The organism is Streptomyces sp. NPDC031426 (genome assembly GCF_055581585.1).
The window spans coordinates 1-224,676 of sequence record NZ_JBVIJE010000008.1; the positions used below are offsets into that span (position 1 = coordinate 1).

Here is a 224,676-nt window from a genome sequence, read left to right on the forward strand (position 1 = left end):
AAGAGCTATATCGGCCTGCGGAACAGCCCCGATCATGCCCGTCGGTCATGTCGCTGCACCGGGAAACTCCAAGATCCCCGACAGAGTCAAGCTAGGGTCTGTCTTCAAATGATCTTGAGTAGTGGATCATGGTCGAGTGATACGTCGCCATGACGTAGTCGCGGCAGGCCACTGCGTACTTCCGGGCGTACGGCAACTGCTCCCGCCAGCGCGCGAAGAACTCCTTCATCGCCGTCTGCGAGGGCGGGATCCGCAGCCCGAAGTCCCCACGGTGGACGGGCCTGTTGAACGGGTCGACCGGTGACTCCACCGCTGCCCCGAACCGCATCATGATCTCGTGGGCGTAGCGCTGTTCGAGGAAGGCGAAGAACGCGTCGATGTGGTTGAGCTTCTGCCGGTGCGTGTTGTGTGCGCGCTTCCCCGGACCGGCGAAGTACTTGTCGACCTCGCGCGGGGTCAGATGCCACGGCACGGTGCCGTAGAAGTCGCAGACCTCGATGACCGGCTTGATCAGCTGGTCGATCGTCGACGGGGCCAGTCCGGCCGAGTCCCGAGCCCACTGGTACTCGGTGAGCGCATCGACGAAGAAGCTCTCTACGTCCTCGGCAGACATCCGGGCTTGGCGGCGCCGTTGAAGAGTGACGACATCCGCCAAACCGGTCTCGATCGGACCTGAGCCCTCCTCCGCGGCACGTGGCGGCGGCACGAGACTGAGGGTGCGACCTTCGGAATCTGATACAGGCACAGAGATTACTGGAGTCTCAGCGAACTTCTCCCAGTTACTCGCAAATTCCTGCAGATCGAAAGACGAGAGCTACGTACGCCGCTGACCTGCTGACGAGCACCTTCACCGCTCTCGACGGCCCTCGGGGAACCCGCACGTCATCCACTAGCGTGTTCTGGTGGAGACCCGCCTGCCGGACGGTCGAGCCGGGGGATGGCTATGGCGGAGCGGAGTTCGAGAAGAACAGGGTCATGCCGGATGACCGGCCTGAGGCGTCCACGGGAGGGGCAGGGAAGGCGGGCGATGGAAGCTCAGACCCGGCAATGCCGCCGTCGCACGAACAGTTGGTGCACACTCGGCCTCTTCGGGCAGGCCCACTATGTCCCCTGACGCGCAGCGGCAGCACCGTTTGGCCAGGCCCGCCGCGGCCGCGGACTCTCGCTTTCGCCGCCGGCGGCACGTCAGACCACGCGCTCCTTGGCGTTGGTCCTCACCGTCGGAGTCTCGGCCGGTGTCGGGTGGATTCCGGCGAAGCCGAGGAACGCACCGAAGGCCGTCATGCCGGCGGCGATGGTGAAGCTGAAGGCGTAACCGTGCGCGGCGGCGGTCACCTGGTCGGCGCCCGCACGCTGCAGCACGGCGGCGTGGCCGGTGCCCAGTGAGACCAGGGCCGCCAGACCGATGGCGCTGCCGATCTGCATGGACGCATTGTTCATGCTGGTGGCGATGCCCGCGTCCTCACCGGTGGCGCCGTCCACTCCGGCGACAGTGGATCCGACGAGGACGAGGCCGCCTCCCAGCGGCACGAGGATCAGTCCGGGCAGTACGTCGGCCACATAGGTGCCGTGGCTGCTGAGGCCGGCAAGGAGAACGTAGCCGACCGTGGTGACCGCAAGCCCTCCTCCGTTCAGGGCCCGCAGGCCGAACCGGGGAAGGAGGCGTGGTGCCATCACGGTGGCGCTGAAGAGAATGACCAACCCGAAGGGTACAAAGGCGAATCCGGTCGCCAGCGCGGAAAAGTGCAGTATGCGCTGGACATACAGGCTCAGTGAGAAGAAAAGGGTGGCGAACCCGACGTAGTAGCAGATGCGCACGATGTTGGCGATGCTCCGGTTACGTGAGCGCAGGAATGCGAGGGGCACCAGGGGCTGGGCCACGCGAGCCTCCACCAGCACGAAGCCGATCAGGCAGAGCACACCGATCCCGACGCAACCCAGGACGGGGACCGAGAACCATACGTGACTGTCCTTTTCCAGGAGGCCGAACACGACCAGGAGCAGACCGAGGGTGACCGTGACGGCGCCGAGGACGTCAGGCCGACCGCGCTTGGTGGCCCGGCTTTCGGAGACGAGCTTGAAAGTGGCGAAAAACGCGAACGCGGCGATGGGCAGATTGATGAAGAATATCCAACGCCAGGAGGCGATGGTGGTCAGGACGCCCGAGAGCACGACTCCCAGGGCTACCCCAACTCCGGCCAGGCCGCTCCAGATGGCCATGGCCCGTGCCCTTTCCTGCCGCTGTGTGAACAGCAGCGTCACCAGGGACAGGGCTGCCGGGCTGACGAGTGCCGCACCGACGCCCTGTACGAAGCGGCCGGCGATCAGTACACCGGCTTGCTGGGCCACTCCCGCGCTCGCCGACGCCAGCGCGAAGATCGCCAAGCCGGTCAGGAAGAGGCGTCTGCGGCCGAGCAGATCACCCAGGCGTCCGCCAAGCATCAGCAGCCCACCGTAGGTGACGGTGTAGCCGTTGACGACCCATGCCAGGCCCGTGGTCGTGAAGCCGAGATCGTGCTGGATGGGGGGAAGCGCGACATTGACCACGGTCACATCGAGGAGCAGCATCACCTGCACGAGGCAGATGATCCCGAGCGCGCGCCACCTGCGCGGATCCGGTTCGGGAGTGGGACTGATCGGAGTCATCACTGATCGCCTTCTATACGTTCGGGCCGCCGCCGTCCCCGCGGACGCCGTCTCAGGAGGAGAGGCAGCAAGCGGGCCCGGCCCAACGGACATTTCCTGAGGTTTTCAACTCGCAGGCGCCAGGTGTGCGTGGCCGCGGATAAGGACAGCGAAGGCGCACATTCGGTCTTCGCTGCGGGTTCGTCGCAGACCCCGGCGCCGGTACCGGAGCGAGGCTGAAGCACCTCCGGGTGCCGCCGCCTCCGGGGAGCGGCGCCGGCACTCGTGATGTCCCAGGCCGGCGGGAGGGTCAGCCCTTCGCCCTCCTCGGTTGGCGGGACCCCGGGTGCGCCCGATAGGCGCTGACGCTCGACTCACCCAGCATCCAGAAGCGCCAGGGGTACAAAGCAGCAGGACCGCCCACCCCCGTCCGCGGCCCTCGACCGACCCGCGCGGACGAGACGCTCCCGGCGGGTTCCGCGAGGAACAACTCCGCTGCCCCGTCGCATGCTGACTGCCCGTCATGATGCAGATCGGCGATGCCCAACGCTCGCGCGAGGTTGGCCGGGCCGCGCGCCAGATCGCGCGCCCGTACCCCGGGCCCCCGGCGTTCTTGCGCGACGTCTGCTCCCTCCACGACGGTGCCGGCGCGGAGCAGCACCGAAGCGGGACGCCGCCCGGGTCCGCAGACGGCGTTCAGGCACCGGTGCACCGCGTGCGTCCGGTACACATAGAAGGTCCCCGGGGCCCCGAACTCCGCTCGATTGGTCCGGTTCGGGCCCCGGAACGCGTGCGAGGCCGGGTCATCGGGCCCCTCGTACGCCTCCACCTCGGTGATGCGCACCGCCGTCACGCCGCGCTGCGAGCGCGAGACCACGAGAACCCCCAGGAGTTCGGGAGCCACCTCGAGGGCGGGCCGGTCGAAGAAGTGCTCGCGCAAGGCGGACCGCCCTGCCGACGCAGCGCCCGGCTCATCGAACGCCCGCAACTGCTCGTGATCGGTCCCGGCCACGCCCGGGACCGTCCGGTTCTCTGCCAAGCCGCTGCCTCCTGTCGAGATTCCGGGACGCCGGATCCGACGCCCCACCGTCCCAGCGCTCTCCTTGCGTCGCCCCATGGCCCGAGAAACTGCCGTGAGGCACTCGGATACGGACCTTCGAGCCGAACGCCCACCAGGCCGTTGGAGGAAGGAACACGCTTCCGGACGAGGTGACATCGAGGCCGAGCACGCGATCCAGGCTGCGGACGCGATGCTGGACTATCCGCAGTCGGGCGAACGTTTCCGGGGCCGCGAGACAACGCGGCGGGCATCCGGCCGACCGGCGCTTCACCCTCCTGCGCGTCACCGGCCACGCGCATGTATGGGTGAGCGAATGCGCCACCATCTACGACGGTGCGCCTTCGTACTCGGCGAGCGTCATGGAATTCGCCGACCAGCAGGTCGTGCACGAGACGCAGTACTTCGCCGGTCCTTTCAGCGCGCCCACGTGGCGGGCCGCGCTCGCAGAGCCGGTGCTTGGGACAGACTGTCGAGGAGGCCTGACTGGCCTCGTCCGGCACGGCCGGCCTGTCGGATTTCGGCGATTGTCTGTGCTCGCCGACCTCCAGGGCTCAGGCGCCCTTGCCGTCGACTCCGGTGTGCGTGGTGCGGAAGCGTGCCCGGTAGGCCCCCGGGGTGATCCCGAGGTTGCGAGTGAAGGCCCGACGCAGGGACTCCGGTGACCCGAAGCCGGTGCGCCGGGCCACCGTGGCCATGGGGTCGTCGCTGTCTTCCAGCATCGCCTGGGCGGCCTCCATGCGGACCTGCTCGACGTAGCGGGCCGGGGTCGTGTGCATCTCGTCGTGGAACAGACGTGTCATGTGGCGGGTGCTCACACCTGCCCGGCGCGCCATGGCGGCAAGGGTGTGCGGGGCGGACGGGTCCTCGGCGACCGCGTCCAGGACCCGGCGCAGCATCTGCTGTCTCGCGCGCGGGGTGTGGGTGCGGACACTGAACTGGGACTGGCCGCCCGGCCGCTGCATGAACACGACCATGTCCTTGGCCACGGCGCGGGCGACGTCGGCGCCGAGGTGCTCCTCGACCAGGGCGAGCGAGAGATCGATGCCCGAGGTGACGCCTGCGGAGGTCATGATGTGACCGTCGCGTACGAACAGGGCGTCCGCTTCCACGGTCACCTTCGGGTAGCGCAGGGCGAGCTGGTCGGCGAAGCGCCAGTGCGTTGTCGCCTTGCGTCCGTCGAGCAGTCCGGCCGCGGCGAGGAGGAAGGCGCCGGTGCAGATGGACGCCGTGCGGCAGCCGCGTGCGTCGAGCCCTCTCATGGCGTCCAGCAGCGCGTCGTCCTTGATGAGGGAGGGCCACTCCGGGCCGCCGGGGATGACGACCACATCACTGGCCGCCTGTACCTGCGTGGCAGCGAGGTCGACGCGCAATCCGGTGCCGGCTGCGGTGACCACGTCGGCGCCGTCAGGGGAGACCGTGCGTACGCGGTAGCGGCCGCCGAATTCGTTGGCTGTCGTGAACACCTCGATCGGGCCGGTGACGTCGAGGAGCCGTACGCCGGGGAAGACCAGCACGGTCACCAGGAGCGGCTTCCTGCCTGACGGCCTGTCCTTCATCGTGCGCCTCCCGGACGGACTGGGGCCCACATCGGAGGACACCATCATCCGCCCGGCGATGCTCTGCCGCTCCTGTGCCGATTGTCGTCCGCGTCCCTGCGGCATGCTGCTGCCTTCCGTGGTGTGGAACGAGGCATCGGGCTTCGGCGCCTCGCCCGTGTTCAGCGGTCGCTTGCCGTCTCGTCATGGCCACAGGTGTGGCCACAACACGCTCGGACAAGGACATCGGGGCATCGGGCCGGCACCCGGCAACGGGCCTGCACGGTGCTCGATGTCCTGGTGTGAGGGCGTCATGGCGCGTGCTGTTCTGTGGCGGGAGCCGCGCTTCGCCATAGCGTCGAGTGCGCCAACGGGCCGACGGTCTCGGCCGCGTCCCTGAGCTGCTGGGTGTGGCCCGGCCAGTCGGCCGGCCCGTCACCGTGGCTGGTCGTGGACGGTGACGAATCCGACACCCCGAGAGAAGGCACTCCGCGCCGTGACACCCCACCCCAGTACCAGCCGAGCGGTCCCGTCCCAGGTCGGCCCGGCCCCGAGAGCGTCCGCGGTCGGCTCGGCCCCGAGATCATCCGTGCTTGTACGTGACCAGCCGGACGAGGCGAACGGCAGGGAGCGTGGCCGGCTCGGTCCCGGCTGGTTCGCCGCCGTCATGGGCAGCGGGATCGTCGCCGTCGCGGCCGCCACCCTGCCGCGCGGTTTCCCCGGGCTCGGCGGGGCCGCCACGGTGGTCTGGGCGGGGACCGCGCTGCTGCTGATCGTGCTTGCCGTCAGCTATACCGGGCAGCGGGCGCTGCGGGTGCATGCCGGTGATCCGGTACTGGCCCAGTTCTTCGGGGCGCCGCCGATGGCTCTGCTCACCGTCGGGGCCGGGACGCTGCTGCTCGGCCGGCGGCTGATCGGGGAGCGTGCGGCGGTGGATGCGGACTGGGTGCTGTGGTCGGCCGGTACGGTGCTGGGTCTTGCCACCGCCTGCACGGTGCCGTATCTCATGGTCACGCGGCACCGTTTCACGCCGGACGCGGCGTTCGGCGGCTGGCTGCTACCGGTGGTGCCGCCGCTGGTCTCCGCCGCGACGGGCGCGCTGCTCATCCCGCGGGCGCCGGCCGGGCAGGTGCGGCTGGCCCTGCTGCTGTGCTGCTACTCGATGCTCGGGCTCGGGTTGGTCGCGGTCCTGCTGGTGCTGGCCATGGTCTACAGCCGCCTGGTGCATCATGACGCGCCCGGCGGTGCGGTGGTGCCCACGATGTGGATCGGCGTGGGGGCGCTGGATCAGGCGGTGACGGCGCTGGGGACGCTGGCCACGGCGTCGCCGAGCGCGCTGCCCGCCCCGTACGCGCGCGGGAGTGGTGTCGTAGCGCTCCTGGGTGGGCTCGGGATCTGGGGCTTCGCCCTGCTGTGGCTGGTACTGGCCACGGCGCTGACCGTACGGGAAATCCGCAGAGGGCTGCCCTTCGCAGCCACCTGGTGGTCCTTCATCTTCCCCCTCGGTGCGTGCGTCACCGGCACGAGCGCGCTCGCTGCTCGTACCGGCTCGCAGCTGTTCGTCTGGATCGCCGTCGTCCTGTACGCCCTGCTCGTCGCCGCCTGGGCGGTGGTCGCCTGGCACTCCCTGCGCCATGCTGTCCGGCAGCGTGAGCGCGCCCGCCGCTGACAGAGCCCGTGTAACGCTCCGCATGACACGGACGCGTCGCGCGAACCCGGCTGTCTGCCGACGGGCGGCCGGGTTCGCGCCGCACCGCAACGTGTGCCTATGGCAGCTCCCCGATTGCCGTCGAGGCCGTGCTCTGCGGGCGGGCCGTCTGCCCCGCACCGACGGATCCGTGCGCGGTCGTGGGGCGGGCCCGGAGTCTGGCTGCCACCATGGAGGCGAACACGACAGCCCAGAACACCACGGCGATCCAGACCTCCCAGCGGCCCGCGCTCGTCATCCACGAGGTTGCGGTCGCGCGTCCCAGCTCATGCGTGGTGACCGCATACATGCCGACCGGGAAGACGAGGTTCCACCAGCCGAGCTCGTAGCGCAGCGGGATACGGCGCAGCGCGTGCCGCCAAACGCCCAGAGCCAGCAGGAGCGGAATCAGCCAGCTTGAGAACGCCCACAGGACGACGGACGTCCCGATGACGAGCGGGCGCGACAACATCGTGGGATGGAGAGCGACCAGCCGGACTCCGGCGAGTACGGCGATCGCCGCCGCCCCCATGAAGATCCATACGGGCGTCATGAGGCCCTCCGGCTGCACCGGCCGGGCCAGCAGCCGGGCCAGGACCAGCGCGGCGGTCAGCAGGTACTGCATCAGGCCGACGGCCGGCCCAGCACACCACTGCCAGGACGGCCAGTGCGTGTCCCGGGGCCACCCGGGCCAGCGATGCCGCCGCGACCGCCACCGACTCCGATCCCACCGACCACAGGAACCAGGTGCCGTTCACCTGGTCGAGCGAGGGGCCCCGCTTCAGCGTGGTGATGAGCGCGAGCGGGATGCCGTAGTCCAGCACCACCCACCCCAGCGTCCCGAACGCCAGGAACGCCCCGGCGACCGCGGTGTGTCCGGCCGGCACAAAGCGAGCAGCCAGCACGTTCGAGGAGATCGCGAGGGTGAGGAACGCGAAGGCACGCGGCCCGAGGAGATCCGCGACGAACCGCTCGCGCCGGCGCAGCAGCCGCCAGCCGTAGGCGGGCACCAGTACGGCATAACCGGCCAGGGCCACCCACAGCAGTACGGCGGAGGCGGTGTCGGCGCCGTTGACGTACAGGCCGTGGAGACGATGCCGGTGCCCATCACGAACGCGAGTGCGCCCGCGTTGAGATTGGCCACCGCGGCGGAGACGGCCGCGCGGTGGCCGGGCGGCCGGGAACCGGGAGCGGTACGTCCGTGCTCGGGAAGGGCGGCATCCGGGCGCCGCTCATCGTGAGAGCCGGGTTCGGTGAGCCATTCGGCCAGGACCGCGGTATGGCTGTGGTCCATGTCCTGGGTTCAGGTCAGCAGGGTGAGGCTGCGGTATTGGGCCAGGTCCCGAAGCCGGGCAGCTGCGTATTTGTGCCGTTGATCGCCCAGTTCGGTGAGATAGCGGCGGCGGAACTCACCGAGCCGCTGGGGGTGGTGGCCGTACCAGCGCTGCAGCTCGATGGATGGTGCGACCTCCCGCAGCCACTCGTCGAGCGGTGCGCCTTGCCGGCGCAGACCTTCCGGTCAGACCCGGTCGACCAGCACGCGCTCGCCGACCTCGCCGTCCTCGCTTGGCGTCTGCTCGTCGATTCTGCGGCAGATGATCTCGGACATGAGCATCCTCCGGCCGCTTTCGCAGTAGAAGCATTTTACTGGTATGCGAAATTCATTGCCTTTTGCGTGCGGGGACGGTGCGGGGACCGGTGGGTACCGCGGTGACGGCCGCGCGGGCCAGGGTCTGGGTGACGGTGTGTGCGATCGCCTGAGCGGTCAGGCCTGCTGCCGCGAGGATCTCGGCCCGGGTGGCCTGCCGGAGAAACCCGTCCGCCACGCCCACGGCACGTACCGGGGTGCGGATGCCGGCTTCCTGCAGGCCCTGGGCCACGTGGGTCTTGGCCCGTTCCAGGGCTGCTTCCAGGGCGGTGATGTCGTGGCCGTCGACGGGCCCGAGGTAGTGCAGTCCCAGCTCGCAGAAGAGTGAGTGCGGCATCACGGCCTCCGCGCTGCCCCCTGCGAGGCCCGCTTTCAGGCCCTCCTTGATGCCTTCCTTGGCCGCGTGCAGGGTGCGGTGCGGCGCCCGGGCCGGCGCTCCGGCACCGTGGAGCGCCTGTCTGCCCCAGCCGGCCAGACGCTCGTAGCCGGCGTGGGTGCGCAGGGCCGCCAGGTGCCGGGCGAGTCCGCCCACGGTCAGTGCGTACGAGCGTCCGTTGTCGTTGACGACGATCCCACCGGCCGGTCAGGTGCCGCCGCGATGTTGTTGAGGGCCTCCCAGGCCAGCCCTCCGGTGAGTGCTCCGTCGCCGACGACGGCGACGATGTGCCGGTCCGACTCTCCTGCGAGCTGTGCGGCCTTGGCCATGCCATCGGCGTACGACAGGGCTACCGATGCGTGGGAGTGCTCGATGTGGTCGTGCGTGGACTCCTCCCGGCTCGGGCATCCGGAAAGCCCGCCACGCTGCCGCAGGCCGGAGAACTCACCGGCCCGCCCCGTCACGATCTTGTGGACGTACGCCTGGTGCCCGACGTCCCACAGCAGCCGGTCGCGCGGGGAGTCGAAGACCCGGTGCAGCGCCAGGGTCAGTTCCACGACGCCGAGGTTGGGCCCCAGATGGCCTCCCGTGGCCGCGACATGGCGGACCAGGAAGTCGCGGATCTCCCCGGCCAGCCGGACCAGCTCTGGATGGCTCAGACCCCTCAAGTCCGCGGGCTGGTTGATGCGCGCCAGCAGGCTCATGCCGCTGCTCCTCCTCGATGCTGCCGTGGTGTCGACGGATACGCGCGGTGGGCAGCCGACGCGCACCGCGCGAGCCGCTGATCACTGGAAGGCCGATGTCACGAGAGCCTTCTGCTCCACGCCGTGCCGGCGGGCCGAGCCGGCCGCGGGCGCGGGCGCCTCGCGCCGGCTCACGCACTCCACCGCGCGCCGGGTCAGCCGGTGCAGACGCGGCGCGACGAACGACCACGCACCCTGGTTCTCCGGCTCCTCCTGCACCCACCGCACGTCCGCGGCCGCGGGGAAGCGGGCGAGTTCCGCCGCGAGTTCCTCGTCGGGGAGCGGGTAGAGGCGCTCCACGCGGACGATCGCCGTGTCGGTCGAGCCCGCGGCGTGCCGGTGGGCGTCGAGGTCGTAGAAGACCTTGCCCGAGCACAGCAGCACGCGCGAGACACGGGCCGGGTCCGTCGTGTCGTCCGGCAGGACCGGGCGGAAGCCGCCCTGGGTGAACTCGGCCAGGGCGGAGACGGCCGCCTTCGACCGCAGCATCGACTTCGGGGTGAAGATCACCAGTGGCCTGCGGCCGTCCAGCGCCTGCTGCCTGAGCAGATGGAAGTAGTTGCCCGGCAGGGAGGGCATGGCCACGGTCATGTTGTCCTGCGCGCACAATTGCAGGAAGCGTTCGATCCGGGCGGAGGAGTGGTCGGGGCCCTGGCCCTCCAGGCCGTGGGGCAGCAGCATGGTCACTGCGGAGCGCTGGCCCCACTTCTGCTCGGACGAGGCGATGTACTCGTCGACGACCGTCTGCGCGCCGTTGGCGAAGTCACCGAACTGGGCCTCCCACAGCACCAGGGCCTCCGGACGGGCCTGCGCATAGCCGTACTCGAAGGCCAGCGCTGCCAGTTCGGACAGCATCGAGTCGTACGGTGCGAAGCTCGCGGCCTGCGGGCTGAGGGAGTCCAGCGGCGTGTGCTCCGCGCCGGTGCGCCGGTCGGTCAGTACGGCGTGGCGCTGGCCGAAGGTGCCGCGCCGGGAGTCCTGTCCGGCCAGCCGTACCGGGACGCCGTCCAGCAGCAGCGAACCGATCGCCAGTGTCTCCGCGGTGGCCCAGTCGACGGTGCCGGTGTCGAGCGTCGCCGTGCGCCGGTGGAGCTGCGGCAGGACACGCGGGTGCACGGTGAAGCCCTGCGGCAGGTCGGTCTGCGATGCGATGACCTGACGGGCCCTCGCCTCGTCGACCGCGGTCGCCGTGCGCTGGGTGGCCGCCTGTCCGGCGTCGGCGCAAGGAAGGTCTTCGGCCGGTGCGGGAGCGGGCAGCGCCCGGGTCTCGGCGAAGGCCCGTTCGAGGTGATCCTGGTAGTTGCGGCGGGCACTGTCCACCTGCCGCTCGCCGATGTCCCCGCGGCGTATGAGGGCCGCGGCGTACAGCGTGCGCACCGAAGCCTTGGCGTCGATGCGTTCGTACATCATCGGCTGCGTGATGGACGGGTCGTCGACCTCGCTGTGCCCGTGGCGCCGGTAGCAGACCAGATCGACCACGACGTCCTTGTGGAACGTCTGGCGGTAGTCGAAGGCCATCCGTGCGACGCGGTCGACGGCTTCCGGGGCGTCGCCGTTGACGTGGAGGATCGGGGCCTCCACCATCCGTGCCACATGGGTGGCGTACGTGCTCGAACGGCCGTTGGCGGGCAGGGTGGTGAAGCCGACCTGGTTGTTGACGACCACGTGGACCGTCCCGCCCGTGCGGTAGCCCGGCAGTTGCGACATGTTCAGGGTCTCGGCGACCACGCCCTGGCCGGCGAAGGCAGCGTCGCCGTGGAGGACGACCGGCAGTACGGGGAAGGGCTCGCCCTGGTCCCCGGCCAGGTCCTGCTTGGCGCGCACCACGCCCTGGGCCACCGGCCCCACGATCTCCAGGTGCGAGGGGTTCGCCACGACCGAGACGGCGATGGTGCCGCCGTCCAGGGCACGGTAGGTGCCCTCCGCGCCGAGGTGGTACTTCACGTCCCCCGAGCCCTGGACCGACCGGATGTCCACCGCGTCCTCGAACTCGTCGAAGATCTGGCCGTAGGACTTGCCGATGATGTTGGCCAGGACGTTGAGCCGGCCGCGGTGCGCCATCCCGATGACGGCTTCTTGGACACCGTCTTCGATGGCGCGGAGCAACAGGGCGTCGAGCAGCACGATGGCCGACTCGCCGCCTTCGAGCGAGTACCGCTTCTGGCCCACGTACTTGGTCTGCAGGAACGTCTCGAAGGCCTCCGCGGCCCCCAACCGGTAGAGGATCCGCAGCTGTCCGGCACGGTCCGGGCGGCGCTGCGGCCCCTCGACGCGTTGCTGGATCCAGCGGCGTTCCCGGGCGTCCTGGATGTGCATGTACTCGAACCCGGCGGTGCAGCAGTAGAACTCCCGCAATGCGCCCAGCACTTCGTCGAGTGTCATCGTGGCGCGCCCGGCGAACCCGTCCACGGCGAAGTCCTCCGCCCGGTCCGCGTCGTTGAGTCCGAACGCGGCGATGTCGAGTTCCGGATGTGCGAAGGCGGGCCGCGCCATGAGCGGGTCCGTGCCTGCCATCAGGTGCCCGCGCACACGATAGGCGTGGATGAGCGCGGCGACCCGTACCGCCTTGAGCGCCGCCTCGTCGGTGGCCTTGTGGTGTTGGGCTGAGGCGGTCAGGGAGGCCGCGGCGGCCGGGGACACCAGGGTGGCGAAGAAGTCCCTCCACGTCTGGTCGACCGAGCCGGGGTCCTGGAGGTAACGCCGCCGCTGCTCGTCCACGACCCATTCGTTGAGCCCGAAGTCCAGCCCGTGAGACGCTGCTCGAGCGGTGTCTGATTGCGACGCCATGGCGCGAACGCCTTCTTTCCTCTGCGGAGCCTTGGGATGGCGGACGCGGCTACGGCGGTCGTCCGCCTGCGTGTCAGGTGTTCGAGGACTTCGCAAAGGTTGCGGAGACCGACCCGTTCGACCGCGTCGCACTGACGACGCTAGGACGCCGGGAGTGCGGAGACGGAGGGTCGGGCGTGCCACGACGGCCTCACATCAGGACATCGGCCGGGTGACGGCCTGCTGCCTGCCGTCGTCGCACAGTCGGAGTGCGGGCGGGTGACGCCGTCCTGATCCGAGGGCTTCGTGTCCGTCCGGCCCGGGATCGACGTCGTATGGAATCTGGTTGTGATGCTGCGGCCGCGGGCTTGCGGCCGGAGAACCGACCCCTGGGAAGGAATATGATCGACTACGATTTGTCGGACACCACGCGGTGGCAGTTTCCAGGGGTCCTGCGGACCTTGGGTCTCGTGCACGGTGAGTTGCGGGTGCGGCACGGTCTGTCGCTCCATGACTACCTCATTCTCGGCGCGCTCGCCGAGGCCGCGAGCGGATCTGTGCCCGTTGCCAAGCTGGCGGCGTCCCTCCAGGAATCCGGGGACCGGATGTCCTACCTCCTCAGGGGTCTGCAGGCTGCCGGACTGATTGATCGCCATCGTCGTGCCGGAGACCGCAGGACGGTCGAGGCCACCCTGACCGACGCAGGACGCTCCAGGTTCGCCGCCGCCGAGACGACCGCGCGGTCGCTGATGCGCCAGCACCTCGGTCCGGGACTGGACACCCAGGAGCCGTCCGGCCGATCGTGTGACGTCACTTGATCTGCTCGTTTTCCACGCCACCGGCTGTGGTCGGCGGACGGCACCTGGGCGCGGCTTCTGCGGCGAATCCAGCCCGTGGCCTACAGCGGGCGAGATCGACTGCGACGTCCTTGATCAGCGTTTCCCATTCCGGACCCCCGGGATCAGCAGGACGTCGCATGGCTTCTGTACATCATCGACCCGCACATCGGCGCCGAGGCGGGTCCCGGCGGAGGTGATCACGTCCGTACCTCTCGGACGCGATCCGCACCTGACACTGACCGCGAACTCGTTGGCCGCAGCGAACACCTCGATGGGACCGGTCACATCGAAGAGCCGCACCTCGGGTGAAGACGAATACCGTCACGGTGGTCGGGCCCCGTCCGGGGCGTTTGTGGTTCATCGGGTGGCTCCGGGCCGTGCGCGGCGCAGACGTCAGTACCCCGTTGAGCGCTGGTCGGTGAATGCTCCGAAGCGGTCGGCGCGCCGGTCGTTGCAGGGGTCGGGCCGCGAACCGTCGGATTTGCCCGGGCTCATCGTGCGCCTTCGAGTCGTACCGGGACTACGACCTGTTTACTCCCTGCTGGGAGGCAAGGGCTCCCAGCCCGCCACTTGGACGGGCGTCAGGCGCGATTGAGCGTTCGCAGGGCGAGCCGCATGCATTGACGCGGAGTGACAGGTCCGCCTTCTGACGGCCTGCCGTCAGAAGGCACGCATACGATGGGACTGATGTGCGGCTGAGCGCGCTTCTCTGCGAGGCACAGCGTCATGAGAGGGGGGCTGTCCCGGCTACCATCGCGCAGGAGGTCCACCATGGCGACGCTGTTGTCCGTCAACGTAGGACTGCCCAAGGATGTGCCCTGGCAGGGAAGGACCGTGCACACCGGAGCCTGGAAGGCCCCTGTCCAGGGCTGCCGCATGGTCCGGCGGCTGAACGTCGACGGAGACGGTCAAGGAGATCTGGCCGGGCACGGCGGAGAAATGCGAGCCGTCCTCGTCTACCAGCTGCAGTCCTACCAGTACTGGCAAAAACAGCTCGGACGCGACGACCTGACCTTCGGGATCTTCGGGGAGAACTTCACGGTCGACGGCCTGCCCGACGACGAAGTATGCATCGGTGACCGGTACCGCATCGGCGAAGCGGAATTCGAAGTCTCCCAGCCCCGCGTCACCTGCTACCGGGTCGGCATGCGCCTGGGCGAACCCACCATGGCTTCCTTGCTCGTCGCCCACGACCGGCCGGGTTTCTACCTCCGAGTGATCACCGAAGGCCGCGTGCAGGCCGGTGACGCCGTCACCCTCACCCGCAAGGGACCGGAACAACTCAGCGTCGCCGACGCCGACGCGCTGCTCTACCTCCCGGACCGCGACCCCGCGAAGCTGCGCAAAGCACTGAACATCCCCGCCCTCAGTCCCGGATGGCAGCAGTCCTTCCGCGAACTCGCCGCGCCCGAGCAGCCTGCACAGAAGCCGGGACAGCCGGGCGAGCGGCCTGGCAAAGAACCGGGATGGCCGGGCTTCAAGCCCATGCGCGTCACCCGCATCGTCCCCGAGACCCCCACCGTCTCGTCCCTCTACCTCACCACCACCGACGGCACACCCCTGCCCGAGGCCCGCCCCGGCCAGTACCTCTCCATCCGCCTGGCCATCGACCATGCCGCCCCCGAAGTGCGCAGCTACTCCCTGTCCTGCACGCCCACAGCCGACACCTACCGCATCAGCGTCAAGCGCGAACCCCATGGGAAAGCCAGCGGCTACATTCATGCGAGGCTCCACCCCGGCGACCTCGTGGACATCGCCAGCCCCCGCGGAACCTTCGTACTGGAAGAACACCCCGGCCCGATCGTGCTGATCTCCGCGGGGATCGGTGCCACACCCGTGCTCGCCATGCTCCACCAAGTCGCCGCCACGCGAGACCCGCGCGCCGTCTGGTGGATCCACACCGCCCACGACCGCGCCCACCACGCTTTCGCGGACGAGACTCATACCCTTCTGACCCAACTTCCGGGCGCCCGCGAGTACATCTACTACACCGGCGAAACCCCACGTCCCGACGAGCCCCACATCACTCACGGCCGCCCGACCGCTGCATCCCTCATGGCCATGGGCATCCCCGCCGAGGCCAACGCCTACCTGTGCGGCCCGCCCGCCTTCATGGACGACCTCGCCGGCTTCCTGCGCGATCTGGGTCTGCGCCCCCAGCAGATCCATACGGAACAGTTCACCGCTCTCCCCGCCATCAACCCAGGCGTGACCGCCACCGCTGGGATCCGGCCGCACCAGCCACCCGGTCCCACCGCAACCGGGCCCCTCGTCACCTTCGCCCGTAGCGGCATATCCACTCCATGGTCACCCGCTCACGCGACCCTCCTCGATCTTGCCGAAGCCTGCGACATCCCCACCCGCTGGTCCTGCCGCACCGGCGTGTGCCACACCTGCATCACCCACCTCGTCGCAGGCGACATCACCTACACCACCCCACCCCTCGAACTCCCCGAGCCCGGGACCGTCCTGGTCTGCTGCAGCAGGCCGACCACCGAGGTCGTCCTCGATCTGTGATCGGCCGACAAAGCGGGTGAGGAGCCGGCTGACCAGCCACGTAGCCGTGGTGGATCGCACGCCGGACGCAGACCCTCGATACCCATGGCGGCCGTCGGCCCGCCGAGCACCGAAACCGCGCAGGGCCGGCGTCCAGGACTGCATGAGCCTCGACCGCACCCCTCTGATGAGTTCCGCCGTTGAAGCGCGGGCGGCGCGGAGCCGACACCCGGCCAACGTCAGACGATGTCGACCTGGTGCCGCACAGGCGACGTGTCGCCCCCGTCTTGCCGCCGCCCCGCAAGCGGTGTCAGCGCAGTGCGGCGACCGCCGTGCGATAGAGGACGTCCTCGGCACGGTCCCAGGACCAGCCGCTCTCGACCAGCAGGGTGCGCCAGCCGGTGGGGCCGAACCAGTGCCAGAGCAGGTCGGCTGTCTCCTCCACCGGGTAGGAGGGCATTCGCTCGCTGCAGATAGCCGACCGGTCGGTTATTTCGTACGCTGAAGTCGTGGGACGTACCTCTGACGCCAGGCGAAAGATCCTGGACGCCGCCCGCTCGCTGATCGAGGAGCGCGGGTACTCGGCGCTCGGCGTGGCCGAGGTTTGCAAGGCCGCCGGGGTGCCCAAGGGGAGTTTCTACTACTTCTTCGAGTCCAAGGAGGCCCTCGCACTCGCGGTCGTCGACGAACACTGGGCGGCCCAGAAGTGCGACTGGACACAAGCCCTGACCGGTGACGCGGAGCCACTGTGGCGGTTGCGGCGGCTGTTCGAGGAGACGGAGGCCGGCCAGCGTGCCGTCCAGCTGGGCTGCGGCACCGTGGCGGGCTGTCTGTTCGGGAACCTCACTCTGGAGCTGAGCAACCAGACCGAGGCGGTCCGCGAGCGGCTGCAGGAGATCTTCGACGCACAGGTCGACATGGTGGAGTCCGTCATCGCCGAGGCCCGTGAGCGCGGCGAGGTCGGCGTGGCCGACACCCGTGAGGCGGCGCGCGCCGTCGTGGCCCAGCTGGAAGGCCAGGTGATGTTCGCCAAGCTGTACAACAACACGGACCGGCTCGGCCCCCTGTGGCCCAACTGCCTGGCCCTCCTCGGCGGACGGCCGACGCAGGAGGCCGTGGCCGGCGTCTGAGGCCCGATCTTCGCCTGCGCGACTGCTCCCGGCGGCTGCGGCGGCCCGGGAGGGCCCGGTCTCCTCAGGCCTCGTCCTCGTCCGGCACGGGGCAGGCGTACACCGGTGCGCACTGCCCCACCCGCCCGGCAGATCGTGCCGCAGGGCTCTGGTCCACGACGGGCATCGCGTGGGGGAAGCCGACGCGGAGCACGGCGGCGGCGACCGCGCCGGCCAGGACCACCGCCGAGGCCAGGATCAGAGCCTGGTGGTAGCCGTGGTGGAGCAAGGGGGTGACGGCCAGCGGGCCGAGGATCTGGCCGACCGAGTAGCCGGCGGTCAGCAGCGCGACCGACCGCGGGAACCGCAGATGAGCGCCCGCGGCAAGGGTGAGGGTGCTGATGCCGATGAACGTCGCGCCGAACAGGATCGCGGAGACCAGTGCGGCCGGCACCCCGCCGACGACGGCGGGCAGGGCGATGCCGACGGCCTGGATGACCAGCGCGGTGAGCAGCAGGCCGGGGCGGGACCAGCGATGCCCGAACCATGCCCACAGCGCCGAGGACGGCACGGCGGCCAGTCCGGCCAGCACCCAGGCGCCACTGCCGACCCAGCCCGGGGAGCCTTGTCCGATCGCGGCGACGAGGAAGGTGCCGGCGACGATGTACCCGATGCCCTCCAGCGTGTAGCTGACGAACAGAGCGCTGAACCAGCGGTGTACCCGTGTCCTGGGATGCGAGCCCGCCCCGCCGCCGGAGGGTGCGGGCGTTTCCTCCGGACGCAAGGTCCAGCAGGCGACGGTCATGAGCGCGCAGAGCACGGCCGAGGCCCACCAGGCGGCGCGCCAGTCGCCGAACGCGCGCAGGAAGAGGACGACCAGACCGGACAGGGCGATCCCGGCGCCGACGCCTCCGAAGGCCCAGCCGGTGAGGTGGGCGGGGTGCTGCCTGAGGTGGCCGAGGAGGGAGTTGACCGCGATGACGAAGATCAGGGCGCTGGTGATCCCGGCGAGCAGCCGGAGCGCAAGCCACGCGCCGGTGCTGTGGACGGTGGGCATCCCCGCCAGAGTGGCGGTCAGTACCACCAGGGAGACGCGAAGGAGCAGACGGGAGCGGACCAGTGCCGGGACGAGGATGCCCGCCAGCGCGCCGATCAGATAGCCGACATAGTTGGCGGTGGCCAGGTTCGCACCGGCACTCGCGGACAGCCCCGCCTGCGCGTGCATCAGCGGCAGGATCGGGGTGTAGACGAAGCGGCCGACGCCCATGCCTGCCGCCAGTGCCGCGGCGGCCTGGGCCGCGTGGCCGCGCGGCGAGTGCAGCGTGCGGTGCGGACGAACGGACGACAGGTCCAGGTCCGGCGAACTCATGTGGATATCCCTCTGACGCGGTGCAGATCTTGGTTGATGAAGGCCTCGGTGCCGCAGCCATGGGTGACGGCGATGGCCCCGGCACAGGCGCCGGTCACTGCGCCGCGCCGACCGTGCCCGGGTCGTTGGGGTGGGGCACCAGTGCGGTGACGGTGAAGGTCATCCAGGACCGGAGCGGCAGTGTGCCGAGTATCTTCTCGTGCAGCTCGGCTTCGTCGGCGGCCCGCCAGATGCCGATGCTGCGCAGCTCGCCGACCGGACGCCACAGCCGGTACAGATGGCCGGAAGCGGCCAGTTCCGCCGCGCGGACGGCCTCGGCGGCTCGGCGGCGCCCGACCTCGTCCGCACCGACGCCCTCGGGGACGGTGGTGGTGATCTGCACCAGGAACTCTGGCATCTCCTCGCTCCTCTCGGATCCACGCCGGAGTCACTGGATCCGCGTCGTAGGGCCGTTCGGTGCCCCGTCCTCGCCTTCGTGCCTCCATCCTGGCCCTGCCACCAGGGACGTTGCCACGACCGGCTCCCTCCTTGCTGATAGGTGACACCTCCCAGCGCGCGTAGCATGACGGGCGTGGAGCTGCGCCAACTGAGGTATTTCATCGCGGTGGCCGAGGAGCTGAACTTCGGCCGGGCCGCCGCGCGGCTTCTGATCGCGGGCCCTTCCCTCTCCCAGCAGATCAAGGCCCTCGAACGCGACCTCGGGGTGCGCCTCTTCGAGCGCGATCGCCGCTCGGTGTCCCTCACTCCGGCCGGTGCGGAACTGCTCCCGCACACCCGCGCTCTGCTGGAACGGGCGGATGACCTCCAGCGCCGCGCCGGCCGGCTGTCCGGCTCCGAACCGGTCCGGCTCGGCTACGTCAACTGGCTGCCCGGAGATCTGACCGTTCGTACCTCCGCGGTGGCTCAGATCCACATGGACGCCTGGGTCGCCCCCTCCCACACCCAGGCAGCCCGGGTGGCCGACGGCAGCCTCGATCTCGCGGTGTGCTGGGTACGGGCCGAGGACGTGGAACGGCACCGCCTGAACGCCCGGATCCTCGGCGCCGATCGGCTCTATGCCGTCGCCAAGGGAGACGACACCAGCCCCGTGCGGGCCCGGGACACCGCGGTTCTCCTCGACGACGACATCACGTCCTGGTCGTCCTGGAACGTCTACGCCGAAGAACTCGCCCGTGACACCGGAGCCCGAGCCGTGCCCATATCGGACGGCGGCATCACCGGCCCGGCCTTCTTCGACCACGTCCGCCGCAGCGACCGTCCGATCATCAACTCGCCCAAGGGTCAGACCTGCGCGCTCCCGGCCGACCTGGTGCGACGCCCCGTCGTCGCCCCCGAGGTCTACTGGACCTGGTCCCTCGTCCGACGCGAGGACGAGGCACGCGCGGCGGTCATCGCTGCCATGGACGCCCTGTGTGACGGCGTCGTAGACCTCGGCATACACGCCGCCGACGCCTGGCTGCCCGCCGGTGACCCGTACCGGCAGTAGAGACCGAGTCCCCGCCGACGGAAGCCGCCGTTCCCCGGCACCGACGCAACCCGTCGGTCCCGACGCGATCCGTCGGGTGCCGACGCAATCCGTGGTCCTCTACCTGCAACGTCCTCACCTGCACTGAGAGCCACGGCCTCCCAGACGGGAGGAATCGAGTCCCAGCGGAGGGGCCGCCAACCGTTGCCTCGCGGGCGCACGGCCGCCTATCGTCGAATAGTCGACCGGTCGGCTAGTAATTCTTCCACCGGTCCGGAACAGTCCTCCCACCTCGAAAGTGAAGATCACCGTGAGTATTGCGCAGCAGAAGGTCGCCGTCATCACCGGCGCGTCACAGGGCATCGGCGCCGGACTGGTGGACGGCTACCGCGCACTCGGGTACGCGGTCGTCGCCACCTCCCGCACCATCGCACCCTCGGACGACGCGGAGGTCGTCACCGTCCAGGGGGACGTCGCGGATCACTCCACCGCCGGCCGTGTCATCTCCGCCGCGGTGGAGCGGTTCGGCCGGGTCGACACCCTGGTGAACAACGCGGGCGTCTTCGTCGCCAAGCCCTTCACCGACTACACCCTCGACGACTATGCGGCCGTGATCGGCGTGAACCTGAACGGTTTCTTCCGTATCACTCAGCTGGCGGTCGAGCAGATGCTCGCCCAGGGCGGCGGTCACATCGTCAACATCACCACCAGCCTGGTGGACAGCGCTGACTCCAGGGTGCCCTCGGTGCTTGCCTCTCTGACCAAGGGCGGCCTGCAGTCCGCGACCAAGTCCCTCGCCATCGAGTACGCCCGCCGTGGCATCCGCACCAACGCGGTGTCGCCGGGCACCATCAAGACCCCCATGCACCCCGAGGAGACCCATGAGTTCCTCGCCGCCCTGCACCCGGTCGGCCGGATGGGTGAAGTGAGCGACATCGTCGACGCCGTGCTCTACCTGGAGAAGGCGCCCTTCGTCACCGGCGAGATCCTGCACGTCGACGGCGGCATGAGCGCCGGACACTGACCGTACACCGAGTCTTGGACCAAGGAGTGGACATGACCGCCACGACCGACGACGCGGAGATCCTGAGCGGAGTGCTCGACCAGTGGAAGGCCGCGGTCGACGCGCACCAGCCCGACCGCGTCGCCGCCCTCTTCACCGAGGACGCCGTCTTCCAGGGGCTGCACCCCTACAGCGTCGGACGCCAGGGCGTCGCCGACTACTACGACTCCCAGCCCCTCGGCATGAAGGCGGCATACCGGATCCTCGAGACCAGGCGGCACGCCGACGACCTCGTCCTCGGCTACCTCGCCGTCGAGTTCTCGTTCACAGACCGGCCCCCGCTGGACGTGAAACTCTCCGTCCTCGTTGTCCGCACAGGGGACGACTGGTCCATCGGCCACTATCAGGTATCCCGCCTGGATTAGCCTGCTCGGCCAGATCAACCTACCTCGTTTCTGGCGCATGTTGACGCCCGCTCAACGGGCGCTTCGCACCCGGGTTGCGCCGCACCGGGCCCCCTGAGCGGGGTGACCGGTGTGGCGTACCTGCGCTGTCAGTGACGCCTTCCACTACGGCGCGGAGGTCGCTCGGGCGGTCGCCAAAGACATGGTCGTCTTCATGCAACGACCGGGTGGCCCGTCCCAGTTCAGCGTCCGCTCCCGTGCCCCGCACAGCCGCCAAGAGATACTCCGCCGGGTCCTGGACGCGGTCGCCGAGAGCCCGAAGCCCAGGCACTGCTGGAGACCTGCGATGACCCCATGGCTGTGCTGGCCCGGCGCACGGGGTTCGGCTCACCGGAGTCGCTTCGCAGAGCGTTTCTACGGCAGCTGGGTGTGACACCTGGTGCGTTCCGGGCCAGTTTCCGCACGACCGGCGTGGGCACTGCCGAGGCGGGCTCGGCGTAGTCCGTGACCGTTGTGCTGGTCGCCGGTGGAAGACCGCGGAGGCGGGAGGGCCCTGATCGACGGCGGCCCGGAAGGAGGAAGCCCATACCTGAGAAGAACCACGCCGCGGTCGCGGTCACCGGAGTGACACCATCGGCCCGCGGGCCCAGGGCTTCGCACCCTACGACTCGACTCCTGATGCCTAGGCTGTGGCCGCGGTGCGGTAGAACTCGGCCGCGGTGACGGTGGCAGGGACGCCGAGTTCGGCGGCGACCGCGGTGATCGCCTTGTCGCCGACAGCGAGGTCGGCCTGGCCGTCCGTGGTGAAGTACGGTGCGATGAACGTGTCGTAGTGGGCTCGGGCCTCTTCCGCGGTCTGTCCGCCGAGGAACGTCTGCATGTGGCGCACCGTGGTGTCGGGGTCGTCGTGGATCACCTGAAGGGCGCGCCGGTGGGCTCGTACGACGGCCTGGACCGCGGGGTCGTCCGGTGAGATGTAGGTGGGGTCGACGGCCACGCCCACGGTGGGGATCTGGAAGTGGTCGCCGACCCAGGCCAGCACCTGCCAGCCGTGCTCGGCGGCCACCGCCTCCGGTGCCATGGTGCTGCCGACGTAGGCGGCGTCGATGCTGCCGTCGTTGAGCCGGCGCAGATCCATGCCGTAGTCGCCGGGCGAGCGGACGATGGTCTTCACGTCACGGTCCGGGTCAAGGCCGGCCTTTCGCAGCACGATCCGGGCGAATGCGCCGGGCGGGGTGTGCGGGGCGTGGACCGCCAGCCGTCGCCCGGCCAGGTCGGCCAGGGAGGTCAGGCCGGGGCGGGCGAGGAACCAGAACAGCGGGCGGTGGGTGTTGACACTGAGTGCGACCCAGGGGGTGCCGTCAGTCAGTCGTGACAGCAGTGCCCGGCCGAGCCCGATGGTGGCGCAGCGGCGCAGCCGTTCCACGTCCCAGGTGCAGCCGTCGCGCAGCGCGACGTGGACACCCTCCTCGGCGTAGTAGTCCTGCTGGTCGGCGATGTAGGCGGCCAGCTCCTCGTGCAGGCCTCGTCCGACGTAGGCCAGGTCGATCGTGTGCATGAACGTCTTTCCTTGATCGTTTAAGGGTTCGGCCGTGTGCGCGGAGGTCAGCGGGGCGTCAGTACATGGCCATGCCGCCGTTGACCGCGGCCGTGGTACCGGTCATGAAGGAGTTGTCCTCGGCGGCGTAGAAGGCGACCGCCTGGGCGACGTCGGCCGGGTAGGCCAGGCGGCCCAAGGGGGTGGCGGCCACCTGCCGCTGCCTCGTCGCGTCGTCGAGCACGGCATCGGCGGTGCGGGACTCCACCGGGCCGGGCGAGACGACGTTGACCGTGATGCCCTGCGGGCCGAGTTCCTGGGCGAGATACCGGGCGAACTGCTCGAGTGCGGCCTTGGAAACGCCCAGCGCGATCATGCCCGCCCGAGGCAGGCGGCTGAGTCCGGTGCCGATGTAGATGAGGCGTCCCCAGCCCTGCTCGGTCATGGCGGGCAGTACGGCTTTGGTGACCGCGAACGCCGCGTGCATCTCGGCGTCGATCTTGCCGCCCAGTTCTTCCCACGTCATGTCCTGGAACGGCTTGACCGCATACGGGATGAGCGCGTTGTGCACGAGCACGTCGATGCCGCCCCAAGCCGCCTGGACCTGTCCGACCATGCTCTCGACGGCCGCCTCCTCGCGTACGTCGGCCTGCACGGCCATGGCCTGGCCGCCCGCGGCCTCGATGTCGGCCACGACCTCCTCGGCCGCCTTGGTGTTGCGGAGGTAGTTGACCACCACGCGCATCCCTCGCGCGGCCAGAAGTCGGGCCGTGGCAGCACCGATTCCGCTGCTGGCCCCCGTCACCAATGCCACCCTGCCGGCCGTCCCGGTCATGGGCCCACCTCCTGATCGTCGTCGAGGGCCGTCGGGATGACCGCCCGGGGTTGTTCGTCGTCGATGCCCCGGCCTGTCGGGCGGATCGCCCCGTAGAGCACGGTGTCGACGGTCGCCCGCAGCAGATCGGCCGCGGTCCAGTCCAGATCGCGCGGCAACTCCGACATGAGTAGCCGCTCCAACGCGCCGCGGGTGATCTCACTCAGCAGCTCGGGCGGCGCGGGCAGCAAGCCCTGCCGGTGTCCCTCCCGGAACAGCTCGTCGAGCCGCCGGTAGACCACCGCGTCCACACGCTGCTCCACGTACTGGCGCAGCATCGCGTCGCCCCGCCCTGTGGCGAGCTGAGGCGCGCCGATCCGCCCGAGCTCACTGCCCGCCGCGATCAGGAACCGCTGCACCCGCACACCGAACGGTTGCCCTTCCGCGTCCTCGGTCGCCGCCACCAGCGTGCGCTCCACCGCGGCGAACTGGCGGTCCAGCACCGCGGCCAGCAGGCTGCGCTTGTCCGGGAAATGACGGTAGATCGTCTTCTTGCTCATCCCGAGCTCACGAGCGAGATTGTCCATGCTCACCCGCGCGAAACCCGCCCCGAAGAACAGCCGGCCGGCCGCCTCCACGATCACGTCCGCACGCCGCTCGTCACTGGTGGAAACTCGGGAAACTGGATTAGTTTCCATAGTTCCCATCGTTGCCCTCCGTCTCTTCGCTGTCAAGGCATGCCGTACGTCCCAAGTGCCTGCCGGCGAGGTCTGGCCGGGGGCGCGCTACCCGGCGGTGGCGAGCCCGATGAGCAGCAGGGCGATGTCGTCCGTCCGGGGCGCGGTCTTCCGTGCATGGTCGATCAGGGTCGTGGCGAGCCGGTCCATGGGCTGGGTCGAGGCCCGGGCGAGCTGGGTGGCGAGCCCGGACATGGCGTCGTCCATGTCGACCCCGGGAGTCTCGACGAGGCCGTCGGTGTACAGGGCGAGGAGGGTGCCGGGGGTCAGCGGGATCTCGGTGGGAGGGTAGTCCGCGTCGGGGTCGATGCCGAGTAGCACGCCGGGTCGGAGCGGAAGGACCTCGGCGTGGCCGTCCGGGTGACGCAGAACGGGCGGGGGATGGCCGGCGGTGGCGAGGACGGCTCGGTGGTGTGCGAGGTCGAGGTGGGCGTAGAGGCAACTGACGAAGCGGCCCGGGTCCATGGCGACCAGCTGGCGGTTGGCCTGCGCGAGGGCCTGTGACGGCGTGGCCCCCGAGGCGGCGTGGGAGCGGATGGCGGGGCGCACCCGGCCCATGAGCGCGGCGGCGGTGACGTTGTGGCCCTGGACGTCGCCGATGACCGCGGCTGCGGTGGTGTCGTCGACCCGGACCAGGTCGTAGAAGTCGCCGCCGATGTCCATGCCGCGGACGCTGGGCAGATAGCGGGCCGCCACATCCAGTCCAGGAAGGTTGGGCAGCGAGTCGGGGAGCAGGGCCGCCTGCAGGGTCTTGGCGAGTTCGTTGCTGGTGTCGTACAGGCGGGCCCGTTCCAGCGCCTGCGCGATCAGTCCCGCGAGCGCGATGAAGACGACCCGCTGCTGGTCGGGAAAGGGGTGGGGCCGGTCGAAGGCGAACACGCACGAGCCCACCGGACGCCCGGAGGCGATCAGCGGCAGAAACGCCCAGGCATGCAGACCCTTCTGATGCGGGGCGGGCGGGTAGGCCCGGGACAGCTCGTCGAAGGAGGCGAAGAAGCTGGGCACGCCGGTGGCGAGGACCCGGACCGCGGGTGCCGGGTGGGTCAGCGGCACGCCGTCGAAGTGTTCGAGCAGCGAGGGGTTGTAGCCGCTGCGGCCGATGACCCGCATTCTGCCGTCCTCGGCCGCGAGCAGGGCGACGGTCCGGGCTCCGAACGCCGGCAGCATCTCCTCGGTGACCAGATCGACCACGTCTGAGACGCCCACGGTTTCCGACAGGGCGGCGGCCAGGTGCAGCACCCGGTAGATCTCGCCCAAGCGGATCGGCTCGCCCCGGAACGTCTCCGTCATGGTGGGCCCCGGCTGCGAGCCCCCGCCCGGACCGGTCGGCGATATGCGGACGCTCACCCCCGAGCCGTCGGGATAGAGCTCGAACGCGAGCCACTGGTCCGGCGGGTGCATGGCGGTGTAGTAGCCGGGCTTCCGGCTGACCACGGTGGCGCGGAAGTGGTCCTCGAAGGCCGGGTCGGTGCACCAGGGCAAGGACTGCCAGGGACGCGTGCCGATCAGATCGTCGGGGCTGCTCGCGCCCAGTAGGGCGGCGGCGGTGGCGCTGACGTAGGTGAACCTGCCCTGGAGGTCGAGGGAGCAACTGCCCCAGGGCAGCCGCTCGACGAGGTCGGCCGCGGCGAGCGCCTCGGCCGGCCCCCGCTTGCCGGCGGGCGGCTGCACCAGGGTGCGGGGTGTGGGTCCCGGGCCGACGGCGTGGCCGGTGCCGGCGGCGTCGCGCAGGAACCGCGCAAGACGCCGACCGGCGGCACGGACCCGTTCAGGGCTCGGGCCGTCGGTACTGGTGGCGCCGGCGCCGGGCCAGAACAGCAGCAGTGCGCCCCAGACCGTGGTTCCGGTGAGGAGCGGTGCCGCGACCACCGCATGGTGGTAGGGCAGGGCGATCGCCGTGCGGGGATAGCGACGGGCGAGGTCCTCCGGGTCGCCGAGCCAGACGAGCCGCCGCTCGCGCACCGCATCGGTCACGGGAAAGCGGCTCGACAGCGGGACCCCGAACCAGGGCGCGAGATACTCCGCCGGCATGCCTGCGGCCACCTCCAGCCGCAGGGTCTGGCCGTCGGACGCCAGCAGGAAGACCGCTCCCGCGTGCACGCCGGTGTCGCGCACGGCGAGCTCCAGCAGCCGGTCCAGCTCGGCCCGGCGCAGTGACCCGGCGGTGGGTGAAGGGGAGCGGAGCCCGTGGGGCTGCGCCGCGCCGCCTTCCCGCATGGCGCACATATCAGTACCGTACGTCCGCACCCGCCGACCCCGCGCGGAGGCCGCTGCCGATTCCCGTCCCGGACGCTGTTCCCCACGACGGTCTGCTCGCCCCGTTCGTGTCAGCGTTCGAGGACGAGGGCGAGGCCCTGGCCCACGCCGATGCAGAGGGTGGCGACGCCCGTGCCGGAGCCGCGTCTGGCGAGCTGGTGGGCGACGGTGCCGGCAAGGCGGGCGCCGGAGGCGCCGAGGGGGTGGCCGAGCGCGATGGCGCCGCCCTGCGGGTTGAGGATCGCCGGGTCGAACTCTGGCCATTCGGCGAGGCAGCCGAGGACCTGGGCGGCGAAGGCCTCGTTCAGCTCCAGTACGTCGAGATCGGCGAAGGTCCGGGCGGCCTTGGCCAGGGCCCGGTCGACGGCCTCGACGGGGGCGAGGCCGAAGTAGTCGGGGTCGATCGCGGAGACTCCGGTCGCGCAGACGCGTGCCAGCGGCTCGCGGCCGATGGCCTTCACACCCTCCTCGTCGGCCAGCAGCAGGGCGGCGGCGCCGTCGTTGAGGGGGGAGGCGTTGCCCGCGGTGACCGTGCCCTGCTTGGTACGGAAGGACGGCTTGAGCCTTGCCATCGCCGCGAGGGAGGCGTTCGGGCGTACGCACTCGTCGGCCGCGAACAGCTGGAGGTCGCCGTTGCGCTGCGGGACCGGGACGGGCACCAACTCGGCGTCGAACAGGCCCTGTTCCTGGGCGGCTGCGGCCTTCTGGTGGCTGTGCAGGGCGAACTCGTCCTGCTGCTCACGGACGATCTTGTGCTTCTCGGCGATCAGCTCGGCTGACTCCCCGAGAGGGATGGTCCATTGCGGGTTCATCGCCGGGTTCACCATGCGCCAGCCCAGCGTGGTGGAGTACAGCTCGGCGTGGGCGGCCGGGAACGGTCCGTCGTTCTTGGGCAGGACGTAGGGGGCGCGGGTCATGGACTCCACGCCGCCGGCGATGGCGACGGAGGCGTCGCCGACAGCGATGGCGCGGGCGGCCTGGATGACGGCTTCGAGTCCGGAGGCGCACAGCCGGTTGACCGTCGCCCCGGGCACGCTGGTGGGCAGGCCGGCGAGCAGGGCGGCCATGCGGGCCACGTTGCGGTTCTCCTCGCCGGCGCCGTTGGCGTTGCCGAGGTACACGTCCTCGATGCGCGCAGGGTCCAACTGGGGTATGCGGGAGAGGAGTTCGCGGATGGCGTGGGCAGCCAGGTCGTCGGGGCGCACCGAGGCCAGGCCGCCGTTGTAGCGCCCGATCGGCGTGCGCACGGCGTCGACGATGTAGACGGGGTTCACAGCAGGCCCTCCGTGACGGTCAGCTTGGCGTCGGTCTTGGCGATGATCTCCTCGACGTCGACGGAAGGTGCGCACTCGACCAGCACAAGCCCCTCGTCGGTGACGTCGAGGACACCGAGATCGGTGATGATCCGGTTCACGCAGTGCTTCCCGGTCAGCGGCAGCGTGCACTCGGTGCGGATCTTCGGCGAGCCGTCCTTGGCTGTGTGCGTCATGACGACGATGACCGTGCGGGCGCCGTGGACCAGGTCCATCGCACCGCCGATCCCCGTGATCATCTTTCCGGGGATTGCCCAGTTCGCCAGGTCCCCCTGCTCGGAGACCTGCATGGCACCCAGCACCGCGACGTCGATGTGCCCGCCGCGGATCATCGCGAAGGACAGTGCGGAGTCGAAGAAGGAGGCGCCGGGCAGGACCGTGACGGTCTCCTTGCCGGCGTTGATCAGGTCCGGGTCGACCTCGTCCGCACCCGGGTAGGGGCCGGTGCCCAGGATGCCGTTCTCCGACTCGAGGATCACCTCCACCCCTGGCGGCAGGTAGGTGGGGATCAGCGTGGGCAGGCCGATGCCGAGATTGACGTACTGGCCGTCGCGCAGCTCACGCGCGGAGCGGGCGGCCATCTCCTCACGAGTCCAGGCCATCAGCTGGTCACCGTCCGCCGCTCGATCTTCTTGTCCGCCGCCTGCTGCGGGGTGAGGGCCAACACCCGCTGGACGAAGATGCCGGGCAGGTGCACCGCGTCCGGATCGATCTCGCCGGGCTCGACCAGCTCCTCCACCTCCGCGATCGTGAGCCTGCCGGCCATGGCCGCGAGGGGGTTGAAGTTGCGGGCGGACTTGCTGAACACCAGGTTTCCGTGCCGGTCGCCCTGCGCCGCCCGCACCAGCGCGAAGTCGGTGCGGATGCCGCGTTCGAGCACGTACTCGGTGCCGTCGAAGACCCGCACCTCCTTGGCCGGCGAGGCCAGTGCGACCCCGCCGGAGCCGTCGTAGCGCCAGGGCAGACCGCCCTCGGCCACCTGCGTGCCCACCCCCGCCGGGGTGTAAAAGGCGGGGATGCCCGCGCCGCCGGCGCGCAGCCGTTCGGCGAGCGTGCCCTGCGGGATCAGCTCCACCTCCAGCTCACCGGACAGGTACTGCCGCGCGAACTCCTTGTTCGCCCCGACATACGATCCTGTCACCCGTCCGATCCGGCCCGCCGAGAGCAGTACCGCCAGGCCCGAATCCATTGCCCCGCAGTTGTTCGAGACGACCGACAGCCCGCCGACGCCTCGCTCGAACAGGGCCTGGATCAGCACGTTCGGCACACCACTCAATCCGAACCCGCCCACGGCCAACGACGCTCCATCCGGCACATCCGCCACGGCCTCCAGGGCCGTATTGACCAATTTCCCCATATTTTTCGGATCTCCAGATGCTCGCGTGAATTCTGTGTCCATCACGGAGTGTTTTACGCCGCCGACATGTCCGCCCGATGTGCATTCAGCCTGCCGGGGCCGTCCGCTGAGAGCTGGTTCCACGGTCCGATGCCACGGCGCGCTTGGCCATCCCGCAGATCGGCGATATTGGCTGCGATTCAAGGGTTGTGCCGTCGGCCGCTCTCGCACGAATCGGGTATTTCACATTCCTGCGGGAACGAGATGCTGACGTGACAGGCGGGCGACCCCGTACGCCACCAGCGCGAGCCCGAGCACCTGGAGGGTCAGCCACCAGCCACCACGCAGTCTTTCCCCGTAGAGGGTGACGCCGAGCGCCAGGCTCACCAGGGTGTCCCCGAGGGTCAGGGCAGGCTGGGAGGCGACCAGCGGTCCGGACTGCATGGCGTTCTCCAGCAGGAACAGCGCGCACACGCCGAGGGCTGCGAACGCATAGGTCTGCCATGTGGTGAAGAAGGCACCCATACCCCGGCGGCCGAGGGCGGCGGTCGAGGACTTCATGAGCGCGGCAGTGAGGGAGTAGGAGACGGCGGCGGCCAGGCCCATGCACGCGGCGCGCGCCGCGCCGTTGGGCAGCCTGACCGCGACGCTGCACAGCACCACCACGGCGAGCAGGCAGCAGGTCAGTACCGCTGTCCACCGGGCCGCGGGGATCCCGAGAGTGCCACCGGTCGGCGCGGCCGCGAACAACGCCAGGCCCAGGCCGCCCCCGATACTGCCGACGGGCACCCAGCCGGCCCGGGGCAACGGGCGCCCGAAGACGATGCTCGCGAGCAGCAGCACGAACGGCAACTCCAGCATGAAGAGCGGCTGTACGACCGCCAGGGCGCCGGTGGCCAGCGCGGCGCCCTGGAAGATCGCCGAGAGGGCGACCCCACCTATGCCGAGCAGCCAGACCGGTGTGCGCAGCAGGTCCCACATCAGGCCGATGCGCAGACCGCTGGACTGCGGGACGACGGTGGCGGCCCGGCGCTGCATCACGGTTCCCAGTGCGTTGGTTGCCGCTGCGAGCAGAGCGAAGATCGGCGACAGCACGGTCATCATCGTGCTCTCCTGTCCCGATCGCTGTGATCGATGATCGATCGATCGTGGGTGTGGGTCAGTGCTCTGCGAGAAGATGCATCAGTTGGGTGTCCAGGTCGACATGCACGTGCTCGGTGCCGGGTGACACCACCGCATCGGTGCGTTGCAGGAACTCCGTCACCACCGGCCAGGGGAACATGAGGTCCGCCCGTCCTGCGGGCGGCGTGAGGACGATCTGCACCATGTGCTGTCCCTGGTGCCAAGCAGGGCGCAGGCGGACGTCGCCGATACCGACTGGCTGGAGCAGCCCCTCTCTCAGGAGCTCACGGGCGAAGAACCACTCGACCGCCCGGTCACCGCCGAGGCGGAAGGTCGCACGGACCGCGTAGGGATCGTCGGGACGATAGCCCAGTCGCGTGGACACGGGCACCGCCGAGCCGTCCGGCATGACGAGGAGTGCACATAGCTCGGCATCGACGGCACCGGTGCTGGGTCTCGGCATCTCTTCCTCACTCACTCGGTACGGGAGTCGAGCCCTCCGGCCCGGGGCTGTCCCGGACACCGGGCCGGAGGGCTGTCAACGGGTGTTCCATGCGCTGTTGGAACACCGCTGCCCCCTGCGTGCATCCCGCCTTCCGCCGCCGTCCCGGGTGACCTCGCTCACCAGCCCGTGGTGCGGACCCACTGCCTCGAACGTGGCCCGCCGGGACGAGACGGTGCTCCTGGGCATAGTCCTCCAGCAGCGAGCGCAGCCGTCGGTGACCTCGGTGCAGTCGGGACAGCACGGTGCCGACGGGAGTCTGCATGATGTCGGCGATCTCACGGGTGGTGAAGCCCTCGACGTCGAAGAGGTACACCGCCGTCCGGAAGTATTCCGGGACGGCTTGCAGCGCCGCCTTGACGTCCGAGTCGGGCAGGTGGTCGAGCGCCTCGGCCTCGGCGGAGCGCAGTCCCGACGAGGTGTGCGAGGCCGCGCGGGCGATCTGCCAGTCCTCGATCGCCGTCGTGTCGTCGCGTTGCGGCCGCCTGCGTTGACTGCGGCGGTGGTTGAGGAACGTGGTGGTGAGGATGCGGTACAGCCAGGCCCTGAGATTCGTGCCCTCGCGGAACTGGTGGAACGAGGCGTAGGCCCGGGCGTACGTCTCCTGGAGCAGGTCCTCGGCGTCGGTCGGACTGCCGGTCATCCGCACGGCGGCCGCGAAAAGCCGGTCACGGTGTACCAGTGCCGGTTCGAAGCGGGCCTGCATGTCGTGGTCCGCCAGAGCCTTCGCGTCCTCATCGGTCTTCCCCGTCGCCGCCGGACTCAGCGGGATGTCGGGGTCGGCCTCGCAGTCGGTTCCGGTCATGGTGCCTCCTGGGGTGGGGACGACGGCCGGATCTCAGCCGTCGATCAGGTGCGCGCCGGACCGGTCCGCACCTGGTCCGGGAGACGCACGGACAGCGGCCGTATTCCTGGGTTCGGCACCCCCCGACCTGAACCCTCGCCGCTCGTGAATGCGGACCCCTCGGACGCCGTTCCGGTGACCTCGACCGGCATCTCCGCCTGACAGAGGTCCGGATCCACGATCCAGCCCATGGACACCCACCGCATCGCGCAGACGAGTGATGTCCGTCGACAGCCGGAGGCCCCGGGCGCGGAGCCTGTCGCACGAACAAGGTATTTCAACGCCGGTGCCCGTTATCCCTCGCGGATTACGTTGACCCCCGTCAATCAGGCATCGAAAGTCTTGGTTCCAAGCAGACGGCGGGACTGGGGAATTCTCATGAAGACATTCGTGCATCGGGGACAGATCACCAAGGTGGTCTTCGGCAGCGGTACGCGCAGCCGTATCCCTGAAGAGGCTGATGCCCTCGGATGCCGTCGCGTGCTCATCCTGTGCACACCTGGTCAAGCGGGCCAGGCAGTGGAGGTACACGACGTACTGGGTACGGCGGCGGTGGGAACCTTCACGGAAGCGGCTCCGCACACCCCCGTCGAGGTCACGGAGAAGGCGGTCGCGTATGCCAGAACCGTGGGAGCGGACTCGGTGCTCGCCATCGGCGGTGGCTCGACCATCGGCCTCGGCAAGGCGATCGCCCTGCGGACCGGGCTGCCACAGCTGGCGCTGCCCACCACGTACGCCGGCTCGGAGATGACGCCGATCCTCGGAGAGACCGAAGGGCGCCGGAAGACGACCCGCCGGCTGCCGGAAGTGCTGCCGAAGACCGTGGTGTACGACGTCGACCTGACGTTCACGTTTCCCGCGGCGGCATCGGTGATCAGCGGCATCAACGCGATGGCGCACGCGGTGGAGGCCCTCTACGCACAGGACCGGGACCCGCTCGCCTTCCTGATGGCCGGTGAAGCGCTCGAATCCCTCATCCGCTCCCTCCCGGTCGTCGCACAACGTCCGGACGACGGCGAGGCGCGGGCCGACGCCCTGTACGGGGCGTGGCTGGCCGGCACGTGCCTGGGCACGGTGGGCATGGCCCTGCATCACAAGGTGTGCCATGTGCTGGGGGGCACGTTCGGGCTTCCGCACGCCGAAACCCACACGGTCGTGCTGCCGCACGTGGTCGCCTACAACGCACCGGCGGCGCCCGAGGCCATGGCACGCATCGCAAGGGCGCTGTCGGCGGCCGACGCCGCGAAGGGACTCTTCGACTTCGCGGGACGGCTCGCCGCCCCCAGGGCACTGCGGGACCTCGGCATGCCGGAATCGGGCATCGAGCAGGCGGCCGAACTCATCGTGCGCGACGGCTACTGGAACCCGCGACCAGTCGAACGGACGGCGGTACGCGCCCTCTTGGCCCGCGCCTGGGCCGGACAGCCGCCGTGCACATCATCCGGCGACGGACATCCCCGGACCGAGTCCGCGGTCCACCACCCAACCACCACGGGAGCGCGTCATGCGTGATCTGACCAGCGACACCATCACCGAGGCCGTGATCTCGACCATGCGGGACACCAAGAACTCCCGCGTCGCCGAGATCCTGGAATCACTGGTGCGGCACCTGCACGCGTTCGTCCGCGACGTCGAACTGACGGAGGACGAATGGGCCCGGGGAGTGGACTTCCTGACGCGCACCGGGCAGACGTGCACCCCGACGCGTCAGGAGTTCATCCTGCTGTCCGACGTGCTCGGCGTCACCATGCTGGTCGACGCCCTGAGCAACCGACGCCCCAGCCAGGCCACGCAGAACAGCGTGCTGGGCCCGTACTTCAGGGCGGACAGGCCGCAGCAGGCCGACGCCGCCGACATCTCCGGGGGTCTGTCCGGTACCCCGCTGTTCTTCGAGGGACGGGTCGTGGACCACGAGGGAGCGCCGGTGGCCGATGCGGCGGTGGACGTCTGGCACAGCGACGCGGACGGCCACTACGACATGGAGGTGCCCGGCCTGGACGAGCCGGCCATGCGCGCGCTGTTCCGCACCGACGGGACAGGGCACTTCGGTTTCCGTTCCATTCGCCCGTCCAGCTACCCGATCCCCGGTGACGGCCCGGTCGGCGAACTCATGAGCGCGACCAGCAGGTCGCTCATGCGTCCCGCCCATGTGCACCTGCTGATCGAAGCGCCGGGATTCCAGCGCGTGACCACCATGCTGTTCCCCTCGGACGACCCGCACCTGGACACCGATCCGGTGTTCGGCGTCAAGGAGTCGCTGGTCGACCGCTACGACACCTACCCGGCCGACGCCGGGCCCTGCCGGGGCATGACCGACGTGCCGTACACCCTGCTGCGCCACACCTTCGTCCTCGAACCCCTCGTCACGGACTGATCCCCACGGCGCCACCACGACACGAGCCGATCATCCACGAGGACGGCCGACGTCGAACACTTCATCACACCGCGGGGTTCAGCCCCGAATTCACGGAGGTCCTCAAATGAGTGAAACCCTTGATGTCGTCTTCGGGTTCCGAGCCACGATGAGCCGGCTCGCCACGGGTGTCAGCGTGATCACCACATGCTCGGGCAGCACGCCCATCGGCATGACGGCGAGCGCCGTCTCCGCGCTGTCGCTGGAGCCGCTCCAACTGCTCGTGTGCATCGGCAACCAGCTGTACACGCGGACCGCGATCGCGGAGCACGGTCGCTTCGCCGTCAACGTCCTCGGCGAGGACAGCGAGCACCTCGCGCGGAACTTCGCCGTTTCCAAGCCCGACAAGTTCGCGGGTGTGGAGACCATCGACGACCACGGCGTGCCGGTGCTGAAGGACGCCATCGCGGCTGTCGTGTGCGACGTCGCCGCGGCGCTGCCCGGCGGCGATCACACCATATTCGTGGGCGACGTCCGTCACTTCGAACACCGGATGGAAGGCCGGCCGCTGCTCCACTTCGGCGGAGACTTCGGCACGCTCAGGCCCCCCTGCTAGCGCGGGTGACAGCGGCCCGGCGAAGGCTGCCGTATCCCTGCCCCGGTCCGCTACGGCCCCCGGCGTCCGGCTCCTGCAGGCGAGCCACGGACGCCGGGGGCTCCACCAGTCCTGACGACTCCACCGAAGGTGCCATGACCAGTTCCGTGCCGACCTTCAAGCTGCGTCCTGGGGACCAGCCCCCGCACCAGCTGACCCGCCCCCGGCTGCTGCGCCGGCTGGACGCGTCGACCGAGCCCGTGGTGGTGGTCTCCGCGCCCGCCGGTGCCGGAAAGACGGTGCTCCTGACCGAGTGGTCGCGAAGCCTCGCAACTCGTGGCGCGTGCGCCTGGCTCAGCCTGGACGCGTACGACAACGCCCCGGGCCGGCTCTGGGCCGGCATCCTGCGGGCGTTGCAGCACGTACGGCCGGAACTGCCCGTCCGCCCCCACAGCGGCGAGTGGACACTCGACGCATGGCTCGAGGAGATCCTGCCGAGCCTCGTGAGCGGACTGGACGGACAGGGACCGCTCGCGCTGATCCTCGACGGAGTGGAATCGATCACGGACGTCGATGCGGTCCGCAGCCTTTCGGATTTCCTGACAAGGCTTCCGCAGGGCTTTCGCGTCGTTCTGTCGACCCGTCACATTCCGGGTGGACCCGTACCGACCCTGCGCGCCCGGGGCGCGATCGCCGAACTCGACCGGCACGACCTGGCCTTCACCCCCGAGGAGGCACAGGCCTTGCTCATCGATCTGCTCGGGTCCGCTCCGGCCCCGGACACGTCGAGCGCGGTGTACGAGGCCACCGAGGGGTGGGCGGCGGCGCTGTGCATCATGGGCCGTACCCTCGCCCGCTCGTCGGACGACGCCGACACGGTGGCCAACCTGGCCCGCGGCAGGCGAGCGGTCACCGAGTACCTGGCCACCGAGGTGCTCCACCGGCTCACCACCGAACAGCGCGAGTTCCTGCTCCGCACCAGTGTGCTCGACGAGTTGAGTGCCGGGCCGTGCCGGGCCCTCGCCGGGGACCGGGCGGGCGTACTGCTGCGCGAGCTCGCACGGACCGTCCAGCTGCTCGTCCCGGTAGCCGCCGATCCCTCGGCATACCGGCGTCACCGCGCACTGTCCGCGCTGCTCTGCGACCTCCTCGGATCCGAAGGGCCGGAGACCGCCGTACCGTTGCACCGATCGGCGGCTCGGTGGTACTCACGGCAGGGCGAGACGACCGCGGCCGTACGGCACTGGGTGCGGGGCGGTGACGAGGCCGCCGCCGTCGCGTCGATACTCCACGACTGGGAACAGGCGATCTCGGCAGGCCGCGGTCGGGAGGTCAGACAATGGCTGGAGCTCTTGCCGCTCCGCACGGTCGCCGCCGACGCAAGACTGTGCGTCGTGGCGGCGATGGCCGCCCTGTCGGGGGGTGCTCCGGACACGGCCCGGCGCTGGCTGGACGTGGTCCGGCTCAGGGGGCCGGGAGCGGAGAAGGTCGGCGAAGGCAGCACGGTGTCCGATGCGGCGGCCGTCGCCCGGGCCGTGGCCTGCTGGCTGCAGGGGGAGGTCCTGACCGGCGACCGTCTCGCCGAAACCGTCTTCGCCGGCACCGTCCCGTTGACTTCCTGGCGTGCCCTGGCCTGTACGGCCCGCGGTACCGCTCTGCTGTGGACCTCCCGGTACGAGGAGGCCGAGGCGCTGCTCGGCGAGGCGACCCGTGACGCGCATGCCGCGGGGCACGGCCTGACGCTCGTCCGCGCGCTGGGGCTGCGGGCGCTGTGCGCCCTGCTGGCCGGACGCCATGAGCCGGCGCGCATGCTGAGCGACGAAGCCCTGGACGCGGCCGGGACGGCCGGGCTGGAGCGGCACTTCGTCGCGGCGCCCGCCTACATCGGCAGGGCCGGCCTGCTCCTCGATGAGGGACGGGCCGACGAGGCCGAACGGACCCTGGCCGATGCGGAAGCGGCGCTGGCGGACTCGTCCAGGACAGGAAGCGAACCCCAGATGCACGCCTTGTATCACGGCACACGGGCACGACTTGCCACTGCGCGACGCAACGCGGACGCCGCGCGGGAAGCCCGTGAGGCGGCCGAGCGGGCAGCGGCCCGGTGCGAGTCACCAGGAGTGCTCACGGATCTGCTCGGGGGAGTCGGGGAGGACACCGTCGTGCCGCTCGTCGTGTCCGGCCCCCAGGAGCTGTCGCTCGGCGAGCGCCGGGTGCTCCGCGCCCTGTGCGGTCCGCTGACACTGCGGGAGATCGCCGCCGAGTTCTATGTGTCCCACAACACCGTCAAGACACAGGTACGGGCGGTCTTCCGCAAACTCGGTGCGCACGACCGGAGCGCAGCGGTCGCCAGGGCCCGGGAGTGCGGCATGCTCTGACCCGGGCCCCGGCATCCTGCTACGAGGCGTTCTGACGAGAGGCGTCCTGGCGTCGGGCGTAGTCCGCCTGGGCCAGGTACGCGGTCTCCTGCTCCCCGTCGTTGCTCACGCTCTCGATGCCGCAGACCTTGCGCGCGAGGTCCGCCATGCTGCCGGTGGGGGACATCTCGGCACGTTTCATCGTGAGGCTTCGGATGGCCAGCAGGGGCGTGCCGTTGAAGTTCTCGAAGGTGCTGATGCGGTCGCCCCAGTCGGACAGGAACATGTCGCGGATCACCCGGCTGATCTTCAGCCGGTCGTGCGGCCTGCCGACCGGTCCGGTCTGCAGCGCCGTCAGCCACGGCCGCAGTTCGGGCCGCTCCCACTGCCCCTCGGTGGGATAGATGAGCGCGGCACGACCGGACAGGTCGATGAGCTCGTGGGTCAGGTCGGTGATGTGCTCGATGTAGTACGCCCGCCCGAAGTCGAACATCAGGACGTTCGGCTTGTAGATGCCGCCGGGAGTGAAGAAGCCTTCGTCCTCCGAGGCGATCACATGCGCCTTGAGCGTCTGGAGGAAGCCGGCGAACCGGGCGATCCGCGCCTGGACGGGCGGCAGTTGGTAGGTGCCGATGTGCTCGGTGATCAGCAGGGCCAGACCGAGCATCAGCTCGGCCTTGACCATGGCACGCACCAGCGAGTGGTAGTGCAACCAGTCGAAGACGCGCTGCGGGTACAGCGAGGCGTGCTGGGGGTTGCCGACGTGGAAGACCCGGTTCCAGGGGATGAGCACGTCCTCGAACACGATGATGCTGTCCAGCTCGTCACCCTGCGAGGCGAGCGGGTGCTCCACCTCCTCGCCGTCGCGGACGTTGCTCTCGCGGCAGATGATGGTGACCCCGGGGGTGTTGGGCTTCACCGCCCCGTAGATGATCTGCTCCGACACGATGCCGGGGCGGTAGAAGACGCCGATGTGGATCCAGTCCCCGAAGGCCGCGCCGGTGCTGATCGACTTCACACCCCGCACGGTGATGCCCTCGTCCGAGGTGGCGACCACCCGCAGTGCGGGGGAGATGGCCTGTGCCGAATCGCGCGAACGGTCCGCCTGCGGGTCGACGAAGGCCGGCGTCGCGTTGAGGTCGCCGTCCCGCATCACGTTCCAGAAGTCGAGGATCCCACCGGTGAGGTCCCGCCCGTCGGTCCCGACGGACTGGCTGCTCCAGGGCTCGGGGTCGTCGACGTAGGTCAGCAGGACGTAGTTGTTGACGTCCGGCGTGCGCGGGATCGCACCGCCGCCCAGTTCCCGCTGCACCGTCTCCAGGTAGCGCCGCTTGCGCAGCAGGTCCTCCTTGGAGCGGTGCTGGAACCACGTCATGGACCGCCGGACACCGTCCTCGTCCAGGAACGTCATGACGTCCTGGAGGTCGGGACGGTGGTGCAGGTCGTAGAAGTCCGCGAGGCTCCGGGCGTACGCCCTGGTCTTGGGGTGCGTGGACACGTCGTCGACGAGTTCGTCACCCACCCACACCGTGCGGCCGTCGTTCAGTGCCGCGAGGTATTCCTTGCCTGTACGCACATCGTGCTCCTCTCGGGGGGCAAGAGATCTGGACGTCCCGAAGGATGTGTCGTGGCGGGGTGAGCGGACGGCACGGAACCGGCAATCACCCGGGTGAAAGCGCCGGGCACACACGAACCGGCGTTGAGGGCGATGTGGCCGTGCGGCATGCTGGCCCCATGCGCAGCACAGACCCCGTGGGCGACCGGCCCGGTGGGCGTGGGCACCGGGCCGTGAACGGCCTGCGCCTCAGGGGACGGGGCCGCGAAATGGCGGCTGTCCGTGAGGCCCTGGACGCGGTGCGTGCCGGGCGGGGTGCCTGCGTCGTCGTGGAAGGCGCACCCGGCGTCGGCAAGAGCCGGCTGCTCGCGGAGCTGGACGAGATGGCACGGCGGTCCGGGTTCGACGTGGTGTCCGTACGGGCCGACGAACTCGACCAGTACGCCGCCGGAGCCGCCCTGCAGTCCGCCCTGCAGTTCTCCGACGGTTCCGAACGAGCGGCCGCGGCCACCGACGATCAGCGGCTGTGGCTGCTGGACAGGATCACGGACGCTCTGGAGGACCGTGCCCAGCGCGCCCCGGTGGCCGTGCTGGTGGACGATGCGCAGTGGGCGGATCCGGCCACGCTCCTGTTGCTCCGCACCCTGCCCCGGCGACTGGCGGCTTCGCGGATCCTGTGGGTGCTGGCGGTACGGTCGGAGACCGAGCGGCCGACCGTCGCCAGGGTGCGGGAGGACCTCGAACACCTCGGAGCCCGGTGGCTGACCCTCGGCCCCCTGCCGCAGCAGGAGCTGCAGCACATCGCGGCCGACGTCCTCGGGGCGAAACCGTCACCCGCGCTGGCCCGGCTCCTGGGGGGCGTCGCGGGCAATCCGTTCCTGGCGATCGAACTGGTGCGCGCCTTCGTCGACACGGACGCCGTCAAAGTGGAGGCGGGCGTGGCGAGCCTGCTGCACGACGGCATCCCCGTCGGTTTCCGGCGGAGCGTCGCCGCGCGTCTGGACCGGCTCCCGGAGGATGCCGTGCGCCTCCTCCAGATCGGGTCCGTCCTCGGCCGGGAGTTCGACCTCGGTACGGCCGCCCGCATGCTCGGCAGGCAGGTCGGCAGCCTGCTGTCGGGCGTCGAGGCGGCCCTGAACGCCGGTCTGCTCTCCGGCGACGGGCCGCGACTGGCGTTCCGCCACGACCTCATGCGGCAGGCCGTCCACGAGAATCTGGCGCCGGCCGTGCGGACCGCTCTGCACCGGGAGGCCGCCGACATTCTGCGGGGCATCGGGGCACGATCGGCCGAGGTGGCCTGGCACGTCGTCCTGTCGGGCGGCCCGGTCGACGACGACGCCGTAACCACATTGACCACCGCGGTACGGGAACTGTCCTCGTCGGCCCCTGACGCGGCTGCGGACCTGGCCCAGCAGATCGCCGGACTGCTGCCCCTGCACGACCGGCGGCGCATCGCCCTGCTGACCGACGCCGCGGAGTACCTCGGCCGGACCCGCCGGGTGCACCAGGCGCTCGACCTGGTCGACGCGACCCTGTCGGACCGGCTGGAGCCGGTGCAGGAGGCGCGTCTGCGCCTGGTGGCTGCCGAGATCCACCAGGCCGCGGGCGACGATGCCGCAGCGATGACACACCTCCAGCAGGCTCTGGTCCTTCCCGGGCTGCCGACTGACCTGCGCATCAGGCTGCTGAAGACCAAGGCGACGGGCCACGTGTACCTCGGGGACATCACCGCTGCCGAGCAGACCGACATCGGACTGGTCGAGGCCTCCTACCGCAGCGAGGACCCGGCCGTCGTCGTCAGCGCCATGGTGTTCCAGTCGCAGACGTTCTTCTACCGTGGGCGCCTGGCCCGCGCCCTTGAGCTCGCCGAGGAGGCCACGGCACGCGCCGCCGGCACGGAGTCCGGCGTACTCTACCTGCGGCCTCCGCGGATTCCCGCGCTGTGGCTGGCCACGGTGCTGACCGCCACCGACCGGCTCGCGGACACCGAGCGGGTGCTGCGGGAGGGGCAGCGCGAAGCGGAGACGCTGGGCCTGGGCTGGTCGCTTCCCCACTGGCATGCGAGCCGTGCCTGCGCGCTGTTCGAACAGGGGGCGCTGGACGACGCGGCCGTGGAGGCCGAGTCCAGTCTGATGGTGGCCGACGAACTCGAGATCACCCAGCCGAATCCGCAGGCCCGCTCCGTCCTGGCATTGGTGGAGATCAGACGCGGTGACCTCGCCAAAGCCAGGGACCATCTCCGCGCCGCCGAAGCCGGATCCGGCACGAGCACCCAGCGGTTCGGCCTGTGGGTGTCGCTCGCACGCGCCTGCCTGGCCGACGCGGAGGGCCGGGACACCGCAGCGGCAGCGGCGATGGGCGGCAGCTTCACGGACGCCGAGCCGGCACGCCTGCTTGCGGTGCCGCCGTCCCACTGGCCCGGGATCGTGCGCATGGCGCTCCGCGGCGAGGACCCCTCGCTCGCGCAGGCCGTGTCCGGCGCATTGCGCACCCTGGCCGCACAGGACGGCGGCCAGCAGATCGTCGGGACGGTCCGTGCCCATGTGGACGGCCTGCTCCACCACGACCGGGGCGCACTGGCGTCCGCCGTCACCGGTTACCGGAGTACCGGCAGGCGGCTGGCCCTGGCCGCGGTCTGCGAGGACCTCGGGGACCGCGTGGCCGCGTCGGGCGACAGCACGTCGGCGATCCCGTATTTCGAAGAGGCGGGTGAGCTGGCGTCGGCATGCGGAGCCCTGCGCGATCACGAACGGATCATGCGGCGCCTCAGACAGTTCGGCGTGCGCACAGCTGCCCCACGGCACCACACGACCGGCGCAGCGGGATGGGAGAGCCTGACCGAATCCGAGCGGAAGCTCATCCCGCTCGTCGTGGAGGGCCTCACCAACCGGGCCATCGCCGACCAGCTCTACGTGTCCGTGCACACCGTCAACACGCATATGAAGCACATCTTCACCAAGCTCGGCATCAACACACGAGTCGAACTGACCCGGCTGGCGATCGAACGGGGCGGCATCGCCGACGGGGCGGACTGAGTGACGCCTGCGGCGGCGGGGCGCGGCGGCGAGGATCCCGTGAATGGGCGATGCAGGCGGCTGACGTACGGGTGATCCTGGCCGCGACGGCGCCACAGGCACGGTGCCGTCAGCGATCCGATCACATGCGGACGGCTGAGCCCGGAGACCGACCGGGTCGTTCCCCTGGCGCAGACCGGGCCGCGTACCAGGCGCTCGAGAAGGAGTACCGGCGTGGGAGGACTTCCCCCCGTGTCGCGGACGGATGGTCAACCGCGGCCCGGGTCGGTCGGCACCGGCGCGGTCACCGGACGCGGATACCGCGGCCAGCTCCGTGCAGCTGTGGCCGCGAGCGCGGCCCCGCACGGATACACCCTGGCGCTGTGGACCGCCACCGCCGTGACGTCGTCCGATCGGGGCGCCCCAGGGACGGCCGAAGTCCTGGCACTCCTCGCCGGTGCGACGCTCGCCTTCGTCGGGCTGGGTGCCGTCGCGTACGGCGGCTCCCCCATGAAGCCGGAGAGGTCCGCCCCGGCCGGCACGTGGATATGGGGCGCCTTCCATCTGCCCATGGCGGCTCTCGCTGCGCTGGTCAGCCTGTTGCTCGCATGGTGCTGTTCCGGTCCCCTCCTGTGGGGGCTCGTCGGGACGACCACGACGGCTGTCTATCTGCTTGCTGTCAGCGCCCAGTTCCTCTGTTTCTCAGTTCGCCGAATCACCTAGATGCCAAAGCCGCACACGCAGTAAGAGGTTCACCATGTCACTCGCACTCGACCCCGCAGCCCAGGACCTTCTGTTCCGGGAGGCTCGTACCGCCAACACCTTCACCGACGACCCGGTGACGGACGACCAGGTGAAGGCCATCTACGAACTGGTCAAGTACGGTCCCACCAGCATGAACCAGCAGCCGCTGCGGATCGTGCTGGTTCGTTCCGCCGAGGCGCGTGAACGCCTGACCGGACACCTGTCCGAGGGAAACCGTAAGAAGACCGCGGCCGCCCCTCTCGTCGCCGTCCTCGCCGCGGACAATGAGTTCCACGAGGAACTGCCGAGCCAGTTCCCCCACTTCCCGCAGGCAAGGGATCTCTTCGCCGAGCGTGCGGTGCGTGAGCGTTCCGCAAGGCTCAATGCGCTCCTCCAGGTCGGCTACTTCATCATCGGCGTCCGCGCCGCCGGCCTGGCCGCGGGACCGATGACCGGGTTCGACGCCGAGGGCATCGACAAGGAGTTCTTCAGCGACGGCGAGCATTCGGTTCTCGCCGTCGTCAACATCGGCAGGCCGGGCGAGAATGCCTGGTTCCCGCGCTCCCCACGCCTGACGTACGCCCAAGTGGTCACGACCGTCTGATCCACTGCCAGGCATCTGAGCTCCGGAACCCCTCCGGTCATCCACGCGTCCGCAGGCCCGGGGGGAGGGTCTCCCCCTCCGGGACCGGTTCCGTCCGGCTCCCGGCGGTGTCGCCGATGGCGGTGTGCGCGGGCGGCCATGGCAGCAGGGCGATCAGGGAGTGTGCCCGGTGGATGAGGAAGGCGGCGAGCGGCAGTTCGGTGGCCAGGGCAAGGCCCCCCGCCATCCAGACGTCCTCAGTTCCGACATCGAGCGAGATGTCGAACCAGGTGTCGCAGATCAGCAGGACTGCTGTGGCGTGCGCGTACAGAATGACCGAACGGCTGCGCCGCCAGGCCAGGAACGCCGTGGACGCCAACGCCATGATGAGCAGCACGTCGAATCCGACCCAGGTCAGGCGCCACTCGTGCACGTGGTGGGACGACGGCAGCGTCAGCCCCAGCATCACGGTCCAGGGTATGAGACAGGCGGCGCACGTGGCGAGCAGCTCAGCGGTGTGCCTCCTGCGGCGGTCCGGCGCGAGGCCTCGGTGGCCGGTATGTTCCTTGGTCACTTGCGGTCCGTCCTCGCGCACTTCCTCCGACACCGGCAGGTTTCCCGGATTCCACATGGGCACAGCCGTATACGTCGTTCCGGATATTCCCGCGGTGTGCCACCGAACCTCTCGGGCCGCGGGCGATGCCGGTGTCACCCACTACGGGCGTGCCAACCCGAACGTCTTCAGCTGCTCCCAGATCCACGGGTAGAAGCGGTCGTAACTGGAACAGTCCCAGACGTGTGCGCGATGTCCGTCGTGGTGCCCACCGACGGTTCCCGTCTCGGCCACCGCACCCGCTCGCGCAGGGACGCGCGCGTCGGCCGGAAGAGCAGCCGCGTTCGCGGAACCCCCGGCGACGAGGAGGGTGCCTCCGGCGAATGCCAGAGCGGCGGCGGTGGTCGCTATACGCCGTACGACCTTGTTCTTGGTGCGCAAAACAATCACTCCCTGGTTTCCGGAGAGTAGAAACTGCCAACGCGGACAGTTTCGATCAGGAAGGTGCGTAGTGCATCGCATGATCTGGTGATTGACTGCCGCCCAGGTGGGGCCGTGCCGCAGGTATGTATTGCGAGCTTGAGTCGAGACTTGGTAGTCATATGAATCGCTAGATTGTGTGATGTTCTCAGTTCCTTTCCGGTCCACTCTGGCCAGAGAGCTGATACCGCTCGAGTTTTCTTGACTCGGCGGTCGTCTGCCGAAGAAAAGTGGCACACGAAACCAGATCGGGGTCGGGGGCGTGGAGGGCCGGGATGTCCAGGCGCAGTAGCAAAATCGAGTTCGTAGGCTCGCAGGGCGTCCCGCTCGTGGCGCGCCTGGATCTGCCGGAGGGGACGCCTTGGGCGTACGCCGTATTCGCCCCCTGCTTCACATGCGGCAAGGACTGGTTGGCGGCCGCTCGGATCTGCCGGGCGTTGGCCGAACGCGGAATCGCGGTCCTCAGTGTGGACTTCACCGGCATCGGTGAGTCCGGGGGTGACCTCGCCGACAGTACATTCAGCTCCGATGTGGACGATCTCGTGCGCGCCGCCGACCACTTGCGTGAGAACTTCACGGCACCGTCGCTCCTCATCGGGCATTCGCTGGGCGGCGCAGCCGTGCTGGCCGCCGCGCACCGGATACCCGAGACGGCGGCGGTGGCCACGATCGGTGCGCCTGCGGAGCCGGAGCACGTCGTGCACGCTTTCGGCGGCAGGCGGGAGGAGATCGAGCGGAACGGGGAGGCCGAGGTGAGTCTCGGAGGCCGCGTATTCCACATCCGTCGGGAGTTCCTCGACGACATCTCCGCGCAGCCTCAGGCCGAGCGCATCCGCCGACTGCGTCACGCGCTCCTGGTGCTGCACTCGCCGATCGACGAGACGGTAGGTGTGGAGAACGCCCAGCGGATCCTCGACGCAGCACGGCACCCCAAGTCCTTTGTCGCGATCGATGGCGCCGACCATCTGCTCACCGATCGTGCCGACGCCCGCTATGTCGCGACGCTGCTGGCCGCATGGGCCGGCCGTTACGCGCGCGGTTCGGTCCAGGCCGGGCCGGCGTGACGGAATTCGCATACCCCGAGCCGATAGGACTTCCGTGCGCCGAATGTGCCGTATATCGCATCATGCAGACATTGTGACGCTACTGGGACAGGAGTAGGTTTCGCACGTGATTAGAATTGCATCGATCGCATTTATTGGAGTCCTCGCAGTCGCATTCGGATCCTTCGCGGCGACCGTATCTCCCTGGTGGTGGCCAGCCGCCGTGCTGTGCGCGGCGTTGGCGGGCGTGGGTACCTACGATCTCCTCCAAAAGCGCCACTCGGTGCTGCGCAACTACCCTGTGCTGGGACATGTGCGCTTCATGCTGGAGTCGATCCGGCCGGAGTTGCAGCAGTATTTCATTGAGCGCAATTACGACGGCCGTCCCTACGACCGGGATGTGCGCAGTCTCGTCTATCAGCGCGCCAAGGGCTTGGAAGCGGAGCAAGCGTTCGGGACCGAACGGAACGTCTATGCCGAAGGCTACGAGTACTTCGAGTCGTCGATGAGGCCACGCCCGGTGCCGGCGGAGCAGCCGAGGGTCCGCATCGGTGGTCCGGACTGCACCAAGCCCTACGACATGGCCCTGTTCAATGTCTCGGCGATGAGTTTCGGCTCGCTGTCCGCCAACGCCATCCTCGCCCTGAACCAGGGCGCCGCCCTCGGGGGCTTCGCACACGACACGGGTGAGGGCGGCCTGTCGGAATACCATCTGCGGCACGGTGGCGACCTGGTGTGGGAGATCGGTACCGGATACTTCGGCTGCCGCACCGAGGACGGCCGTTTCGACCGGGCGCGGTTCGCGGAAAAGGCTGCTCACGACAGCGTGAAGTGCGTGTCGCTGAAGCTGTCCCAGGGAGCCAAACCCGGCATCGGAGGAGTGCTGCCCGGGGAGAAGGTCACCGCCGAGATAGCCCGGGTACGCGAAGTCCCCGAGGGGCGGACCGTCATCTCGCCCCCGTACCACGAGGTTTTCAGTACCCCACGGGAACTGATCCGGTTCATCGCCGAGATGCGCGAGCTGTCCGGGGGCAAGCCCGTCGGCTTCAAGCTCTGCGTGGGCTCCCGGCGTGAGTTCCTGGCGGTGTGCAAGGCCATGATCGAGGAGGGCACCGCGCCCGATTTCATCATCGTCGACGGAGCGGAGGGCGGCACCGGAGCCGCCCCGCTGGAGTTCGCCGACCATCTGGGCAGCCCCCTCACCGAGGGCCTCATCACGGTCCACAACGCTCTGGTCGGCGCCGGCCTGCGGGACCGGATCAGGATCGGCGCCAGCGGCAAGGTGGCCACCGGAGCCGACATCGTCAAGCGCATGGTGCAGGGCGCCGACTTCACCAATGCGGCTCGCGCCATGATGTTCGCGATCGGCTGCATCCAGGCGCAGAGCTGCCACACCAACACCTGCCCCGCCGGAGTCGCCACACAAGACCCGCGCCGCGCCCGCGCGTTGCACGTCGACGACAAGTCGGTCCGGGTCCAGCGCTTCCAGTCCGCCACGGTGAACAGCTCCCTGAAGATCATCGCCTCGCTGGGCGTGAACGGACCGGCCGAGCTGCGCCCGCACATGCTGCGCCGGCGCGTGGATCCGGTCACGGTCCGCTCCTACGCGGAGCTCTATGAATGGCTGGACCCGGGGCAGTTGCTGATCGAGCCGCCGGAGTCCTGGGCGGTGGACTGGAAGGCCGCCGATCCTGATCGTTTCGCCGCTTGACTGGTCTCGTCGAGGTGAGCGGGCGGGGTGCGCCATCGACGCCGGCACCCCGCCGCTCTTCGCCGTGCCCAAGTCGCGGCCCGTGCACGGCCCGCGCATCGACCACGTCCTCGCCCAGGCCCCGCCCGAGGCATGGCAGCATCTGTCGGCGGGTGCGGGAGCCAAGGGCGAACGGTTCTACGACTGGGCAGCCGCCCGCTTGCCCGCAGTGTGGGAGTTCGACGGCGACGAGCCGACCTGGCAGCGGCGGATGCTGGGCCGCCGCAGCATGAGCAAGCCCGACGAAATCGCGTACTACCTCGCCTGCACCCCGCTGGCGGCCACTGTCGTAGAAGCACGAGGTCCGCCGCTGCGTGGGATGGTGCCGGCACATCACGCTCACCATGCTCGCCCACGCGTTCCTCACGGTGAGGGCCGTCGAGAAGTGAGAAAATGGGGTGACCCGGCCGACGCACCCGACCTCGTGGACCTCACACCAGCTGAAATCCGTCGTCTGCTGGCAGCTGAAGTCCGCCACCCTCCTGCATGCCGCGACCACACGGTGAACTGGTCCGGATGGCGGTGTCGCCACCAAGTACGCGCCCGCCGCTGTCACTGGATGCGGCGCGGACACACGTTGGTGGGACAGCCCGTCCAAGACCGTCCCACCTATGCCAGACCCTCGCTACGCTCCCCAGCTCTGACTGACTCACCGCTACTACGCCATGCCCGGTTTGGCGCTGCCATGCTGGGCCGTGGCGGACGACGTTCAGCGGGAATCCTCCGCGAGCTCGAATTTCCATCTGCCGATGGAGTCACAGTGCAGGCACCGTATTTCGGTCCAAGCCTGGTCAAGTATGAGGTGCTTGCGTCGTCCACGTTCGGCGGGTGTCTCTGCCCGTTCGGCGGCGATCCGCCGAGCCTGTTGCTGGTCCCTGGCGTTGTCGACCAGGTAGAAGCACCGAATTATACGATCGGGGGCAACGTGGTAGCGGAATCCGATCAACCAGATGGCGGTGTCAATCATTGTCGGCTCATCAGCTTCAACGAGGGGATGGGTGAATGGCATTTCATGTCAGTGATTCTCCTGGCCGACTGCCAGCCATGCTGAAAGCCAGGGCTCCAGTCCGTCTGTGAATGTTTGGCCTGGCTCATACTTCGGAGAGTCGAGATCGGTGGTGGGGCACTCCGGGATGCGCGTGTGGCAAGACGAGGAAGGTTGGGACTCGGCTGGCGTAGAGCTCAGGGCACTGTCAATACCGCTCATCGTGCAAAACACCCCCGGCTTCTATCAGGAACTAAATACCAACACCATCAGTGTTCGCTGTGCATCGCATAATCTAGTGAGCGGTCCTTGCGCAGTCAGCACTCCTGGCGTGGAGCTCCTTGTGGGCATGGCGACAGATCTAATGACGCAGGGTGATGCTCTCGCTAATTAGTCGTCAAGTCCGTGTGCCGAGGGTCATCAAGTCGTGAGCTGGGCTTTCTCCCTGGTGTGCCGCGTCGAGTTCGCGCAGCACGCGGTAGGCGTGGATGAGGAGCTTGCGGCCTCACCGCAAGCTGGTGGCGCTCCTCCAGCCGTCAATGACGGGGGCGTGGTTCTGGTCACGATGAGACTCCCTCTGCTCCGCATGGGACTGGGCAGTGACCAGGTCTACACGCCGGCGCAGCGTGCGCTGGCACAATCAGCGGGTTCACATGCGGCCGGCGAAGCGATGATCTTGCGCCGTGGCGGACTGGAAGCGGTGGACTCGAGCCGATGTTTCGTGGACGTTCGATGCGCTGGCGCGGCGCGGGCCCTGGGTGGCGAGGCCGACGGGGCAGGTGTTGGTGTGGCAGATATGCGCTGGATGCGTTCGACGGCGAGGGGTGGAGGGCTGGGCGGCTTTTGGCGCTACCGGTTGCTCGGGCTGTGATGCTGGTGCGGGGAGTTCGCGTTGACGGACACCCTGGGTCAGTTGACGTGTCCGAGCTCCGTGAGCTGGTCCCAGACCCAGGGGTAGAAGCGGTCAGCGGTCGTAGGCGTAGCGGCCGCAGTGCCCGTCCGAGGGCTTCCCGTGGTGGCGGTAGCCCTCACTCCTGACTCCGCCGTGCCCGCCGTGGTTCCAGCCGGTGGCTCCCGTCCCCGCAACCACACCTGATTGGGCGGGGGGTGGGCGTGTCCGCCGGGAAAGCGGCCGCACTCGCCGTTACTCGCGACAGGGGAGGGAACGGTCGGACCGATCACCAGATCATGTGATGCGCCTCAGTTCCTTGCCGTGCCATTCTGACCAGGCAGAAAACCAGTAGCCACGTTCCCCTCGCCCGCGCGGATGTCGGGTGTGTCCGGCAGCTCTTGCGGGCCTGCAGTGCGGGCGACGGCCGGCTCGCTGTCCGGGCCGTCAAGGACTTCGAGTCGCCGGTAGGAACGAGCCCTCCGCACGAATGAACGGCCGCAGATGAGCGATCAGACGAAAGTGATGGTCCTGGGAGTGATCGCACTCGTCCTCGGTGTCAGCCTTGTTCTCGTACTGCAGCATGCCTGCACGCACTGATGGACAGCGCTCCCGAGGCTCGCCTGGGCCTTCCTGAGGGGACGCCTTGGGCGTACGCCGTATTCGCCCCTGCTTTATACGTGCGGCAGGGATGGTTGGCGGTCGCCCGGATCCGCCGGGAGCTGGCCGGACACGGAATCGCGGTCCTCAATGCGAATCTCGCCGGCATCGGGGAGCCCGGGGCGACTTCGCCGGCAGCAGGTTCAGCTCCGACGATCTCGTGCGCGCCGCCGACCACCTGCGTGAGCACTTCGCGGCACCGTCGATTCTCGTGCGTCCCGCCACCCTGAGGCCGCACCTTCGACCGCGGGATCAGCGGCTTTGCGATCCTCAATAGACCGTCCGGCACAACCCAACTCACCGCGCTCCATGCACAGCCCAACGACCGCCTCACCACACAGGGCTTGGCTTCGCTTCCGCCTCAACTCAGCGGTACCCCGGGCGGTGTTCGGCGCGGGCCACCAGGCTGCGTTCGAGATCGGGGTCGTCGGTGAGCCGGTGAGCCGGTGAGTCGAGGAACCACGTCGGTGACCACGGAAACCTCGCCCCGCTCGATCGCCTGATACCACGAGATCCAGGTCTCGATCTGTTCCCCGCTCATGCCCAGTCGCCATCGCCGTGCGAAGGCTTCCTCGAGGGTCTCGGGTTCGTAGCGGTAGGGCCGACCGGTGGCTGCGGCGATCCGGGTGACAGCTTCGTCGAGAGTCAGGGCCTCGGGCCCGGTGATCTCCAGGGTCGCGCCGTCGTGCTCGGAGCGGGGACCGTCCTCGATGGCGACGGCCGTGATCACGTCGGCGATGTCCTCGTGGGTGACGAAGGCGGCCCGGCCTGTCGGCGCAGGGCCGCTTACGACAAGTTCCTCGTTGGCGAGGGCGGCAGGCGTCGCCGCGTAGAAGCCCGCCCGGAGCACTGTGTGGCGGATCCCGGTCTCTGCCAGGAACTGTTCGGTCAGCCACTGGTCACGGGCGTTGAGGTAGGTGGCGGTGGGCGCCGCGCTGACGAGGGGCACATACAGGACCCGGCCCACGCCGACCGCGATCGCGGCCTCGACCGCGGTGGCGTGTTCTTCCAGCCGGCGACCCGTACGGTGTCCGGAGGCCAGGATGAGGGTCGACGCGCCCTCGAGCGCCCTGCGCATGTCTGCGGCGTCGGCGTAGGCGGCCGGACCGCGTCGCTGGGCGCCTGGCAGTTCGGGCATGCGGTCGGGACTACGTCCGACGAGGAGTTGCCGGGTCTGGATCGTGGTACTGCTCAGACTCGCGGCCTAGGGGTAACGGCACCCGCGTACCCGACCTCGGCTACCCGGGCTTGGTCGAGGATCTTCTTACCTTGCGTGTTTCGTGGGTGGCCTGGAAGCGGGAAACGGCGACGGCTGTAAGGGACAAGATCGTGAGACAGAACCCGTGTCCCCTGCATGAGACAGCCCAGAGACGCACAGGTCGTCACGCCGGAATGGGGCATTCCGATTGAGGGCCTGCACCGGCTGTGGGTCGTGATTCCACAGCATCGGAACTCAGGACTCGGCTCGTACGCCGGATACGTCAGGCCCGCCTGAACGGCGGGTCACCGGCCGGGCAGCGGAGCCCGAGGGAAAAGCAGCGGAGACCAAGGGAAGAAAGAAGCGGGGTAGGGCGTCAGCGGCCGCGGCGACACGCGGCGGAGGCCACCCGCAGCAGGTCGATATGACCGTGCGTGGTGAGCAGGGCTGAACGCAACGCGCAGCAGAACGCAGCGAGATGGCCGCGCCACGGTCAACGGCGTCTGGTTCTGTGGACCGTCTGTCTCTGGACCCCCTTGTGCCCCTGGGTGCGAAACCCTGCGTATGGGCCAGGATGGGGGCATGCCATATGCCTTCACCACCCGAATGCTGCACGTTTCCACCGGCTCTCGGGAACGCGTCGTCGACCTCACCGCCGACTGCGAGGACTTCCTGCGTGAGGCGGCGGCCGGCCGCGACGGTCTGCTCAGTATTTTCGTCCCGCACGCCACCGCCGGAATCGCCATCATCGAGACGGGTGCCGGCAGCGACGACGACCTCCTCGCCGCCCTGCATACCCTGCTCCCCGCCGACGACCGCTGGCAGCACCGCCATGGCAGCCCCGGCCACGGCCGCGACCACGTCCTCCCGGCCATCGTCCCGCCCCACGCGACCCTCCCGGTGATCGCCGGCCACCTGGAGTTGGGCACCTGGCAGTCGGTCTGCCTGGTCGATACGAACAAGGACAATGCGAACCGTCAGGTGCGGCTGAGCTTCCTGGGCTGATGCATGTGCCGGAACTGTAGCGCCGAATTCCGGCCGCACCGAATGCCCCTCGGCCCGTGCGGGATCAGCTCGGAGCGTCAGGTTTCCCGGCGCCGGTCGGGTGGCGGGATGTGAACCCAGCACTCCGGTGGAGGCCTGGCCGCCGTGGCAAGAACGCCATGGCCAGCATGGTGCCCGGGCCTCGGCTCAGCGGCGTCCGTCCCACAGGGTGCGCGACCAGGACCGGGGGTCGTGCTGTATCCGCGGGGGAAGGCCGAACTGCATGGTGGTGCGCAGCTCCTCGTCGTACGCGGGCCAGCCGGGATCGCCAGTGGTGGCGAACGAGACCCAGGCCGCGTGCATGGCGTCGGCGAGTTGCTGCGGGGGCTCGGTGCCGATGAGGGGCGTGAAGGCCTTGTCGTGCAGGTTGTCGAAGACGAAGGGGAGTTCGGCGGCGTGGCAGGCGCCGAGCCGTCCGTCGAAGGTCGGGGGCTGCCACGCGAACTCGTACAGGAACACGCCGTCCGGTCGGTGCGCGACCTGGGCCTCGGCGAGGCGGATAGCGGGTATCCGGTAGAACCAGTCCGTCGCGATTGCGGCCAGCAGCTCTCCGGGCGTGGCGTCCGGGCGGTGCTCGCGATACGTGCGGATCGCGTTCTGCGCGTCGAGTCCGTAGCCGTCCGCAGCCTGTTGAAGCAGTGGTTCGGTGACCTGGCCGCTGACGTCGTTCGGCACCAGGAACAGGCGGAATTCGTCGCTGTTGCTACCGATCAGCAGGTCTGTCTCGCCGGCGGCTCCGTCGGTGATGGCGTCGATCGCCGGCCGGGTCAGGGTGACCCCGTCGACGACCGGCTCGAAGGGCATCAGGTTGCGGGCCACCTCGCCCCAACGCGCCGGGTCGGGGTGGGCCGAGATGTCCGCGCGCAGCTGCTGCTGGGCCAGGACCAGGCGGTTCAGGGGCACGGCGGCGAGGGCCTCGCGGGTTGCCGCGACGCCGAGCATGTCGGCGAGGCGACGGCCGATCAGCCGGGCGGTCGACGGGGTGAGGGTGTGGTGCGCGGCGCCGCTCTGCAACACCGCGCGCCGGAACAGGCCGGCGGCGGTCCTCATGGCCAGCAGGGCCCCGATGCTCATGGCGCCCGCAGACTCGCCGAAGAGGGTCACCTGGTCCGGATCACCGCCGAAGGCGCGGATGTTGTCGCGCACCCACTGCAGGGCAGCGATCTGATCGAGCAGACCCAGGTTGGCGGCGTCCCCTGCCCCCAGGTGGAGGAAACCGTCAGCGCCCAGTCGGTAGTTGAGGGTCACGCAGACGATGCCGTCGCGGGCGAAGCGGCCGCCGTCGTACCCGGGGACGGATCCGGAGCCGTTGGCGAAGGCGCCGCCGTGCAGCCACACCATGACGGGCAGCTGTCCGGCTGGGTCGGGCGTCCAGACGTTGAGGTTGAGGCAGTCCTCGCCAGGGATGTCCACCTCGGGGACGAGGCGGTCGTAGGGGGCGGGGTAGGGGGCTTTGGGGGCGGTCGGGCCGTAGCCGGAGGCGTCGCGAACCCCGGCCCAGGACTCGGGCGGCCGCGGTGGCCGGAAACGGTTCACGCCGAAGGGCGGCGCGGCGTACGGGATGCCCTTGAAGGCGGCCACCCCGCCGCCGTCGAGCAGCCCTCGTACCGCGCCCTGTCGGGTGTGGACAACCGGTTGCATCACTTCTCCTGGAGCTGGCCGGCGGTGTCGTGCACGCGCCGGTTCGAGCCCTGGCCGGTTCAGCGTGCGCCGGCCAGGCGCAGGGCGAATTCCGCGTAGGCGTCGGCGACCTGCTCGCGGGTGTACGGCTGGTCCGGGCCGAACCAGTAGGCCACCCGCAGGCCCATCGCCCCGATTGCACCGGCGGCCATGAGAATGTCCGGCAGGGCGAAGTCCCCGTCCTTGACTCCGCGTTCCAGTACGTCGAGCAGCATCTGGCGGCACGCTGCCCGCAGTTTCAGTGCCGGAGCCGCGAGCTCAGGGGAGAGCCCGTGCAGTTCGTCGTTGGTCACCACGGCCAGCAGCGGATAGTCCGCATGGACCAGCACCTGCACCCGGACCAGGGCCGCAAGCTGTGCGGGCGCCCGATCCTCGGTCCCGGCGAGCGCCTCGGCGAGGCGGGAGTGCAGTTCCTGATGGCCGATCCGCACCAGTTCCGCCAGGACATGCCCCTTGGACGGGTAATGCGTGTACAGGGTGGCGGAGTTGATGCCGACGAGGGTGGCGATCTGCCGGATGGATCCCCCGGCGAACCCGGCTTCGGCGAACACGGACAGGCCGGCCTCCAGGATCTTGCCCCGGGTGCCCGGTGGTGTGACGCCTTCCGGCAGCACGACGGAGACGGCGGCCAGCCGCCGCGGCTCCCAACCCGGATCCTGCACGTCCTTGCTCCCCACGTCCCGCCACCATGGCAACCAATCGATTGGTTGCCCGGTGGTGAGACGGTACGACGGTCATGCCGCCAAAGCAACCGTCACACGATCACTCCACGTGCTCGCCGGTCGTGGCCGGGCGCCGAAGGGCATGGGCGAGTCCGGTAGGCCGTACCACGAGGCGAAATTGCAACCAATCGATTGGTTGACACGTGAACGGCGGCGGTCCGATGGTGTCTCGCAAACACGGAAGCAACCAATCGATTGGTTGGTGCCCGTTCGGTGGGCGCTGCCGCCCGTCCTGTCCCGCTGCGTCGAAGGAGCCCTCTGCCGTGACCAGCCCGGAGGCAATCTCGCACTTCCGGATCGTGGACCGCAAGAAGGACATGATCATTCGGGGTGGCTACAACGTCTATCCCCGAGAGATCGAGGAAGTGCTCTATGAACACCCGGCCGTCGCGGAGGCCGCGGTGATCGGCATCCCGCACGTGACCCACGGCGAGGAGGTCACGGCCGTGGTGGGGCTCAGGCCGGTGGCGTCGGCCTCCTCCGAGGAGTTGCGGGACTTCGTCAAGGACCGCGTCGCCGCCTACAAGTACCCCCGGCAGGTCTGGATCGTCGACGCCCTGCCCAAGGGCCCCACCGGAAAGATCCTCAAGCGGGAGATCAAGCCCCCGGCCGACGACGCCACACCGGCCACGGAGAACTGACCCCGGCCCCAGGCTCCCGCACCGGGCCCCCCGCCGGGCCCGGGCGCCGCGGGACGAGGAACAGCGGACGACCTGTTCCCCGGCCGCACTCGCGGCCTCCACCCACCCCCGACTGGAGTGTGTTCAATGAGGTACCGCTCCCTACCGAGGACGGTCAGAGCCGCGGCCGTCCTGTTCACCGCCGCAGCTCTGACCGCGATCGGCCCGACCACGCCCGCCCAGGCATCCACACCGCCGCTCCCCCACCTGAACATCACCGGCGACTACGTCACCGGCGTCTCCTCCGGCGGCTTCATGGCCACACAGCTCCAGGTGGCCTACTCCGCCACCTTCCAGGGGGCCGGCATCATCGCCGCCGGACCGTACTACTGCGGCCAGGGCACCGTCATCGGCTTCGAGGCCTGCGACCTGGGCATCGGCGTCACCACCCTGGAAGACCAGGCCGTCACCTGGGCCGACCAGGGCAGGATCGACCCGGTCTCCGACCTCCGGAACAAGCCCGTCTACACCTACCACGGCACCCTCGACCCCGTGGTCGACGACGAACTGTCCGACGCCGGCGTGGAGTTCTACCAGCACTTCGGCGCCCGCACCAGCTACCACGACTGGGACGGCGCCGGGCACTCCTGGGTCACCCCCTACGGCCCGGTCGCCTGCCCGCTGACCACGGCGCCGTTCATGAACGACTGCGGCGACGACCCCGAGGGCGAGATGCTCACCCACTGGCTCGGCGGCGTCAACGCCCCCAACACCGGTGCACCGCAAGGCACGTTGACCCACTTCAACCAGAACGCGTACGTCCCCGGGGGCTACGGTCCCCGTTACGGCATGGACGTCACGGGCCAGGTCTACACCCCGCCCGCCTGCGCGGCGGGCGCGGCCTGCAAGCTGGTCGTGGCCCTGCACGGCTGTCTGTCCGGCCAGTACCTGCTCGGCGACGAGTTCGCCGAGCGGGGCAACCTCGACACCTACGCCGACACCAACAACCTGGTCGTCCTCTACCCCCAGGCCATCGCGAGCACCCTGCCCTACAACCCCCAGGGCTGCTGGGACTGGTGGGGCTATGACGGCTCCGACTTCGCCGTCAGGAGTGGCCCCCAGATGAGGGCCATTACTGCCATGGTCCACGCACTGGGCGGCTGACCCCGCCCTCCTCGACTGCCGCAGGGCGGGAGTGCAACGTCGTCTCCCGCCCTGCGGCCCCACCGCCGCGCTCTCGCGCGGTATCGCTTCGCCCTGGGCGGCGAGTGGGGCGGCGCCGTCCTGCTGATCTCCGAGCGCGGCGACGCCAAGCGGCGCGGCTATTGGTCCTCCTGGCCCCAAGGTGGCGCCGCGCTCGGCTTCGTCCTGGCCGCCGGTGCCCTGACCTCCCGCGCCCACACCCAGGCTCCCGCCGCCTTCCTCGCCTGGGGCTGGCGCATCCCCTTCCTCGCCTCCGCGCTGCTGGTTGCCGTCGGCCTCTGGATGCGCCTGTCGGTCGAGGAGTCCGAGGTCTTCCAGCAGGCCCTCGCCGCGGACAGGGCCGCGCAGGACCAAGGGACCAAGGAACCCTCGCCGCTGCTCACGGTGATGCGCCGGCATCGGCCCACCTTCTACACCAACCAGACCCTCACGCCGTGGCAGAACGGCCTGGCCATCACCGTGGACTATCCCTCCGCCGCCACCGTGCTGGGCACTACGGGCCTCATCGCCGTGTCCGGCTTCGACGCCGTCCTCCTGGCCTGCAGCACAGTGGTCGGCCTCGCCGTCCTGATGCTGCTCATCGCCGAGCCGCTGCGCAAAGCCGGCCGCTACACCGCCGCCGACGCCCTGGCGCGCCGCTTCCCCGCCCGATCGCTGCGCTTGGCCATGAGCACCGTCACCCTGGCGGTGTGCCTGCCCTACCTCGTCCTGCAACTGTCACGCCGCTGATCGGGTCCGCACCCCCGCAGGAGATCGCCGACGCCATGCACGGTGCCTGGGTCTCCTTCGTCACCACAGGTGCCCCGGGGTGGCCTGTGGGACGGTCGGTGCTGACGTGGACCTGGCACCGCGCCTGGCCCGGTCATGCCGTCAGTTGCCGGCGCGCGTTCCGGCGAGGACCAGGTCAACGGCCTGCTCGGCCCACTGCGGGTGGCCGGCACGTCCGGCCATGTAGTCGGCGTAGAACGGGCCGAGCAGTGCCGACACGGCCGCTTCGAGATCAGCGTCCTCGCGGATCTGGCCGGTCTGCTGCGCCTGCTCCAGGGCCTCTCGCAGAAGGGTTCGGCGGGGGAGCACGGTGCGTTCGCGCAGGAGGGCGAGGAGTTCGGGGGTGTGGGCCTCTTCGGCGAGGCAGGTGCCGATGAGTGCCATGCCGTTGACCCGCTCGATGGTGGCGGCGAAGTCCTCGAGGATGTACACCAGGTTCGTGCGGAGGTCTCCGCCGGGAGGCGGAGCGTCCGCCATGCGGACGGCGGCGAGGGCCGCTGTCAGGAGGTCGGCCTTGGTCTTCCAGCGCAGGTGGATGGTGGACTTGCTGACCTGCGCCGCGGCGGCGACCTGGCTGAGGCTCATCCGTGTGTAACCCTGGGACGCCAGCAGTTCCAGGGCGGCCTGCAGGATGGCGGCGTCCTTCTCGGCAGAGCGCGGTCGCCCCGCGGCTTTGGTTTCCGTTCCACTCACCTGGTCAGGATAGTTGGCCTTCCGTACCGAGCGGTTCGGTACGGAAGTGGTTCGGGGTGGTTGGCCGGCGGCTCGGGTGTGTCAGCCGTACAGGAGCCCGCGGTAGTGCTTGGCGTGCAGGGCGAGGTCCTCGTCGGAGACGGTGCGTGCGCCGTGCAGGACGAGCGGGTCGGCCAGGTGCATGCCGGTGAGACGGGCGGTGGCACGGAACGGGGCCATGAGTTCCGTCATGGTGAAGAGATTGAAGCCCTCGGCCGTGTACGAGGCGGCGGGGCCGCCGGTGGACGTGACGATCCGCAGCGTCTTTCCCCGCAGCGCGATGCCGCCGGTGCCGTAGGCGAACCCGTGGGTGAGGACCTGGTCGATCCAGGACTTGAGCACGCCGGGCACGGAGTACCAGTGCCAGGGGAACTGCCAGACGATCACGTCGTGGTCGCGCAGCAGTTGCTGCTCGCGCGGGACGTCGATGCGGCCGTCGGGGTAGGCGGCGACGATGTCGTGGACGGTGACGTGGTCCAGGTCGCGTATGGCCTCGGCCAGGCGGGCGGTGACGCGGGAGGCGTCCGGGTCGGGGTGGGCGACGACGATCAGGGTGGGGGCGGGGGACATCGGGTGCGGTGCTCCGGTGGTGCGGGCGGTCGGGGTGTGGCTGCTGGGCTCCCAGCCGGTGACGAGGTTCTCGTCGAGGGCGTCGCGACCTGGGACGCGCGGCCGGGAGCAGTACGGGCGTCGACGGCGGCCGTCTGGTGGTCCACCGGGTCGAGGCCGCATGTCTCCACCCGCACCTGGCCGGGCCGGGGACGGGGACCGGCAGACCGGCCGTGCTTGGGGTGCCGGATGCCCGGCCACCACGAACGTGGGTCAGGCGCTCGTGCGGGCGCCCGCGATGTGGAAGTTGAAGTCGGCGTGGCCGAGCGCGCCCCACAGACGCAGCCAGATGGGCAGCAGCATCTCGGTCCCGCGGGCGGTGGTGATGTCGCCCAGGTCGATGACGCTCGCGGCGGGCCAGCCGAAGGACACCAGCAGTTCGGTGACCTGCTTCTTCGCGTCGGTGTCGTCTCCGGAGACGAATACGTCGTGCTCGCCCGCCACGCGGGACGGGTCGACCATGACCTGGCAGTTCATGGTGTTGAGGGTCTTGACGACACGCGTGTCGGGGAAGGCGCGCTGGATCTGCTCGCCGAGGCTGTCGGTGTTGACCGGGTTCAGCGACGGCGGCATCCCCGCGGAGAAGTCCAGCGGGTTGGCGATGTCGAGGAGCACCTTGCCGGCCAGGTTGTCGGCGCCCGCGGCGGTCAGGGCCTCCAGGCTCGCGCCGCCCGCGGTCGTGTTGACCACGGCCTCCGCCCAGGCGGCTGCCTCGGCAAAGGTGACGAGCCGCACGGCGGAGTGGTCGGCCTGCCACTGGGCGAACGGGGGGTTGCCGTAGCCGTCGGGCTCGGAGCGGGCCAGGGTGCCCTCCGGGTCGCGGGTGCCGATGACGGTCTCGTGGCCCAGGGCGGTGAGCTTGGCGGCGATGGTCCGGCCGACGATGCCGGTGCCGAGAACGGCGTAACGCATGAGGGGTTCCTTTCGAGAGGGCGGACGCGACGATCGGCCCGCCTTCAAAAACTAAACCGAGTGGTTCGGTATTGCAAGTAGGATCGGCGCATGGAGAAGACCGACATGGCCGAGGCGTGCCGTGGAATCGCGGGGCGTCCGCGCTGCCCGGGCAAGGGGGCCGACATTCTGGAAGCGGCGCTGTCCCTGCTCGCCGACCAGGGCTTCACACGTATGACCCTGGACGCCGTCGCTCGGGCCGCCGGCGTGAGCAAGGCCACCATCCATCTGCGCTTTCGCACCAAGGCGGAGCTGGCCGCAGCCGCGTTGAAGACGCTGCGCCCCTGTCCGGCGCTGCCCGTGACCGGCGATCTGTGCACCGACCTGGCCGCCGTCCTCGACGACTTCGCCGGCACCCTCGTCCACACCCGCGGCATGGCGCTCACGGGCACCTGCCTGGCGGAGGAGGATCACACGCCGGAGCTTCTGGAGCTGCTGCGCGAGTACGCCGTCCTGCCGCGCCGCAGGTCGGTACTGCGCCTCCTCGATGCGGCACGCAGCCAGGGCCGCCTCGCCCCTGACGCCGACCTCGAGGCACTCACGTCGGCTCTGCTGGGCGCCTGCTATGCCGATCACCTGGCCGGACGTGCCATCACCGGGGACTGGGCCGAGCGCACCGTGGCGAGCGTCCTGTCCGCGCCGGGCCGGTCCTGAGGCGGGACAGGAGCGTCACGGCGCGGACAGGACGCTGTGCTACGCCGCTCAATTCGCTGCTCATCCTGGCCCGGCTGCTCGCCGACAACCCCGACAAGCACCCGAGCAGTCTTCTGTGCCGGCCCGGGACGGAGAATCGGCCCGGTGAAGAGCCGGCAGGTGCGACAGACATGCTCTTCGCGCGGGCAGACCTTGGGGCGTAGCCGGGGCCGGGTGGGATGGCGCTGGTGTGGCCGTGGCGACTCCGGCAGCCGGGACGGTGACGGGTCCAGGGGGTTCCAATGCGTCGGCGGCGGTACAGCAGCCCTGCCTTGATTCCCAGCTCAAGCAGTTCGCCGTGCACGCACCTGTACCTGGGCCCGGCGGCCCGCGACGCCGAGCACGCTCCGTGCATGGGCGAGCCGATCGACGTGGCGACCGGCGCGATGCTGATGACGCAGACCGATCTGAGCCTGTCAGGCGGCCTGCCTCGGCCCGACCTGGATCTCCACCCTGGACGAGTGCCTGCAGATCGAGGGCGAGGAGGTCGTCTTCGCCGCGGCCGACGGCATGCGCCTGGTGTACCCGGTGCAGGAATCCGGCGTTCCCACGATGCCGTCCAAGGGCGCCCGCTGGGCCCTGGAGTGTGACGGCAAACAGGACGGCGCGATGACGGTCACCGACCCGTCGACTGGCGTGACCTGGACGGTCACCGCCCCCGTTCCGTCCCCATCCTTCGGCGTCTTCCACTCGGCCCTGGACTCCTGGACCGACCGCAACGGCAACCGCATCGGGGTCGAACGCGACGACGAAGGCATCTCGTTCGGCATTCGCCACTCCGGCGGCTACCACATACCCCGAGACAGCCTGCTACCTCAGCCAAGTCCCTGAAAGCCGGCTCCCAACCCCTCGGCGTACGTCCGTCATCCCGACACGTGGTCGGACCCGCTGGGCCTGTACGGCTGTGAGCTGGAGGACCTCGGGGGGCGGCTGGTATCGCTCACCCGAAGGATTGGACTACGGTCCGGGTTCGGCTGAGGGCCACCGCTTCACCCACGCCATGCAGCACACCTGGGAGAACCCTGCGAAGCCCGCTCACGGAGTGTTCGATACAGGCGACCAGGGCGTGCTGGAAACGGTCGACGAGGCATGGGGGCGACGCGCCATGGCGGTGTCGGTCCACCAACAGGGCGCTCGTACCACCTACATCATCCCCATGGCCCGGCAGGTGGGTTACAACCCCGGGGAGGAATATGTTTCGATCACCGTCGAACACGGCAACGAAGCGATCACGGCCTTCCCGAGGAGCTGGAATTGACGGACAAGGTCGCCTGCGCGCAATGTGGCCAGGACTGGGTTCGTTGTTATGAGCGCAAGGACACGGGACAGAGGTTCTTTCTCTGCCCAGAGTGCGAGTCCGTCTGGGACTTGGAGGACGACCTCCATGAGGGCACGGACATGTACCTGAGCGAGTACCTGCTGACCGGGGACCCCGCAAAGGACTGGGAAATCATCACTCCGTGCAGCTGAGAAGGCCCGCGGTAGTCAGCCGTCCGCGGATCGGGGTGCGAAACCGGATCGGCCACCTGCTTCCCGGTAGGTAATGCTGCACACCTCACTGCCGCTTCAGCCGCCGTGGTCAACCCGAGGGGCTACGACCAGGGCACCGGTGCTGGGCAGGCGTCGCGATCCGGTTAGCCTGGGGTTGCCTTTGCGGAGGTTGGCGGACACCAATAAGGACAATGCCAACCGTCAGGTGCGTCTCTCGTTCCTCGGGTAGTTCCGAGGCGGCCACGACTGCAGCTTCTTCACGTGTGACAAATCGTCCGACAAGGCTCGCGCGGGCATCTGGGCGCCGAGGACAACGGCGGTTCGCTGGTGCGGGCTTCGCGGACTCGCTGGTGGAATGCCAAGAGGCGAACAAATGCCCAATAACGTACGGTGTGATGGACGCAGCAAGCCGGGCTCGCCGTGATGGAAGTCTGCGCAGCGCGCGGTAGCCCCGGCTCGTCCAAGCCGGGAGAAGAAGCATGACAATACGCGTCCGGCAGCAGGCCAGGAGCCACCGCTGCACAGCCCTGCGTACCGGGATCCCGCTGGTCACTCTGGCGCTTGCCGTCACAGGGTGCGGTGCATCTGTCACACCTGGGACAGCCGACTCCACCGGATCCCTCACTGCAAGCAGATCCCTCCCCGCAAGCCATGGCACACGAGCCTCGGGTACCGCCAGTGCCGTGCCGAGCCATACCGGCACTGAAGCTGTCCCCGCCACCGAGAGTGCCGCCCGGTCGGCATCTGCCGCCACCTGCACCGACCGATACCTGTCCGGCATGACCACTGCTCAACGGGTAGGGCAGCTTTTCATGGGGGGAATCGCCGCGGCCAACCCCGACCAGGCCCAGCTGCGCACTCTGCGCGCCAACCATGTGGGGTCCGTCATGCTGACCGGCCGCAGCACCGCCGGTACGACGGCGACCAGAAAGCTCGTCGACGGTTTCCAAGGCCAAGCGGACCAGGTCGCAGGCCGACGGGTCGGCCTCCTGGTCGCGACCGACCAGGAGGGCGGCCGGGTGCAGGTGCTCCACGGCCCCGGCTTCTCGACCATGCCCAGCGGCCTGACCCAGGGCAGCTGGTCGACCGCGACGTTGCGTACCCAGGCCGCCGGATGGGCCAAGCAGCTCAAGGCTGCAGGGGTCAACCTGAACCTGGCGCCGGTCGCCGACGTGGTCCCCGCCGCTCTGGGCACCCGCAACATCCCCATCGGTTCCTTCCAGCGGGAGTACGGCCATACCGCGGCCACCGTCACCTCCCACACCAGCGCGTTCGCCGCCGGCTTCGCGCAGTCGGGCGTGATGACCACGCTCAAGCACTTCCCCGGGCTGGGCCAGGTGATCGGCAACACCGACACCACCGCCAACGTCGTGGACTCGGTGACAACCGCCGGCAGTTCGAGCCTCACGCCGTTCCGGGCCGGGATCCGGGCCGGGTCACCGTTCGTGATGGTCTCGTCGGCCACCTACACCAAGATCGACCCCAAGCACCTGGCGGCCTTCTCACCGACGGTCATCGATCACCTGCTGCGCAGCCAACTCGGCTTCAAGGGCGTGGTCATCTCGGACGACCTCGGGAACGCGGTCGCCGTGCGCTCCTTCACCCCTGCCCAGCGGGCCGTGAACTTCATCGCGGCGGGCGGAGACATGATCCTCACGGTGCGGCCGAGCACCGTACCCGCGATGACACAGGCCGTCCAGACCCGGATGCGGCAGGACGCTTCGTTCCGGACCAAGGTCAACGACAGCGTGCGTCGGATACTCGACGCCAAGCACAACGCGGGCCAGCTCGACTGCCGCTGAGGTCTTGAAGTGCGTGTGTCGACGGTCTTCGGCCTCGATGGGGCCACGTCACCGTCGATCTCGGCAACCGCCGTGGCAGCGATGCCACCGGCGGTTCAATCGCACAGCCACCACCGAGGGTCGGCCAGAGGTCGGCGCCGAGGCCCCGTACCGTGCCGGCCTGCTCAGGGGCGTGGCCAGTGGTGACGCCGTGGGTGCCGCGTGTGCTCCCGGCGCTCGGCATCATCAGCATCATCAGTGTGGGACAGGACTGACGATCAAGATGACAAGGAGCAAGCACCAGCAGTCCTGTGGCGGTCGTCGGATGCCGGCGGGCGACGTCCCCGGCAAGGTGAGCACGGCCCCATCGGCCGCGGGGTTCCGTCACCGTCCGTGTTCACCGCGCGTTCCGATGGTGTGGGCGAAGCACCCCCCGGTGTTATTCAATGAGGTGTGCGGTCAGGGATCTCGGGGCCCCGTCGCACGGGTCCGAGTACGGCCTCGGCGCTGCGCCGGGGATTGCTGAGAGAGCCGCATGGACTCCACACCCTCCCCCTCGTCATCGTCGCCGTTCGACCTGGTCAGCAGTGCCCTGGGGCGCTACATCCCGCGCGGTGGAGCGGCAGCGGGCGCCGGTCCTGACGACGCGCAGGGCGACCGCACCGTCCGCCGTCGCGTACCCGACAACCCGGCGGGCAATGGTCAGGAGCAGATTCTCGGCGTGGTCAACCTGGACAGGGATCTGAGAATCACTCGCTGCAATCTGGCCGCACCCGTGTTCGCGGGTCTGGACGCCGTGGCCGGGAGTCCCTTCGTCGATCTCCTGCCCCCCGGCGACGTACCGACCGTCACCCGGCGGTTGCGGCAGGTCCTGGAGACCGGTGAGGCGCACGTCGCCCGGATCCAGCGCCTGCGGCGCGCCGACGGGTCGGAGCTGGTGGTCTCGATGAGCATCCTGCCCGCCGCGGTGCCTCAGGAGGGGCTGACCGTCTCCCTGATCGCCATGGCCAGGAGGCTGCATCTGTACGCCGCCGAGACCGCGATCGGTACCTCGCTGGACATCGGCGAGACCGCGCAGTCGCTGGCGCAGTCCCTGCTGGCCTGGGGAGACGTGGCCGCCGTCGACCTCGACTTCGCCGTGTGGACGGGCGAGGGAGTCACCGGGCAGTCGCAGGGGCGCATCCGGCTGCGGCGGGCGGCCCTGGTGCCGGACCGGGCGTGGCCCGAGGGCTATGTGACTCCGGGCGACGATCTTCCCAGCGACGCGAGTCGCCTGCTGGCGCAGGCGGTACGGCGGGACGACGCCCCACAGGCCATCGTCATACCCGACCGGGAGGCGGTCGAGCGGGTGCTCGGCAGTGCCCGGTTGACGCGTGCCCTGGTGCCCAGTGACCGGTCGGCGGGTGTGGCGTGCATACCGCTGGTCCTGGACGGCGCGCCGCCCGTCGTGCTGGGCGTGGCGGAGGTATGGCGGCGGGCGGACTGCCCCTTCCGCGACAGCGAGCTGTTCGACCTGCAGGAACTGGTGGCGAGGACCGCCCACCACGTCGACCTGGCCCGTCAGCACCAGCGCGAGCACACGCAGGTGCTGGCGTTGCAGCGCCGGCTGCTGCCCCGGACCGGCGGCGACACCATCGAGATCGCCAGCATCTACCAGCCCGCCACGCCCGACAGCGCGGGCGTCGGCGGCGACTGGGTGAACAGCTTTCCGCTGCCGGACGGCCGTACGGCGCTGGTGGTCGGTGACGTCGTCGGGCACGGCCTCGGAGCCGCGGCGACCATGGGCCAGCTGAGCATGGAGGCCCGCGCGCTGCTGTCCGCGGGGCTCGGGCCCGACGAAGTGCTGGAGCATCTGGACAAGACCGTGACACTGCTGGACGACGCGGAGTCCGGGCTGGCGGCCGGCTACAGCGCCCTCGGGTCGACCTGCTGCATCGCCCTCTACGACCCGGTCAGCCACCATGTGGCGCTCGCCAGCGCCGGCCATCTCCCCCCGGTCCTGGTCTCCCCGGACGGGCGCGCGAGCCCGCTCGCGGTCCGCCCTCACCCCGGCCTGGGCGCCGAGTTCGCGCTGCGGGAGCCGTTCGACGTGCACACGTTCCGGGCGCCCCCGGGCTCTCTGCTGGCCCTCTACACCGACGGCCTGGTGGAGGATCCGGCCCTGTCGATCGACGAGGGCATCGGCAGGCTGGCGGACGCCGTGTCCACGGTGCACCCCTGGGACGCCCTGCAGCAGGCCGCACGGCACGTCGTCTCCACGCTGGCACCGGCGCGCCAGCGCGACGATGTGACCCTGCTGCTCGCGCGCATGATCGGCTACCGCAAGGAGGACACCGCGACCTGGCGGCTGCCCGCCCGCGACGACGCGCCCGCCCGTGCCCGCGCGCAGGTCTGCGCGCTGCTGCGGCAATGGCGCACCAGGGACGACACCAGGGACAAGGTGTCGCTGCTGGTCAGCGAGCTGGTCACGAACGCGGTGCGCTTCGCCACCGGTCCCATCACGGTACGGCTGATCAGGGCCGGTCACGGCTTGCTCTGCGAGGTGGGCGACACCGGCAACGGCAGGCCCCGTCTGAGGCGGGGCGGCCTCCTCGACGACGGCGGTCGTGGCCTGCGCATCGTGCACGGGCTCACCACCCGGTGGGGGGTGCGGTGGACGGACACCGGCAAGGTGGTCTGGGCGGAAGTCGCGAGGTGACGCGGCCGCAGGTCGGGGGAGCGGCCGGCGCATGGGAGCGCGGCAGGGGCGCGGCCGCAATAGGGGAGCGCGGCGAGCGTACGGGCGCCGTACGTGTCACCCGGCGCCACCGATGCCACGGACGGTGCCCCCAGCGGTACCGGTGGCGTGACCGGTGATGCCGAGGGCCCGTTCGCTGGTCCGGGTGGCGCGGGCTCGCACTACAGCCACTGGCCTTCCAGGGCGGTGGCGGTCAGGCCCGGTGCCGCCGCGTACAGGACGGCGCGGTCGCCGGACTTCTGCCCGGCGTCGTGTGCCCGCCGCATGATGTCGAACACGGCGGCGCCTCCGCGGTTGCCGGTGGTGTAGCTGTCCCGGCTGTAGTCCAGCAGCCCCGACGGCCACGCGTCGGGCATCGTCTGCTCCATGTACTCCAGCACCCGGGTCCCGCCGGGGTGCGCCAGCAGCACGTCGGGGTGCCAGGCGTCGGGGTCGTCCTCGTAACGGACGCGCAGCCACTCCCACATCGCGGTGACCGTCTCCTGCACGGCGCGCGGCCCGCGCCGGTCCATCACGAAGTGGGTGCCGTCCGCCCTCGTCTCCAGGCGGTGCAGGTCTTGGGTGCCGGGCAGGGTGTGGTGCCAGGCGGAGTCCAGTCGCAGCACCGACTCGGGCCTCGGGCGGCCCGTGACCACCGCGGCGACCGCGGTGTCCGCGAACAGCAACCGGACGATCAGGGACTCGAGAGTGTCGTCCGCGGGCTGGTAGGTCGTGCTCAGCGCCTCCGCGATCACGACCAGGACCACCCGGTCGGGGTCCGCGGCCACGAGATCCGCCGCCAGCGCCAGGGAGCGGGTCCCCGCGATACAGGCCCACTGCGTGGCCGGCAGCAGCATCACGTCGCTGCGGAGCGGAAGCTTGTTGGCCAGGGCGATGTCCAGGCCAGGCAGCGCCGGGGTGGTGGAGTGGCTGGTGATCAGGCAGTCGACGTCCGCGGCGTCCAGCCCGGCGATCTGCAGGGCCCCGCGCGCCGCACGCTCCCCGTAGGACTGCACGGCCTCCCAGGCCGGCGCGGTGCGCTCCTGGACCGTCTGCGGCCCGGGTATCGCCTCAAGTGCGGCGATCGCGCGGTCCACGTCCTGCTGGCTGAACCCGCCGCGCGCCAGCGCCTCTTGGGCCGAACCGATGCCGACAGCCCGCAGGCCACCGCCGTTGCCGGGTGCGACGGCGGTCTCCAGCGGCAGCATCCACCCGCGGGTCTTGATGCCCGTGCTGGCCGCGATGCCGTCGATCCGCGGCGCCCACGGCGCATGCGGATGCCGGTCGCGCACCTCCGCCACGATCTCGCTGGTCTTCACGGCGTGCTCGCCATGTATCACGGCAGGAGGACAGACGTAAGCGGACATAGTGGGGCACCTTTCCGAGGGAACAGGGGGGAATGTCACGAGTGCTGTGGCATGGGTCACTTTGTAACTTCGCGCCCAAGGGGTTGCCGATACGCCCGACTTCGGGAGCCGGTGTCTGTTTCGAGCATGGGCGCTAAATGGACATTTCCGCTGTGATGCAGACAACTTAGGCGGCACTTGGAATACGTGACACGGCACACACCGCGGAAGCGGGGGCCCTCGGAGGGTCCTGCCCAATTTGCCTGACTTGTCGTCAGCCGCGACAGCCGGGAATCGCTCGTGCTCTCGCTCCCGGAACGGTGTCGGCGTGATGCTTCCGCTTGCCTCCTCGGCCGACCCCGGCGCCGCCGGCTCCGGGCGCGATGCCGGCCTCCGGCGTGATGACGTCGGCTCTCCGGCGATGCCGACTGGGAATCCGGCGAAGATCCTTCTACCGTGGGGTCCGCCTGTCCCGGTGCCGCTGGACGACGTAAGGGGGCTTGGTGGAAGCCGAGTTGGGAACGCTCGCCGCCCAGGGGGCCACGGCTCTGGTCGGGCTCATGGTCACGGACGCCTGGCTGAAGATGAAGCACGGCGGCCGGCGGTTCACCCGCTGGCTCTCCCGGCGCGGGGAGGACGGCGAACTGGACGCCGTGCGCGAGGAGTTGGCGGCGGCCAGGCAGGGCGGCGACGAGGAGGACGCGGCGAACCGGCTCGCCGCCGACTGGGAGCGGCGCCTGCTCCGCATCCTCCAGGACGACCCCGAGGCGGCGGAGGAACTGCGCCGGCTACTGGCCGAGGTACTGCCGGGAACCTCGTACGACATCGCCTTCGACGTCCGCCCGGCCGCACCTGCGCCCAGCGTCCAGCCCGACCATCTCCCCGCGCTGACCGGCACGTTCAGCAACCGGATCGCCGAACTCGACCGGATGAACAACCTGTGCGGCGAGCCCGGCAGGGTGAGGCTCGCGGTCCTCGCCGGGCTGCCCGGGGTGGGCAAGACGGCGCTCGCCTGCCGCTGGGCGGACACCCGGCGCGAGGACTTCCCCGACGGCCTCTTCTACGTCGACTACGCCGCCCTGCGCGACGAGTCCGCCGTGGGCGCGGCCATGGGTCCCGCCGCGACCTCACAGGCCCTCGCCTCGATCCTGCGGGCGCTGCTGGGCAGCGACGCCCATGTCTCGGAGCGGTTCGAGGAGCTGAGGCGGCAGTACGAAACCCACTCCCGCGACCGGCGCATGCTCGTCCTCATCGACAACGTCACCATGGCCGCCCAGGTGCGAGCGCTGATCCCCACCGGTCCCGGCAGCACCGTCATGGTCACCAGCCACAGCAAACTCGGCGAACTCGTCGCGCAGGACGGCGCCGAACTCATCGAAGTGAAACCCCTCGACGCACCCGGCGGCCTGAAGCTGCTGAGCGACCAGTGCGGAGAGGACGTGGTCGCGGTCGAACCCGGTGCGGCCGGACGTCTCGTGGAGCTGTGCGGCGGACTGCCGGTGGCGCTGCGCATCGTGGCGACCCGGCTGACCACCGGCGACGCCCCCAGCCTGACGTACCTCGCCCAGGAGCTGGCGGACGAGGCCGAACGGCTGGAGGGCATCTCCCTGCCCGGCGGCGACTACTCGCTGTCGGCCGTCCTCGGCCCCTCCTACCGGCTGCTGCCGCCGGGCCCGGCCCGCATGTTCCGGCTGCTGGGCTGGCTGCCCACGGGACTCTTCGACGAGTCGGTCGCGGCCGCCGCCGCGGGCGTCGACCGCCGCACGGCCAGACGGCTGCTGCGCGAACTGGCCGCCGCGAGCCTGCTGGAGATCGACCGCGACGGCCGCTACCGCGTCCACGACCTCGTCCGCCTCTACGCCCGCGAGCGTGCCGTGGCGGAGGAGCGGCCCGCCGAGGAGAGGGCCCTCATCGAGCGGGTGACCAGGCACTACCTCGTCCTCGCGGCCCTCGCCGACCGGGCACTGCGCGCCGACCGGCTGCGCGTCGCCGAGCTGACCGAGCTGCTGACACGGGCCACGGACCCCTTCTCCGCACCCGGCGGCCCCGCCCCGCTGCCCTGGCTCGACGCCGAGTGCCCCGCGATCCTCGCCGTCCTGCGCGCGGCCGTACGCCACCGCCTGAACGCCCTGGCCTGGCCGCTGGCCGAGGCGTTCACCGTGCTGTTCCTGCACCACCGCCACCTCGGCGCGTGGAAGGAGTCCCTGATTCTGGGCAGCGAGGCCGCTGCCGCGCTCGCCGCCGACCCGGCCACCCCCGCCGACGTCGTGGCCGAGGCTCTCGCCGGCGAGGCCCGGCTGCGCAGCCTGCTCTCGCGCCCGCTCACGGACCTCGGCGAACACGACCGCGCCCGCACCGAACTGGAGCGCGCCGTCGCCCTCGCCGAGCCCACCGACCGACTGCTGCTGCGCGCCTCCGTCCAGGAGTTCCACGGCCGCCACCTCGAACTCTCCGACCCCGCCCGGGCCGTGGCGACGTACCGCTACTGCCTCGACCTCAACCGCCGCGCCCAGGACCGGCGCGGCGAGGCCCTGGCCCTGCTCTTCCTGGGCTCGGCCCTGGACGCCCAGGGAGAGCACGAGCAGGCCCTCACCCTGCTCGGCCAGGCACGCACGGACCTGCTGAACCTCCCCGAACCAGACGAGCGGATGGCGGCCCGCGCCCTCCTCGCCCTCGGCCGGGCCCAGGCCCACCGCGCCGAGTTCGACGCAGCCTTCCACGCCCTGGAAACGGCGGCCGACACCCTGAAGGCGCGGCACGCGTACAGCTACGAGGCCGACGCACGGGAGGAACTCGCCGACCTCGCGCAGCGGACGGGCCGCCACCCGGACCGGGTGCGCGCGTGGCTGAACCGCGCCCTCGAGATCCACGAGACGAACGGCAACCGGCGCGCGGACGACGTCCGCCGCCGGCTGAGGGACCTCAGCTGAGACGCGCAGACGCGGGGCGCGGTCGGAGTACGACGTCCTCGTCCCGCACCCCGGCGATCCGCAGGGTCAGCAGCGCCTCGCCCGGCGGTAGCCCTTGCCGCAGCTGGGAGTAGACGATCGCCGCCACGAGTCCGGGCGCCGCCGTCGGCCCGGTCACCGCCGCCTCGACCACCCGGCCGTCGCGCAGCCCCACCAGATGGCCACCGTCCCGCACCGTGCAGGCGGCCAGCAGACTGCCGGGCAGCCGCGCCAGGGTGTCACGGATCCAGCGCAGCGCCTCGGCGACCGATCCGGCGCGGTCGGCCCGCTCGATCACCGAGGCGCTCTCCAGTAGCCGACGGTCGCGTTCCGTGTCCGAGCAGGCAAGATGCGCGCAGCGGTACGCGGCTGCGCCGGCGCCGTCCTCCTCGGCCTTGGGTCCGCCGTGTGCGTACGCCCGCGCCTCGGCCGGATACCGGCGCACCGACACGACCGGACCGGCCGGCTCCTCGCCCACCTCGGTGACGACCAGCCAGGAGGTGACGGGTTCGGCGGCCCGCTCCGGCACGGGCAGCAACAGGTCCGGCGGGGGTGCCGAGGTGGGCTCCGGAAGATCCAGCAGTTCGTAGACGGCCGCGCGGAGCCGCGCCGCGGCCCGGCCCGAGCCGGCGAAGGCCCGCCGTGTCACAGAGGCGTACCGCCCGCTCGTGTGGTCGCGTATGACGTCCTCGATCCGAGCCGCCAGATCGCCGCCGGGATCCAGCCGCGGGGCCGCGGCGGCCAGATCGTGCGCCGCCGTCTCCGGCACCGCGTCGGCGCCGAACGCGGCGAGCAGCAGCGGGTGGCCGAGGGCGGCACCGTACAGGGTCACCGAACCGTGGTCGCCGATCACGACGTCCGCCGCGACGAGCGCCGCCCGCCAGGCGTGCACGGGTGGCATCAGCAGCAGGCCCGCGTCGAGGGCCGAGGCCTGGAGCGCGCGGATCTGCCAGGTCCCGTGCGCCGACCAGACGTTGGGGTGGACGACGGCCGCGACCCGGTAGGCGTCGTACGGCAGCGCCCCCAGCAGACGGACCGGCAGATCGGGATGCCGGCCGAGCAGCGAGGTCGGCCCCCAGGTGGAGCTGATCACGACGAGCCGCCGGTCCTCATCGACACCGAGGGCCTGCCGGTACGCGTCCCTGCGGGCCCGGGCGGCGAGCAACTCGTCGTAGCAGGGGTCGCCGAGCAGCAGGGTGCGGCCGGCGGTCTTCGGGTGGGCGGCGAGGAGCTGTCGTTCCTGGTCCGGGTGCGATACGGCGAGCCAGGCCCGGCCGGACTCCAGGAGCGCGTCGGGGACGAGGCCGGAGAGCCGGTCGTGCGCCCCACGTGCGTCCGGGACCCGCTTCTGGAAGCCCACGCCGTGCGGCAGCACCAGGACCGGGCAGTCGCCCTCCGGTATGTCCACGTTCTCGCTGGCCGTGAGGATGAGATCGGGGCTGATGTGCGCCAGCTGGTCCCAGGGCATGACCCGGCATCCGGAGTCCCGGAGGAGCTCTCGCACCCCGTCGGCGAAGGCGGAGGTGGGGTCGTGGGCGAAGACGACGCTCACCCGCGGGTCGTCACGCAGCAGCCCGGGCAGCACCTCCAGCACGCGCACGGTGGAGGTGACGGTACGCGCGGCGACCACGAGCGTCCGCTCGTCGGGGAAGGTGCGCCAGCGGTGGGCGTCGGGGCCTACCGGTACGCGCAGAAAGCCCTCAGCCGGCTCCCGGCTCCCGGCTCCCGGCTCCCGGCTCCCGGCTCCCGGCTCCCGGCTCCCGGTGCGGTCGCCCTATCACGTGACAAATTGGCTGACAACCCTTCAGGAAAGCTCGGCTCCGGCGGACCGCTCCACGGTAACGAATCACGCAGGCCGAGCCCAGGCTCAGGGTGGGCCGGGTGCCGGTACCAGGCCGAGTCGCTGAGCGCGCAGCACGGTGCCCAGACGGTCGCGGGTGCCCAGCTTGCGGTAGATGTTCTCGATGTGCTTGTGCACCGTGCGGACGGAGATGCCGAGGCGACGGCCGATGGCGTCGGCGGTGAGCACGTCGGTGAGCAGCAGCAGGACGGTCGTCTCGCGCGGGGTCAGCGCGCAGTCCGCCGCCCGTTCGTCCGGCGCTCCGCCCGGTCCGAGCCCGCGCCGCCACTCCTCCAGCAGCTGCCGCTGCCGCTCCACGGCCGCCAGCAGCGGCTGTGCGCGCTCCGCCATGACGAGATGGTCGTCGGTGAAGTCCGCACCGGCGCGGTAGACCAGGCAGCCGGTGACCGGGGTGGTGCTCCCGGGCAGTGGCACGCCGAGCACATGGTCGACGTCGAGCGCCTCGCCGAGCAGATGTGCCGTGGGACTGTCCGGCCAGCGCCGCCCCGCCGTCCGGCGGGCGGTGACGGGCATCCGGTCGGTTCTGTTCGCGTAGTGGCGGGCGAAGGGATAGCCCGCGCGGAGCAGCGCCAGGTCCGCTTCCCCGAGCAGCTCCAGCTCGGCGGCGGCAGCGGCGGGTGCCGCCCCGATCGTGCCCCCGTGCTCGCTCCACTCGTCGAGCTTGCGGATGACCGCCTCGCCGCCGCACAGGTCCGCCAGGGCAGCGGCGAGCAACGGCCACAGGCGCGCGGGCTCCCGTTCGCGCAGCGCCCCCACGGCCACCGCCGTCATGCGTTCATAGGCCTTGTCCAGCCCCACTTGTTCCTCTCCGGTTGGCCTCGGCGGCGCGTCCTGCCCGTCGCGTACGTACTTCTACGCATACCCCTACGGCCCCCGGCTGTCGCACACTGCAACCCGGCGGCACCGGCCTGAGCGGACGGACGTCCGGCGGGCCGCCGGCACGGGGGAACGGCGGCCCGTCCGGTGTCGTATCACTTCGCCCCCTCACTCCGGGACCTCCGACCGGGGCCTTCTCGCGCTATCCCGACCAGGCCGCCACACAGAGCGCGCGGTCCACCTCCTCGGTGTAGCGGGCCGCCGCCGGCCAGGCGCGGGCGAAGCGGTCCGGGTCCGCGGGGAGCAGGCGGCCGAACACATCGCGGGAGCGCTCCGCTGCCGCCGCGTGCAGCTCCTCCAGCAGACCACCCGCCGTGGCCAGCCCGGACCGGTTGAGCCGCCGGACGTCGGCGGCCGTGTCGCCGGGGAAGGCCAGCACCCGCCGCCCGCCCGAGACCGCCTGCTGGACGCGGCGGCGCAGCACATGGACCGGAGCCTCCTCGGCGCTGGGCGCCGCCTGCAGGGCCCAGCTCCTCGCCACCGAGCATCCGGCGCAGGCCGGTACTCGGACCGACGTGGGTCTGGACCGGCTGCAGCGCGCGGACCTGCCCGCCGCGCCCGCGTCCCCGGGGGTGCGGGGCCGGGGTGAGCCGGGCGACGACCCGGAGCCGGGCGCCCCGGGCGGCCGCCAGCAGACCCAGGTTGTCCCGATGCGCGAGCGCGGGGTGGTCGTGGGCGGCGGTCCGCCGCAGTACGACGCCCTCGCAACCGGCGAGCAGACAGTCGCCCGCCGCCTCCACCGCCGTACCGAGCAGAGTGACCTCCAGGAGAGCAGGTCATGGCGGCCGTTCAGGGCATGGGTGAGCTGCTCGGCCACGGGGACCGCCCAGAGCCTCGTCCCGCAGGAAGCCGGCGACCTGCCCGTCCGCACCGGTGACCACGAGGTCGCGCAGCGCTGCCTGCCAGGCCGGGTCGGGCCACACGCGCGTGAGGACGGGGAGCGGCACCGGCAGCGAGCGGACCATCCACCGCTCGGCGGTGGCCAGGCACTGGCGTTCGTGCCGCTCCAGCCACTCGACGAGCTGCCTGAGGCCCACGACCGCAGGATCGTCGGCGATCTTCGGCGGTACCGACTTCAGCCGCCGCCCGGACGTGTTGCGGCACACCACCCTGCCGCCGTCGAGGGCGACTTCGTAGTCACCTGCCGACACCCACCCCATACGTGCCTCCCGCACCCCTGTTGATCAAGTGTCGGGAACTGTAGGGCAGGCCACCGACAACGCCCTCCGGGGCCGGAGGGCGTTGTGGAAAAACGGTTCTGGGGAGAACGAGGGAAGCTCAGTCGCGCCCGGCGGCGCGCTCCTGCTTCTCCTTCTTCTGCTGCTTGATCCGCGCCGCCTCCTTGCGGACCTCGGCCTGGGTGGCGCGCTCCTTCTCCAGCCACTCGGGCCGCTCCTGCTTGAGCGTCTCGATCTGCTCGGTGGTCAGTGGCTCGGTGACCCTGCCGCGCGCGAGGCCGGCGATGGACACGCCGAGCTTCGCGGCGACCACCGGACGCGGGTGGGGACCGTTGCGCCGCAGCTCGCTCAGCCACTCCGGCGGGTTCGCCTGCAGCTCGTTCAGCTCGGCGCGCGTGACGACGCCCTCCTGGAACGAGGCGGGGGTGGCGGGGAGGTACACACCCAGCTTCTTCGCCGCGGTCGCGGGCTTCATCGTCTGGGTGCTCTGCTGCGAACTCATGGGCCAAGGGTATCGGCCGTGTGCCGGGCCGCCGACCACGGCCGGTAACCTGGCCTGGTGACAGGCTCGGAGGAATCACCGTCGTTCCGGCTCGCGTACGTACCCGGAGTGACGCCCGCCAAATGGGTGAGGATCTGGAACGAGCGCCGGCCGGACATCCCGCTCACCCTGGTCCAGGTCCCCGCAGCCGAGGCGCCCGATCTCCTGCGCGCGGGCGAGGCCGACGCGGGCCTCGTACGGCTCCCGGTGGACCGTACGTTCTTCAGCGCGATCCCCCTGTACACCGAGACCACGGTGGTCGTCGTACCGAAGGACCATCTGATCACGGCCGCGGACGAGGTGACCGTGGCCGACCTCGCCGACGAGGTGCTCTTCCACCCTCTGGACGACGTCTTCGACTGGGAAAGACCGCCCGGCGAACCCGCCTTCGAGCGCCCCGCGACGACAGAGGACGCGATCGAGCTGGTGGCCGCGAACGTCGGCCTGCTGGTCGTCCCGCAGTCCCTGGCCCGCCTCCACCACCGCAAGGACCTCACCTACCGCCCGGTCACCGACGCCCCCCAGTCGAGCGTCGCCCTGTCCTGGCCGGAGGAGGCAACCACCGATTTGGTGGAGGACTTCATCGGCATCGTCCGCGGCCGCACCGTCAACAGCACGCGTGGCCGTACCAAGCCGCCTGCCGAGCAGCAACGGAAGCGCTCCGAGGCGAGCGGCACCCGGCAGAAGCCGGCGCCGAAGCCGACGGGCCGCAACCCGCGCGCCCGCACGGCGGGGGGCAAGCAGACCCCCAAGCGGGGCAAGCCGCGCCGGAGGTCGTGAGGGCCGGCGCGGCGGCTTCGGCCGCGCCGGTTCCGGGCGCCGACAGCGCAGTGCAGCGCGGGGTGGGCGTGTGGCGGAGCGGACGCGCCCCGGGGAGCGGTTCCGGGCCCAGCCGAGCCCGCCGGCACCGGCTGCGGCGGCACCGGCTGCGCGACACCGAATGCGGCTGCCCGGCAGTCACGCACGGCGCGGATCCATTCCGCTCGTGCCGGTAGCCGCGCCGGTACGCCGCCCACAGGTCGCCGGGACCCGCCACCGCGCCCCGTGCCCCGCCCGGCCACCGTTCCCTACACCGTCTCCCGCGTCGCCTCCCTCTCCTGCGCCGGCTGCTGATGGAGCCGGCGTTCCCGCAGGTCGGCGAAGGCCAGGCAGAGGGCCAGCAGGATGATGCCGACCGAGGTGAGCAGTCCGTACTGGAGTGCGGTGGCGGGGTCGGCGTGGTCGGCCAGGTGGGCGAAATACACCGCGCCCACGACGGCGACACCGGCCGCCGCGCCGATGCGCTGCGCGGTCTGGAGCACCCCGCCCGCGGCCCCGCCCCGCCGGACCGGCACGAGGGACAGGGTGAGCGTGGTGTTGGGGGAGATGGTCAGGCCCGAGCCGATGCCGGCCACGAGCAGCGGGAACGCGGCCGCCCAGGCCACGCCCCGCCCCGGTACCCAGTGCACGGCCGCGATGGCGCCGCACATGCCCGCCGCCACCGTGCACAGCCCGGCGATGACCAGCTTGCGCCCGAAACGCACCACCAGGCGGCCGCCCGCGGCGGCACCGGCCGCCGAGCCCGCAGCGAACGGCATGGACGACAGGCCCGCCGCCAGCGCGCCGTAACCCATGCCGTTCTGCAGGAACAGCGTGTAGACGAAGAACAGGGTCGTGAAGCCGCCGAAGTACACCAGACTCAGCAGCGCGCCCAGCGAGAAGGAGCGCAGGGAGAAGAGCCGCAGGTCGACCAGGGGCGCCAGGCCGCGCTGCCCCTGGCGCCGTTCCCACGACCAGAACGCGGCCAGCAGCCCGGCGCCCAACGGGAGCAGGGCCCACTTCAGCCGTCCGTGCCACTGCTGTTCCTGCACCAGGGGCAGCATCAGGGCGAGCACACCGGAGCCGAGGAGCAGGACCCCCGGCACGTCGAAGCACTCGCGCTTGCCCGGTGAGCCGGGGGAGCGGGGCAGCAGCCGCAGCGCCGCGCAGAAGGCGGCCACCCCGATCGGCAGGTTGACGTAGAACACCCAGCGCCAGCCGTCGGGGCCACCGGCCGCCTGGATCAGCAGGCCGCCCGCGAGCGGGCCGACCGCCGTGGAGATGCCGATGGTGCTGCCCATCATGCCGAACGCGCGCGCCCGCTCCGCGCCCTGGAACATCTGCTGGATCAGCGCCGAGGTCTGCGGCGCGATCAGACCCGCCGAAGCCCCCTGGACCAGCCGGAACAGCACCAGCCAGGCGGCGCCGGTGGACAGCCCGCAGGCCGCCGAGGCGAGAGTGAACAGCGCGAGCCCGGTCAGGAAGGTCTGGCGCCGTCCGCGCATGTCACCGAGCCGCCCCGCCGGGACCAGGGCCAGACCGAGGGTGAGGGCATAGCCGGACATCACCCACGACAGCTCGGCCGTGCTGGCGTCCAGTCCGCGCTCCACCGAGGGCAGCGCCACGTTCACGATCGAGGTGTCCAGCAAGGTCATGAAGGCCGCGGTCAGGCAGACGGCGAGCGCCTTCCACCGTCGGTCGTGCGGGGCCGGCCCGCCCCGGTCTGTGGTCATGGGATCACGCTAGGCAGCCACGGCCGCCCGCGCACGGCAGGAACGCCCAAAGCAGGACGGGGCCGGCCCGGCGTGCTGTTCAGCGGGACCGCGCCATGGCCCGGAGCCACGCGTACGCCGACTGCGCCGTGAACTCCGTCTGACCCCCGCGCAGCAGAAGGGCCGCCGTGGCGAATTCGGGCAGGCCGGCCTGGGCGGCCATGTACGGGACGGCGATGCAGCGCATGCCGGCCGCGTGGGCGGCGGCCGCGCCCGGTGCCGCGTCCTCCAGGACCACGCAGTCACCGGGGTCCGCGCCGAGTCGCCGGGCCGCCTCCAGCAGCACATCGGGGGCGGGCTTGCCGCGCGGCACCTCCTCGGCGGACACCACCGTGCGCAGGTAGGTGCCCAGTCCCGTGCCCGAGAGGATCGCCTCGATCGCCTCCGGGGAGGAGCCGGACGCGACCGCCATCGGTACTCCGTCGGCGGCCAGGAGCTCCACGAACTTGCGCATCTCCGGGTACACCGGCGTACGGGTGCGGGCGATCTCCAGGTAGCGCCGGTTCAGCTCGGCGAGCAGGTCCTCGGCCGGCGCGCTCAGGCCGTAGCGCTCCTTCCAGAGCCGCGTGGCGTCCCGGTTGCCGATGCCGACGTAGGCCTCGTTGTCCGCCCAGGTGAAGTCCGGGACGCCCTGCCCGGCCAGGGTCTGCCGGCTCGCCTCGTAGTAGTTCGGCTCGCTGTCCACCAGCGTTCCGTCGAGATCGAAGATGACCGAAAGGCCGCCGAGATCGCTCATGCGCCCCAGCATGCCAAGCGTCAGGCGCGCGCCGCCCGGCCGATCGACTCCACCAGGGGCAGCAGCCGGTGCGGGACGCGCTCGCGCAGCGCCACCTCGGTCCGCGTGCGCACCACGCCAGGCAGGCTGATGAGCTTCTGGATGACGTCCTCCAGATGGGCGTTGTCCCGGCCCACCACCCGGGCGAGCAGGTCGCCACCGCCCGTGATCGAGAACGCCTCCACGATCTCCGGCACGGCGGCCAGCGCGTCCCCGACGTCGTCCAGATGGCCCTGGGTGACCTCGATGTGCACGAACGCCAGCACTGGATGGCCCAGGGCGGCGGGGGAGAGGGAAGGGCCGGTGCCGGTGATCACGCCGTCCCGCTCCAGTCGGTCGAGCCGGGCCTGGAGCGTGCCGCGGGCGACGCCGAGGATGCGGGCGTACTCGCGCACGCTGGTGCGCGGCTGTTCCAGGAGCAGTCGCAGGATGCGGGTGTCGAGTTCGTCCACGGACATGATGGACGACTGTACCAATGGCTCAGCGGACCCATCTGTGTCTGTGCCGTCCGACCTGGTCCGTTGGTCCTCGGCGCCATGCGGATACCCGGGTGTCACTGGTCCAATGGCACAGCGATTCGGGTCACACTTGAGCCAGTGACCTCGGTGATGCTCTCATGGACAGGTCGATGGCGCTGCGGACCCCCGCGGCGCCTTTTCTGTGCCGGTGTTCCATCCGGTTTCCATGGGGAGGGCAGCAGTGCTGAAGAGGATGTTCGTGGCTCCGGACCCGGGACGGGCGCGGTTGCGCTTCGCCGCGCGGGCCGTCCTCGGCATCGGCCTCGCGGTCGTCGTCTGCCTCCTCGCCGGTCAGTCCGTCATCGGGGCGGTCACCGGCGGGCTCGCGGCCCTCCTCGCTCTGTTCACCGTCGCCGACCCCACCGTGCGCGGGCAGGCCGTCACCACCGCGTTGCTGCCCACCGTGGGCGTGCCGGTGCTCGCCGCCGCGGCCGAGCTGCACGCCGTGCCCGTGGCGCGCGACCTCGTCTTCCTGGCCGTCGTCGGCGCCGGGGTGTACGCGCGCCGCTGGGGACCGCGCGGGCACAGCCTCGGTGTGTTCGCGTTCATGACCTTCTTCGTCGCCCAGTTCCTGCACGCCACCCCCGCGCAGCTGCCCGAGCTGTACGTCGCCGTCCTGCTGTCCGTGCTCAGCGCGGCCGTGGTGCGCTTCGGCGCCTGGTGCTACGAGCGCCGGCTGCCCCCGGCCGCCGTACCCGCCCCGCCCGCCGGGCGCGGCCTCGCCCGGGTCACCACGCGGCAGGCCGTCCAGGCGACCGCCGGCGCGGGCTTCGCGCTGGTCGTCGGGCAACTGGTGTCCGGACAGCGCTGGTACTGGGCCGTCGGCGCCACCTGGTGGATCTTCGTCAACACCGCCTCGCGCGGTGAGACCCTGGTACGCGGCTTCCGCCGGGTACTCGGCACGGTGATCGGCATCTGCCTGGGCTTCCTCGTCGTCGTCCCCGTGGGTGGTGCGCCGGTCCCGACGGCGGTCCTGGTCGCCGTCGCCGTCTTCGGCATCTTCTACACGGCCGCCGTCTCGTACACCTGGATGATGCTCTGCGTGACCCTGCTCGCCGAACTGCTCTACGGCCTCCTCGGCGTCCTGAGCCCCGGCCTGCTCGCGCTGCGTCTCGCCGAGACCGGCGTGGGTGCGCTCGGCGCCGCGCTCGCCGTGCTGTTCGTCCTGCCGGTCACCACCCACGCCATCACGGACGCCTGGATCCAGCGGGCTCTGCGCTGTGTCCACACCTGTACGGCCGAGGCGGCGGCCCGGCTCGCGGGCTCCGCCACGGCGGACCCGGCGCCGTGCGTCGCCGAACTGGAGCAGCTGCTCGGCCGGGTGCGGCTGGCCGTCGCCCCGCTGGTGCATCCGCTGAACCCGATGCCGGCGCGCAAGCGGCGCGCCCGCCGGGTCCTCGCGCTCCTCGACGACTGCGCCCGTGAGGTGCGTGGCCTGGTGGCGGTCGCCGCCGACCCCGAGGCCTCGCACGACGCCCGCCTGGCCGCGGCCTGCTGGCGCGTGGAGTCCGCAGTCGAGGCGCTCACCGCGGGCCGGCTGGAGCATGTCGGCAGCCCCGCCGAGCCTCCCGCCGAACCCGCCCTGGCCCACCTGCACGGCCTGGAACGCGCCCTCGCCGACCTGGCCGAGCCCCTGCGGGCCCCGACCCGGTCGCGCCTGGTGGGGGCCTGAGCTGGGTCATGCCGGAGCCGTGGCGGGTCGCTGCGTGGGGGTGGTGGCTGTGGGGGGCCTGAACTGCGCCGCTTTGTGGCGGCGGTAGGGAGCCTGCCGACCCGGCCTCGCCGCTGGACCAGCCGCGCGAGCGCGCTCGGATCGCTCCGGTGCGGCCTGTGATGGCAGAGGCCAGTGGGGCACGGACGCGCGCCTGCGAGGCAACAGCACCGTCTCGCCGAGGAAAAGAACCGCCGACAACGCCCGCCTCTTGGTCTAGACCGCCCGTGATCGGCTGCTACCGTCGGCCGCGGACGGGCACGACCGAGAGGGGACAGCGGTGGCACAGGACGACAGGTCCGGCAGGCGCCGGGCGTTCATCGGCTCGTTCACGGCGGCCGGCGGCCCCGGCCTCGTGACCGCCGAGGTCGCGCCGAAGGGTGGCGCCCTCCTCCTCGGCACCGCGGTGAACGACGTACCCGACCCGTCCTACCTCGCCCTGTCCCCGGACGGGCAGACGCTCTACACGGTCAGCGAGACGGCCGAGGGCGCCGTCGCCGCCTACCGTGTCGAAGACGGCCGGCCGGAGCTCGCCGGGCCGCCCGTGCGGGTCGACGGCAGCGGACCGACCCACCTCGACCTGTACGCCGGCCATGTGCTGACCGCCAACTACGGCTGCGGCAGCATCACCGCCGTACCCGTGCGTCCGGACGGCTCGCTCGCCGCCAAGCCCTCCGGGCGGCTCCAGCACACCGGCTCCGGCCCGCACGACCGGCGCCAGCGCGGTCCGCACGCCCACCAGGTGCAGCCCGACCCGAGCGGCCGGTGGGCCGTCAGCGTCGACCTCGGCACTGACTCGGTGCGGATCTGCACCCTCGACGGCGGCGTCCCCGCCCTGCACCGCGAGTTCGCCCTGCGCCCTGGCTGCGGCCCGCGCCATCTGGCCTTCCATCCGGACGGCGCGCACGTCTACGTCGTCAACGAACTCACCCCCACGGTCACGGTGTGCCGCTGGGACGCCGAGGCCGGCTCGCTCAGGCCGCTGGCCGAGGTCCCCGTGCTGCCCGGCGCCCCGGCCGGCGACGCCTATCCGTCCGGGATCGTGGTGTCGCCCGACGGCCGCTTCGTGTGGACCGCGACCCGCGGCGAGGACGTGCTGTCGATCCTCGCCGTCGAGGGCGAGGCGCTCCGGCTCATCGGCACGGTGCCCTGCGGCGGGCACTGGCCGCGCGCGCTCGCCCAGTACGACGGCTTCCTCTACGCGGCCAACGAGCGGTCCGGCGACGTGACGTGGTTCGCCGTGGACGAGGCGACGGGGCTGCCCCGTTACGAGGGCGCGGTACCGGTCCCCGCGGCCTCCTGCGTCGTCTTCGGCTGAGCTCGCGAGGAACGGGCGTACCGGCAAGGCGAAGGGCCCGCTCCGGGGTGCGGAGCGGGCCTGTGTCGTACGGCGTGGGTCAGCGGACCGGCATGCCCTGCGGCTGCTGCGGGGCGATGCCCAGCGTCGTCGTGTACTTGGCGAGGGCGAGCTTGCCGATCGCCGGGTACGCGCCGAGCGCCTCGGCCGTGGCGCAGCCCGCCTCCTCGGCGGCCGCCGCCAGCAGCGCCGGGTCGATCTCCGGGCCGATCAGGTACGGCGCCAGGGCCAGCTGCTGCGAGCCCGAGGAACGCAGCTGCTCGGCGACGGAGGAGATCGAGCCCTCCTGGTCCAGGGCCGCCGCCATCACCGGCACGGCCAGACGCGCGGCGAGCAGCATGCCGGTGATCCCGGCCGCCTGCACGGCCTCCTCGCCGCCCACGGACGCCAGGATGATGCCGTCCGCGGCGGTGGCCACGGTGAACAGCCGTGCGCGGTCGGCACGGGCCAGCCCCGCCTCGGACAGCCGCACGTGCAGGGCCTCGGCGAGCAGCGGATGCGGACCGAGCACATCGGTCAGATCGGCGGCGACCCGGCTGTCCATCACGGACTGGCGGATCTGCCGCAGCAGGGAGCTGTCCGGACCGGCCAGCAGCGGAACGACGACGGCGACCGGGCCGTCGGGCTCCTTGACGCCCTCGACCCCGGCGGCGACGGCCTGCTCATAACGGGCCGTGCGCTCCTCGGCCGCGCGCTCGAGCACGGACCGCAGCGTGGGGAACTCGGTGTCGTCCCCGTCCAGGTATCCGATCCGGGCGTCCAGGCCGGGCAGCTCGGAGCGGGCGATGCTCACGACCTCCTCGGCGAGGGCGCGGGTGGCGGCGCTGGGCGCACCGGGCACCGCGAGGGCGAGCGCGGGCGCACCCTCGGGAGCCACCAGCGGTTCCGGGCGGCGGTGCCGTCCGGGCTGGCGGGGTCGCGGCATTCGTACTGGCAGGCCGGACTCGGGCCCAGTGGGGGTGCTCATGGCGCCGCATGTTACTGGCTTCTCGGGTTACTCCGTTCGGGGAGGGTGCAGGTGAGAGGTATCCGTCCGGTTTTGTCTGATGAGTTACGCGGTGGCGACACATGTTGCGGGCACGTGCCGGGAACATGGGCCGACAAAGCGGTGACTAGGAGGAACAATCCGCTTTTGCGGCGAACCTGATCGGGAACCTCAACCTCCTTGTGCGGGGACCTCGTAGAGCATGGTGGGTTCACCCGGCAGGGTGAGCCGGCCGGCCGCCAGGTCGCCCGCGATCCGTACCGAGCCGTGCAGGGGGTCGCCCTCCGCCGGCACCTGCCGGGCGTGCGGCAGTCTGCTCGCCAACTCCTGCCGCAGGGGCGCGAGCAGTGGCTCGCCCAGCCTGAACAGGCCGCCGGTCAGCGCCACTCGAGGCTCCCCGTTCGCCGGGCACACGGCCGCGACGGACTCGGCCATGTGCCGGGCCGCGGCGCGCAGGATGCCCGCGGCGACCGGGTCGTGTGCGGCGCACGCGGCCACCCGGGGGGCGAAGGAGGCCAGTACGGCGGGCCGGTCGGAGCGCGGGTAGAGCCGGCCCGGCAGGGCGCGCGCCTGGCCGAACTGCTCCTCCGCGCAGGCCAGCAGCGGTGCGGAGCCGCCGTCCCGGCCGTCGTGGGCGCGCAGCGCGGCCTCCAGGCCGGCCCGCCCGATCCAGGCGCCGCTGCCGCAGTCGCCGAGCAGATGGCCCCATCCGTCGGCCCGGCGCCAGGCCGTGAGGTCGGTGCCGACCGCGATCAGTCCGGTGCCCGCGGCGAGCACCGCGCCCCGACGCGGGCCGAGGGCGCCGACGTAGGCGGTGACGGCGTCGGCGGCGAGCGCCACCCGCCGTACGCCCAGCTCGCGGGCCAGGGCGTCCGGCAGTTCGGCGCGCAGGGCGTCGCCCAGGGTGGCGAACCCGGCGGCGCCGACGACGGCCGTCTCCAGCACGTCCACTCCGGCCTCCGCGGCGGACGCGCGGGCCAGCGGGACGAGCCCGGCCATCAGATGACCGGGATCGATGCCCCGTTCGCCCGTGCGGACCGGTTCCCGCGACTCGCGCCGTGCGGCGGGCGGCCGACCCGGCACGCCGACGGCGACCCGGAGACCGGAGCCCCCGGAGTCCACCGCCAGATAGCCGGGGACGGTCACGGCAGTCGCCAGTCCACCGGCTGTCCGCCCTGCCGGATCAGCAGGTCGTTGGCCTGGCTGAACGGCCGTGAGCCGAAGAGCCCGCGGTCGGCCGACATCGGCGACGGATGCGCGGACTCCACCGCCGGCAGCCTGCCCAGCAGCGGACGCAGATTACGGGCGTCCCGGCCCCACAGGATGGAGACCAGCGGCTTGCCGCGCGCCGCCCGGGCCAAGATCGCCTGCTCGGTGACCTCCTCCCAGCCCTTGCCGCGGTGGGCGCCGGGGCTGCGCGGAGCCGTGGTCAGCGCCCTGTTGAGCAGCAGCACGCCCTGCTGGGTCCACGGTGTGAGGTCGCCGTTGGCCGGCTGGGGCAGGCCCGTGTATCGGGCATGAGGGGCTGACCAGGCGTGATGACTGTGACGGAGTGGCTGGATCACTGGATGCAACAGGCTCCCCTCCTTCCCGGTGACCGGCTGCGTGATCTGCTCGACCGGTTCGAAGATCTCGACGAGGAGGAAGAGTAGCGCCAGGAGCGGCGGCCGTGCGTGAGGGCTTATGTGTTGTGCCGGGGCACGGCACCCACCAGTAGAGTGAGGCGCCGTGGCACCACGACCCTTGCATGAACTTGTCGAAGCAGGCTGGGCGAAGGCTCTTGAACCTGTGGCTGAACGCATCGCGGCCATGGGGGACTTCCTCCGGGCCGAGATAGCGGCGGGCCGGACTTACCTGCCATCCGGGGCGAATGTCCTGCGGGCCTTCCAGCAGCCCTTCGATGACGTCCGTGTCCTGATCGTGGGGCAGGATCCCTACCCCACACCCGGGATGGCCATCGGACTGAGTTTCGCGGTCTCGCCCGAGGTGCGTTCGTTGCCGGGGAGTCTGGAGAACATCTTCCGGGAGATGCACACCGACCTGGGGCTGCCCAGGCCGTCGAACGGTGACCTGACGCCGTGGACGGAGCAGGGCGTGCTGCTGCTCAACAGGGCGCTGACCACGGCTCCGCGCAGCCCCGGCGCCCACCGCGGCAAGGGGTGGGAGGAGGTCACCGAGCAGGCGATCCGGGCCCTCGCCGGGCGCGGCAAGCCGCTGGTATCCATCTTGTGGGGGCGTGACGCGCGCAATCTGCGGCCGTTGCTGGGGGATCTTCCGGCGATTGAGTCCGCGCACCCGTCGCCGATGTCGGCGGACCGGGGCTTTTTCGGCTCGCGTCCGTTCAGCCGCGCCAACGATCTGCTGCTGCGGCAGGGTGCCCAGCCGGTGGACTGGCGACTGCCGTAAGCCCTGGTGCGTGCGACGGCTCGGAGGATGGCGGCCCCTTCCCTGAGATGCCGAGGGGCGCAGGGGTTTCGTTGGGCGTGGGGCATGGCTCAGGTTGAGTGCGAGCCATCGCCCGCCGTACCTCAGAAGAGTCGCCGACGCGTTCTCGATGACCTTGCATGTGTAGTGCGTGGCGACTCTCGAACCCATCACCAAGGGCTTCTGACGCGTAAATAGCTCCAGCTCAGGGCCTTTTATGTATGGTTGAGCGCCCGGCGGTCACAGATTGCCGGGCGCTCGCCCGTGGCAGGTCAGGCTGCTCCCTCCATCGGGTTGAGGTGACGGTGTAGCGGAGCTGGTTGAGCTGGGCGATGGCTCGGCGGATGGCGTGTTCGGGGTCGCGATGGGCGAAGTAGGTGCCGCCGAGCTCGTGGTAGGGGACCTGCGCCAAAGTCCGACCCGCGGAAAGATCCACACCCAAGCCCCCCTCCGCCTGGCGCGCCACCGCATCACCGTCCTGTTCGCGATGCTCCGCGACGGCACCTTCTACGAACCACGAGGCCCCGAAACTGCCCCCGCGTGATATTCACGCTTGACGAGGGACATCGAGGCACTCCCCAGGAACCGTGGAAGTCCGGCGCGGCCGCAGCCGCAGCGACACGCCACGGCCCCACCCGGCAACGGCGGGGACAAACGGCATGAACCGATGACCTCAACCGGCACCGATCAAACATGAAGGATCGAGGTCAACATCCACCGCGGCGCGCGTCGCCAATGCGGTGCACAACGCCCGTGCGCGCGCCGTATCCCCGGGTTCTTCCTGAAGCCGGATCAGCTCCGCCTCTCCGGAGCTGACAGCCGGCGCCTGCGCGGATGCGTCGTGGCCGTGCCCGAACGGGCGGCGAACCAGCGAGGTGAGCGCCACCCACGCCTGGCGGCCGAGCGCACCGCCAGCGCCTGCTGCCAGTTCCGCGAGCAACGCCGCCGACACCGGATCCATGCCCCCACCGCCCTCAGCGCGTCCTGCCCGACCAGGACTGGACACGCTGCCCGCGCGGCGATGCCCCACGGGAGGTAAGTGCGGAATTGGTGCATGCTGTGGCCGCTCACCAGCCGCACCGCGTAGCGGACCTGCTCGTCCGGGCCGAGCACTGCATCCCCGGAGGGCGGCGCAGGTATCCCATCGGCAGGGCGACGCCCAGCTCGCCGCGGCGGGCCCACGACCATTGCATGAACTTGTTGAAGCAGGCTGGGCGAAGGCTCTTGAACCCGTTCACCCGCCTCTGGCGAGGCGGTGGAGGATGTCCCAGCCCTTGTGTGTGATGCGGGGATTGTGTCGGCCCAGCAGGTGATCTTGATTGAGTCGAGTGACCGCCTGGCAGGTCTTGGAGCCGTAGTAGCTCTCGCGAACCAGCTGATCGAGGTATCCGGCCCGTTTCAGGAGACTCTGCAGTCGCTCGACGTCCGCGTGGACACGGCCAGGCACGAGGCGCCGCGGGAACGGTGGGACCATAAAATGCCTGCGGTCGGACTGGAGGGGAATGCTGAGGGCTTGCCCCTCATAGAGGGTGTATGGGGCTCGGAGGGTGTTCTCATCGATGATTCCCGCTTGGCGCACACCGTAGCGCTTTGCGATGTCAAAGACGGATTCATCGCGTTTGACGACATACATCACGTGCGTGTGTGGCGATGGCTGGTAGGCGAAGCGCTGGCGCGGCCACCACGGCCACCAGGGCTCCGCGGGCTTGCCCTCAGTCCGCGCGGCGCGCAGGAGGTCGGCGAAACCCTCTGTACGGGAGGCCCGTTGCTCCAGATACCGTGCGCAACCGATCTGCGAACGCTCCTCCAGCCCGATGACGAGATGTGCCTGTGCGGCCGTACTCCATTCGGAGACGACCGCCCGGAGGACCTTGTTGGACAGAGTGTTGGCCTCTGCCTTTTCCAGGCTGTCCACCATCGTGACCACCTGGTGGGCGGGACGGTCGGTAATGCTGAGCAGCAGTTCCGACTTGTGTGGAAGAGAGCGCTCCAGCGCCACGGCCAGTCGGGCAAGGTCGCTGGGCGGCCGCGTCTGCCAAAGTTCGGGCAGCTCGGCGTCGCTGAGGAACCGCGACCCGGCGTGGTCCAAGTGGCGGAGCATGCCGGCGGCGTGGCCCACGGGACGATGGAGGCTTAGCCAGAAGATACGGTCCGCCGGTCCGTCGTGTCCTGCGGCGTCCAGCTTGGTCACCAGGTAGGCGGCCTGGCTGGGTGAACACGTTCGAGCGGCGTCATCCAGTAGTTCTTCCATCGCCTGGTCGGCGATCAGTTCGGTGAGGTGCGAGGTGATGGAGGCGAACTCCTCGACTGTCCGCTTCCGCGCCGTGTGCACTGCTGCCTCCAGCGCGTGCTGGTGCTGGCCGACCGCCAGCAGATGCGCGATGAACTGGGAGACGTGCTCTGTGGGCCAGTGCTGCACTGCCAGGTGCCGGGCAGTGGCAGCGGCGTTGACGAGTTGGTTCGACTGCAAGGCGGCGACCAGCTCCGCCAGGTGGTGGGGGCCGCGCTGGCTCATACCGACCGCAAAGATCTGTCGCGCTTCGTGTTCGTGCCCTTCCCGCACGAGGACGGAGATCATCTCGGCAGCGTCGATCGCGCTGCGTTTCGCCGCGACGATCTGGGAAAGGAGGGCTGCGGTGTCCGGCATGTCGTCGACGCACAAAGGCAGGAACAACGCCGTGATGTCGGAGACGGCACGGCGCTCGGCGACGGACCGCGCGACCTCGGTGAGAAGATGGGGCAGCTCGCCATGGGCGAGCTCCTGTATCAGCTGGAGAGTCTCTGCTACGTCCCTGGTCAGTGCGAAACCCGTGAGGAGCGCCCGCGCGTGTTCGGCGAGGTCCGCGCGGCACAGAGCCTCGGCGAACTGGACAGCCTGCTGCGTCGGCTGTAACCGTACGGAAAGCTGCAGCAGGCTGACGACGCACTCGTCTGCGGACATTGCGTGCAGCAGGTCCACTAGATGTGCGGTTTCCTCCACCGGCCGGGTCAGGAACAGGGTCGGCAGCGCGGCCTCGGCTAGGGCACGATGGCCCGCCGCGAAGAGAGCAGCTAGGAACGGGGCGAGTTCGGTGACCGCTCGTACCTGGAGGGCCGTACGGACGAGGTCGCTGGCGGTGGCTGAGCGTTTCTCGCTCAGCAGGCCCACCGACGTCACTAGCTGGGCGACCGTCGCGGTGCGCGGCGTTGACTCCAGGACATGCAGCATGTCGTGGTGGGCACCGGCCGGGGGCGCGGCAGGCACATAGGCGCTGTTGCGGATGAAAGGGGTGGCGCCTAGGCCGTTGCGGTCCAGGTCCAGCGGCGTGGGCCGACTCCGTGCCTTCAGCCGCCCCCGTACATGGCGAAAGATGACATTCAGGTCGAGCAGTTCGCCCGCGCCCGGCACGCCCCCGCTCAAGGTCTCGATGAGTTCGGCAGTGAAGGCCGTGTAGGTTTCCCCTGGTGGCGCGAGAGCCACGGCCGTTTCTCCCGCCGCGGCCATGACATAGGTACCGTCCACCTCCGCGAGGTCGATGACTGACTCGGACTGGACGCCGAACGCCCGCGCGCCGTAGCAACAGTCCAGGATGACGATACGTCGGGCCGCTCCAGTTGACTCGATGGGGCGTCTGATCCAGTCGTAGGGGACGGCCGTGTCGTAGACGGAGGCGCTGTCGCTCTGCGGGATGGCCAGGTGCAGGTCTCCCTTGTCGTCGAGGAGACCGTGCCCGGCGTAGTAGATGAGCAGTGTGTCGGTCGCCTCTCTCGCGGCCTTCTGCACGGCCCTCGACACCTCGACGGTGGTGGCGGGGTCGACCAGAGCGATGCAGTTCTCCGTGCGAAACGGCGCGACGGGCCCGCACAGCAGAGCCCTCAGCGCGGGTACGTTTGCCTGTACGGCGGGCAGATCATCGAGGTGGGAGTAGCTGCCAGTACCGACGAGCACTGCACGTGAACGTTCCGGGCAGGGAAGGTAGTCCACGGTTAGCGCGCCTAATCGAGCTCAAGCCGTTCGAGGAGCACCCGCGCCTCTTCCACGGAGCTGGTGTTGATCTCTACGGTTACTCCGTCGGGCCGGCGAACCGTCAGGATGGGGTGCTGCGGTCGTGTGGCGCGCCAGCTCAGGAGGCTGACCGCCAACGAAGCGGCGCTGAAGGTCGAACCGAGCACAAGCGAGAGAACGTCGATCACCGAGCCCTGTGCACCCGGTACCGGCGGGTCCACCGCTCCCAAGTGCGGGGCCGCGAGGCGCCTCGTCTGCCTGTCTGTTTGAAGCCAACCGTGCAGCGATCTCAACTCGGCCTCAGTTTGAAGGCCGTTCAGCCCTACAACACCAACTTGGACTTGCATAATCGCCCCTCTCTCGGCACAGCCTTCATTGTCCAAAAACGTCGCTCCTGACACGACGGTTCCCCGCGGGCCAAGATCGGCGGCGGGCGGAGCACAGCGTGTTCATGGGTGCGGCCCCTTGAGGCGGGGTTCTCCGCGGGATGGCAAGACCTCGCCGCAGACACCTCCACTGGCATGAGTCGCCATCAGGCGCTGTCCACGGGGCGCTGGCGCGTTCCCGCGCCAAAAAACCGCATCGACGATTGGCGGGGTCCACCCGGTCTCTGCCTGCTCCCCGGCCCGTCGCCTCCCGTCCGATCGCGGACACCGGCTCGGCGGAACTCTGCACGAGTACCACCATGCCGCGTGACCACGTATCGGAGCCGCGGAGGAAGCGCAGCATCTGGTCGGGCCCGACGGGGCCTTCGAAGCTCTGGGGCAGCGCAGGCGAGATGGCACGGCGAACCCGGCCAGGTCACGGCGACGACGGTGGCGGTGCAGTCCTGGTCAGGTGCATGTCACCTATGGTCTGCCATAACCGCTGCGCCCGCTCGCGGTGCCGGCGCGCCAGGTCGTGGAAGCCGGCGGCGGCGTCCAGGTCGCCGATCAGCTGCCAGCACGCGGCCTCGTCGTGGCGGTCGCCGTGCCGGTGGAACACGTCCGCCGCGCGCTCCAATGCCGGGCTCGCCCGATCCCGGTCGTGCCGGCCGGCGTAGACGCGGCCGACTTCCAGCAGCGTGTACGCGGCGCACCGCTCGTCGGCCAGTTCCTCGAAGGTGGCCAACGCCTGCCACAGGCAGCGCAGCGCCTCGTCCGGATCACCGCGCCGATCGTGCAGCCGGCTGAACCGTCGCAGCACGACCGCCACCCGATGCCCGTCGTCGAGCGCCCTGGCCTGGCGCAAGGCTTCGCTGAACCAGGACTCCGCCTCGTCGAGTTCGCCCTGCATGAGCCGCATCACGGCCATCGAGCAGAACAGGTGCGCTTCGAGGCGCCGGTCGCCCTCACCGACCGCGAGGGCCAGCGCCTGCTCGATACGATCGGCGGCTTCGTCGTAACGGCCCTGCACCCGGCTGACTGTACTCAGCATCGCCATGGACAGCGCCGCGCCGCGCTTGTCCTGGCCGTCCTGGCACAGTCCGAGGGAGGACTGCAGGGTACGGGTCGCCGCGTCGAACTCGTCCCGGTAGATGTGCAGCTGGCCAAGACCGCGCAGCAGCACCGATGCGCCGCGCATGTTGCCGGCGGCCTCGGCAGCCTCCAACGCGAGCCGGTGCCCGTGCTCCCAGTCCTGATACAGGCACCGGTGGTCGTAGTAGGTCGCCGGGCCGGCCGCCAGCTCCCAGGCCAACTCGTCCAGTCCCCAGTCCACGGCCAGTTTCACCGCGCCGAGCAGGGTGTCGCGTTCCGCGTCGAACCAGCCGACCGGGTCGGCCATCAGCCGGTCCACGACCGTGTCGGGCAGCGACAGGCGCGGCGCCGAACCGGGCGCGGCGGCCAGAAGCCCGGCCGGCAGCCGATCGGTGCCGCGCCCGGCCAGATCGAGCCAGGCGGACAGTACCCGGACGATCGCGTCCCGCTTGTCCGCCACCGGAAGCTGGGCGGCGATCTCCACGGCGCAGGTCCTGATCAGGTCGTGCAGCCGGTAGCGCGGCTGGCCGATGGTGTCGGTGGTGGTGAGCCGTACCAGGCTGGCGTCGACGAGGGTGTCGAGCACCTCCTCGGCGTCGAAGCGTTCCAGCAGCGGGCCGACCACCCAGCCGGGCAGTGTGTAGGGGCCGAGCAGGCCCAGCAGACTCAGCGCGCGCACCGCGTCGGCCGGCAGCAGCCGCAAGCTCAGTTCGACGCTGGCTCGTACGCTTAGATCCCCGATCCTCAGCTCGGCCAGCCGCCGGGACTCGTCCTCGATCCGTTCCCGCAGCACCGCCAGCGACCACGCCGGGCGGCCGGTGAGCTTGGCGCCTGCGATCCGGATCGCCAGCGGCAGGTTGCCGCAGCAGTCGAGGATCGCGTCGGCCTCCGCCGGTTCCTGCTCGACCCGCCGCCGCCCGACGATGCCGGTGAACAACTCCCGCGCCTCTGCCGGGGTCAGCACGTCCAGGTCGATGTGCCGGGCGCCGGGAAGTTGCGTCAGCAGTGCGCGGCTGGTGATCAGCACGGCACAGCCGTCGGCCCCGGGCAGCAACGGCAGTACCTGGTCGGCGTGACCGGCATCGTCCAGCACCACCAGCATCCGGCGGTCCGCCAGCAACGACCGGTACAGCGCGGCCCGCTCGGACAGGCCGTTCGGGATCGCGCTGCCGGCGATCGAGAGTGCGCGCAGCGCCTCGGCCAGCATCTGCGCCGGGTCCCGCGGCTCGTCCGACGTCCCGGCGAGGTTGAGGTAGAGCTGGCCGTCGGGGAACGTGGCGCTCGCCAGCCGAGCGGCGTGCGTCACCAGAGAGGACTTGCCGACACCGGGACCGCCCACGATGACGGCCACCGCGGCCCGGTTCGGCGCCGTCCCGTCGAGTAATCGGGCGACCTCGGCCAGCACGTCGGCCCGGCCCACGAAGTCGGGTACATCGAGCGGCAGTTGACGCACCGGCATCGCCATGATCGGTTCGGTGGCCGCCGTGCCCGGACTTGCCGGTCGTGTGTCCGAGGGACCGCTCGCCGGGACCGGAGCCGCCAGGGCGGGATCGGCGGCCAGGATGCGCAGATGCAGCGCCTGGATCGGCGGGGTGGGGTCGACGCCGAGTTCGCCTGCCAGCGTCCGGCGCAGCCGCTCGTACACCTGCAGCGCCTCGCCTTGTCGCCCGCACCGGTAGAGGGCGACCATCAAGTGTTCGGCGACCTTTTCGTCGTAGGGGTGCTCGCGGAGCAGGGCGGTCAGTTCTTCGATGACCTCACGATGATGCCCCAGGTCGAGTTCGATGCTCAGACACAGTTTGTGCGTGGCCGCGCGCTTCTCGTTCAGCCGTGCCGCATCGAGCTCCAGGACCCGGCTGGAGATGTCGACCAGGGCGTTGCCGCGCCAGCAGGTCAGCGCGCGCCGCAGCGCGACAGCCGTCTCGAACGGGGCCGTGTGCCGTTCGGCGAGGTGCCGCTCGTGATCGAACTCCAGTAGGTCGAGCTGACCCGGCGCCAAGTGGATCTGGTAGCCGCCGCGCCGCGTGCTGATCAAGGAGCCGGGTGCTCCGCACGCGGCGAGGTTGCGGCGCAGCCCGGAGAGAGCGTCCTGGACCTGACGGACCGCGGTGGCGGGTGCTTTCCCGTCCCACATGACCGCGACGAGCCGCTCCATGGCGACGAGGTTGTTGGCGTCGACCAGAAGCGCGGCCAGCATCTTGGCCTGCCGCGGTCCGGCTAATCGGACCTCGCGTCCCGTGATCTGGGCGCGTAACGGCCCCAGCACGCCGAATCTCATGCTCCCCCCAGCACGTCACGATCAGCGCCGATCCCTTGGCTGACCTGGCACTAGGACGAATCTAGGACGGCCGACGGATCCGTGTCCATAGCGTCACGGTGGGTCACTCAGCCATTCCTGCGCAACGAAAGGAACAGCAAGGAAACGTTCGGTCAAGGCAGCAGTGGTGGCCGCGACGATGGCCGTCGCCACCGCTCATTGGTCTCGCGAACTACGCGAAAGCGTCGACACTGGAAGGTACCCCCCATGAGTCTCAAGAAGGCACTCACCGTCTCGGCAGCCGTTGCGGCCTCCCTGGCCGGTAGCCTCCTCACGGCGTCAGGCGCCCATGCCGCCACCCCGTCGTCCAGCACCCACGTCGTCGCCCCGGCATACAGCGCATATGCGTGCCGGTCGTGGACCACCGGCAACTACGCGTACGTCACCAACAACATCTCGATCGACTCCTGTTACTGGGTCGAGAACAACGGATACACCATGTCCGCCACGATCCCGTTCCAGAACTACTCCGGCACCGGCGTGTGGTACTGCGCGCACGCGATCAACGTCAACACCGGCGGCTGGGCTCACGACTTCGGCTGTGGTTCCGGGGTCTCCACCGGCCAGGGCTCCACCACGGCGGGGACCGGTGGAGGGGGGGCCGGGTACAGCGAATACTGGAATGCGCCGGCGGGCACCTACGTGGTCTCCACCGGGTTCTGGCTGAACGGCAAGTACTACGGCGACGTACAGAGCCCGAGGACCACCATCGGAGCGCACTAGTCCATCGGGGCCGAGCGGCTGCCGGTGCGAGGCGCAAGACCGGTGGCCGCCCGCTCCCTCCGGGTTCGGCTGCGGGCGTGGCCTGCCGGGCATGGTCGTGGCGTTCCATTGTGCCGTCGGCGGCGGGGTGCCACGCACAAGGCCGGCCTCGCTGAGGAGCGTCCGCCGGCGTGGGTGGTGTCGGCGGCTGGAGCGTCACCCTGCTGCCGTACCCGGCCCGTTGATCGACCGATGGCCGAAGCCCGACGGAGGCGCCCCGCGGCCCGCGGACGTGGCTCAGCCGATCACCGCCGCCCGCACGCACAGCACGTCCGGCAGATGCGCCGCCAGTTGCTGCCAGCTGTCGCCGTCGTCGGCCGAGGCGAACACCTCGCCGTTGCGGTTGCCGAAGTAGACACCCGCCGGGTCGGCGTCGTCGGTGCACAGGGCGTCCCGCAGCACCGTGCCGTAGTGATCCTCCTCGGGCAGACCCTTGGCCAGCGGTTCCCAGGTACGGCCCGCGTCCGTGGTGCGGAAGACCCGGCAGCGGTGCCCCGCGGGCACCCGGTCCGCGTCGGCGTTGATCGGGAAGACGTAGGCCGTGTCGGCCCGGCGCGGATGCGTGGCCACCGCGAAGCCGAACGTGGACGGCAGATCCGCGCCGATGTCCGTCCAGTGCGCGCCCGCGTCGTCGCTTCTGTACACCCCCCAGTGGTTCTGCAGATACAGCCGGTCCGGGTCGCCCGCATCCTTGGCGATCTTGTGCACGCACTGGCCGAACTCCGGGTTAGGGTCCGGCAGGAACACCGCGGACACACCGGAGTTGGACGGTGCCCAGCTCGCCCCGCCGTCGCTGGAGCGGAACACCCCGGCCGTCGAGACGGCCACGGTGACCGCCTTCGGGTCGCGGGCGTCGGTGACCACGGTGTGCAGACCCTCACCGCCGCCGCCCGGCACCCACTGCGAGCGCGTCGGATGCTCCCACAGCGGCCGGACCAGCTCGAAGCTCTCGCCGCGGTCCTCCGAGCGGTACAGCGCCGCCGGTTCCGTGCCCGCGTACACCACGCCGGGCTCGGCGGCGGCCGGGTGCAGTTGCCAGACGCGCTCCAGGGAAGCGCCGGTGTCCTTGGGGAACTTGACGGCCGGCTGCGGCGGTTCGGTCCAGGTGCGGCCGAGGTCGTCGGAGTGGAAGACCGACGGGCCCCAGTGCGCGCTGTCGCCGCCCACCAGCAGCCGCGGCCGCCTCTCCCGGGTGTCGATCGCGACCGAGTACACCGCCTGTGCGTTGAAATACGGACTGTCGTCGAACTCCCAGGTGCCGCCACCCCTGCGCCGCCCGATGAACAGGCCTTTGCGGGTGCCCACCGCCAGCAGTACCTCGGTCATGCCGATCACCTCCGGGACGCCTTCGTCCAGGTAGTCGTGAGACAGGTTGTCGTCGGTTATCGGCCAGTGTGCACCCCACCACTGACAGTCTCCCCGTGTGTGCTCCTTTCGCAGGTCACGGCGGTGTCGTCGGCCGGTCACGGAGGCCGGCCCGGGCCCGTTGCGGCATGCGCCTGCGCTGGGCACGTGTCTCGTGCGACCGTCGGGGAGACGGCTCGTCGTGAGCAGCGGAGCGATCTCCCGCGTATGGGAGGGCGGTCCGGCCGGTCGGTGCGCTCGTGAGGAGGATGCCTTTGAAGGCGTTCCGTGGTCCGAAGGTGTGGCTGTGGCGCTGGCGGCGCAATCCGCTCAAACGCCGGGCCGATGTCGTGGAGGCCTGGGTGCTGCTCGGCGCCTGGCTGCTGACCGTCATGGCGGGGATCTCGGCCGGCCTCGTGGCGGCCGGGTCGGTGGAGCACGGACTCGCGAGGGAACGGGCGGCCTGGCGTCCCGTCGTTGCCCACGTGGTGGGGCGGGCCCCTGGAAGGTCCCCCGTGCACCGCCACGCCTCCGCCGGTGAACGCGTCTGGGCCAAGGTGGGCTGGACCGTGGCCGACGGCTCCACCCACACCGGACAGGTCCGGGTCGAGCCCGGCAGCAAGGCCGGCACGCCGGTCACGGTCTGGACCGACCCGCAGGGCCGACTCGTCGACCGCCCCGCCTCCGCCTCCGAGGCCGCCTTCCGGGGCACCCTGATCGGCTGCCTGGTGGGCGTGAGCGCGGCGGCCGTCCCCTTCGCCGTAGGCCTCGCCCTGCGCGGCCGGCTGGAACGCCGCCGCATGCACGCCTGGGACACGGAGTGGGCACGGCTCGGACCCCAGTGGGGACGGATGGTCTGACCACGCCGGCGGCCTCCGGTCCCCCCTGCCGGGGACCGGCGCCGACTGTGATCCATCCCGCGCAGGCCGAGGACCCGGAGCTCCGGGCCCGGTTTCGGCGCGTGGTGCTGCTGTCCGTCCGGGTGCGGGGAGCCGTCTGCCCGAAGCCGATGGCCGAGGACCGGCGCAACCCTGCCTGGAACCACACACGCTGGAGCGTCACCCTCCACGAGACGAGCAGCCGCGTCCCCGCATGCATCGGCTCGGACGAGTGCCCGCCGTGACACCCCTGCACCGTCTACACCGTCGCCAGCACCTCCCGGCACGCGCCCAGCAGGGCCTCGTCCTCCGGTATGCCCTGCCCGCTGCCTGCGTCCACATGAGCCAAGTGGCGGCGCGGGGCGGCCAGTTCCGCTGCCGCGAGGTGCCGTAACGGCTCGGCGGCCGGGCCCATCGCGGTCAGGCACCGGGCGATCGGACGGCGGGTGTGCGGGTCCTGTGCCCAGGCCTGCTGGAACACCGGCAGAACCGGCTCCGGATCCGCGTCGATGCGCCACAGCGCGCACGCGGCCGCCACCCGCTCCCGTGCGAGCCGCGATCGGGTCATACGGCGCAGCGCGGGCCGCGCGGCCCGCCCGGCCGGGCCCAGACGGCCGAGCTGTACGGCGGCCGCGCGCCGGCTCACCGGATCACTCCGGCCCAACTCCCGCAGCAGCACGGGGAGTACGGCGGACGGGTCCCGCTGCGCCGACCAGAGCGCGCCGGCCGCTGCGGCGGCATGCCGGGTGCGCAGGAGCGCGCGGAGGGCCGGTACCGCCCGCGCGGTGGCGCCCAGCAGCTCCAGTGTTTCGATGGCCCGGCCCGTGACCGTGTCGTCCCGTGCCCCCGGTCCGCCGCGAGCACCCGACAGCAGTCGCAGCACCTGCGGAACGGCCTCCTCGTCCCCCATGGCGCCGACCGCCGCCAGCAGCGGGGCGGCGACGGGGGAATCCGGCGGAATCCGGCCGAGTCGATGCCGCACCGCGGGGGCGAGCGGGGCCGCGGCGGCACCCAGGTGGGCCAGCTCGAACCCCAGGTCCACCGGTGCGGCCGGGCCGGCCAGCAGATGGGCCAGGGGTGGGACCGCGCGCGGATCGCCGGCCCTGGCCAGCGCCCTGAGCGGACCGCCCAGCGTGCAGGTGCCGCGCTCCACGCGGTGCGTCCACAGGTCGGGGCGGGCGCACACGAGGGCGTGCAGGTCGTCCGCGGCGGGCGCGGCCAGCGCCCACAGCTCCGCCAGCACGGCGACCGCCGCGTCCCGCAACCAGTCATGTTCCGTGCCCAGTTGAGCCCCGAGCAGCCGGACCGTGCCGCGGTGGTCGGCGCGCCAGCCGCGCAGCAGCGCTGCCGCCATCCAGACGCCATGGCACCGGTCCACCGGGTCCGGGCCGGTCAACTGCCCGTCGAGGAGCGCGATCCGGTCATCAACGCGGTCGCCGAGCGCGGTGTGCAGGGTACGCAGCAGCCGGGAGCCCTCCTCGTCGGACGGGCGCAGCCGCCGTATGCGCCCGACGAGGGAGTCGGCGGCGCGGGGCTCGGTGATCCGGGCCCGGTGCGCGGAGCGCTCCCGCAGCAGCCGCACGGCCGTCGGCACCAGGTCGGCGGGCAGCCGGGCGGGCGCGACGAGCGCGAGCTGACCGAGTGCGGCGAGCCGCAGCCCCGGTGCGTAGGGCGGTGCGCTCTGTTCGGCCAGGAGGTCCACCGCGGCGTCGGCGTGCGCGGGGTGCCGGCGGACGAACAGGGCGAGCGCCTCCGGAAGGGCGAGCAGGACGCGGTCGTCCCGCTCGGCCCGCAGCCGCTGCCGTAACAGGTCCAGGACCCGGGCCGGCGCGGGCAGGAAGTGCACGAGGGCCGACGCGGTCGCCCGGCGCACCGCGGGGTCCGGGTCTCCGACGAGCCGGACGAACACCTCGGCGCCCGCGCACACCGCCTCCCGTGCGCGTGGGTCCCCGTCCGCGGTGTCCGCGCCGATGCCGACCAGCAGTTCCACGATGCCGCCCCGGTCCGGCACCTCCTCGCGGGCCGCGAGCGAGAGCAGGAAAGGGACGCAGGCCAGCGTCGAGTCGTACACACACCCCTGGTCGTGCAGCGCGCCGTACATCCCGTCGAGCGCGGTCGCCCGCTCGGCGGTGTCGGCGGACGCCAGCGCCCGTAACCATCCGGGCACGTCCTCCGCGCTGCCGTGCGCGTGCCGCAGCGAGGCCCAGTCGACCTCGTCGATCCCCGTGAACACGTTGTCCTCCCGAGACGAGTGCCACCTGATCGCGAGTGTGCACCACGACACTGACAACGGTCCGGAGCTGCGCGCTGACTGTGTGCGATCCGTCGGCTGTCACCGGCCAGGGCGCGAGCCGCCCGCGCCTGCCGCCGAGAGGAGCACCGGCGCCCGGTGGGAGGGGTCAGTTCCGGCCGGGGAGGGCCCGCTCCAGGATCGTGTCGAGGTCGGTCCCGGCGGACAGCGTGCCGAACGCGTGCCCCCAGTCACCGCCCAGCCGGCTCGCGCAGAAGGCGTCCGCCACCGGGTGCGGGGCGTGTCGTACCAGCAGAGAGGCCTGGAGGGCGAGCGCCATCCGCTCGACCAGACGGCGGGCGCCCACCTGGTCCGTTTCGGCCAACTGGTCCTTGAGTGCGGCGACCGCCGTGTCCAGGCGGGCGTCCGCCCCGCGCGCGAGGGCGAGTTCGGCGAACAGGGCCTCGGCGGTGTCCGGTTCGCGGCCGAGGGCGCGCAACACGTCGAGCGCGTTGACGTTGCCCGAGCCCTCCCAGATCGACAGCAGCGGAGCCTCCCGGTAGTGCCGCGGCATGCCGGAGTCCTCGACATAGCCGTTGCCGCCCAGGCACTCCAGGGCCTCGGCGGTGAACGCCGGGCCCCGCTTGGTGACCCAGTACTTGCCGACGGCGGTGGCGATCCGCCGGAACGCCCGCTCCCCGGCGTCCCCGCGCACCGCGCGGTCGGCCGCGCCGGCCAGCCGCAGCGTGAGGGTCGTCGCCGCCTCCGACTCCAGCGCCAGGTCGGCCAGGACGTTGCGCATCAGCGGCTGCTCGATCAGCCGGGCACCGAACGCGCTGCGGTGCCGGGCGTGATGACCCGCCTCGACCAGCGACTTGCGCATCAGCGTCGCCGAGGACATCACACAGTCCAGCCGGGTGCAGTTGACCATCTCGATGATGGTCTTGACCCCGCGCCCCTCCGGCCCGACCAGCCAGGCCACCGTCCGGTCGAACTCCGGCTCCGAGGACGCGTTGGAGCGGTTGCCCAGCTTGTCCTTCAGCCGCTGGATGCGGAAGGCGTTGCGGCTGCCGTCCGGCAGAACGCGCGGCACCAGGAAGCACGACAGCCCGCCCGGGGCCTGTGCGAGGACCAGGAAGACGTCGCACATCGGCGCCGATGTGAACCACTTGTGCCCGCGCAGCGTGTACAGACCGGGCTCCCCCGTGGGCGTGGCCACGGTGGTGTTCGTCCGGACGTCCGACCCGCCCTGCTTCTCGGTCATGCCCATGCCCGCGAGAAGGCCCGGCTTCTCGGCCGGCACGCGCAGCTCCGGGTCGTACTCCCGGCTCGTGAGCAGCGGTTCGTAGACCTTGGCCAGATCCGGCTGTGCGCGGAGCGCGGGCACGGCGGCGTACGTCATCGACGTCGGGCAGCCGTGCCCGGCCTCCGTGTGCCCCCACACCAGCCCGCCCGCGGTACGGACCACATGGGCGCCGGGCCGCTCGTCCGCCCACGGGGCGCCGGCCAGGCCCTCGGCGACCGCCGTGCGCATCAGGTGGTGCCAGCTGGGATGGAAGTCGACCTCGTCGATCCGGTGGCCGTAGCGGTCGTGGGTACGCAGGACCGGCTCGTGCCGGTTCGCCAGCTCACCCCACTCCTGCGCCTCCGCGCTGCCGGCGCGCGCCCCCAGCCGCCGGATGTCCTCCTCGGCCCAACCGGCGCCCTCCCGGCGCAGTCCCTCCAGCAGGGCCCGGTCGTCGGAGGCGTCGTACGGGGCCAAGGGCGGGGCCTGGTTGGTGACGTCGTGCGTGGCGTACTGCGGCTGGGGCTGCGGCGGCGCGGGCGACTGCGCGGGAATCGAGACCATGGAAGCATGTTGCACTCTTCCTGCGGTCGTAGCAATACTGCAACAAGAAGTGCCCGTACAGTACCTGCCCATGCGCATGAACGTCTCGCCCGAGCCCGAGGAGGCAGGCCTGCGGCCGCTGTCCGCGCGGTCGGTCGTGCTGAGCCTGCTCCTCGGCGCGCACCCGGCGGAGCTGCCGGTGAAGGACCTGGTGCTCCTGGTGGAGCCCTTCGGTGTCGGCGGCTCCACGCTGCGGGCCGCGCTCAGCCGGATGGTCACCGCGGGGGACCTGCGCCGCACCGCCGGCGTCTACCGGCTCAGCGACCGGCTGCTGGCCCGCCAGCGGCGCCAGGACGAGGCGCTCCGGCCGGGCACGCGCGCGTGGGACGGCGACTGGGAGATGGTGGTGATCACGGCGACCGGTCGGGGTCCCGCCGAACGCGCCGATCTGCGCGCCCGGTTGGCCGCGCTGCGCCTGGCGGAACTCCGCGAGGGCGTGTGGCTGCGCCCGGCCAACCTCGACCGTGCCCTGCCGGACATGCTCGGATCCGTCGCCCGGACGTACACCGCGCGACCCGATGAGCCCGCACATGACCTGGTCGCCCGGCTCTGGCCGCTGGACACCTGGGCGGCGACCGCGCGGACACTGCTCGCCCGCGCGGCCGCCGCCCGCACTCCGGCGGACCGCCTCACCGCCTACGCCGCGGCCGTACGCCACCTGCTCACCGACCCGGTCCTGCCACCCGGACTCCTCCCCGCCGACTGGCCCGGGGAGGCCCTGCGCACGGCCTATGCCGGCTATCAGCGGGAGCTGGCCGCGTCGGTGGGGCGAAGGGAGCGCGCCGCATGACCGCCCCGGCTCTCGAACCGTTCCTGCTCGCCCGGTTCCAGGAGGAGCAACGGGTGGCCGGGACGCGATCAGCGGCGCGCCCGGCGCGGTCTGGGGCGTGACGGCCGACGAGATCGAGCAGGTGCTCACCTCATGGGACGGGAGGACCACGCACACGCCGATGGGGCGGTTCGGCGCCGAGGCCCCGGGTGAAGCTGCTCACTCATGTGGCCCTTCACGATCCGGCGCCCTGCACCGCGCTGCGCCTGCGCGCCCTGCCGTACGCCGGCCATCCCGAATACGACGACTCCTGGCGCCCCTGGACGCCGTCAAGAAGCGCTGTCGGCCGCCTCGCCGGTACCCGGAACCGCGTCCGCCGGTTCGCCGGCCGCGCTGCCCACAGGGCCGGCCGCGCTCCCCACAGGGCCGGTCGCGCCGCCGACACTGCCGGTTCCGAAGCCCAGGCGGGTCTGTTCCTCGGCCACGATCCGGCGCGCCATCTCCGTGTCCGACACGTCGACGGCGTCCGGAGTCGCCTCCGCCACCGCGCTGCGGCGGGCGTAGGCGTCGAACAGGCGGACCTTCCTGCGCAGCATCTCCACCATCCGCTCGTCCACGCCGCCCGGAGCCAGAAGGCGGTGCACCCGGACCGGCCGTACCTGGCCCATGCGGTGGGCCCGCGCCACCGCCTGCTGTTCGACGGTTGGCTTGATCTGGGGCTCACAGATGATCACGACGGAGGCGGCCTGGAGGTTGAGTCCTACCCCCGCCGCCTGGATCTGCGCCAGCAGCACCGCCGGACCGGACACAGCAGTGAACTCGTCGACGAGCAGCTGGCGCCGCTCGGGCGGCACGCTCCCGGTGAGCGGGCCGACCACGGGCCCGCCGGCCCCTGACCCGGCGCAGAGCGCGTCCTCCACCACGCCCAGGACATCCCGGAAGTTGGAGAAGACCACCACCTTCAGCCCGTTCTCCGCCGCCTCCCGCACGATCTCGCGGAGCCGGACGAGCTTGGCGGACTTCTCCGGGCGGGCGTACGCGGCCCTGCGCATCGCCATGAAGTTGCCGGAGCGCACCGCCTCGCGGTACGCCTCCTCGTCCGAGGCGCTCGGTTCCTCCCACTCGTCCGTCTGCTGCAGGGCGGGCAGTTCGGCGAGGACATCCGCCTGGTTGCGGCGCAGGTAGACCGGTGCGACCGCTTTCCGGAAGGCCACCGAGCCCGGCAGTCCGGCATCGGCGCCGACACGGTCGGCCACGGTCTCGTCGAGCATCCGGACCAGGTTGCGGAACTCGGCGACCCGGTTCTCCATCGGCGTGCCCGTCATGAAGAGGACCCGTTCGCAGTGCCCCGCCCACTGCGCCACGGCCTGGGAGCGCAGGGCCCTGGGGTTCTTCACCCAGTGGGCCTCGTCCACCACCAGCATCCCGATCTCACCGCCGCCGGGGGCCGGGAAGCCGCGCAGGGCGTCGAAGGTCGTCACGGCGACGCCGCCCCGCCCCTTCCAGTACGCGAACGCGTCGTGCCGGTCCGGCCCGTGCAGGGGCGTGACATGGAGCCAGGTGCGTCCCTCGATCTCGCGCGTCCAGTTCACCAGCACGCTCGCCGGGCACACGACCATGAAGTGGCTCTGCCCCTCTGCGGCCAGATGCGTCAGCGCGGCCATGGCCTGGACGGTCTTGCCGAGCCCCATCTCGTCGCCCAGGATCACCTTGCGCTGCGCCAGGGCGAACCGGGCGCCGAACGCCTGGTAGCCGCGCAGCGACACGCGCAGCCGGGAGTCGTCGAGCTGCTGTCCCCGCACCCGCTCGGCGATCCCGTCGGGCAGGAACCCCTCGGCGGCGGCCGTGTCCGGGGCACGCCCGGAGATCTCGGTGAGCAGGCCGTAGTAGTCGGCGGAGCGCAGTTCGAAGTCCACCCAGGCCGCGAGGTCGTTCGACGTGCCCCGCAACAGGTCCACCGACGCCTGCGCGAGCGCCTCAGGGGTCCCGGCCTCGACCGCCTCCGCCACCAGCGTGCGCAGCTCCTCGACCGCCGCCAGCGCGCGCGCCTTCCTGGCCCGCCCGGCCGTCAGCATGCTCAGCCGCCCGGCCGCCGGCCGGCCCTCGGCCAGCGGGGGGCCGAGCCGCTGCGCCAGCTCGGCGGCGGTGCCGACCGCGCGCCGCGCTTCGGGCCCCGCCTCCACCAGGACGTGCAGGGCCATGACGAGCGCCGTGGTCCGCGGCTCCGGCCGGTCGACGTCGATGTGCACTGCGACGGTGTCGTGCACGGCGTCGGACAGCTGCCGTGCGGCCGCGACGATCTGGTCCGCGGTGCGCTGACCGACTCCGGGGATCTGCCGCAACCGGTAGGGACCGGCTTCGAGCACCTGCCGGACCGTGCGCAGTCCGCTCTTGTCGACACTGGCGAGCCGCAGCCGTCCGTCCGTGGCGTCCTGCAGCCGTGCCACGGGTATGGCGTCGAGCGCCTGCCCCACCACCGCGTCCTGAATCGGCTTCAGCGCCGCGCGGACCGCCTCTACCGCCCTGCCGTGGTCGTCGGCCAGTGCCTGTGCGGCCTCGTACAGACGGGCCGCCTGCGCGACCGCCTCCCTCTCCCTGCGCCCCATCCGCCCTCCCTCACGCCCATCCTTCCATCCGGCCATCCGGAGTTGACCGGTAGGACGGGAGTGCGGCGACCGGGACGGCCTCCTGGCAGCGGGTGAGGACCTGGATCCGGACCCCGGCCACTTCTATGCGCCGACCGATTTCGGCTGTGTTCGAGGCGCTGTTCCGAGGCCTCCGGGCGGGGCGGTTGCTGAGGCATCCGGGCAGGGTGGTTGCCGAGGCGTCCGGGCAGGGTGGTCGCGCGGTGCGGGTGGCGCGGGAGCGGCGCGAGGCGTTCCCTTGGAAGTGGGCACCCTCTGCGGAGAAACGGGGATGACCAGCACGGTTGCGGGCACTCGGTGGGGCACGCAAGGCGATCTCACCCGAGGAGAGTCATGGCTGAGCAGAAGTCGTCGTCGCTTCTCACGGCGCCGCTGCGCGGCGCGGCCTCCGCACTGCGCCGGGTGCCCGGCGCCGGGATGGTGACCAGGGCCGCGGAGGAAACCCTGGACAAGATGGGCGCGGTCTCGCCCCGCGGGCGGCGCATCGCGGTGTACGCGGGGGCCGGAGTGCTCGGGGCGGCGGGCGTGGTCGAGTGGCCCGTGGCCCTCACCGGCGCGGCCGTGGCCTGGCTCACCCAGCCCCGGCCCAAACTTCCGGCGGACGGCGGGCAGAGTCCCGAGGCCGCTCAGGACCTCGGCACCGCGGCCCTCGGGGCCGGCCACGGCGGCAGGTCCCCGGGCGCCCACCGCACGGGTGGGGCCAAGGCCGCCGAGGACGCCGAGACTTCCGGCGAGGCCTGGGACGCCGGCGCCGCCGAGGCCGGGGTCGAGGCCGCCGGGGCCGCCGAGGCGTCCGCAGGGAGCCGGACAGCCGGCGACGCCGGGACCCGTGCAAGCAGCCGGACGACCGGCAGCGCCGGGATCCCCACAGGCCCCACCGCATCCCGGACCCCCCGGACAACCGGCGGCACCAAGACGTCCGGCGGCCCCCGGACCACCCGCGGCGCCGAGGGCGCTGCGGGCAAGCACGCCACCGGGCCGCTCGGTCCCACGACCCGGCCCGACCGCACCACGCTCTGAGGAGGACCATGGCGCTGCGACTGCTGGCGATGCCCTCGGCGGCCGTACGGCTGCTGCCCTCGGCACCGCGGTTGCTGGCGCCGGCGGTCGGAGCGGCCGCCGGCGCCGCCGCGGGAACGGTGCGTGCAGGAGTCCGCGGCGCGGACGCCGCCGTACGCGTGGCGCGGGTCGCGCGCAACGCGCTGCCCGGCTCCGGCGGCCACTGGCGGGCCGGGGCCCGTGCCCATCTGGCCCTGCGGCCGGTGGCGCACGAGCATGTGCAGCGCGCGGGCGGCACGGCGCATCTGGCGCGCCGGGTGGCCGAAACGCTGGCCGAGCGGCCCGACGTGCTGTTCGCGTACTGGGACGAGGGGCTCGCGCGTCTGGTGGTGACCGCGACCAAGGACGAGGCCACCGACCGGATCGTGGACCACGCCGCCGAACTGGCCGAGGGACACGGACTGCTCCTGGCCGCGGATGTGGACGAGACCACGCATCCGGCCGACCCGGCCGGGGTGCGCGCGGCCGTGGCCACGCTCGCCGCCGACACGGTGGGCATCGGCGTCGCGGTCACCGCGTACGCGCTCCGGCTGCCGCCCACGCCGCGCCTGGCGACCGCGGTGGTGACCCTGCTGCGGGAGAACCCCCGTTTTCGCGCCTGGCTGCGCGGCCGGCTCGGAAACACCGGCATGGATCTCCTGCTGGCCTGCGCGAACGCCACCGTCCACGGAGCCGGACAGACCCCTACGTCCCTCGTCCTCGACAGCGTCCTGCGGGCCTGCCAGGTGGCCGAGACGGTGGCTCGCTCCGCCGCCTTCGACACGGTGCACGACCAGTTGTGCGCGCCCGGGCGCGTCAGCATCGCGGTGGACGGCGCTCCCCGCCCGCCGCTGCGGGAGTCCCCGGCCCAGGAGTATGCCGAGCACGCCTCCGCGGGCAGTGTGCTGGGCGCCGCGGCCACCCTGCTGGTCAAGCACGACGTCGCCGAGGCTGCGGAGGCGGTCCTCGCCGGCTCGCCGAAGGCCGCCCGCTACGGTCCCGCCGCCTTCCACGCGCTGCTGAGCGCAGCGCTCGCCCGCACGGGTGTCCTGGTCCGCGACCCGGACCGGCTGCGCCGGCTGGAGATGGCCGGCACGGTCGTCCTGCACTCCAGCGCGCTGTGCACGGACGAGGGCGAGGCCGACCCGTGGGCCGAACCGGTGCTGGACGCGGCCCGCCGGGCCCGCCTGCGCGTGGTGCTCGTGGACGACCCGGCCCTGGAGGACTTCACCGGCCTCGCCGACCAGGTCGTCGACCCACGCCGGCCGCTGGACGACGTCGTGTACCAGGCGCGCGGCGACGCCGGGGCGGTGCTCGCCGTCGCGCGGGTGCGCACGGCCGACGAGCACGACGTGCTGGCCGGGCTGCGCAACGCCGACATCGCCCTCGCCCTGACCGACCACGACGCCGCCGTGGTCTGGGGCGCGGACCTCCTCGCGCTGCACGGGCTGCCGGACATATGGCGGGTGCTGACCGCGATCCCGGCCGCCCGCACGGTCGGCGGGCATGCCCAGACCCTGGCCCGTTCCGGCGCCGCGCTCTCCGGGCTGCTGGTGGCCGTCGGCGAGTCGGGCGGCGGCCGTGGCCGCCTCGCCGCACTGCCGGGGCTGCGGCACGCCCCCGTGGACGCCGCCGCCGTGTTGGCCCTGTTCTCCGGGGGCCGGGCCGCGCTCGGCGTGGCGGCGGCCCGGCCGCCGCACCCGCACGCGCGCGTGCACTGGCACGAGCTGGACCCCGAGCAGGCCCAGGAGCGGCTGGAGCACGAACCGGCCGCCGAGGGCGGCGCTTTCGAGACGCTGGCCGCCCGTGTGCGCAGGGCCGCCGCCGGTGTGTCCGGGCATCCGGCCGCCGCGCCGCTGCGCTGGTCCTACCGGCTCGGCCAGGCCGTACGCGGCGAACTCCACGACCCGCTCACCCCGGTCCTCGCCGTCGGCTCGGCGGCGTCGGCGATCCTCGGCTCCGTCGTGGACGCCCTGCTCGTCGTCGGCGCGCTGGATCTGAACGCCCTGGTCGGCGGCATCCAGCGGCTGCGCGCCGAACGGGCGCTGTCCGGACTGGTCGCGGAGCAGCAGCAGAAGGCGCGCCTCGTACCGCCGGAGACAGAGGCCCCGGCCGGCGGCACGCGGACCGTGGAGGCGGGCAAGCTGCATCCGGGCGATGTGATCCAGCTGAAGGCGGACGACGTGGTGCCCGCCGACGCCCGGCTGCTGTGGCAGGACGGTCTGGAGGTCGACGAGTCCGCCCTGACCGGTGAGTCCCTGCCGGTGGAGAAACAGACGGATCCGACCCCGCACGCCGCGGTCGCCGACCGGCGGTGCATGGTCTTCGAGGGTACGACCGTGGTGGCGGGCCAGGCCCGTGGCGTGGTCGTCGACATCGGTGAGCACACGGAGGCCGCCCGCGCCGTCCACCTGGCCGCGCGTACGCCTCCGGCCGGCGGTGTACAGGCCCGGCTGCAGGAACTCACCCGCAAGGCACTGCCGCTGACCCTGGCGGGTGGTGCCGCGGTCACGGGCCTGGCGCTGGTGCGCGGCACCGCCATCCGGGACGCGGTCAGCGGTGGGGTGGCGGTGGGCGTGGCGGCCGTACCGGAGGGGCTGCCGCTGGTGGCTACGGTCGCGCAGCTCGCGGCCGCCCGGCGGCTGAGCCGTGACGGTGTCCTCGTCCGCACCCCGCGCACCCTGGAGGCGCTGGGCCGGATGGACACCTTCTGCTTCGACAAGACCGGCACGCTCACCGAGAACCGGTTGCGCCTGGTGCGCACCTCCGACGCCGACGGCACGGTGCGCCCGGTGGACGACCCGGGGTCCGCCGGCACCGTCCGGGCCGCCGTCCGCGCCTGTCCGCGCGTCGACGGCGACGCCGAGCGGCCGGTGCACGCCACCGACGAGGCCGTGCTGGCGGCGGCCGGTCCCGATCCGGACTGGACACAGTCCGCGGACCTGCCCTTCGAGGCGGCACGCGGATACGCCGCCGCCGTCGGCCGGAGCGGGGACGGCCCGCTACGGCTGGTGGTCAAGGGCGCCCCGGAGACGGTGCTGCCCGCGTGCGCAGGGCTGCCCGAGCACGCCTCGGAGGCGGCCCATGCGCTGGCGCGGGACGGCCTCAGGGTGCTGGCGGTGGCCGAACGGCGGCTGGGCGCCGACGAGCAGGAGGACGACGTCCTCGAACAGCCGCTGCGCGAGCTGAAGTTCATCGGGCTGCTCGCCCTGTCCGACGTACCGCGCGAGACCTCCACGGCGCTTGTGGCGGGCCTGATCGAGGCAGGCGTACGACCCGTCATGCTCACCGGGGACCATCCGCAGACCGCGCGGGCCATCGCGGCCGAGCTGGGCTGGCCCGAGGACACCGTCGTGGTCACCGGCGACGAGCTGGCGGCGGAGGACCGGGCGGCCAGGGCCCGGATGCTGCGCGACGCGGGTGTGGTGGCGCGGGTGGCGCCCGAGCAGAAGCTCCAGGTCGTGGAGGCGCTGCGGGACGCGGGCCGGGTCGTCGGCATGGTCGGCGACGGCGCCAACGACGCCGCGGCGATCCGCGCCGCCGACATCGGCGTCGGGATCAGCGCGCGCGGTTCGGCCGCGGCGCGCAACGCCGCCGACATCGTCCTCACCGACGGCGATCTGACGGTCCTGATCGACGCGGTCGGCGAGGGCCGGGCGCTGTGGCACAGCGTGGCCGACGCCATCGCCATCCTGATCGGCGGCAACGCGGGCGAGGTCGGCTTCGGCATCCTCGGCACGCTGCTGTCCGGCCGGGCGCCGCTGTCCACCCGGCAGATGCTCATGGTGAACCTCTTCACCGACCTGTTCCCGTCGATGGCGGTGGCGGTGACCGAGAAGGAGGACGCGCCGGCACTGGCCCGTGGCAGAGCGCCGGAGGACGACGAGCGCGGTGCCGTACGGGTCCGCGGCGGATCGCCGGAGGACGCCTCCGCCGTCCTGGGCGCGCCCCTGCTGCAGCAGATCCGGCACCGGGCGCTCACCACCTGCCTGGGCGCGCTGACGGCCTGGCTGATCGGCCGCTTCACACCCGGCACCGCGCGCCGCTCCAGCACGATGGCGCTGTGCGGGGTGGTCGGCACACAGCTCGTGCAGACATGGCTGGACCGGCGCGCGAGCCGCCTGGTGCAGATCACCTGCCTGGGTTCCGCAGCGGCGCTGTTCGCGGCGGTGCAGATCCCGGTCGCCAGCCACGCCGTCGGGTGCACCCCGCTCGGCCCCGCCGCCTGGGCCGGAGTCCTGGCGGCGATCGCCCTGGCCCTCGCGGGACAGCGGGTACTCCCTCGCCTGGAGGAGACGATCGGCCGCCTGCTCCCGGACTGACCACCGCACGCCCGCGCTCGGCTCGGCCGGTTGTGGTGGGCGCGGTTGGATCGGCGGGTGGCGGGTGGCGGGTGGCGGGTGGCGGGTGGCTGTGGTCGGTTCGGCAGGTGGTGATGGGCGCGGTTGGATCGGCCGGTGGTCGGTGGCTGTGGTCGGTGGCTGTGCTCGGTTCGGCCGGTGGTCGCGGAGGGCCGCGCTGGATCGGCCGCTGGTGGTGGGCGGCGCGTACGCTCAGGCCGGCCGTCGGTGTTCGGTGGCCGCGCTGGATCGGCCGCTGGTGGTGGGTGGCTGTGGTCGGTTCGGCCGGTGGTGGTGGGTGGCTGTGGTCGGTTCGGCCGGTGGTGGTGGGTGCTGCGGTCAGGCCGGCCGGTGGTGGTGGGCGGCGCGTACGCGCAGGCCGGCCGTCGGTGTTCGGTGGCCGCGCTGGATCGGCCGCTGGTGGTCGGTGGCCGTGGTCGGTCCGGCCGGTGGTGATGGGCGGCCGCGCTGGATCGGCCGCTGGTGGTCGGTGGCCGTGGTCGGTCCGGCCGGTGGTGATGGGCGGCCGCGCTGGATCGGCCGGTGGTCGCGGAGGGCCGCGCTGGATCGGCCGGTGGTCGCGGGCGGCGGTGGTCAGGCCGACCGGTGGTACGGGTTCGGCACCCTGACCTCGCCGCCCAGTTCGCGGGCCGCGTGTCGGGCCCAGGACGGGTTGCGCAGCAGCTCGCGGCCCAGCAGGACGGCGTCGGCCTCGCCGTTGGTCACGATCTTCTCGGCCTGTCCGGCCTCGGTGATCAGGCCGACGGCGGCGACGCGCAGCGGGGTCTCGGCCTTCACCCGGGCGGCGAACGGCACCTGGTAGCCGGGCCCGGTCGGAATGGTCACGCCGGAGGCGTTGCCGCCGGTGGAGACGTCGAGCAGGTCGACGCCGTGCGCGTGCAGGTCGCGGGCGAAGCGGACCGTGTCCTCGGTGGTCCAGCCGCCGTCCTGGAGCCAGTCGGTGGCCGAGATGCGGAAGAACACCGGCTTGTCCTCGGGCCACACCCCCCGTACGGCGTCCACGACTTCGAGGGCGAACCGGGTGCGGTTCTCGTACGAGCCGCCGTAGACGTCCGTGCGGTGGTTGGAGTGCGGGGAGAGGAACTCGTTGATCAGGTAGCCGTGGGCGCCATGGATCTCGGCGATCTCGAAGCCGGCGGCGAGCGCCCGGCGGGCCGCCGCGGCGAACTGGCCGACGACCTCATGGATCTCGTCCACCGTCAACTCGGTGGGCACGGGGTGGCGCTCGTCGAACGGCACCGCGCTCGGGGCGACCGGCCGCCAGCCACGCGCCTCCGGTCCCAGCGGCGCGCCGCCCTTCCACGGCTGGTCGGTGGACGCCTTGCGGCCACCGTGCGCGAGCTGGACCCCCGGCACCGTGCCCTGGGCGGTGAGGAAGCGGGTGATCCGGCGGAAGGCCTCCACCTGGGTGTCGTTCCACAGACCGAGGTCGTAGGGGGAGATCCGGCCCTCCCGCGAGACCGCGGTGGCCTCCACGATGATCAGACCGGTGCCGCCCGTGGCGCGCGCCGCGTAGTGCGCGAAGTGCCAGTCGTGCGGGGCGCCCGCGAGCGGACCCTCCGGCTCGGCCGAGTACTGGCACATCGGCGGCATCCACACCCGGTTCGGGATGGTCACTTCGCGCAGGGTGATGCTCTCGAAGAGCGAGCTCACGACAGACTCCGTTCGTCACGGGACCGCTGGTCGCCTCGTACGATAACCCTCGTACTACGAGACATGTCAAACTACGATGTCTCTCGTACAATGGTCGCAGTCGAGGAGTTCCGTGACGAAGGGCAGCCGCCGTGACCGAGACCGCCACCGCCGGCCGCGCGCTGCCGCATCCGGAGCGGGAGGAGATCCGCCTGGAGGGCGTGCTGCACGCGCTCTCCGACCCGATGCGGCTGCAGATTGTGCGTGAACTCGCCGCTCGGGAAGCCGAGTTGACCTGCTCGCAGTTCGAACTGCCGGTGACCAAGTCCACCACCACGCACCACTTCAGGGTGCTGCGGGAGAGCGGGGTCATCCGGCAGGTCTACCGGGGCACGGCCAAGATGAACGACCTGCGCCGGGACGATCTAGACGGACTCTTCCCGGGGCTGCTCGACAGCCTCCTCGCGGCCGCCGACCGGCAGGCCGGCCGACTCGGTGACGGTGCCTGAACCCTCCTTCCCCCGAAGGTGGTTGAAGAACAGGTTGAGTACGATCGCGGACAGGCAGCCCGCGCTGATCCCGCTGTTCATCACCGTCTGGAACCAGTCCGGGAACTTCTCGTAGACCGTCGGCACACCCACCGGCAGCACGCCGATCGCCACCGACACGGCCACCACGGTCAGATTGTGGTTGTCCTTGAAGTCCACCCCGGCCAGCGTCCGCAACCCGCTAGCCGCGACCGTGCCGAACATGACCAGCCCCGCGCCGCCCAGCACCGGCGCCGGGATCGCCGCGACCACCGCGCCCAGCTTGGGCAGCAGACCGAGCAGCACCAGGATCCCGCCGGCCGCCGCCACCACCCAGCGGCTGCGCACCCGGGTCATCCCGACCAGGCCGACGTTCTGCGCGTACGCCGTGTACGGGAAGGTGTTGAACACCCCGCCCAGCACCGTCGACAGGCCGTCTGCGCGCAGCCCGTCGGCGAGCGGGCGCGGCTCGACCTTCCGCCCGGTCAGCTCGCCCACCGCGATCAGGTCACCGGTCGTCTCGGTCATCGTCACCAGGGCGACCACCAGCATGGACACGATCGCGGACGCCCTGAACTGCGGCGCCCCGAAGTGGAACGGCGTGCTGATGCCGACCCAGTCGGCGCCGGAGACCCCGCTGAAGTCGGTGAACCCGAACGGCACCGCGACCGCCAGGCCCGCCGCGATCCCGATCAGGACGGCGATCCGGCCGAGGGCGGGCGGCGCGAACCGCTGTACGGCCAGCACCACCGCCAGCACGAAGGCCGCCAGCGCCAGGTTCTTGGGCTCCCCGAAGTCCTTCGCACCGGCGCCGCCCGCCGCCCAGTTGCCCGCGACCGGCAGCAGCGAGACCCCGATGATCAGGATCACCGTGCCGGTCACCAGCGGCGGGAAGAAGCGCAACAGCCTGCCGAAGACGGGCGCGAGCAGCATGATCGCCAGACCCGCGACGATCACCGAGCCGTAGATCGCGGGCAGTCCGCCGCCCGTCGTCCCGATGAGCACCATCGGTGACACGGCCGCGAACGTACAGCCCTGCATGATCGGCAGCCGGACGCCGAACCGCCAGAAACCGACGCACTGGATCAGCGTGGCGATCCCGCACACCAGCAGGTCGGCGGTGATCAGATACGCCAGGTCGGCGGGCGACAGCTTCATCGCGCCGCCCACGATCAGCGGCACGGCGACGGCACCCGCGTACATCGCGAGCACGTGCTGCAGCCCGAAGGCCGCCAGCTGCCGTGCCGGTGGTATCTCGTCGACGGGGTGGACATCTGCGGTGGTGGCCATGGGTACTCCAGCAGTGCGCGGGCGGGGAGTGACTTCCGAACAGGACGAGACCGTAAGCGCCTTGAACAGTTTGTTGATTTCCGGTCTGTTGCCGCTGTGTGTCATGCCCGCCCGGCCGCCGCGGAATCCCTGGCCACCGGGGGCTATGCCGACCGGGCCGCCGTGAGCAGCGCGTCCCAGTCGGCCAGCTTGACCACGCTCCGGCCGAGTCGCGCGCCCAGCTCGGCCTCGGCCCGCTCGATCGCCAGCCACCCCGTCCACGGCACCGGCTCGATGCTGGCCGCCCGCAGCGCGGACACCGGATCCTCGGGCACCTGCCGGCGCAGCAGCGCCGGAGCGTCCGCGAGCAGGGAGGTCACCGTCTCCTTGGCGCAGGGCCGGTTGGTGCCGATGACACCCGTCGGACCGCGCTTGATCCACCCGGCGACGTACTCGCCGGGGGAGGGGGCACCCTCGCGTACGACCCGCCCTGCCGCGTTCGGCACCGTGCCGCTGGGCGCGTCGAACGGCAGCCCGTCCGGCGGCACTCCGCGATAGCCCACCGAGCGCAGCACCAGCTGGGCGGGCAGGTCCATGAACCGGCCGGTGCCCGTCACCCCGCCCCGCCCGTCGGGCGCAGTCCGCTCGAGGCGCACGGCGCCCACCCGGCCTGCGTCCGCGAGCAGTTCCACGGGCCGCATGAAGAACCGCAGGTCGATGCGCCGGGCGGCCCCGGCCGGGGGCCTGGCTGCCCAGCCGCGGAGCACCTCCAGATTGCGGCGCGGTACCGCGGGCAGGGCGGCGGGGTCCGCCGGATCCAGCGCCAGGTCGGCCGGATCGACGCCGACCGCGGTGTCGGGCAGCGCGCCCAGCTCGCGCAGCTCCTTGGTGGTGAAGCGGGCCTGCGTCGGGCCGCGCCGGCCCACCATGTGCACCTCGGTGATCCCGCTCGCCGTCAGCGTGTCCAGCGCCGCCTGAGGCATGTCCGTCGGGCGCAGCTCCGCGGCACCCCGGACCAGCATCCGCGTGACGTCCACCGCCACATTGCCCACGCCGATGACGACGGCCGACCGCACTCCGCGCAGAAAGCCCGAGTCGGCCGCGTCCGGATGGGCGCTGTACCAGGCCACGAAGTCGGTCGCCGACCAACTGCCCGGCAGCTCCTCGCCCGGAATCCCGAGCCGGCGGTCGGCGGCGGCGCCCACGCAGTACACCACGGCGTGGTACAGCTCCCGCAGCCGCTCCACCGTCAGCCCCCCGGGGCCGCCCACCCGGACCCCGCCGAGGAACCGCACCCGCTCGTGCTCCAGCACCGTCCTCAGGCTGCCCTGCAGGGACTTGATCTTCTCGTGGTCCGGGGCGACGCCGTACCGGACCAGGCCGTACGGGCACGGCAGCCGGTCCAGTACGTCCACGTACACGCCTGGGTCCTGCTGAACCAGGGTCTGGGCGGTGTAACACCCGCTCGGCCCCGAACCGACGACGGCGACACGCAGCACAGCGGTACTCCTCGGACGACGGGGGTGGCGAAGGAGGTGGTGTGCGGACGGCTCCAGCATGGCACCCGCAGGTCCGGGACGGCAGGGGCCGGCGGGGTGACTACGAAGCGTGTCCATTCGTATGGATGGTGATCATGAGGCTACGTTGCGTGTGTGCGGGAGGCATCCTTTCTTGATCTTTCCGAGCGGGACGCGAAGGACGGTGTGGTGTCCGTGTGGCCCGCGTGGAAGGTGCGGGAGAACGGCGAGGCCACGTCCTGGTTCCATGTGCGGCTGGCCTTTCCGGACGGTGCTCAGGTCGACGCGCTCGCCGTCGTGCGCGAGGGCTGCGTGTCCATCGAGGACGTCAGGGCCCAGCCGGCCCTGTCCCTCGCCGATCTGACGGTGCTCGCGGACTGGATCGAGGGTCCGCTGTTCGAGTCGTGCGGGGTGGAGCGGCCGTACGAGGGCGACGGCGACGAGCACCCGGAGGAGCGGTACGAACCGGAAGCCGACGCCGAGGCGGCGGCCGGTGCGCAGGAGGTCGCCGAGGAGGAGGCCGGTGTGGCGGCGGCCGCCGAGGAGCAGGTCGGTGAAGGGGCGGTCGCCGAGGAGAAGGTCGCCGAGGAGGAGGGCGCGCTCTGTGTGGGTCCGCGGCGTGCCCGGCCGGTCTGGCCGCGCGGCATCGAGGGCCGTCGGCTGGTCGCACAGGAGTACCGGGCCGCACAGGAGGAGGGTGGTGACCCGGTGCTCGCCGTGATGAGCGCGACCGGACTCAGCCGCCGTCGCTCCCTCAGGCTGATCGCCCAGGCACGGGACGCGGGATTCCTGACGCCCCGCCATGTGCGCCGCGACTGAGGCGAGTTGCCGTCGCCGCATCACGCGTCCGTCATGGACTGCTCGGCCGCTCCTCCGTCGCGAAGAACCGGGACAGGTCCTGCTCCCGCGCCTCCCTGCCCTGCTCGCTCTCCGGAGGCACCCCGGACTCCCAGTCGAGCCCGTACCGCTGGAACAGTTCGGCCCGCAGCGCGGGGACGGGCATCGGCACCCCCGGCACCAGCGCCGAGTACACCGCGCCCATCAGCAGGGCGCGCAGCATCGGATAGTCGACGGCGACGTCCTGGGAGCCGTACCGGGCGACGGTGTCGCTGAGCAGTTCCGACAGCCGGCGCTGCTCCGGGCACTGCACGAAGCCCTCCGCCTGCAGCAGTCCAGCCATGTGCTGCCGCATCAGCACCGGCCGGTCGTGGGCCAGGCCCAGGATCGCGTCGATGGCGCGGGCGAGACGCTCGCGGCCGTCCTCGGTGTGCGGTTCCCGCTCCAGCGCCTCCTCCAGTGTGCGGTGCATCAGCCGGTGTACGGCGGACTGCACCAGTTGGCGCTTGCCGGGGAAGTAGTACGACACCAGTCCGCGCGCCGAACCGGCGCGGTCCGCGATGTCGCCCAGCGTGGTGGCCTCGAAGCCGCGCTCGTCCACCAGTTCCACGGCGGCCTGCAACAGCCGCTCCCGGGAACGCCGCCGCAACTCTTCGTTGACCGAGGCGCTGCGCGGGGACATCCTGTAACTCCTGCGTTGACTGGCTGCCAGCCAACTATACTCACCGCAGTGGGCATGCCATGTGCGTGCCCTGTCCAGGGCTGCCGTCCGCCTGGGGCGACGCGGGGGATCGTCTCAGGCGGACGGCTTGGCAGCGAGGCCTTTCCGTGGCGTGCTCGTGGTGCCCCCGGCTCGCTGCCCGGCCCACGCCTCCCCTCGATCTCGCACACCGCCCGCTGCCTCCCTAGAGTGGGCAGCGGTGCCGAGGCGAGGAGGCGGGTCGTCATGGATCAGGACCAGCGGATCCTGAACAGGATCACGGAGATGGTCGAGGACGAGCGCAGACTCCGCGCGGCGCTGGCCTCGGGTCGGATCGACAGCTCCGTCGAGCAGCAGCGGCTGGGACAGCTGGAGCGTGAACTCGACCAGTGCTGGGACCTGTTGCGGCAGCGCCGCGCCAAGGCGGAGTTCGGCGAGAACCCGGACGAGGCGCGCGTGCGCCCCGCCACCCAGGTCGAGGACTACCAGGGCTGACCACCGCAGGGCCCGGCGGGCGCCGGGCCTCAGCCCGGCAGACCGCGTGGGGGAGCAGCGCGTCGGACCTCAGCCCGTAAGGTCCAGCACCGGCAGCAGCGCGTCGGGCCGGTCGGTCACCGGCAGGTGGTCGACGAAGTGCACCCGGCAGCCGAGCGCGGCCGCGCCGCCGTCGGCCTCCTTGCTGTCGCCCACCATGACCACCTGCCGGGGATCGGCGTCCAGCGCCGCACAGGCGACCGAGAACAGCCGCGGGTCGGGCTTCTGCACCCCGTGCTCGTACGACAGGACATACGCGTCCACATACCGGTCGAGGCCGTGCTCGCGGAACACCGGGCGCAGATCCCAGCCGATGTTGCTGACCACGCCCACGCCGATCCCGCGCTCATGCAGCGCGCGCAGCACCTCGAGGGCGTCCGGGTACGGGGACCAGGCGGCCGGCGTCTTGTGCCGCTCATACAGCGCGTCGTGCAGCCCGGGGTCGGGCAGCGGCACCCGCCGGGAAAGGCCCGTGTAGGCGGCCCGGTGCAGCTCCGCGCTCTCGTCCCGCACCGCCCAGACTTCAGCCAGGTCGGCCGGCAGCTCCAGCGGATTCGCTCCGCCCGGCAGCGCACCCGCCGCCTCCAAGGCCCGTGCGGCCGCCTTCAGTTCGGGTTCGGGCAGGGTGTGCCCGGTCTCGGTCAGCGCCGCACGCAGCCAGGACTCGGTGGACTCGACGCGGAACAGCGTCCCGGAGAAGTCGAACAACACAGCAGTCATGCACCTGACCCTAGCCGCGGTGCCCAGCGGTTCCGGCGTGACCAGGCCATGGCCACTCGTACCCGATCACGGCCGGGGCCACCACCAACGCCCCGAACAGCCGGCCGCCCAGCACGTCCGAGGGCCAGTGCACGCCCAGCCACACCCGGGTCACGCCCACGCCCACCACCGAGACCATGGTCGCCGCCACGGCCGTACGCCACCGGACGCGGCCCACGCCGAAGCGGTGCAGCAGCCACAGCGGCAGGCCGTCGACGGCACCCTTCACCGACTGCTGCACCACCGCCGGCAGGGCCGGTAGGCGGTGGGTGCCGCCCACGGGACGGCCGTGCCGAGGGCGTTGGCGTCCACGACCGCGCGCGGAGCCGGGGCACCCGCGAGACGGTTCACCGTACGGTCCGTGCCACCGAAGTGACGCAGACAGCGCACCGGTACGGACCCGGCTCACATGGTCAGCAGCATCGCCACCATGCCGATGCCCATCGACAGCCGGCAGGCCCGTGCCAGCTCCGGCCGGTCGCCCCAGCGGACCGCGCCGCCGCCGGCCCCGGCCACCGCGACGGTGGCCGGCACCAGACGGGCGCCGGCCAGCAGCACGTAACCCGCGAAGTACAGCAGCAGCAGGCTGGTCAGCAGCGGCACGCCCGAGCCGCCGTGCGCGTGATGGGCGCCGGGCGGAGCCGCGGCCATGACCACCGACATGTAGATCATCGCGGACGTGCCCACCAGGTGGTGCAGATGATGCGGGGCGGCGCGCGCGGCCCACAGCGCGCGCAGTGCCGCCGCACCGAACACGGCCGCGTACACCGGCCACACCCAGCTCGGTGGCGAGAGCACCGCCGCCGGTACGGCCATCACGGCCATGCCGAAGCCCATCACCGCCTCGCCGCCCGCGGCCCTGCGCTGCTCCTCCACACGGCTGCGCATCCGCAGCAGGCAGTAGGCCCCGGTCGCCGCGCACAGGGCGACCAGCAGCCACGCTGCCGGTACCGGTCCGTGCACGCGCACCTCCCCGTTCGACGCTCGGTCGAGGGATGCGATGCCCACGCCGTGCGGAGCGCACGCAAGCGCAAGGGTGTACACGGGGAGCGTTCGGCGGAGCACGGCGGGTGAGCGCGCCTTTGAGGGAGCACCCGAGGGGGTCGCCGTCAAGGGAACTTTACGAGTAAAACACATGCTAAATTGATGGTATGAGCAGTGCGACCCTCCATCGACTTCCCCTCGCCGGAGTGCTCCGCCTCGGGCGGCCCTCCGACATCTGGTTCAAGCCCGCGCTGAGCGTGGTCGCCGCGGTCGCACCGCCCAACCTGATCCTGCTGGCGCTCGGCCGCCTCGACCTCGCGATGTACACGATGGCCGGGTCGCTGTGCGCGCTCTACGGCCACAACCGGCCCTACGCCGCCCGCGCCCGCGTTCTGGCCTGGGTAGTGCTCGGCATGGTCGGCGGCCTCGCGGTCTCCCTGCTCGCCGCGTCGGTCACGAGCGACGCCGTCGTCCTCGTCACCGTCGGCGCGGTGATGGCGGCCGTCCAGAAGGCCGTGAGCGACGCGACCCGGCTCGGACCGCCCGGGAACGTGGTCCTGACCTTCATCAGCTCCGCCTCGCTGTTCGCGCCGCAGGCCCTCGGCCAGGTGCCCGCACATGTGGGGTTGGCCCTCGCGGCCGGCGCCTGGGCCTGGCTGGTCGGCATGGCACCCGGGCTGCTCCGCCCGCACGGCCCCGAGCGCCGCGCCACCGCCCAGGCCCTGAACGCGGCCGCCGCCTACGCCGACACCCGTGGCACCGCCGACGGCCACGCCCGGGCCAGGGCCGCGAGTGCCGCCGCGATCCACGCCGCCTGGCAGTCCCTGCTCGCCGCCGGCACCCGCCCCGACCGCACCCGGCGCGCTCTTGAACGGCTCCTCGTCCGCGCCGAGGTCGCCCTCGCCGCCCCCGCCGACGCCGACCCCGCACGGCTGCGCGCCTGGGCCCGTGAACTGCGCGGCACCGGGCGGCTACCGCGCGTGGACTCCCCACAGGAGTCCGCCGCCGAACTCCTCGGCATCGACGCCGAACTCGCCCAGCCGCGACGGCCGTTGCGGCAACGGCTGGCGCACCTGGCCCCGATCGCCGCGCGCACCGCGATCGGCTGCGCCCTCGCCGGTTACGCCTCCCTCGCACTCGGGGTGGGGCGTCCCTACTGGGCGCTGGTCACCGCCGCCTCCCTCTACCAGGCCAACGTCACACTCACCTGGAGCCGGGGCGTCCAGCGGGTCGTCGGCAATGTGCTCGGGGTCCTCGTGTTCGCCGTCGTCGCCCCGCTCGCCCATCTCCACCCGGTCGCGCTGGTGCTGTGCTGCCTCGCCTTCAACTTCGGTGCCGAGGCGCTGATCGCGCGCAACTACTGGCTCGGCACCGTCTGCGTGACCCCGATGGCCCTGCTCATCACCGAGTTCGCGCGCGCCCAGAACCCGGCCGAACTGATCACCGAGCGGGTCGCGGACACCCTGGTCGGCGCGCTGGTCGGCTTCGTCGCGGCCGTCGCCGTCACCAACCGGCGCGCGGGCGACCGCCTCGAACACGCCCTGACCACGGCGGAGCGCGCCCGCGAGAACGCCGCCCGGCTGCTGGCCGAGCCGCACCCGGCACCCCGCGCCCTGGAGTCGGCCCGCCGCAGCCTCGCCGCCGCCCTTGCCGACCTGCGCGCCACGGCCGACGCCGCGTCCGGCGAGTGGTGGCAGCGCGCCCTGCCCGAGGAGCGGATCGTGCTGGCCGAGCAGTCCGGACACCGTACGCTCGCGGCGACGGTACGACGGCAGGGGTTCGTGCCGCGGCACCGGAACCAGGATCCGGTCCAGGACCCCGGCAGGACGACGGAGGACATACGGCCATGACGGCGACGAACGGCGGACACGCGCCGGCGGACGACACGGCCGACGCGCGCCGCGCGGGCGACCACCGGCCGCCCGCCAAATCGCAGCCGAGGGTCGGCCGTGGTTCCGGCGGCACGGCCGAAGCGGGCCCGGGGGGCGGACACAGGCGGTCCGCCGACACGCGATCGACGGACGGCCGTGGTTCCGTGGGGGCGCGCTCGGGGAGTGGTGAGGCCATGGCCGAGGCAGGTCGGCCGGGCGGTCACGGGCGGTTCGCCGAATCGCAGCCGACGGACGGCCGTGGTTCCGTGGGGGCGCGCCCGGGGAGTGGTGAGGCCATGGCCGAAGCGGATCCGGCAGGCGGACACAGGCGGTCCGCCGAATCGCAGCCGACGGACGGCCGTGGTTCCGTCGGGGCGCGCCCGGGGAGCAGTGACGCCACGGCCGACGCGGGCCGGCCGGGTGGCCACCAGCCCGTCGGAACGGACGCCAGCGGAGCCGTCGGGCCGGGCGGACCGGCAAGCGGCGCCGCCCCCGCCCCCGCCAGGGTCACTGCCCCCGCCCCCGCCGCTCACCACGACACAGTCGCCGCCGTCGTGCGGCAGTGGCGGGTCGTTCACCCGGAGCTGGACACCGGGCCCATGGAGGTCATCGGCCGGATCTACCGGTGTGCCGCGCTGCTCCAGCAGGCCGAGGACGCGCCGCTGCGCCGGGCGGGCCTCAGCCGTGCCGAGTTCGACCTGCTGGGCGCGCTGCGCCGCACCGGACACGAGCTGACCCCGGGCGAGCTCGCCCGGGAGACCTTCTCCTCCGGGGCCGCCGTCACCAAGCGGCTCAAGCAGCTGACCGAACGCGGACTGGTCGAGCGGCGCGGCGACACCCGGGACCGCCGCGTGGCCCATGTCCGCCTCACCGACGCGGGCCGCGATCTGGTCGACGACATCCTCCCGGATCAACTCGCCTATGAGACAGCTGTGTTGAGTGTGCTGGCTCCGCAAGGGCAGGGCGAACTCGCCGATCTGCTCGCCGAGTTGCTCGCTCGCCTGGAAGGCCGGATGGGGTCGCTCCGGACGTGAGCGAAGCTCCAGCGGAGGCATGGGAGGGCAAGCGCAGCGCCTCAGCCCTCCTCGCCGGCCTGGTGCACTCCGAACGCCGCGCCCTGCGGATCCCGCAGCACCGCGATGCGCGGGCCGTCGGGCACCGACACGGGCGCCAGGACGACGGCGCCGCCCGCCCGCTGCGCGACCTCGGCCGTCGCGTCCACGTCGTCCACCGCGAAGTACGGCAGCCAGTGCGGCGGCACCTCGGGCGGGAACCGGTCGCCCATGTCGGCCATGCCGCCGAAGTCGTCCCCGCCGATGCCCCACTGCGTGTACCACTCCGAGGCGTTGACGCTCCAGCCGAACACCGTGGTGTAGAAGTCCCGGGCCCGCTCGGTGTCCCGGGTCGCCAGCTCCACCCAGCCGAGGGTGCCCGGCGCGTTGAACAGCCCGGCGCCGGGGAAGGACCGCGCCTGCCACAGCTGGAACGCCGCGCCGGTCGGATCGAGGGCCACCGCGAACCGGCCCACGTCGAACACGTCCATCGGGCCCAGGACCACCGTCCCACCGGCCTCCTCCACCCGCCGTGCCGCCGTGTCGGCATCGGTCACCGCGAAGGAGACGTTCCACGCCACCGGCTGGGACTCCTGGTACAGCGGGGTGAGTGCGGCGACCGCCGCGTCCCCCAGGTGCGCCACCGTGTACCCGCCCGCCTCCTGCCGCGGGTCGGTCTCCGGCCGCCAGCCGAACAACTCGGTGTAGAACCGCTTGGCCCCCTCCAGATCGCTGGTCCCGAGCTCGGTCCAGCACGGTCCGCCGGTCACCGGCTTGTCGAACTTCATGGGGGTTCCTTCCGGCCGGGGCGGGCCTGCGGTGCCGCACAGAGCGCTCTCCCGGCACGCTAACCCCGGCTCCCCGCCCCGGCCATCCGGGACGGTCGGCGCGGGCGTGAAAACGGCTTGCCCGGGCGGAGCGGGGTGCGCGAGGGTTCCGGCCAGGGAGACCGAGGACACCACGGCGCCCTCGCTGGCCGAGGAGATCGCCGCGTACTACGGACGCGACCGGGAGGACGCCAGGCTGCGCACCGGCGCCGGACGGCTGGAGTTCTGGCGCACCCAGGACGTCCTGCGCAGGCTCCTGCCGCCGGCTCCGGCGCGGATCCTCGACGTGGGCGGCGGCAGCGGCATCCACGCGGAGTGGCTCGCCGCCGACGGCCACGACGTGGAACTCCTCGACCCGGTACCCCTTGCACGTCGAGCGGGCGGCCCGGCTGCCCGGCGTCCGGGCACGCCACGGCGACGCCCGGGCCCTCGACGCGCCGGACGCCTCCGTGGACGTCGCGCTGCTCCTCGGCCCCCTGTACCACCTGCTCGAGCGCCCGGACCGGGTACGGGCGCTCGCCGAGGCGCGCCGGGTGGTGCGTCCCGGAGGGCTCGTGGTCGCCGCCACGATCAACCGGTTCGCACCGCTGCACGACAACCTGAGCACCGGGCTCTACTTCGACGCCGAGCACCGGCCGCAGATCGAGGCCGCCGTCGGCGACGGCCTGATGAGTCCGACCGGTCGGCCGAAGTCCCTGTTCACCACGGCCTACTTCCACGACCCCGGCGACGTCCCCGCCGAGTTCGCGGACGCCGGCCTGACACCGCAGGCTCAGTACGGCCTCGAAGGCGCCGCCTGGCGCATGGCCGACGTCGCCTCCTGGCTCGACGATCCGGAGCGCCGGGCGCTGGTCCTGGCGGCGACGCGGCGGACCGAGTCCGTGCCCTCACTGCTGGGCATCAGCGGTCATGTGCTCACCGCGGGCATCCGCCCCGAGCGCACGCCCGGACCCTAGAGGCCCGGCCGGTAGCGCATCGGATGGTCCTCCGGGACCTCCACCAGCGCGATGCGGATGCCGTCCGGGTCGGCGATCCACATCTCGACCAGCCCCCACGGCTCCTTCACCGGCGGCCGGACGATGTCCACGCCGTTGGCCTTCAGCTCCTCGTGCGCGGCCGTCACGTCGTCGACCTGGAACCACAGCCGGACCGCGGGCGACGGCGGCGCCTCGGACCTCCCGGAGACCTCCAGGAAGCCGCCGCCGAGGAAGTAGACCGTCCCCCGCTCGGGCCCCGTACCGAACTCGCGGTAGACGGAAAGCCCCAGCTGCTCGCCGTAGAAGGTCCGGGAGCGCTCGGGGTCGGAGGGGGTGAGCAGGGTCCGGCTGCTGAGAACGTGCACCATGCAGCTGCAGCCTAGTGGCAGGGTTACCCTCGACCCTGGCTCAGCCACGCCCGAGATCGGAGAAGCGGGCTCAGCCACGCCCGAGATCGGAGAAGCGCTCCATGGACACCCCGGCCGCCGGCCCCACCTTCCGCGACGCCACCGACGCCGACGTCGACGCGCTGGTCGCGCTGATCGAGTCGGCCTACCGCGGGGACTCCAGCCGGGCCGGGTGGACCACGGAGGCGGACATCCTGAAGGGGCGGCGGACGGATCCCGAGGGCGTGGTGGAGGTCATCAAGTCGCCCGAGAGCAGGATGCTGACCGTGGAGCAGGACGGCCGGATCATCGCCTGCTGCCAGCTGGAACACCGTGGCGATCACGCCTACTTCGGCATGTTCGCGGTCAGCCCCACCCTGCAGGGCGCGGGTCTCGGCAAGACGGTCATGGCGGAGGCCGAACGCCAGGCCCGGGAGGCCTGGGGCGTCACCGAGATGCATATGACCGTGATCTCGGTACGGGACGACCTGATCGCCTGGTACGAGCGCAGGGGCTACCGCCGTACGGGAGAGATGTCGCCCTTCCCGTACGGCGACGCGCGCTTCGGCATCCCGCAGCGCGACGACCTGCGGTTCGAGCTGCTGGTCAAGAAGCTCGGGTGACCGTCAGGCCGTGAACCGCCCCGTGCGCTTGATCTGCGGGAAGTCGGTCGTCGCGCCGTCCAGCTCCAGGGCGCGCACCAGCCGCAGATGATCCTGGGTGTTGACGACCCAGCCGATGATCCGCAGCCCGGACTTGCGCGCGTGCTCGACGATCTCCAGGGTGAGCCGGCGGATGTTGAGGCAGACGGTCGACGCGCCCACGGCGACCGCGCGATCCACGATGTCCGTGCCGTAGCGGCTCCCGATCAGCGCCGTGCGCACGCCCGGCACCAGCCGGGCGATCTCGGCGATCGCGTCGTCGTGGAACGAGGACACCTCCACGCGCCCGATCAGGTCGCGCTCGTGCATCACCGCCGCCAGGGCCCGGGCCGCGGCCACATCCTTGATCTCGGCCTGGATCGGTGTGAGCACCGCGTCCAGGACCTCCTCGAACACCGGTACCCGCTCCCCGCGGCCGGCGTCCAGGGAGCGCAGCTCGGCCAGGGTCTTGTCGGCGATCGGCCCGGTGCCGTCGGTCGTACGGTCCACCTCTGCGTCGTGCATGACGACCAGGGCGCCGTCCTTGCTCAGGTGCAGATCGAGTTCGATCAGATCGAGGCCGGCGTGCTGCGCGGCGACGAAGGAACGAAGGGTGTTCTCGGGCTCGACACCCATGACCCCGCGGTGACCGATGGTAAGGAAGTTCAAGGTTCGACTCCGTTCCGTCGACGGCGGCTCGGCGCGCGCGGAACGGGCGGACTCCGTCGTCCGCGCGGGCAGAGTCGCAGCCTAACGGCCGGGCCCCGCGATGAACCCGCACGTGCATGAGGCATACGGGTGCGTGGCGGCCGTCAGCCGGCCGGTGCACGCCCCTGCCGTCACCCTGTGGTGGGCGAGTCTCCGCCCTTTGACCTACCGGATGGCTACCGCGCGGGGGAGCGGGTGCTCGACGGAAGTGAGCGCCGTCACGGTTTGGCGCAGGAAAAATGTCGGTGACCAAGGGAAAGGACAGGAAAATTTCCCGAGCTGCCTCTTGCTGGCTGAAACCGGGTATGCATACGGTGTCCCTACTTGAGCTTCTCCCGTGGAGGATGGGACATGACGGAAATTCTTGTGCAGACGGGTGCGGAGGGACACATTCCTTCGTCGACCAGGGTGGTTGAGCACCCGGCCTGGCCCGTGCTCAAGGATGCCGTGGAGCAGATCCGGCCATGGCAGTCGAAGGACGGATCGATCGACTTCGAGACCGAGGGCGCCCCGGCCAGGGCGGACGTCGAGGCCGTCGTACGGCGTGTCGTCGACGCGGTCGAGCGGCTGTCCCCGCTGCTCCCGCACGACGCGGCCTACCACCAGGCGCTGGTGAAGGATCTGCACCGCTGGGCCGAGAGCGGCTTCCAGGTGCCGGACTTCCTGGACTCCCTGCTCGCCTTCCAGCCCGCCGCGAACCGTGCGGACGGCCTGCAGCACCTGGTCGTCTTCCCGATGTACACGCAGAACGGCAACCTGGACCGCAACCTGGAGGCGGTCGTGCTGCGCATGGTCTGGCCCGACTGGCTGGCCGAGCTGGAGCGCACCCGCTACGACAACCCGCTGTTCTGCGGCATCACCTTCGAGGACTTCACGTCCGGCTACGACACCAACTCGGCCGTCCTCTTCCCGGAGACCATCGCCGTACGCGAGGCGCCGGAACGTTTCTCCTGGGGTGGCATCTTCTGTGACCGCGAGGCCGCCCGCTTCCGCCGGGTGACCGACGCCGCCGTCGGCATCCTCGGCCTTCAGCTGCCCGAAGACATCGCCGCGATGGTCCACGACCAGAAGCGCTGCGAAGAGGCCTTCGTGCTCTGGGACATGGTCCACGACCGCACCCACAGCCACGGCGACCTGCCGTTCGACCCGTTCATGATCAAGCAGCGCCAGCCGTTCTGGATGTACGGCCTGGAGGAGCTGCGCTGCGACCTCACCGCCTTCAAGGAGGCCGTGAAGCTGCAGGCGGACGGCGTCCCGCAGGCCCGTGACGTGCAGTACGCGGTGCTCTTCGACCGGATGTTCCGCTTCCCGGTCACCGGCGACCGCGTCCGCAACTACGACGGCCTCGGTGGCCAGCTGCTCTTCGCCTACCTGCACAAGCACGACGTCGTCCGGTGGACCGACAACAAGCTCTCCATCGACTGGGAGCGCGCCCCGCAGGTCACCAACCAGCTCTGCGCCGAGATCGAGCAGCTCTACAAGGACGGCATCGACCGCCCGAAGCTGGTGCACTGGTTCGCCGGCTACGAACTGGTCGCCACCTACCTCGCCCCGCACCCCGGCTCCAAGTGGGCCAAGGGCCCGGACGCCCTGGACCTGACCCAGCCGCCGCGCAAGCTCGTGGACGACGTGCTTCCGGACGAGTTTCCGCTGAGCATGTTCTACGAGGCCCTGTCGAAGAAGCTGAAGAATGTGATCGCTTCCACCAAGGGCATCACGGCGGACAGCGCCGAGCGGATCGCCGCGTGAGCGACCGCCTCAACGAGAACACTGCTTCAGAGGGGAAGAACGTGGCGAACAACGGGTCTCTCAGCGGTGCGGTGATCGCGGTGGCCGGCGCGGGCGGTCCCGCCGGACACGCGGCCCTGGTCCGGCTCGCCGAGGCCGGCGCGGTCGTGGTCGGCGCCGACAACAACCCCGAGCGCCTGGCGGAGGCCGTGGACGCGGCCCGCTACGCGCGCGGCGGTGCCACGGTCACCGGCGAGACGGTCGACCTGCTCGACCTGGACTCGACCCGTGCTTGGGCCGATCGCATCGAGAAGGAGCACGGCCGGATCGACGGTCTGGTCCACCTGGTCGGCGGCTGGCGCGGCAGCGCGACCTTCGCGGAGACGAGCGTCGCCGACTGGGACCTGCTGGAGAAGCTGCTGATCCGCACGGTGCAGCACACCTCCCTGGCCTTCTACGACGGCCTGCAGCGCAGCGACCGCGGCCGCTACCTGCTGATCAGCGCCGCCGGCGCGTCGAAGCCGACCGCGGGCAACGCGGCGTACTCCGCGGCCAAGGCCGCCGCCGAGGCGTGGACGCTGGCCATGGCCGACGGCTTCCGCAAGGCGGGGGGCGAGGCCGGTCCGCGGGCGGCTGCTGCCATCCTGGTGGTGAAGGCGCTGGTGCACGACGCGATGCGCGCCGAACGCCCCAACGCGAAGTTCGCGGGCTTCACGGACGTCAAGGACCTCGCCGAGGCCATCGAGGGCGTCTGGAGCAAGCCCGCCGCGGAAGTGAACGGAAACCGTCTGTGGCTGACCGAGAAGCCGTGAACCCTCCCAAGACCGACGCGCGTCGCCATCACGACCCCGAGGTCCGCGGTTTCGCCAGTGACAACTACGCCGGGGCCCACCCCGAGGTGCTGGCCGCCCTGGCCCTCGCCAACGGCGGCCACCAGGTGGCCTACGGCGAGGACGAGTACACCGAGAACCTCCAGCGAATCATCCGCAGCCACTTCGGGGCCACCGCGGAGGCCTTCCCGGTGTTCAACGGCACCGGCGCGAACGTGGTCGCGCTCCAGGCGGTCACCGACCGCTGGGGCGCGGTGATCTGCGCCGAGAGCGCCCACATCAACGTGGACGAGGGCGGCGCGCCCGAGCGCATGGGCGGCCTGAAGCTGCTCACCGTGCCCACGCCGGACGGCAAGCTCACGCCCGAGCTGATCGACCGGCAGGCCTGGGGCTGGGAGGACGAGCACCGTGCCATGCCGCAGGTGGTCTCGATCACCCAGAGCACGGAGCTGGGCACCCTCTACACGCCGGCCGAGATCCGCGCGATCTGCGAGCACGCCCATGCGCACGGCATGAAGGTGCACCTGGACGGCTCCCGGATCGCCAACGCGGCCGCCTCGCTGAACGTGCCGATGCGGACCTTCACGAGCGCGGTCGGGGTCGACATCCTCTCGCTGGGCGGGACCAAGAACGGCGCCGTCTTCGGCGAGGCCGTCGTGGTCCTCAACCAGGACGCGGTGCGGCGGATGAAGCACCTGCGGAAGCTGTCGATGCAGCTCGCCTCCAAGATGCGCTTCGTCTCGGTGCAGCTGGAGGCGCTGCTGGCGAAGGACCTGTGGCTGCGCAACGCCCGGCACGCCAACGAGATGGCCCAGCGGCTCGCCGAGGGCGTGCGCGCGGTGCACGGCGTGGAGATCCTCTACCCGGTGCAGGCCAACGGCGTCTTCGCCAAGCTCCCGCACGACGTCTCCGAGCGCCTGCAGAAGCGCTTCCGGTTCTACTTCTGGGACGAGGCCGCCGGAGTGGTGCGCTGGATGTGCTCGTTCGACACCACCGAGGAGGACGTCGACACGTTCGTGGCCGCGCTCAAGGAGGAGATGGCGCGCTAGTCGCCTGGTGCGCATAGGTATGCGGTCGCTCGAAAAGTCATTGACTGTCGGGCGATCGCGTTCCTATGCTCTGCGGTCATGGAGCTGATCCAGAACACCGCTGATCTGTCTGCGTACTTGGCCGCTGACGAGGTCATCGACCAGCACCATCCCGTGGTCCGCGAGACGGCCGATCGGCTGGCCGCCGGCGCGGCCGACTCGTATGCCTATGCGCAGGCCGCCTATGAATTCGTCCGGGACACCATCCCGCACTCCCAGGACTCCGGGGACCTGCGCGTCACCTGGCGCGCCTCCGACGTGCTCGCCCTGGGCACCGGCATCTGCTACGCCAAAGCCCATGCGCTGGCCGCTCTGCTGCGTGCCGAGGACATCCCCACGGCCCTCTGCTATCAGAGGCTGACGGACGACGAGGGCGGCCATGCCGTGCACGGTCTGGTCGCCGTCCGCTTCCACGGCGCCTGGCACCGCCAGGACCCGCGCGGCAACAAGCCTGGCGTGGACGCGCGGTTCTCCCTGGACGGCGAACGGCTGGCCTGGATCCCCGACCCCGCGGCCGGTGAGCTGGACTATCCGGTCCTGTACGCCGAACCGCACCCGGTCGTCCTCGATGCCCTGAAGGCGGCCCCCGACCGGCCGTACCTGTGGAAGACACTCCCTGACGCACTCTGACGCCAAGCAACGGCCGTCGCCCGGGTGTCGCTCACCGGAAACCGACGGCTCTGCAGCCCCCTAGGGGCGCGGGGAACTGCGCGACCAGCCCCCACCGGCCGGCAGCCGAAGAAGCCCGCCAAGCCCCCCGGCCAAGGCGCCGCAGGTCACAGCGCGTCGGCCGCCCGCAACTGCTCCATAGTCGGTGCCGTGCCCCCCAGATGGGCCGGCAGCCACCAGGAGTCCGTGGAGTCCTTGGGGCGGCCCGGGTAGGCGCGCTGCGCGGCCTCCAGCAGTTCCTGGACGCCCTCGCGCAGCCGGCGGGTGATGGCGCCCGCGTACTGGTCGCGGGGTGCCTCGACCGGCTCGCCGACGCGGATGGTGACGGGCAGGTGGCTGCGCCTGAAGTTGCGCGGGTGGCCCTTCGTCCACAGCCGCTGGGTGCCCCACACGGCCATCGGGATCAGCGGGACACCGGCGTCCTGGGCGAGCCGGGCCGCACCGGACTTGAAGCTCTTCAGGGTGAACGACTGCGAGATGGTGGCCTCCGGGAAGACACCGACCACCTCACCGGAGCGCAGCGAGTCCAGCGCGTGCGCGTAGGCCGCCTCACCCTGCTTGCGGTCCACCGGGATGTGCTTCATGCCGCGCATCAGCGGACCGGAGATGCGGTGGCGGAAGACGGACTCCTTCGCCATGAAGCGCACCAGGCGCTTCTGTGGAAGGGCCGCCAGGCCGTTGAAGATGAAGTCCAGATAGCTGATGTGATTGCTCACCAGCACGGCGCCGCCCGAGCGCGGGATGTTCTCCGACCCCTGGCAGTCGATCTTCAGGTCCCAGACCTTGAACATCGTCTTGGCGAATCCGATGACGGGACGGTAGACCAGTTCTGCCATGGGCGGGACGGACCCTTTCTGCTCTGCTCGGGAAAGGGAGGCTCCCGGCGGGAAAGTTACGCAGCCGTAGGTTTACGGCGTCTCGCAGATCGTGCCCGAAGAACGGACGGGTAGCCAGCCCTGGTGCCCGGCGGCGGCGAGATTCTCGTCACGTCGGCCTACATCCCACCTTGGATCTTCAAGGGTCTCTTACTCCGCCCGTACGGTGGCCCTCTTCAGAAGCAGGAACATCTCGCACCCCAGGCAGTAGCCGAACGCCGCGTTCAGGAAAGCGGCGGCGAGCGCCGCGCCGGTCGCGGCCAGTCCCAGCCACTGCGGTCCCACCGTGAACCCGACGAGACCGAGCCCCGCGAACACCAGACCCACGGCCTGCGCGAACCGCGGCGGCTCCGGCGCCTCGAACTCCTTCGGCGGGCCGAGCCGCGGCCGTACCGCCGTACGGAACGCCCAGCCGTACGGCGAACGCTGCACGCCCGCGGCCGCGCCCACCGCGAACACCACTGTCTGCCAGCCCAGTACCCAGGAGTTCTGCAGGATCAGTGCCACGGCCAGAACGGCCGTCGTCACGGCCGCTCCGAAGCGCGGCCCTCTCACGTCGATGTCCATGAAGCCAGCATTCCGCAACGGAAAGCGCGACGGGAGGCGGGAATCTTTGCAGTCTGATGAATGCTTGGGCAGATGATGACCGGAGCGGTGGTGTGCGTGGCGGTGCTCGTCGTGGCGAGCGCCTTCGGAGTGCTGCACAAGCGGCGGAGCGGGAGGGTACGGGTGCGCGGGCGGGACGAGGACAAGCGGCTGGGCGCCGTCGAGTTGGGTGGCGACCTCGGTGAGCGGGCCACGCTGGTCCAGTTCTCCAGCGCCTTCTGCGCGCCCTGCCGGGCCACCCGGCGTGTCCTCGGCGAGGTCGCCGGAATGGTCCCCGGGGTGACTCACATCGAGATCGACGCCGAGGCCCGGCTGGACCTCGTACGCGAACTGGAAATCCTGAAGACGCCCACCGTGCTGGTCCTCGACGCCGACGGACGGGTCGTACGGCGTGCCACGGGACAGCCCCGCAAGGCCGACGTCATCGCGGCACTGGGCGAGGCTGTGTGAGGGGCCCTCAGGGCACGGTGAAGGGCCCTCAGGGCACGGTGCGAGGTCTTCCGCATCCCGGACCGTGCTTGACTGGGCGCACCAACTATCGTCAGCCTGACTGTATGCCGACCGAACTCCTTCTCCACGGGCGGGTCCATGTCGACCTCGCCCGCACCGCGAGCGCCATCTGTCCGGGCTGTTGAGACCCGACGGCCCACCTCGCGAACTCCACCAGAAGGACAACTCCATGACGGCCTCGCCCGACCTCGGCACTGTTCAGCTCGCCTCGCCCGACCTGTTGCGCTCCACCTTCCGCCGGCACGCCGCCGGTGTGGCCGTGATCACCGCGCGTGGTGCCTCCGGCCCGGTCGGCTTCACCGCCACCTCCCTCACCTCGGTCTCCGCCGAGCCCCCGCTCGTCTCCTTCGGCATCGGCACGGGCGCCTCCAGCTGGCCCGCGATAGCCGAGACGGACCACATCGGCGTCCATATACTCGGCGAGCACCAGAGCGAGCTCGCCGCCACCTTCGCCCGCAGCGGCGCCGACCGCTTCGGCGCGCCCACCGCCTGGCGCGAGGGCCCGGAAGGCGTACCGGTGCTCGACGAGGTGCTCGCCTGGCTGGTCTGCCGGATCACCGGCCGGGTCCCGGCCGGTGATCACCGGATCGTGCTCGCCGAGGTCGTCCTGGGCGATCCCACGGGCGCCGGCCGCCCGCTCCTCTACCACCAGGGCCGCTTCAACGGTCTGCGGGATTGATCACGTCCGCCTCGCCTGCGAAGCCGTCGAGTTCCGGTTACGCTGCGTTGCGAAGGTCACAGTTCAAAGCGCTTGCTTAGCGGGCATGAACTGGATGTACTGACGAGTAATATTTCGGTCGGAGCGCGCGGACGCCCCGACCGGGATCGGCCGCTTGAGGCGCCTATGCTGCGTGCAAGAGGCAGCCCGGAAATGACGATGCAGTAGGAGAGCCGGCGTGAGCTTGAGGATCGTTGTCACTGTGAAGTACGTGCCCGACGCCACTGGCGACCGGCACTTCGCCGATGACCTGACCGTCGACCGCGACGACGTGGACGGTCTGCTCTCCGAGCTGGACGAGTACGCGGTCGAGCAGGCCCTCCAGATCGCGGAGAACGCGGACGACGCCGAGGTCACCGTCCTGACCATCGGCCCCGAGGACGCCAAGGACGCGCTCCGCAAGGCCCTGTCCATGGGTGCCGACAAGGCCATCCACGTCGAGGACGACGACCTGCACGGCACCGACGCTATCGGCACCTCCCTGGTCCTGGCCAAGGCGATCGAGAAGGCCGGCTTCGACCTGGTCGTCTCCGGCATGGCCTCCACCGACGGCACCATGGGCGTCGTACCGGCGCTGGTCGCCGAGCGTCTCGGTGTCCCGCAGGTCACCCTGCTGTCCGAGGTCTCCGTCGAGGACGGCGTCGTGAAGGGCCGCCGTGACGGCGACGCCGCCTCCGAGCAGCTCCAGGCCTCGCTTCCGGCGGTCGTCTCCGTGACCGACCAGTCGGGCGAGGCGCGTTACCCGTCCTTCAAGGGCATCATGGCCGCCAAGAAGAAGCCGGTGGAGTCCTGGGACCTGTCCGACCTGGACATCGAGGCCGAAGAGGTCGGCCTGGACGGCGCGTTCACCACGGTCGAGGCCGCGAACGAGCGCCCGGCGCGCACGGCCGGCACCATCGTCAAGGACGAGGGCGAGGGCGGCAAGCAGCTCGCTGAGTTCCTCGCGAGCCAGAAGTTCATCTAAGGGCTCGCCCCCGCTGACCGCCCCTCACCTTCCGTTTCGCAGGAGAGCATTCCCATGGCTGAAGTCCTCGTCTACGTCGACCACGTGGACGGTGCCGTCCGCAAGCCCACCCTCGAGCTGCTGACCCTGGCCCGCCGCATCGGCGAGCCCGTCGCCGTCGCGCTGGGCAACGGCGCCGCCGACACCGCTGCCACGCTCGCCGAGCATGGTGCGACCCGCGTTCTCACCCACGACGCCTCCGAGTACGCCGACTACCTGGTCGTGCCGAAGGTGGACGCCCTGCAGGCCGCCCACGAGGCCGTCTCCCCGGCCGCCGTGCTGGTCCCGTCCTTCGCCGAGGGCAAGGAGGTCGCCGCCCGTCTGGCGCTGCGCATCGGCTCCGGCATCATCACCGACGCCATCGACCTGGAGGCCGGCGACGAGGGCCCGGTGGCCACCCAGTCGGTCTTCGCCGCGTCCTTCACCACCAAGTCCCGTGTCGTCAAGGGCACCCCGGTCATCACGGTCAAGCCGAACTCGGCCGCCGTCGAGGCCGCCCCGGCCGCCGGTGCGGTCGAGGCCCTGGCCGTGACCTTCTCGGACCAGGCGACCGGCACCAAGGTCACCGCCCGCACCCCGCGCGAGTCCACGGGTCGCCCGGAGCTGACCGAGGCCGCGATCGTGGTCTCCGGCGGCCGTGGTGTCAACGGCGCGGAGAACTTCTCGATCATCGAGGCGCTCGCCGACTCGCTCGGCGCGGCAGTCGGTGCCTCCCGTGCCGCCGTCGACGCCGGCTGGTACCCGCACACCAACCAGGTCGGCCAGACGGGTAAGTCGGTCTCGCCGCAGCTGTACATCGCCAACGGCATCTCCGGCGCCATCCAGCACCGTGCCGGTATGCAGACCTCCAAGACGATCGTGGCCGTCAACAAGGACGCCGAGGCCCCGATCTTCGAGCTGGTCGACTACGGCGTCGTCGGCGACCTCTTCGACGTCGTCCCGCAGCTGACCGAGGAGATCAAGGCCCGCAAGGGCTGAGCCTCACTCAGGCACGTCCGAGGCCCCGGTGACCGACGCGGTCACCGGGGCCTAGGTGCATCCTGGTGACGATCCGCCGGACCCCGACCACGGTCCGGACGGGGTGTTGACCAGCGAGAACCACCCGGATAACTTCATTCTACGGATTGTTGATTCCGTACTGCGGAAAATTGGAGGGTGTGGGATGGGTCAGCAGGAGAAGGTGGCGACGAGCCTCGCGGGCGCCGTGAGCGAGGAGATCAGCGCCTCCCTCGCGCCGGTCGACGCGGAGTTGGAGCGCCGCTACCCCGGGGACCCCGGCACCCGGCAGCCCGTCCACACCGTCTACGTCCCCGGTGACGCCTTCGCCGCCGACACCATCCGCTCCTGGGGCGACCAGGCCCTCGCCGCCCTCGACGAACACGCCCCCGACGCCGCCTCCTTCGCGGCCGTCCTGGGCCTCTCGGACGAGCTGGCCGAGCCGGTCCACTCCCGCGTCCGCGCCAAGCTGGAACGCGAGCCGATCGAAGACCTGCGCGTCGACTTCGAGGACGGCTACGGCCCCCGCCCCGACGCCGAGGAGGACCAGGCGGCGGCCCGCGCGGCCCGGCTGATCGCGGAGGCTTACGCGAACGGCACGGCGGCGCCGTACATGGGCATCCGCATGAAGTGCATGGAGGCGGCGGTACGCGACCGGGGCATCCGCACCCTCGACGTCTTCCTCACCGGCCTGATCGATGCGGGCGGGCTGCCCGAGGGCCTGGTCCTCACCCTGCCCAAGGTGACGTACCCGGAGCAGGTCAGCGCGTTCGTGCGGCTGTTGGAGGCCTTCGAGAAGGTGCACGGCCTGGACGCCGGGCGGCTGGGCTTCGAGATCCAGGTCGAGACCAGCCAGTCCATCCTCGCCACCGACGGCACCGCCACCGTCGCCCGGATGATCCAGGCCGCCGAGGGCCGCGCCACCGGGCTGCACTACGGGACCTTCGACTACAGCGCCTGCCTCGGCGTCTCCGCCGCCTACCAGGCTAGCGACCACCCCGCCGCCGACCACGCCAAGGCGATCATGCAGGTCGCGGCGGCGGGCACCGGGGTGCGCGTCTCCGACGGCTCGACCAACGTCCTGCCCGTCGGCCCGACCGAGAAGGTCCACGACGCTTGGCGGCTGCACTACGGCCTCACCCGCCGCGCCCTCGCCCGCGCCTACTACCAGGGCTGGGACATGCACCCCGGCCACATCCCGACCCGCTACGCCGCCGTCTTCGCCTTCTACCGCGAGGGCTTCGAGCAGGCCGCCGGCCGCCTCGCCCGTTACGCCAACCGGGCCGGCGGCGACGTCATGGACGAGCCTGCCACCGCCAAGGCCCTCAGCGGCTATCTGCTGCGCGGCCTGGACTGCGGCGCCCTCGACATCGCCGAAGTCGCCCGCCTCACCGGCCTGACCCGCGCCGACCTGGAAGGCTTCGCCGCTCCCCGCCGGGGCGACCTGACGGCCTCCGCCAAGTAACGGCAGCGAACCGGTCCCACCCCACGGGCGGGCACCGCCGCCCCGTACCCTGCACGCCACATATCGACCAGGCGGACAGGACAGCGGACGACAGAGGAACGGCGCGCACGGGCGGCTCAGTCGGCCGGCGGTAGCTCGCCCGAGCCGCGCGTGATCAGCCGGGTGGGCAGTTCGATGCGCTCCGGTGCGACGAGGCCGCTGTCCAGCTGACGGAACAGGCGCTCGGCGGCGGTACGGCCCAGGGCGGCCGCGTCCTGGGCGACGACCGTGACGCCCGGCTGGAGCAGATCGGCCAGCTCGATGTCGTCGAAGCCGACCAGGGCGACCCGGCGGGACTGCTCGGCCAGCACCCGGATCACGGTGACCGTCACCCGGTTGTTGCCCGCGAAGATCGCGGTGACGGGGGCGGGACCGGAGAGCATCTCCTCCGCCGCCCGGCGCACCCGCTCCGGATTCGTCTGCCCGAGGGACATCCAGGCCTCTTCGACCGGTATCCCCGCGTCCTCCATGGCCGCCCGGTAGCCGCGCAGCCGCTCGGCGGCGGTGTGGATGCGCGGCATGTCGCCGATGAAGCCGATCCGGCGGTGGCCGTGGGCGATGAGATGGGCGACGCCGTCCCGGGCACCGCCGTAGTTGTCGGAGAGGACCACGTCGGCGTCGATGCGCCCGGCCGGACGGTCCACGAACACGGTCGCCACGCCCGCCCTGATCTCCGGTTCGAGATAGCGGTGGTCGTCCCCGGCCGGGATCACCACGAGACCGTCCACCCGCCGTGCGCACAGGGCCAGCGCCAGCTCCTGCTCGCGCTCCGGGTCCTCGGCGCTGGAGCCGTTGATCAGCAGCGCGCCGTGGGCCCGGGCCACCTCCTCGACGGCGCGGCTGAGCGGGCCGTAGAAGGGGTCGGCGAGGTCCTCCAGGACCAGTCCGATGCTCGCCGTACGGCCCTTGCGCAGGACCCGGGCGCTGTCGTTGCGGCGGAAGCCCAGCGCGTCGATCGCCTCCTGCACCCGGCGCTCGGTGTCCGGGGTGACACCGGGCTCGCCGTTGACCACCCGGGAGACCGTCTTCAGGCCGACCCCGGCCCGCGCCGCCACGTCCTTCATGGTCGGGCGGTTGCCGTAACGGGTGCCGGAAAGGCTGTCTGTGCGGCGGGTGGTCTCGGGCACGATGCGGCGTCCTGTCCTGTCGTCCGTCTTGTCGTCCGGTCACGGAACCGGTGCGTCCGGGGTGGTGCGCCGGTGCGCACGGGGTCGTACACCCCGGGTGATGCGCCGATCCGTGGTTTGTATGAGGATGTGGCGTCGAGCATAGAGCCTGGACAACGTTGTCAGATGCGCGAGAGACTGTCCACTGCTGTCTGTCGGCCTGCGCCCCACGTGTGACTGGCCTGCGTGTCCTTGGTTCTCAAGCTTCGACGGGGAGATCTGACTCTGATGCACACCGACCTCGTGGCGGCCCTGGACATCGGCGGCACCAAGATCGCCGGCGCGCTGGTGGACGGCGACGGACGGATACTGGCGCGGGCCCAGCGAGGCACGCCCGCCCAGCAGGACGGCGAGACAGTCATGCGGGCCGTCGAGGAGGTCCTCGGCGACCTCGCCGGGTCGCCGCTGTGGGAACGCGCCGACACCGTCGGCATCGGCAGCGCCGGCCCGGTGGACGCCTCGGCGGGCACGGTCAGTCCGGTGAACGTGCCGGGCTGGCGGGACTTTCCGCTGGTCGAGCGGGTGCGCGCGACCACCGGCGGACTGCCGGTCGAGCTGATCGGCGACGGCGTCGCGATCACGGCGGCCGAGCACTGGCAGGGCGCCGCCCGCGGTCACGACAACGCGCTGTGCATGGTCGTGTCGACCGGCGTCGGGGGCGGCCTGGTCCTGAACGGCCGGCTGCACCCCGGGCCGACCGGCAACGCCGGGCACATCGGCCACATCAGCGTCGACCTCGACGGCGACCCGTGCCCGTGTGGCTCGCGCGGCTGCGTGGAGCGGATCGCGAGCGGCCCGAACATCGCCCGCCGCGCCCTGGACCAGGGCTGGCGTCCCGGCCCCGGCGGCGACACCTCGGCCGCCGCCGTGGCCGCCGCCGCCCGCGAGGGCGACCCGGTCGCGGTGGCCTCCTTCGAGCGTGCGGCACAGGCGCTGGCCGCCGGCATCGCGGCCACCGCGACCCTGGTCGAGATCGACATCGCCGTGATCGGCGGCGGCGTCGGCAAGGCGGGCGACATCCTCTTCACCCCCCTGCGCAAGGCACTCGGGGACTACGCCACGCTGTCCTTCGTCCAGCGCCTGCGGGTCGTTCCCGCGCAGATGGGTACGGACGCGGGGCTGGTCGGCGCGGCGGCCGCGGCGCTGGCTCGGCGGCCGGACGCGACGGCGGGGGTTTGAGCGGTAGCGCTGCTCGCCGGAGGCGCCGCCGTGGTGCTGCGGGCCGTCCGCCAGGCGCGGATGTGGGGTGGGGTGGGCTGGTCGCGCCCGCGCGGCGGAGCCGCATGGCAGACGCAACCCCGCGCCCCCCAGGGGGAGTCGCAGCCGCCGCACCTGGATCCGCGCCCTGGCCGGGCGTGACGGCCCGCAGCCGCACGGTCAGCAACTCACGCGTGCGTCTGCCCAGTCCGCGTGGTCCGAGTCGATGCCGTCGCCCGCGTCGGTGACGACCAGGCGGACCACCTGGGCGCCGGTGACGTCGGCGGTGAGGGGCTGGGCGGGCATCGCGTTGGTCAGCACGCCGGTCGAGGCGACCTTCGTGCCGTCGGCCCAGATCTCGAAGGTGACGGTGCCCTGCGTGCCCTTCTCGTCGTCGACGCCGACGTCCGCGGTGACCTTGCTGCAGGCTTTGCCGGTGTAGAAGGAGACGTCGCTCAGGGCGTGGACGCCGAGGCCCTTCGCGTACACGGTGCCGCCGAGGGTGATCGGGTGGCCGTCGTCTGCGGCGCTCTCCCCGTTGCTGGTGTCGCGCTCCACCGGCCCCCAGCCGCTGGTCGCCGACAGCCAGGGCAGGTCGCTGAGGTACGACGTCCCGGCGGGTGGCCGCACGACGACGGACGCGGTCAGTGGAAGGGTGCTGGTGACGCGTTGTCCGGCCGGTGAGAGGTAACGCGCTTGGAGGGTGAGGCCGTAGGAGCCGGTCGGTGTGCCGGCCGGCGCGGTGACGGTCCAGCCGGTGCGCAGGGTGCTGCCGGTGGCGAGGGCGGCGGCCGTGGCCGGCGACGAGGGCCGTACGGTCCACCCGTCGGGGCCGGTCAGGGACACGGACACCTGGCGCGCCGGAGTGCGGCCGAGGTCGGTGACGGTGCTGGTCAGCGTCACCGGTGTACCCGCCTCCAGCAACGAGCTGCCGTCCAGGCCCAGTTCGGCGGCGGGCGGGTGCGTGGCCCAGCGCGGGTCGGCCGAGACGCGCAGCAGGACCGTGCCGTGGGCGGGGACGGTGGCCGCGATGGTGCCGGCGGTGTTGTAGCTCTTGTGCTGCCACAGGTCCCGCAGGGTGTACGCGGTGGCGTCGGGCAGGCCGACGGCGGACGCGGTGGTGGCGATCCGCTGCGCGGTGCCGGACTCGTTGAACAGGGCGACCGCGCGGCTGCCGTCCTTCATCTCCTTGGCGATGATCCAGCGTCCGCCCGCCGAGGAGACGACCGTGCCCTGCTTGCCCAGCGGGTCCTGGTCGACGGCGATGACCTCCTTGTTGTCCAGGATGTCGAGGGTTCCCTGGGAGGCCTTGCGCAGATCGGTGCCGATCAGCAGCGGCGCGGCCATGACCGACCAGAGGGAGAAGTGCGAGCGGTACTCGGTGTCCGTCATGCCGCCGTTGCCGACCTCCAGCATGTCGGGGTCGTTCCAGTGGCCGGGTCCGGCGTACGGCGCGAGCGGCAGGTTCTGCTTCAGGATCGACAGCATCGAGGACCAGCTGTCGCTGATGTCACCGGTGGTCCGCCACAGGTGACCTACGTCCGACGCCCACTCCCAGGGCTTGTTCTGGCCCCATTCACAGATGCTGTAGACGATGGGCCGACCGGTCGCCTTGAGCGCGTCCCGCATGGTGGTGTACCGCTGCTTGGCGTCCACGCCCTGGTTGTTGCAGTTGTCGTACTTCAGGTAGTCCACGCCCCAGTCGGCGAACTGCTGGGCGTCGCTGTACTCGTGGCCGAGCGCGCCGGGGAAGCCTGCGCTGTTGCAGGTCTTGGTGCCGGCGCTGGTGTAGATGCCGAGTTTGAGCCCCTTGGAGTGGACGTAGTCGGCGACGGCCTTGATGCCGTTCGGGAAGCGGGCCGGATCGGGCACCAGCTTGCCGTCGGCGTCGCGCTGCGGCAGGGCCCAGCAGTCGTCGAGGTTGACGTACTGGTAGCCGGCGTCCTTCAGGCCCTTCGCCACGAAGAGGTCGGCGATGCCCTTGACCATGCTCTCGTTGAAGTCCGCGCGGCAGTGCGTGGAGTTCCAGTTGTTGAAGCCCATGGGCGGAGTGAGGGCGAGACCGTCGGCCAGGGCGGGAGCGGCCGGGCTTTGGACGGGGGCCGCCAGCGCGGGGCCGGCGAGGCCCGCCGCGCACAGCAGGCCTGCGGTGAGTGCTCCCGCGACTCTTCGGCGGGTTGTGCGGGTGTGGCGGGTCGTGCGGGTGTGAGGGTGACGCATCGTTGACGTTCCTCCGACTCGCGAATGGTGGCTGACGACAGGGCGGCGCCTGGGCGTCATGTATGTGTCAGCTGTGCGCGATTACGGTAGGACGTGTCGGACTGTGTTGGAAGAGGTGCGTCCCGACTGTTCGATATGCCGTCAGAAGCGGGGGCGGCAGGGCCGTTTGGCGCAGTCGCTCCTGTCGTGCGTTCGGAAGTGTGCGCTTCCGGGGCTCACCCCTCGTCGTCGACGCGGCCCCAGCCGGGCAGCGGAGGCTGGGGCCAGGCGGGCGGGGCGGGGAGGAGAGGGGCCGGGCTGTCCGTCGTCAGCACGCCGGCCGGAGTCCGGCCGCTGAGCCAGCCGAGCACCTGGTGCCCGGCCCCGGCGACCGAGGGCCCCTCCGCCGCCATGGACCAGCGCCGGCCGAGATCCACGGCCGTCACCGAGGCGAGCGGAAACCCCTGGGTGCGCAGCGTGGAGAGGGTGTCGTCCAGCGCCCAGGAGACATAGCTGTCGGGCCACTGCTCGGTGCCATGACCGAGGCCCAGGTCGAGGCGGTGGGTCTCCAACTCCCGCAGGCAGCGCAGCAGGAGGTACCAGGCCGGGTGCCGCCAGCCGGCCAGTGCCGCGACCGGACGGTCCCAGGCGGGGGCCGGCATCTCGCGCGTCTGCGCCGTGAACCGGTCCAGGCTCTCCCGCAGCCGGGCCAGAAGCCGGTCGGCGGACAGGGCCGCGTCCCGCTCGATCGCCGCGGACAGCGTCGCCGCGTTGCCGCGCGGACCCGGTTCGCGGCCGGTGTGCGCGAGCCGCATGAGCCACACATAGGCGTCGACACTGTGGGCGACATGGGCGAGCACATGGGCGCGTGTCCAGCCGGGCAGCTCGGACGGTGCGCGGAGTCCCGCGTCGGACAGGCCGGCCGCGGTGCGCAGGAGCCGGTCGCCGGAGCACCGGACGTCCTCGATGCGGTCGCCTCCGGCGTGGCAGACGGCGAGCTCGCTCATCGGAACTCCCGCACGACTTCGATACGGCCGACGATATGGGCGTTGAACTCGTCGAGCTCCTCCGCCGGGACCCACAGTTCGAGGATCGTCTCACCGCCGGCCTGGCGGACCGGATAGCGGCCGAGGAACTCCGTGTCGACCTCGAAGCGGGTCACGAAGCCGGCGCCGTCGTGCCTGACGTTCCAGTCCCGGGCGATGCGGATCGCGTAGTCCTCGTTGAGGACCGGGTAGAAGATCGGCTGCTCCGGAAGCCGGGGCGGCCAGGCCCGCCAGTCCAGCGCGCGGACCAGCTCCAGCTCCTCGGGACCTGTCGGTCGCCAGAGGGTCGTCGTCGGGGGCCGGCTGGTCATGAAGTCGCAATTCTGGTCGGGGCCTGCCACAGGAGTGGGAGGGCCGGGACCTCGGACGATACCGGCCCCCTGCGGGAGCGGACCAGCGGGTTTCGACGGGGCCGCATCCTCTCGCCGCCGCGAACCGCCGTGCCGGATCGCGGCGTTGGGCGGCTGCTCGCCGCACCCGGGCCCGGTCGGCGATGGCTCCCGGCCGCCCGCTCCAGCCGGTCGGCGAGCCGCGGGTGCCAGTCCGGCACGTGCTCGTGGCACGGCGGGCACGTGACACGCTCGGGGTGCCCTGAGCCGAGAGCGCGCGGCCCCCGCAGCCCGCACCCGTTCTGGCCTCGACGGACGGCGTGCCGACCAGACCGAACGTGGCGGCGCTGACGTTGCGCACCGCCGCCGCGTCGCCCTGTGCCTCGAGGTGGAGGTGAGCGCCGGACTTCTCGATGCACCCTCCTGCTGGCGTACCTGGTCCTGCCGGGCGTTGCTCTGGTCTTCCGTCGGTCGTTCCTCTGGCTTTCGCGCCGGGCGTTGCTCTGGTGTTCCGCTGGGCGGTTCTCGGCTTTCGCGCCGGGCGTTGCTCTGGTGTTCCGCTGGGCGGTTCTCGGCTTTCGCGCCGGGCGTTGCTCTGATCTCCCGCTGGGCGTTCCTCGGCTTCCTGCCGGGCGTTGCTCCCGTCTTCCGCTCGGCGTTCCCTGGCCTTCGCACGGGCGATGCTCCGGGCTTCCGCCAGGCTCTCGGCTTCCGCGCCGGGCGTCCTCCGGGCTTCCGCCGGGCGTTCTCCGGCTTTCACGCAGGGCGTCCTCCGGGCTTCCGCCGGGCGTCCCCCGGTTCTCCCCGGACGTAACCCCGGCCTTCCCGCCCGGACGTGACGCCGGTCGTCCGCTCGCGGGTATCCGCGTGACCCCTGGCCGGATCCGCAGTTGGTCAGTGCATGAAGAAGCGCAGCATGCTCGCCATCGCCACCCTGGCCACCGGATTCGTCGTGGCTGCCGTCACCCCCTCCCACGCGGCGGACCAGGGACCCCTCAAGGACCTCAAGGTCTCGGACACCCTCGACTCGGCCGGTCACCTGGCCGGCCAGGACAGCTTCGCCGTCGACGACGACGCGCTCGGCGGCCAGGAGTAGGCCCACGGCCCACGGCACGGGTGCCGGTGTCCCCACCTCAGGGGGCACCGGCACTGCCGTTCCGGCGCCCTCACCGGGGCGGGGTTTCCGTGGCAGGGTGGAGCGGGCAAGCCTCAGGGGGCCGACACAAGAGGGGGAGTCCGTGACCGTCGTCTGGATCAACGGCGCGTTCGGTGCGGGGAAGACCACCACCGCACGGGAACTGATCGAGCTGATCCCGAACAGCACGCTCTTCGACCCCGAGGTCATCGGCGCGGGGCTGAGGCACCTGCTGCCGGCCAAGCGCCTCGCCGAGGTCGGTGACTTCCAGGACCTGCCGATCTGGCGCCGGCTCGTGATCGACACGGCGGCCGCGATGCTCGCCGAACTGGGCGGGACGCTCGTGGTACCGATGACCCTGCTCCGCCAGGAGTACCGCGACGAGATCTTCGGCGGCCTCGCCGCCCGCAGGATCCCCGTGCACCATCTGCTGCTCGCCCCGGCTGAAACGATCCTGCGTGAGCGGATGGCCGGGCGGGAGATCCCGCCGGACCTGCCCGACGGCGAGATACGGGTGCGGCAGTGGTCCTCCGACCACATCGAGCCCTACCGCGCCGCCCTCGCCTCCTGGCTGACCGCCGACGCCCACCTCGTGGACACCAGCGCCCTCACCCCGTACGCCACCGCCGTCCGCATCGCCGACGCCGTCGGCAGCGGTGCCGTACCGCCCTGCGACATCGTGCAGACCCCCGAGCCGACCGCCGAGACCCTGGCCGCCGGGGTGCTGCTCTTCGACGAGCGCGACCGGGTGCTCCTCGTGGACCCCACCTACAAGCCCGGCTGGGAGTTCCCCGGCGGCGTCGTCGAGCGCGGCGAGGCACCGGCCCGCGCCGGAATGCGCGAGGTCGCAGAGGAGACCGGGATACGGCTGCGGGAGGTGCCCCGGCTGCTCGTCGTGGACTGGGAACGGCCGGTGCCGCCCGGCTTCGGCGGGCTGCGGCTGCTGTTCGACGGCGGCCGGCTGGAGACCGGCGAGGCGTCCCGGGTGCTGCTGCCGGGCCCGGAGCTGCGCGGCTGGCGTTTCGCCAGCGAGCAGGAGGCCGCCGAGCTGCTGCCGCCGGTCCGCTACGAGCGGCTGCGCTGGGCGCTGCGGGCTCGAGAGCGGGGGACCGCGCTGTATCTGGAGGCGGGCGTACCCGTCGGCTGACCTGCGTCTGCGGGCTGGTGGTTGTCCGGCCGACCTGGGAAGTGGTGCGGTGTGCCGGGGTTACGGCCGCCCCCCACTGGTCAGTGGGTGTTCGCGACCTTGCGCAGTGCGGCGGCGGCCCCTCCCACCACGGCGTCCCCGTGTCCAAAGCACGCCACCTCCGCGTCCAGCTCGGCCAACCGGACGACAGAGGCGAGGAGTTGGGGCCGGTCGAGGTTGAAGACGCCCGGGATCACCGTGCCGTCGACCGGTGAGGCCGCCACCGTGTCCCCGGTGAACAGCACCCGCTCGTCCGGCAGGAACAGGGCGATGCTGCCGTCCGTGTGCCCCGGTACGTGGATCACCCGGGCGCCGCCGCCGAAGCCCAGCACATCGCCGTCGGCCACACCGGTGACCGCGGCCGGGGGCACCGGTGTGCCCTTGGGTAGATGCCGGGCGACCTCCGTGTGGATGGGCAGCTCCCACTCCTCGAAACGGGGTGGCGGGCCCTGGAGTTCACCTCGCACGAACGGCGCGTCGAGATCGTGGGCCAGTACCTCCGCGCCGCTCAGCTCCGCGAACTCGCCCGCCCCGCCCACGTGGTCCTCGTGGAAGTGGGTCAGCACGATCCGCCGTACGTCCCCGGGTGCGTGCCCCAGCGCCCCGACCGCCTCGGCGATGGCGCGGCCGGCACCGATCGGGCCCGCGTCGATCAGCGTCAACCCGTCGTCATCACGCCAGAGATAGGCCTGGCCGACGGGGAAGCGCAGGAGGTGGAGCCGAGGGAGCAGATCGCTGACGTCCATGCGCCGACCGTAGGCGGCGCCCCCGCCCGCGGCGAGGGCGCTCTGCCAAGGGCAGAAGGGATCAGCCCGCGTAGTTGCGCAGGAAGAGCGCCTCGGCGACCGACAGCTGCTCCAGCTCCCTGGGGGACACGCTCTCGTTGACCGCGTGGATCCGCGCCTCCGGCTCGCTCAGGCCGATGAGCAGGATCTCCGCCTGCGGGTACAGGCCGGCGAGGGTGTTGCACAGCGGGATGGAGCCGCCCTCACCGGCGTACTGCATGGTCTCGCCCGGGTAGGCGACCGCCATCGCGTCGGCCATCGCCTGGTAGGCCGGGCTGGAGGCGTCGGCGCGGAAGGCCTGGCCCTGGCCGATCTGCTCGGTGGTGACCCGGGCGCCCCACGGGGTGTGCGCCGTGAGGTGGGCCTCCAGCAGCTTGCTCGCCTGCCCCGCGTCCACCCCCGGCGGCACCCGCAGGCTCACCAGCGCGCGGGCGCTGGAGTGCACGGACGGGGTGGCGCCGACGACCGGCGGGCAGTCGATGCCGAGGACAGTGACCGCCGGGCGGGCCCAGACGCGGTCGGCGACCGTGCCGTTGCCGATCAGCCCGACCCCGTCGAGCACCTTGGCGTCCGCGCGGAACTGCTCCTCGGGATACTCCAGGCCGTCCCACGTCCCCGTGGAGTCCAGGCCCTCGACCGTCGTCGTGCCGTCCTCGGCCCGCAGCGAGTCCAGCACGCGGATCAGTGCGGCGAGCGCGTCCGGGGCGGCACCGCCGAAGGAGCCCGAGTGCAGATTGCCCGCGAGGGTGTCGATCCGCACCCGGACCAGGGTCATACCGCGCAGCGTGGTGGTCACCGTCGGCAGGCCGACACGGAAGTTGCCCGCGTCGCCGATCACTATGGTGTCGGCCGCCAGCAGCTCCGGGTGCTCCTCGGCGTACCGCTCCAGGCCGCCGGTGCCCTGCTCCTCGGAGCCCTCGACGATCACCTTGACGTTCACCGGGACGCCGCCGTTCGCCTTCAGGGCGCGCAGCGCGAGCAGGTGCATGATCACGCCGCCCTTGCAGTCGGCGGCCCCGCGGCCGTACCAGCGGCCGTCGCGCTCGGTCAGCTCGAACGGCGGGGTGGTCCAGCCGGCCTCGTCCAGCGGCGGCTGCACGTCGTAGTGCGCGTAGAGGAGAACCGTTTTGGCACCCTCCGGGCCCGGCAGGTAGCCGTAGACGGACTGCGTGCCGTCCGGGGTGTCGAGCAGGGCCACGTCGACGAATCCCTCGGCGCGCAGCGCGTCGGCGATCCAGTTCGCGGCGCCCTCGCTCTCGCTCTTCGGGAACTGCGTGAAGTCCGCCACCGACTTGAAGGCGACCAGTTCGGTCAGCTCCGCCTTCGCTCTGGGCAGCAGCGAGGCGACGGTCTCGGCGACCGGATTCGACGACATGGGCACGCTCCTCGTGGGTGCGACGTTGCACAGCTTGAACAGGGTATGTGCCTCCGATACTCCCACAGCGGCCTGCGGCGATGGCCGCCGTAGGATGCGGGGGACACTACGGCAGCGGCTTGATCGGAGCGGTAGACCATCGTGAGCGGCGAGAACTCTTCGGCGGACGACGTGGAGCGGGTGTGGGACGTCGTCGTGGTGGGCGCGGGACCCGCAGGGGCCTCGGCGGCCTACGCGGCGGCGGTCGCGGGCCGGCGCGTGCTGTTGCTGGAGAAGGCCGAGTTGCCGCGCTACAAGACCTGCGGCGGCGGCATCATCGGCCCCTCGCGCGACGCGCTGCCGCCCGGCTTCGAGCTGCCCTTCCGCGACCGGGTGCACGCGGTCACCTTCTCGAACAACGGCCGCTTCACCCGCACCCGCCGCTCCAAGCAGATGCTGTTCGGTCTGATCAACCGGCCAGAGTTCGACCAGCAGCTGGTCGAGCACGCCCAGAAGGCGGGCGCCGAGCTGCGTACGGGCGTCACGGTGCAGCGGGTCGAGCAGCACGGCTCGGCGGTGCCCGACCGGCGTACGGTCGCCGTGGTCCTGCAGGGCGGTGAGACGGTGCTGGCCCGCGCGGTCGTCGGCGCCGACGGCAGCGCCAGCCGCATAGGGGCGCACGTCGGGGTGAAGCTGGACCAGGTGGACCTCGGCCTGGAGGCGGAGATCCCGGTCCCGGAGCCGGTCGCCGAGGACTGGAAAGGACGGGTGCTCATCGACTGGGGCCCGATGCCGGGCAGTTACGGCTGGGTGTTCCCCAAGGGCGACACCCTGACGGTCGGCGTGATCTCCGCGCGCGGTGAAGGCGCCGCCACCAAGCGGTACTTGGAGGACTTCGTCGCCCGCCTCGGTCTGTCCGGCTTCGAGCCGGCCGTCTCCTCCGGACATCTGACCCGCTGCCGCGCCGACGACTCGCCGCTGTCCCGGGGCCGGGTGCTGGTCTGCGGTGACGCGGCCGGACTGCTGGAGCCGTGGACCCGCGAGGGCATCTCCTTCGCGCTGCGCTCGGGCCGGCTGGCGGGGGAGTGGGCGGTGCGCATCGCCGAGGCGCACGACGCGGTGGACACCCGCCGCCAGGCCCTGAACTACGCGTTCGCGATCAAGGCCGGGCTCGGCGTCGAGATGAGCGTCGGCAAGCGGATGCTGTCCGTGTTCGAGAAGCGTCCCGGCCTCTTCCACGCGGCCCTCACCGGCTTCCGCCCCGCGTGGAAGGCCTTCCGGGACATCACCCAGGGCTCGACCTCTCTGGGCGACCTCGTCCGCACTCACCCCATCGCCCAGCGCGCCCTGACCGCGCTGGACCGGGGGGCGGCGGCTCCGGTCGAGGACCCAGCGGGTTCCTGACCGCACCGGACGAGGCCGACGAAGGGTCTCGCGGGCAGGAGGCCTTGTGCCGACCGGTCCGATGGAAGCCCGCGCCGACCGGCCCAGTGGGGCGCGAGAGCCGGTCCGGTGTGGGAGAAGCACGAGAACCGGGTCGGTGGGGGCGCGAGAGCTGGTCCGGTGTCGGGTGTGAGAACGGGTCGAGCGCGGGAGAGGCCCGAGAACCGGCTGGGCGGAGCCCATGTGAACCGGACCGGTGGGGGTGCGAGAGCCGGTTCGGTATCGGGTGCGAGAACTGGCCGGGTGCGGAAATGCCGCTGGACGGGGCCCGCGTGGGACCGGGTCGGTGGGGGCGCGGGAGCTGGTCCGATGGGGGCGAAGCACGAGAACCGGGCCGGCGGGGGCGGCGTCGGTCCGTGGTGTGCCGGGAGCGGGTTCCGGTCAGTTCGTGACCGTGATGTGGAAGACCGGGTGGTCGGGGGCGATGCGCCGCAGGTCCTCGTCCGGGGAGTCGGGGCCGACGCCGTTGAAGAAGACCCCGACCTCCGCCTTCCAGCGCTTGAGGTAGGCCCGCAGCAGCGGGACCTTGTCGTCGTCGGCGACCTCGGTGGCGGTGAAGACGTCCACGTTCTTGCCGAGCCGCAGCTCGCCGCCGCCGGCCACCCGCATGTTGTGAGTCCACTGGACATGACCGCGCGGGGCGAGCAGGTACTGCTGTCCGTCCACCGTCAGCAGGTTCACCGGAGTGGTGCGCCACTCTCCGCTCTTGCGTCCGCGCACCGCCAGGACCCTGGAGCCCCAGACACTGAGGCCGCGCCGGGTGAGCCAGGCCACCGCCCGGTTGAAGACGTTGACGGTGAACCAACCCGGCTTCTTGACGTGTGTCGACATAGTGACCCCCACGGTTGAGGAGAGCGGTGCTCTCGCCTGTCTCGATTGTGGCGTAGACGGGTGCTCCGAAGCAAGAGCGGCGCTCTCTTTTTCGTTCGGCGCTCTCTTTTGTGTGCACCGCTCTCCTGCGTGGCAGACTGCAAGTATGAGCACCACACAGGGCGCCCGGGCACGGGCCAGGATCGAAGTCACCGCCGCCATCAAGGAAGCGGCCCGCAGACAGCTGGCGGAAGAAGGCGCGGCCAAGCTCTCGCTGCGGGCCGTCGCCCGCGAACTGGGCATGGTCTCCTCGGCGCTCTACCGCTACTTCCCCAGCCGTGACGAGCTGCTCACCGCCCTGATCATCGATGCCTACGACTCCCTCGGCGAGGCGGCCGAGCAGGCGCGGGACGCCGCGGCCGGCGCCGCTCCGGTGGCCCGCTGGACGGCGGTGTGCGAGGCGGTGCGCGCCTGGGCGCTTGCCCACCCGCACGAGTACGCGCTGATCTACGGCTCCCCCGTGCCGGGCTATGCCGCCCCGCAGACAACCGTTCCGGCCGCCGCCCGGGTCGGCCTGGTCTTCATCGGCATCGTCCAGGACACCCTCGACGACTCCGGCCTGGCCGACCTCTCCATGCCCGCCGGGCTGCGCCCCGAGGCCGAGCGCATGGCCGCCGACTTCGCTCCCGATCTTCCTCCAGAGGCGATCACGGCGCTCGTGGCGGCCTGGGCCCAGTTGTTCGGGCTGGTCAGCTTCGAACTGTTCGGCCAGTTCAACAAGGTGGTCGAGGACCGCGAGGCCTTCTTCCGGCACGCGGTCACGGGGCTGGCCCACGGAGTCGGGCTGCGGTAGGCGCAGGGCGGCCGGACACCGAGCCCGGGGGTAGGCGTCGTACTTCCCCGGGAGTAGCCGTGATCACCTCGTCCGGCTGACGCCCGTGCCGTCCGGCGGCGTCTACCGTGGCCTGCATGGAAGAGCAGCGCGCCGCAGGTCACCGGTGGCGGCACGGGCCGCCGTGGCGGGGCGCCCCCGACGAGACGGTGCCGGACCGGGCGCACTGGCCCTGGCGCACCACCGTGCTGCTCACCGCGTTCGTCCTCATCGGCACTCACTTCGCGGCCCACAGCCAGCCTCACCGCGTGCCGCTGGACGGCTACGCGCGCGTGCTGCTGCTCGTCGGCTCGGTCCTGCTGCTGTGGCGGCACCGGCACCCGGTGGCCGTGGCCTACGGCACCGCGGTGGCGACCCTCGTCTACCTGGCCGCGGGCTACCCCTACGGACCGGTCTTCCTGACCGTCGCCGTCGGCTGTTTCAGCGCGGTCGTCGCCGGGCACCGGCGCGCGGCCTGGGGGGCCGTGGGGCTGCTGTGGGCCGGGCACGCCCTGGTCGCCCTGTGGCTCTATCGCTGGCTCCCGCCCTCGGGCGACAAGGGCGGCAGCGTCTACCAGGAGATCGGCATCGGCGCCTGGGTGCTGGCCGTCATAGCCCTGGCCGAACTGGTCCGGGTGCGGCGCGAGCAGTGGGCACGGGAGCGCGCCGACCGGGCGGAGGCGGCGCGGCGCCGCGCGGACGAGGAACGGCTGCGGATCGCCCGCGAGTTGCACGACGTCCTCGCGCACAGCATCTCGGTCATCAACGTCCAGGCCGGCATGGGGCTCGCCCTGCTCGACAGCGACCCCGAGCAGGCCCGCGCCGCGCTCACCACCATCAAGGCCGCCAGCAAGGAGGCGCTCGGCGAGGTGCGCCAGGTGCTCGACACCCTGCGCGCCCCTGGCGCCGCGCCGCGCGCCCCCGCCCCCGGCCTGAGCCGGCTGTCGGAACTGGTGGAGCAGGCGGTTGCGGCCGGACTCACCGTGGAGATCGAGGGCGAGCCGCCGCAGCTGCCGCCCGGCGCCGACCTGGCCGCCTTCCGCATCGTGCAGGAGGCCCTGACCAACGTCGTACGGCACTCCGGGTCGCGGCACGCGCGCGTGCGGTTCGCCCATGACGGCGAGGTGCTGCGGCTGCGCATCGACGACGACGGGCCGGCCACCGGCGCCGACGCCGGGGGCAGCGGCAACGGACTGGCCGGCATGCGGGAGCGGGCCGCCGCGCTGGGTGGCACGATCGAGGCGGGCCCGCTCGCCGACGGCGGCTTCCGGGTGCTCGCCGTACTGCCGTCGCACCTTAGGGAGGACGAGTGATCCGGGTACTGCTCGCCGACGACCAGTCGCTCGTGCGGGCCGGTTTCAGGGCGTTGCTCGACGCTCAGCCGGACATCGAGGTGGCGGGGGAGGCGGCCGACGGCGAGGAGGCGTTGCGCCTGGTGCGCGAACTGCGCCCGGACGTGGTCCTGATGGACATCCGCATGCCCCTGCTGGACGGTCTCGCCGCGACCCGGCGCATCACGGGAGACGCGGAGCTGAGGGACGTGAAGGTGGTCATGCTCACCACCTTCGAGCTGGACGAGTACGTCTTCGAGGCGATCCGCTCCGGCGCCTCGGGCTTTCTGGTGAAGGACACCGAACCGGACGAACTGCTGCGCGCGGTACGGGCGGTGGTCCAGGGCGACGCGTTGCTGTCGCCGGGTGTCACGCGCCGGCTGATCGCGGAGTTCGCGGCCCGCTCCAAGGAGCCCGCGGCGGCGGACGCGCTCGGCCGGCTCACCGAGCGGGAACGGGAGGTGATGGCGCTGGTCGGCATCGGCCTGTCCAACGAGGAGATCGCCCGCCGGCTGGTGGTCAGCCCGCTCACCGCCAAGACCCATGTGAGCCGCACGATGGTGAAACTCGGCGCCCGGGACCGGGCCCAACTGGTCGTGCTGGCCTACGAGTCGGGATTGGTGCGACCCGGCTGGCTGGGCTGAACCGCCTGCCGGAAGCGCACCAGCACGCTGAGGAGCGCGCCGGCCTCACGGACACGCGCGCCCGGCGGGGCAACAGCCCCGCCGGGGCATGGCAGCGCCCCGCAGGGGCGCGGGGAACTGCGCGATCGGCCACGACGGGCCCGCAGACGAACCACGGCCCATCACGGCCTTTCCCGCGGAGCGCTCAGTCACGGACCGCCACGCGCTCCGCTTCCGCCTCCTCCACGGTGGACCTGGCGACCACGAGGGACCGCTGCGTACGACGGCTGCGCAGACCGGTGAGGGTGACCAGCAGACCCGCCGCCGCGATGCCCGTGACGACCAGGAAGCCCGGCCGGTAGCTGTCGAGGACGGCCTGCGGGGTAGCGTGCGCGGGGGCGCCCGCGGTCACCACGGCGGTGACCACCGCCAGGAAGATCGCGCCGCCCACCTGCACCGAGGTGTTGAGCAGGCCGGAGACCATGCCCTGCTCGTGGTCCTCGACCCCGTTGGTGGCCTGGATGTTGAGCGACGGGAAGACCAGCGCGCAGGCCGCGCCGATCAGCAGCATGGACGGCAGGATCACGGCCGCGTACACCGGGTCGAGGTCGACCCGCAGGAACAGCGCGTAGCCGAGGACCATGAAGGCGAAGCCGGTCGCGATCAGGCGCGGGGTGCCGAACCGGTCGACGATCCCGCCGACCTTCGTCGAGGACACCGCCACCAGCGCGCCCGCCGGCAGGAACGCGAGTGCCGTGTGCAGCGCCGACCAGCCGAGCAGGGACTGCATGTACAGCGTCGTCAGGAACTGGAAGCCGACGTAACTGCCGAAGAAGGCGATCGCACCGAGCTGGGCGCGGACCTGGCTGCCCGAGCGCAGCACGCCCAGCCGGATCAGGGGGCTCGGCGAGCGCCGTTCGACCAGGACGAAGGTGGTCAGCAGCACCGCGACCGCGAGGAAGGACAAGAGCGTGCGGACCGAGGCCCAGCCGGCCCCGGGCGCCTGGACGACGGTGAAGACCAGCAGCAGCATCGCCGCGGTGCCGAGGACGGCGCCGGGGATGTCGTAGCCGTCATGGTTCTCCTCGCGGGCGCTGCGCGGCAGCAGCCGCAGGCCGGCGAGCAGCGCGAGGAGGGCGATCGGTGCGGGCAGCAGCATGGTGAAGCGCCAGCTGGCCTCGGTGAGCAGGCCCGAGAGCACCAGGCCCATGGAGAAGCCGGTCGCGGCGCAGGTGGTGTAGATGGAGAGGGCGCGGTTGCGCAGCGGGCCCTCCGGGAATGTCGTGGTGATGATCGACAGGCCGGCCGGAGCCGTGAAGGCCGCGCTCAGGCCCTTGATGAACCGGCTGGCGATCAGCAGCGGACCCGAGTCCACGAGCCCGCCGAGCAGCGAGGCGAGTGCGAAGACGCCGAGGGCGACGAGGAACACCTGGCGCCGGCCGAGCAGGTCGGCGGTGCGGCCGCCGAGGAGGAGCAGGCCGCCGTACCCCAGGATGTAGCCGCTGACGATCCATTGCAGCGTCGACGTGGACAGGTGCAGGTCGGAGCCGATGGACGGCAGCGCGACGCCGACCATCGACACGTCCAGCGCGTCCAGGAACATCGCCGCGCAGAGCACCAGCAGGGTGCCCCACAGCCGGGGGGTCCAGCGGACCGTCGAGGACGGGGCCGCGGAGTGGGTGAGCGGAGAGGTCATGCCGGAGAGACTACATGCGCATGCATGAGATGCAAATGCATTTAATTCCGATGCAATAATCTCGCTTCTCTGCTACGGTGCGCCCATGGCGTCGAACAGGGCCGAGCAGGCGCTCGTGGAGCAGTGGCGGGGCATCCTGGGGCTGCATGCCCGCACCCAGTGCGAGCTGGACCGGGTCCTGCACGGACACGGCCTGTGCGCCAGCGACTTCGAGGTCCTCGACCTGCTGGCCGAGGGCGCGGCGACGGACGGCGGCTGTGCCTACCGCGTGCAGGAGATCTCCGAGCGCGTCCACCTCAGCCAGAGTGCGCTGTCCCGGCTGATCGGGCGCCTGGAGAAGGACGGCCTGGTCGAGCGCGCCATGTGCGCCGAGGACCGGCGCGGGGTGCGCGTGGCGCTCACCGCGAAGGGGCGCGCGCTGCACCGCGAGGTACGGCCGGTGCAGCGCGCGGTGCTGAGCCGGATGCTGGCCGAAAGCGACTGACCAAGCGTCAGATCCCGCTCTTCTCCCGCCAGAAGGCGGCGAGGGAGCGGTCACCGGACACGTTCGGCACGGGCTCCCGGTTCCACAGGGCGAGGTACAACCGGTCGGCGGGGCCCGACAGTTCGGCATCGGCCTCGTCCGCCGCGTCCCGGACGGTCACCGGTGGCTCCGTCGTGAGCCGTACGGTCCACACCGCGTCCGGCCCCGCGTTCACCGCCCGCACCCGCAGCAGGCGCGGCTCGTCCGTGCGGACGCGGCTCCTGGGGCGGGCGTGGAAGCCGCGCAGCAGCTCGTCGATGCCGTCCACCGCGAAGTCCGGCTCGATCGGCGACGCCGTCCCGCCGCGCGCGGCCTCCGCGTCGTACCGGTGGACGGTCGTCTCGTGCGCCTGCCTGCGGGTCCAGAAGGCCAGCGCCGAGGGGTTGGGCGCCGGGTGGAAGGTCCAGCACTCCAGGTCGGCCGGCGCGGCGGCCAGGGTGTCGACCAGGAGGCGGTGACTGTCCCGGTACCAGTCCACCAGTTCGTCACCGTCCAGGTCCGGCGGGTCGCCGATGGGGCGAGGTCCCGTGTGCCCGTCGGCGACGACGGCCGCGGCCCACCGGTGCACCGTGCCGGTGTGCCGCAGCAGGTCGCGCACCTGCCACTCCGGGCAGGTGGGCACCTTGGCATCGGTCCCCGCCGCGGCGGCGGCCGCCGCGAGCGACCTGCCCTCCCGGTCCAGGGTCTGAAGGTAGTCGGCAATGTCCATGGCCGTGAGTGTGCCGGATGGGCGCGCTCCGCCGGGCGGCAATGTGCGACGCGAGGGCCGACCGGTCTTTCGGCGCGGCGCTGACCGGGCCTTATGAGGTGCGGTGGGTGACCGTGGGTTTCGGCGCGGCGCTGATAGGGCGCGCCGGCCGGGGCCGGCCGGCGGTGACTTCTCGGGGCGGTGAAGCTTCCGGTCAGTGTGGTGAAGGGTCCGGTCGCCGTGGTTGAGGGTCCCGGCCGGTCCCGGCGCCCTTGCCTCAGGCGCCCATCGTCCGCCGCGTGCACACCCCGATGGCCGCGGCGACGGCGGCCAGTGCCGCGATGCTGGTGAGAGCGGCCGGCAGGGAGAACCAGTCGGCCATGAAGCCGATGGCGGGCGGCCCGAGCAGCATGCCGCCGTAGCCGAAGGTCGAGGCGACGGCCACACCGGACGGGCCGGTCAACGCACCCGCCCGCTCCACGGCGACCGGGAAGAGGTTGGCGAGCCCCAGCCCGGTGACGGCGAAGCCGAGCAGCGCGGCCCACACGGACGGCGCGAGTGAGCCGAGCAGCATGCCCACCGCCGCGACGGTGCCGCCGGCGATCACCGTGCGGGCGCGGCCGAGGCGCTCCAGGAGGGTCGTGCCGGTCGCCCGGCCCACGGTCATGGCCAGCGCGAAACACGCGTACCCGGCCGCCGCCACGCCGGACGACGCCGCGAGGTCCTGCTGGAGGTGGAGCGCGCCCCAGTCGGCCATGGCGCCTTCGCCGTACGCGGTGCACAGCGCGATCAGCCCGAAGACGGCGACCAGCCCGCGGCCGCCGGTCCGCCGCGCCGCGGTACGGTGCGGCTGCGGAGGCGAGGAGGGGGTGCGGTCCGCCGGGACGGGCGGTTCCTGCCGCAACAGGGTGCGCCCGGCGACTGCCGTGACGAGCAGCCCGATCAGCGTGAGTCCGAACAGGTGCTGAGTGGGGGAGAGCGCGCCCGCGACGAGTCCGCCGAGTCCGGCGCCGATCATGCCACCGAGGCTGAACGCCGCATGGAACGACGGCATGATCGGCCGCCGCAACGCGGCCACCAGGTCGACGGCGGCACTGTTGAAGGCGACGTTGATGCCGCCGTAGGCGGCGCCGAAGACGAGGAGTACGGCGCCGAGGGCGGGCGCGGAGTGGGTCAGCGGGGGCAGGCTGACGCTGAGGGAGAGCAGGACGGCGCAGACCACGGTGACCGGATGGCTGCCGTAGCGGCGGCACAGCCGTCCGGTCAGGGTCATGGTGACGACGGCACCGGCCGAGACGCCGAGCAGGGCCAGGCCCAGGGCGCTGGCGGAGGAGTCGGTCTGCTGCTTGATGGCGGGGATCCGTACCACCCAGCCCGCGAAGACGAAGCCGTCGAGGGCGAAGAAGGCGGTCAGCGCGATGCGCAGCCGGGAGAGATCGCGGCTGCCACCCGGCACGACGTTGTGCGTTCGGGGTTTGTTTATTTGCGGCACAAAGTCAGGCTAGGCGGCGGCGCAGGTTGGGGCAAGGGATATGCGGGGCGGTCGGGCAGCCACGGTGGCGTGCAGGGCGTGGGGTAGGCGCGAGCAGGGCGTGTGCCGGGCGCATTCGCGCCGGGTGGGACGGGGTGTGTTTCCCCTTCCCATGTCTACGTCCTCGGCTTCCGCGCCGGCGAACTGGCCGAACTCCTCGACAGCAGCGGTGTGTCGGTGGACAGCGCCCCGCAGCGCGCGCGTGCGGCGCTGGGCGGCCGGCTTCCGGAGGAGGACCGGGACCGAGCGCCGCTGCCGCGCTCGGTACGGGAACGCGCGCTCGTCGGGCTGTTCGTGGATGCGCTGGAGAACTCCGACGTCGACGGGCTCCTGGCGCCGCTGACCGAGGACGCCTGGCTGACGACGCCGCCCGAGCCGCTCGCGTACCAGGGTCATACGGCGATCGCCCGGTTCTGCCGCGCCTGCCCGGGTGGGGCGGCCAGGGGCTCCGCCTCGTAGCGACGCGTGCGAATGGCCGGCCCGCGTTCGGCAGTCACCTGGGCGAGCACGGCAGCGCGGTCGCCCACGCCTACGGGCTTGCCGTTCTCACACTGCGAGACGACCGGATCTCCGCCGTCACCTGCTTCGGCGAGAGCGGCCTTCGGGCGTGCTTCGAACTGCCCCGGACGCTCGGTGAGCAGAGCCCGAGTGTCCAGGAATCGACCGATGTGCCCTTGACCTGCACCGACTTGTGCTTGTGCGGGTCGGCGTCGGCGTCAACACGGCGGGCCGCGCGCCTCGTTCGGTGTGCTCCGAGGGTGTCCGCACGCGCTCCGCGGTCGGATACAGGTCGGTTAATGCTTGCTCACGAGCTGGTTGCCGAGGGGTGAGCGGGCCATGATGGGCCCATGACGTTGGCCTCGCGCGCGCTCGCGCAACTGGCGACCTGGCCCGACCTGAGTCAGGCGATCCCGAGCTGCGGCCTGGGACAGGCGGTGAGTTCGGCCCACGGCGAGATCGCCCACTTCCACTCGGACCGCGATGTGGATCTGCGGCTGACCGACCGGGCGATCCGGAGGTTCGCCAAGGACCTCAGGGACTCGGGCGCGATCAGGATCGTGCCGGGTTCGCAGTGGGTGACCCTGCGCCTCGACGCGGCGAGCGACGTCGACCTGCTGCTGACCCTGGTGAGCGTGGCGCTCCAGGCCCAGCAGACCTGGCCCGACCCCCTCGACCGGCCACCGGCGGGCTGCAACGACCAGCGCGGCGCGGGCTTTGTGAAGGCCGACCGCGGCGGCATCTGAGGTACACGACCCGACGCGGTGGTGTCCGATCCGCGCGGCGTCGCGGTGTGGCATCTGACCGCGCGGCGTGGCGCGCGGGCTGTGAAGGCCGACGGCACCGCTGAACTCGCGCCGACTGCACGCCTCCACGCTGTGCTCGCACCGCGGCGGGCAGCCGCAGCCGATGCCTGCGGACCATCCGCCGCCCCAGCCGCGCCCGGCGTCACACCGTGAGGTCCCGGATGCCCGCCTACGTGTTCTCGTCAGGCCGTGAGGTCCCGGACACCCGCCTCCCCGGTCCCGTCACAACGTGACGACCCGGACGCCCGCCTTCGCGCCCCGTCACTACGTGACGACCCTGGCGCCCGCCTCCGTTCCCGTCAGGCCGTGAGGTCCCGGACACCCGCCTCCCCGGTCCCGTCACAACGTGACGACCCGGACGCCCGCCTACGTGTTCCCGTCACGCCGTGAGGCTCCGGATGCCCGCCTTCGCGCCCCCGTCACACCGCGACGACCCGTACGCCCGCCTCCTCGAAGCGGCGTACCGTCTCCGGCCCCGCCGTCGTGTCCGTCACGAGCGTGTCCACCAGTTCCGCCCCGCAGATCCGGGCGAACGCCCGCTGGCCCAGCTTGCTGGAGTCCGCCGCGACCACCACCCGCTCGGCGCGCTCGCACAGCAGCCGGTTGATCGCGGCCTCCGCCTCGTCATGGGCCGCCGCGCCGTGCGTGACGTCGAAGGCGACGACCCCGAGCACCGCCACGTCGAGCGTGATCTGACCGAGCACCCCGTCCGCGAGGGGTCCGATGAGCTCGTAGGACTGCGGGCGCGCCACACCGCCCGTCACCACGATCTTGAACTGGGGTCGTACGGCGAGTTCGTTGGCGATGTTGAGCGCGTTGGTGACGACGGTCAGCGCGGGTGATCCGGTGGCCAGATCGCCGCGTACGGCGAGGGCGCGGGCCACCTCCGTGGTCGTCGTGCCGCCGGTCAGCCCCACCGCCTCGCCGGGCGCGACGAGTTCGGCCACGGCTTTGGCGATGCGCTGCTTCTCCGAGGCCCGGCGGGCCGTCTTGTAGCGCAACGGGAGCTCGTACGACACCCCGTGCACCACCGCCCCGCCCCGGGTGCGCACCAGCATCTGCTGCTCGGCGAGCTGGTCGAAGTCCCGGCGGATCGTCGCCGCCGACACCTCCAGCTCGGCCGCCGCCTCCTCCACCTCCAGCCGGCCGCGCTCGACGAGCAGCTCCAGCAGCGCCTTCCAGCGGGCGTCCCGGGACATCCGCAGCCTCCGTTCCCAAGTGTTCCCGGCGACCCTAGCGCACCTCGATCTGCGCTCGGATGCTTGATTTTGCTCGAAAACTCGCTCTATCTTGCAGGAACAATCAGCAAGGGGAGGGTGTGGCCATGAGCCATGTCGAGAACGAGCTGAACAGCCAGCCGGAGTGCTGGATACGGGCGGCCGAGGAGGCGGGGCGGTACCGGGACGCACTGCCGGGGCCGGCGGAGCGGGTCGCGATCGTGGGGTGCGGGACCTCGTACTTCATGGCGCAGGCGGTGGCCGCCCTGCGGGAGGGCGCGGGCCGGGGCGAGACCGACGCGTTCGCGGCCTCCGAGTTCCCGTACGGGCGCTCGTACGACCGGGTGGTGGCCCTGACCCGCTCCGGCACCACCACCGAAGTACTGGAACTGCTGGGCGAGTTGAGGGGCAGGACCCGGACCACGGCCGTCACCGGCGATCCGGACACCCCGGTGGCCTCGGCCGCCGACGACCTGGTAGTCCTGGACTTCGCCGACGAACGCTCCGTCGTCCAGACCCGGTTCGCCACCACCGCCCTCACCCTCCTGCGCGCCCACCTCGGCCTGCACACCGACTCCGTCGTCGCCGACGCGCGCACGGCCCTCTCCACCCCTCTTCCCGAAGGCCTGGTCGCCTGCACCCAGTTCACCTTCCTCGGGCGCGGCTGGACGGTCGGACTCGCCAGCGAGGCCGGGCTGAAGATGCGCGAGGCCTCGCTGTCCTGGACCGAGGCGTATCCGGCGATGGAGTACCGGCACGGTCCGATCAGCGTCACCACCGTGGGCACGGCCACCTGGATGCTCGGCGAGGCGCCCGACGGGCTCGCCGAACAGGTCCGCACCACCGGCGGCCGGTGGATCGCCGGCGGGCTGGACCCGCTCGCCGAGCTCGTCCGCGTCCAGCGGCTCGCGGTCGCCGTCGCCGCCGCCCGCGGCCTCGACCCCGACCGGCCGCGCCACCTCACCCGCTCGGTGATCCTCGCCCCCTGAGCCAAGACCCGCGCCCGGAAGGACACCTCACGTGCCCCTCGCGTCCACCGGCGAGCTGGTCACCGCAGCCGCCGAAACCAGATCCGCCGTCGCCGCTTTCAACGTCATCACCCTGGAGCACGTCGAGGCCGTCATCGCCGGCGCCGAGTCGGCCGGCGCGCCCGTCGTGCTCCAGGTCAGCGAGAACGCCGTCAAGTTCCGCTACGGGCGGCTGCTGCCGCTGGCCAGGGCCGCCGTCGCCGCCGCGGAACGCGCCGCCGTTCCCGTCGCGTTGCACCTGGACCATGTGCAGAGCGACCACCTGCTGCGCCAGGCGCCCGACGCCGGGTTCAGCTCGGTGATGTACGACGCGGCCCGGCTGCCGTACGCCGACAACCTGTCCGCCACCCGGGCCGCCGCCGACTGGGCCCATTCCCAAGGGCTGTGGATCGAGGCCGAGTTGGGCCAGATCGGCGGCAAGGACGGCAGGCTCCCGCTGGACGCCCACGCGCCCGGCGCCCGCACCGATCCGGACCAGGCCCGCGACTTCGTGGCGGGCACCGGGGTGGACGCGCTCGCCGTCGCCGTCGGCAGCGTGCACGCGATGACCACCCGCACCGCCACCCTCGACCACGGCCTTCTCAAACGGCTCTCCACTGCGCTGTCCGTCCCGCTCGTCCTGCACGGCTCCTCCGGGGTCCCGGACGACGGCCTGATCGCGGCGGTCACCGGCGGCATCGCCAAGGTCAACGTCGGCACGGCGCTCAACGTGGCCATGACCGGCGCGATCCGGGACTTTCTCGCGGCTCACCCGGAGGCCGTCGACTCGCGCAAGTACCTCAGCGTGGGACGGGAAGCGATGGCCGACGAGGTGCGCCGGATCATCGGCGTCCTCTCCCGGACGCCAGGACCTAACCCTTCTTGACGGCCCTCAGCACCACGAACTTCGGGTCGGAGGCCACCAGTTCGCTGTTCCCGAACAACCGCCTCAGCTTCACGTGATACCCGAGATGCCGGTTCCCGATCACCCACAGCTCACCCCCCGGCCGCAGCGCGCGCCGCGCCCCCGTGAACATCCGCCACGCCGTCGCGTCGGTCGTGGCCTGATGGGAGTGGAAGGGCGGGTTGTTCAGGACCAGGTCCACGCTGCCGGGCGCGACCCCGGCCAGCCCGTCGCCGACACGGAACTCCGCGTGTCCCGGCACCCCGTTGGCCTTGTAGGTGGCCTCGGCCGAGGCCACCGCCTGGAAGGACTCGTCCACGAACAGCACCTCGGCCGACGGATCGGCGAGCGCCACCGCCGTACCGACCACGCCGTTGCCGCAGCCGAGGTCCACCACGCGGCCCGCGCCCGGGCCGGGCAGGTGCTGGAGGAAGAAGCGGGTGCCGATGTCGAGGTGGTCGGCGCAGAAGACGCCGGCGTGGTTGACCACCGGGCGCCCGGAGACCGCCCCGACGCCGTCCGGCAGTGTGTAGCCGTACGGCCATGGGTTCGCCGGCCGCTCCAGGGCCGGGTCCGGGGTGCAGAAGATCAGCCGGGCCTTCTGCTGTGCCAGCGAGGTCCGGGTCGGGCCGAGGATCCGCTCGAACAGCTGCAGCGTGGAGGTGTGGATCTCCTTCACCATCCCGGTGCCCACGACCACCGTGCCTGCGTGCACGGCGGGCGCCAGCCGCAGCAGCTGGTCCTCCAGCAGCGCCAGGCTCTTCGGCACCCGCACCAGCAGCGCGTCCACCCGCTGCGGCGGCGGATCCTGGGTGGTCAGCAACCGGACGGCACCGGGCTCGACACCGGCCCGCGCCAGATTCGCCCGGGTCGCCTCCTGGCTCAGGAAGGAGTCGGTGATCTGCGTCGGCCGGTGCCGCGCGAGCGCCGTGGCCAGCGCGCCCCAGCGGTCCCCGACCACCACGACCGAGCCGGTGAGCGGCACCCCCTCCTCGGCCAGGTGGCGCAGCAGGTACGCGTCGGAGGCGTCCCAGGCGCGCAGCCGGTCGCGCGGGTCCTCGGGGAAGCGGGACAGCTCGACCTCGCCCCACGGTGTCGTCATTCGGTCGCTCATCGTGCCTCCCAGGCTAGCGGAGCCGCAGTTCAGAGCTGGTGGGGCGGGCCTGCGGCAAGATGGAGCGTGTGGACGTGGAGCTGTTTCCCCGGGAGCGCGCGGAGGTCGCGCCGGGCGCCGTGCACGTCCCGGACTGGCTGGACGCGGGCCGGCAGCGCGAGCTGCTCGCCGCCTGCCGGGTCTGGGCGCGGCCGCCGGCCGGACTGCGCACCGTCCGCACTCCGGGCGGCGGCACGATGACCGCCCGGCAGGTCTGCCTCGGCCGGCACTGGGGTGTCGTGCGCCGGTGCCCGAACTGCGGGCGGGCCGTACGGGACAACCCGGACTGCCCCGGTTGGCACTCGTACCCGTACGCCTACGCCCCTACGGCCGTCGACGGCGACGGCGCCCCCGTGAAGCCGTTCCCGGCCTGGCTCGGCGAGCTGGGCCGCCGCGCCGCCGTCGCCGCGCTGGGCCCCCAGGAGCCGTACGCGTACGACATCGCACTGATCAACTTCTACGACGGCGAGGCCCGCATGGGCATGCACCGCGACAGCGACGAGAAGGCGGACGCGCCGGTGGTGTCGCTGAGCCTGGGTGACACGTGCGTGTTCCGCTTCGGCAACACCGAGACGCGCGCGAAGCCGTACACGGACGTGGAACTGCGCAGCGGTGACCTGTTCGTCTTCGGCGGACCCTCCCGGCTCGCCCATCACGGGGTTCCGCGGGTGTACGGCGGCACCGCGCCGAGCGAGTTGGGTCTGTCCGGACGTCTGAACATCACGCTTCGGGTCAGCGGCCTGTAGGCCGCCGCACCTGCGGATCATGGGAGACTCGCCCTCATGAGCGGCAAGGCGGATCCCCGGACGGCGGGGGAGAGGACCACCTCGAGGGCGCGGCTGGACCGAGGGCGCGGAGCGCTCGGACCCGCGCTGGAGCTGGTGCACACCGGGCGGGCGCCGACCCGGGCCGTGCTCACCGCGGAACTCGGGGTCACCCGGGCGACCGCCGGTGCGGTGGCCGCCGAGCTGGAGGCGCTCGGGCTGATCCGGGTGGACGCCCGGCCGGGCGCCGCGGCCGGCTCGCAGGGCCGCCCCTCGCACCGGCTGGAGGTCGCCGAGGACGGCCCCGTGGCGCTCGCCGCGCAGGTCCACGCCGACGGCTTCCGGGCCGCGCTGGTCGGCCTCGGCGGGCGGATCGTGGCGACCGCGCCCGGCTGCGAGACCGTCGACGCCGACCCGGCGAAGGTGCTCGGCTCGGTCGTCGAGGCGGGCGCGGAACTGCTGCGCACGACCGGCCGCCGCTGCGTCGGCGCCGGACTCGCCGTGCCGTCCGCCGTGGCCGAACCCGACGGGCTCGCCCTCAACCCCCTGCACCTGGCCTGGCCGGTCGGCGCTCCTGTCCGGCGGATCTTCGCGGAGCGCGTGCGCGCGGCGGGCATCACCGGTCCCGCCTTCTGCGGCAACGACGTCAACCTCGCCGCGCTCGCCGAACACCGGCACGGCGCCGGCCGGGGCGCCCGGGACCTGCTGTGCGTGGCCACAGGACACCGCGGCGTCGGCGGCGCGCTCGTCCTCGACGGCCGTTTGCACACCGGCAGCTCGGGGCTCGCCCTGGAGGTCGGCCACCTCACCGTCAACCCGGAGGGCCGGCCCTGCCACTGCGGCAGCCGCGGCTGTCTGGACGTGGAGGCCGACCCGCTGGCCCTGCTGGCCGAGGCCGGCCGCGAGCCGGGTCCCGAGGTGTCGTTGCTCCAGCAGGCCAACGACCTGCTGCGCACCCAGTACGACGACCCGGCCGTCCGCACGGCCGCCGAGGCCCTGATCGACCGTCTGGGCCTGGGCCTGGCCGGACTGGTCAACATCCTCAACCCCGACCGCATCATCCTCGGCGGCCTGCACCGCACCCTCCTGGACGCCGACCCCGGCCGGCTCCGGGCGGTCGTCGCCGACCGCAGCCTGTGGGGCCAGAGCGGTGGAGTACCGATCCTGCCCTGCACCCTGGACCACAACAGCCTGGTCGGCGCGGCGGAACTGGCCTGGCAGCCGGTCCTGGACGACCCGCTGGGGGCACTGCGCTGACGGCGGTCCCGGTCACCCCGCCGGGACCTCGCCGTCAGCCGGTGGCGGCACTTGTCACCTCGGCCGGGCGGGACCGCTGCGCCCAGCGCAGCGCCGACGGCGCCAGGAGCCCCGCGCACCCGAGCCGGAGTACCAGCCCTGGGCGTGCGCCGGAGGGCGTAGCGCAGCTCGAAGGGTCCGGCGGCATGGCGGAGTTCGCCCAAGGACGTGGACGCCCACCCCCGAGCAGGATCAGCAGGACGGCGGACCAGGCCGGCATCCCGGAGGCCAGAGGCGATGAGGCCAGGAAGGCGAAGCCCGCCTGCCGCCACGCACGTGCCGCCCGGGCGCCGGAGTCGATATTCCGGCCGGACAGGTGAGGGCGGCCGGAGAAGCCGGAACTCCCCGTCGATCAGGGCCTTGTGGGACAACCGGCCGGTCTGCGTGGTCTCGCGACCGGTTCGCCGCCGCAGTTGGGGCAGATCTGTCCCAGAGCCTCGCCGCACGCCTCGCAGAACGTGCACTCGTAGGAGCAGATGCGAGCCGGGCCGTCGGCAGGCAGGGCGGTGCTCGAACAGCGCTCGCAGCGTTCGCGCATCTCCAGGGCCATGGCCTTGTCGTCTCCTCGGGGCGGGTGGGACCGGTTGTTTTCCGCCCACCCATTCTGCGGACGGCCGACGGAGCGGGAACCGTCCGGCGGGACAGGGATCGATGCGATCGGGCCACGCCCGATCCGCTCACGTCCAGTCGGCCGCGAACGCCCGTCCGGGATGCTCGGTGAGGATGCGATCCACCAGGCCGGCACCCAGCACGGCGGCCAGCCGGGGCCGCAGCCGGCGCAGCAGGTACGGCATCCCGGGCCCGCCGTCGACCGAGCGGGCTCCGGCGACCACCGTGTCGCCGCCGAGCAGCAGCCGGTCGCCGAAGCCGGCGTCCGCCAGGGCCCGTACCGCCTCCGGCATCCGCCAGTCGGTGGCGTGATGGGCGCGGGACGGCCCGTCGAAGGCCAGCCAGCAGCCGGACTCGGCGGCCTGCCGGTGCACCACCGGGTCGGGGAAGCGGTTCAGATGGCCCAGGATCACCCGTTCACCGGGCACCCCCAACTCGCCGCACAGCAGGTCGAGTACGTCCGGCGCGCCGGTGCCCAGCTCCAGGTGCACGGCGATGGGCGCACCGGTGGCGTGGTGCGCCTCGGCCGCCGCCCGCGCGGTCCAGCGGGCGTGCGCGTCCAGCGCGTGGAAACCGCCCGCCACCTTGATCAGCCCGGCCCGCACCCCGCTCGTGCCGATGCCGTCGGTCAGCTCGGACACGAACAACTCGGTGAGGCCGTCGCCGCGCAGCCTGTCGAGCACCTCGAAGTCGTAGTGCGCGGCTTGGTGCAGGCCCGTGGCGCAGAGCAGCCGCACACCCGTGGCCCGGGACAGCTCCGGCAGGTCCGCCGCCCGCCGCCCCATGCCGTACGGCGTCCACTGCACGACGGCCGCTCCGCCCGCCGCCCGGAACGCGGCCAGCTCGGCCCGCGCGGCCGACAGGTCGGTCAGCTCCTGGCCCGGCAACCGCGGGCTGCGCAGGAAGAGATGGTCGTGCGCGTCGCACACGCCCAGCTCCGCGGGCCGTATGTCACCGAGGACCGTACGGACATGGCTCACCACTGCCGCCCGCGCGGGAGCCGGTCACGGCCGGGCGCGGACAGGTGCAGCACCTGGTAGAGGTCTCCGTCGGCCTTCGGCGTGTCGTGCTCCCAGAGCGAGAAGTGGACCAGCTCCCACGCGCGCGTGTCCACGGCCGCTGCGGCGAGAACCGCGCCGTCCTGCGCCGCCAGCCGCCCGGTCTCGGCCACCGCGTCCGCCATGAACGCGGCCAACTCGACGCCCTCCGGCACCGGTTGCCGCCGCCGCAGGGCGAACGCGGGCGCGGCCCCGGTCGCGGTGCCCTCCTCGAACGCCAGCCCCGTCCACTGCCGGATCGCCGGCCGCCCGAAGTCGTCGACCGGCCCCTGGAAGGCTCCTCCCCACAGGAAGCTGTTCATGCCCTCCATGGTGTTCCAGAGGTAGAACGGCCCGTACTGGTTCACCGGCGAGCCGTGCACCCCGCGCTCGCGCAGCACGTACGTCTTGATGCCGAGGCCGTGCCAGCCGTCCAGCAGATGCGCGACACGGGCGACGCGGGAGCGGATGACGCCCATGTCGTAGTCGGCGGGAAGGGTGAACTCGTACTGCATGGCGTGCATCTCGCGCATCCCCTTTCTCAGGCGGGGTAGTCGGCCACGTGCATGTGCCACTCGGTCGTCGTGCCGTCCTCGGCGGCCTCCACGACCGCGAGATGGGTCATGAAGGTGCGGGGCGCGGCGCCGTGCCAGTGCCGTTCCCCCGGCTCGATCCACACCGTGTCGCCCGCGCGGATCGCCTCCACCGCACCGCCTTCGCGCTGCACCAGGCCCTCGCCCTCCAGCACGTGCAGCAACTGCCCGTTCGGGTGCCGGTGCCAGGCCGTGTGGGCGCCCGGAGCGAAGTGGACGTTGAACATGCGCAGCCGCGAGGGAGCGGCCGGGGCGGCCATCTCGTCCAGCCAGACCGTGCCGGTGAAGTTCTCCGCCGGGCCCTGCAGGGTGTCGGAACGCCGTCTGGTGATGTGCATGCGACTCAGTTCTCCTGTCCGGGGGTTCGCGGTGCGAGCAGGGAGAGCAGACCGCGCACCCCCGCGTCGAAGGCGGCGGGGGAGCCGGAGGCGCGGGCTAGTACGTAGCCGCCCTGTACGGTCGCGAGGACGGCCGCGCCGATCTCCTCGCCGTCCAGCCAGGGCGCGAACTGCCCCTGCCGCTTGCCCTCTTCGACGATCCCGGCGATCCGCTCCCGGACCCACGCGATCGTCTCGTCCACCGGTGCGCGCAGCTCGTCGCTGGCGACGATGTCCGGGTCCATGGTCAGCCGCCCGACCGGGCAACCGCGCAGCACGTCGCGCTCGCGCAGCAGATACGCCTCGATGCGCTCGTACGGCGTGCCCGGGCCGCCCAGGACCCGCTCGGCTGCGGTGCGCAGTTCCTCCGCGGTTCGCCGGATCGCCGCCAGGGCGAGGTCCGGCTTGCCCTTGAAGTGGTGGTACATGCTGCCCTGGCCGGCCCCCGCGCGCTCCAGGATCGCCTTGGGGCTCGTGCCCACGTACCCGCGCTCCCACAGCAGCTCACGGGTGGACTCGATCAGTCGTTCCGAGGTGTTCATAAGATCACTGTACATACTAGTAGTTACAGTCCGCCAGGTCCCCCTGCTATCCGCCAGTCCCCAGCAAGTCACCGCGGACTCCCTGGGCGAGTCCCGGGGGAGCAGTCCGCCACCCCCGCCGTACTCCCCGGGAGGTACCCGCACTGCCGCCGGCCGCACGACGACCCGGACCCCCTCCGGGAGGGAGCCTCGTGGCATCCCCGAGGACCGGGGACCACGCGACCGACAAGGGAGATGACCCGAGATGCAGACCCTGGCCGACTGGGGCGGCGGCGGACCCGGCCCCTGGATCCTGTTCTTCCCGCTGATCTGGGCGGCCGTCGTGATCGGCGCCGTCACCTTCCTGCGCCGCACCGGTTGGCGCGGACGCGGCGGCCCCTGGCGGGCCATGGACGGCGGACGCCCCGCGGGTGACTCACCGCTCGCGGTCCTCGGCCGCCGCTTCGCCTCCGGCGAGATCGACGAGGACGCGTACTGGCGCCGCCTGTCCGTCCTGGAGGAGCAGTTCGGCCGTGCCGGCAAGGGAGGCGCGGCATGACCACGACCGCACTGCGGGCCGCGGCCCGTGTGGTCGGCGCGGTGAAGGTGTACGGCGGTGGCGACACCGCCGTACGCGCCCTCGACGGCGTCGACGTCTCCTTCCCCGCCGGACGCTTCACCGCGATCATGGGCCCCTCGGGCTCCGGCAAGTCCACCCTCATGCACTGCGCGGCCGGCCTCGACACGCTCAGCTCCGGGGCCGCCTACATCGGGGACACCGAACTCGGCACGCTGGACGACCGCCGCCTGACCCTGCTGCGCCGCGACCGGGTCGGCTTCGTGTTCCAGGCCTTCAACCTGGTGCCCACGCTGACCGTCGCGGAGAACATCACCCTGCCCCTGGACCTGGCAGGGCGGCGCGGCGACCCGGATTGGATCGACGCGCTCGTCGACGTCGTCGGGCTGCGCGACCGGCTGCACCACCGGCCCTCGGAGCTTTCCGGCGGCCAGCAGCAACGTGTCGCGGTGGCACGGGCGTTCGCCGGGCGCCCCGATGTGGTCTTCGCCGACGAGCCGACCGGAAACCTCGACTCCCGCTCCGGCGCGGAGGTCCTCGGCCTCCTCGGCTCCGCCGTGCGGGAGATGGACCGTACGGTCGTCATGGTCACGCACGACCCGGTGGCCGCCGCGCACTCCGACGAGGTGCTCTTCCTCGCCGACGGGCGTCTGGTCGACCGGATGGAGTCGCCGACTCCCGACAAGGTGCTGGACCGCATGAAGGCTTTCGAGGTGCGGTCATGAACCCGTCGTTCCGGCTCAGCCTCACGTCCCTGCGGGCGCACCGGCGCCGGTTCGCCGGCACCTTCCTCGCCGTGTTCCTCGGCGTCGCCTTCCTGACCGGCACCCTCGTCATGGGCGACACGCTGCGCGCCAGCTTCGACAGCATGTTCGGCGAGGCGACCAGCGGTACGGACGCCGTCGTACGCGGCGCCGACGCCATCACCACACCCGGCGAGGCCCAGGGCGTACGGCGGCCCGTGGACACCTCGCTGGTGAAGACCGTCGAGCGGGTCCCCGGCGTGGCCGCCGCGGCCCCGGACATCCAGGGCGCCGGGCAGCTCGTCGGCTCCGACGGGAAGCCGGTCGGCGGTCAGGGGCCGCCCACGATCGCCGGCAACTGGATCACCGACCCGCGGCTCAACCCCTACCGGCTCGCCGAGGGCCGTGTTCCCGCCAGGCCGGGCGAGGTCGTGGTGAACCGCGGTGCCGCGAAGAAGGGCGGTCTGAAGATCGGTGACACCACGACCCTGCGCACCCCGGACCCGGTGAAGGTCACCGTCGTCGGGCTCGCCACCTTCGGCGGCCAGGACGGCATGGCCCAGGTGACGTTCACCGGCATGACCCGGGCCGACGCCGAGAAGTACCTCACCGCGCGGCCCGGCCAGGCGGCGTCCATCGCGGTGCGGGCCGCACCCGGGGTGAGCCAGCGGGAACTGGTCCGGCGGCTGACTCCCCTGCTGCCCAAGGGAGTCGAGGCCATCACCGGTCAACAGTCGGCGCAGGAGAACACCGACATGATCTCCAGCCAGTTCCTGACCATCTTCACCACCTTCCTGCTGGTCTTCTCCGGCGTCGCCCTGCTCGTGGCCACCTTCTCCATCCACAACACGTTCGCGATCGTGGTCGCCCAACGCACCCGTGAGAACGCCCTGTTGCGTGCCCTCGGCGCGGCCCGCCGCCAGGTGACCGCCGCCGCCCTCGCCGAGGCCTGCCTGGTCGCGCTCACCGCGTCCCTCACCGGACTCGCGGGCGGCATCGGCATCGCCGCGGGCCTCCAGGCGCTGTTCCCGGCGATCGGATTCCCGTTCCCCGACGGCGACCTGGTGATCAAGACCCTGTCGATGGTGCTGCCGCTCGCGGTGGGGATCGTGGTCTGCCTGGGCTCCGCACTCCTGCCGGCCCGGCGCGCCGGACGGACGGCGCCGCTCGCCGCCCTGCGCGAGACGGCCGTCGACAGCTCCGGTGCCTCCCGCGTCCGGGCGGTCACCGGGGTCGTCCTCGGCGCGCTGGCCCTCGCCACGACCCTGACCGGCGTCCTGGTCTCCCCCTCCGTGTGGCTGGCGGGAGTCGGCGCACTGCTCGCCCTGGCGGCCTTCGTCGTCCTCGGTCCGGTCGCCGCCACCACGGCCGTACGGCTGCTCGGCGGCCCCCTGGACCGGCTGCGCGGGGTCACCGGCTCCCTGGCCCGGCGCAACGCCCTGCGCAGCCCGAAGCGGACGGCGGCCACCGCGAGCGCGCTGATGATCGGGGTGGCCGTCGTGTCTCTGTTCACCGTCTTCGGGGCCTCGCTGAAGGCCACGATGGACCAGACGGTGTCCCGGTCCTTCGCCGGTGACATTGCCGTCAGCAGCCCGTCCTTCGGCGCGGGCGGCAGCGGACTCAGCCCGCGGCTCGCCCCCGCGCTCCAGCGGCTGCCCCAGGTGGACACGGCCGTGGGCCTCGGCCGCGGGGTCGCCGAAGTCAACGGCAAGGGAAGGGCGTTGACCGTCACCGATCCGGCCGCGCTCGCCCGCACCTTCGACCTCGGCACGGTCACCGGCTCCCTGCGGGGCCTCGGCAGCGACGGCATCGCAATCACCCGGAAGGAGGCCGACCGGCAGCATCTGCGCACCGGCGACACGGCCAGGCTGACCTTCACCGACAGCAGGAGCGAGAACTTCACCGTCCGGGCCGTGTACGGCCAGTCCGAACTGGCCGGCGACTACGTCATCACCCGCGCCGCCTGGGCCCCGCACCGCACCCAGGACTCCGACACCCTGATCTCCGTGACCTTCAAGCACGGGGTCGGCGCCGACGCGGGCAAGGCGGCGGTGCAGAAGGTCGCCGCACAGTACGGCAACCCGTCCGTGCAGACCCGGGAGGAGTACGCGCAGTCGTCGGCGGGCGGCATCGACATGATGCTCACCCTCGTCTACGCGCTGCTCGCCCTCGCTGTGGTCATCGCCTTGCTCGGCATCGCCAACACGCTGACCCTCGCGCTGCACGAACGCACCCGGGAACTCGGTCTGCTGCGGGCCGTCGGCCAGACCCGCGCCCAGTTGCGGGCCATGGTCCGCTGGGAGTCGGTCCTGGTCGCCGCGTTCGGCACGGTGGGCGGTCTCGGACTCGGCGGCTTCCTGGGCTGGGTGCTGGTGAAGGCCTCCGACGGCGCGAGCGACACCGCGTTCGCCTTCGCCCTGCCGCCCGCGCGGCTCGCGGTGGTGGCCGTGGTCGGCCTGCTGGCCGGCGCGCTGGCCGGGCTCCGCCCGGCGCGACGGGCGGCCCGGCTGGACGTGCTGCGGGCCATCGCGACGGAGTGACTGCGTCGCTTCGGCCGGGGCGCCCACCCGGTGGGTCGGTTCGGACCGTGCGCGGGCGCGGGTAGGTTGTGGCCGGTCGCGCAGTTCCCCGCGCCCCTGGGAGTTGCCGCCCAGGCCCCTGAAGCACCGGGAAAGCGACGACTGCCCACAGGTGAGGCGCGCCTCAAGCGCGCGGCAACCGCAGCTCCCCCCAGGGGCGCGGGGAACTGCGCGACCAGCCCCCACGCCCCCGCAGCCCGCGGTCCGAACCGCCCCAACGGGTGGGCGTCCTGCCGCGACGCCGCAGGCCCCGTCACCGCCCGGTCAACCGGGAACGGTTGACCGGGCGGGAGCCTGGAAGCCGGTGCGGGCGGGAGCAGGGGACGCGGTCGTCACATGGTCGCGCTCGCCACCGGTGCCGTCGTCACGGGCGCCGCGGCGCTGAGGGCGACCCCGGCGCCCACCGGACTCCCCGCGGGAGCCTTGGCCGCCGCCGTGCCGACCCGGACCGGCGCCTGCCGTACCTCGGCGGCACGGCGCGGGGCATGGGCCGGATAGGGCCGTACCACCGTCGGGGCGGACAGCGTGAACCAGACGACCTTGCCGTTCTCGCCGTCCGGCCGGGCGCCCCAGCTCTCGCTCACCGCCGCCACCATCGCCAGCCCCCGCCCGCAGGTGGCCAGCGGACCGCCGTCCGACAGGTCCGCGACGTCGGCCGGCACCGGGAGCCGTGGGTCGTTGTCGCGCACCGAGACCGTGAGCCGGTCCGGCGCCAGCTCCAGCTCCACCGTGCACGACTTGTCGGGCCTGGCATGCCGGTGGACGTTGCTGAGCAGCTCCGTCACACCGAGCGCGGCCCGGTCTATCAACGCGTCCATGTGCCAGTAACGCAACTGCGCAGATACGATTCTGCGGACCTGGCCGATCCGCGACGGCAGGGCTTGGAGCTCCACCGTGCAGTGCCTGCTCGGATGACTGATCACGGCTGCGACTCCCCGATGTAGAGGTTCGAAAGAACCGGAAGAACACGGAGAACAACGGATCCAGCAGGGTGCTTGCGTCCAAACGTCCGCCTGCTGTCATGGCCGGCGGGCTGGTTCGCAGCGTTATCGCCGGTAAACCCAGAGTGACGTGAGACCAGCGTGACGCAGCGGATGCGGTCCCGCAACTCGCCGCGACGGACCGCTGCTCGGAGTAACGCGACCGGCCTGCTCCCGGCCGGCGGCCGTACGGCTGTCAGCCGCCGCGTCCGGCGGCCCGGCGCACCGCCTCGATGAACCGCCGTGCCGCGGGCGGACCCGGCTCGCCCGGGGCGGGGTCGTGCTCGCCCAGCGTCAGCAGGTACCGCTTGCCGTTGAGGTCGGCCAACGCCTTGTCGTCCGGCCGGAACCACGGCCTGGACGCGCGCACCGCCTGCACCGGGGCACTGTCGATCTCGCTGCCGTAGCTGGTGAGCAACTCCAGCCTGCCGTCGTTGATCCGGACCTGGCCGGCCCGGGTGAGCGAACGCAGCCGCTTGCCGATCCGCACGCCCGTGGCTGTGAACTCCGGCTCCGCCATCCTTCGCCGCCCCCTTGCCGTGTGCTTCCGCGATCCAGTGTGCGCTCGCGTCCGATCCAGTGTGCGTCCGCGTCCCGTCCGGCGTGCGCCCGCGCCCGACGGCGGCGTGCGCCTGCGTTCGGGACGATCGTCCCGTCGCGTGCAGTCTGCCCCGATGCGGCCGGGAGCACCAGTACGCGCGAGGCGCCCGCGAAAGCCGCCCGGAGCACTCCCGCCAATGCGCCCCGGATGCCTCGTACGCCTGTGCCCCAGGGCGGCTTTGGGTGGCTCAAAGATGCGTTTATGCAGGTGGGAAGCGGTGCGAAAGATGCCTATGCTCGAAATGCCGGCCGCGCGAGGTGTCGGCGCCCAGCCTAAGGAGCACCGCCGTGAGCACCACCCACCAGACCCGGACCGGCGCCACCCTCGACGTCGACCGCAGCGACGCCGCCTACCGCGACTGGCTGAAAGAGGCCGTGCGCAAGGTTCAGGCCGACGCCAACCGGTCGGCGGACACGCACCTGCTGCGCTTTCCCCTCCCCGAGCAGTGGGGCATCGACCTCTACCTCAAGGACGAGTCGACGCACCCCACCGGAAGCCTCAAGCACCGCCTCGCGCGCTCCCTCTTCCTCTATGGCCTCTGCAATGGCTGGATCCGCCCCGGTCGCCCGGTCATCGAGGCCTCCAGCGGCTCCACGGCCGTCTCCGAGGCCTACTTCGCCAAGCTGATCGGCGTGCCCTTCATCGCGGTCATGCCGCGCACGACCAGCGCCGAGAAGTGCCGCCTCATCGAGTTCCACGGCGGGCAGTGCCACTTCGTGGACGACTCCCGGAAGATGTACGAGGAGTCCGCCCGCCTCGCGGTGGAGACCGGCGGCCACTACATGGACCAGTTCACCTACGCCGAGCGGGCCACCGACTGGCGCGGCAACAACAACATCGCCGAATCGATCTTCCGCCAGCTGGAGTTGGAGCGCTTCCCGGAGCCCGCCTGGATCGTCGCCACGGCCGGCACCGGCGGCACCTCAGCGACCCTCGCCCGCTACGTCCACTACATGCAGTACGACACCCGTGTCTGCGTCGCCGACCCGGACAACTCCTGCTTCTTCGAGGGCTGGACCACCGGCGATCCGGACGTCACCTGCGACTGCGGCTCCCGGATCGAGGGCATCGGCCGGCCGCGCATGGAGCCGAGCTTCGTGCCCGGGGCGATCGACCGGATGATGAAGGTCCCGGACGCGGCCAGCATCGCCGCCGTACGGGCCCTGGAGCGGGCCATCGGCCGCAAGGCGGGCGGCTCCACGGGGACCGGGCTGTGGAGCGCGCTGAAGATCGTCTCCGAGATGGTGGCCGACGGCCGCCAGGGCAGCGTCGTCACCCTGCTGTGCGATCCGGGCGACCGCTACCTCGACAAGTACTACTCGGACGCCTGGCTCACCGGGCAGGGCCTGGACATCGCGCCGTACACCGCGGCGATCGAGACCCTGCTGGCCACGGGGGTGTGGCCGGACTGAGCTGGTCCCCGTCCCTTCGGCGGCCGGTGCCCAACGGGCGGGTGACGGGGTGGTGAGAGTTCGGTGACGTCTCAATTGTGCTTCTGGGCAAGTCGGTTGTGCCTGTGTGACTGATAAGATCATCCCACTTTTCGGTGGGCTGACGACGTGTCATGAACGCGTACGGGGGGACAGTCTCAAAGGCACCATCGCGCTCGCACGATTCCGGCGCGATGCGACTTGAAGAGAGTCTCATGACGTCATTGACCACGGATCCACTGCTGTGGATCTTGCTGGTGGTGCTCGTCGCTGCGGTCGTCGCAGTGATGCGGGCCCGGAGAACCAACATGGCGCTCCGAAGAACGAGAAAGGACCTCGAGGCAGGACTGGGACAGGCCCGCGGCGACGTCGGGCAGCTCCACACGCACATCGCCGCGCTGACCGCACAGCATCAGCGTGACCTCGCGGACGTACGAGCCGATGCGGAGGCGTCGACCAAGGCGGTGCTGAAGTCCGCCATGGGCACGCTCCAGTCGCTCGCCGAGGAACAGCAGGTCCTCCTGGACAGCTTGCTGAAGAAGTACGGCGACACCACGGAGGTCCTGGCCGACCTGATGACGGTCGACCACACCGGCAGCCAGTTCGGCCGCCGGGCCAAGGGCATCTCCGTGCTCTGCGGCGGATGGCTGGGCCGGCGTGACGGCGCGGCGACCGTCTACGACGTCGCCCGCAGTGCCCAGGGCAGGATCAAGGACTTCGACCGGGTCAGCGTCCACTCGCAGGTCAGCGTCTCCCTCGTCGGCAAGGCCGTCGAGCCGGTGGCCGTCGTACTGGCCGAACTGCTGGACAACGCGACGAACTACAGCGCGCCCGGAACGCCCGTCGAGGTCAACATCCAGACCGTGCCGACCGGTGTCTGCTTCATCGTGGACGACGCCGGACTGGGCATGGACCAGGAGACCAAGGACCGGGCGGCTGCTCTGCTGTCCGTGGACGGTCCCGTCGACATCACCGGTCTCGGCGATCCGCCGCGGTTCGGCTTCGCCGTGTGCGGCATGCTCGCCGCCCGCTACGGCTTCGCCGTCTCCGTCGGCTCCGTGTCCCCCTACGGCGGAGTGCGTGCAGTGATTCGTGTGCCCGAAAGTCTCCTCTCGGCCGACACCCCTTCCCCGGCGGCCGACGCCCAGGACACCGCGGTCCCCGAGGCCGCCCCGCAGCGCCTGGCGCCGGTCCCGGTCGTGGGTCCCTCGCACGTGGTGGGAACGACCTCGGGAGGTCTGCCCAAACGCCGGCGGCGCAGCGGCCCCGTCACGGTGGTCCCGTCCCTCGACAGCGCCGGTCAGGAGGAGACTCCCGAGCCGGTCAGCGAGGTGATGGCCTCACGGCTCGGGGCGTTCGCGCGCGGAACCCAGCTCGGGCGGACCACGAACACCACGGAAGGACCTGACAACCAGTGAAGATCGACCTGTCCTGGGTGCTGAACGACGTGCTCGAAGTACGCGGAGCCCGGCACGCGATCCTCGTCTCGGGAGACGGCCTGCTGCTGCAGCGCTCGGACGACATCGCACGCGACGCCGCCGAGACGAACGCCGCCGCGATGAGCTCGATGCAGTCGCTGAGCCGAGCCGTCGCGGGGTTCGTGGGAGCGGGACACGGAATCTGGAAGCAGACGCTGCTGGAGTACGACGGCGGCTGGATCTTCCTGATCGCCGCCGGCCAGGGCTCGTACCTCGCCGTCTCGGCCGCGCTGGACGTCGACATGGAGGCCATGTCCTTCCGCATGCAGAAGACGGTTGCCGCCCTCAGCAAGGCGATGAGTGTGGCACCGCGGTCGGAGAACGGTGCCGGGGTATGACCACGCCCGGCGAAGAGGCCTCCGTCACCAGTGAGTTCGTCCGCTCCTACGTCATCACCGGCGGCCGGACCCTGCCGGCCGCGGACGACCTGGCGCTGCACACCCTGGTCACCCTGGCTCCCGAGCGGACCCCTCCGCTGGGAGCCGGCCCCGAGGTGATGGCGATCTGGCAGCTGTGCGCGGGCGGCTACCTCTCGGTCGCCGAGGTCGCGGGCCACGTGGGACTGCCGGTGGGGGTGGCCCGGCTGCTGCTGACCGATTTATTCGAGCAGGGCCACCTCCTGCGCCGCGCCGAGCCGCCCCGGGCTCAGAACGTTGACAGAGCGACCCTCGAGAAGGTTCTGAATGGACTCCAATCCCTCATCGGCTGAGACGGCCCCTGGATCCATCTACGTCTCCAGCGCGGTGACCAACGCTGCCAAGATCCTGGTCGTCGGGCATTTCGCCGTGGGCAAGACGACCTTCATCGGCTCGCTGTCGGAGATCACCCCGCTGCGCACCGAGGAGAAGATGACGCAGGCGTCCCTCCACGTGGACGACCTCGGGGGCGTGGCGGGCAAGACCACCACGACCGTCGCCCTGGACTTCGGGCGTCTGACGCTCAGCGACGACCTGGTGCTGTACCTCTTCGGCACCCCGGGACAGCAGCGGTTCATGCAGTTGTGGGAGGACATGGCCCGCGGCGCGCTGGGCGCACTGCTCCTGGTCGACCCGGCCCGGCTGGAGGAGACCTTCCCCGTCATCGACCTCGTCGAGCGGTACGGCCTCGAGTACGCCATCGCGGTCAACGGCTTCGATCCGGGCGCGGTCTACGAGGAGGCGGAGGTGCGCGAGGCCCTCGATCTGCTTCCGGACACCCCCGTCGTCTACTGCGACGCCCGTGATCGGCAGTCCTCCGCCCATGCGCTGATCGCGCTCGTCCGTCACCTGCTCACCCGAGCCGCCTGACCCGCCCATCCCCCCGGACCACCGGCCCGGAGCCAGCAGAAGGAACCCCATGGACCGCCAGTCAGTCCCCGCCCCCGCCCCCGCCGACGCCAGATGCCCCATGCACGACGCCACGTTCGCCGCCGCCCCCCACCAGGTCTACGACCGGTTGCGTGCCCACGGTCCGGCCGGACCGGTCGAACTCGCCCCCGGTATCGACGCCACCCTGGTCGTCGGGCACGAGACGGCCCTGCGCGTGCTGCAGAACACCACACTCTTCGCCCGGGACTCCCGCCGCTGGAAGGCGCTGACCGAAGGGCACATACCGCTGGACCACCCGGTGCTGCCGATGATGGCGTACCGGCCCAACTGCCTGTTCACCGACGGCGCCGTGCACCTGCGGCTGCGCAAGGCCGTCACGGACAGCCTCGCCCGGCTCAACATCACCCGGATCCGCCGCGACGTCGAGCCGATCGCCGACTACCTGATCGACCAGTTCTGCGAGCGCGGCCGGGCCGACCTCCTCAACGACTACGCCAAGCTGCTGCCGCTGCTGCTGTTCAACAAGCTGTTCGGCTGCCCCGCGGACATCGGTGACACCCTCACCAGCGCCATGTCGGCGATCTTCGACGGCAAGGACGCGCTGCGCGCCAACGAGGAGCTCACCGCCTGCCTGATGGAGCTGATCGCCCTCAAGCGCCGCCGGCCCGGCGACGACGTCACCTCCTGGCTGATCCAGCACCCCGCCGGGCTGACCGACGAGGAGCTCAAGGACCAGCTGGTCATGCTGATGGGCGCCGGCGTGGAACCCGAGCGCAACCTGATCGGCAACGCCCTGCTCCTGCTGCTGTCACCCGACACCAGCGGACGCGACTCCGGGCTGCTGGTCGAGGAGGCGATCGATCACGTGCTGTGGAACCAGGCGCCCATCGCCAACTACGCCACCCACTACCCGGTCCAGGACGTGGATCTCGGGGGAGTGGTGGCCGAGGCGGGCACGCCGGTCGTCATCAGCTTCGCCGCGGCCAACACCGATCCCGCGCTGGCCGAGGCCCGCCGGAGGAACAGCAGGGGCGCGCACCTGGCCTGGGGAGCCGGTCCGCACGCCTGCCCGGCCAAGGACCCGGCGCAGGTCATCGCCGTCACCGCGATCGAGAAGATCCTCAACGCCCTGCCCGACCTGACGCTGGCCGTCCACGAGAAGGAACTGGAGTGGCGGCCGGGCCCGTTCCACCGGGCGCTGGTCGCGCTGCCCGTGGCCTTCAGTCCGAGCCCGGCCACCCATATCGCCGCCGCGCTGCAGGGCCGGACCGTCCCCGCGGCGGGCGAGCAGCCGCTCCCCACGGCTCCGGTCGCCGCCGCCCGTCAGGAGCCGGCCAGGAAGAAGGGCTTCTGGAGCACCTTCCTGGACATCTTCCGAGTCTGATGTGCGACATGCGGAGGTTTGGCGGGAGGCATGTGACAGGAGCAACACTGTCAGGAGCATGATGGGGGAGAGGGGAAGGGTAGGTTCCGGCGGTAACGGTAGCGCCCAGCCACAAAGGAGCTTCGCGTGACCGCCGTTGGCGTCATACGCGGTACCACCACCGACCGCCGAGCCGTCATCCCTCTCCTTCGCCGGCTCCGTTCCGACGAAGGACAGGCAAACCCCCTCCCCATCTGGGACGAACTGCGCGCACTGGGTGAAGTGGTGCCCGCTCCCTGGGGCGGGTACTTCGTGACCGGATTCGACGCCTGCAACCAGATCCTGCGCGGCAGGAACTGGCTGGTCCCGGACTTCGCCTGGCAGCAACGCCGGCCCGACATAGCACGCTGGCAGGAACCGGCGACCCAGGAGATGACGCGGACGCTGTCCCGCCTCAACCCGCCCGAGCACACCCAGCGGCGCCGCGCCCTGGGCAACCTCTTCGACCGCGGCACCCTCGACGCCATGCGGCCCCGGATCGCCGCCCATGTCACCGAGCTCCTGGACCGCCTCGATTTACAGCTGCGCGCCCACGGCGAGGCCGACTTCGTCACCACGGTCGGCGAGCGGCTGCCCGTCCACACCGTCGGCGACTGGCTCGCCATCCCGGCCGGGCACTACCCGCACATCCTGGACTTCACCCATCGGCAGGTCCACGCCCAGGAACTGATCCCCACCAAGAGCGAACTGGCCGTCTCGGGCCAGGCCACCCTGGAGATGCGGGCCTATTTCACCGGTCTCATCGCAGACCGGAGGGCCCACCTCGGCGACGACGTCCTCAGCGACTGGATCCGCTACTGGGACGGGCAGTACCCCGGCGACCGGGCGGCCGCCGACCAGATGCTGTACGACCTGACGATGTTCATCACCATCGCCTCCCTGGAAACCACCGCGACCCTGCTGACCAACGCGGTGTGGTTCCTGACCCAGGACCCCGCCCGGGCCGACTGGCTGCGCGGACACCCGGAGGACCTCGACGACGCGATCGAGGAGGTGCTGCGCTACGACCCGCCGATCCACCTCAACTCGCGCTTCGCCGCCGACGACACGATTCTCGCCGGTGTCCCCATCGCCAAGGACACCACCGTCCACGTCCTGTACGGCGCCGCCAACCACGACCCGCGCCGCAACCCGGACCCCCACCTCTTCGACATCCGTCGCAGGGGCGCGCATCTCACCTTCGGCGGCGGCGTCCACTACTGCCTCGGCTCGGGCCTGGCCCGCCTGGAGGCCCGTCTCCTGCTCGCCCAGCTGCTGGAACGATTCCCCACCCTGCGGCCGACCGCAGGACCGACGTATGCGAACCGGATGGTCTTCCGGCGCATCACCTCCCTGAAAGTGACCACATGACCGCCCTCCCCCTCACGACCCTCCCGGCCGCCGCCGAACGGCGGACCCTGCGGACCCACCGGGAGGGTCCCGTCCTCACCGTCGAGCTGAACAACCCCGAGCAGGGCAACACAGTCACCGACGCCCTGCTGGACGACCTGATGGCGGTCCTCCAGGACCAGGACCCGGAGGTCCGGGTGCTCGTGCTCACCGCGAGCGGCGACGACTTCTGCCTCGGCGGGGACCGCGGCGAGTCCGCCCGGCATGTCGCCCACGACCCCACGGGCAGCGGCATCCGTATGTCGGGGACCAAGGCGCGGCGCGTCTGCGAGGCGCTGACCGCGAACCCGGCCGTCACCATCGCGCGCGTCCACGGCAAGGCCATCGGGGCGGGCTTCGCCCTCGCGCTCGCCTGCGATCTGCGGGTCGGATCCGAGGACGCGTCCTTCCGGCTGCCCGAACTCGCGCTCGGGCTGCCCACCGCGTGGGGCGGCCTGCTGCCCCGCCTCATCAACGAGGTCGGCGCCGCCCGCGTGCGCGAGATAGTCCTCACCGGCCGGGCCATCTCCGCGGCGGAGGCCCAGTCCCTGTCCATCCTGCAGAAGGTCGTCCCCGCTCACGAGCTGGACACGGCCGTCGCCGACTGGGCCAGGCCCATCGTCCGCCGCCCCCAGGCGGCCCTGCGCGTCACCAAGACCCTGCTCAACTCGCTGTCAGCGGCCTCGCGGCTGGCCGATGTCTCCGCGCTGGACGCGGAACTGATGGCAGCGGTCGTGACCGAGTCACAGCTCGCCCGCGGCGCCGGCTGATCAGCGGCTCGCCAGGCGGCGGTCCAGGGACGTCACCGCGTCGCGGAAGGCGCGCCCGAGACCAGGCCGGGCCAGCCCGAGGACGAACCGCAGCGGCGCCGTCCCGTCGGCGGCGAAGGTCCACCGCACCCGGGTGCCCGTGCCCAGAGGAGTCAGGCGCCACTCCTCGACCAGGGCACGGACGCCCGGCGCGTTGGTGGCGTCGACACGGTAGGCGTACACCTCGGGCGCCTTGGCCGCGAGCACCGTCTCCTCGAACCGGATCCCGCCTCTGAGCCGGATCTCACGCCCGGCGCCGCCGTCGGTGGCCCGGGCGAGCGTCACCGCCGAGAACCACTGCGTCCAGCCGGGCACGTCCTCCGCGAGCGCGCGGAAGACCTGCTCGGGGGACGCGGAGACCTCCCGCGCGAAGACCAGACGCACGGGCGCGGTCCCGACGAAATCGAGGTCCACCGGGCGCAGACGACGAGCCATGGACATAACCCCCTTGTGCCACTCCCGCAGGGCGGTCGACCGGGCGGCCAACCATAGCTGACAGACCCTCAGATGTCTGCGTCGTCTTCCCCGGGCTCGCCCGCCACCACCACCCGCAGGTGCTCGGAGATCTCCACACGCGCCTCGGCGGGCAGGCCCGCATCGGTCACCAGCGTGTCCACCTGCTCCAGCGCGGCGAACGAACTCAGGCCCACCGTGCCCCACTTGGTGTGGTCGGCGACCACCACGACCCGGCGCGCGGAGTGCACCAGCCGCCGGTTCGTCTCCGCCTCGGCGAGGTTCGGCGTGGACAGTCCGGCCTCGAGCGATATGCCGTGCACACCGAGGAACAGCAGATCGAAATGGAGGGCGGCGATCGCCTGGTCGGCCACCGGTCCCACCAGCGAGTCCGACGGGGTGCGCACGCCGCCGGTCAGCACCACCGTGGCCGCGCCCTGCCGCTGGCCCGAGGTCCGCTGCGCCGCGTGGAAGACATCGGCGACCCGCACCGAGTTCGTCACGACGGTCAGATCGGGCACCTCCAGCAGTTGCTGGGCGAGCGCGTACGTCGTCGTACCACCGGACAGGGCGATCGCCGTGCCCGGGGTGACCAGCTTGGCGGCGGCGCGTGCGATGTCCTCCTTGGCCGTCAGCTCCAGACCCGACTTCGCCTCGAACCCGGGCTCGTGCGTGCTGGCCTCGACCACCGGAACCGCACCGCCGTGCACCTTCTCCAGCACGCCCTGGCGGGCGAGGGCGTCCAGATCACGGCGTACGGTCATGTCCGACACGCCGAGCTTGCGGGTCAGTTCGTTGACCCGCACACCGCCCCGGCGCCGGACCTCGTCCAGGATCAGGGCGCGGCGCTGCTCCGCGAGGAGGTTCTGATTCTCACTCACGTACGCTCCGGTCCTTTCGCCGCCATCCGTCCGACACGCCCGGCGCACCGCCCCCGACCAGGAGATTCCGGCCGGCCGGAGATGCGCGGGCGTCCCATCTTTTCACGGGTCGGCACCGGTTGCGCCACCACCTGTCACGACGCGCACATGCCAGCTCCGCCCCGACGCCCCGGACCACCGTCACACGGATCGGGGAGATTCCGTGACGAGCGGTGTACGACACCCCCGGACCGGAGATCCTGAGACGCGCATCGGCACAGTGCTTCGGGCGCGTCACGGGGGTGCGACAACAGTGGACGGCGCACAGGAAGGCCACGGCGAGCGGCGGACGGACGCCGAGCTGGAGCTGCTCGTGCACGGAGTGGGCGGAACCACCCCGGAGAAGATGCTCGGTGACCCGCACACGGTCCGGGTCACCGGCGACGACACAGCCGCGATCTTCCGGCGCGCCGAGGACACCGGGACCAGGAGAGAGCCACGCGACGGGCCCGTCCGGGAGGCGTACGTCTGGTGCAACCTCACCTCCGGCGACAGCAGCCGCGCCCTGTGGCTGTTGCTGCTGCCGTTCATGGTGGTCAACCTCGCCCACTGGATGCGCCCCGCCGCGGCCGGCCGGCACCGCACGGTCCGCCTGTACGGCCTCCTGGTACGGCTGGCCGCCCTCACCCTGACCGTGCTGCTGGTGGCTGCCGCCTGCGAGGTGGCCCTGGACCTGGCTGCCTGGCAGTGCGCCGGCGTCCGGTCCTGCGCCCACCGCAACTCCTGGCTGGCCTTCCTCGCACCCCCGGCGTCCACGGGCCCCGGCGGGCACGACCCCTGGTGGAGCCTGCCCGGCCGCCGGCTGGCGCTCGCCGCGCTGGTGCCGACCGCGCTGACGGTCCTGCTCTGGTACCTCTCCCGCCGGACCTGGAGCGCGTACGAGTCCCACCGGCCGATGACCCACGACCCCGAGCCGGACACCGACGGCAGCGCGCTGACCAGGCCCGGCTTCTGGTACGGGCGCCGTCTCGTGGCCCGGCTGCGCGCAGCGCACACCGCGGCGGCCCTGCTGACCGTCGCCGCCGCCGTCGCGGCCCCCGCGGTCCGCTTCGACCACCGGCCCGGCGGTCCCGCCACCCTGGACATCCTCGGCCGGCTGCTCACCGGGGCCCTGCTGGCCTGGGCGGCGACGGCCGTGGGTGTCGTCTGCCGCCGGGGCCGCAGCGAGAACCGCCTCGACCAGCGGCTCGACCGGCACCTCGTACGGCTCCTGCCGCTCGGCGCGCTCGCCCTGCTGCTGCTCACCGTGGTCTACGCCGGCTGGGCCCGGCCCGGCTGGCGGTCCACCGGGCGGCTGCCCGGCGACACGGCCTTCGGCGCCCTCATGCTGGCCCAGGGCCTGCTGGTCGTCGCCCTCGCCGTCGTGGCCGGGAGCCTCCACCGCCGCGGCCCCGATCCGCGCTCCGGCATGCGGGGCCTCGGCGGACCGGCCGTCGCGCTGCTCGCCTGCGCGCTGGGCGGTGTGATGTCCGGCGGGGTCGCACAGCGCGTCGCGGACTGGCTCGACGGCACGCACGCCGCGCTCCCGGGGCCGCCGGTCCTGCTCACCTGGCAGGCGTCCACCATCCCGCCGGCCCTCGTGGTCCTGCTGCTCCTGGCCGTCCGGCTCGGGCTCGGCACCGCCCGGCTGGCCCGCGCCGAACGCGACCGGGTCCGCCACGAGCATTCCGGCGAACCCGAGGATCCGGGCCGTACCCGGACCATCGCCCACGTCCGCGCCATGGCCACCCTCACCGACCGGGCGCCCCTCGTCGTCGCCGTGCTCACCGCCACCACCCTGCTGCTCGGCGCCGTGGCGCTGGCCGGCGCGCTGGCCACCCGGAAGACCCCCGACGGAGCCGCCCGCCGCACCTACGACGCCCTGCAGTCCGTCGCCGAGACCTCGCAGGCGCTGGGCTCCTGGCTGGTCGGCCTCGGCTTCGTCCTCTTCGTGACCTGGGGCAGGCGCGCCTACCGGGACGCCTCGGCGCGGCGCACGATCGGCATCCTCTGGGACGTCGGCACCTTCTGGCCGCGCGCCGCGCATCCCTTCGCGCCACCGTGCTACGCGGAGCGTGCGGTGCCGGACCTGACCTGGCGCATGGCCACCTGGACCCAGCACACCGGGGGCCGCCTGGTCCTCTCCGGCCACTCCCAGGGCAGCGTCCTGGCCGCGGCCGCCGCCTGGCAGCTGCCCCCGTCGGTCCGCGGCCGGATCGCGCTGCTGACCTACGGCTCCCCGCTGGAACGCCTCTACGGCCGCTGGTTCCCGGCCCACTTCGGACCGCCGGCGCTCGCCGCCCTGCACCGCGACGTCGCCTGCTGGGGCAACCTCTTCCGCGGCACCGACCCCATCGGCGGGCCCGTCCGCGTCCCCGACGACGACACGCCCGAGGTCGACCACGGCCCCCTGCAGGATCCGCTCGCCTACGGCCGCACGCCCGCGCACCCTCTGCCCGCGCCCATCCTCGGCCACTCCGACTACCAGGCGGACCCCGCCTTTTCCCGGGAACGCGCACATCTGCTGGACCGGCTGCGCCCCGAGCTGCCGGGGCCACGGCCGGAACCCACGCAACACCGGGCCGACGCCGGCTAGGTCCTGTCGTCGAACTCCCGCCGTCCGCCCGGGGTGCTCAGGGCAGTTCCGGAAGGTCCTCCGCGTACAGCAGGGTCAGATCGTCGGTGCTGGGGTCCGCCAGCTGTGCGACGCGGCTCGCGTGCCGTTCCACCATTGCCTCGAAGGTCTGCCGGGCCGTGCGGCCGTTGCCGAACGCCGGGCCCTTCGGGATGGCCGTGAAGTACTTCAGCAGCGCCTCGGACGCGCCCGGCGTCAGCCGGTACTCGTGCTCGTCGGCCTGCTGTTCCACGATCCGCAGCAATTCCTCGGGGCCGTAGTCGCCGAAGGTGATGGTGCGCGAGAAGCGGGAGGCGACACCGGGGTTGACGGAGAGGAAGCGCTCCATCTCCGCGGTGTAGCCGGCGACGATCACCACCACCGCGTCCCGGTGGTCCTCCATCAGCTTCACCAGCGTGTCGATGGCCTCCTTGCCGAAGTCGCGCCCGGCGTCCTCCGGCGACAGCGCGTACGCCTCGTCGATGAACAGCACACCCCCGCGCGCCCTCTCGAACGCCTCCTGGGTGCGGATCGCCGTGGAACCGATGTGCTCGCCGACCAGGTCCACCCGGGACACCTCCACCAGGTGTCCCTTCTCCAGCACACCGAGCGAGGCGAGGATCTCGCCGTAGAGGCGGGCGACCGTCGTCTTGCCGGTGCCGGGCGAGCCGGTGAAGACCAGATGCCGCTTGACCGAGGCTGCCTTCAGGCCCGCCTGCCGGCGGCGCCGCCCGACCTCGATCATGTCGGTCAGCGCCCGCACCTCGCGCTTGACGCTCTCCAGGCCCACCAGCCCGTCGAGTTCCCCGAGCACGTCCTTCGACGTCCGCACCGGCTGGGCCGGCTCGGCGGCGGCGACCAGCGGCTCCTGCTCCGTACTGCGCTGCCCCGGGATCGAACCGAGCAGCCCGGGGGAGTGCGACACGGTCTCCACGGCGGTCTCCCGGGCCGCGGGCGGCCGCAGTCCGCCGCTCTCGTCGCTGGTGCAGTCCTCCACGACCGGGCCCGTCCCGGACGTGGCGTCCGGGCCCGCGTCGGCGAACTCGTAACCGCCGCGCGCGCAGCGTTCCGTACGGCACTTGCGCAGCGTCGCCCGGCAGCCGTCGATCACATGGAAGCCGTAACCGCCGCTGCCGCTGACCCGGCAGTTCAGAAAGCTGCCGCGGCCGCCCGCGGAGACGTAGAAGCCCGCCTCGGCGGGGGAGGCGACCGTGCAGCGCTCGATGGTCGGGTCGGCACCCTTGGTGACGATGACGCCGGTCTGGGTGCCGTCCAGGGTGCAGTTGTTGAGCGTGCCGCCGCTGCCGTGGTCGCGGAACCACGCGCCGGTCGCCGCCTCCCTGATGCGGCAGTCGTCGAGCTGAGCGGTCGCCCCGTCGCTCACCGACACCGCCGTGTTGCGCACCTGCGACAGATCGCTGTCCACGACGTCCGCGCGCGAACCGCGGTCCAGCACGAACAGGGCGTCCGGCACGTCGTGCACCCGGCAGGAGTCGAGGACGGCCGTGGCGCCGTCGCTGACCCACACCGCCGGATAGTCGCCGGTGCTGTCGAAGATCTCGCACTGGTGGGCGTCCACGCGGGTCCCCGGGTCCCACACCGACAGGCCGTTGCGCCCGAACTGACGGACCGTCGTGCGGGTCAGTGTGAGCACCGAACGGGAACGCAGGTCGACCGCGTTCTCCGGGATGTCGTGGATGTGGCAGTCGGCGAGCGTGAGCACCGCGTCCGTGTCCAGGGTGACGCCGTCGGCCGTCGTGCGGTGCACATCGCAGTCGGTCAGATGCGCCGTCGCCCGCTGGGTGACCTGTACGCCCGAGCCGCGGACCTCGTAGATCTCACAACCCACCGCCTCCAGCGCGGAGTTCTCGCCCGTGGCGGTCATCCCGGTGCCGGAGGCGTGGTGCACACGGCAGCGCTCCAGACGTGGATGCGCACCGCCGCGGACGGCCACGCCCGCCTGCCCGGCCGCGACGACCTCGCACTCCTCGAACACCCCGCTGCCACCGTCGAGTACGGCGATGCCGATGCCGGCCGGGTTGTCGACGGTGCAGCGGCGCACGGTCGGGCGGGCGCCGCCGCGCACCTCGATGCCCGCGGCGGACCGGGTCACGATCCGCATGTCCATCAGCTCGGGCGTGCCCTCCTCGACCAGCAGCGCGGGCGCCGCCGCGTCCTGGCCCTCCACATGCAGGTCCTGCACCACGGCGGAGGCACGCACGGTGAGCGGCACCCCGTCCACGGGCGCGATCCGCACCGAACCGGGGGAGCCCTCCGGGCCACGGAGCGTCACCGCCCGCTGGAGCACGAGGTTTTCCCGGTAGGTGCCCGGGGCGATGGTGAGGACGTCGCCGTCGGCGGCGGCCTCCAGGGCGGCGGCCAGTGATGCGTACTCGCCTGTGCGGCGCCGCCACCGCGACGTACCGGTGTGCGTCACCTGGACCGTGCCCTGTGCCATGGCGTTGCTGTGCCCCCACCTAGTCGTACTGATGGCTCGCTCCCGTAGGGGCCTTGCCGCCGGTGCCGGGACCGCGACCGTGCTCAGCCCCTGGGGCCGATGCGCGTTCGCGCTACCGAAAACCTGCGCGTGCCCCTGCGGTTCGCTCACCCGCGGGTTGTCGCCGAAAGCGCTTCGGCCGGTCCACCGTAGCGCGTGCGTCCATGGTGGGTTGACCAGAGCCGGAAGGCCGTCAGCAGCCGGTGCCCGCCTTGCCCCAGTCCGGGCCCGCCCGGTCCCAGGCCTGGTCCCAGCGTGCGTACCGTCCGCGGACCATGCGCCACACCGTCAGCCGTCTGCCGCCTTCGACCAGGCCCGCGACCAGCAGAGCCGCGCCGATCCCGGCGAGCACCGCGTGTGTCGTGGCGGTGGGGGAGTCCAGCGGGCGGGTCGTTATTCGGCCGTGCGGATCCGTCCAGAGTCCGAAGTGGTCGCCCGCCTGCGGGGACTTGAGCCCGGCCAGGGCGGGGCCGTGCCGGCGGGTGCCGTCCGGCGCGGTCCAGTTCGCGAGGACACGGCTGCGGGACTCGCGCGCCGCCGTGGTGTCGGGGTCGGTCTCCAGCGGGGCCTCGTGCAGGTCGCGCACCACCGTGGCCATGACGAGGTGGCGCGTGTGCCGCTGCTCGCGCACGGAACGCTGCAGCGAGTCCTGGGCGGCGGCGCCGACCAGACAACCGACCACGGGCGCGGCCGCGGCGACCAGCACCAGCGCCACGAGGGCCACCCATGCCTCGGCCAGGTCGGTCACACGGCGCAGCGGATTGTGCCGCCAGCGCCACAGGCCACTGATCGCCCGCATCTCCCCACCCCCTTACGCCCCGTCATAACCCCCGGCGCGGGAGCGCATCCGCGGCCCGGAGCAAGAGAGAGCGACATCACGTCCACCGCGGACGGTCACGCACGCGGTTTCTCACGAAGGTCTCATGTCTCCCAACGACCGGGACCCGCCCTCGGTTCCCCGGCCGTGGTGCCGCCGTCGCGCGCTATCCCAGCACCCGCACCGGGTCCCCGACCCTGATCGTGCCGCGCGAGAGGGGCGCGAGGTTCTGGCCGAAGAGCAGCCTCGATTCGACCTTGCGGTGACGTGCCAGGGTGCGCAGGGGCTCCCGGCCGCGTACGGCGGTGTCCTGGTCGACGGTGGTGACGACGCAGCGTCCGCTCGCCTTCGCGACGCGGAAGACGACCTCGCCCACGGAGATCCGGGACCAGCGGTCCTCGGCCCAGGCCTCGGTGCCGGCGACGACGACGTTCGGCCGGAAGCGGTTCATCGGCAGCGGGCCCTCGGCGGCGTGCGCACCCTCGGCGATCAGGGAGTTCAGCGCGTCGAGGGAGGCCGCCGTGGCGACCAGCAAGGGATAGCCGTCCGCGAAGCTCACCGTCTCGCCGGGCAGGGCGTACTCGGGATCGACGGGGCGGCGGGTGGCCGGGTCGTCCATGTGGACCAGGCGGACGTCCGCCCGTAGAAAGGCGCTGCACCAGGCGTGCGCGGCCGCGGCCGCCGGGACCGCCTCGACCTTGGTCCCGAAGATGTTCACCGGCACGGTCCCGGCCGGCTCGGGCACCGACACCGTCAAGGGTGCCTGGCCGGGTGCGGACAGACGAACGCCGCCGCCGGCCTCGGGCTCGGCGGCGGCCAGCGCGAGGCGCGGCTGCTCGCGCTGTGTGACGACCTTTCCCCCGTCGTCGATCAGCGTCCAGCGCCGGTCACCGGCCAGGCCCCAGGGCTCCACGACAGCCTCCCGGGGTGCGTGCCCCCGGAACGCCTTGACCGGATGAACGTGGATCGACTGCACTACGGCGTTTTCCATGCCGCCATCGTGCCAGCAGGCACCGACAGCGGCCGGCGCGCCGGTCAGTAGCCGCGGTACTGCTGGTTGTTGTACGGGTCCTGGTAGGGAGCCGGCGCGGGCCGCGGCGCGGCCGGGCGCATCGCCTCGTAACCCGTGCCCATCCCCATCGGGCGCTGCTGCTGGGGGGCCTGCGGGCCGGGGTAACCCCGCGGCGCGGCGGCCTGCTGCGGGATGTACGCAGTGGGCGCCTGCTGCAGGGGCGCGGGCTGCGGCGTGTGCGGGTAGCCGTAGGCCGGAGCCTGCGGGGAGGGTGCCGCCGGGAGGGCGGGCAGGGCCGACGGCAGAGCGGGCAGGCTGCTGCCCGAGTCGTAGGCGGCGGGGACCCGGATCGGGGCGATCTGCGGGGTACCGCGCTCGGCGACGAGCGAGTCGTAGATCGGGGTGTCCGGGAAGGAGGCGGAGTAGTAGCCGCCACCATAAGTGGAGCGGGGGGAGGTCATGGCACATAAGTTAAGCCCACGATGTGCTCGTTGGGGAGACCGATAAGAGGGTTGTTTTCCGAGTCGGCAGTGACCTGGGATCCCCAATCCGAGCGAACTTGGCAAAAAGGGACGTCAGTCCGCGCTTTAATCGTGTAAAGGGCGAGTTCATGCGGGGTTACCGGGAGTTGACCGGCGATCTTTCTGTGCCGGTCGTGGGTGTTCGCCGCACCGGCGAATAGGTTGTGCTGGTAGGGATGACTGGACGGCCGAGGGTGTACGGAAGCCGACACGGATGGGGGCGGGCATGTCCATGCTGAAAGGGGCGAACGCGCCGGTGCCGACCACGGCGCTGCGCGTCGAACTGGGCTGGCGCTCCGGACCCGGCGTACCCGACGCGGACGCCTCCGCGCTGCTGCTCGCCACCGGGAGGGTCCGCTCCGACGACGACTTCGTCTTCTACAACCAGCCCGCCCATCCCTCCGGGGCGGTGCGCCACGAGGGCAAGCGGACGGCCGCCGCGGGCGTCACCGACACCCTGTCCGTGGACCTCGCGCGCGTGGAGGGCGCGATCGAGCGGATCGTCCTCGCCGCCTCCGCCGACGGCGGGACCTTCGGGCAGGTCCCCGGCCTCTACATCGAGGTGACCGATGCCGTGAGCGGCCAGGCGGTCGCCCGCTTCGACAGCCCGGGCGCGACCGTGGAGACGGCCTTCGTGCTCGGGGAGTTCTACCGCCGTCAGGGTGGCTGGAAGTTCCGCGCTGTCGGCCAGGGCTACAGCAGCGGGCTGGAGGGCCTCGCCACGGACTTCGGCATCACCGTGGACAAACCCCAGCACGCCGCACCGCCCGCCGCGGCGCGTCCGGTGACTCCGCCCCCGCCTCCGGCCCCCCTACCGCCACTCCCCTCCACGCTGCCGCCCGCGCCCGCGTCGCCCCCGACCATGCCGGCCGCGCCCGCGCCCCCTCCGGCACCCCAGCCCGTCCGTCTGTCCAAGGTCACCCTCACCAAGGCGGCGCCCTCCGTCTCGCTCGCCAAGCAGGGCGGAACCTCCGGTGCCATGCGGGTGAACCTCAACTGGCAGATGCGTGAACAGTTTTTCGGCCGGGGCGGCCGGGGCGGCCGGTGGGGAGGCGGGCGAGGAGAGATCGACCTCGACCTGTGCGCCCTGTACGAGCTCGCCGACGGCCGCAAAGGGGTGGTACAGGCCCTGGGCAACGCCTTCGGTTCGCTGCACCGGCCGCCGTACATCCACCTGGACGGCGACGACCGCACCGGTGCCGTGGCGAGCGGTGAGAACCTCACCGTCAATCTCGACCACAGGCAGGACTTCCGGCGCATCCTTGTCTTCGTCACCATCTACGAGGGCGCCGACTCCTTCGCCGACCTGCACGCCACCGTCACCCTCCAGCCGCAGCACGGCGCCCCGATCGACTTCTCGCTCGACGAGTGCGCCGTGCCGTCCACGGTGTGCGCGCTCGCCCTGATCACCAACACGGGCGGCGACCTCCTGGTGCAGCGGGAGGCGCGGTATCTGGTTCCGGAGCGTGGAGTGAGCCCGCAGCGGACCATAGACCGCGCCTACGGCTGGGGGATGAACTGGACGCCCGGCCGCAAGTGACCGGGCTCAGCCCTCGTCGGCCACGGCATCCGGACGCGCGTACGTGCGGCCCTTCCAGGCGGCCCCGCGCCCCCGGTAGTGCTGCACGGCCGAGTCCACCGTCATCAGCAGATACAGCGACGCGGTGAACGGCAGCAGGGGAGCGAGCCACAGCGGCTGCCGGTAGTAGCGCAGCATCGGCGCGTACGTCCCCGCCATCACCGCCCACGCCAGAGCGCCGACGACCGCCGTTGCCGTACTACCGCTCGCCGCTCCGACGATCACCGCGGCGGGCGGCACCAGGTACACCAGCGCCAGCCCGGCGACCGTACCGAGGAGCAGCAGCGGGTTGTGCCGCAGCTGGGCGTAGGCGCTGCGCGCGACCATCCGCCACAGGTCGTGCAGCCGCGGATACGGCCGCACGCTGTCCACCCGGTCGGCCAGCCCCAGCCAGACGTGCCCACCGGCGCCCTTCACCGCGCGTGCCAGCGCCACGTCGTCGATGACGGCGTGCCGGATCGCGTCCGGGATGCGAGCCCGCTCCGCCATGTCCGCGCGCAGCAGGACACAGCCGCCCGCCGCCGCGGCCGTACGTGAGCCCTTCCGCCCGATCCGGCGGAAGGGATACAGCTGCGCGAAGAAGTAGACGAACGCGGGAACCACCAGCCGCTCCCACGCGCTCGCCACCCGCAGCCGCGCCATCTGCGACACCACGTCGAAGCCCCCGGCCCGGGCCGCCGCCACCAGCGCGCGCAGGCTGTCCGGCGCGTGCGCGATGTCCGCGTCCGTCAGCAGCAGGTACTCGGGGTCACGCGCGCGTGCCAGGCCGATGCCGTGCCGCACCGCCCACAGCTTGCCCGTCCAGCCCGCCGGTGGCTCGCCCGGAGACCCCACGGTCAGCGGCAGTCCGCCGTGCCGCCGGGACAGCTCGCGGGCCAGCTCCCCGGTGCCGTCGGTGCTCCCGTCGTCCACCAGGACCACCTCGGCCCGCCCCGGATAGTCCTGCACCAGCAGCGACGGCAGGCTCGCGGGCAGCACGGCGGCCTCGTCGCGAGCCGGTACGACCACACAGACGGACGGCCACGCGTCCGGCTCCCGGCGCGGCGGCAGCCGGACGTCCGTGCGCCAGAAGAAGCCCTGGCCGAGCAGCAGCCAGCACCATGCGGCCAGCGATACGACGGTGATCCACAGCAGGGCGCTCACGCCCGCAGTCTGCCCCACCGGAGGGGGCCGCAAGGCCCGATCGTCTATCGTGGCCGGGTGAAGATCGCGCTCATGGACTCCGGAATCGGCCTGCTCCCCGCCGCCGCCGCGGTACGGCGGCTGCGGCCCGACGCGGATCTCGTGCTCTCCTGGGACCCCGACGGGATGCCCTGGGGGCCGCGCACTCCGGAGGACATCACCGAACGGGCCCTCGCCGTGGCCGAGGCCGCCGCCGCCCATGAGCCCGACGTTCTGATCGTCGCCTGCAACACCGCGTCCGTGCACTCCCTGCCGGTGCTGCGGGGCCGCTTCGAACCGGACCTGCCGATCATCGGCACCGTCCCCGCGATCAAGCCGGCCGCCGCGGGCGGCGGGCACGTCGCGATCTGGGCGACACCCGCCACCACCGGAAGCGCGTACCAGCGGAATCTGATCGACCAGTTCGCCGCCGGTGTGACCGTCACCGAGGTGGCCTGCCCCGGTCTCGCGGACGCGGTGCATCACGCGGACGAGAGCGGGATCGACGCCGCGATCGCCTCGGCCGCCGGCCGCACCCCCGAGGACGTGACCACCGTCGTCCTGGGCTGCACCAACTACGAGCTGGTCGGCGAGCGCATCCGGGCAGCCGTCCAGCGGCCCGGCCGACCGCCGCTCGCCCTGCACGGCTCCGCCGGGGCGGTGGCCGCGCAGGCCCTGCGCCGGATCGGCGCGGATGCGGCCCCGGCCGCCGTCGCCGACACCACCCTCACGGTGCTCCTCAGCGGTCGCGAGGCCACGCTCCCGGAGACGGCGCTGTCCTATGCGGAAGGCCGTTTCCTGGAGGCGGTCAGCCCCGTCCGCTGACCTCGCACCACAGGCGGGCCGCCCTGGCCCACCTGGGTCAGTCACCGTCTGCCACGCCCTACCCGCGCAGGGAAACCTGAGTAACCTCATGAATATGAGGGACGACCGCCACGCCGACGACGGCCCGAACCCCGAGGTCTGGACCGGGCGCGCCACGAACCGGGTCCAGTGGCTGCTGGCGCTGGTGGGCGCCGCCTGCATGGCCCTCGGTATCAAGCTGGCCGTGGACTCGGCATGGACCTCGGGCATCGCCCCGCTGGCGATGTCCGTCGTGGGCTGCATCGCCGCCGGTCTCCTGGTCCTCTTCGGCACCCTCGCCTTCGTGCACGTCGACCTCAGGCTCGACAAGGAGTGCCTCGAGATCCGCTGCGGCCACATGGGGCTGCCGCGCCGCCGCATCCCGCTCTCCCATGTGGCCGGCGCCGACTTCACCGCCCTTGTCACACCCCGGAACTGGGGCGGCTGGGGTTACCGGTGGCGCCCTGAGAAGGGCACGGCCGTGGTCGTACGCCGCGGCGAGGGCATCGTGCTGCGCCTGTGGGACGGCCACACCTTCACGATCACCGTGGACAACGCGGAGTCGGCGGTACGGGTCATCAGGGCCCGGCTGCGGACGATCACTCCGGGTTCGGCCCGCTGAGGCCACGCGCCGCGCATGCCGCGCAGGGCATGACACCGCTCAGAGCCGGGGCTCGCGCGCCCACGGCCGCGCCGTCGCCCATCCGGCCAGCAGCCCGGCGCCCACGGTCACCAGGCACAACCATGGCCGGTGGCGTCGGTCCCGGCCCGCGAACCGTGCTGTCGGCGGCGAGGGCAGCCGCCGTACACTCACCCGGGTGACCGTCACCGCAACTTCCGTGGACCAGCCGGACCAGCTCCAGCCGTCCCCCGCGCCCAGCGCGTTCCGCGGCCGCCTGCTCCGCCTGGTCCCGGCCGTCGCCTCCGCGCTCTGTGGAGTGCTGCTCTACGTCAGTTTCCCGCCGCGCACCCTGTGGTGGCTGGCGCTGCCCGCCTTCGCCGGGTTCGGCTGGGTGCTCCGCGGTCGTGGCTGGAAGTCGGCCCTCGGCCTGGGCTACCTCTTCGGGCTCGGCTTCTTGCTGCCGTTGCTGGTGTGGACCGGTGTGGAGGTCGGTCCTGGTCCCTGGCTGGCCCTCGTCGCCATCGAGGCGATCTTCATCGCCCTCGTCGGCGTCGGTGTCTCCGCCGTCTCCCGACTGCCGGCCTGGCCGGTGTGGGCGGCCGCCCTCTGGATCGCGGGCGAGGCGGTACGCGCGCGCGTGCCCTTCCGGGGCTTCCCCTGGGGCAAGATCGCGTTCGGGCAGGCGGACGGCGTCTTCCTGCCGCTGGCCGCTGTGGGCGGCACACCGGTGCTGGGCTTCGCGGTCGTCCTGTGCGGATTCGGTCTGTACGAGGTCGGCCGGCTGATCGCCGAGCGGCGCCGGACCCAGGTCGTACGGCGGGGCGCGGCCGCCGCCGCGCTGCTGAGCGTGGCGGTCCCGGTGGCGGGCGCGGTCGCCGCACGGCCGATGGTGAGCGACAAGGCCGAGGCCGGCACCCGGACCGTCGCGGTCATCCAGGGCAATGTGCCGCGCTCCGGGCTGGAGTTCAGCGCCCAGCGGCGGGCCGTGCTCGACTACCACGTCCGCGAGACGTTGAAGCTCGCCGCCGACATCAAGGCGGGCAAGACCCCGAAACCCGACTACGTGCTGTGGCCGGAGAACTCCTCCGACATCGACCCCTTCGCCAACCCCGATGCGGCCGCCGTCATCGAGGGCGCCGCCAAGGCCGTCGGTGCGCCCATATCGGTCGGCGGTGTCGTGGAGCGCGACGGCGAACTGCTCAACGAGCAGATCCTCTGGGACCCGGCCAAGGGACCCACGCAGACCTACGACAAGCGGCAGATCCAGCCGTTCGGCGAGTACCTTCCGCTGCGCGGGCTCGTCGGCGCGATCAACAAGAACTGGACCGGCATGGTCCGCCAGGACTTCAGCCGCGGCAGCAGTCCGGGCGTGTTCGACATCGACGGCGCCAAGGTGGGCCTGGCCACCTGCTACGAGGCCGCCTTCGACTGGGACGTGCGGGACACGGTCACCCATGGCGCGGAGATGATCTCCGTACCGAGCAACAACGCGACCTTCGACCGCAGCGAGATGACCTATCAGCAGCTCGCCATGTCCCGGATCCGCGCCGTCGAGCACAGCCGCACCGTCACCGTGCCGGTGACCAGCGGCGTCAGTGCGGTCATCATGCCGGACGGGAAGATCACCCAGCGGACCGGCATGTTCGTGCCCGCCTACCTCGTCCAGAAGGTGCCGCTGCGCACGTCCAAGACGCCCGCCACCGAGCTGGGCATCCTCCCGGAGATCGCTCTGGTGCTGGTCGCCGCGGGCGGTGTCGGCTGGGCGATCGGGTCCGGACTGCGCCATCGGCGCGCCGGGGGCGCATAGCCGTACGACCGGCATACGCCCCCTGAAATGGTGCGTGCGGCCACTGAACTGCCAGGAGGACATGGGTCCGGCCCGTTAGGGTCGGGCCCATGGCCACTCCTGACTTCATCCGCACGCTCCGGGCCTCCGCCGGCCGGCAACTGCTCTGGCTCCCCGGGGTCACCGCGATCGTCTTCGACGACGAGGGCAGAGTGCTCCTGGGCCGGCGGACCGACACCCGCAAGTGGTCGGTGATAGGGGGCATCCCGGAACCCGGTGAGCAGCCGGCGGCCTGCGCCGTGCGGGAGGTCTTCGAGGAGACGGCGGTGCACTGCGTGGCCGAGCGGGTCGTCCTCGTCCAGGCCCTGGATCCGGTCACCTATCCCAATGGTGACCAGTGCCAGTACATGGACATCACCATCCGCTGCCGGGCCGTGGGCGGCGAGGCGCGGGTCAACGACGACGAGTCCCTGGAAGTGGGCTGGTTCCCGGTGGACGCGCTGCCCGAGCTCAACGAGTTCGGCCACTTCCGGATCAAGCAGGCCATATCTGGCGCACCCACATGGTTTGCCCCTACGACTGTCGGCTGAAGTATGGGTGGTCGCCATATGTGGTGACGGGTGAGTGCCACCTAGGGTCGGCACATGACCTCGTCCAGCCTCTCGCCCGGCCTTCGCCCTCAGCCCCTCGCCCTGGATCTCGGCGGCCGCACCGCCCTCGTCACCGGCGCCGCAAGCGGCATCGGCCGCGCCTGCGCGCTGCGGCTGGCGGCCGCCGGTGCGCGGGTGCGGGCCGTCGACCGGGACACGGCCGGCCTGGCCGAGCTGGCCCAGCAGGTGGAACGAGCCGGTGACCTGCCGGGAGCCGTCGAACCGCACGCCGTGGACCTCACCGACCTCGACGCCGCCGAACGCGCCGCCGCCGGCGCCGATGTGCTGGTCAACAACGCGGGCCTGCAACTGGTGCGCCCCATCGAGGAGTTCCCGCCCGAGGTCTTCCACACCGTGCTGACCGTGATGCTGGAGGCGCCGTTCCGTCTCATCCGCGGCGCCCTGCCGCACATGTACGCGCGGGGCTGGGGCCGGATCGTCAATGTGTCCTCCGTCCACGGTCTGCGCGCCTCCGCCTACAAGGTCGCCTATGTGGCCGCCAAACATGGTCTGGAGGGCCTGTCGAAGACGGCCGCTCTGGAAGGCGCCGCCCATGGGGTGACCTCGAACTGTGTGAACCCGGCCTATGTGCGCACGCCCCTGGTGGAGAAGCAGATCGCCGACCAGGCGCAGGCGCACGGCATCCCCGAGGAACGCGTGCTGTCCGAGGTCCTGCTGAAGGACAGCGCACTCCAGCGGCTCATCGAACCGGAGGAGGTCGCCGAGGCCGTGGCCTACCTGTGCAGCCCGCAGGCGTCCTTCGTCACCGGCACCTCGCTGGTGCTCGACGGCGGGTGGACGGCCCACTGAAGCGCCCGGCAGTGCCCGGCCCGGAAGTTTTCCACAGGCCTGACGGGCCGAGCGGCCGATGCGGAATCCTGTGACCATGTCTCGCGATCACGTTCAGACGGCACCCAGCGGCAGCATCGAGGCCCCGTACCTCGAGCTGCTGGCCCGCGACGCCTCCGCGGAGGCGTACGAGCAGCCGCTGCTGCTCGCCCGGGCCGAGGGCGGACCGGCCGACCGGATCGCCGCGCTGGAACAGGCCAAACTGCTCGCCCTGCGGGTCCGCGCCGAGCTGGAGGGCCGCCGGCGCCGCGAGGCGGAGCTGTCCGCGCTCTTCGAGACCGCCCACGACCTCGCGGGCCTGCGTGATCTGGACGCTGTGCTGCAGGCCATCGTGCAGCGCGCCCGCTCCCTGCTCGGCACGGACGTCGCCTACCTCACCCTGAACGACCCGGCGCGCGGCGACACCTACATGCGGGTCACGGAGGGCTCGGTCTCCGCCCGCTTCCAGCAGCTGCGCCTGGGCATGGGCGAGGGCCTCGGCGGACTGGTCGCCCAGACGACACGGCCGTACGTCACGGACGACTACTTCAAGGACGCCCGCTTCCAGCACACCCTCTCCATCGACGACGGCGTCCGCGACGAGGGCCTGGTCGCCATCCTCGGCGTCCCTCTCATGCTCGGCCCGCATGTCATCGGCGTCCTCTTCGCCTCCGACCGCAGGGCACGCGTCTTCGAACGCGCGCAGATCGCCCTGCTCGGCTCCTTCGCCGCGCTCGCCGCGGCCGCCATCGACACAGCGAACCTGCTGACCGAGACCCGTGCCGCCGTGGCCGGCCTGGAGCGCGCCAACGAGATCATCCGGGACCGCAGCGCGGTCATCGAGCGCGCCTCGGACGTACACGACCGGCTCGCCGAACTCGTCCTGCGCGGCGGCGGGGTGCACGACGTGGCCGGTGCCGTCTCGCAAGTCCTCGACGGCACCGTGGAGTTCAGCGAGGCCGACGCGGCACCGGCCGAGGCGCTGGAGGCCTCCCGCGCCGAGGGACACGCCGTACGGCACGGCGACGACTGGATCGCGGCGGTCGCCGCGGGCGGTGAACTCCTCGGCGCGCTGGTCCTGCGCGGGCATCCCGGCCTCGACCCCGTCGACCAGCGCACCCTGGAGCGCGCGGCGATGGTCACCTCGCTGCTCCTGCTCGCCCGCCGCTCGGCGGCCGAGGCCGAACAGCGGGTGCGGGGCGAGCTGCTGGACGACCTGCTGGACGCACGCGACCGCGATCCGCGCCTGCTGCGCGAACGCGCCGCCCGGCTGCACGCCGACCTGGACGCCACCCATGTCGTGCTCGCCGCACGCCTCGACGGCCCGGCGGCCGACGCCGACGAGGAGGCCGCGGCCCGCCGCCGGCTGTGGTCGGCCGCCTCCCACCTCGCCGCGACCCGGCACGGCCTGGCCGCCGCACGCGACGGCGGCACCGTCCTGCTGCTGCCGCTCACCGCCGGCCACAGCGCCACAGACCTGGCCCGGCGCACCGCCCATCAGCTGGGCACGGCCGTCCACCAGCCGGTCACGGTCGGCGCCTCCGCCCCCGTCACCGAGCTCACCACCCACCCCGAGACCGTCGTCGGCGCCTACGCCGAGGGACGCCGCTGCCTGGACGCGCTGCACCTGCTGGGCCGGGCCGGGGACGGCGCGGCGGCCGAGGACTTCGGCTTCCTCGGCCTGCTCCTCGCGGGCGAACGGGACGTCGCCGGCTTCGTCGACCGCACCATCGGCCCCGTCGTGTCCTACGACGAGCGCCGAGGTACGGAATTGCTGCGCACCCTCGACGCGTACTTCGCCTGCGGGATGAGCCCGGCCCGCACCAAGGACGCGCTGCACGTCCACGTGAACACGGTCGCTCAACGGCTGGAGCGGGTGGGCCGGCTGCTGGGCGAGGACTGGCAGACCCCGGCCCGCGCCCTGGAGATCCAACTGGCCCTGCGACTGCACCGGTTGGCGGCCCCGGACAGACGCTGACCCCCGTACGGGCGCGCCGTACGGGGGCTGGGCAGCGGATGCGCGGGCGGCGGGCCATGCCGGTGGGGGCCGCGCCGGCCGGGTGGAGTTGTGTGCGGTGGGGCGGAGTTGTGTCGGTCAGGCCGTGTGCGCCTGCGCGGCCTGACCGGTGGTGGCGGACTCGCCGCCCTCGGCCTCGACATGGGCGAGATCCCGGTGCCGCGTCTCCCGGGCCACGCCCACGGCGACCAGGGTCAGTACAGCGGCGGCGATCACATACAGGGCGATCGGAGTGGAGCTGCCGTAGTCGTCGAGCAGCGCGGTGGCGATGAGCGGGGCCGGCGCGCCGGCCGCCACGGAGGCGAACTGGGCGCCGATGGACGCACCCGAGTACCGCATCCTCGTTGCGAACATCTCGGCGAAGAAGGCGGCCTGGGGCGCGTACATCGCGCCGTGCAGCACGAGCCCGACGGTCACGGCCAGGACCAGGTAGCCGAACGACCCGGTGTCCACGAGCGAGAAGAACGGGAACATCCACAGGCCGACACCGGCCGCGCCGAGCAGGTACACGGGCCGCCGCCCGACCCGGTCGGACAGCGCGCCCCAGGCCGGGATGACGGCGAAGTGCACGGCGGAGCCGATGAGCACGGCGTTGAGCGCGGTCTGCTTGGACACGCCGGCCGAGGTGGTGGCGTACACGAGGATGAAGGCGGTGATGACGTAGTAGCTGATGTTCTCGGCCATGCGGGCGCCCATGGCCACCAGCACGTCCCGCCAGTGGTGCCGCAGCACGGAGACGAGCGGCAGCTTCTCGGTCTCCTCCGCACGCCGGGACTCGGCGCGCGCCAACGCCTCCTTGAACACCGGTGATTCGTCGACGGACAGCCGTATCCACAGACCGATGAGCACGAGCACCCCGGAGAGCAGGAACGGAATCCGCCATCCCCAGGTCCCGAAGGCGTTGTCGGAGAGCACGGCGGTCAGCAGCGAGAGCACACCGGTGGCGAGCAACTGCCCCGCCGGTGCGCCGGTCTGCGGCCACGAGGCCCAGAAACCGCGCCGCCGCGCGTCCCCGTGCTCCGACACCAGCAGTACGGCACCGCCCCACTCCCCGCCGAGCGCGAATCCCTGGACGAGGCGCAGGGTGGTCAGCAGCACGGGCGCGGCGGCCCCGACGGTGGCGTGCGTGGGCAACAGCCCGATGGCGAACGTCGCTCCGCCCATCAGCACCAGGCTCAGCACCAGCAGCTTCTTCCGTCCCAGCCGGTCACCGTAGTGCCCGAACACGAGCGCCCCCAGCGGGCGGGCCGCGAAGCCGACGGCATACGTCAGGAACGACAGCAGAGTTCCGACGAGCGGGTCGGAGTCCGGGAAGAACAGCTTGTTGAACACCAGCGCGGCGGCGGAGCCGTAGAGGAAGAAGTCGTACCACTCGATGGTGGTGCCGATGAGGCTGGCGGCGACGATACGGGGGAGGCTGGCGGGGGTTGGGGGAGCGGATGATACTTCGGATGCCATGTGCGCCACTTCCTCGTGTGCGGTGGGGACGGGTACGTGTCGGCACACGGTAGGAAGATGCAGGTCAGGCGCACATGTGGTGGACCACCATAGTTCGAGGCTCGGCTATGCGCGTGACCACCATGCCGGCTCAGGGAAGAGCGGTTCAGCGGCTCGCAAGTGATCGAAACCAGCACCGTCCGGGATGCGTAGTTCAGGGTGATTTGACGATGCGGTGCTGACTCCCGTGCTGGTTTGGTGCTGACTAAAGGCCCACGCCATTCGTAAGCTCGCGCCGGACAAGAGCCGGGACGACTTCTTCACGTTCTTCGCCGCGGACAAGGCACTGCAGGACTGGGACCTGGACAACGACGAGATCATGGACGGCATCGTCGACGGTGCGCACGACTGCGGAATTGACGGTATCTGGACGTTCGTGGACGAGCGCTATATCACCGCTGACGCGCATCAGTTCCTTCCGTCGCGTGCGGGCAAGATCGAGCTGGTCGTCCTGCAGGCGAAGAACTCGTCGGGTTACCAGGAGTCTGTGATCGAGAAGCTTCACTTCCATCTGCCGACTCTGCTGGATATGGGCCGGGAGGAGGAGGATCTGGTTCCGCCCACCAACGCCAAACTGCTGGAGCGTACACGCCGCTTCTTGCACATCCTCGAGGAACTGGCGTCTTCCTTCCCGCAGGTTCAGCGGCACCGTCAGTCTCGACAGCGGCACCCCGGTGAGATCACCTCATGGGCACGGCCGCGTTCGGTGGGGGCCTCTGCGAGGACTGGGGAGGCCGCTCGACCGGGTTCGGGGAGCATCCGTCGTGCTCCGGGTGGACGCCCTGATCGGCCAGCCGACGCTGTGCCGCATCCGAACGAAGTGGCCTGCGGCCGCGGGCCGAAGGCTGGGAGGCGGATGTGGCTTGCGGACGGGTCCTCACCCGCCGGGCCGCGCTTTAGACTGCGACCGCTCCGAAGTCTGACGATCTTTTGGAGGGTGTTCAGGATGAACCGAGCTGTCATGACCGCATTGGCGACAGCAGCGTTGGTCGCGTCCGGGGGCAGCACTACCGCCTCCGCTTCCGATGCCCCGCCGCGAACCACGCACGGTCCTTGCCAGTACACCCAGACACCGAACGAGCCGGCGGCGCGGCCGGTTGCCCTGCCGCCCGACCCGCGGCACACCCCCAATCACGGCACGGTCGATACGGCTGTCCGGACCAGCCAGGGCCCGCTCCCGTTGCGTCTGGACCGGGCGAAGGCGCCGTGCACGGTCCAGAGCTTCGTGCACCTGGCGCGGCACCGGTTCTACGACCGTACGGTGTGCCATCGGCTGACGGCGTATCCGACGCTGAAGGTCCTGCAGTGTGGCGACCCAACCGGCACTGGCGAGGGTGGGCCGGGGTACGAGTACAAGGACGAGCTGCCGGTGGACCTGCCGCCGGCACCGAGCGATCCGACCGGCGTCCGTCGCCTTTACGGGCGCGGCTTGCTGGCGATGGCCAACGCCGGGCCGAACACGAACGGTTCGCAGTTCTTCGTCGTCTACGGCAACTCTGCGCTGCGACCGGACTACACGGTGTTCGGCACTGTCGGTGCCGCCGGCCTGAAGACGCTCGACAAGATCGCTGCTGGCGGTATCGAGCCAACTTCCCAGGACCCGGCGCCTGTCGACGGCATGCCCGTGCTGCGGACCGAGCTGCTCAGCGTCCGGCCGTCCTGCCGGCCCTGATGAACTGTGGTGCGGTCACCGTGGGTCCAGCTATGGCGCTGGATCGCCGACCTGCATATTCATGAATCCGGTAGTTCCTGCTCGACCGTTTCCGGGTCCTGGCGGTTCAACGTGTGGAGTGCGTCGTGATGCCTGGATCTGTCGTGGATTCGAGGGTGGGGACCGGGGGAGCACGGTCGGAGCGACGGCCGGTGGTGCGCTGTGGCGGTCGATGACGAAGGTCACGCGGCCGACTCAACCCCTCCCAGATTTCTCCCGCAGACCGCGAGGTTGAACTGCTGACCAGATGAGGGCCTGCGCGGTCCGCCCTCACTTTGAAGAGATCGATCTCAACGCTTCCGTCGGCGCCCGCCCCGGCCCGCTGCCGCTCCCGCGGTTGTCGTTTCCCGCTCCGGGCCGGGGCGATCGGCTGCGACCACCAGGGCCGCCAATAGCGTCGTGACCGGCACCGAGGCAACCAGGCCGATCGAGCCCACCAGCGTGCGCACGATCTCTTCGGCGACCAGCTCGCTGTTGGCGACCGTGGCCACGCCGCTCTGGGCGATGGAGAAGAGGAGCAGGAGGGGCAGTGCGGCGCCGGCGTAGGCGAGGACGAGGGTGTTGACGACGGAGGCGATGTGGTCGCGGCCGATGCGGATGCCTGCCCGGTACAGTCCGCGCCAGCCCATCGTGGGGTTGGCGTCGTGCAGTTCCCAGACGGCCGATGTCTGCGTCACGGTGACATCGTCGAGCACGCCGAGCGAGCCGATGATAACGCCGGCGAGCAGCAGGCCGCTCATGTCGAGCTTCGGATACAGGCCGTGGATCAGGCCGGTGCTGTCGTCCGTGTTACCGGTGAGGGCGGCCCAGCCGATGAACGCAGAGCCCAGGATGCCGATCAGCGCCAGCGAGAGCAGGGTGCCGAGCACCGCCACCGAGGTGCGGGACGACAGGCCGTGGCACATGTACAGGGCGATCAGCATGATGGCGCTCGAGCCGACCACCGCCACGAGCAGCGGGTTCGAGCCCTGCAGGACGGCCGGCAGGACGAAGAAGTTCAGCACCAGGAAGCTGATGGCCAGCGCGACCAGCGCCATCACGCCGCGCAGCCGGCCCACGACCACGACGGCGAGCGCGAAGATGCCGGCGAGCAGGGCCATGGGAAAGCGACGGTTGACGTCGGTGACCGAGTACTGCAGATCCTTGGGCGCGGAGGGTTCGTAGGCAGTGACGACCTTCTCGCCCTGGTGCAGCTGCCGTGCCTGGTCGGGCTGCACGATCTCGGTGAAGGTGCGTCCCTTGTCCTTGCCGGTGTCGACCCGGATCGTGGCCTTGTGGCAGGTGCCGCTCGCCTCCTGCTGTGCCGAGTTGCCCTCGGCGGTAGAGGTGTCGCCGGTCGGGGTCTCGCCGGAGGCGTTCACCGCCTTGCAGCTCACCTCGACGACCTTGGTGACGGTCGCCTGCTGGGTCTGCTGGTCGAAGCCGACACCGGTGTGCTTGTGCGACGGGGCTCCGCCCGGCCACAGCACGACGAGTCCCACCACTACCGCGGCGGTGAAGGGGATCAGGATCGCCGCGATGACCTTGCGTAGGTGCCGGGAGACCGGCGCCGCGGGCCCGTGGCTGTGGCTGTGGCCGTGCGAGTGGCCGTGTCCGTGACGGCCGGCTCCCGCTTCGGGGCTGTGACCGGAGCCATGTTCGGCTGCGGTCGCTGGTGCGTGCCCATGGCCTATCGCCTGAGAGAGGGGGAGGTGGCCCGCGCCGGCATCGGGTCCGTAGCCGGGGTGAGGTATCGACTCAGGGACATTTCCGTACCCGTAGTCGTGGCCGTACTCGCTCGCCCGACCACCTCTGGGTCGGGGCGGTTCGCCGACCCGGTTCCAGTCACCGGCGCTCTGCCGGTCAGCGGTTCCCATGCCGTCTCCCTCGCGGTTGTCCGTGCCCCCTCCGGAGCCGGTCCTGCGCGGCGGCTCTGAGGAAGAGTACGGGAACGGCTGTGGCGTGGACTCAGCCCGAGCATCGCCAGGAGATCGAGCGTTCTGCTCACCATGCCCGGATCATGAACCTCTTCACCGGCCGCATTTCCGCGCGGCCCCCGGGGTGCGGGCCGCGAAACTCCCGTCGCCATAGGAGGAGCACGGCTCCTCTGCGGGTGTGCTGCAGGGCGCGAAGGGGCGTGGCCGGGCCGTCGATCCGTTCAGTCTCGGGGCTGGAGAGCCCTTGCGGTGCGTACCCAACGCAGGTGGCCAGAGTCGGCGCGGCGGTGCGCGGCCGGCTGACGTCATTGGGCTCGTCGAGGGTGCCGCAGACGCTGGACAACGGTGAAAGGAGCGCTTGCGGTTGCTGTGCGGTCCCGGAAGGAAGTTCAGGCTGATCAACAGAATGAGCCCCGTTCACGGAAGATGCCATCGACACCCACCAGGGCCAGCTCTGGGTCCAATACCTGGCCGGCACGCGCCGGCCCCCATGAGGGGGCCAACCGCATTCTATGGAGAAGCAAAGAATTCGACCCGGTACTGCCCGGTAGGACCTGTTTGGGTCTACGTTCCCCCCGCATCCTGTCATGTCACGCAAACCCGGCGTGGCAGGGCGCTGTGAGTGTCATGCTCCTGACTGCGCGGTTCCACCGCCGCTACGCGCAATCACGGGCCTGCCCATCCAGTGCGATACCCCACGTCAACCGGAGGCAGTACCCCATGCGTGAGTCACACCCGAGCGGGCGGAGACGGAGTCTGCGAAGACTCGTCACCGTCGCCTTCCCCGCCCTCGCCCTCACCGTCGCCGGATTCACCGCCGCACCGACGGCCGGCGCCCAGCCTGCCGCGACCCACCCTCAGACCTCCAAGGTCACGCAGAACAACAAGGCACTGACCGCCCCTGAGCGGCAGACCTACCACTCGACCGGCAAGGCCGGCCAGCAGGTGCCGACCCAGCACCTGTGCGCCACCGCCGAGCCAGGTCATGCGTCCTGTTTCGCCCAGCGCCGTACCGACATCAAGCAGCGGCTCGCCTCGGCGGTTGCCGCTGCCGCGCCTTCCGGCCTTTCCCCGGCCAACCTGCACAGCGCCTACAACCTGCCCACGGCGGCCGGTTCGGGTATGACGGTCGGCATCGTGGACGCCTACAACGACCCCAACGCCGAGTCGGACCTGGCCACGTACCGCTCCACGTACGGCCTGTCGTCCTGCACCAAGACCAACGGCTGCTTCAAGCAGGTCAGCCAGACCGGCTCCACCACCTCGCTGCCGACCAACGACAGCGGCTGGGCCGGTGAAGAGATGCTCGACATCGACATGGTCAGCGCGGTCTGCCCGAACTGCAGCATCATCCTGGTCGAGGCCAACTCCGCCAGCATGGCCGACCTCGGCGCCGCCGAGAACGAGGCCGTCTCGCTCGGCGCCAAGTTCGTCTCCAACAGCTGGGGCGGCTCCGAGTCCTCCTCGCAGACCAGCGACGACACCTCGTACTTCAAGCACCCGGGTGTCGCGATCACCGTCTCCTCGGGTGACTCCGCCTACGGCGCCGAATACCCGGCGACCTCCCAGTACGTGACCGCCGTCGGCGGCACCGCGCTCACCACCGCCTCCAACTCCCGCGGCTGGAGCGAGTCGGTGTGGCACACCAACTCCACGGAGGGCACCGGCTCCGGCTGTTCGGCGTACGACCCGAAGCCGAGCTGGCAGACCGACACCGGCTGCTCCAAGCGCATGGAGGCCGACGTCTCCGCGGTCGCGGACCCGGCCACCGGCGTGGCGGTCTACGACACCTACGGCGGCACCGGCTGGGCGGTCTACGGCGGCACCAGCGCCAGCTCGCCGATCATCGCCTCCGTCTACGCCCTCGCGGGCACCCCGGGCGCGAGCGACTACCCGGCGAAGTACCCGTACTCCCACACCTCCAACCTGTACGACGTGACCAGCGGCAACAATGGCAGCTGCTCCCCGTCGTACTTCTGCACCGCGGGCACCGGCTACGACGGCCCGACCGGCTGGGGCACCCCGAACGGCACCGCCGCCTTCACCTCCGGCTCCACCGGTGGCAACACGGTGACCGTCACCAACCCCGGCAGCCAGTCGACCACCACCGGAAGCTCGGTCAGCCTGCAGATCAAGGCCACCGACAGCGGCGGCGCCTCCCTCACCTACAGCGCGAGCGGCCTGCCGACCGGGCTGTCCATCAACAGCTCCACCGGCCTGATCTCCGGTACGGCGTCCACCGCGGGCACCTACCAGGTCACGGTCACCGCGAAGGACTCCACCGGCGCCTCCGGCTCGACCTCCTTCACCTGGACCGTCGGTTCCGGTGGTGGCGGCTGCTCCTCCTCCCAACTGCTGGCCAACCCCGGCTTCGAGTCGGGCAGCACTGGCTGGAGCGCGACGAGTGGGGTCATCACCAACGACTCTGGTGAGGCGGCGCACGGCGGCTCGTACTACGCCTGGCTCGACGGCTACGGCTCCTCGCACACCGACACGCTGTCCCAGTCGGTGACGATCCCGGCAGGCTGCAAGGCCACGCTCACCTTCTACCTGCACATCGACACCTCTGAGACCACCACCAGCACCCAGTACGACAAGCTGACGGTGACCGCCGGTTCGACCACCCTGGCGACGTACTCGAACCTCAACCACAACTCCGGTTACGCGCAGAAGACCTTCGACCTGTCCTCGCTGGCGGGCCAGACGGTCACCCTGAAGTTCAACGGCGTGGAGGACTCCTCGCTGCAGACCAGCTTCGTCGTGGACGACACCGCCCTGACGACCGGCTGATCTTCCGGTACGGCCTACCCCGCACGCGGAAGCCGTCCGCGTGCGGGGTAGGCCGTACCCACCTGGTCGTGGCAGATCGCCCGTGCCGGTGCCGCCGCCCGCCCCCGTTCAGGATGGCGGAAGGCGCGTTCGGAGCCGGGCACAGATGCGGGCTGCGTTGCCGACGCGCCCGTTGTGAGCCCCTGGTGTGCCGGGTCACCAACTGCTGTTGGTCACGCCAGGGAGCTCGCCCGCGTGGGCCATCTCGCGTACTCGGATGCGGGACAGGCCGAAGGCGCGCAGGCAGCCGCGGGGACGGCCGTCCACGGAGTCGCGATTGCGCAGGCGGGTGGCGTTGGAGTCACGGGGCTGCCGGCATAGTTCCCGCTGGGCGGTCGGCGGCGCGGCCCTCGTCGGAGCTTCCGGGGAACGCGACGATCGCCTTCAATGCAGCGCGGCGCGCGGCGTATCGGGCCACGACGAGGCGCCGCTGGTCGTTCTTCGCGATCTTGCTCTTCTTCGCCATCAGACCGTCCCTCCACGGGCGCGGATGCGGGCCACCGCGGCCTCGATGCCGATCGTGTCGACCGCCTTGATGCCCTTGACGGAAAGAGCGAGCCGGACGTGCCGGCCTTCACTCGGCAGCCGGTAGCGCTTGCTCCGCGCCTGCTGCGCGCTGCGCGAGGACCTCGTCCCCGAACTGCTGCGGCTCGCCCAGGAGGGAAGGTACCGGCCGGCCGTCGTGGAACTGTGGGACTCCGTCGAGCCCCAGGCCATGGCCGGAGTCATCGCCGCCGCGGGTGCACCGCTGGCCCTGACCGGGGTCGCCACCGTGGTCGCCCCGGCACTCGTCCTGCCGTACCTGTCCAACGGCGACGACCTGGCCGACGTCGGCCTCGCTGCCGCTCCGACCGACCAGCGCACGGTCGCCGGCACCTTCGCCCGGCAGCTGGAGTACCCCACGGTGATCGCCCTAGGCGACGACGATTCCTGCGACGAGGTCGCCGACGACACCGACCACGCGCTGCTCGCCCAGCTCACACCAGGCGCACGAAAGGTACGCGTGGAAAGCGTCGGCGCCCTGGGCGCAAGTCTGCTGGCGGGCTTCAACGTGGCAGCGGCCGCCGCCCGTGTGCATCCTGCGTGCGCGCTGCTACCGCAGTCGTGCGACGAGCACGGCGTGAGCACCTTCGTCTGGCGGCGCGAACGGCCCTTCCATCCGCAGCGCCTGTACGCGGCGCTTGAGGACGTCACCTGCGCCGCCGCGCGCAGCCGGGGCCGGTTCTGGCTGGCGGACCGCCCCGACACACTGCTGTCCTGGGACGCCGCCGGCGGCGCGCTGTGCGTGGCGTCGGCCGGCCCCTGCTGGCAGCTCTGCCCGACGCCGCCTGGGAGATGGTGCCCGCCGAGCGCCGCCTCGCCGCCTCCGTGGACTGGCACCCGGAACACGGCGACCGCTGCCAGTACCTCACCTTCACCTCGCCCGGCCTGGACCGCGACGGCCTGTCGGCCCTGCTCGACTCCTGCCTGCTCACCGACGACGAGTACGCGGCGGGCAGGGACCGCTGGCAGCAACTCCCGCACGCCTTCGACGACTTGCTCGACCCCGTGGCTGGTGCTGCGGGTCCTGCCCGGTGTTCGTACGGGGGGCCGAACCGGCCTTGGCGGACACGCACTTGACCGAGCTGATGCCCGCGGCCCGACACGGCCGTATGCTCGCCCGTGCCTATGCCTTCGGGATTCTCGCCGTCTCCCGGTGGCGGGCGTTCCGGCCGCCGGGCTGCCCCACTCGATCGCGGGGATCCCCCGTCGGCGGCGGCTGTTGCCGCTGGCCCGGGCTGGTGCGGCTGGGTGTGGCCGCTGCGTCGTCAGCTGCGCCGCAGCCCCGCCCGGGAGACCGGGTGATCTCTTCGACGCGTCCACCGACGCGGCTGTTACCGCTGTGGCCGAACCGGGTCCGAGGACCAATGCGGCCGCTGGAAGGTAGAGCGGGCGGACCTCCTGGATCGCCCGGACGATCGTGGGAGACCCCACCTTGTAGAGCACGCCCAACGCCGCACGGGTGGGCCGAGTCCGCAGATGGACCCGTGTCCCCAGGAGCCGGTCGATGAAGACCACTGGCTCACCCCCGGTTCCACCTTCATTTCACCCCGACCGGCTCGGCCTGGCTGAACCTGGTCGGGCGGTGGTTCGGCGAGCTGACCTGCAAGAAGCTCCAGCGCAGCGTCCACCGCTCCGGCCCCGCCCTCGAACGCCAGATCCGCGCTTGGATCAAGGACTGGAACGCGAACCCCCGCCCGTACGTATGGCACAGGACCGCCGAGCAGATCCTCGACAGTCTCGCCGGTCACTGCCGACGCATCAACGAGGTCACCAGGTCACTCTGGATTCGCCTTCGAGGCCGACCACCACCGCACTATCCCGGGCTGCGCGGCGGTAGCCGGTGTGTGATCCGGTTGAACAAGTCCGTCAGCGGCTCGCTGACGTCCTGACCGAACTCGGACAGCCCGTAGGTGACCTGGGGCGGCGTCGTCGGCTCCACCTCCCGCCAGATCAAGCCGTCCTGGACCAGCGCGCGCAGGGTCTGAGCGAGCATCTTCTCGCTGATGCCCTGGATGCTGTCGCGCAGCTCGTGGAACCGAAGGTCGTTGCTCCGCAAGGAGATCAGCACCCAGATACCCCATCTGCTGGTCACGTGGTCGACCACGTTTCGCGCGGGGCAGTCGGTGTGAAACACCTCATACCGATTGCCTATCTCAGCCTGCGTCAGCTGCGCACCTTCCTTCATGTCGGGAGCTTACCTCTGGGTATGTTCTTACGAAAAGTAAGCCCGCCTCCTAGCGTCAATTACCGAAGCGCACAACGGACTAGGAGCTGAACATGATCGTGGTGACCGGGGCTACCGGGAATGTGGGCCGACCTTTGACGCACGCCCTGGCCGAGGCGGGCGAGCAGGTGACGGCGGTGTCGCGGCACGCGGTGGCGATGCCGGACGGAGTCCGGCACGTGACGGCGGACCTGGCCGAGCTGACAAGCCTCGCACCCGCGTTGGACGGGGTGAAGGCCCTGTTCCTCCTGCTGCCCGGAGACCTGCACGCCCCCGAAGCCAGGCCGGCCGACATCATCGGCCTGGCCGCGGCCAGTGGGGTCCGCCGGGTCGTCCTGCTGTCTTCGCAGGGCGTGGCGACCAGGCCGCTCGGTCCGTCGCGGGTCGCGATGCGCGCGGTGGAGGACGCGTTGCGGGAGTCCGGCCTGGACTGGGCCGTCCTGCGACCGGGCGGTTTCGCCTCCAACGCGTTGGCCTGGGCGGAGTCCGTCCGCACGCAAGGGACGGTCGCCGCGCCCTTCGGCGACGTAGGGGTGCCGGTCATCGACCCGGCAGACATCGCCGAGGTCGCGGCGGCCTGCCTGCTGGACGACCGGCGCGCCGGCGGGGTGTACGAGCTGACCGGGCCGGAGGTCATCACGCCGCGTCAGCAGGCGGAGGCGATCGCCGCCGCGCTCGGCTCGCCTGTACGGTTCCACGAACTCACCCGCGATGAGGCCAAGGCCACGATGACCCGGTTCGTGCCGGCGGAACTCGCCGACGACACCCTGGACATCATCTCTGCCCCGAACCCCGCCGAACTGCGGATCAGCCCGGACGTGGAACGAGTCCTCGGCCGCGCCCCGCGCCCCTTCGGCGGCTGGGTCGCCCGCAACATCGCCGCTTTCCGCTGAGGCACAACCCCACTGAAGCACCAGGGCAGTCTCGTGCGGCTGCGGCCGCACGAGGCGAATTGAAGCTGCGGGTGGGGGCCGGCCGGGGCGGCGGGGGCCAGGGCGGGGGCCGCCTGCGATGCCGCCGTCAGCGCGCACAGATTCACCAGGAACGTACGTATCGAGTGGCGGAACACGACTTCCTCCTCCAGGGGCCCCTTGGGTGACAGCGCCCCTTCCGCATACGACCCGTTGGGGTGCACCCACGCCGTGTCTGCTGAGCCTTCCGGGTGATGACTGAGCGTGATCAGGGACGGGGTGAGTCACCGCGACAGCGGTGGTACGGCGGCGCCTGGGAGCACGTCCACGGACGCGTATGGCGCCGCTGTCCAGAAGGTGCCGGGAAGGCCATCCGATGCGCTGCGCGGCACCGTGGCGGAGGATGGACGCAGCCGGGCAGGCGGCCGCGAAGCCGGCCTGGCGAGGAGGCGCGGCATGGCGAAGCCGGTCGTAGTGGGAGTCGACGGCTCACCGTCCAGTCTGGACGCGGTCGAGACGGCGGCACACGAGGCGGTGCTGAGCGGGGTTGGCCTGCGGCTGGTGCACGCCTTCGGGTGGCCGTCGATCCATCCACCCCCTAGTGGGCCTCCTTGGAGTCCTGCCAGGGCGGGGGTGCGCGAGCTGGTGGACGGTGCGCTGGCCGAGGCCGAACAACGGGCACGTGAGGTCGCGCCGCGTGTGGACATCGCACGAGAGGTCACCGTGGGCGAGCCGCTGATGGTGCTGGAGATCGAGTCGCGCACCGCCTCGCTCGTCGTGGTGGGCAGCCGCGGGCTGGGCGGGTTCGGCAGCCTGCTCCTCGGTTCCACTGCCGTGCATCTGGCCGCGTATGGCCACTGCCCGGTGCTGGTGGTAAGAGGCAGGCCGAATCCGACCGGTCCCGTGCTGCTGGCGGTGGACGGCTCCCCGGCGGGCGAACGCGCCGTCGAATTCGCCTTCGCCGAAGCGTCGATGCGCGGTGCGGACCTGCTGGCCCTGCACGTGTGGAACACCTGGAGCGAACGGGCCTACGAGGGGCCGGGCGACCCGCTGAACATGGTGGTCGACATCGACCGGCTCCGCGAGGAAGAGCAGCGGCTGCTGGACGAGACCCTGGCTCCGTGGCAGACGCGCTATCCCCAGGTCGCTGTGGAGCGGCGCCTGGTGCGCTCCCGGATCCGCCCGGCCCTGATCGAAGCGAGTCACGAGGCGCGGCTGGTCGTGGCCGGTGCGCGCGGACGCGGTGGCTTCACCGGTCTGCTGCTCGGCTCGGTCAGCCAGGCCCTGCTGCACCACGCGCACTGCTCCGTCGCGGTGGTCCGAGGCAAGGAGTGACCGCCGCCACCCGTGCGTCGGGCCTTCGACGTCAGCACCGGTCAGGAGAGCCGACCGCCGGCGACGGCGGCTGCGGAGTGGGTGGGTCGACGGCCAAGCCCTGGGTGGTGAACGGCCTGGGTGGCACGTCGTGCTCTGCGAAGGGTTTCCACACAGCTGCCAACGGCGGAGCCGAATGGGGCGTTGGGTCCTCCGGCCCCACATCTGGGAACTGTGGCCCAGCGCGGCTGAGGTCTCACTGATTCATCCTGGTATCACCGGAGCAGAGCAGTCAGCCGAGGGAAGTGATCGGCATGATGTGGTACGACGGAGGATGGGGCTGGGGCGGCTGGATCGTCATGACGGTGTTCATGGTGCTGTTCTGGGCCGTCCTGATCGTTGGCCTCGTCGTACTCGTGCGCTACCTCGCCGGTGCCCGTCATCATCAGCAGCCGGGCTTGTCTCCACCGCCTGGCGAGGAAGGGTGGCAGGACCGGCGGGCCGAGAACCTGCTCGCGGAGCGGTTCGCACGCGGGGAGATCGACGAGGAGGAGTACAAACGTCGGCTCGCGCTGCTTCGGGAGCACCGATGAACCCGCATCGCCGTCGAGGGGTCTGGTCGGCGATCGCCATTGCCGCGGCGGCCCTGGTGCTGGGTGTCGCCACGACGGGTCTGATGGCTGCGTCCGGCGCCTTTCACAGGGCGGGACCGGCGTCCTGGCGAGCGCAGGGCGCCCGATGCGCCGCGCCGGCCGCGACAGGCAGTGCGGTCGACGTGACCGTGTGGGACACGGGACGCATGATGCGGGGCCCGAACTGGCCCGCGCCGAACAACGGCCACCCAGGTTGGTACGGCATGGGCATGATGCGCCTGGTAGCCCACCCCACGACCGTTCCGGCAGGGAAGGTCACACTGCGGGTAATCAATGCGGGAACCCTCACGCACGAGGCGATCGTGTTGCCGCTGCCGGCGGGGCAGGGCGCAGGACAACGTGCCATCGGCTCCGGCGGCCGGGTATCGGAAGCCGGCAGTCTCGGCGAGGCGTCCCGCACCTGTGGCAGTGGCGCTGGAGACGGCATCGCCCCCGGTGCCGCGGCCTGGACCACGGTCACGCTGCGACCGGGTCGCTACGAGCTGCTGTGCAATGTCCCGGGTCACTACGCGGCTGGGATGTACACGGAACTGGACGTCACTCGGTGAGTGGCCCTCACCAGCGATAGGGGTCCGCCGTAGAGGGTTCCCGATCGTCGCCGGATTCAGCGGGAAGCCGCTGTCCCGGTCCGGCCGCCAGCAGGGCGATGCGGGCCTGGAACGGCGGCCAAGTTGCTGGTGGCAGTGGAACAGGGACAGCTCCGGCTGCTCGGCGGTGAAGTAGAAGTCAGGGTCTGGTAGCCGCCGAGCATGATCACGTCATTGCGCGGACCGTCCTGACTCGGCTGGAAGTGCGGCGGGTGGACCCGGGTGTGGGCGGCGAGGTCCCGGCGCTGGTGGCGGTCCAGGCCGGCGGTCAACCGGGCGGCCTCCAGCCAACCCACCTCGGGCAGCTCCAGCGGGGCGTCCTTCATTTGCTGCTCCCGGGCTGGGCGAGGCGGAGCGGCTGGGGCTCTGGTCCCATGGCGTGCTTGGGCTGTTCGGGCACGCGGGCGATCGGTGCGGATCGGTGAGCCGTCGTCGGTGCTGCGGGCCGGGCGAGGGGCGGGCGCCGGTCGTGGGCCGGGGGGACCGCGTGGACAGGGCGGCCAGCGCGGCCGGGCGGACGGCTGCGGGCCGATACGCGGGACCGGGACTGCGGTGCCGGGTGACCGCGGCGAGGCGCGCTGTGCCGGCCCGACTCGTCGCGTACCTTCGGCATCGGAACCCTCACGCTGCCTGGCGGGAGTGATGGCCGATGTCCGGGCGGCGGGAGCCCGAAGCGCTGGGTGGTGCTCGGTGGCCGGAGGGACGTCCCGCGCGACCGGGCCCGGTGTGGTGGTCGGTGGCCGTTCTCCTCGCGGCGGCAGTGGTCCTCGTCGCAATCCTGCGGCGGCGTGAACTGGCGCAGGCCTACCACCTCATCGTGGGAGTACACCCGCTACCGGTGGCGGGCGCCGTGGTGTGCCAGGTGCTGTCGATCGTGTGTTTCGCCGCCATGTACCGCTGGCTGCTCGGGGCGGGCGGGATCCGTTGGAGCCTGCGGCGCGCGACGGCGATCGTGGTGGCCGCCAACGCCGTCGCGGGTGCGTTGCCCGGAGGGGCGGCGTTCTCGGCCGCCTGGGTTTTCCGGCAGCTGCGCCGCAGGGGCGTGGAGCAGGTACTCGCGGCCGCCGTGCTGGTGGTGGCCGGTGCGCTGGCGGTACTGGGTCTGGCCGTCCTGCTCGTGGCCGGTGTGGTCGCGGCGGGACCGGCGGGGCTGCGGACCGTTCTGCTTCCCGTGGCGGGTGCGCTGCTGGTCCTGGGGGTCGCCTTGGCGGTCGTCGGGGCATCCCGCTTCTCGGGCTTCCGTCACGCGGTGGGGCGAGTCTGGGCGAGTGCCGGGACGCGCTCCCGCCGCGTCCGACAGGGCCAGGAGGCACTCGCCCGGCTGGTCGCACAGGCCCGCGGTCTGCAACCCGGCCTGCGGCCGTGGCTTCGACCGTTCGCGTTCGCGCTGCTGAACTGGGCCTTCGACGTCGCTTGTCTGGCTGCCAGCCTGTGGGCGCTCGGCATCGGCGTGCCCTGGCACAGCCTGCTGCTCGCCTACGTCCTCACCCAGATCCCCGGCAGCCTGCGCCTGACCCCGGGCAGCCTCGGCATCGTGGAGACGAGCCTGTCCGCACTGCTCGTGCTGTACGGTCTCCGGCCCGGCCCGGCGATCGCCGCGACGCTCCTGTACCGCGCCGTCAGCTATTGGGCCCTGCAACCCGTCGGTTGGGCGTGCTGGCTCGCCATCACCCTGCATACCGGTGCGCCGGGCTCTCCGCCACGCCACCCGGCACGACGCGGCAGCCCCAGGGAGAACGAACGGTGAGTGGAGATCCCCATGGTGGCCGAGCCGGCGACCGCCGCAGCGTCAGTCCTCCGGCAGAAGGAGCGTGCACGTCTCCCCTGGGGCGATGGTCACCGCGCGGTCGGCCAGCACTACGCGGATCGGCGATTCCTCCGAGTCGGGTACGGCGATCTCCAGCTGCCCGCTCCGGCGCCGCATGCCGATGCCCCAGTGACCGCGATAGTGCAGTGTGAAGCCGTACTCGGAGAGCGCCGGAAGCGGGACCGGGTCCAGCCAGAGGGCGTCCTCGCGTGTCTCCAGTCCCGTCAGGCCGCGCTGGATCAGGTCGAGGGTTCCGGCCATGGCGCCGAGGTGGATGCCTTCGCCCGTGGTGCCGCCCTGGATGTCGGCGATGTCTGCCTCCAGGGCTTCATGGACGTACTGCCATGCGTCGGTCCGTCTGGCTCTGGCGAGGACCAGGCCGTGGACGAGTTCGCTGAGGGTCGAGCCGTGGCTGGTGCGCTGGAGGTAGTAGTCGACGGTGCTGCGCCAGATCTCGTCGTCCAGGTGGTATCCGAGACGCCGGAACAGAGCACGCAGTTCCGTGGGCGAGAACAGGTAGCCGAGCATGAGGACGTCGGCCTGCTTGGACGCCTTGTAGCGGTTGACCGTGTCGCCCTCGGCCTCGAGAACGCGGTCCAGCCGCCGGATGGTGCCGTAGCGGGCGCGGTAGGCGTCCCAGTCGAGTTCGGTGAGGTCCTCGTAGCCCTCGAACTGACTGATGACGCCTTGGTGGAAGGGCACCCGCAGGCGTCTGGAGACCTCCTCCCACTCCGGCAGCGCGTCGGCGCTCAGCCGGACCCGCTGGAACAGTTCCTCGCGCCGCCATGCGGGAAGGCGCCGCACGAGCTCCAGAGTGCGGGTGAGGACCCAGGCGGCGGTGACGTTGGTGTACGCGTTGTCGTCCAGCCCGGGCTTCGCGGTACCGGGATAGCTGTCGTGGTACTCGTCGGGGCCGACGACACCGCGGATCCGGTAGCGGCGCGTGTCATGGTCGAAGACTGCGAGGTCCGCCCAGAAACGGGCGATCTGCAGCAGCATTTCCGCGCCTTTGGTGTGCAGGTACTCCGTGTCACCGGTGGCCTCGCAGTACTGCCAGACGTTGTAGGCGATCGCCGAACCCACGTGGTGCTGGAGGCGCGAGTGGTCCGGCAGCCAGCGGCCCGAGGCGGGGTTGAGATGCCATTCCTGGGATTCCTCACGCCCGTTGCTGCCGCTCTGCCACGGATACATGGCCCCGGTCCTGCCGGCCGCGCTCGCCGCCGCGCAGGCCCGGGAGAGGCGTCGGTGACGGTAGTTCAGCAGTGCCCGGGACACTTCCGGAAGGTGCAGGTTGAGATAGGGGAGGACGAAGAGCTCGTCCCAGAACACATGACCCCGGTACGCCTCGCCGTGCAGACCCCGGGCCGGGACGCCTGCATCCAGCTCCGCCGTGTGCGGTGACAGCGTCTGCAGGACGTGGAAGAGATGGAAGCGCAGGATGCGGCCGGCCTCCCCGGGCACCTGTACGTCCGTGCGTCGCCACAGCCGCTCCCAGGCCGCGACATGGGAGTCGAGCAAGGCCGGAAAGTCCGCCGCCACGGACACCCGCTCGACGGCCTCGCCGAGGGCATCGCTGATCGCTGTGTCCCGCGAGGTGTGCAGTGCCACCGTCTTGTCCACGGTGACGGGCCTGCCCCGGGTGATCGGGACGACCAGACGGTGGACAGCGCGGTGGCGGGCGGGCCGAAGCACTGATGAGGCCGGAGCCTCGTCCGCGCGGACCGCCGTCCGGGCTGCCAGGGCGATGGTGATGTCCGAAGTGCTGGTCCGGCAGCTCAGCCAGATGGTGTGGGGCTCGTGCGCACCGGTTCGCACGTGGTTCAGGTGGTGGCGGTCGAGTGCGCGATAACGGTGCACATTGCCGTTGGTGACATCGCCGTCCAGAGAGCTTTCGATCTCGATCTGCCCGGTCCAGTCCTCGGCCGTGAGCACCGTCCGCAGTGCGGCCAGGTGCGGGTCCTCCATGTGCACGAGGCGGGTCTGCTCGACGTGGAGCACACCCAGTTCGTCGTTCCGGTGGCGGGAGGACCGTTCGAGTGTGCCCCGGCGCAGATCCAGTGTGTGCCGGTGGTCCAGGAGGGTGTGCGTGCCGGGGGAGAACCACGGGCTCCACGTCCCGTCCGTGCGGCGCGCCCGGAACCGGAGAAGGAGCCAGTTGGGGAGGTTGACCACGTCCTCGTTCACGACCTGCCGACCCGCCACGGTCGACTCCAGGCGGTTGTAGCACCCCGCTGCATAAGTGCCTGGATAGTGCACCAGGCCGGCCCGGTGTTCCGGCAGGGCGCCGCGGGTGGCGAAGTAGCCGTTGCCCAGTGTGCAGAGGGACTCACGCAGTTGCTCGGCGGCGGGGTCGTAACCCGTCCACTCCCATGTCCACTCCGACATCCGCCACCTTTCCCTCTCCTTCGCAGGCTGTGCGGGCCCAGGTGCCTGTGGCGGGCCTCAGACCGGCTGGGGGACGACGGCGACCGGGCAGTCCGAGTGGTGCAGCAGGGTGTGGCCGACCCGGCCGAGCTGCAGACCGAAGTGGCCGTGCCGGCGCTGAGCGCCGACGACGATCAGGTCCGCTTCTGCCGATTCCCGCAGGAGGACCCGGTGGGCGGTGCCCTCGACCGCCTTGCGACGGACATCCACCTGAGGGTGCTCTCGTACCGCCTCGCGCAGGGCATCTTCGAGACTGGTCGCGGCCCGCTCCTCGCGCAGCCTGGCGGCGTCGTCAGCGATCAGCATGTGGTCCACGGGTTCCTGTGACGGATTGCGCCAGGCCCGTACGGCTGTCAGGGCACAGCCGCGCACCTCGGCTTCCCGCACGGCGAACCGTACGGCCCCCGCACCACCGGACGCGTCACCGACCCCCACCACCACGCGGCCGTAGGCTCCCCGCCGGTTGGCTTCCGCGCCCCGGATGACGACGACCGGGCAGACGGCGCGGGCCGCGACCGCGAGGCTGACGGATCCCAGCAGCATCCCGGCGATCTCGCCGCGCCCACGTGACCCCGTGACCAGGGCGAACGCCTCGGGCGCCGTCCGCAGCAGCGCGGACACGGCGTCCTCCGGCAGCGCCTTGCCGGACACCTTGACCTCGGGATTGCGTCGCCGGGCCCGGTCCACGCACGACGCGACGATGTGCTCGGCCATGACCTCCTCGGCCGGACGGTCGGTGCTGAAGGACGGTTGGGCTCCCTCGTACCGCTCCCAGAGAGAGGCATGGACGAGATGGAGGGGCAGACCGTGCCGTGCCGCCTCGTCCACGGCCCAGTCGACCGCTGCCAGACTGGAGTCCGATCCGTCGACGCCCACGACCAGTGGGAGTTCCATAGCTGTCACCGCCTTCTCGCCCGGCTGCCGAGGTCCTCCTGTGAATACCGTCGCACTGCCTGCCCGGCGCCGCGACACGCCATCGGGTCCCGGGCCAGGGTGGCTCTCCGGCCGGTTTGCGACCTGTCAGGTCATGGTGATGCTTGAGGCATCCGCCGAGCCGGGTTCCCCGGCCGCCCTTCGAGGACCGAGACATGCCCGTCACTGTTGTGCACATCGTGAGCGATGTGATGACCACGCCCGCGGTCGCCGTCGGGCGCGATGCGCCGTTCAAGGAGATCGTGCGGGTCATGGACGAGCGGCACGTGAGTGCCGTGCCGGTCGTGAGCGGCGAAGGGCGGGTCGTCGGCGTGGTGTCCGAGGCCGACCTGCTGCCCAAGGAGGAGTTCCGGGATCGTCGGCCCACCCGTTCCGAGCGGATGCGACTGCGATCCGACCTGGCCAAGGCGGAAGGTGTGACCGCTGAGGAGGTGATGAGCGCGCCCGCTGTCACGGTCCGCCCGGACGACACCCTGGCCCGGGCAGCGCGCCTCATGGCCGTGCACCACGTCAAACGGCTCCCGGTCGTCGATGCCGAGGACGGATTGCGCGGCATCGTCAGCCGTGGCGACCTGTTGCGGGTCTTCCTGCGGTCGGACGAGGACATCGAGGAGGAGGTCCGCCGTACGGTGGTGTCCTACCTGTTCCCCCTGCACGCCCACGCCATCCACGTGTCCGTGCGGGACGGCGTCGTCAGGCTCCGCGGGCCCGTCCACGACACCTCGCTCACCTGGGTCGCCGAGCGCCTCGTGCGCGGGTTGGAGGGCGTGGTGGGCGTCGAATCCCGACTGGGCGGCGAGGGTTCGGGACCGGACAGCCCTGCGTCCGAGCCATGACCGTCTACTGATCGGCAGGGGTGATCCGGCGGCCCGTGAGGTGGGTGGGCTCGATCGACACCCACATCTCGCGCTCGCCGCCCGCCCACGGCGTGGTGTGCGCGCGTTGGGCGAGCTCGCGTACTGCCTCGGGGTCCGTCACCACACGTGCCGGTCCGACGGCGAGCACGCTCCAGCCCTGGCTCAGGGCGTCGTCCACGTGGTCGACCTCGAAGGCGACCTCCGTCTCCGCTGCCGCCGCCGTCACGGAGTCGGGCGCGGTCCGGAAGACGATGGCGTCATCGACGAATTCGTAGTTGACCGGGACGACTGCCGGGCGGCCGTGGGCCGTCGACACCGCGACCCGCCCCACCCCGTGCGTGGAGAGCAGGGTGCGGCACTCCTGGGGGCTGAGGTCCCGAAACTGGGGGTGCAGCAGTGCGTGGCCCTGACCGGGCGGGAGATCGATGCCTCCGCCGCGCAGTGCGGCGACCGAGGTGCCCAGCGCGTCGGCCAGTCTGATGAGCGTCGCCAAGGTCGGATCGGCGGGCTGTTCCTCCAGATGGGCCAGATAGCAGGGCGACATTCGCGCGCGGCCGGCTGTCTCCTCTCGGCTCAGTCCGCGCCTTCGGCGTTCGACGGCCACCCGCCGGCCGATGTCACCGGGATTGCCCGTCCCGGCCGGCCTGCTCACCGTGGACGCGGCCGCCGCCTCGCCGGCTGTCGGCGGCGCCTCGCCCACCCCCGGGGGCCGCTCGTGCTCGAGATGGCGGATGTGGGCGTCCGGCCCGGGAAACACGAGCGTCACGTCGTCCGTGTCGGACCAACGCACGTCGTAGGGGGGTGTTCCGTCCTCGTGGTGCAGTCCGACGATCTCGCCGTCGCGCCTGGCTGCGCCGGTCGCCGGACTCTCGATGACGAGTTGGTCGCCGAGGTGAGCTCGCATGATCGCCGCCCTCTCCTCAGAATGGTGCTGTATCCAACCTGCCACGCGGGCCGCACCGCCGCACGGGGCGGCGGCCTCGTATCCGCGAGGTGGGTGTCCCGCACCCGGGAGGCACCATGCATCACCGAACAGTCGAGGAGCTCATGTCCCGGGACGTCGTCCGGGCACGGCCCGACACGCCGTTCAAGGAGCTCGTCAGGCTGCTGGAGGAGAACGACGTCACCGCCGTACCCGTGGTGGACGAGCTCGACCGTCCGATGGGCGTGGTGTCCGAGGCCGACCTGCTGCGCAAGAGCGCCGACCAGGCCGACCCGACCGGCAGGACCCCCATTCCGCATCTGGAGGCCTGGGAACGTGCCAAGGCCGAGGGATCCCGGGCCGAGGAACTGATGTCCGCTCCCGCGGTGTGCGCACGGCCCGAATGGACCGTGGTCGAGGCCGCCCGCCTCATGGAGACCCAGAACGTCAAACGCCTGCCCGTGGTCGACGAAGCCGATCGGCTGCTCGGCATCGTCAGTCGTGGTGATCTGCTGAGGGTCTTCCTTCGCCGTGACGACGCCATCCGCGAGGAGATCACCGGAGACGTCCTGCGGCGCACCTTGGGGCTCGATCCGAGGGACGTGACCGCGGAGGTCCGCGATGGGCGGGTCGCCCTTGCAGGCACCGTGGAGCACAGGAGTCTGATCCCCGTCATCGAGCAGTTGTGCCGGGGCGTCGACGGCGTGGTCTCGGTCACCGCGCAGATCTCGTTCCGGACGGACGACGCCCGGGACACACCTACCGGGACCCTGTGAAGCGGTTGGGCATCAGAGAGGTCGTCCGGCTGTCTGACGGGTGCTGGGTTGTGGGGCGTTGGCCTGGACGCCGCGTTCGGCAGTCTCCAGCAGCTGATGAGCCAGATGGACCAGCGCCCTGCCTGCCGCCAGCTCATCGCCGATCTCCGGCACGTTCGTGTCCGCCGGATGGCAGTGCGCGGTTCCGTGGCCGGTGAGCGCCGTGGTGCCGGTGTCCAGCACCAGGTGGGCTTTCGTCGTGCCGTCGTCGTCCTCGAAGAGGTCGAGACGTACCTGGATCGCGGAGCCGCAGGTCCCGGGCTACCGGCGACCGGCCCTGGAAAGCCGGTCGTGCGGCCGGGTCCTGCGGCGGTCACATCTGGGGTACGACGGCCACGGGACACGGCGCGTGATGCAGCAGTGCGTGGTTGACCAGGCCGAGTTGCAGCCCCGGATGCCCAAGTCGCCGCCGGGCACCCACGACCAGCAGATCTGCGGTCGACGCGGCCTCCAACAGCGCCTGGCGCGCCGGTTTCTCGATCAAGCGCCGGCTCACTGCGGCGTCGCCGTACCTTTCCACGGGCTGGCGCAGAGCGTCGTCGAGCACCTGCGCCGGGGGACGCCGGTGGGCCTCCAACAGCCATGAGGGTGCCTGTGGTGTCGTACAGGCACCGGACGGTGCGCTCCAGGCGTGTACGGCGTCGAGTCGGCAGCGCCGCACCTGGGCCTCGCGCACCGCGAAGTCCACGGCCGTGCCGCTGCCCTCCCCGTCCTCGACACCCACGACGACACTTCCGAACCGGGCAGCGCGGTGCTCCGAACTGCCGCGGACCACGACCACCGGGCAGTCGGCGCGTGCGGCCACGGCGAGGCTGACCGAGCCGAGGAGCATGCCGGAAAGATCTCCGAGTCCCCTGTTCCCCAGGACCAGTGCGAAGGCATTACGCCCCTTGTCGACCAGGGCGGAAGCCGCGTCATCGTGCGACACCTCGCTGGACAACCGCACCGCCGGAGCGCCCTCCCTGGCGCGCGCCGAGGCAGCGCTGATCACGGCGGACGCCTCCTGCTCACCGGCCGCCGCGTGCAGCAGGTGGAGCGGGATCCCGTGCCGGGCCGCCTCGTCGGCGGCCCAGTCGACGGCCTCAAGGCTCGCCTCGGATCCGTCGACGCCCACCACCAGGGGAATCGTCACCGCGCCTGTCTCCTCTCCTGCCGCACGCCCCGCTTTCGCGCCCGCCCCCGGGGTCCACATGCGCCGTGGCGAGGACCGGGAGATCCTCGAAGGGGAGAAACTCGCCGCTCCCGGTATGCAGGCGATGTCCGGACCGTCCACGCGACCGGACTCGTTCGCCGTCCCCTCCAGCTTCTTACGAGACGGAGACCGCCGCCATGCAACCAGTCGTCACCGTGGGCCTCGACGGCTCGCCCGAGAGTCTGGCCGCCGCCCGGTGGGCCGCCGACGAGGCCGGGAGGCGAAAGCTCGCTCTCCGGCTGCTGCACGCGTGGCCGATGCTTGCCCCGGAACCGGCTCGCCTCCCCGCGGAAGTCGATCAGAACTACTGGGCGAAGCGTCTCGTCAACACAGCACAGGCGGAACTCCGGAACCGCCACCCGGGCCTGGCCATCGACAAGAGCCTGGTCGCCGACGATGCCCAGCACGCCCTGCTCCAAGCGGCCTCCGAGTCGGAGATGGTCGTCCTGGGCTCCCGAGGACTCGAGTCCGTCGAGAGCTACTTCCTCGGCGACGTCAGCATGCCCGTCGTGGCACGGGCCGAGCGGCCCGTGGTGCTGGTGCGCGCCGAACCTCTGGACGAGGGGAGACCGGCCACGGCGGCGAGCCGTGTCGTTGTGGCCCTGAAACTGCACGGATCGCCGGACGACCTACTCGATTTCGCCTTTCATACCGCTGCGGCCAGGGACGTTCCCGTCCTCGCCGTCCACGGCCGCAGCGTGCCGCTCCGCGCACGTACGCCCTGGGGAGTGGACCACGGCTTCAGTGAGGAGACGACCCGGGACGCGCAGGAGCAGGTGAGCAGAGCGCTGCAGCCGTGGCGGGAGAAGTACCCGCGGGTGGACGTGGCCGACAGCATCCGTCTCGAAAGCCCCGCCAAGGCCGTCGTACGAGCCGCGGAGGGCGCCTCACTGCTGGTCGTCGGCCGACGCCGGCACCGTACCGGTCTGGCGCCCCACCTCGGTCCGGTGGCGCAGGCCGCCGTCCATCATGGACGCTGCCCGGTCGCCGTGGTTCCTCATGACTGAGCCCGGTCTCCACGAGCCGCGTGCTGACGTGTCCGCTCTGCGGTCGAGTGCTCCGCACGACGGGGAGCCGCCGTCGCGCGCTGCGGTGTGCGAGACCCACACCGCGACGCTGTTCTTCGTCGGCGACCGAGCCTACAAGCTCAAGAAGCCGGTCGATCTGGGGTTCCTGGACTACACCACGGTCGCGGCCCGCCGAGCCGCCTGCGAGCGCGAAATAGCCCTCAATCGCCGGTTCGCCCCCGACGTCTACGTGGGACTCGGTGAGTTCCGCAGTCCCGACGGGGAGTCACCTGAACCAATCGTGGTGATGCGTCGCATGCCGGAGGAGCGCCGCCTCTCCCACCTCGTACGGGCGGGGGCTGTTGTGGACGACGTCCTTCGCACCGTCGCCCGGCAACTGGCGGCATGGCATGCGCACGCACCCCGTGGCCGCGACGTGGACGAGCAGGGCACGCGGGACGCGCTGTCGGCACGATGGGAGGCGAGCTTCGCGCAGGTCCGGACCCTGGCCGCGGACGGCGCCGTACCCGACTGCCTGACGGAGACCGAGGGGCTGGTGCGCCGCTATCTCGCAGGTCGCAAGCGGCTGTTCGACGCCCGCATCGAGCAGGGGCGGGTGGTCGACGGCCATGGCGACCTGCTCGCCGAGGACGTCTTCTGCCTCGACGACGGCCCCCGGGTCCTGGACTGCCTGGAGTTCGACGACCGACTCCGCTACGTCGACGGCCTCGACGACGCCGCCTTCCTCGCCATGGACCTGGAACAGCTCGGGGCTCGGGAGGCCGCGGCGTACTTCCTCGCCCGGTACGGCGAATACTCCGGGGATCCCGCGCCCCCGTCCCTGTGGCACCACTACGTCGCCTACCGCGCCTTCGTCCGGGCCAAGGTCTCGGTGATCCAGGCCCGACAGGGCGCGCCCGCCGCCGAAGCCGCGGCGCGGCGGCTCGCCTCCATGGCACTGCACCACCTGCGCACCTCCGCCGTCGGCCTCACTCTCGTCGGCGGACTGCCGGGCAGCGGGAAGTCCACCCTCTCCGGAGCCCTGGCCGACCGGCTGGGGGTCACCCTGCTCAGCAGTGACCGCATGCGCAAGGAGCTGGCGGGCATCCCGGCGGAGCAGTCCGCCGCGGCGGGCTACGGCGAAGGGCTGTACACGCCCGAATGGACGGCCAGAACCTACGCCGCACTGCTCGACCGCGCGGCCGCACTGCTTTCCTCCGGTGAATCGGTGGTCCTCGACGCCACCTGGTCCGACGCCGCACAGCGCGAGGCAGCTCTGCGCCTGGCCGACCGAACCAGCGCCGACCTGGTGGCCCTCCACTGCCAGGTGCCGGGCGAACTGTCGGCGGCTCGCCTGAGCACGCGCGCCCCGGGCATCTCCGACGCCGGTCTCGACATCGCCAACGCCATGGCTGCCAAGGAGCCGCCGTGGCCCGAGGCCGTCCCGGTCGACACCAGTGGCGCGCTGGAGTCCGCGGTGGCCCAGGCGCTGGCGGCCGTACGCCCGTGGGGCAGCGGTCAGGCACCGGTCTTCCGCCGCCCGTACATGGAGCCGGACTGAGGTGTTGCGAGTGGCCGTGTTGCCCGGGTGCGGTGCGGGGGTGACCGTGGAGGTGGGGGAGCGAGGGAGTGAAAGCGGTGCGAGCGCTCGTCTACCACGGCCCGGCACACACCTCCTGGGACACCGTCCCCGATCCGGTGATCGAGGAGGCGACCGACGCGATCGTCCGGGTCGACGCAACGACCGTCTGCGGCACTGATCTGCACATCCGGCGGGGCGACTTCCCCGAGGTGAAGCCGGGGACGGTGCTCGGCCACGAGGCAGTCGGCGAGGTCGTCGACATCGGTGAGCAGGTCCACCACCTGCGCCCCGGCGATCAGGTGATCGTGTCGTCCGTCTCGGCCTGCGGTGACTGCGCGGAGTGCCGTGACGGCAGGTACGGACAGTGCCGTGGGGGTGGCGGATGGATCCTGGGCAGTCTGATCAACGGCACCCAGGCCGAACTGGTCCGCGTGCCGTTCGCCGACCACTCCACCACCCGACGGCCCCCCGACCTTCCGCCCGTCGACGCCGTACTGCTCGCCGAGCTCCTCCCCACCGCCTACGAGGTCGGGGTCCGCAACGGACACGTCGGCCCGGGAGACACCGTCGTCGTGGTGGGCGCCGGTCCCGTCGGTCTCGCCACGGTGGTCCTTGCGCGGCTCTACTCGCCCCGCAGGATCATCGTCGTCGACCTGGCCGGCGCTCGGCTGGAGAACGCCAAGCGTGTGGGGGCGGATGCCGCCGAATCGCCAGGGACCCTGATCGCCGAGCTGTCCGAGGGTCCGGGCGCCGACGTGGTCATCGAGGCGTCCGGCGACCCCGACGGTTTCGTGCTCTGCACGCGCGCCGTCCGCACGGGAGGGCACATCGCCAACATCGGCACCCACGGCAAACCGGTGTCACTGCATCTGGAGTCCCTCTGGCGCAAGAACGTGACGATCAGCACCGGCCAGGTCGACACGTCCTCCACGCCGTGGCTGCTGGAGCTGTTGAGGTTCGGGCATCTGCCCGTCTCCCCGTTGGTCACCCACACGCTCGGCCTCGGCCGGATGGAAGACGCCTACGAGGTGTTCGCGCGCGGCACCAGCACAGGCGCCCTCAAAGTCGTGCTGCAGCGGGAGTCGTCATGACCCCTGGCCGGTCCTTTCGACCAGGAACCGCGTCGCGTCGGACAGCGTGGTCAGGTCCGGGTAGTCCTCTTCGTCGATACGGGCGCCTGCCCGCTCGGACAGCAGCTCGACCAGGCTGAGGAAATCGAGCGAATCCAGTTCGAGCACATCGCGGAACTTGTCGTCCGGTCCGACCAGGGTGAAATCGGCGTCGGGGATGATCTGCGTGATCGACTCCTTGATCAGTGACAGGGCCTCCGCGTTGTTCAGTGGCTTCATCTGACTCACAGTTCCTCCGGTCTCTGCAGAAGTCGGTCGACCGACATGAGATAGCGCGCCCCCACGGCGCCGTCCGTGGCCCGGTGGTCGGCGGCCAGGGTCGCGGTCACCACCGGACGCACTCCGAGCATGCCGCCCGCGGCCCAGGGCCGCTCGACGACCGCGCCGAAGCCCACCAGGGCGACCTGGGGCGGGTGGATCACCCCGAACACGGCCTCCACGCCCTGGTCGCCCAGGCTGGTGACGGTCAGGGTGGCGCCGGCCGTCTCGCTCCCGCGCAGCCGTCCTCGGCGGGCACGCTGTACCAACTCCTTCAGACGGGTCATGAGGACGTCGGGCGGCAGTGTGTCGGCGTTGTGGATCACCGGGGCGAGCAGACCACCCTGCCGGAGCGAGACCGCGATGCCCAGGTTGATCTCGGCGGCGGGGACGAATCCACCGTTCTGCCAGTAACCGTTGAGCGCCGGCACCTCGCGTGCCGCGACGGCGGCGGCTTTCAGCAGCAGGGCCGCCGGTACGAGTCGGTCGGTGGGCGTACGAGCGCGGTTGATCCGGCGGAGCCAGTCCTCGGCGGCCGTCAGGTCGATGGTGGTGGACAGGTAGTAGTGCGGGATCTCCCGCTTGGAGCGGCTCATGAGGTCGGCGATGGCACGGCGCATGGTGTCCGTACGGTCCTCCGGGCGGCTGTCTCTTCGTACGGCGGCGTCCGGACGCTTGTCGCCCATCAGCGGGCCTCGATCGGGTCGCTCGGGTCCGTTTCCTCCGGCAAGGGTGCGCATGGCCGTACGCACGTCCGCCGCCCGCACGGCTCCGCCGTCCCCGGTGCCCCGCACCGCCGCCAGGTCGACGCCGAGGTCCTGGGCGAGGCGCCGTGCGTACGGCGTGGCCCGCACCCTCGGGGTGAGAGGCGGCTGGGCGTGCTCCACGTCGGCACGTGTGATCCGGCCGCCCCGGCCGGTGCCGTGCAGTGTCGTCAGGTCGACACCGCGCAGCACGGCCAGGTGCCGTACGAGCGGACCGGCGCCGATCACCGAGTCGGCTCCACCGGGCGGCTCCGGGGGCGCATGTAGGTGTTCGTCGGTCGTCTCCTTCCGGGATGCGGCGAGTGCCGGCTCCGGAGCCGCCTCGGGCTTGCGGGCCGCCTTCTTCCGAGGCGCCGGACGCTGGTGCCGTGCGGCCGGTTCCTGGTCGGCCGCCGCGTGCGTGGGCGCCTTGTTCAAGACGGCGTCCCCGGTCGGCTCGGCGGACCTGGCCGGGACCCGCTCTGCCCCGGCTGTCACCGGCCCGCCTGAGACGCCCGCCCGCACGTCCGGTACGGCTTCGTCCTCGATCAGCGCGAGCGGTGTTCCCACCGGTACCCGGGTCCCCGGCTCGACGAGCAGCCGCCCCACCGTCCCGGACTCGAAGCACTCGACCTCGATGGCCGCCTTGTCGGTCTCCACGACCGCCA

The 224,676-nt window shown here is 71.5% G+C and carries 196 protein-coding genes and 13 pseudogenes (1 of these 209 only partly in view); 105 read left to right on the top strand and 104 right to left on the bottom strand.

Features of this window, described 5'->3' with window-relative positions; genetic code table 11:
* Positions 1-148: 148 nt before the first annotated feature.
* The 4 genes and pseudogenes from ACZ5NH_RS17755 to ACZ5NH_RS17770 form a co-directional block, all read right to left on the bottom strand.
* Positions 149-613 (bottom strand): annotated as a pseudogene (locus tag ACZ5NH_RS17755) (site-specific integrase); the annotation flags it as partial.
* Between the two features lie 572 nt (positions 614-1,185).
* Positions 1,186-2,577: an MFS transporter gene (locus ACZ5NH_RS17760; RefSeq protein WP_468776227.1), complete on the bottom strand. Its 1,392-nt coding sequence runs from the start codon at positions 2,575-2,577 to the stop codon at positions 1,186-1,188.
* 358 nt (positions 2,578-2,935) lie between these two features.
* Complete coding sequence (locus tag ACZ5NH_RS17765) at positions 2,936-3,664, bottom strand: DNA-3-methyladenine glycosylase (protein WP_468776230.1); 729 nt, start codon at positions 3,662-3,664, stop codon at positions 2,936-2,938.
* A 572-nt stretch (positions 3,665-4,236) separates the two neighbouring features.
* A complete protein-coding gene (locus tag ACZ5NH_RS17770) occupies positions 4,237-5,241 on the bottom strand; it encodes a GlxA family transcriptional regulator (RefSeq protein ID WP_468776232.1) in 1,005 nt (334 codons plus the stop codon).
* Positions 5,242-5,809: 568 nt separating this feature from the next.
* Here ACZ5NH_RS17770 and ACZ5NH_RS17775 point away from each other — a divergent pair.
* Positions 5,810-6,889: a TDT family transporter gene (locus tag ACZ5NH_RS17775; protein ID WP_468776234.1), complete on the top strand. Its 1,080-nt coding sequence runs from the start codon at positions 5,810-5,812 to the stop codon at positions 6,887-6,889.
* A gap of 97 nt (positions 6,890-6,986) precedes the next feature.
* Here the strand turns inward: ACZ5NH_RS17775 and ACZ5NH_RS17780 are convergent, their stop codons facing one another.
* The 5 genes and pseudogenes from ACZ5NH_RS17780 to ACZ5NH_RS17800 all read right to left on the bottom strand — a co-directional run bounded on the left by ACZ5NH_RS17780 (position 6,987) and on the right by ACZ5NH_RS17800 (position 12,461).
* Positions 6,987-7,532: an SLAC1 family transporter gene (locus tag ACZ5NH_RS17780; RefSeq protein WP_468776237.1), complete on the bottom strand. Its 546-nt coding sequence runs from the start codon at positions 7,530-7,532 to the stop codon at positions 6,987-6,989.
* 73 nt (positions 7,533-7,605) lie between these two features.
* Positions 7,606-7,944: pseudogene (locus tag ACZ5NH_RS17785) on the bottom strand (SLAC1 family transporter); the annotation flags it as partial.
* Between the two features lie 266 nt (positions 7,945-8,210).
* Positions 8,211-8,417 carry a DUF488 domain-containing protein gene (locus ACZ5NH_RS17790; protein ID WP_451552615.1) on the bottom strand — a complete coding sequence of 69 codons (207 nt, stop codon included), beginning with the start codon at positions 8,415-8,417 and terminating at the stop codon, positions 8,211-8,213.
* A 376-nt stretch (positions 8,418-8,793) separates the two neighbouring features.
* Positions 8,794-9,635 (bottom strand): annotated as a pseudogene (locus ACZ5NH_RS17795) (1-deoxy-D-xylulose-5-phosphate synthase N-terminal domain-containing protein); the annotation flags it as partial.
* Positions 9,636-9,716: 81 nt separating this feature from the next.
* A complete protein-coding gene (locus tag ACZ5NH_RS17800) occupies positions 9,717-12,461 on the bottom strand; it encodes a multifunctional oxoglutarate decarboxylase/oxoglutarate dehydrogenase thiamine pyrophosphate-binding subunit/dihydrolipoyllysine-residue succinyltransferase subunit (RefSeq protein WP_468776240.1) in 2,745 nt (914 codons plus the stop codon).
* 380 nt (positions 12,462-12,841) lie between these two features.
* Here ACZ5NH_RS17800 and ACZ5NH_RS17805 point away from each other — a divergent pair, with 380 nt between their 5' ends.
* Together ACZ5NH_RS17805 and ACZ5NH_RS17810 are read left to right on the top strand one after the other, a co-directional pair.
* Complete coding sequence (locus ACZ5NH_RS17805) at positions 12,842-13,258, top strand: MarR family winged helix-turn-helix transcriptional regulator (RefSeq protein ID WP_468776242.1); 417 nt, start codon at positions 12,842-12,844, stop codon at positions 13,256-13,258.
* Between the two features lie 792 nt (positions 13,259-14,050).
* Entirely contained in the window at positions 14,051-15,796 is a 1,746-nt protein-coding gene (locus tag ACZ5NH_RS17810; RefSeq protein ID WP_468776245.1) for an MOSC domain-containing protein, read from the top strand.
* A 289-nt stretch (positions 15,797-16,085) separates the two neighbouring features.
* Here the strand turns inward: ACZ5NH_RS17810 and ACZ5NH_RS17815 are convergent, their stop codons facing one another.
* On the bottom strand, positions 16,086-16,235 hold the full coding sequence (locus tag ACZ5NH_RS17815; protein WP_468776248.1) for a hypothetical protein: 150 nt from the start codon (positions 16,233-16,235) through the stop codon (positions 16,086-16,088).
* Between the two features lie 49 nt (positions 16,236-16,284).
* On the opposite strand from ACZ5NH_RS17815, the gene ACZ5NH_RS17820 reads away from it, so the two are divergent.
* On the top strand, positions 16,285-16,905 hold the full coding sequence (locus tag ACZ5NH_RS17820; protein WP_468776250.1) for a TetR/AcrR family transcriptional regulator: 621 nt from the start codon (positions 16,285-16,287) through the stop codon (positions 16,903-16,905).
* A gap of 64 nt (positions 16,906-16,969) precedes the next feature.
* On the opposite strand, the gene ACZ5NH_RS17825 is transcribed toward ACZ5NH_RS17820, so the two are convergent.
* Positions 16,970-18,253, bottom strand: coding sequence for a YbfB/YjiJ family MFS transporter (locus ACZ5NH_RS17825; RefSeq protein WP_468776252.1), 1,284 nt, complete (start codon positions 18,251-18,253; stop codon positions 16,970-16,972).
* 94 nt (positions 18,254-18,347) lie between these two features.
* Positions 18,348-18,650 (bottom strand): muconolactone Delta-isomerase family protein, encoded by a 303-nt coding sequence (locus tag ACZ5NH_RS17830; protein WP_361232394.1) that lies wholly within the window; start codon positions 18,648-18,650, stop codon positions 18,348-18,350.
* 165 nt (positions 18,651-18,815) lie between these two features.
* Here ACZ5NH_RS17830 and ACZ5NH_RS17835 point away from each other — a divergent pair, with 165 nt between their 5' ends.
* The 4 genes from ACZ5NH_RS17835 (at position 18,816) to ACZ5NH_RS17850 (ending at position 21,626) form a co-directional block, all read left to right on the top strand.
* On the top strand, positions 18,816-19,739 hold the full coding sequence (locus ACZ5NH_RS17835; RefSeq protein ID WP_468776255.1) for a LysR family transcriptional regulator: 924 nt from the start codon (positions 18,816-18,818) through the stop codon (positions 19,737-19,739).
* Positions 19,740-20,028: 289 nt separating this feature from the next.
* Positions 20,029-20,742, top strand: coding sequence for an SDR family NAD(P)-dependent oxidoreductase (locus ACZ5NH_RS17840; protein WP_468776257.1), 714 nt, complete (start codon positions 20,029-20,031; stop codon positions 20,740-20,742).
* 32 nt (positions 20,743-20,774) lie between these two features.
* Positions 20,775-21,146, top strand: a complete 372-nt coding sequence (locus tag ACZ5NH_RS17845; protein ID WP_030651808.1) for a nuclear transport factor 2 family protein — start codon at positions 20,775-20,777, stop codon at positions 21,144-21,146.
* 333 nt (positions 21,147-21,479) lie between these two features.
* Positions 21,480-21,626 (top strand): hypothetical protein, encoded by a 147-nt coding sequence (locus ACZ5NH_RS17850; RefSeq protein WP_468776260.1) that lies wholly within the window; start codon positions 21,480-21,482, stop codon positions 21,624-21,626.
* Positions 21,627-21,807: 181 nt separating this feature from the next.
* Here the strand turns inward: ACZ5NH_RS17850 and ACZ5NH_RS17855 are convergent, their stop codons facing one another.
* The 10 genes and pseudogenes from ACZ5NH_RS17855 to ACZ5NH_RS17900 all read right to left on the bottom strand — a co-directional run.
* Entirely contained in the window at positions 21,808-22,683 is an 876-nt protein-coding gene (locus ACZ5NH_RS17855) for an ABC transporter substrate-binding protein (RefSeq protein ID WP_351618921.1), read from the bottom strand.
* Positions 22,684-22,741: 58 nt separating this feature from the next.
* Entirely contained in the window at positions 22,742-23,497 is a 756-nt protein-coding gene (locus ACZ5NH_RS17860) for an SDR family NAD(P)-dependent oxidoreductase (protein ID WP_451555370.1), read from the bottom strand.
* Positions 23,494-24,120, bottom strand: coding sequence for a TetR/AcrR family transcriptional regulator (locus tag ACZ5NH_RS17865; RefSeq protein ID WP_468776264.1), 627 nt, complete (start codon positions 24,118-24,120; stop codon positions 23,494-23,496). Before ACZ5NH_RS17865 ends, ACZ5NH_RS17860 begins: the two co-directional genes overlap by 4 nt.
* Before the next feature lie 141 nt (positions 24,121-24,261).
* A complete protein-coding gene (locus ACZ5NH_RS17870) occupies positions 24,262-26,439 on the bottom strand; it encodes a SpoIIE family protein phosphatase (protein WP_468776266.1) in 2,178 nt (725 codons plus the stop codon).
* Between the two features lie 101 nt (positions 26,440-26,540).
* On the bottom strand, positions 26,541-27,743 hold the full coding sequence (locus tag ACZ5NH_RS17875; RefSeq protein ID WP_468776269.1) for a thiolase family protein: 1,203 nt from the start codon (positions 27,741-27,743) through the stop codon (positions 26,541-26,543).
* Positions 27,740-28,384, bottom strand: a complete 645-nt coding sequence (locus tag ACZ5NH_RS17880; protein WP_351618988.1) for a CoA transferase subunit B — start codon at positions 28,382-28,384, stop codon at positions 27,740-27,742. The genes ACZ5NH_RS17875 and ACZ5NH_RS17880 overlap by 4 nt, the downstream gene beginning before the upstream one ends.
* A complete protein-coding gene (locus ACZ5NH_RS17885) occupies positions 28,384-29,139 on the bottom strand; it encodes a CoA transferase subunit A (protein WP_055704909.1) in 756 nt (251 codons plus the stop codon). Before ACZ5NH_RS17885 ends, ACZ5NH_RS17880 begins: the two co-directional genes overlap by 1 nt.
* A 222-nt stretch (positions 29,140-29,361) precedes the next feature.
* The gene (locus tag ACZ5NH_RS17890; RefSeq protein WP_468776272.1) at positions 29,362-30,222 is read right to left on the bottom strand and encodes a DMT family transporter; all 861 of its coding nucleotides are present in this window, start codon (positions 30,220-30,222) and stop codon (positions 29,362-29,364) included.
* A gap of 55 nt (positions 30,223-30,277) precedes the next feature.
* Complete coding sequence (locus ACZ5NH_RS17895) at positions 30,278-30,703, bottom strand: SsgA family sporulation/cell division regulator (RefSeq protein WP_468776274.1); 426 nt, start codon at positions 30,701-30,703, stop codon at positions 30,278-30,280.
* Positions 30,704-30,878: 175 nt separating this feature from the next.
* A pseudogene (locus tag ACZ5NH_RS17900) lies at positions 30,879-31,547 on the bottom strand (sigma-70 family RNA polymerase sigma factor); the annotation flags it as partial.
* Positions 31,548-31,964: 417 nt separating this feature from the next.
* Here ACZ5NH_RS17900 and ACZ5NH_RS17905 point away from each other — a divergent pair.
* From ACZ5NH_RS17905 to ACZ5NH_RS17920, 4 genes are all read left to right on the top strand, one after another.
* Entirely contained in the window at positions 31,965-33,098 is a 1,134-nt protein-coding gene (locus tag ACZ5NH_RS17905) for a maleylacetate reductase (RefSeq protein ID WP_468776276.1), read from the top strand.
* Positions 33,091-33,960 carry a dioxygenase family protein gene (locus tag ACZ5NH_RS17910; protein WP_468776278.1) on the top strand — a complete coding sequence of 290 codons (870 nt, stop codon included), beginning with the start codon at positions 33,091-33,093 and terminating at the stop codon, positions 33,958-33,960. Before ACZ5NH_RS17905 ends, ACZ5NH_RS17910 begins: the two co-directional genes overlap by 8 nt.
* A 106-nt stretch (positions 33,961-34,066) precedes the next feature.
* Positions 34,067-34,555: a flavin reductase family protein gene (locus tag ACZ5NH_RS17915; RefSeq protein WP_365331541.1), complete on the top strand. Its 489-nt coding sequence runs from the start codon at positions 34,067-34,069 to the stop codon at positions 34,553-34,555.
* A gap of 134 nt (positions 34,556-34,689) precedes the next feature.
* Entirely contained in the window at positions 34,690-36,909 is a 2,220-nt protein-coding gene (locus ACZ5NH_RS17920; protein ID WP_468776281.1) for a winged helix-turn-helix domain-containing protein, read from the top strand.
* 19 nt (positions 36,910-36,928) lie between these two features.
* Here the strand turns inward: ACZ5NH_RS17920 and ACZ5NH_RS17925 are convergent, their stop codons facing one another.
* Positions 36,929-38,464 (bottom strand): 4-hydroxyphenylacetate 3-hydroxylase family protein, encoded by a 1,536-nt coding sequence (locus ACZ5NH_RS17925; RefSeq protein WP_468776283.1) that lies wholly within the window; start codon positions 38,462-38,464, stop codon positions 36,929-36,931.
* A 158-nt stretch (positions 38,465-38,622) separates the two neighbouring features.
* Between ACZ5NH_RS17925 and ACZ5NH_RS17930 the strand changes: the two genes are divergently transcribed.
* The 3 genes from ACZ5NH_RS17930 (at position 38,623) to ACZ5NH_RS17940 (ending at position 42,805) form a co-directional block, all read left to right on the top strand.
* Positions 38,623-41,478, top strand: coding sequence for a helix-turn-helix transcriptional regulator (locus tag ACZ5NH_RS17930; protein ID WP_468776285.1), 2,856 nt, complete (start codon positions 38,623-38,625; stop codon positions 41,476-41,478).
* 213 nt (positions 41,479-41,691) lie between these two features.
* Positions 41,692-42,180 (top strand): hypothetical protein, encoded by a 489-nt coding sequence (locus ACZ5NH_RS17935; RefSeq protein WP_468776287.1) that lies wholly within the window; start codon positions 41,692-41,694, stop codon positions 42,178-42,180.
* Between the two features lie 34 nt (positions 42,181-42,214).
* Positions 42,215-42,805 (top strand): malonic semialdehyde reductase, encoded by a 591-nt coding sequence (locus ACZ5NH_RS17940; RefSeq protein ID WP_468776288.1) that lies wholly within the window; start codon positions 42,215-42,217, stop codon positions 42,803-42,805.
* Between the two features lie 37 nt (positions 42,806-42,842).
* Here the strand turns inward: ACZ5NH_RS17940 and ACZ5NH_RS17945 are convergent, their stop codons facing one another.
* Both ACZ5NH_RS17945 and ACZ5NH_RS17950 read right to left on the bottom strand, forming a co-directional pair.
* Positions 42,843-43,358 carry a hypothetical protein gene (locus ACZ5NH_RS17945; protein WP_468776290.1) on the bottom strand — a complete coding sequence of 172 codons (516 nt, stop codon included), beginning with the start codon at positions 43,356-43,358 and terminating at the stop codon, positions 42,843-42,845.
* Between the two features lie 141 nt (positions 43,359-43,499).
* A complete protein-coding gene (locus tag ACZ5NH_RS17950) occupies positions 43,500-43,778 on the bottom strand; it encodes a hypothetical protein (RefSeq protein ID WP_468776292.1) in 279 nt (92 codons plus the stop codon).
* 314 nt (positions 43,779-44,092) lie between these two features.
* On the opposite strand from ACZ5NH_RS17950, the gene ACZ5NH_RS17955 reads away from it, so the two are divergent.
* From ACZ5NH_RS17955 to ACZ5NH_RS17970, 4 genes and pseudogenes are all read left to right on the top strand, one after another.
* Entirely contained in the window at positions 44,093-44,881 is a 789-nt protein-coding gene (locus ACZ5NH_RS17955) for an alpha/beta hydrolase family protein (protein WP_468776294.1), read from the top strand.
* Positions 44,882-44,987: 106 nt separating this feature from the next.
* A complete protein-coding gene (locus tag ACZ5NH_RS17960) occupies positions 44,988-46,571 on the top strand; it encodes an FMN-binding glutamate synthase family protein (RefSeq protein ID WP_451554264.1) in 1,584 nt (527 codons plus the stop codon).
* A 37-nt stretch (positions 46,572-46,608) separates the two neighbouring features.
* A pseudogene (locus ACZ5NH_RS17965) lies at positions 46,609-47,116 on the top strand (IS701 family transposase); the annotation flags it as partial.
* A 254-nt stretch (positions 47,117-47,370) separates the two neighbouring features.
* On the top strand, positions 47,371-47,661 hold the full coding sequence (locus tag ACZ5NH_RS17970; RefSeq protein ID WP_468776297.1) for a hypothetical protein: 291 nt from the start codon (positions 47,371-47,373) through the stop codon (positions 47,659-47,661).
* Positions 47,662-48,244: 583 nt separating this feature from the next.
* On the opposite strand, the gene ACZ5NH_RS17975 is transcribed toward ACZ5NH_RS17970, so the two are convergent.
* From ACZ5NH_RS17975 to ACZ5NH_RS17985, 3 genes and pseudogenes are all read right to left on the bottom strand, one after another.
* Entirely contained in the window at positions 48,245-48,547 is a 303-nt protein-coding gene (locus ACZ5NH_RS17975) for a glutamate synthase-related protein (protein WP_468776922.1), read from the bottom strand.
* An 805-nt stretch (positions 48,548-49,352) separates the two neighbouring features.
* A pseudogene (locus ACZ5NH_RS17980) lies at positions 49,353-49,445 on the bottom strand (IS5/IS1182 family transposase); the annotation flags it as partial.
* A 60-nt stretch (positions 49,446-49,505) separates the two neighbouring features.
* Positions 49,506-50,282, bottom strand: a complete 777-nt coding sequence (locus tag ACZ5NH_RS17985; protein WP_468776299.1) for an NmrA family NAD(P)-binding protein — start codon at positions 50,280-50,282, stop codon at positions 49,506-49,508.
* A 642-nt stretch (positions 50,283-50,924) separates the two neighbouring features.
* Here ACZ5NH_RS17985 and ACZ5NH_RS17990 point away from each other — a divergent pair.
* Positions 50,925-51,347: a secondary thiamine-phosphate synthase enzyme YjbQ gene (locus tag ACZ5NH_RS17990; protein WP_468776301.1), complete on the top strand. Its 423-nt coding sequence runs from the start codon at positions 50,925-50,927 to the stop codon at positions 51,345-51,347.
* A gap of 186 nt (positions 51,348-51,533) precedes the next feature.
* Here ACZ5NH_RS17990 and ACZ5NH_RS17995 read toward each other — a convergent pair whose 3' ends face one another.
* Together ACZ5NH_RS17995 and ACZ5NH_RS18000 are read right to left on the bottom strand one after the other, a co-directional pair.
* Positions 51,534-53,027, bottom strand: coding sequence for a carboxylesterase/lipase family protein (locus tag ACZ5NH_RS17995; protein ID WP_468776303.1), 1,494 nt, complete (start codon positions 53,025-53,027; stop codon positions 51,534-51,536).
* A 59-nt stretch (positions 53,028-53,086) separates the two neighbouring features.
* A complete protein-coding gene (locus ACZ5NH_RS18000; RefSeq protein WP_468776305.1) occupies positions 53,087-53,743 on the bottom strand; it encodes a TetR/AcrR family transcriptional regulator in 657 nt (218 codons plus the stop codon).
* 341 nt (positions 53,744-54,084) lie between these two features.
* Here ACZ5NH_RS18000 and ACZ5NH_RS18005 point away from each other — a divergent pair.
* The 3 genes and pseudogenes from ACZ5NH_RS18005 to ACZ5NH_RS18015 all read left to right on the top strand — a co-directional run.
* Positions 54,085-54,429 (top strand): annotated as a pseudogene (locus ACZ5NH_RS18005) (AMP-binding enzyme); the annotation flags it as partial.
* A gap of 126 nt (positions 54,430-54,555) precedes the next feature.
* A complete protein-coding gene (locus tag ACZ5NH_RS18010; protein ID WP_468776307.1) occupies positions 54,556-55,572 on the top strand; it encodes an extracellular catalytic domain type 2 short-chain-length polyhydroxyalkanoate depolymerase in 1,017 nt (338 codons plus the stop codon).
* 93 nt (positions 55,573-55,665) lie between these two features.
* The gene (locus ACZ5NH_RS18015; protein ID WP_468776924.1) at positions 55,666-56,340 is read left to right on the top strand and encodes a sodium:solute symporter family transporter; all 675 of its coding nucleotides are present in this window, start codon (positions 55,666-55,668) and stop codon (positions 56,338-56,340) included.
* A 141-nt stretch (positions 56,341-56,481) separates the two neighbouring features.
* On the opposite strand, the gene ACZ5NH_RS18020 is transcribed toward ACZ5NH_RS18015, so the two are convergent.
* The 3 genes from ACZ5NH_RS18020 to ACZ5NH_RS18030 all read right to left on the bottom strand — a co-directional run bounded on the left by ACZ5NH_RS18020 (position 56,482) and on the right by ACZ5NH_RS18030 (position 58,632).
* Entirely contained in the window at positions 56,482-57,072 is a 591-nt protein-coding gene (locus ACZ5NH_RS18020) for a TetR/AcrR family transcriptional regulator (protein ID WP_468776309.1), read from the bottom strand.
* 81 nt (positions 57,073-57,153) lie between these two features.
* Positions 57,154-57,843, bottom strand: a complete 690-nt coding sequence (locus tag ACZ5NH_RS18025) for an NAD(P)H-dependent oxidoreductase (protein WP_468776311.1) — start codon at positions 57,841-57,843, stop codon at positions 57,154-57,156.
* A 90-nt stretch (positions 57,844-57,933) separates the two neighbouring features.
* Positions 57,934-58,632 (bottom strand): NADPH-dependent F420 reductase, encoded by a 699-nt coding sequence (locus ACZ5NH_RS18030; RefSeq protein WP_468776313.1) that lies wholly within the window; start codon positions 58,630-58,632, stop codon positions 57,934-57,936.
* A 90-nt stretch (positions 58,633-58,722) separates the two neighbouring features.
* Here ACZ5NH_RS18030 and ACZ5NH_RS18035 point away from each other — a divergent pair, with 90 nt between their 5' ends.
* The 6 genes from ACZ5NH_RS18035 (at position 58,723) to ACZ5NH_RS18060 (ending at position 65,334) form a co-directional block, all read left to right on the top strand.
* On the top strand, positions 58,723-59,325 hold the full coding sequence (locus tag ACZ5NH_RS18035; RefSeq protein ID WP_468776315.1) for a TetR/AcrR family transcriptional regulator: 603 nt from the start codon (positions 58,723-58,725) through the stop codon (positions 59,323-59,325).
* 425 nt (positions 59,326-59,750) lie between these two features.
* Positions 59,751-59,954, top strand: coding sequence for a hypothetical protein (locus ACZ5NH_RS18040; protein WP_468776926.1), 204 nt, complete (start codon positions 59,751-59,753; stop codon positions 59,952-59,954).
* Entirely contained in the window at positions 59,893-60,195 is a 303-nt protein-coding gene (locus tag ACZ5NH_RS18045) for a hypothetical protein (protein WP_468776954.1), read from the top strand. The genes ACZ5NH_RS18040 and ACZ5NH_RS18045 overlap by 62 nt, the downstream gene beginning before the upstream one ends.
* Positions 60,196-60,364: 169 nt before the next feature.
* Positions 60,365-60,622, top strand: coding sequence for a hypothetical protein (locus ACZ5NH_RS18050; RefSeq protein ID WP_468776317.1), 258 nt, complete (start codon positions 60,365-60,367; stop codon positions 60,620-60,622).
* 1,012 nt (positions 60,623-61,634) lie between these two features.
* Positions 61,635-62,657 carry a glycoside hydrolase family 3 N-terminal domain-containing protein gene (locus tag ACZ5NH_RS18055; protein WP_468776319.1) on the top strand — a complete coding sequence of 341 codons (1,023 nt, stop codon included), beginning with the start codon at positions 61,635-61,637 and terminating at the stop codon, positions 62,655-62,657.
* Between the two features lie 514 nt (positions 62,658-63,171).
* Positions 63,172-65,334 carry an ATP-binding SpoIIE family protein phosphatase gene (locus ACZ5NH_RS18060; protein WP_468776321.1) on the top strand — a complete coding sequence of 721 codons (2,163 nt, stop codon included), beginning with the start codon at positions 63,172-63,174 and terminating at the stop codon, positions 65,332-65,334.
* Positions 65,335-65,534: 200 nt separating this feature from the next.
* On the opposite strand, the gene ACZ5NH_RS18065 is transcribed toward ACZ5NH_RS18060, so the two are convergent.
* Entirely contained in the window at positions 65,535-66,719 is a 1,185-nt protein-coding gene (locus ACZ5NH_RS18065) for a beta-ketoacyl-[acyl-carrier-protein] synthase family protein (protein ID WP_468776323.1), read from the bottom strand.
* Between the two features lie 482 nt (positions 66,720-67,201).
* On the opposite strand from ACZ5NH_RS18065, the gene ACZ5NH_RS18070 reads away from it, so the two are divergent.
* The gene (locus tag ACZ5NH_RS18070) at positions 67,202-69,628 is read left to right on the top strand and encodes an NB-ARC domain-containing protein (protein ID WP_468776325.1); all 2,427 of its coding nucleotides are present in this window, start codon (positions 67,202-67,204) and stop codon (positions 69,626-69,628) included.
* Here ACZ5NH_RS18070 and ACZ5NH_RS18075 read toward each other — a convergent pair.
* From ACZ5NH_RS18075 to ACZ5NH_RS18095, 5 genes and pseudogenes are all read right to left on the bottom strand, one after another.
* Positions 69,621-71,276 (bottom strand): hypothetical protein, encoded by a 1,656-nt coding sequence (locus tag ACZ5NH_RS18075; RefSeq protein ID WP_468776327.1) that lies wholly within the window; start codon positions 71,274-71,276, stop codon positions 69,621-69,623. The genes ACZ5NH_RS18070 and ACZ5NH_RS18075 overlap by 8 nt on opposite strands.
* Positions 71,277-71,513: 237 nt before the next feature.
* Complete coding sequence (locus tag ACZ5NH_RS18080; RefSeq protein ID WP_468776329.1) at positions 71,514-72,305, bottom strand: helix-turn-helix transcriptional regulator; 792 nt, start codon at positions 72,303-72,305, stop codon at positions 71,514-71,516.
* 220 nt (positions 72,306-72,525) lie between these two features.
* Complete coding sequence (locus ACZ5NH_RS18085) at positions 72,526-72,864, bottom strand: hypothetical protein (RefSeq protein WP_468776331.1); 339 nt, start codon at positions 72,862-72,864, stop codon at positions 72,526-72,528.
* A 355-nt stretch (positions 72,865-73,219) separates the two neighbouring features.
* A pseudogene (locus ACZ5NH_RS18090) lies at positions 73,220-73,543 on the bottom strand (DUF4132 domain-containing protein); the annotation flags it as partial.
* 118 nt (positions 73,544-73,661) lie between these two features.
* Positions 73,662-74,063: a DUF5997 family protein gene (locus tag ACZ5NH_RS18095; protein ID WP_468776333.1), complete on the bottom strand. Its 402-nt coding sequence runs from the start codon at positions 74,061-74,063 to the stop codon at positions 73,662-73,664.
* Between the two features lie 57 nt (positions 74,064-74,120).
* Here ACZ5NH_RS18095 and ACZ5NH_RS18100 point away from each other — a divergent pair, with 57 nt between their 5' ends.
* A complete protein-coding gene (locus tag ACZ5NH_RS18100; RefSeq protein ID WP_468776335.1) occupies positions 74,121-74,882 on the top strand; it encodes a LysR family substrate-binding domain-containing protein in 762 nt (253 codons plus the stop codon).
* A 287-nt stretch (positions 74,883-75,169) separates the two neighbouring features.
* On the opposite strand, the gene ACZ5NH_RS18105 is transcribed toward ACZ5NH_RS18100, so the two are convergent.
* The 3 genes from ACZ5NH_RS18105 to ACZ5NH_RS18115 all read right to left on the bottom strand — a co-directional run bounded on the left by ACZ5NH_RS18105 (position 75,170) and on the right by ACZ5NH_RS18115 (position 77,905).
* Positions 75,170-76,633, bottom strand: a complete 1,464-nt coding sequence (locus ACZ5NH_RS18105; RefSeq protein WP_468776336.1) for an MFS transporter — start codon at positions 76,631-76,633, stop codon at positions 75,170-75,172.
* A 79-nt stretch (positions 76,634-76,712) separates the two neighbouring features.
* On the bottom strand, positions 76,713-77,408 hold the full coding sequence (locus ACZ5NH_RS18110) for an HAD family hydrolase (RefSeq protein WP_468776338.1): 696 nt from the start codon (positions 77,406-77,408) through the stop codon (positions 76,713-76,715).
* Positions 77,409-77,428: 20 nt separating this feature from the next.
* Positions 77,429-77,905: an Lrp/AsnC family transcriptional regulator gene (locus ACZ5NH_RS18115; protein ID WP_388629174.1), complete on the bottom strand. Its 477-nt coding sequence runs from the start codon at positions 77,903-77,905 to the stop codon at positions 77,429-77,431.
* Between the two features lie 241 nt (positions 77,906-78,146).
* On the opposite strand from ACZ5NH_RS18115, the gene ACZ5NH_RS18120 reads away from it, so the two are divergent.
* Both ACZ5NH_RS18120 and ACZ5NH_RS18125 read left to right on the top strand, forming a co-directional pair.
* A complete protein-coding gene (locus ACZ5NH_RS18120) occupies positions 78,147-79,637 on the top strand; it encodes an FUSC family protein (protein WP_468776341.1) in 1,491 nt (496 codons plus the stop codon).
* 319 nt (positions 79,638-79,956) lie between these two features.
* A complete protein-coding gene (locus ACZ5NH_RS18125; protein WP_468776343.1) occupies positions 79,957-80,994 on the top strand; it encodes a lactonase family protein in 1,038 nt (345 codons plus the stop codon).
* Positions 80,995-81,073: 79 nt separating this feature from the next.
* Here ACZ5NH_RS18125 and ACZ5NH_RS18130 read toward each other — a convergent pair whose 3' ends face one another.
* The 3 genes and pseudogenes from ACZ5NH_RS18130 to ACZ5NH_RS18140 form a co-directional block, all read right to left on the bottom strand.
* Positions 81,074-82,000 (bottom strand): sirohydrochlorin chelatase, encoded by a 927-nt coding sequence (locus ACZ5NH_RS18130; protein ID WP_388629166.1) that lies wholly within the window; start codon positions 81,998-82,000, stop codon positions 81,074-81,076.
* A 189-nt stretch (positions 82,001-82,189) separates the two neighbouring features.
* Complete coding sequence (locus ACZ5NH_RS18135; RefSeq protein ID WP_468776345.1) at positions 82,190-83,164, bottom strand: N-acetylglucosamine kinase; 975 nt, start codon at positions 83,162-83,164, stop codon at positions 82,190-82,192.
* Positions 83,161-83,523: pseudogene (locus ACZ5NH_RS18140) on the bottom strand (uracil-DNA glycosylase); the annotation flags it as partial. The gene ACZ5NH_RS18135 and the pseudogene ACZ5NH_RS18140, both read right to left, overlap by 4 nt.
* A gap of 223 nt (positions 83,524-83,746) precedes the next feature.
* Between ACZ5NH_RS18140 and ACZ5NH_RS18145 the strand changes: the two are divergent.
* Positions 83,747-84,424 (top strand): uracil-DNA glycosylase, encoded by a 678-nt coding sequence (locus ACZ5NH_RS18145; protein ID WP_468776347.1) that lies wholly within the window; start codon positions 83,747-83,749, stop codon positions 84,422-84,424.
* Positions 84,425-85,115: 691 nt separating this feature from the next.
* Here the strand turns inward: ACZ5NH_RS18145 and ACZ5NH_RS18150 are convergent.
* The 4 genes from ACZ5NH_RS18150 to ACZ5NH_RS18165 form a co-directional block, all read right to left on the bottom strand.
* The gene (locus ACZ5NH_RS18150; RefSeq protein WP_468776348.1) at positions 85,116-85,403 is read right to left on the bottom strand and encodes a hypothetical protein; all 288 of its coding nucleotides are present in this window, start codon (positions 85,401-85,403) and stop codon (positions 85,116-85,118) included.
* A gap of 273 nt (positions 85,404-85,676) precedes the next feature.
* Positions 85,677-88,406: a caspase, EACC1-associated type gene (locus tag ACZ5NH_RS18155; RefSeq protein WP_468776350.1), complete on the bottom strand. Its 2,730-nt coding sequence runs from the start codon at positions 88,404-88,406 to the stop codon at positions 85,677-85,679.
* An 11-nt stretch (positions 88,407-88,417) separates the two neighbouring features.
* Positions 88,418-88,774 (bottom strand): effector-associated constant component EACC1, encoded by a 357-nt coding sequence (locus tag ACZ5NH_RS18160; protein ID WP_468776928.1) that lies wholly within the window; start codon positions 88,772-88,774, stop codon positions 88,418-88,420.
* A 454-nt stretch (positions 88,775-89,228) separates the two neighbouring features.
* Positions 89,229-92,162 (bottom strand): AfsR/SARP family transcriptional regulator, encoded by a 2,934-nt coding sequence (locus ACZ5NH_RS18165; protein ID WP_468776353.1) that lies wholly within the window; start codon positions 92,160-92,162, stop codon positions 89,229-89,231.
* Positions 92,163-92,408: 246 nt separating this feature from the next.
* Here ACZ5NH_RS18165 and ACZ5NH_RS18170 point away from each other — a divergent pair, with 246 nt between their 5' ends.
* Positions 92,409-92,924, top strand: coding sequence for a hypothetical protein (locus ACZ5NH_RS18170; protein WP_451555960.1), 516 nt, complete (start codon positions 92,409-92,411; stop codon positions 92,922-92,924).
* Positions 92,925-93,200: 276 nt separating this feature from the next.
* Here the strand turns inward: ACZ5NH_RS18170 and ACZ5NH_RS18175 are convergent, their stop codons facing one another.
* The gene (locus ACZ5NH_RS18175) at positions 93,201-94,289 is read right to left on the bottom strand and encodes a WD40/YVTN/BNR-like repeat-containing protein (RefSeq protein WP_388629123.1); all 1,089 of its coding nucleotides are present in this window, start codon (positions 94,287-94,289) and stop codon (positions 93,201-93,203) included.
* 287 nt (positions 94,290-94,576) lie between these two features.
* Here ACZ5NH_RS18175 and ACZ5NH_RS18180 point away from each other — a divergent pair, with 287 nt between their 5' ends.
* Both ACZ5NH_RS18180 and ACZ5NH_RS18185 read left to right on the top strand, forming a co-directional pair.
* Positions 94,577-95,167: an Rv1733c family protein gene (locus ACZ5NH_RS18180; RefSeq protein WP_468776358.1), complete on the top strand. Its 591-nt coding sequence runs from the start codon at positions 94,577-94,579 to the stop codon at positions 95,165-95,167.
* 47 nt (positions 95,168-95,214) lie between these two features.
* Complete coding sequence (locus ACZ5NH_RS18185) at positions 95,215-95,430, top strand: hypothetical protein (protein WP_468776360.1); 216 nt, start codon at positions 95,215-95,217, stop codon at positions 95,428-95,430.
* 14 nt (positions 95,431-95,444) lie between these two features.
* On the opposite strand, the gene ACZ5NH_RS18190 is transcribed toward ACZ5NH_RS18185, so the two are convergent.
* Positions 95,445-97,418 carry a HEAT repeat domain-containing protein gene (locus tag ACZ5NH_RS18190; RefSeq protein ID WP_468776363.1) on the bottom strand — a complete coding sequence of 658 codons (1,974 nt, stop codon included), beginning with the start codon at positions 97,416-97,418 and terminating at the stop codon, positions 95,445-95,447.
* A gap of 166 nt (positions 97,419-97,584) precedes the next feature.
* The gene (locus ACZ5NH_RS18195) at positions 97,585-99,264 is read right to left on the bottom strand and encodes a DNA alkylation response protein (protein ID WP_468776365.1); all 1,680 of its coding nucleotides are present in this window, start codon (positions 99,262-99,264) and stop codon (positions 97,585-97,587) included.
* A gap of 70 nt (positions 99,265-99,334) precedes the next feature.
* On the opposite strand from ACZ5NH_RS18195, the gene ACZ5NH_RS18200 reads away from it, so the two are divergent.
* Positions 99,335-100,093: a PaaX family transcriptional regulator C-terminal domain-containing protein gene (locus tag ACZ5NH_RS18200; protein WP_468776368.1), complete on the top strand. Its 759-nt coding sequence runs from the start codon at positions 99,335-99,337 to the stop codon at positions 100,091-100,093.
* 308 nt (positions 100,094-100,401) lie between these two features.
* Here the strand turns inward: ACZ5NH_RS18200 and ACZ5NH_RS18205 are convergent, their stop codons facing one another.
* Positions 100,402-102,678, bottom strand: a complete 2,277-nt coding sequence (locus ACZ5NH_RS18205) for a DEAD/DEAH box helicase (protein WP_468776371.1) — start codon at positions 102,676-102,678, stop codon at positions 100,402-100,404.
* A 372-nt stretch (positions 102,679-103,050) separates the two neighbouring features.
* Here ACZ5NH_RS18205 and ACZ5NH_RS18210 point away from each other — a divergent pair, with 372 nt between their 5' ends.
* Together ACZ5NH_RS18210 and ACZ5NH_RS18215 are read left to right on the top strand one after the other, a co-directional pair.
* Positions 103,051-103,737 carry a hypothetical protein gene (locus tag ACZ5NH_RS18210; protein ID WP_468776373.1) on the top strand — a complete coding sequence of 229 codons (687 nt, stop codon included), beginning with the start codon at positions 103,051-103,053 and terminating at the stop codon, positions 103,735-103,737.
* 8 nt (positions 103,738-103,745) lie between these two features.
* Positions 103,746-108,077, top strand: a complete 4,332-nt coding sequence (locus ACZ5NH_RS18215; RefSeq protein ID WP_468776376.1) for an HAD-IC family P-type ATPase — start codon at positions 103,746-103,748, stop codon at positions 108,075-108,077.
* 612 nt (positions 108,078-108,689) lie between these two features.
* Here ACZ5NH_RS18215 and ACZ5NH_RS18220 read toward each other — a convergent pair.
* Positions 108,690-109,769 carry an NADH:flavin oxidoreductase/NADH oxidase gene (locus ACZ5NH_RS18220; RefSeq protein WP_468776378.1) on the bottom strand — a complete coding sequence of 360 codons (1,080 nt, stop codon included), beginning with the start codon at positions 109,767-109,769 and terminating at the stop codon, positions 108,690-108,692.
* Positions 109,770-109,900: 131 nt separating this feature from the next.
* Between ACZ5NH_RS18220 and ACZ5NH_RS18225 the strand changes: the two genes are divergently transcribed.
* A complete protein-coding gene (locus ACZ5NH_RS18225) occupies positions 109,901-110,257 on the top strand; it encodes an ArsR/SmtB family transcription factor (protein ID WP_468776380.1) in 357 nt (118 codons plus the stop codon).
* Here the strand turns inward: ACZ5NH_RS18225 and ACZ5NH_RS18230 are convergent.
* Together ACZ5NH_RS18230 and ACZ5NH_RS18235 are read right to left on the bottom strand one after the other, a co-directional pair.
* Positions 110,174-111,565, bottom strand: a complete 1,392-nt coding sequence (locus ACZ5NH_RS18230) for a nucleobase:cation symporter-2 family protein (protein ID WP_468776383.1) — start codon at positions 111,563-111,565, stop codon at positions 110,174-110,176. The genes ACZ5NH_RS18225 and ACZ5NH_RS18230 overlap by 84 nt on opposite strands.
* A 143-nt stretch (positions 111,566-111,708) precedes the next feature.
* Positions 111,709-113,043: an FAD-dependent oxidoreductase gene (locus ACZ5NH_RS18235; RefSeq protein ID WP_468776385.1), complete on the bottom strand. Its 1,335-nt coding sequence runs from the start codon at positions 113,041-113,043 to the stop codon at positions 111,709-111,711.
* 207 nt (positions 113,044-113,250) lie between these two features.
* Between ACZ5NH_RS18235 and ACZ5NH_RS18240 the strand changes: the two genes are divergently transcribed.
* Positions 113,251-113,880: a DUF6214 family protein gene (locus ACZ5NH_RS18240; protein ID WP_468776930.1), complete on the top strand. Its 630-nt coding sequence runs from the start codon at positions 113,251-113,253 to the stop codon at positions 113,878-113,880.
* Between the two features lie 31 nt (positions 113,881-113,911).
* On the opposite strand, the gene ACZ5NH_RS18245 is transcribed toward ACZ5NH_RS18240, so the two are convergent.
* Positions 113,912-114,580, bottom strand: a complete 669-nt coding sequence (locus tag ACZ5NH_RS18245; protein WP_468776388.1) for a TetR/AcrR family transcriptional regulator — start codon at positions 114,578-114,580, stop codon at positions 113,912-113,914.
* A 264-nt stretch (positions 114,581-114,844) separates the two neighbouring features.
* Between ACZ5NH_RS18245 and ACZ5NH_RS18250 the strand changes: the two genes are divergently transcribed.
* Complete coding sequence (locus ACZ5NH_RS18250; RefSeq protein WP_388629084.1) at positions 114,845-115,093, top strand: DUF2630 family protein; 249 nt, start codon at positions 114,845-114,847, stop codon at positions 115,091-115,093.
* Positions 115,094-115,162: 69 nt separating this feature from the next.
* On the opposite strand, the gene ACZ5NH_RS18255 is transcribed toward ACZ5NH_RS18250, so the two are convergent.
* The 3 genes from ACZ5NH_RS18255 to ACZ5NH_RS18265 all read right to left on the bottom strand — a co-directional run bounded on the left by ACZ5NH_RS18255 (position 115,163) and on the right by ACZ5NH_RS18265 (position 116,854).
* Positions 115,163-115,852, bottom strand: coding sequence for an HAD family hydrolase (locus ACZ5NH_RS18255; protein WP_468776390.1), 690 nt, complete (start codon positions 115,850-115,852; stop codon positions 115,163-115,165).
* Between the two features lie 10 nt (positions 115,853-115,862).
* Positions 115,863-116,171, bottom strand: coding sequence for a phosphatase PAP2 family protein (locus tag ACZ5NH_RS18260; RefSeq protein ID WP_468776393.1), 309 nt, complete (start codon positions 116,169-116,171; stop codon positions 115,863-115,865).
* Between the two features lie 125 nt (positions 116,172-116,296).
* On the bottom strand, positions 116,297-116,854 hold the full coding sequence (locus ACZ5NH_RS18265; protein WP_468776395.1) for a DUF5134 domain-containing protein: 558 nt from the start codon (positions 116,852-116,854) through the stop codon (positions 116,297-116,299).
* A 188-nt stretch (positions 116,855-117,042) separates the two neighbouring features.
* Between ACZ5NH_RS18265 and ACZ5NH_RS18270 the strand changes: the two genes are divergently transcribed.
* Together ACZ5NH_RS18270 and ACZ5NH_RS18275 are read left to right on the top strand one after the other, a co-directional pair.
* The gene (locus tag ACZ5NH_RS18270; RefSeq protein ID WP_468776397.1) at positions 117,043-118,725 is read left to right on the top strand and encodes an FUSC family protein; all 1,683 of its coding nucleotides are present in this window, start codon (positions 117,043-117,045) and stop codon (positions 118,723-118,725) included.
* 575 nt (positions 118,726-119,300) lie between these two features.
* Complete coding sequence (locus ACZ5NH_RS18275) at positions 119,301-119,780, top strand: MarR family winged helix-turn-helix transcriptional regulator (RefSeq protein WP_468776398.1); 480 nt, start codon at positions 119,301-119,303, stop codon at positions 119,778-119,780.
* Positions 119,781-119,821: 41 nt separating this feature from the next.
* Here the strand turns inward: ACZ5NH_RS18275 and ACZ5NH_RS18280 are convergent, their stop codons facing one another.
* Complete coding sequence (locus ACZ5NH_RS18280) at positions 119,822-120,586, bottom strand: VOC family protein (protein WP_388629067.1); 765 nt, start codon at positions 120,584-120,586, stop codon at positions 119,822-119,824.
* 184 nt (positions 120,587-120,770) lie between these two features.
* Here ACZ5NH_RS18280 and ACZ5NH_RS18285 point away from each other — a divergent pair.
* Positions 120,771-121,581, top strand: a pseudogene (locus ACZ5NH_RS18285) (class I SAM-dependent methyltransferase).
* On the opposite strand, the gene ACZ5NH_RS18290 reads toward ACZ5NH_RS18285, so the two are convergent.
* Positions 121,578-121,970 (bottom strand): VOC family protein, encoded by a 393-nt coding sequence (locus tag ACZ5NH_RS18290; protein WP_468776400.1) that lies wholly within the window; start codon positions 121,968-121,970, stop codon positions 121,578-121,580. The pseudogene ACZ5NH_RS18285 and the gene ACZ5NH_RS18290 overlap by 4 nt on opposite strands.
* Before the next feature lie 101 nt (positions 121,971-122,071).
* Between ACZ5NH_RS18290 and ACZ5NH_RS18295 the strand changes: the two genes are divergently transcribed.
* Entirely contained in the window at positions 122,072-122,611 is a 540-nt protein-coding gene (locus tag ACZ5NH_RS18295; RefSeq protein WP_468776402.1) for a GNAT family N-acetyltransferase, read from the top strand.
* Between the two features lie 3 nt (positions 122,612-122,614).
* Here the strand turns inward: ACZ5NH_RS18295 and ACZ5NH_RS18300 are convergent, their stop codons facing one another.
* A complete protein-coding gene (locus ACZ5NH_RS18300; protein WP_468776404.1) occupies positions 122,615-123,298 on the bottom strand; it encodes a glycerophosphodiester phosphodiesterase in 684 nt (227 codons plus the stop codon).
* Between the two features lie 390 nt (positions 123,299-123,688).
* Between ACZ5NH_RS18300 and ACZ5NH_RS18305 the strand changes: the two genes are divergently transcribed.
* The 4 genes from ACZ5NH_RS18305 (at position 123,689) to ACZ5NH_RS18320 (ending at position 127,613) form a co-directional block, all read left to right on the top strand.
* Positions 123,689-125,086 carry a DUF6421 family protein gene (locus tag ACZ5NH_RS18305; RefSeq protein WP_468776406.1) on the top strand — a complete coding sequence of 466 codons (1,398 nt, stop codon included), beginning with the start codon at positions 123,689-123,691 and terminating at the stop codon, positions 125,084-125,086.
* On the top strand, positions 125,083-125,877 hold the full coding sequence (locus ACZ5NH_RS18310; RefSeq protein WP_388629050.1) for an SDR family NAD(P)-dependent oxidoreductase: 795 nt from the start codon (positions 125,083-125,085) through the stop codon (positions 125,875-125,877). The genes ACZ5NH_RS18305 and ACZ5NH_RS18310 overlap by 4 nt, the downstream gene beginning before the upstream one ends.
* Entirely contained in the window at positions 125,874-126,944 is a 1,071-nt protein-coding gene (locus ACZ5NH_RS18315) for a threonine aldolase family protein (protein WP_450982640.1), read from the top strand. The genes ACZ5NH_RS18310 and ACZ5NH_RS18315 overlap by 4 nt, the downstream gene beginning before the upstream one ends.
* Before the next feature lie 78 nt (positions 126,945-127,022).
* Positions 127,023-127,613 carry a transglutaminase domain-containing protein gene (locus ACZ5NH_RS18320; protein ID WP_468776411.1) on the top strand — a complete coding sequence of 197 codons (591 nt, stop codon included), beginning with the start codon at positions 127,023-127,025 and terminating at the stop codon, positions 127,611-127,613.
* Positions 127,614-127,759: 146 nt separating this feature from the next.
* On the opposite strand, the gene ACZ5NH_RS18325 is transcribed toward ACZ5NH_RS18320, so the two are convergent.
* Both ACZ5NH_RS18325 and ACZ5NH_RS18330 read right to left on the bottom strand, forming a co-directional pair.
* Entirely contained in the window at positions 127,760-128,488 is a 729-nt protein-coding gene (locus ACZ5NH_RS18325) for a lysophospholipid acyltransferase family protein (RefSeq protein ID WP_468776413.1), read from the bottom strand.
* A 189-nt stretch (positions 128,489-128,677) separates the two neighbouring features.
* Positions 128,678-129,094, bottom strand: a complete 417-nt coding sequence (locus ACZ5NH_RS18330) for a DUF4395 domain-containing protein (RefSeq protein WP_468776414.1) — start codon at positions 129,092-129,094, stop codon at positions 128,678-128,680.
* 75 nt (positions 129,095-129,169) lie between these two features.
* On the opposite strand from ACZ5NH_RS18330, the gene ACZ5NH_RS18335 reads away from it, so the two are divergent.
* From ACZ5NH_RS18335 to ACZ5NH_RS18360, 6 genes are all read left to right on the top strand, one after another.
* Entirely contained in the window at positions 129,170-129,583 is a 414-nt protein-coding gene (locus ACZ5NH_RS18335) for a TlpA family protein disulfide reductase (protein WP_450982722.1), read from the top strand.
* Between the two features lie 104 nt (positions 129,584-129,687).
* Entirely contained in the window at positions 129,688-129,768 is an 81-nt protein-coding gene (locus tag ACZ5NH_RS18340) for a putative leader peptide (protein WP_351617915.1), read from the top strand.
* 44 nt (positions 129,769-129,812) lie between these two features.
* Positions 129,813-130,322 carry a flavin reductase family protein gene (locus ACZ5NH_RS18345; RefSeq protein ID WP_388629035.1) on the top strand — a complete coding sequence of 170 codons (510 nt, stop codon included), beginning with the start codon at positions 129,813-129,815 and terminating at the stop codon, positions 130,320-130,322.
* A gap of 217 nt (positions 130,323-130,539) precedes the next feature.
* Complete coding sequence (locus ACZ5NH_RS18350) at positions 130,540-131,325, top strand: electron transfer flavoprotein subunit beta/FixA family protein (protein WP_451006389.1); 786 nt, start codon at positions 130,540-130,542, stop codon at positions 131,323-131,325.
* Positions 131,326-131,379: 54 nt separating this feature from the next.
* Positions 131,380-132,342 carry an electron transfer flavoprotein subunit alpha/FixB family protein gene (locus tag ACZ5NH_RS18355; protein WP_468776416.1) on the top strand — a complete coding sequence of 321 codons (963 nt, stop codon included), beginning with the start codon at positions 131,380-131,382 and terminating at the stop codon, positions 132,340-132,342.
* Between the two features lie 184 nt (positions 132,343-132,526).
* Positions 132,527-133,825 (top strand): DUF6986 family protein, encoded by a 1,299-nt coding sequence (locus ACZ5NH_RS18360; RefSeq protein WP_468776418.1) that lies wholly within the window; start codon positions 132,527-132,529, stop codon positions 133,823-133,825.
* Between the two features lie 116 nt (positions 133,826-133,941).
* On the opposite strand, the gene ACZ5NH_RS18365 is transcribed toward ACZ5NH_RS18360, so the two are convergent.
* Positions 133,942-134,991: a LacI family DNA-binding transcriptional regulator gene (locus tag ACZ5NH_RS18365; RefSeq protein ID WP_388629024.1), complete on the bottom strand. Its 1,050-nt coding sequence runs from the start codon at positions 134,989-134,991 to the stop codon at positions 133,942-133,944.
* Between the two features lie 267 nt (positions 134,992-135,258).
* On the opposite strand from ACZ5NH_RS18365, the gene ACZ5NH_RS18370 reads away from it, so the two are divergent.
* The gene (locus ACZ5NH_RS18370) at positions 135,259-136,209 is read left to right on the top strand and encodes an ROK family protein (RefSeq protein WP_388629021.1); all 951 of its coding nucleotides are present in this window, start codon (positions 135,259-135,261) and stop codon (positions 136,207-136,209) included.
* 198 nt (positions 136,210-136,407) lie between these two features.
* Here the strand turns inward: ACZ5NH_RS18370 and ACZ5NH_RS18375 are convergent, their stop codons facing one another.
* The 3 genes from ACZ5NH_RS18375 to ACZ5NH_RS18385 form a co-directional block, all read right to left on the bottom strand.
* Positions 136,408-138,447 carry an NPCBM/NEW2 domain-containing protein gene (locus tag ACZ5NH_RS18375; RefSeq protein ID WP_468776421.1) on the bottom strand — a complete coding sequence of 680 codons (2,040 nt, stop codon included), beginning with the start codon at positions 138,445-138,447 and terminating at the stop codon, positions 136,408-136,410.
* A gap of 215 nt (positions 138,448-138,662) precedes the next feature.
* Positions 138,663-139,433: a maleylpyruvate isomerase family mycothiol-dependent enzyme gene (locus tag ACZ5NH_RS18380; RefSeq protein WP_468776423.1), complete on the bottom strand. Its 771-nt coding sequence runs from the start codon at positions 139,431-139,433 to the stop codon at positions 138,663-138,665.
* The gene (locus tag ACZ5NH_RS18385) at positions 139,430-139,783 is read right to left on the bottom strand and encodes a hypothetical protein (protein WP_468776424.1); all 354 of its coding nucleotides are present in this window, start codon (positions 139,781-139,783) and stop codon (positions 139,430-139,432) included. Before ACZ5NH_RS18385 ends, ACZ5NH_RS18380 begins: the two co-directional genes overlap by 4 nt.
* A gap of 919 nt (positions 139,784-140,702) precedes the next feature.
* Between ACZ5NH_RS18385 and ACZ5NH_RS18390 the strand changes: the two genes are divergently transcribed.
* Together ACZ5NH_RS18390 and ACZ5NH_RS18395 are read left to right on the top strand one after the other, a co-directional pair.
* Positions 140,703-140,897 carry a hypothetical protein gene (locus ACZ5NH_RS18390; RefSeq protein ID WP_468776426.1) on the top strand — a complete coding sequence of 65 codons (195 nt, stop codon included), beginning with the start codon at positions 140,703-140,705 and terminating at the stop codon, positions 140,895-140,897.
* A gap of 142 nt (positions 140,898-141,039) precedes the next feature.
* Positions 141,040-142,083, top strand: a complete 1,044-nt coding sequence (locus ACZ5NH_RS18395; RefSeq protein WP_388629007.1) for an NUDIX hydrolase — start codon at positions 141,040-141,042, stop codon at positions 142,081-142,083.
* An 80-nt stretch (positions 142,084-142,163) separates the two neighbouring features.
* Here the strand turns inward: ACZ5NH_RS18395 and ACZ5NH_RS18400 are convergent, their stop codons facing one another.
* Positions 142,164-142,868, bottom strand: a complete 705-nt coding sequence (locus ACZ5NH_RS18400; protein ID WP_468776429.1) for an MBL fold metallo-hydrolase — start codon at positions 142,866-142,868, stop codon at positions 142,164-142,166.
* A 61-nt stretch (positions 142,869-142,929) separates the two neighbouring features.
* Entirely contained in the window at positions 142,930-144,282 is a 1,353-nt protein-coding gene (locus tag ACZ5NH_RS18405; RefSeq protein ID WP_450982624.1) for a dipeptidase, read from the bottom strand.
* 141 nt (positions 144,283-144,423) lie between these two features.
* On the opposite strand from ACZ5NH_RS18405, the gene ACZ5NH_RS18410 reads away from it, so the two are divergent.
* Positions 144,424-145,665, top strand: coding sequence for a geranylgeranyl reductase family protein (locus tag ACZ5NH_RS18410; RefSeq protein WP_468776432.1), 1,242 nt, complete (start codon positions 144,424-144,426; stop codon positions 145,663-145,665).
* A gap of 420 nt (positions 145,666-146,085) precedes the next feature.
* On the opposite strand, the gene ACZ5NH_RS18415 is transcribed toward ACZ5NH_RS18410, so the two are convergent.
* Positions 146,086-146,535, bottom strand: coding sequence for a nitroreductase family deazaflavin-dependent oxidoreductase (locus tag ACZ5NH_RS18415; protein ID WP_388628995.1), 450 nt, complete (start codon positions 146,533-146,535; stop codon positions 146,086-146,088).
* A gap of 145 nt (positions 146,536-146,680) precedes the next feature.
* Here ACZ5NH_RS18415 and ACZ5NH_RS18420 point away from each other — a divergent pair, with 145 nt between their 5' ends.
* The 3 genes from ACZ5NH_RS18420 (at position 146,681) to ACZ5NH_RS18430 (ending at position 149,360) form a co-directional block, all read left to right on the top strand.
* On the top strand, positions 146,681-147,367 hold the full coding sequence (locus tag ACZ5NH_RS18420; RefSeq protein WP_450982621.1) for a TetR/AcrR family transcriptional regulator: 687 nt from the start codon (positions 146,681-146,683) through the stop codon (positions 147,365-147,367).
* Between the two features lie 107 nt (positions 147,368-147,474).
* Entirely contained in the window at positions 147,475-148,698 is a 1,224-nt protein-coding gene (locus ACZ5NH_RS18425) for a sensor histidine kinase (protein WP_468776436.1), read from the top strand.
* A complete protein-coding gene (locus ACZ5NH_RS18430; protein WP_468776438.1) occupies positions 148,695-149,360 on the top strand; it encodes a response regulator transcription factor in 666 nt (221 codons plus the stop codon). The genes ACZ5NH_RS18425 and ACZ5NH_RS18430 overlap by 4 nt, the downstream gene beginning before the upstream one ends.
* 184 nt (positions 149,361-149,544) lie before the next feature.
* On the opposite strand, the gene ACZ5NH_RS18435 is transcribed toward ACZ5NH_RS18430, so the two are convergent.
* Positions 149,545-151,035 (bottom strand): MFS transporter, encoded by a 1,491-nt coding sequence (locus tag ACZ5NH_RS18435; protein ID WP_468776440.1) that lies wholly within the window; start codon positions 151,033-151,035, stop codon positions 149,545-149,547.
* A gap of 85 nt (positions 151,036-151,120) precedes the next feature.
* On the opposite strand from ACZ5NH_RS18435, the gene ACZ5NH_RS18440 reads away from it, so the two are divergent.
* The gene (locus tag ACZ5NH_RS18440) at positions 151,121-151,519 is read left to right on the top strand and encodes a MarR family winged helix-turn-helix transcriptional regulator (protein ID WP_468776442.1); all 399 of its coding nucleotides are present in this window, start codon (positions 151,121-151,123) and stop codon (positions 151,517-151,519) included.
* Between the two features lie 7 nt (positions 151,520-151,526).
* Here the strand turns inward: ACZ5NH_RS18440 and ACZ5NH_RS18445 are convergent, their stop codons facing one another.
* Entirely contained in the window at positions 151,527-152,267 is a 741-nt protein-coding gene (locus ACZ5NH_RS18445; protein WP_468776444.1) for a maleylpyruvate isomerase family mycothiol-dependent enzyme, read from the bottom strand.
* A gap of 256 nt (positions 152,268-152,523) precedes the next feature.
* The gene (locus tag ACZ5NH_RS18450; protein WP_468776933.1) at positions 152,524-153,702 is read right to left on the bottom strand and encodes an MFS transporter; all 1,179 of its coding nucleotides are present in this window, start codon (positions 153,700-153,702) and stop codon (positions 152,524-152,526) included.
* Positions 153,703-153,840: 138 nt separating this feature from the next.
* Here ACZ5NH_RS18450 and ACZ5NH_RS18455 point away from each other — a divergent pair, with 138 nt between their 5' ends.
* Positions 153,841-154,236, top strand: coding sequence for a hypothetical protein (locus ACZ5NH_RS18455; protein ID WP_468776447.1), 396 nt, complete (start codon positions 153,841-153,843; stop codon positions 154,234-154,236).
* Between the two features lie 389 nt (positions 154,237-154,625).
* Positions 154,626-155,021 carry a luciferase domain-containing protein gene (locus ACZ5NH_RS18460; protein WP_451556959.1) on the top strand — a complete coding sequence of 132 codons (396 nt, stop codon included), beginning with the start codon at positions 154,626-154,628 and terminating at the stop codon, positions 155,019-155,021.
* A 479-nt stretch (positions 155,022-155,500) separates the two neighbouring features.
* On the opposite strand, the gene ACZ5NH_RS18465 is transcribed toward ACZ5NH_RS18460, so the two are convergent.
* Positions 155,501-156,280 carry a DeoR/GlpR family DNA-binding transcription regulator gene (locus tag ACZ5NH_RS18465; RefSeq protein ID WP_468776450.1) on the bottom strand — a complete coding sequence of 260 codons (780 nt, stop codon included), beginning with the start codon at positions 156,278-156,280 and terminating at the stop codon, positions 155,501-155,503.
* A 125-nt stretch (positions 156,281-156,405) separates the two neighbouring features.
* Between ACZ5NH_RS18465 and ACZ5NH_RS18470 the strand changes: the two genes are divergently transcribed.
* Complete coding sequence (locus ACZ5NH_RS18470) at positions 156,406-157,287, top strand: SIS domain-containing protein (protein WP_468776452.1); 882 nt, start codon at positions 156,406-156,408, stop codon at positions 157,285-157,287.
* Positions 157,288-157,318: 31 nt separating this feature from the next.
* Positions 157,319-158,191 (top strand): class II fructose-bisphosphate aldolase, encoded by an 873-nt coding sequence (locus ACZ5NH_RS18475; RefSeq protein ID WP_468776454.1) that lies wholly within the window; start codon positions 157,319-157,321, stop codon positions 158,189-158,191.
* Here ACZ5NH_RS18475 and ACZ5NH_RS18480 read toward each other — a convergent pair.
* Positions 158,178-159,311, bottom strand: a complete 1,134-nt coding sequence (locus tag ACZ5NH_RS18480) for a methyltransferase (protein ID WP_468776935.1) — start codon at positions 159,309-159,311, stop codon at positions 158,178-158,180. The genes ACZ5NH_RS18475 and ACZ5NH_RS18480 overlap by 14 nt on opposite strands.
* Positions 159,312-159,391: 80 nt before the next feature.
* Here ACZ5NH_RS18480 and ACZ5NH_RS18485 point away from each other — a divergent pair, with 80 nt between their 5' ends.
* A complete protein-coding gene (locus tag ACZ5NH_RS18485; protein WP_468776456.1) occupies positions 159,392-160,108 on the top strand; it encodes an alpha-ketoglutarate-dependent dioxygenase AlkB family protein in 717 nt (238 codons plus the stop codon).
* A gap of 36 nt (positions 160,109-160,144) precedes the next feature.
* The gene (locus ACZ5NH_RS18490; RefSeq protein WP_468776459.1) at positions 160,145-161,383 is read left to right on the top strand and encodes an ROK family protein; all 1,239 of its coding nucleotides are present in this window, start codon (positions 160,145-160,147) and stop codon (positions 161,381-161,383) included.
* A 391-nt stretch (positions 161,384-161,774) separates the two neighbouring features.
* Here the strand turns inward: ACZ5NH_RS18490 and ACZ5NH_RS18495 are convergent, their stop codons facing one another.
* From ACZ5NH_RS18495 to ACZ5NH_RS18515, 5 genes are all read right to left on the bottom strand, one after another.
* A complete protein-coding gene (locus ACZ5NH_RS18495; protein ID WP_468776461.1) occupies positions 161,775-161,972 on the bottom strand; it encodes a DUF1272 domain-containing protein in 198 nt (65 codons plus the stop codon).
* A gap of 127 nt (positions 161,973-162,099) precedes the next feature.
* Positions 162,100-163,011 (bottom strand): phosphotriesterase family protein, encoded by a 912-nt coding sequence (locus ACZ5NH_RS18500; protein WP_468776463.1) that lies wholly within the window; start codon positions 163,009-163,011, stop codon positions 162,100-162,102.
* Positions 163,008-163,592 carry a DUF4865 family protein gene (locus ACZ5NH_RS18505; protein WP_468776465.1) on the bottom strand — a complete coding sequence of 195 codons (585 nt, stop codon included), beginning with the start codon at positions 163,590-163,592 and terminating at the stop codon, positions 163,008-163,010. The genes ACZ5NH_RS18500 and ACZ5NH_RS18505 overlap by 4 nt, the downstream gene beginning before the upstream one ends.
* 17 nt (positions 163,593-163,609) lie before the next feature.
* Positions 163,610-163,999, bottom strand: a complete 390-nt coding sequence (locus ACZ5NH_RS18510; RefSeq protein ID WP_468776468.1) for a (R)-mandelonitrile lyase — start codon at positions 163,997-163,999, stop codon at positions 163,610-163,612.
* Between the two features lie 5 nt (positions 164,000-164,004).
* Positions 164,005-164,595: a TetR/AcrR family transcriptional regulator gene (locus tag ACZ5NH_RS18515; RefSeq protein ID WP_468776470.1), complete on the bottom strand. Its 591-nt coding sequence runs from the start codon at positions 164,593-164,595 to the stop codon at positions 164,005-164,007.
* A gap of 229 nt (positions 164,596-164,824) precedes the next feature.
* Here ACZ5NH_RS18515 and ACZ5NH_RS18520 point away from each other — a divergent pair, with 229 nt between their 5' ends.
* From ACZ5NH_RS18520 to ACZ5NH_RS18530, 3 genes are read left to right on the top strand one after another with little or no spacing between them, the layout of a single operon-like run.
* Positions 164,825-165,118 carry an SHOCT domain-containing protein gene (locus ACZ5NH_RS18520; protein WP_468776473.1) on the top strand — a complete coding sequence of 98 codons (294 nt, stop codon included), beginning with the start codon at positions 164,825-164,827 and terminating at the stop codon, positions 165,116-165,118.
* Positions 165,115-165,861 carry an ABC transporter ATP-binding protein gene (locus ACZ5NH_RS18525; protein WP_468776475.1) on the top strand — a complete coding sequence of 249 codons (747 nt, stop codon included), beginning with the start codon at positions 165,115-165,117 and terminating at the stop codon, positions 165,859-165,861. Before ACZ5NH_RS18520 ends, ACZ5NH_RS18525 begins: the two co-directional genes overlap by 4 nt.
* Positions 165,858-168,419: an ABC transporter permease gene (locus tag ACZ5NH_RS18530; RefSeq protein ID WP_468776477.1), complete on the top strand. Its 2,562-nt coding sequence runs from the start codon at positions 165,858-165,860 to the stop codon at positions 168,417-168,419. Before ACZ5NH_RS18525 ends, ACZ5NH_RS18530 begins: the two co-directional genes overlap by 4 nt.
* Before the next feature lie 371 nt (positions 168,420-168,790).
* Here ACZ5NH_RS18530 and ACZ5NH_RS18535 read toward each other — a convergent pair whose 3' ends face one another.
* Together ACZ5NH_RS18535 and ACZ5NH_RS18540 are read right to left on the bottom strand one after the other, a co-directional pair.
* Positions 168,791-169,381: an ATP-binding protein gene (locus tag ACZ5NH_RS18535; protein ID WP_468776479.1), complete on the bottom strand. Its 591-nt coding sequence runs from the start codon at positions 169,379-169,381 to the stop codon at positions 168,791-168,793.
* A gap of 253 nt (positions 169,382-169,634) precedes the next feature.
* On the bottom strand, positions 169,635-169,958 hold the full coding sequence (locus ACZ5NH_RS18540; protein WP_153542731.1) for a hypothetical protein: 324 nt from the start codon (positions 169,956-169,958) through the stop codon (positions 169,635-169,637).
* 368 nt (positions 169,959-170,326) lie between these two features.
* On the opposite strand from ACZ5NH_RS18540, the gene ACZ5NH_RS18545 reads away from it, so the two are divergent.
* From ACZ5NH_RS18545 to ACZ5NH_RS18580, 8 genes are all read left to right on the top strand, one after another.
* Positions 170,327-171,451, top strand: coding sequence for a PLP-dependent cysteine synthase family protein (locus ACZ5NH_RS18545; protein ID WP_468776482.1), 1,125 nt, complete (start codon positions 170,327-170,329; stop codon positions 171,449-171,451).
* Positions 171,452-171,684: 233 nt separating this feature from the next.
* Entirely contained in the window at positions 171,685-172,887 is a 1,203-nt protein-coding gene (locus tag ACZ5NH_RS18550; RefSeq protein ID WP_468776484.1) for an ATP-binding protein, read from the top strand.
* On the top strand, positions 172,884-173,285 hold the full coding sequence (locus ACZ5NH_RS18555; RefSeq protein ID WP_468776487.1) for a roadblock/LC7 domain-containing protein: 402 nt from the start codon (positions 172,884-172,886) through the stop codon (positions 173,283-173,285). Before ACZ5NH_RS18550 ends, ACZ5NH_RS18555 begins: the two co-directional genes overlap by 4 nt.
* Positions 173,282-173,656 carry a DUF742 domain-containing protein gene (locus ACZ5NH_RS18560; RefSeq protein WP_351205475.1) on the top strand — a complete coding sequence of 125 codons (375 nt, stop codon included), beginning with the start codon at positions 173,282-173,284 and terminating at the stop codon, positions 173,654-173,656. Before ACZ5NH_RS18555 ends, ACZ5NH_RS18560 begins: the two co-directional genes overlap by 4 nt.
* Complete coding sequence (locus tag ACZ5NH_RS18565) at positions 173,631-174,233, top strand: GTP-binding protein (protein WP_468776490.1); 603 nt, start codon at positions 173,631-173,633, stop codon at positions 174,231-174,233. The genes ACZ5NH_RS18560 and ACZ5NH_RS18565 overlap by 26 nt, the downstream gene beginning before the upstream one ends.
* 100 nt (positions 174,234-174,333) lie before the next feature.
* A complete protein-coding gene (locus tag ACZ5NH_RS18570; RefSeq protein ID WP_388629269.1) occupies positions 174,334-175,638 on the top strand; it encodes a cytochrome P450 family protein in 1,305 nt (434 codons plus the stop codon).
* A 126-nt stretch (positions 175,639-175,764) separates the two neighbouring features.
* Positions 175,765-177,027 (top strand): cytochrome P450, encoded by a 1,263-nt coding sequence (locus ACZ5NH_RS18575; protein ID WP_468776492.1) that lies wholly within the window; start codon positions 175,765-175,767, stop codon positions 177,025-177,027.
* On the top strand, positions 177,024-177,815 hold the full coding sequence (locus tag ACZ5NH_RS18580; protein ID WP_468776495.1) for an enoyl-CoA hydratase/isomerase family protein: 792 nt from the start codon (positions 177,024-177,026) through the stop codon (positions 177,813-177,815). The genes ACZ5NH_RS18575 and ACZ5NH_RS18580 overlap by 4 nt, the downstream gene beginning before the upstream one ends.
* Here the strand turns inward: ACZ5NH_RS18580 and ACZ5NH_RS18585 are convergent, their stop codons facing one another.
* Both ACZ5NH_RS18585 and ACZ5NH_RS18590 read right to left on the bottom strand, forming a co-directional pair.
* The gene (locus ACZ5NH_RS18585) at positions 177,816-178,289 is read right to left on the bottom strand and encodes an SRPBCC family protein (protein ID WP_468776498.1); all 474 of its coding nucleotides are present in this window, start codon (positions 178,287-178,289) and stop codon (positions 177,816-177,818) included.
* A 68-nt stretch (positions 178,290-178,357) separates the two neighbouring features.
* A complete protein-coding gene (locus ACZ5NH_RS18590; protein ID WP_468776500.1) occupies positions 178,358-179,188 on the bottom strand; it encodes a DeoR/GlpR family DNA-binding transcription regulator in 831 nt (276 codons plus the stop codon).
* Between the two features lie 292 nt (positions 179,189-179,480).
* Between ACZ5NH_RS18590 and ACZ5NH_RS18595 the strand changes: the two genes are divergently transcribed.
* Positions 179,481-181,802, top strand: coding sequence for a hypothetical protein (locus ACZ5NH_RS18595; protein WP_468776503.1), 2,322 nt, complete (start codon positions 179,481-179,483; stop codon positions 181,800-181,802).
* A gap of 37 nt (positions 181,803-181,839) precedes the next feature.
* On the opposite strand, the gene ACZ5NH_RS18600 is transcribed toward ACZ5NH_RS18595, so the two are convergent.
* The 4 genes from ACZ5NH_RS18600 to ACZ5NH_RS18615 form a co-directional block, all read right to left on the bottom strand.
* Positions 181,840-184,278, bottom strand: a complete 2,439-nt coding sequence (locus tag ACZ5NH_RS18600) for a right-handed parallel beta-helix repeat-containing protein (protein WP_468776505.1) — start codon at positions 184,276-184,278, stop codon at positions 181,840-181,842.
* A 232-nt stretch (positions 184,279-184,510) separates the two neighbouring features.
* Complete coding sequence (locus ACZ5NH_RS18605; protein WP_388628908.1) at positions 184,511-185,116, bottom strand: Rv1733c family protein; 606 nt, start codon at positions 185,114-185,116, stop codon at positions 184,511-184,513.
* Positions 185,117-185,300: 184 nt separating this feature from the next.
* Entirely contained in the window at positions 185,301-186,125 is an 825-nt protein-coding gene (locus ACZ5NH_RS18610; protein WP_468776509.1) for an MOSC domain-containing protein, read from the bottom strand.
* Between the two features lie 44 nt (positions 186,126-186,169).
* The gene (locus ACZ5NH_RS18615) at positions 186,170-186,607 is read right to left on the bottom strand and encodes a DUF6643 family protein (RefSeq protein ID WP_450982586.1); all 438 of its coding nucleotides are present in this window, start codon (positions 186,605-186,607) and stop codon (positions 186,170-186,172) included.
* Between the two features lie 286 nt (positions 186,608-186,893).
* Between ACZ5NH_RS18615 and ACZ5NH_RS18620 the strand changes: the two genes are divergently transcribed.
* On the top strand, positions 186,894-188,207 hold the full coding sequence (locus tag ACZ5NH_RS18620) for a TerD family protein (RefSeq protein ID WP_468776512.1): 1,314 nt from the start codon (positions 186,894-186,896) through the stop codon (positions 188,205-188,207).
* 6 nt (positions 188,208-188,213) lie between these two features.
* Here the strand turns inward: ACZ5NH_RS18620 and ACZ5NH_RS18625 are convergent, their stop codons facing one another.
* Positions 188,214-189,407, bottom strand: a complete 1,194-nt coding sequence (locus ACZ5NH_RS18625) for a glycosyltransferase (RefSeq protein ID WP_468776937.1) — start codon at positions 189,405-189,407, stop codon at positions 188,214-188,216.
* A 39-nt stretch (positions 189,408-189,446) separates the two neighbouring features.
* On the opposite strand from ACZ5NH_RS18625, the gene ACZ5NH_RS18630 reads away from it, so the two are divergent.
* The 6 genes from ACZ5NH_RS18630 to ACZ5NH_RS18655 all read left to right on the top strand — a co-directional run bounded on the left by ACZ5NH_RS18630 (position 189,447) and on the right by ACZ5NH_RS18655 (position 196,114).
* Complete coding sequence (locus tag ACZ5NH_RS18630; RefSeq protein WP_388628898.1) at positions 189,447-190,232, top strand: glutamate racemase; 786 nt, start codon at positions 189,447-189,449, stop codon at positions 190,230-190,232.
* 94 nt (positions 190,233-190,326) lie between these two features.
* Positions 190,327-190,872 carry a hypothetical protein gene (locus ACZ5NH_RS18635; RefSeq protein WP_388628895.1) on the top strand — a complete coding sequence of 182 codons (546 nt, stop codon included), beginning with the start codon at positions 190,327-190,329 and terminating at the stop codon, positions 190,870-190,872.
* 196 nt (positions 190,873-191,068) lie between these two features.
* A complete protein-coding gene (lnt, locus tag ACZ5NH_RS18640; RefSeq protein ID WP_468776517.1) occupies positions 191,069-192,679 on the top strand; it encodes an apolipoprotein N-acyltransferase in 1,611 nt (536 codons plus the stop codon).
* Between the two features lie 89 nt (positions 192,680-192,768).
* Positions 192,769-193,248: an NUDIX hydrolase gene (locus tag ACZ5NH_RS18645; RefSeq protein ID WP_468776520.1), complete on the top strand. Its 480-nt coding sequence runs from the start codon at positions 192,769-192,771 to the stop codon at positions 193,246-193,248.
* Between the two features lie 54 nt (positions 193,249-193,302).
* On the top strand, positions 193,303-194,118 hold the full coding sequence (locus tag ACZ5NH_RS18650) for a 3-hydroxybutyrate dehydrogenase (protein WP_468776522.1): 816 nt from the start codon (positions 193,303-193,305) through the stop codon (positions 194,116-194,118).
* 76 nt (positions 194,119-194,194) lie between these two features.
* On the top strand, positions 194,195-196,114 hold the full coding sequence (locus ACZ5NH_RS18655; RefSeq protein WP_468776524.1) for a helix-turn-helix domain-containing protein: 1,920 nt from the start codon (positions 194,195-194,197) through the stop codon (positions 196,112-196,114).
* 117 nt (positions 196,115-196,231) lie between these two features.
* On the opposite strand, the gene ACZ5NH_RS18660 is transcribed toward ACZ5NH_RS18655, so the two are convergent.
* The gene (locus ACZ5NH_RS18660) at positions 196,232-197,611 is read right to left on the bottom strand and encodes an MFS transporter (RefSeq protein ID WP_468776527.1); all 1,380 of its coding nucleotides are present in this window, start codon (positions 197,609-197,611) and stop codon (positions 196,232-196,234) included.
* 358 nt (positions 197,612-197,969) lie between these two features.
* On the opposite strand from ACZ5NH_RS18660, the gene ACZ5NH_RS18665 reads away from it, so the two are divergent.
* Positions 197,970-199,322 carry a peptidylprolyl isomerase gene (locus tag ACZ5NH_RS18665; RefSeq protein ID WP_468776529.1) on the top strand — a complete coding sequence of 451 codons (1,353 nt, stop codon included), beginning with the start codon at positions 197,970-197,972 and terminating at the stop codon, positions 199,320-199,322.
* 329 nt (positions 199,323-199,651) lie between these two features.
* On the opposite strand, the gene ACZ5NH_RS18670 is transcribed toward ACZ5NH_RS18665, so the two are convergent.
* Entirely contained in the window at positions 199,652-201,217 is a 1,566-nt protein-coding gene (locus ACZ5NH_RS18670; protein ID WP_468776532.1) for a YibE/F family protein, read from the bottom strand.
* Positions 201,218-201,997: 780 nt separating this feature from the next.
* Between ACZ5NH_RS18670 and ACZ5NH_RS18675 the strand changes: the two genes are divergently transcribed.
* The gene (locus tag ACZ5NH_RS18675) at positions 201,998-204,067 is read left to right on the top strand and encodes a putative Ig domain-containing protein (protein ID WP_468776535.1); all 2,070 of its coding nucleotides are present in this window, start codon (positions 201,998-202,000) and stop codon (positions 204,065-204,067) included.
* A 195-nt stretch (positions 204,068-204,262) separates the two neighbouring features.
* Here the strand turns inward: ACZ5NH_RS18675 and rpsN are convergent.
* Positions 204,263-204,572, bottom strand: a pseudogene (gene rpsN / locus ACZ5NH_RS18680) (30S ribosomal protein S14).
* Positions 204,572-204,835, bottom strand: coding sequence for a 50S ribosomal protein L28 (locus tag ACZ5NH_RS18685; RefSeq protein ID WP_468776537.1), 264 nt, complete (start codon positions 204,833-204,835; stop codon positions 204,572-204,574). Before ACZ5NH_RS18685 ends, rpsN begins: the two are co-directional and overlap by 1 nt.
* Here ACZ5NH_RS18685 and ACZ5NH_RS18690 point away from each other — a divergent pair.
* From ACZ5NH_RS18690 to ACZ5NH_RS18700, 3 genes and pseudogenes are all read left to right on the top strand, one after another.
* A pseudogene (locus ACZ5NH_RS18690) lies at positions 204,822-205,358 on the top strand (GTP-binding protein); the annotation flags it as partial. The gene ACZ5NH_RS18685 and the pseudogene ACZ5NH_RS18690 sit on opposite strands and share 14 nt — an antisense overlap.
* Positions 205,359-205,387: 29 nt before the next feature.
* Positions 205,388-205,726, top strand: a complete 339-nt coding sequence (locus ACZ5NH_RS18695; protein ID WP_468776955.1) for a hypothetical protein — start codon at positions 205,388-205,390, stop codon at positions 205,724-205,726.
* Between the two features lie 443 nt (positions 205,727-206,169).
* A pseudogene (locus ACZ5NH_RS18700) lies at positions 206,170-206,415 on the top strand (IS630 family transposase); the annotation flags it as partial.
* 47 nt (positions 206,416-206,462) lie between these two features.
* On the opposite strand, the gene ACZ5NH_RS18705 reads toward ACZ5NH_RS18700, so the two are convergent.
* Entirely contained in the window at positions 206,463-206,834 is a 372-nt protein-coding gene (locus tag ACZ5NH_RS18705; protein ID WP_468776539.1) for a winged helix-turn-helix transcriptional regulator, read from the bottom strand.
* A gap of 92 nt (positions 206,835-206,926) precedes the next feature.
* On the opposite strand from ACZ5NH_RS18705, the gene ACZ5NH_RS18710 reads away from it, so the two are divergent.
* From ACZ5NH_RS18710 to ACZ5NH_RS18725, 4 genes are all read left to right on the top strand, one after another.
* Entirely contained in the window at positions 206,927-207,766 is an 840-nt protein-coding gene (locus ACZ5NH_RS18710; protein WP_468776542.1) for an SDR family oxidoreductase, read from the top strand.
* A gap of 474 nt (positions 207,767-208,240) precedes the next feature.
* Positions 208,241-209,119, top strand: a complete 879-nt coding sequence (locus ACZ5NH_RS18715; RefSeq protein WP_468776545.1) for a universal stress protein — start codon at positions 208,241-208,243, stop codon at positions 209,117-209,119.
* A 293-nt stretch (positions 209,120-209,412) separates the two neighbouring features.
* Positions 209,413-209,691 carry an SHOCT domain-containing protein gene (locus tag ACZ5NH_RS18720; protein WP_468776547.1) on the top strand — a complete coding sequence of 93 codons (279 nt, stop codon included), beginning with the start codon at positions 209,413-209,415 and terminating at the stop codon, positions 209,689-209,691.
* On the top strand, positions 209,688-210,299 hold the full coding sequence (locus tag ACZ5NH_RS18725) for a sulfocyanin-like copper-binding protein (protein ID WP_468776549.1): 612 nt from the start codon (positions 209,688-209,690) through the stop codon (positions 210,297-210,299). Before ACZ5NH_RS18720 ends, ACZ5NH_RS18725 begins: the two co-directional genes overlap by 4 nt.
* A 56-nt stretch (positions 210,300-210,355) precedes the next feature.
* Here the strand turns inward: ACZ5NH_RS18725 and ACZ5NH_RS18730 are convergent, their stop codons facing one another.
* The gene (locus tag ACZ5NH_RS18730; protein ID WP_468776552.1) at positions 210,356-210,664 is read right to left on the bottom strand and encodes a hypothetical protein; all 309 of its coding nucleotides are present in this window, start codon (positions 210,662-210,664) and stop codon (positions 210,356-210,358) included.
* Positions 210,665-211,074: 410 nt separating this feature from the next.
* Between ACZ5NH_RS18730 and ACZ5NH_RS18735 the strand changes: the two genes are divergently transcribed.
* Positions 211,075-212,085, top strand: coding sequence for a lysylphosphatidylglycerol synthase transmembrane domain-containing protein (locus tag ACZ5NH_RS18735; protein WP_468776555.1), 1,011 nt, complete (start codon positions 211,075-211,077; stop codon positions 212,083-212,085).
* Between the two features lie 42 nt (positions 212,086-212,127).
* On the opposite strand, the gene ACZ5NH_RS18740 is transcribed toward ACZ5NH_RS18735, so the two are convergent.
* Positions 212,128-214,530 carry a glycoside hydrolase family 65 protein gene (locus ACZ5NH_RS18740; RefSeq protein ID WP_468776558.1) on the bottom strand — a complete coding sequence of 801 codons (2,403 nt, stop codon included), beginning with the start codon at positions 214,528-214,530 and terminating at the stop codon, positions 212,128-212,130.
* A 57-nt stretch (positions 214,531-214,587) separates the two neighbouring features.
* Positions 214,588-215,463, bottom strand: a complete 876-nt coding sequence (locus tag ACZ5NH_RS18745) for a universal stress protein (protein ID WP_468776560.1) — start codon at positions 215,461-215,463, stop codon at positions 214,588-214,590.
* Between the two features lie 194 nt (positions 215,464-215,657).
* Here ACZ5NH_RS18745 and ACZ5NH_RS18750 point away from each other — a divergent pair, with 194 nt between their 5' ends.
* Positions 215,658-216,338 (top strand): CBS domain-containing protein, encoded by a 681-nt coding sequence (locus ACZ5NH_RS18750; RefSeq protein ID WP_468776563.1) that lies wholly within the window; start codon positions 215,658-215,660, stop codon positions 216,336-216,338.
* A 4-nt stretch (positions 216,339-216,342) separates the two neighbouring features.
* Here the strand turns inward: ACZ5NH_RS18750 and ACZ5NH_RS18755 are convergent, their stop codons facing one another.
* A complete protein-coding gene (locus ACZ5NH_RS18755) occupies positions 216,343-217,263 on the bottom strand; it encodes a pyridoxamine 5'-phosphate oxidase family protein (protein ID WP_468776565.1) in 921 nt (306 codons plus the stop codon).
* A gap of 116 nt (positions 217,264-217,379) precedes the next feature.
* On the opposite strand from ACZ5NH_RS18755, the gene ACZ5NH_RS18760 reads away from it, so the two are divergent.
* Complete coding sequence (locus tag ACZ5NH_RS18760) at positions 217,380-218,057, top strand: CBS domain-containing protein (RefSeq protein WP_451555979.1); 678 nt, start codon at positions 217,380-217,382, stop codon at positions 218,055-218,057.
* A gap of 12 nt (positions 218,058-218,069) precedes the next feature.
* Here ACZ5NH_RS18760 and ACZ5NH_RS18765 read toward each other — a convergent pair whose 3' ends face one another.
* Positions 218,070-218,336 (bottom strand): DUF1876 domain-containing protein, encoded by a 267-nt coding sequence (locus tag ACZ5NH_RS18765; protein WP_468776939.1) that lies wholly within the window; start codon positions 218,334-218,336, stop codon positions 218,070-218,072.
* Between the two features lie 73 nt (positions 218,337-218,409).
* On the bottom strand, positions 218,410-219,228 hold the full coding sequence (locus tag ACZ5NH_RS18770; RefSeq protein WP_468776568.1) for a universal stress protein: 819 nt from the start codon (positions 219,226-219,228) through the stop codon (positions 218,410-218,412).
* A gap of 197 nt (positions 219,229-219,425) precedes the next feature.
* Between ACZ5NH_RS18770 and ACZ5NH_RS18775 the strand changes: the two genes are divergently transcribed.
* The 3 genes from ACZ5NH_RS18775 (at position 219,426) to ACZ5NH_RS18785 (ending at position 222,968) form a co-directional block, all read left to right on the top strand.
* Complete coding sequence (locus ACZ5NH_RS18775) at positions 219,426-220,295, top strand: universal stress protein (RefSeq protein WP_468776570.1); 870 nt, start codon at positions 219,426-219,428, stop codon at positions 220,293-220,295.
* Positions 220,288-221,856, top strand: a complete 1,569-nt coding sequence (locus ACZ5NH_RS18780) for a bifunctional aminoglycoside phosphotransferase/ATP-binding protein (RefSeq protein WP_468776572.1) — start codon at positions 220,288-220,290, stop codon at positions 221,854-221,856. The genes ACZ5NH_RS18775 and ACZ5NH_RS18780 overlap by 8 nt, the downstream gene beginning before the upstream one ends.
* A 77-nt stretch (positions 221,857-221,933) precedes the next feature.
* Complete coding sequence (locus tag ACZ5NH_RS18785; RefSeq protein ID WP_468776574.1) at positions 221,934-222,968, top strand: alcohol dehydrogenase catalytic domain-containing protein; 1,035 nt, start codon at positions 221,934-221,936, stop codon at positions 222,966-222,968.
* Here the strand turns inward: ACZ5NH_RS18785 and ACZ5NH_RS18790 are convergent.
* Complete coding sequence (locus tag ACZ5NH_RS18790; protein ID WP_468776576.1) at positions 222,963-223,226, bottom strand: acyl carrier protein; 264 nt, start codon at positions 223,224-223,226, stop codon at positions 222,963-222,965. The genes ACZ5NH_RS18785 and ACZ5NH_RS18790 overlap by 6 nt on opposite strands.
* A 5-nt stretch (positions 223,227-223,231) precedes the next feature.
* Positions 223,232-224,676, bottom strand: the 3' portion of a protein-coding gene (locus ACZ5NH_RS18795) for a dihydrolipoamide acetyltransferase family protein (RefSeq protein WP_468776578.1). The gene runs 103 nt beyond the window's last position; 1,445 of the gene's 1,548 nt are visible here — the last part of the coding sequence; its start codon lies off the right edge, out of view; its stop codon occupies positions 223,232-223,234.

Bases quoted from the DNA above. Each gene is read 5' to 3' on its own strand.
- ACZ5NH_RS18095 (WP_468776333.1), bottom strand. From the start codon at position 74,063: ATGAGTTCGCAGCAGAGCACCCAGACGATGAAGCCCGCGACCGCGGCG.
- ACZ5NH_RS18205 (WP_468776371.1), bottom strand. From the start codon at position 102,678: ATGGGGCGCAGGGAGAGGGAGGCGGTCGCGCAGGCGGCCCGTCTGTAC.
- ACZ5NH_RS17810 (WP_468776245.1), top strand. From the start codon at position 14,051: ATGGCGACGCTGTTGTCCGTCAACGTAGGACTGCCCAAGGATGTGCCC.
- ACZ5NH_RS18280 (WP_388629067.1), bottom strand. From the start codon at position 120,586: ATGAAGTTCGACAAGCCGGTGACCGGCGGACCGTGCTGGACCGAGCTC.
- ACZ5NH_RS18760 (WP_451555979.1), top strand. From the start codon at position 217,380: ATGCATCACCGAACAGTCGAGGAGCTCATGTCCCGGGACGTCGTCCGG.
- ACZ5NH_RS18460 (WP_451556959.1), top strand. From the start codon at position 154,626: ATGACGTTGGCCTCGCGCGCGCTCGCGCAACTGGCGACCTGGCCCGAC.
- ACZ5NH_RS18670 (WP_468776532.1), bottom strand. From the start codon at position 201,217: ATGGGAACCGCTGACCGGCAGAGCGCCGGTGACTGGAACCGGGTCGGC.
- ACZ5NH_RS17770 (WP_468776232.1), bottom strand. From the start codon at position 5,241: ATGAAGGACAGGCCGTCAGGCAGGAAGCCGCTCCTGGTGACCGTGCTG.
- ACZ5NH_RS18060 (WP_468776321.1), top strand. From the start codon at position 63,172: ATGGACTCCACACCCTCCCCCTCGTCATCGTCGCCGTTCGACCTGGTC.
- ACZ5NH_RS17920 (WP_468776281.1), top strand. From the start codon at position 34,690: ATGACCAGTTCCGTGCCGACCTTCAAGCTGCGTCCTGGGGACCAGCCC.
- ACZ5NH_RS18215 (WP_468776376.1), top strand. From the start codon at position 103,746: ATGGCGCTGCGACTGCTGGCGATGCCCTCGGCGGCCGTACGGCTGCTG.
- ACZ5NH_RS17880 (WP_351618988.1), bottom strand. From the start codon at position 28,384: ATGGCCTGGACTCGTGAGGAGATGGCCGCCCGCTCCGCGCGTGAGCTG.
- ACZ5NH_RS18650 (WP_468776522.1), top strand. From the start codon at position 193,303: ATGACCTCGTCCAGCCTCTCGCCCGGCCTTCGCCCTCAGCCCCTCGCC.
- ACZ5NH_RS18570 (WP_388629269.1), top strand. From the start codon at position 174,334: ATGCACGACGCCACGTTCGCCGCCGCCCCCCACCAGGTCTACGACCGG.
- ACZ5NH_RS17885 (WP_055704909.1), bottom strand. From the start codon at position 29,139: ATGGGGAAATTGGTCAATACGGCCCTGGAGGCCGTGGCGGATGTGCCG.
- ACZ5NH_RS18685 (WP_468776537.1), bottom strand. From the start codon at position 204,835: ATGACTCCGGCCATGGCCTGGGGCTCGACGGAGTCCCACAGTTCCACG.
- ACZ5NH_RS18470 (WP_468776452.1), top strand. From the start codon at position 156,406: ATGAGCCATGTCGAGAACGAGCTGAACAGCCAGCCGGAGTGCTGGATA.
- ACZ5NH_RS18445 (WP_468776444.1), bottom strand. From the start codon at position 152,267: ATGGACATTGCCGACTACCTTCAGACCCTGGACCGGGAGGGCAGGTCG.
- ACZ5NH_RS17815 (WP_468776248.1), bottom strand. From the start codon at position 16,235: ATGCCCTCCTACCCGGTGGAGGAGACAGCCGACCTGCTCTGGCACTGG.
- ACZ5NH_RS18530 (WP_468776477.1), top strand. From the start codon at position 165,858: ATGAACCCGTCGTTCCGGCTCAGCCTCACGTCCCTGCGGGCGCACCGG.
- ACZ5NH_RS18010 (WP_468776307.1), top strand. From the start codon at position 54,556: ATGAGGTACCGCTCCCTACCGAGGACGGTCAGAGCCGCGGCCGTCCTG.
- ACZ5NH_RS17800 (WP_468776240.1), bottom strand. From the start codon at position 12,461: ATGGCGTCGCAATCAGACACCGCTCGAGCAGCGTCTCACGGGCTGGAC.
- ACZ5NH_RS18745 (WP_468776560.1), bottom strand. From the start codon at position 215,463: ATGGAACTCCCACTGGTCGTGGGCGTCGACGGATCGGACTCCAGTCTG.
- ACZ5NH_RS18335 (WP_450982722.1), top strand. From the start codon at position 129,170: ATGACCGGAGCGGTGGTGTGCGTGGCGGTGCTCGTCGTGGCGAGCGCC.
- ACZ5NH_RS18160 (WP_468776928.1), bottom strand. From the start codon at position 88,774: ATGCAAGTCCAAGTTGGTGTTGTAGGGCTGAACGGCCTTCAAACTGAG.
- ACZ5NH_RS18585 (WP_468776498.1), bottom strand. From the start codon at position 178,289: ATGGCTCGTCGTCTGCGCCCGGTGGACCTCGATTTCGTCGGGACCGCG.
- ACZ5NH_RS18645 (WP_468776520.1), top strand. From the start codon at position 192,769: ATGGCCACTCCTGACTTCATCCGCACGCTCCGGGCCTCCGCCGGCCGG.
- ACZ5NH_RS18720 (WP_468776547.1), top strand. From the start codon at position 209,413: ATGATGTGGTACGACGGAGGATGGGGCTGGGGCGGCTGGATCGTCATG.
- ACZ5NH_RS18435 (WP_468776440.1), bottom strand. From the start codon at position 151,035: ATGACCTCTCCGCTCACCCACTCCGCGGCCCCGTCCTCGACGGTCCGC.
- ACZ5NH_RS17985 (WP_468776299.1), bottom strand. From the start codon at position 50,282: ATGCCCGAACTGCCAGGCGCCCAGCGACGCGGTCCGGCCGCCTACGCC.
- ACZ5NH_RS18635 (WP_388628895.1), top strand. From the start codon at position 190,327: ATGAGGGACGACCGCCACGCCGACGACGGCCCGAACCCCGAGGTCTGG.
- ACZ5NH_RS17990 (WP_468776301.1), top strand. From the start codon at position 50,925: ATGCCATATGCCTTCACCACCCGAATGCTGCACGTTTCCACCGGCTCT.
- ACZ5NH_RS17940 (WP_468776288.1), top strand. From the start codon at position 42,215: ATGTCACTCGCACTCGACCCCGCAGCCCAGGACCTTCTGTTCCGGGAG.
- ACZ5NH_RS17855 (WP_351618921.1), bottom strand. From the start codon at position 22,683: ATGCACACGATCGACCTGGCCTACGTCGGACGAGGCCTGCACGAGGAG.
- ACZ5NH_RS18195 (WP_468776365.1), bottom strand. From the start codon at position 99,264: ATGGTCTCGATTCCCGCGCAGTCGCCCGCGCCGCCGCAGCCCCAGCCG.
- ACZ5NH_RS18055 (WP_468776319.1), top strand. From the start codon at position 61,635: ATGACCACTGCTCAACGGGTAGGGCAGCTTTTCATGGGGGGAATCGCC.
- ACZ5NH_RS18610 (WP_468776509.1), bottom strand. From the start codon at position 186,125: ATGGAAAACGCCGTAGTGCAGTCGATCCACGTTCATCCGGTCAAGGCG.
- ACZ5NH_RS18115 (WP_388629174.1), bottom strand. From the start codon at position 77,905: ATGTCCGTGGACGAACTCGACACCCGCATCCTGCGACTGCTCCTGGAA.
- ACZ5NH_RS18615 (WP_450982586.1), bottom strand. From the start codon at position 186,607: ATGACCTCCCCCCGCTCCACTTATGGTGGCGGCTACTACTCCGCCTCC.
- ACZ5NH_RS18380 (WP_468776423.1), bottom strand. From the start codon at position 139,433: ATGAGCGAGCTCGCCGTCTGCCACGCCGGAGGCGACCGCATCGAGGAC.
- ACZ5NH_RS18620 (WP_468776512.1), top strand. From the start codon at position 186,894: ATGTCCATGCTGAAAGGGGCGAACGCGCCGGTGCCGACCACGGCGCTG.
- ACZ5NH_RS18525 (WP_468776475.1), top strand. From the start codon at position 165,115: ATGACCACGACCGCACTGCGGGCCGCGGCCCGTGTGGTCGGCGCGGTG.
- ACZ5NH_RS18705 (WP_468776539.1), bottom strand. From the start codon at position 206,834: ATGAAGGAAGGTGCGCAGCTGACGCAGGCTGAGATAGGCAATCGGTAT.
- ACZ5NH_RS18780 (WP_468776572.1), top strand. From the start codon at position 220,288: ATGACTGAGCCCGGTCTCCACGAGCCGCGTGCTGACGTGTCCGCTCTG.
- ACZ5NH_RS18420 (WP_450982621.1), top strand. From the start codon at position 146,681: ATGAGCACCACACAGGGCGCCCGGGCACGGGCCAGGATCGAAGTCACC.
- ACZ5NH_RS18490 (WP_468776459.1), top strand. From the start codon at position 160,145: ATGAGCGGCAAGGCGGATCCCCGGACGGCGGGGGAGAGGACCACCTCG.
- ACZ5NH_RS18715 (WP_468776545.1), top strand. From the start codon at position 208,241: ATGGCGAAGCCGGTCGTAGTGGGAGTCGACGGCTCACCGTCCAGTCTG.
- ACZ5NH_RS18605 (WP_388628908.1), bottom strand. From the start codon at position 185,116: ATGCGGGCGATCAGTGGCCTGTGGCGCTGGCGGCACAATCCGCTGCGC.
- ACZ5NH_RS18480 (WP_468776935.1), bottom strand. From the start codon at position 159,311: ATGACGACACCGTGGGGCGAGGTCGAGCTGTCCCGCTTCCCCGAGGAC.
- ACZ5NH_RS18130 (WP_388629166.1), bottom strand. From the start codon at position 82,000: ATGAGCACCCCCACTGGGCCCGAGTCCGGCCTGCCAGTACGAATGCCG.
- ACZ5NH_RS18180 (WP_468776358.1), top strand. From the start codon at position 94,577: ATGCCTTTGAAGGCGTTCCGTGGTCCGAAGGTGTGGCTGTGGCGCTGG.
- ACZ5NH_RS18340 (WP_351617915.1), top strand. From the start codon at position 129,688: ATGCCGACCGAACTCCTTCTCCACGGGCGGGTCCATGTCGACCTCGCC.
- ACZ5NH_RS18495 (WP_468776461.1), bottom strand. From the start codon at position 161,972: ATGGCCCTGGAGATGCGCGAACGCTGCGAGCGCTGTTCGAGCACCGCC.
- ACZ5NH_RS17930 (WP_468776285.1), top strand. From the start codon at position 38,623: ATGCGCAGCACAGACCCCGTGGGCGACCGGCCCGGTGGGCGTGGGCAC.
- ACZ5NH_RS17895 (WP_468776274.1), bottom strand. From the start codon at position 30,703: ATGCCGAGACCCAGCACCGGTGCCGTCGATGCCGAGCTATGTGCACTC.
- ACZ5NH_RS18320 (WP_468776411.1), top strand. From the start codon at position 127,023: ATGGAGCTGATCCAGAACACCGCTGATCTGTCTGCGTACTTGGCCGCT.
- ACZ5NH_RS18750 (WP_468776563.1), top strand. From the start codon at position 215,658: ATGCCCGTCACTGTTGTGCACATCGTGAGCGATGTGATGACCACGCCC.
- ACZ5NH_RS18550 (WP_468776484.1), top strand. From the start codon at position 171,685: ATGACGTCATTGACCACGGATCCACTGCTGTGGATCTTGCTGGTGGTG.
- ACZ5NH_RS18200 (WP_468776368.1), top strand. From the start codon at position 99,335: ATGCGCATGAACGTCTCGCCCGAGCCCGAGGAGGCAGGCCTGCGGCCG.
- ACZ5NH_RS18230 (WP_468776383.1), bottom strand. From the start codon at position 111,565: ATGGCCACCACCGCAGATGTCCACCCCGTCGACGAGATACCACCGGCA.
- ACZ5NH_RS18405 (WP_450982624.1), bottom strand. From the start codon at position 144,282: ATGTCGTCGAATCCGGTCGCCGAGACCGTCGCCTCGCTGCTGCCCAGA.
- ACZ5NH_RS18775 (WP_468776570.1), top strand. From the start codon at position 219,426: ATGCAACCAGTCGTCACCGTGGGCCTCGACGGCTCGCCCGAGAGTCTG.
- ACZ5NH_RS18400 (WP_468776429.1), bottom strand. From the start codon at position 142,868: ATGGACGTCAGCGATCTGCTCCCTCGGCTCCACCTCCTGCGCTTCCCC.
- ACZ5NH_RS17890 (WP_468776272.1), bottom strand. From the start codon at position 30,222: ATGATGACCGTGCTGTCGCCGATCTTCGCTCTGCTCGCAGCGGCAACC.
- ACZ5NH_RS18330 (WP_468776414.1), bottom strand. From the start codon at position 129,094: ATGGACATCGACGTGAGAGGGCCGCGCTTCGGAGCGGCCGTGACGACG.
- ACZ5NH_RS18565 (WP_468776490.1), top strand. From the start codon at position 173,631: ATGGACTCCAATCCCTCATCGGCTGAGACGGCCCCTGGATCCATCTAC.
- ACZ5NH_RS18725 (WP_468776549.1), top strand. From the start codon at position 209,688: ATGAACCCGCATCGCCGTCGAGGGGTCTGGTCGGCGATCGCCATTGCC.
- ACZ5NH_RS18110 (WP_468776338.1), bottom strand. From the start codon at position 77,408: ATGAGCGATCTCGGCGGCCTTTCGGTCATCTTCGATCTCGACGGAACG.
- ACZ5NH_RS17910 (WP_468776278.1), top strand. From the start codon at position 33,091: ATGCGTGATCTGACCAGCGACACCATCACCGAGGCCGTGATCTCGACC.
- ACZ5NH_RS18360 (WP_468776418.1), top strand. From the start codon at position 132,527: ATGGGTCAGCAGGAGAAGGTGGCGACGAGCCTCGCGGGCGCCGTGAGC.
- ACZ5NH_RS18325 (WP_468776413.1), bottom strand. From the start codon at position 128,488: ATGGCAGAACTGGTCTACCGTCCCGTCATCGGATTCGCCAAGACGATG.
- ACZ5NH_RS17825 (WP_468776252.1), bottom strand. From the start codon at position 18,253: ATGAGTTCGCCGGACCTGGACCTGTCGTCCGTTCGTCCGCACCGCACG.
- ACZ5NH_RS18710 (WP_468776542.1), top strand. From the start codon at position 206,927: ATGATCGTGGTGACCGGGGCTACCGGGAATGTGGGCCGACCTTTGACG.
- ACZ5NH_RS18580 (WP_468776495.1), top strand. From the start codon at position 177,024: ATGACCGCCCTCCCCCTCACGACCCTCCCGGCCGCCGCCGAACGGCGG.
- ACZ5NH_RS18375 (WP_468776421.1), bottom strand. From the start codon at position 138,447: ATGCGTCACCCTCACACCCGCACGACCCGCCACACCCGCACAACCCGC.
- ACZ5NH_RS18245 (WP_468776388.1), bottom strand. From the start codon at position 114,580: ATGTCCCCGCGCAGCGCCTCGGTCAACGAAGAGTTGCGGCGGCGTTCC.
- ACZ5NH_RS18170 (WP_451555960.1), top strand. From the start codon at position 92,409: ATGAGTCTCAAGAAGGCACTCACCGTCTCGGCAGCCGTTGCGGCCTCC.
- ACZ5NH_RS18740 (WP_468776558.1), bottom strand. From the start codon at position 214,530: ATGTCGGAGTGGACATGGGAGTGGACGGGTTACGACCCCGCCGCCGAG.
- ACZ5NH_RS18345 (WP_388629035.1), top strand. From the start codon at position 129,813: ATGACGGCCTCGCCCGACCTCGGCACTGTTCAGCTCGCCTCGCCCGAC.
- ACZ5NH_RS18150 (WP_468776348.1), bottom strand. From the start codon at position 85,403: ATGGATCCGGTGTCGGCGGCGTTGCTCGCGGAACTGGCAGCAGGCGCT.
- ACZ5NH_RS18730 (WP_468776552.1), bottom strand. From the start codon at position 210,664: ATGAAGGACGCCCCGCTGGAGCTGCCCGAGGTGGGTTGGCTGGAGGCC.
- ACZ5NH_RS17905 (WP_468776276.1), top strand. From the start codon at position 31,965: ATGAAGACATTCGTGCATCGGGGACAGATCACCAAGGTGGTCTTCGGC.
- ACZ5NH_RS18255 (WP_468776390.1), bottom strand. From the start codon at position 115,852: ATGACTGCTGTGTTGTTCGACTTCTCCGGGACGCTGTTCCGCGTCGAG.
- ACZ5NH_RS17870 (WP_468776266.1), bottom strand. From the start codon at position 26,439: ATGTGCGCCATGCGGGAAGGCGGCGCGGCGCAGCCCCACGGGCTCCGC.
- ACZ5NH_RS17835 (WP_468776255.1), top strand. From the start codon at position 18,816: ATGACGGGCGTGGAGCTGCGCCAACTGAGGTATTTCATCGCGGTGGCC.
- ACZ5NH_RS18415 (WP_388628995.1), bottom strand. From the start codon at position 146,535: ATGTCGACACACGTCAAGAAGCCGGGTTGGTTCACCGTCAACGTCTTC.
- ACZ5NH_RS18660 (WP_468776527.1), bottom strand. From the start codon at position 197,611: ATGGCATCCGAAGTATCATCCGCTCCCCCAACCCCCGCCAGCCTCCCC.
- ACZ5NH_RS18210 (WP_468776373.1), top strand. From the start codon at position 103,051: ATGGCTGAGCAGAAGTCGTCGTCGCTTCTCACGGCGCCGCTGCGCGGC.
- ACZ5NH_RS18510 (WP_468776468.1), bottom strand. From the start codon at position 163,999: ATGCACATCACCAGACGGCGTTCCGACACCCTGCAGGGCCCGGCGGAG.
- ACZ5NH_RS17830 (WP_361232394.1), bottom strand. From the start codon at position 18,650: ATGCCAGAGTTCCTGGTGCAGATCACCACCACCGTCCCCGAGGGCGTC.
- ACZ5NH_RS18665 (WP_468776529.1), top strand. From the start codon at position 197,970: ATGGACGGCATCGTCGACGGTGCGCACGACTGCGGAATTGACGGTATC.
- ACZ5NH_RS18035 (WP_468776315.1), top strand. From the start codon at position 58,723: ATGGAGAAGACCGACATGGCCGAGGCGTGCCGTGGAATCGCGGGGCGT.
- ACZ5NH_RS17860 (WP_451555370.1), bottom strand. From the start codon at position 23,497: ATGACCGGGACGGCCGGCAGGGTGGCATTGGTGACGGGGGCCAGCAGC.
- ACZ5NH_RS18755 (WP_468776565.1), bottom strand. From the start codon at position 217,263: ATGCGAGCTCACCTCGGCGACCAACTCGTCATCGAGAGTCCGGCGACC.
- ACZ5NH_RS18440 (WP_468776442.1), top strand. From the start codon at position 151,121: ATGGCGTCGAACAGGGCCGAGCAGGCGCTCGTGGAGCAGTGGCGGGGC.
- ACZ5NH_RS18025 (WP_468776311.1), bottom strand. From the start codon at position 57,843: ATGCGGCCTCGACCCGGTGGACCACCAGACGGCCGCCGTCGACGCCCG.
- ACZ5NH_RS18295 (WP_468776402.1), top strand. From the start codon at position 122,072: ATGGACACCCCGGCCGCCGGCCCCACCTTCCGCGACGCCACCGACGCC.
- ACZ5NH_RS18540 (WP_153542731.1), bottom strand. From the start codon at position 169,958: ATGGCGGAGCCGGAGTTCACAGCCACGGGCGTGCGGATCGGCAAGCGG.
- ACZ5NH_RS17995 (WP_468776303.1), bottom strand. From the start codon at position 53,027: ATGCAACCGGTTGTCCACACCCGACAGGGCGCGGTACGAGGGCTGCTC.
- ACZ5NH_RS18465 (WP_468776450.1), bottom strand. From the start codon at position 156,280: ATGTCCCGGGACGCCCGCTGGAAGGCGCTGCTGGAGCTGCTCGTCGAG.
- ACZ5NH_RS18065 (WP_468776323.1), bottom strand. From the start codon at position 66,719: ATGTCCGCTTACGTCTGTCCTCCTGCCGTGATACATGGCGAGCACGCC.
- ACZ5NH_RS18030 (WP_468776313.1), bottom strand. From the start codon at position 58,632: ATGCGTTACGCCGTTCTCGGCACCGGCATCGTCGGCCGGACCATCGCC.
- ACZ5NH_RS17850 (WP_468776260.1), top strand. From the start codon at position 21,480: ATGGCTGTGCTGGCCCGGCGCACGGGGTTCGGCTCACCGGAGTCGCTT.
- ACZ5NH_RS17915 (WP_365331541.1), top strand. From the start codon at position 34,067: ATGAGTGAAACCCTTGATGTCGTCTTCGGGTTCCGAGCCACGATGAGC.
- ACZ5NH_RS18675 (WP_468776535.1), top strand. From the start codon at position 201,998: ATGCGTGAGTCACACCCGAGCGGGCGGAGACGGAGTCTGCGAAGACTC.
- ACZ5NH_RS18790 (WP_468776576.1), bottom strand. From the start codon at position 223,226: ATGAAGCCACTGAACAACGCGGAGGCCCTGTCACTGATCAAGGAGTCG.
- ACZ5NH_RS18655 (WP_468776524.1), top strand. From the start codon at position 194,195: ATGTCTCGCGATCACGTTCAGACGGCACCCAGCGGCAGCATCGAGGCC.
- ACZ5NH_RS18600 (WP_468776505.1), bottom strand. From the start codon at position 184,278: ATGGCACAGGGCACGGTCCAGGTGACGCACACCGGTACGTCGCGGTGG.
- ACZ5NH_RS18165 (WP_468776353.1), bottom strand. From the start codon at position 92,162: ATGAGATTCGGCGTGCTGGGGCCGTTACGCGCCCAGATCACGGGACGC.
- ACZ5NH_RS18385 (WP_468776424.1), bottom strand. From the start codon at position 139,783: ATGACCAGCCGGCCCCCGACGACGACCCTCTGGCGACCGACAGGTCCC.
- ACZ5NH_RS18355 (WP_468776416.1), top strand. From the start codon at position 131,380: ATGGCTGAAGTCCTCGTCTACGTCGACCACGTGGACGGTGCCGTCCGC.
- ACZ5NH_RS17805 (WP_468776242.1), top strand. From the start codon at position 12,842: ATGATCGACTACGATTTGTCGGACACCACGCGGTGGCAGTTTCCAGGG.
- ACZ5NH_RS18520 (WP_468776473.1), top strand. From the start codon at position 164,825: ATGCAGACCCTGGCCGACTGGGGCGGCGGCGGACCCGGCCCCTGGATC.
- ACZ5NH_RS18250 (WP_388629084.1), top strand. From the start codon at position 114,845: ATGGATCAGGACCAGCGGATCCTGAACAGGATCACGGAGATGGTCGAG.
- ACZ5NH_RS18515 (WP_468776470.1), bottom strand. From the start codon at position 164,595: ATGTACAGTGATCTTATGAACACCTCGGAACGACTGATCGAGTCCACC.
- ACZ5NH_RS17845 (WP_030651808.1), top strand. From the start codon at position 20,775: ATGACCGCCACGACCGACGACGCGGAGATCCTGAGCGGAGTGCTCGAC.
- ACZ5NH_RS18040 (WP_468776926.1), top strand. From the start codon at position 59,751: ATGCTGATGACGCAGACCGATCTGAGCCTGTCAGGCGGCCTGCCTCGG.
- ACZ5NH_RS18290 (WP_468776400.1), bottom strand. From the start codon at position 121,970: ATGGTGCACGTTCTCAGCAGCCGGACCCTGCTCACCCCCTCCGACCCC.
- ACZ5NH_RS18175 (WP_388629123.1), bottom strand. From the start codon at position 94,289: ATGACCGAGGTACTGCTGGCGGTGGGCACCCGCAAAGGCCTGTTCATC.
- ACZ5NH_RS17955 (WP_468776294.1), top strand. From the start codon at position 44,093: ATGTCCAGGCGCAGTAGCAAAATCGAGTTCGTAGGCTCGCAGGGCGTC.
- ACZ5NH_RS18270 (WP_468776397.1), top strand. From the start codon at position 117,043: ATGAGCAGTGCGACCCTCCATCGACTTCCCCTCGCCGGAGTGCTCCGC.
- ACZ5NH_RS17780 (WP_468776237.1), bottom strand. From the start codon at position 7,532: ATGCAGTACCTGCTGACCGCCGCGCTGGTCCTGGCCCGGCTGCTGGCC.
- ACZ5NH_RS18370 (WP_388629021.1), top strand. From the start codon at position 135,259: ATGCACACCGACCTCGTGGCGGCCCTGGACATCGGCGGCACCAAGATC.
- ACZ5NH_RS18305 (WP_468776406.1), top strand. From the start codon at position 123,689: ATGACGGAAATTCTTGTGCAGACGGGTGCGGAGGGACACATTCCTTCG.
- ACZ5NH_RS18505 (WP_468776465.1), bottom strand. From the start codon at position 163,592: ATGCACGCCATGCAGTACGAGTTCACCCTTCCCGCCGACTACGACATG.
- ACZ5NH_RS18390 (WP_468776426.1), top strand. From the start codon at position 140,703: ATGAAGAAGCGCAGCATGCTCGCCATCGCCACCCTGGCCACCGGATTC.
- ACZ5NH_RS18050 (WP_468776317.1), top strand. From the start codon at position 60,365: ATGCAGCACACCTGGGAGAACCCTGCGAAGCCCGCTCACGGAGTGTTC.
- ACZ5NH_RS18560 (WP_351205475.1), top strand. From the start codon at position 173,282: ATGACCACGCCCGGCGAAGAGGCCTCCGTCACCAGTGAGTTCGTCCGC.
- ACZ5NH_RS18105 (WP_468776336.1), bottom strand. From the start codon at position 76,633: ATGACCACAGACCGGGGCGGGCCGGCCCCGCACGACCGACGGTGGAAG.